Here is a 226,030-nt window from a genome sequence, read left to right on the forward strand (position 1 = left end):
CCTCATTTGACGCCGGTGTGAAGACATCGCTGTTCGACAACACCCTGCGCATCAACCTCGCGGGCTTCTACTACGAGGTCGATGATCAGCAGTTCACCGCAATTGGCGGGCTTGGCAACTTCAACCAGCTCATCAATGCCGACAAGGGCGTTGGTAAAGGCTTCGAGCTCGACATCGATTGGTCACCGGTCGAAAATCTCGACCTGTCTCTGGGTTACAGCCTCAACGACACCGAAATTAAGGATGATAACCTGCTGGTCGCATTCTGTGGCGGTGGTTGCACCGTGACCGATCCGACGGTGACAGTGGATGGCACCACGCTTGCAGCAATCGACGGCAATCCCTTCCCGCAGGCACCGCGCACGATCCTGACCGCGACGGGCCGCTATGCGATCCCTGTCGGCGGCGGCGAGATCTACCTTTTCGGTGACTACACGCGTTTGGGTGAAACCAATTTCTTCCTCTATGAATCGCAAGAATTCAACGTGGATGGCAATTTTGAAATCGGTCTTCGCGCAGGCTACATCGACTTCGACAACGGCTTCGAGATCGCAGCCTTTGTGCGCAACCTCACCGATGAAGAAAACCTGATTGGTGCAATCGACTTCAACAACCTCACCGGCTTCGTGAACGATCCGCAGGTCTGGGGCGTTGAAGCGAAAATCCAGTTCTGATCGCTGACGCTTTGAAAGCAAACAGGGGGCTGCCGTCAGGTGGCCCCCTTTTTTATTTGGCGCCAGCAGATCAGGCGAGCATTTCGAGGCAGTTTGCCTCCCGTAAAACCGGGTCGATGCGCTCGCGTGTCGCAAGGGAAAGCGCGGCATATCGCGCCCTCAAGTCCGAGAGGCATTTCAGCTGATACTTGAAGGTTCCCTGTTCATATGGCAGCCCTCCGACCTCGATGCGGAACATCTCCTCTCCCGCCTCAAATGCCGCAGCGTTGGCGATAAGGAACGGCGAGTAAACGCGGCCAATTTCTGCGAGGATTAGCCTGACGACCGGGCGCAGCGCCGCTTGAGGTCTGTCCCATTGGCCTTCGATGCCCGACGCATCGTCAACATGTAGCAGCCAGCGAAGCGTATAGGGAAAATCGCGCCGCATCATGGTCTGCGCCGTCGGGTCAACGCCAAGCTGGGAGATCTGTCCGAAAAGGCCAAACTCTGCGAGCGAAGGGCGGCTGCCAAAAAGCCAGTGTTCATCGACCACATGATCTTCGAGCGCGCGAAGCACGCGGCGAACCGAGTTTTCGATGAGAGCAAAGTTTTCAGCCGTGCAGCCGACGATCCCCATGCGTCCGACCTGCCTGTCGCGGAACACCTCTGCTGCCTTCTGGCTGTTGTCCAGTCCGCCGCCCTTCATCGCATCAAAGGAAAGCCACCGGCTCATCTGCACCTGGTCGACCTCTTCGAGCCAGCGATAGCCGAACATCGCCTTTGTTAGCCATTCGTCGGCGAAGTCTTCGATCAAATGGGCAAGGAATGCACTGCCTTCATCCTCGGGCACGATGCTGCGAGCGGCGTGGCGGGTTTCGAGGTCGTAGAGCAGCGGTGTGGAATCGTTGTGAAAGCTGCCATCCGGATATTCGATCACCGGGATCACGGGCGCTTTCACCTTTTGCGCGGCGATTTGCTGAGCATGGCCCCCGTGCGACCAGACATGCGTGATCCGGCGGTAGCGCAATGCTGCGCGCATCTTCATCGAATATGGCGATGCAAGTGCGCCGTGGATCGTGTACATGTCATTCTCCCTCAATTGGACGAGAATGCCACTGCGAAACAGGATATGGCAACCACCAAACGCCCCCTCCCATGCGATCGGAAATGTCTGGCTGTGTCTTGCTTTGTCTCACCCAGTCTTTAGTATCGCGAACGTAGGATAGTTTGCGATATTGCAGACTCTTAGGGTCACAGGGGTATCGGATTTTGTCTTCCCAGAAATCGCGTCTTTTCGCATCCGTCGTGGACGCTCAGCCAGAAAACACGATCAACGGAACCGATGGTGATGACATCATCAACGGCACCAGCGGTGATGATACAATCAATGGCGGAGACGGCGTTGACGAGATCAACGGCGGAGATGGCAACGACATTATCAATGGTGGCGCTGATCAAGATTTCCTTTTCGGTGATTTTGGTGACGACGAGTTGTTCGGCGATGGCGGCGACGACATCATCAACGGCGGCTTCGGAGACGACCTCATCGAGGGGGGGGATGGCGATGACCAGTTGGGCAGCGATGAGGGGAACAACATCTTCAGGGGCGGCCTTGGAAACGACACCATTTCCGATGGCCTTTTTGGTAACGATCAAATTTTTGGCGGCGAGGGCAATGATCGGATGATTGTTTCTGTTGGCGATGACTTCGTCGATGGCGGCGCGGGCGATGATGAGATAAGGCTGGTTCACGATCTTGACGGCGGCAATGTCGTTGTAAACGCAGGCACTGGCAATGATAGCGTCGAAGTCGCCGGGCAAATCGACGGTGATTTTTCCACGCGCAGCGTCGATATCGACCTTGGCGCAGGCACCGACACACTCGATATCGCGAACCTTGCCTCGGGCGGGTTTGAGGTCACTTTGGGGCCGGATGCTGACAGGGTGCGTTTCTTTGATTTCGGCGGTTCGCTGGTCAATCGCCTTAGCGCAGGGCCCGTTCGTATCACCGATTTCGAGCTTGGTGAGGGCGGCGACTTTCTTCAGATTGCAAACCTTGCAAGCGCCTACAAATCGTCTGGCGGCGATACGATTGAATGGGTCGATATCGGGGCTGATATGGCGCTGCGATTCAGCAATTCATCCTCTGGCGAGAGTTTCGATGTCGTCATTCTTGAAGGGCTTCAGTTTGTTGATTTGCCCGATGTGAACACCGACCTTGGCGGCGCGCAGGAGGCCACCAATTTCATCGGCACAAGAGGCAGCGATGAATTTATCGGTTCTGAATTCAACGACACCTTTACCGATGGCGGCGGCGGCAACGATACCTTCGTTGGCAGAGGCGGCGATGACCAATTCAGGATTCAGCGTTTTGCAGGCGGTGATAACAATGTGAGTGTCGATGGCGGCGCGGGTAACGATTCCCTCTTCATTGATGCCAGTGTTGGCGGTTTCTTCACCATCGACATGGGCGAAGGCGATGACTTCATCAGCATGTCACGTGATCCAAGCTTTACAACCGCGATCACGCTAGGCGCAGGGTCGGACACCATCCGTCAGACGAGCACGGCGACAGCGACTATCCTCGACTTTGAGACAGGCGATGGCGGGGACATTTTTGATCTCGACATCAGCCAATCGATTGTCGACAGCAATGGCGATCCGTTCGGCACGGGCGAGCTTGCTCTGTTTCAGGATGGCAACAGCGTTGTCCTTCAACGCGTCTCGCAATTTACAGACGGCACTATCACCACGCTGGCGGTGTTCCAGAACACGCTGGTGGAAGACTTCACCTCGTTCAACTTCGGTGGGATTATTGATCCGGTTGCTGGAGGGGAAGGCGACACCTTCGAGGGGACCGAGAACGCCGATACCTACACCGGAACAGCGGGACAGGACACGGTCAATGGCAATGGCGGTGACGACACGCTTGACGGCGCGGACGGTGACGACACGATCGACGGCGGCGCGGGCGCTGACACGATCACGGGGGGCTTTGGCAACGACATCATTCGCGGCGGCGACGGCGATGATGTGATAAACGAAGCGTTTGGCACCAATATGATCTTTGGTGGTGGTGGAAACGACACCATCAACATCACAGGCTATTTCGGCAGTTCCTTCTCGCTTGATCCAGATCAGATATTTGGCGGTGCCGGAAACGATACCGTGAACTTCTTCCGCTCCTCCAGCGATGCGATAATCGTCGATCTGGGCGACGGGGACGATCGTATTGTTTTGAACAACCAGCCACGCTCTAATGAGATCACGCTTGGCGCTGGCTCGGATGTGGTCGATATGAACGCGCTTGGGCAAAGCACGTTCCTTACCAGCCGCCCGATCATCATCACCGATTTCGAGGCTGGGGACGGCGGCGACAAGCTTGAATGGGAGACGTGGATACGCCTCCAAACGGACAGTGTTGGCGATCCTGATTTCAATCCCTTTGCCTTGAGAGAGACAGTTCTCACCCAGGTGGGCAATGACGTGCAGCTCGAGTTTGCGTTCAGCAATTTTGGAGATGGTCCGCGAATTGTCATCTTCCAGAACACGCAAGTGGGTGATTTCACGACGTTCAATTTCGGCTTTGATCCGGATGCCCCGCTGGCACCGGGTGATGATTTCGTGGGGACTTCCGAGGACGACTTTTATCGCGGCACCAATGTCGATGACACTGCTGCCGGCCTTGGCGGAAGGGACAGCCTTATCGGTCGGGCGGGCGATGATACGCTTGACGGCGGCACTGGCGATGATGATCTTGATGGCGGCATTGGCGACGACATTCTTATCGGAGGTGATGGAGCCGACAATATTCGCGGAGGATCAGGCGCTGACGCCATCTCTGGCGGCAATGGCAACGATTTCATCGACGCAGGTATCGGCGACGGCGCGCTTGATATCATCGATGCAGGCGACGGCGACGATCAAATCAACTTCTCTGGCTCGAATGACACCTACATTGGCGGCGCTGGAATTGACGAACTCATCTTTTCGTCTTTCGGCGGCTCCTTGAGCGAAGCGGTCGATATCGACTTTTCCGACTACATCGCAACAGGCGTCTTCCTGCTCGGCGGGCAAGCGATCAGCGATATTGAGAACGTCCTCTATTTCGGTGAAACGAGTGCTTTCGATGACCGCGTGATCTGGGGCGAGGCTTACACCTTCGGCCAATTTATTCGCGGTGGGGGCGGCAATGACTTCTTGAGCGGCACATCGGGCGGCGATGACCTTGATGGTGAAAGCGGTGATGACACGCTGATCGGCCTAGGCGGCGATGACAGCTTGACCGACCTTTCGGGTGACAACCGGCTCGAAGGTGGTGATGGCAATGACACTTTGACCGCCGGCGCTGGCGATGACACGATCCTTGGCGGCGCCGGAGAGGATCTCATCACACCGGGTGACGGGGTCGATAATGTCGATGCAGGCGCGGGCGATGATCGTGTGTCTGTAACCGCCTTTGCGTCAGGCGAGATCCTCGATGGCGGCGCGGGCACAGACGTTTTGCAGATCGGCAGGTTTGACACCGCCCTCAACTTCGTTTTCGAAAGCCTGGCAACCAGCGGCACCACAATCGTCAATTTCGAAGAGTTCGACTTTGTCTTCAGCTTCCTTGGTGACACGCTGATCCTTGGAGAGAGCTTTGCGACCGCGATTGATGTCGACACGAGTTCCGGCAACGATGTCGTGACAGGTGGTTCCGGCGATGACACGATTGTTGGTGGCTCCGGCTCTGACATCTTGCGCGGCGGATCGGGTGATGACGAAATTCGCGGCGAGGATTTTGGCACAGGCACCGATTTCGATGAACTCTATGGCGAGGCAGGCAACGACCAATTGTTCGGCGCGGGGCGTCTTGACGGGGGCGAGGGCAATGACTTCATCTCGGGTGAGGGCGAGCTTCTCGGCGGTGCCGGCAATGACTCGATCGTCAGTTTCGGCGTAGGCGATATCATTCGCGGTGGGGCTGGAGACGATGATATTTTCGTGCGCGAAGGCGGCGCAACCATCTATCTCGAAGCGGGCCTGAATCGGGACCGCATCGAAGGTTTTTCCGCGGCGGATGGGGCGACCATCATTGCAACGGCTGCCAATAGCCAACTGCAATGGGCTGCCCTTCGCGAAGGCACGAGCGACCAGTCCGAACAAATCGTGAGTATTGCAGGGACCATCTCAGACGGCGGGTTTTCCGGTTTTGAGATCATAGGCACAGCTATTGGCGACACCATCAACCTGTCCGGCGGGTTTGGCGAACCGGCTGTTACAATCGCGGGGTCCGCTCCGATCTTCGGCCTTGGCGGCAATGACAGCATCACAGGCTCGCTTTCCGATGACACCATCTTCGGCGGTGCGGGCAATGACACCCTCTTCAGCAGCGAGGGCTCCGACATCCTCGACGGCGGTTCGGGCGATGACATTTACGTGATCGACAGCGGCACTCACACTCTTGTTGAGAGCGCGGGCGGCGGCAATGACCGGGTTACTTCAGCGGTGGACATTGTGCTTGCCGCCAATATCGAAACTCTCGAGCTGCGCGGCAATGCGCGTATTGGCGTTGGTAATGACCTCGCCAACCTGATCACGGGCAATGACGGCGATAACGAGCTGTCGGGCCTTGGAGGCAATGATTTCATTCAGGGCGCATTTGGCAATGACATCCTTCGCGGAGGCGATGGCGATGACCTGCTCGATGGTGGATTTGGGCAAAACAGCCTGTTTGGTGATCAGGGCAACGATGTCTTGAACGGCGGGGATGATGCCGACGTCCTTGAAGGGGGCGACGGCGACGATGAACTCTTCGGCCAGTTTGGCGATGATATTCTGCGCGGTGGGAACGGCGCAGACTATCTCGACGGAAGCTTTGGCGACGATGTGCTCGACGGCGGCGAAGCAGATGATACCGCTGACTATAGCGGCTCGTTTGGCCCGGTTAGCATCGATCTGACTCTCGATACGGCACAGAACACCGGTGAGTTCGGGTTCGATACACTGATCAGCATTGAGCGCGTTATCGGTAGTGGCGCCGATGACGTCATAATCGGCGACGGTGCGGTGAATGTCTTTACCGGCGGCTTCGGCAATGACGTGCTTGAGGGCGGCTCCAATGTCGACACAGCGATCTTCCGCGGCAATTTGTCCGAATACACCCTTGTCCAATTCGTCGACCGTTCGTTCGGCGTGCTCGGCAGTGACGGCGAAGACCTGCTCATAGGCATCGAGTTCGCGCAGTTCGATGATCAGACCTTGCGCCTGCTTCCCGGCACCGGGGTGAGCGTCAATTTCAACACGCCAGACCCAACCCTTTACCAAGACGCGATGAGCGCCATCCGCGACTTTGACGGCAATGCGCTTGGCGGCGATGGCGCTTGGCTGCGCATTGGCGAGGCGGATGTGAACGGGGATGGCGATATCGACCAGATCCTTGTGAATGACGCCATTGGCCGCTTCGCAACCGTGGGTACGGCGCCCAATGGCCTCGTTTATTTCGAAGACTTCTCATGGGCCGGCGAAACGCGCGTTGCGGGCATCTACATCGACCCTCTGGTCGAAGAAGGGGTCGTCGAACGCTTTGGTCCTTTTGACAGCCAACAACGCTTCCAGAATGACCTTGCGATTGAGAACATCAACCGTGTTCTTGGCGCAAACGACTATGATGGCGATGGCCTCCAGGAGGTCTATTTCGCGCTTACCGATGGCACCGCTTACCTGCGCGCGATCATGGAAGCAGATGGCAACATCCGCTATGCCAACTATCAGGACGAGCAGGGCGTGATCGACTACCTCAATGCCAACGGCTTTGGTGAAGAGACCTATGGCGACTGGTTCGGCGGCGGGGCTTCAGGCTCGGCTGGCGATGCAGGGGTGGCGGCTTTGGCCGACAGTGTCAGCATCATGCCGCTTGCACCGCAGGTCGCACTCGATCCGCTTCAGCCGGAGATGTTCGGCTAGCCGATCAGCCGCTCGATCAGCCAGAAGCTGCCGGTTGTGCCGATCGCATAGGTTGCGGCGGTGAGCGTCTGCACCTCGCGTTGCTGAGGCGCCTTGGTGAGTGCTTTAAGGAGCAGGATCGTCAGCGCGACGACCAGAAGCTGGCCTGCCTCAACACCGATGTTGAACGCAAAGAGGGCAGCGGCAAGCTGGCTTTGCGGCAAGCCAATGTCAGCGAGCGCGCCGGCAAAGCCAAAGCCATGGACAAGGCCAAAGGCGAAGGCCACCGCCCAAGGGTATCGGCGTGTGAGCGTCATGCGTTCCGGGTCGCGCAGGACCAGCGCGACCTCTACGGCAAGGAACACGATAGAAAGCGCGATGAGCGCCTCGACGGGCCGCGATGGCAGCCCCGAGTAGCCGAGGATCGTCGCGACCAGCGTGATCGAGTGCGCGACGGTGAAGGCGGTCGCAGCTTTGACGACAGGCCAAGGCCCGCGCACGAGCAGCACCAGCGCGATGACAAAAAGCAGATGGTCCCAGCCAAAGATGATGTGCTCTGCGCCGATGATGAAGTAATCGTAGAGTACGCTCAAAGCAGAGGGTTCGGATTGGATGATGGCCGCTGGCTCATCGGCGGTCAGACGATAGCTTTGCGTGGGCGCATCCATCGGAATGTAGCGCGCGATGGCATCGGACCTGCCCAAAAGTTCGCTGAGGCCAAAGGCCCCGCCTGCAGGATCGCCCTCGCAAATAAGGCTTGCCCGGCCCATGAGCGCAGCCGATTGGATGCGCTGCACCGCTTCGCCACGAATGGCGCAATTGTCGGGGATGACGGGCTGAAGGCGCTCGGTCAAAAGCCCCGCGCTTCCCACCGCCAGTGTCACCTTCCAGTCGAGGGTAAACTCGCCTTTCTCCACCTCGCGCATTTCCACCACGGAAGGGCGCAGTTCGTGCGCTGCGAGCGGGCCTGCAAGGCACATGGCAAACAAGGCGACAAGCCAGCGGATCATCGCTCTCACCTCTCGATGTCGATGCGATAGGCGCTGGCCAAGGTTTCGTAAGCGCGGCGCTTGCGGGCCTCGATCTCGGCGGTGCGCCAGTCGTTGGCAATGCTTGTGCGAAGCGCGTCAAAATCGGGTTCCGGCACATCGCGACCGGTCAGCTTTACAATATGCCAGCCAAAGCCCGAACGCAGCGGACCGTGCCATTCCTCACCCGGCTCCAATTCAGCCAGCCCGCGCACAAATTCGGCTCCGAACCGGGCTTCGACATCACGCAGTTTAGTTGATGAAACACGCCTTGGCAGGGAGGTTTGTTCACCGGTGAACGAATTTGCCGAAAGTGCGCCTAAAGCATTGTTTTCACTACTAAAGATTGCTTGTTCAAAGCTCACCTCGGCGTTCGCCGCCGCAAGGTCTGTGTAAAGCTCTTTATTGGCCTTGAAAAACTCGCGCAAAACCTCTTGCGATGGCTCTGTTGTTTCCGCTGCGAGGCTTGCCGACAGGTCCATTTTAGAAACCAGCCGACGGCGCACCACCAGATCGCTCTCGTCAAAGCCCAGCCGCAGCGCCTCGCGGTAGAGCACCTCTTCGCGCACGAAGGCATCAATCGCCTGGTCCAGCTCCGCATCGGTCGGCGGCCTGCCCATCGAAAGGCTCCAGCTTTGCGCGATCCGCTCCTTCTCCTCAGAGCCGACATTGATCACCCGGCTGGCCGGATCAGGCGGCGTTCCGCCCCAAGTGAGCGCGACGTAAAGCACCGCGCCAAGCACAGTGAAATGGACAAGCGGCTCGCGCGTCCAATTGGGTAGTTTCATGAAGGCCCCTTATCCCGCTGATTTCAGCCAGATTGGCGAAGTGTATGCGCGCTCCTGCGCCACGGCATCGGCCATCGCTTCCTCGGTCAGTGTCACGCCGAAGCGCACTGCATCATACAGCGTCCAGCGCGGTGTCGGGATTTCCAGAACCCGCACATAATAGAACGGACGCTGCCCAGGCTGGTAATCGGGATCGGTCCATGTCGTGCGCAATTCGGACGCGCCAATCGTGTTGGTGTAGGTTGCGGTGTCGCGGTCGACCGTGTCGCCCACAGGCGCCAGCCTGCCGCCAACTTTCCCGCGGGCGTCCATATCGCTCCACACAACGTCGTAGATGCGCTCCTGCATATTGCCCGCGCCGTCGAGCCAGCCCTTGATTACCTGAACCCGGTCAAGGTTGGCGCCTTCGGGGTCTTTCAGCGCACTGATAAGGAAACTTGGAGCCTCACCGCGATCGTCAAGCTCGCCGCCCATCGGCACGCCCTCGCTGTAGCCCTTGCGCACCCAATCGCCGTCCCAATCCTCAGCCGTAAAGCCAAAGCCGCCGAACACGCGCACGCTCATGCGCGGACCGGTGGTGGCGTAAACCTCGCGCCGGGCAAAGGCGTCGAATATTTCCGCACGGGTGTTGCCCCGCGCCCAAGCCGCCGCATAGCCGCCTGCAAGGTAATGCCAGCCAAACCGCCCCTCGCGCGTGCCAAGGTTCTGCCCCTGGATTGCGCGCTGCGTATAGCTTTGCTCGTTACCCGTATGCTTGCCCCAGAAATTGTCCTCGTCCCCCGTTGCAAGCGAGGTGTGGCTGTCGGTCGAACCGATCATGCCAAAGGCGTAAGGATTGACGCCCATCTGCTGCTCAAGCGTAAGCCCGCGCAGCAGAGCCGAGCGGGCATAGGAGCCTGCATACATCGAAGGTTCGGTCTTTTCGGTCAGAGACAAATTGCCAAAATCCCACCCCTGAACGCCGAAGCCGGCCATTTCGTCATTGGGGGACAGGTAAGGGTGGGTTTCGCTGTCCCCCTTGATCTGCGTTGCCTCGATCACCGGCTCTGCCCATGCGCGAAGGCTCGCGTATTCCGCGGTCATGGGCGAGCCGTCTTCCATCGTCATCTGGAACATCAAGCCGTTGGACAGATTGGGATTGTGCGGGATCGCAAGAACCCGCCCACCGGTCGTGCTCTCATAATTCTTCATATACTCCCACAATTGCGGGGCAGTGGTCTGAAGGCCGGGGAAGGGCACGGTCTGGCGCGTCTTGTCGCTGCCATCGCGAAACATCACCACCCGGTGCAAATTGTTGCCATTGGGCATGGCGGTCCACTCATATCCGGCAAGCGCGGTGAAAACGCCCGGCTCGTTATAGCGGTCGAGGATGGAAAGCTGGGTGTTCCAGATGTCCCTGGTTGCCTCTTCGGCGGCATCGTCATCCGGCTGCATGGCTTCGGGGACATTGCCTTCCGCTGCGGCTGCAATCAATTCGCCGATCGCCCTTGTCGATTGCTCGGGGCTTTCGTGCATCATGTCATACCAGCGAAGCACGGTTTCATCGCCGATCACCCAGTTCACATACCAGCGCGGCGCATCATAAAGGCGGCGGGTCGCGCCAAGAGCATCGGAGTGGTCGGCGATCACCAGAAAGTCGAGCGGCCTTGCAAGCTGTGTATCTGCGCCGGTGGTCGCGGTCACGGTTTCGCCGCGCGCAAACCGTAATGCCGCTTCGGGCCCCAGCCTCGTGCCAAAGCCGAAAGCATCGACCGAATTGTCGGTGTGAAGGTGGGTGTCGCCCCAGTAAGGGCGGTCGGGAAACTCGGCGAGCTCGATCGTGCCTTCGCCGTCGCTTGTCTGCTCGGCGCTGGCCTCTGGCCCATCGCCCGAACACGCAGCAACGCTGAAAGCCAGCACGCTTGCCCACGCGAGGCCCGTAACGCTGCCTCTTGCCGATGCCTTTCGCATAGCGTTTCCCCTTCCGCCCTGTTTTCTTTTGCCTCAGCATTGCCCGACTTGCGATGATCGTCAAGCAAGGTCGTCTGACAAAGGAAGTGCGCGCGCGCATAGTGCAGGTGAACTATCGACCTTTGGCCGACATTGCGCTTTGGCCAAGGTTGGCAGACGAATAGCCGGATTGCGCTTACAGTTTGGCGCGCTAGCTTTCAGGGAAAGACACAGGAATGAGCGGACTATCCGATCTCAAACGATATTTCAGACGTCCCTCGCGGCGCGAAGGGGTGGCGCTTGCCCTGTTGATCGCGCTGGTCGCAATCGTGGTTCCGATCGAGCCTTATGATTGGCTCCAGCGTTCGGTCACCGCGCAGCTCAATTCCAAACCCTATGAAGGGGACGGCGTGATCATCGCCATCGACGCGAAGACAGAGCGCGAGCTTCCCGCAAGGGCGTGGTCAAAGTCAGACCTTGCCGATCTTCTGGGTCGCCTTGCGCAGCACCATCCCAATAAAGTCATCATCGCCCAGCAATATTTTGATATCGGTGACGATGATGAAAGGCTGGTCGATGCCCTTGCAAACCTTTCGTCAAAGCCAAGCTGGCAAGTCGATATCGCGCCGCGGGAGATGAGGCTTATGAATGGGGCGGGGCGGGGCAATTCGCCTTCGGACGGTTCGCCACCCTTTCAACTGGTCGAACCTGCGATTGCCCAATATGTTGAACCAAGCATCGCCGTTTTTCGCCGGTCCAATGATTATGCCCCCATTCTGACGCAGTATCTGGTCAAGACGCGCGGCGGTGTGGTGCCGTCTCCGGCCTCCGTTCTGGCGCAAGGGGCCTCGCAACCACTCCAGAACCTGTTCACGGTCGATCTCAGCTACGACACGCGCACAATACCCCAATTCAGCGCGATTGACGTTTTGAAAGATGACGAAATCGCGGCCGGGCTGTCGGGTAAGTCGGTCATCATCGCCTACACCGATCAGGTTGGCCGGGATACGATTGTCACCCCCTTCGATCCCTACACAAGCCGCGCGGCCCTTTCGCTTGTTTCTGCCCAGGCATTGATCGACGGGCCTCCAACCTCGCTCGGCTGGATGCCGGCCTTTCTTCTGGCGATCGTGGTGACGATCGGGTGGATCACGCTCAGGCGGCCATATGGTCTGTGGATCGCGACGACGGCGCTTGTCCTCATCATCATCAGCCCTCTGGTGCTTGAACGGTTCCTGATCTTTCAGGAAACCTCGCAGGCAATCGTTCTGATCGTGAGCGTCGGGATAGCAAGGTTCTGGCAACGCGGCCGCGAGGCGATCAATATCTATCGCAGCGCAGCGGAATCAAAGTCGCAATTTCTCGCGCAGGCCAGTCACGATCTGCGCCAGCCCATCCATGCAATTGGTCTGCTCGCTGACCGTTTGTCGCAATCCGATCTGACCGGTGAACAGCAGGAGATGGTATCCAAGATTTCGTGGTCGGTGGACAATGCACGCCGGATGTTTCGCGCCCTGCTTGATATTGCGGCGATTGAGAGCGGGACGCTCAAGAAGGATTTGAGCGCGGTTGCGATCAACGAACTTTTGGCCGAGGTCGATAGCCAGAATGGGCTTGCGGCAGAGCAGGCAGGCGTCGATCTGCGCCTTATCCCGTGCGATCTGGTGGTGAGGACAGATCGCGCCTTGCTGGGGACGATGCTGCAAAATCTTGTCTCGAACTCGATCCGCTACACATCGGGTGGCAAGGTGATCGTGGGGTGCCGCAGAAAAGAGGGCGGGCTCACCCTTTATGTTGCCGACAATGGACGCGGGATCGCGCCTGACGAGCTCGAAAAGGTGCAAAAGGAGTTTTACCGCTCTGCCACAAGCTCAAGCCTTGGTTCGGAAAACAAGGGGCTTGGCCTTGCCATCGTGAACCGCCTGGCACGCCTTCTCGATCTGCGCTTTGGTCTTGGATCGAAGTTGGGCAAGGGCACGGTGGCCACTATTGAGGGGCTGCGCATCATCTCGTCATCGTCGGCGCCCGACAGCCCTGAAAACGAGCGCAGATTGCCGCTTTCGGGCCTTCGCGTGGTGGTGGCCGATGACGAGGAGGAAACGCTCTATTCCACCGCTGCCTTGCTGGAAAAATGGGGCTGCGATGTGACCCCCTTGTCACGCCCTCCCGAAGGGATCGCAAACTGCGACATCGTGCTCAGCGATTTTGACTTTGGCGATCATGGCACATTGGCCGAAAACGCCGGTGTCGTGGAGAGGATACAAAAGCTCGGGGCTGATCTGATCATCATTTCGGGCCATCACCCCGACCAGATCCGCGACGATCTGCCCGGCTATTCGGGCTTGATCCTCACCAAACCCCTGCGCGCCGCACAGCTGCGTTCTGCGCTGATGTCCCTTCGCCGGGTAAAAACGCCCAACTAGTGCATGGTAGCTAGTGTCACTTGCTCAGGTGTGTGTAACTTGATCCTTGTCCCGCCGAGAGAGCGGGGTCGCACAAAAATTTGGACTGGAGAAGCAAATTGGAAACGCAGAAAATTCAATCGCTGATGAGCACCGAAATCGACGCAGTGGGTGGTGGCATGACCGGTGACCTCGTTCGCGGAAATCCCAAGCCTGCTGGCTGGATCTGCTGGGTGTTTGGTTGCACGATCCCGCCTGTGATCGACGTTGGCGGCAGTGTATAATCACGCGAAATTATCTGCTTGAGAAAGCGCAATTGGAAAAGGGCGGCCCTGGAGCCGCCCTTTTTGTATGCGACCGGCATTGCTGCCCGCCGATATCGTCGCCCCTTGCCTTGCTCCCTTGGAAAGACACAACGCCGCGATCATTGGTCCATGACGCGCCCAAAACAAAGGGCCGCACAATCGCGCGGCCCCTTTTGAGAGTATCCACCGGTGTAAGAAAGAGCGGGCGACTACACCCCGTATTTGGTCGCCATCGCCGCTGCTGCGGTGCGCGTATCGACCTTGAGCTCGCGCAGGAGCGCAGAGACGTGGATGCGCACGGTGAAGGGCGAAATGCCCAGATCAATCGCGATCTGCTTGTTCGAGTGGCCTTGCGCGATCCCGCGAAGCACGTCCAGTTGGCGCGGCGTCAGGCCGGAGAATTGCGACACCGATGTCGTCCCCTCAAGCCCGCCAGCCGCGCTCACATTGACGAATTCGCCGTTCATCACCGCCTTGATCCCGTCGCGGATCTGATCCTGGCTTGCCGCCTTGCTGATAAAGCCGTCAACGCCGGTCGACATGATGTGATCGGTCGAACGCCGGTCATCGGCCATCGAGATGATCACTATCGAGGTAAGCGGATATTTGGTCCGCAATTGCGGCACCGCCTTGTCGATATCCATTCCCGGAAAACGAAGGTCGAGCAAGAACAGCTGCGGATCCCCGCCGGCGCTCGCGACCTCCATCAATTCTTCATAGGTGCTCGCGTGCTCGACCTCGATCTCGGGGTCGATCTCGGCAAGTATGGATGCGACCCCTTCGCGAAAGATCGGGTGGTCGTCAGCCACCAGCATCCTTGGCTTGCCCGCTATGTTTTGGCGTTGAACTCTCACAGTCGAATACTCCTAGACTGTCAGCAATGATGCCTTTTCACGCGGCGCATCGCCATAGTCCATCCACACTATAACGCGTCGCTTATCCACTGGCAGCACATCCGGTCTAGGCCGGTCTTGCTAACCCCACATCGCTAGCCCCTTTCGCCTAGCCGGACCCGTCTAGATTGGAGGGCCTAGCTCCTCCGGTTTAGCCCGCTTCAGCTAGCAATTCCAGCCTAAGTCTATGCGCCTAGAGCATTGTATCTATTGAGAAAGTTTTGGTTTTCCGCGATTTTCAAATCATCAGCTGGCGACGGCTGGGAAAAACGAAAAACCGCATATGACAGTGCACATTGATTTGTTCGCATCTGATCAAACGGAAGACTCTTTTGCCCACCGATCGCCCGGCTTTGCGAATGTGCAAAATGGCTAGATGGCCGGATTGACCAGATACCGCCCTCACTGTGTGGGGGCAGCAGGGTTCGATCTTTCCACTCCAGTCCGGGGCCGCCTGGTCCTTTTGCGCAAAACCGCAAGAGGTCGGATGAGAGATGCGAAGAGCGCGCGAGCTCAAGCGTTCTCATCCGGCCTCAGCAAATTCGAAGGGCCGCCACAGCCACGAGTGCGACTGTGACCGGTTCACGTTCCGGAAACTGCCTGCCCCTTGGGGAAGCGGTTCCGGGGGGCGGGGAAGCTCGTCTTTTTCAAGCACTCAGACCTTGGAGAAGAGACATGAAAATATTGAGCAAAACAGAAATCGAAAGCGTCGTCGGCGGAATGATGATGGCTGGTCCCACCCGTCCTCGTCCCCTTCCAGGCAGCGATCCTGTGACCTTCGAAGGTCGCCCCGTTTTCGTCCGCTTCTGAGCCTTTCACGCCTTTCGACATCAGGCCCGCAGATGCGCTGCGGCCTGATGGTCCGGAAAACTATCGGAGACATAACATGAAAAACCTCAAATCACACGAGCTCGATGCCGTGAACGGTGCTGGCGAAAAAGGCCGTGCCGTGGGCAGCGCCATTGGCCGGGCCGTGACCGGAACCGACGCAGGAGCTGCGGTTGGTGGAGAAATCGGCAGCCGTATCGAAGATGCGGTGAAAGAGTTCTTCAGCGCGTAAACCGGCGGCCCTGGCCGCTACCTTCGGGCTTTTGCCCATCACACCATAATTTGCAGCGCTGTCAGACCTTTGGACCGTGCTCACAACATCAGATTCCAGGCGGAAATAACGCTTTGGATAACAGGGAAGCTTCGTCCCGGTTCTGTGTGCGCTGCGCCAACAAATTGGAGAAGAACAATGAAGACTTTGACTGACCACGAAATCGGCGACGTAAGCGGCGCTCTGAGCATTTTCCCGCAGCCTTTGCCTTACCCCATTCCCGGCCCGCTGCCTTTGCCGCTGCCCATGCCGCTGCCCATGCCGGTGCCAGGTCCGTTCCCGTTCCCGATGCCCGGACCACGTCCACTGCCGACACCATATCCGATCCCACAACCTTGGTAAGCGGGTAGGAACAGGAGCGCGGGCGGCAGCTTGCCACGCCGGTTTGGCCGCCGCCCGCGTTACCCGTTCCCCACACACCATCACAAGAAGCCGGGTGCGCAATCGCACCCGCTTCAAAACCACAGAATTCGAAGATGCATGCGCGCGCTTCGGAAAGGCGGGAAAACTATGTGCCGGATGCCCGCGCCGGTGTTTTTAAATGGAGAAGAACAATGTCAAACATGAACCACACTGCTTTCGCTCAAGCCGGTCTTCAAGAGCTGACCTTTGATGAAATCGAACTGATCAACGGTGCTGTTGATTGGGGTGAAGTGGGCGCCGGTGCGGTCGGTGGCGCAGTTGGCGGCGCAATCGGCGGCGCAGTTGGCGGCGCGGTCACCGGTGGTCCGGCAGGCGCTGGCGTTGGCGCGGTCGCTGGTGCGATTGGCGGCGCAGTTGGCGGCGCGGTCACCGCCATCATCTCGACCTGGAACGACTAATGATGTGCTTTTTGCCATGTCCCTTTTCGAAGGGGCATGGCAGAATGCCAATTGATGGAGGTCAGCAATGACAAAGACTATTGCCTTTTCAGCCCTCGCAGGATTGATCGCAGCGACTGTGGTTGCCTTTCTCGCCTTGATTACAGGCACGGCGCCATCGCTTCCCGTTATGGTCGGCTGCGTTGTCGGTGCGGTATGCGGCTATGTTGCGGTGCGTTCGCGATCCAAGGGTAAACGAACCCAAAGCTGAACAAGAACGGGCGCGATTTGCCACCGCTCTAACCCACTTGCACTATTCCGCTTTCCCGCAAAACGCGGCTAGACCACCCCTTACGCTAACGAGCCGGCCATCAGGGCCAAGCATTAGGGCCAAGCATTAGGGAGGGTGCGACACACGCGATCATGGCATCATTATTTCGAAGTGAAGTCCTCAACCAGAAGAAGGACCGCCTCTCGGGCGAGGTGTCGATTGCGGTGCCGATGCCGTGGCAGATTATCGGCTATCTCATATTCGGCACCGTCATCATTGCGCTTATCTTCCTCAGCCTTGCCAGCTATTCGCGCGTTGAAACCGTCACCGGCACCGTTGTTCCGGATCGCGGGGTCGCCTCGATCATCCCGACGCGCGCTGGCACTATCACCGAAGTTCTGGTCGATGATGGCGAGCGGGTCGAGGAGGGGGCAACGCTGGTCGCGATCCGCGCCGAAGAAGACGCAGCCTCCGGCCTTTCCGCCGCCGCTCTTACCCAGCAAGCCATCGCCCAGCAGGACGCAAGCCTAGCCGCCCAACTGACCGCCGCGCAGCGTTCAGCCGACGCGCAGCGCGGGCAGATTGCGGTTCAGGCAGCCGGGCTTCGCACCGAGATCGAGCAGCTGCGCTCGCAAATTGACTTGCAGGAAAATCTGGTCGCCTCCGCGCAGCAAAATCTCGATCAGGCCAAAAGCGTGGCCGAACGCGGGTTTATCAGCCAGGTCGATCTGCAACGGCGCGAAGACACGCTATTTTCGCGCCAGCAACAATTGGCGCAATTGCAGCAAACGCTGACTTCGCGCACGGCGACACTGGCCGAAATTTCAACGACCGCCGCCAATATCGCAGCGCAGGCGCAAAGCCAGGCGGCAGGGATCGCGGCGAGCCGGGCACAGGTTGCGCAGCAAGCGGCGGGCAATCAGGGCGCGCGATCCTATGCGCTTTCGGCGCCCATTACCGGTAATGTCACCGCACTCACCATGCGCGCAGGCCAAAGGGTGGGGCCGCAAAACCAGATCATGGCGATTGTGCCGGAGGGCTCGACCTTGCGCGCTGAATTGAACGTGCCCAGCCAGGCAATCGGTTTTGTCAAAGTGGGGCAGGAGGTGCGCCTTGCCATCGACGCTTTTCCCTATCAGCGATTTGGCACCGTCACCGGAACCGTCCGCACCGTCGCCAGCAGCGCGTTGACGCAATCGGGACCGAACGGTTCGGTCATCTCGGTCTATCCGGTGGTGGTCGAGTTGCAGGACACCGAAATCAGCGCCTTCGGGCGCATGGAAAAGCTGGTCCCCGGCATGACCCTTACCGCGCGGATCGTCACTGAAAACCAGTCGCTGATCGAGTGGCTGTTTGAACCCCTCTTTGCTGTGCAGAAGCGATAACATGGAACTGGATCTTGGATTTATGACGCGCAGCAAGGTGCGTCTGGTGCGGCAGACCGAGGTGGCCGAGTGCGGGCTTGCGAGCCTTACGATGGTCGCCAATTACCACGGCTTTGATGTCGATCTTGGCACGATGCGGCGCAAATATTCGCCTTCGCTGCGCGGCGCGCCATTGCGGGCGTTGATCGGGCTTGCCGATCAGATCGGCCTGACCCCGCGGGCGGTCAAGCTGCCATTGGAAGAATTGCAGAACCTGCACATGCCAGCCGTCCTTCACTGGGACCTCAATCACTATGTCGTGATCGAGGCGGTGAAGGGGGGTAAGGCGCTTATCCATAATCCCGATGGGCGTTCGACCTGGATGGCGCTGAGCGAGGTATCGGACCACTTCACCGGCGTCGCGCTTGAGCTTCGCCCCAGCAGCGATTTCGATAAGAAGTCCCTGCGCGACCGGCTCCGGCTCTCGCAGCTGTGGCAATCGATGACGGGATTGAAGCGCGCACTGGTGCAGATCCTGCTGCTCAGCCTCGTGCTTCAGGCCTTCGTGCTCGCTTCGCCTTATTACATGCAGATCGCGATTGATAACGCGCTGCCGGCGCTCGATGGCGATTTGCTGAGCGTGCTGGCGATTGGTTTCGGGCTTTTTACCCTCATCAATGTGATCGCGAGCTTGCTCAGGAGTTTCGTGCTTCTCAACGCAGGCACAAGCGTTGGCTATGGCCTTGCGACCAACATCGCGCGGCGGTTGTTCCGCCTGCCGATCGAGTGGTTCGAAAAACGCCACACCGGAGACATCCTCTCGCGCTTTCAGTCAATCACCCCGATCCAGGACCTTCTCACCCAAGGCGCGGTGGCAGCATTGGTCGACGGGGTCATGGCGATTTTCACGCTTGCGGTCATGTTCTTCTACAGCCCGCTTCTGGCTTTCATCGCGATCATCGCATTCCTCCTCTACGGCGCGGCGCGTTTGGTCAGCTTCTCATTCCAGCGCGAGGCAGAAGAGGCGACCATCATCACCGGTGGTAAAGAGCAAACAACCCTGATCGAAAGCCTTCGCGGCATGGTCACGCTGCGTCTTTTCGGGCGCGAGACGCTGCGCCATGCGCTGTGGCAGACGAAGCTGACGGATTCGGTCAATTCCAACGTGCGCCTCGCCCGGATCGGCATCTGGCAGTCCAGCGCGAACCTTCTGATTTTCGGGATTGAGAACATCCTCACCATTTATCTGGCGGTCAGCTTCGTGATCGAAGGCGCAGGCTTTAGCGTGGGCATGGTCTTTGCCTACATCGCCTACAAGAACCAGTTTATCAGCAAGTCCGCCGCGCTGATCGATCAGGCGATCCAGTTCCGTATGCTGGGCCTGCATCTGGAGCGTCTTTCCGACATCGCCCTGTCGGATGAAGACCGCAGCTTTGGCGAGGGTCAGGAAACCCACACCGAACTTGACGGGTCGATAGAGCTGAAAGACGTCTTCTACCGCTATTCGCCAAGCGATCCGATGGTTTTGCAAGGCGTCAATCTTAGGATCGAACAGGGTGAACACGTCGCGATCACCGGCCCTTCTGGCGGAGGCAAATCGACGTTGCTCAAGATCATGCTTGGCCTCGTCGAAGCCGAAGGCGGCGATGTGCTGGTCGATGGCATCCCCTTGAAACGCTTTGGCTATAAAAGCTTCCATCGCCAAGTTGCCGCGGTCCTTCAGGAAGACAGCCTGTTTGCAGGGTCGATTGCCGATAACATCGCGCTTTTCGATGATGAGGTCGATATGCAGCGGGTGGTCAATGCGGCGGCTGCGGCCTCGATCCACGAAGATATCATGGCAATGCCGATGCAGTTCGAAACGCTGATCGGGGACATGGGCTCGACCCTGTCCGGCGGCCAGAAACAGCGGGTGCTGCTCGCGCGTGCGCTTTATCGCCAACCAAGGATATTGTTCATGGACGAAGGCACCGCCCACCTTGATAGCAAGCACGAGGCGGCTGTGAACGAGGCGATCAACGCGATGGGGATCACGCGCGTCATCATCGCCCACCGGCAGGAAACGATCGCAGCGGCAGACCGTCAGCTGGTGCTGGCAGGCGGGGTGTTTCAGGAGGTGGCAAAGGCCTAGTTGCCGAGCATTCCTTGAGCTTTAGCCATCTCTTCGCGTGTGTTGATGTTCCAGAACGGGTCCACCTCATCGCCAGCGAAGTCGAAGGGCACCGCAGCAGCCTTGCATTCTTCGGCCCATCCGTGGGCAGAGCGCCTGCCGTTTTCCAGATAGCTATGGAGCGCAGCAATCTGATCGGCCCGCCACAGGCCATTGACCGGATGGGCGCGTTCGTTGCTGAACGCGATTGCAGGCGCGCCGTGGCTTGCGAGTTTGCTGACGAAATCGGGCGGCGCGAAGGGCAGATCGACGGCAATCGTGATGATATGTGCGGCCTTGCGCGTCCTTGCCCATTCCATCGCGGTCGCAATCCCGGCAAGCGGCCCTGCGCCTTCCCACGTGGTGTCCGCGATGACGGGCAATTCCCAATTTTCAAATCCCATCGAGACAGGCGCATTGATCGCAATCGGCCCCGACGTCTGCCCGCGCACCCGCTCGACAAGGTGGCGTAGCAGCGGCTTGCCATTCAGCTTGGCCAGCGCCTTGTCCTCGCCAAACCGGCGCGAAGTGCCTCCGGCGAGAATACAGATCGGGATGTCGGGAAGGCTCGCCATAGTCGCGCGCTTCTATAAATCGCTTTCGCCTTTTGCCAGCCTGTTTGCCAGCGCACCCGCCTCCACGCCGAACAAGCAGCCAAGGCCTCGGGGAAAAGACCCGTATTTTTGCCTAGGTGACTTTTTGCACATCGGTGAGATATCGCGATCTGTATCACACTGGACAGGGCCATGAGTTCCTGGCCCTAGCGACCCGAAGCCTAGCTCCCCGTTCACCCGGGGAGCTTTTTTTTGGGCAAGGCGTTATCCGGCGCGTTTCTTTACACCTCTTCGACCTGATCCATCAGGCCATGCAAATTGGTGATCACCAGATTGCGCCCCTGCTTTCGCATAAGTCCGACCGAGGTAAGCTCGCTGATCGCGCGGGTGATTGTCTCGCGCTGACCGCCAACGGTGGCAGCCCATTCGGCATGGGTCGGCGGGTCTTTCAGCACGATCTCCCCGTCACCCCCGCCAAGCGCCATCGCATTGCGGATCAACTCGTTGTAAAATCGCATCTTTACCGAACTTGCGGTGGTCACATAGATGCGGTCGGACAATTCCCGGATGCGGGCGCCCATATCGCGCAGCAGCGCCTTGCTGATCGAAGGGATCGCCGCCATCAGGTCGCTGAAGGCGGGGCCGGAAAGCCGTCCGATCTCGACCTCGGACATTGCCACGATATTGACCGAGCGCGGCTGTCCGTCGAACACCGCAAGCTCGCCAAAATACGAATAGGTCGGCAAGCGGCGATAGCTGATCTCGCGGCCCGCGAGCGAGTAGCGGTTGGCCAGAACCTGACCATCGAAAAGCAGGAAGACATCGGTGTCGCGCGCTTCGTGGGCAATGATGGTTTCGCCGCGTTCGAATCGCACCACCGAAACTTTACTTGCCACTTTTCCGAGGTCTACATCGCTCAGGTCCTCGAAGATGCTGAACCTGCGCAGCTTGTCTTCGAGTATCTTATCTAAACTCATAATCCCCCGACCCTTTGTATTCTGCCAATTGTGACTTGGCTCACTTGTCAGACCCAACCAAATATGGATAGTCAAAGCAGGGTGTTAAAAGAGGGGGGAGCCTATGTCCAATGTTGCTGGCAAAGCCTATGGGATGACGGTGATCACTCCCCTGGCAAGACGCCTGGGGTGGGCGAACAAGTGGATATTCCGTTTTGCGCGCAGCTTTCCCGGAACGCTGAGCGGGCTTATCGGATTGAAGTTCATCCATTTTGCGCGCTGGGTCATTATTCCCAAGGATGCATGGCCAACCCTTGGCGAAGAGCCAGAGCGGCTCGACCGTGACGCGATGCTGTTCCTGTCGAATTTCAACGGCACATGGGACCAGTATATCGACGCGTTTTCCGATGGTATCCCGACCGGGCTCGACCTGTTCTGGTACAAGAACGCGCGCTATCCCGGCTCTGTCCCGATCACGCCGTTCAAGAAGTATATCCGCCTCAACCAGATTTCGTGCGACTTTTATTACAACGCAACGCCGGGCGCGGCGTATCGCGATGTGATTTCCGCGCTTCGTGTAAAGCGCGCGCTTCTGGAATTGGAGCGGGTTTATAACGACCCCGACACGACGCCCGAAAGTTTTGCCAAGGCATATCGCGCCAAGCTGAAAGAGATCCAGAACGATCTCACCACGCAAGGGTTTTCGCCGGTCGCATCGACCGAAACCGACCTTGCCGAAGAGCGCCGCCAGCAGTTCAACAATCTGCAGGATCAGATGGCCGATGCGCGCGCGAAAGAGCTTAATTTCAGCGGCGGGGGAGTGGGCAATGCCTAGTATCGATGGCGGATATTACTTTCTCACCGTGCTGGTGCCCGTGCGCAAGGCGTGGCCTGCGCGGCCCGAAGATGTGAAGAACAGGGGCGAGGGCAAATACCGCACCGCGCCAATCATCCAGCTGCGCGAGAAGCTGGCGGGAATGCCAACCGCGATGCAGACCCCGGCAAGCCACAGGTCGGGCGAGATCAGCAATTTCTCCAAGTCCACCCGCACGCATCTTGCGCGCTTCGCTGTGATTGACCGGCTGGGCTACAACGGCTTTGAGGCGGCCGACCCTGTGTTCGACAAGCTTGGCTTTGCAAAGCCGATCAACAACCGCTCCGAGCTTTCGCACCCCTATCTTCTGTTCGCCGCCGAATTCGACGCGCCAAGCGGGTCGCGCAATCGCGATCTGGCCGTTTACCTGCGCGAACTTTGGGATGTGATGCGCGATGATCTGGTCGATATTTTCGGCAATTGCGTCGCCTTTGAACCCGACGAAATCACAACCGCCGCAGACTTCATCGCTTACATCAAGCAATGCGAGATCGAGACGACGATGCCGTTCAATTTTTATTGGATGGATACGCCGCAACTGCCCACGCTGACGACGCGGGGGCTGGGAATTGGCGCTGCCATTTCGGCGCTGCTTCTCGCGCTTCCGGTGTGGTTTTTGCTGGGCGACCTTGCCTGGTACTTCAAGCTGCTGATTGCTCTTATCCCTGCGTTGATCGGAGCGATTGCGTTCGTCGCGTTCCGGTTCAAACAATATGGCGACAGACCTTTTCCCTCGCCGCCTGATGCCGACCTTCTCTCGGTGCTCAAGGGTTTGCACCTGCAAACGACTTTTGGCCGGTTCGTGGTCGATAATCAGGCCACGCACGCAGACGCACTGTTCGATGCGTTTGGCACTTACCTGCAAGACAACCGGCCACAAAAACCGACGCCGCGCCACCCTGCGGGGAGGGTCTATTCATGAACCGCTTCAACGATAAAGAGCGCATTGCCCTCAGGCTTGCCGATATTCAGGGCAACATCCTCAATGCCTATGGCAAGCAGGGTTTTCCAAAAGGGCGCGCGATTTTCCTGCACGTGGAAGACGGGGAGAAGGGGCGTAAGTTTCTCTTCGATTTTTATGAGCGGGTAACGACCGCGGTGCGCTGGAAAAGCGATAATCCGTATGCGCCCAAGGCCGAAACCGAAGCGCCGCCACGCCCTCCGGTCACGCTCAATTTCGCTTTCACTTTCAACGGGCTTCTGGCGCTTGGCGTGCCGATCAAGACGCTTTCCATGATGCCGCCCGAATTCATGCAGGGGATGCGCGCAAGGGCGCCTATTTTGGGTGATACGCTGCCCGAAGGCGCGCTCGAAAATTGGGACGAGGTGTGGAAGCACGAAGCGCAGGCCGTGGGCCCGCACAACGTCCATATCATGGCGTTGCTCAATTCGCGCATGGACCCGATGACCGGTGAACCCGTGCCCGAACTGGACGAGCTGACCGGTGAAATCCGCAGCTTTTGCCAGATCGAAGGCGGCATCCGCATCCTCAAAGGGCACGGCGCCGGCAATGCCGAATATCAGGACATGAGCGCGCGCCTCCACAAGGATGAGGCCACCGGCCAATATACCGCGCTTCCGATGGAGCATTTCGGCTTTGTCGACGGGATCAGTGACCCCGTGTTCGAGGGGCAATTCCTGATTGAGGACGAGGACGCGCGCAAGGTGGGCAATGGCAAATTCGTGGGCGACTTTGCCGATGAAGAAAGCCTGTGCGATCCTGATAATTGGGAGCCGCTTGCCACGGGCGAATTCATGCTCGGCTATCCCGATGAAGCCAAGGAATTGCCACCTGCCGCGCGGCCAAACCTGTTCAGCACCAACGGCACTTTCATGGCTTATCGCAAGCTTGAAGAGAAGGTTGAGCGTTTCGAGGAATATATCGAGGAAACCGTGCCCGAATTCGCGCAGGTTTACGGCATCGCGGACCAAACCGAGGCGCGCGAGACGTTCATGGCAAAGTTTTCTGGCCGGTGGCGCGACGGGGTGCCTTTGTCGCTTGCACCGACTTATGAAAAATGGGTCGAGTTCAACGAGCAGAACCAGGATCAGGTCACACGGCGGCCCAAGCTGTCGCAATTTGTCTATGCCGGCGATGAAGACGGCAGCGCGTGCCCGATGAGCTCGCACATCCGCCGGGTGCACCCGCGCGATATGCTGGGCCCGATCCCGGGTAGCGGCACCATCCTCGTCAATCGCAGGCGCATCCTGCGCCGCGGCCTTCCCTATGAGGACAAGGGCGAGGATGGCGCGCATGAACGCGGCATCGTGATGTTGATCTGTTGCGCCAGTCTCGAACGGCAATTTGAATTCGTCCAGCAGCAGTGGATCAATTACGGCATGGATTCCAATGCCGGAAATGACACCTGCCCGCTGCTCGGCAACCGGCCCAACAAGGATACCAAATTCGTGATCCCGAAAGATCCCGACGCCGGGGATGAGGGCGCGCCCTATATCTGCACCAAGCTGCCGCAATTTGTGGAGACGAAGGGCGGGGCGTATTTCTTTGTGCCCAGCATGACGAGCCTGCGGATGATCGCGATCGGGGTAATCGACCCGACCTGATCGGGCGCAAGAAAGCTGCTTTAGTCGTATTCGACCCAAAGGCTTTCGGGAAAAGGACCAAAGGTGGTGAGCTTGCCGTCTTTGCCGGGCGCGCGGCGCACATTGTCGCGTTCCAGCAAGGCTTTGAACGTCTGCGTCACTTGCGCATAGGCAAGCGGCGCCCCGATGCACCAGTGCAGGCCAAACCCCATAAGCATGTAATCGGTCTGCTTGCGGTTCGGATCGAATTTGGTGGGGTTTTCCACCCGGCGCGGATCGTGCATCGCCGACTGGGTCGAGACGAGGATATTCGTGCCCTTCTTGATGCGTTTTTCGCGGCTGGTGCCAGCGGCGATCACCACATCTTCGGCTGCCACGCGGAATGGTCCGGGATTGAGCGGCCAGAACCGCATCGCCTCAAACAGGATGCGTTGCAAAAGGTCATCATCGCCCGCGCGCGCCGCCTCGCGCGCCTGTCGCATCCAGTCAGGTTTTTCCAGCAGAAGGTCGAGCATATGCCCCGATGCCATGGTGTTGGTCGGCACAAAGCCGGTCACCATCCCGATCAGGATCGCGCGGATGATGGTGTCGGGCATTCCTTCGGGGTTCTGGCGCTGGCGCTCAACCAGCCGCGCAGTGATCGTGTCACCGCCAGGGCTCGCCTGTGCCCGGTCAATCGCCTCATCGACAATGGGACGCACGAACTGCGCTGCACCAAAGGCGGCCTCTTCAAGGTTGGGATCATCGGTCGGATTGCCGAACATGTAAGTGCTCATCGCAATCGTCCAACGGCCAAAACTGGCCTTGTCCTCGACGCGCAGCCCGTAATATTCCTCGCAAATGCGTGTTGGCACCAGCGTCAAAAGCCCGCTGACCGCGTCGATCTTGCCATCGCCTTTTTCAAGCAGGCGCTTGGCTTCCTGATAGGCAAAAGGGGCAACGATCTCCTCATTGTCGGTGCGCTTGAACGCGCTCATCGTCTCTTTCTTCAACCCCTGATATTCAGGGCCATCCGCCATGCCGAGCACGAAGTTCGGACCGCCGTTAAGCGCCTCGATCTTGGGGCCGAACGGAACCGCAACCTGCTTGTCGTTCTGGAGCGCTTCGGCGACATCATCATAGCGCGTGATGAAGGCCCAATTGCCAATCGTCGGGATCGGCCAATAGCGGCGCAGAAACGCCATATAGGGATAGGGGTTGCGCACGATGCGCCCGATCACGCGTGAGACAAACCCGTCGGACTGGAGCAGTGTCGGGTCAAATCTTTCATCGCCTGAAGACGCCTTCTCCCGGCTTTTCTTCATCCGCCCGAATGTTGCGACGTTGCCCATTGTTTCCCCCCAAGGTCAATTGCCGGGAAATACTACACTACTATGCGGGCAAGAGACTATAAAAACCGAATTTTTCCCAAAGTTTCTTGTTCAGGTTGTCGGACAATCCGGCCCCCTGTTCGCGGGCCCATCCCTGTGCCATTGCAGCCGAGGCCAGCGCGTCATCGGGTTTTCCATCAAGGTGGTCGAGTACGGCTTTGAGGCCGTAATATTCGGCAAGCATATGGTTCATGCCATATTGGGTCGTCGTCTCGATCGCCCATTCATTGGCCTCGCGCGCTTTGTCCTGTTCGCCCTGGTTGAGCCATGCAAGCCCTTCCCAATGTTTGTAGGTGGGCTGATAGAGGATGCTGCCGGTCTGCCCGTAATCCTCAAGCGCGCGCGCGATTTGCTGCGCGCCATCGGGGGCGCCGGTGAGGGCGTAGAAATGGGCAAGGTGCACGCGTTCGGTAAACAGGAAGTAGTATATCTCGTGCTTCTCGCACAAGGCGATGCAGTCTCGCAGATCCTGCCCGAGCCCGTCAAAATCGCCCAGCATCAGGCGGCAATAGTTGCGCCCGACCCCTGCAAAAGCGCGGGTGTAGGGCTGCGCGATGGCATCGGCACGCTCGCTTGCGGCGGAATAAAGCTCGATCCCGCGCGCCGTCTCGCCCATGTAAACCAGAGCCCAAGAAGCATAGATTTGCATCGCGGCGAGGAGATCATCGGCCACCATTTCCTGCGCGACGTTATCGCCAGTCTGGCCCATTAGCGCGATGCCCTCCAAAAGGTCGCTTGCGCACTGCTTGTAATCGCCAAGGGGAAAGCTTGCGATGCCCCGGCTGCGGTATCCAATAAGCCGCCAGGCGTTGTCATCGAAGGTCTCGCCAAGTTCGAGCATTTCGGCGCCGCGATCCTGCGTTGCCTGAATACGGCTGAGTTGCAGGTCATAGGACTGTTGTCCGTGCATCGAGGCGAGCAGCTTGGCCCGGTCCCCGCGCTCTCCGGCAAGGGCGCGCGCGCGGGCGAACACCTTACCGGTTTCAGGGTTTGCGTGCCCAACTTGCGAAAGCAGCACCTTGCCAAGGGTCAAAAGAAGGTCAAGCTCCAGCCTTACCCGTTCGCGCGCATCGCCGACCTGTCCGATCAGTTCAAGGCCGCGCCTCAGCCGCGCTTCGGCCTCTTTCATCGCGAAAACGCGCAAGGCGTCCTGTCCGGCCATAAGCCAATAGTGGATCGCCCGAGCAGGCAGCCTGGCTTCGAGCGCATAATGCGCCCAGCGTTCCGGGTCGATCGGGGTGTCGGCCCCGCTGTCCTGCTCAAGCGCTTCGAGAAGGCACGCATTGTATTCGCGCCGCTCTCCGCGAACTAGGGTCGAATAGGCAATTTCCTGAATCAGAACGTGGCGGAACTGAAATTCGTCGCGCTTGCCGGGCATTGCCACGCTCAACCCCGATTCCAGCAGGGTCTTGCACCCGCGTTCGATCAGCGGGGTGAGGTCCGGGGCGACCTTGGCCAGATCCTGCGTGGTAAATTCGCGGCCCACGACAGAAGCAATCTGCGCAATCCGCTTCGCCTCGCCCAATTGGTCAAGCCGCGCGAGCAGCGAATCCTGCAAGGTTTCCGGCAGGGTAAAGTTCGACTGGACGCCCAATCCTTCTGCCGCGCTTCCCGCCACGTGAGCCTCTGAATCGAGGATGGCCTTGGTCAGTTCCTCGATGAAAAGCGCAATCCCGCTTGCCCGTTCGGTGATGGCTTCCACCATCGAAGGCGAGGCCTTTGCTCCCAGCACCTGATTGATGAGAGCGCCCGCTTCGTCATCGGTCAGAGGCGGAAGTTCGACGCGCGCGATGCGGTCGTCTTTCTGCCAGATGTCGTACACATCGGGGCGCGCGGTCATGATGACCATGATCCGCCTTTCCTCGCCTTGCGCGACAAAGCCATCGATCAATTCAAGCGTTGTCGGATCGGCCCAGTGCAGGTCCTCCATCAGCACCACCACCGGCTGATGCCGGGCGAGAAGGTCGATCTGGTTGAGAATGGCGCGGATTGTGGCGCGGCGAAGCTGGCCTGCGTTCATCGCCGTGACCTCTTCGGGCGGCGGCGTCTCGAGCCCGACGAGGCTGCTGAGCATGTAGCGGTCGAGTTCGCTCGTGCCCGCAGCGAGACGATTGTCGAATGCCTGACGTGACGGGACAGACTGGTGATCGCCAGCCCCGGCCATGTTTTTCAGACGCGTGATGAAGGGGCGAAGGGCAGCCTGGCGTGAATGGGGCGCGCAAAAGCAGGGAATAAAGGTCGTGCTCGCATGGTCGAGCGAGTGGATGAAATCCGCCACGAAGCGCGATTTTCCAACGCCTGCCTCGCCCTCGACCAGACATACCTGAAGCTTGCCCTCGCGCGCTTCGGCCCATCTTCGGGTGAGGTCTTCCTTTTGCGATGTGCGCCCTATCAGCGTCGCATTGCCGCCGCGCAGCGCCCTGAAACGGTCTTGCTGGCTGCGCGCAAGAACGCCGAAAGCGCGCACGTTCCTGGCAAAACCCTTGGCGTCGATGATGCCAAGGTCCTCCAGCTGGAAAAGCCCGCCGACAAGCCGCCGCGTGCGTTCGGCGATGACGCATTGATTGGCCTTGGCATAGCTTTGCAGACGCGCGGCAAGGCTGGTGACCTGACCGACCGCGCTGTTGCCGGTGTCGCCTTCCTCGATGCGCCCGACGATGCTCGTGCCGGTGGCAACCCCGACGCGGGCCTGCGCCTTTTCGCCATTGGGCAGGGTGATCTTTGAAACCGCTTCGATCAGGGCAAGGCCGGAGAGAACCGCGCATTCGGCCGCGTCTTCGGAGGCAACGGGATAGCCGAAATAGATAATCCCGCCATCGCCCACATGGGCGCCGACATAGCCATCGAACGGCTGCACCGCAGCAGAGGCGACATTGTGAAAATTGGAGATCGCCTCGCGGAAATCCTCCGGCTCGACGCTGGTGGACAGCCTGGTTGAGCCCACGAGATCGTAAAACAGGACGGTGATCTGGCGGCGTTCGGTCTGGGCTCTTGCGCCTTTGATCGGTGGCTGTGCCGCCTCGGCAGACGCAAGTTTTTCTCCGCAATTGCTGCAGAACTTGTGGCTTTTAAGCCTTTCCCTCTGGCACTCCCCGCACGCCATGCGCGCTACCTACAGGGCATTGGCCCTGTTAAAAAGCAGTTTTTGCGGGAAAAGCGACGGTTTTTGAAGGGAAATGGTGCCGGCTGCAGGAGTCGAACCCGCGGCCTGATGATTACAAATCAACTGCTCTACCAACTGAGCTAAGCCGGCCCATCTTGTCGCCGCGTATAACGTATCAAACGCGAGAAGCGCCCGCTAGCCGCAAAGGGGGGCACCTGTCCAGACCCCTTTTGCTCAATTTCGCCGAACATAATCATCCCTTCATCGAAGAAGGTGTCCAAAGCGGTGATATCGCCTTGCAATGCTTGCCCTGAGATATATCTTGGCACGCGACTTAGGGACGGGTGGAAATGGATACGCTTCAGCAAAAAGAGCTGCTGTTTGAAGAAAATGAAAAATCCAAAGCGGTGGCTTATCTGCTTTGGCTGTTTTTTGGCGCATTCAGCGCGCACCGGTTTTACGCAGGGCAAACCAAATCGGCGGTGGTGCGCCTCATCATGCTGTTCGTGCCCGTCATCGGCTGGGCGATCCTTACGCTTTTGTGGCTGCTCGACCTGTTCTTGATCCCGGGCATGATCAATGAGCGCAATCTGAAGACGATCGATATGATCTATGGCCCTGAAAAGCCTGCTCCGGCCAAGAAGGAGGAGGATGAGCCCAAGGCAATTGCGAACGAGGTCGATGAGCGCCGCCAGAAGATGCTCGATGACCTGCGCCAGACGGGATATCGCAAAGAGCGTCCCGACCCGATTGCCAAGCTTTACCGCTAGTTTCCAGAGAGACGGCACCAAAGGTGCCGCAAGGCCGACCGGCCGTCCGCAGCGGGGCAGCTTGCCTGCCCGTCTAGCGAGGAAGCGCCCGCGGATGCGGGTGCTCAGACTAAAACGCCCCGAACGTCCATCCTTCGGTCCATGCGATTTGCGCGGTGAGCGCGCGCGGTTCCCAGCGTTCGGGCTCTTGTGCAGCCTTGCGTAACCATGCAGCGGTGAGAATTGCGTCGGAAGAATGGTCGTCGATCTCGCCAAAGTCGTCGACCGGCGGGCAGTCCAGCGCGTCGAGCGCGGCGTTGAGGTCGGCATAGGTGAGGAGCTTGGTGCGCGAGCCGCTTTGCCTCGCCGCCTCGCGCGAGGCGAGGCCGGTGTAAATCTCACACAGCATCGAGCCGCCTTTCTTGACGCGGCGCTCCGGAATTTTGTCCATCGGCCAGACGGGCAGGTGCCCGCGAAGCTGGTGCAGCATGCGCATCCCGGTGAGCGAGCTTTTGCCCACTTGCGCGGCTCCTACGAGGTTGAAATTGCTGACCGGACGGCATTTCTGGCGCCACTGGGCGATTTCCGCCTCGCGAAAACGGCCCTCCCGGCTGATGGCATGCGGCAGGTGAAAACGGTCGCCCTCGTCCGCCTTGCCGTGGCGGAAATATCGCCGTGCATCGGGGTGGGTGACGAAGCTGTTTGCGCCTAGATGCGGCTCACCATCGCAAATTGCGTCGATCAGCGCCCAAAGTTTCTTGGCGTGTGATGGGCTCCGATCCCAGTCAGGAAAAAACGCGCCGCAATCGTTGAAGGGCAGCGAGATGCCAAGGTCGATTCCGACGAGTGTGTTGACCGGCAAATCATCGCGCAGGATCTCGAGCACATCGGTTCGCGAAAAGCCGCCCTTGGGAGGGGCGACCAGCACAGGCGCTTCGCCCGCCTTGGTCGCAAGCGCAAGCGCGATACCCTTGTGCCGCTCGCCTTTCGCACCCGACCAGTCGATCGCGAGGAAGTGGTCCCACTCACGCATTTTTGCGTCCTACCGCTTCGCTGCTTGAGGACTTACGCTCCGCACGCAGCCGGTTCCAATAGTCGATGCGCTCTTTCACCTTGCGTTCAAATCCGCGCTCGACCGGCTCGTAGAATGTCTGCGGCGGCAGGTCATCGGGCCAGTAATTGTCGCCGGAAAAACCATCGTCGGCCTCGTGGTCGTAGGAGTATCCCTTGCCATAACCGATATCCTTCATCAGCGCGGTTGGCGCGTTCAGGATGTTGGCGGGCGGCATCAGGCTTCCGGTTTCACGCGCCGATTTGAACGCGGATTTTTGCGCGGCATAGACCGCGTTCGATTTGGGCGCGGTGGCGCAGTAGAGGCAGGCTTGAACAATGGCGAGCTCGCCTTCGGGACTGCCCAGGAACTGATAGGCGTCCTTTGCGGCAAGGCATTGGGTGAGGGCGGCGGGGTCGGCAAGGCCGATGTCTTCGCTTGCAAAGCGCACCAGTCGGCGCAGCACGTAAAGCGGCTCCTCTCCGGCGGTGAGCATTCGCGCGAGGTAATAGAGCGCGGCTTGCGGGTCGCTCCCGCGCAAGGACTTATGCAGCGCGCTGATCAGATTGTAATGGCCGTCGCGGTCCTTGTCATAGACGGCAACGCGCCGTTGCAAGAATGCGCTCAAAGCCCGCGGGTCGAGCGCCTCGGGCAGTTTGGCATTATACAGCGTCTCTGCCTGACCCAGCAGGAACCGCCCGTCGCCATCTGCACTTGCAATCAAGGCAGCGCGCGCATCATCGGTGAGGGGAAGGGGGCCTTCAAGACCCTCCGCCCGATCGAGCAGCGCGCCCAATGCCTCATGCCCCAATCGCTCAAGGATAAGCACCTGCGCACGGCTCAAAAGAGCAGCGTTGAGCGCAAAGCTCGGGTTCTCGGTCGTCGCGCCGACAAGCGTGACCGTGCCGCGCTCGACAAAGGGGAGAAAACCGTCCTGCTGCGCGCGGTTGAAGCGGTGGATCTCGTCCACGAAGAGCAACGTTTTCTGCCCCGCGCTTGCCATCTTGTCGGCATCGGCAAAGGCTTTCTTGAGGTCGGCGACCCCTGAGAACACCGCACTGATGGATTGAAAACGCATCCCGACGCTTGCAGCAAGCAACCGCGCGATGCTGGTCTTGCCCGTGCCCGGCGGTCCCCAAAGGATCATGCTCGCAAGCTTGCCCGCCGCGACCATGCGCCCAATCGCGCCTTTGGGGCCGGTCAGATGCTCCTGACCGATTACCTCCGAAAGCGCAGCGGGGCGCAGGCGATCAGCAAGCGGGGCATCGTCGCGTGGGACACCGTCGCGCGGGGCATCGTGTGGCGCTTCTTGCGCGTCGGTTTCAAACAGATCAGCCATTCGCAGACCGAGATAAGCCGTTCGTCGGGAATTGCCACAATGTTGAGGGACGACCCTTGAAGTGATAGGTCAAAGATATATCTTATGGCTCATAAGAAGTATCAGGAGTATTCTAAATGACATGGAACGGCAGAAACGGCGGCTGGGAAAAACTCGGGCCCATGATCGCCATGATGGCAGCTTCGGCAGCCTCTGACTGGGACAATAACGAGCGCCGCTCGCGCCGCAGGGAACGCGGCCAGTCAAAAGACTGGCACGACAACGCCGCCCGCGTTCGCGTAGGGCGCAAGCGCCGTGGCCGGATGTTTGGCACAGGCGAATTGCGCCTGGCGCTCCTCGCCCTGATCGCGCGCGAACCGCGCCACGGTTACGAGCTTATCCGCGCCATCGAAGACATGACCGGCGGCAGCTATGCCCCGTCACCCGGCGCGGTTTATCCAACGCTGCAAATGCTCGAGGAAGAGGGCATGATCAAGCCCGCCAAATCCAAGGCAAAGGATGACGAGGACGGCGAAGGCAGCAGCAAGAAGCCGTTCAAAGCGACCAAATCGGGCAAGGCCGAACTTGAGACCCGCGCTGACGAAGTCGCCGAATTGATGGAACGCCTTGGCGAACATGGCGAGCGCACAGAGCGCATCCGGGAAAAGTCGCCCGACCTTTTCCGTGCAATGGGCAACCTTGGCACGGTTCTCAAAAACCGAGCGCGCGCGGGCAAGCTGGACCAGGCCGCGATGAACGAGATTGTCGATATCATCGACGAGGTCGCCAAGCGTATCGAGCGTATGTGATCCCCGCTTGCATTTGCGCGCCATTTGCTTGGGCGTCATTGGCGCTGTATCCCCTTTCTCGTGGAGTTTTTTCATGAGGGAGGGGATAATTTATGGACAGTGCATTCAATGAAAGCGTCAGGACGCCGTGGCACTTGTGGGTGGTAGGGATATTGACCCTGCTCTGGAATTCTGTGGGCGGTTTCAGCTACACCATGACGCGGCTCGGCATGCTTGAACAATTGGGCATGGGCGAGACAGAAATCGCCTATTTCGCCTCGGCGCCGATGTGGTCGAATTTCTTCTGGGCGCTGGGCGTGTGGGGGGCGATCCTTGGCTCGATCCTGCTGCTTTTGCGCTCACGCTTTGCGGTTTATTCGATCCTTGCTGCGATTGTTGGCCTGCTTGGTTCGAACATCTGGCAATATGGGTTGAGCGATATCCCTGAAAGCCTCGCGAACCCGCCGCTTACGATAACGATCTGGGTCACAACGCTGTTCATGCTGTTCTACGCCACGCGCATGGCGAAAAAGGGCGTGCTGCGCTGAAGCTGTTGCTGATTTAAGCGGCCGCCCCGTTTTCAGCTGCCCCGTCTTCGGCCGCTTGCAAGGCGCGGCGGTCTTCGATGAGGCGAATGTAGGTTTCCGCGACCACCATATTGATCGCCTCCCAGCTGTATTCGAGGCTGCGTTTCTCCCCTGCGGCCCCGTGCGCGCGGCGCAGGTCTGTATCGGTGCAATAGGGGGCAAGCGCCTCTGCCAGTCCGGCGGCGTCGGGTTTCTCCTGGCCCTTTTTACCGACCAGCGGGACCAGCCGCCCGGTTTCGCCTTCGGTGACAAGGCTGGATGCGCCGGTTGCGCCCGCGGCCACCACGGGAAGCCCGCATGCCATCGCCTCCAGCGTCACATTGCCAAAGGTTTCGGTAACGCTCGGGTTGAAGAAGATATCGCCGCTTGCCAGCGCCTGACCCAGATCGGCGCCGGTTTTGAACCCTGCAAATATCCCGCCGGGAAGCGCGTTTTCAAACCATTCGCGTGCCGGGCCATCGCCAATGACAAGAACCTTGTGCGGCACCTGTCTCTTGCGCAGTTCGATGATGGTGTCGGCAAAAACGTCGAGCCCTTTTTCCATCACCAACCGGCCAAGGAAAACAATCGCGACATCGTCATCCTCAAGCCCGATTGAACGGCGCCATTCATGGTCGCGTTTTTCCGAGGCAAAGATCGTGCGATCAACCCCGCGCGACCACAAGGTTATATCGTCGTGCATCTTCATCGAGAGAAGCTCATCGATCATGCTTTGCGACGGCGCGACCAGCGCATCGCAGCGGTTATAGAAACGCTGGAGAAGCTTGACGATCAATGGCTCCAGAAACGCCATGTTGTAATAGCGTGGATAGGTTTCGAACCGTGTGTGCACAGAGGACAGGACCGGAATGTCGTAATCCTGCGCCCATCGTAATGCCGCGTGCCCCATCGGATCGGGCGAGGCGATGTGGACGATATTGGGCTCAAACCTCACAAGGTCACGTTTGGCCGCGCGCCCAAGCCGCAAGGGCAGGCGATATTCCCCGCGCCCTTTCACCGGCATGCGCACATTGGGCACGCCGATAAGGTCGCCCGTAGGCTCAAAATCGGGGTCGGCCACTGTCGGCGCATACACCCGCACCTTTGCCCCATTGTCGAGGAGTGTGCCAACCAGACGGTTCAATGCCTGATTGGCTCCATCGCGGGTGTAATTATAGTTGCCGCTGAACAGGGCAATTCGAAGATCGGAAGGCTGCATCACGCGAGGCTGTTTAAGACATTGAAGGCGCGCTGACTACACCTTGCATGGACACAGTTTCCACCGGTCCCGTCAGCCGAATTGCAAATCGGGTCCCACAGGCACGATCTGCGTAGGATTGATGCTCACATGGCTCTGGTAATAGTGATGCTTGGCGTGGTGCATGTTGATCGTGCCCGCAATCTCTTCGCGCCCCGCAAGCGCGAGCGTGTAGCGGTGAAGGTTGGGTAAGTCCGCGATGCGTTTGCGATTGCATTTGAAGTGGCTGTAGTAGACCGCATCGAACCGCAAAAGCGTTGTAAGAAGGCGAATATCCGCCTCGGTCAGTTGTCCGCCGACAAGGTAATCTTGCCCTTCCAATCGGGCTTCAAGCCGGTGGAGCGTGTCAAACAGCGGCTCGACCGCCTGTTCATACGCTTCTTGCGTGGTGGCAAAGCCGCTTTTGTAAACGCCGTTGTTCACATCTTCATAGACGCGCTCGTTCACCGCGTTGATTTCATCGCGATGGGGTGCGGGATAAAGGTCGATTTCATTTGCACCAAGCTCGTAGAAACCATCGTTGAAGATGCGGATGATCTCGGAGCTTTCGTTGTTGATGATGCGGCGCTCTTTCTTGTCCCACAAGACCGGGACGGTCGCCTTGCCCGTCACGTCATCGCGCGCGATCTGATACAATTCATGGATCGTGCCCGCGCCCTCGTTCGGGTCGGGAATGACGCCAGGGCCCTCGTTGAACGTCCATCCCTGCTCGCGCATGAGCCAGTGGGTGACCGAAATCGGGACGAGTTCCTCAATCCCTTTAAGAGCGCGGGTGATAAGTGCGCGGTGCGCCCAGGGGCACGCGTAGGAGACATAAAGGTGGAACCGGTCCGCCTCGGCCTTCACCGCGTTCTGGCCATCGGGGCCGGCCGAACCATCAGGCGTGATCCAGTCGCGAAAATCGGTGTCCCACCGCTGGAAAGATCCGTCATCCTCGGCGTAACCGTCTGATCCCTCGCACCATTTTCCGTCTTTAAGATAGCCGCTCATCACCGTGCCCTTCGTGAAATTTTTTAATGTCTTTCGAGAACAAAAGAAGCGAAGGGGCCTCCCGGTTCCGAAATAGACAGTCCGGTGTTCGTTTGCGCCAGTTCCAACCGGAAACCTCTTGAACAGCGATTGACTCACCAACAGATGTGTTTACACGCGGCTCCGGGCCACGCGGTCCCAACGCCGCGCGAGCTCTCTGTAAGGAGAGAATACAATGACTGAATACGCACGTGGGCTCTTGCACGAGCCTTCGCTCAAACCTGAGCGTCCCCAATTTTCTTCCGGTCCTACGGTTAAATTCCCGGGCTGGTCCCTCGACAAGCTGAAAACAGATTCGCTCGGCCGTTCGCACCGGTCGGCCTATGCCAAAGGCCGTCTGAAATACGCGATTGACCTGACGCGCGAACTGCTTGGCGTGCCCGACGATTATCTCGTCGGCATCATGCCCGCTTCCGACACCGGCGCTCTTGAAGCGGCGATGTGGACCATGCTTGACCCTGCGCGCCCTGCCACGGTCGCCGCGTGGGAAAGCTTTGGCAACGTGTGGATTCAGGATGCGGTGAAGCAGCTCAAGCTGCCCAACCTTCAGACACTGACCGCCGATTACGGCGAGATCCCCGACCTTTCCACCATTCCTCAGCGCAACGATGTCGTCTTCACCTGGAACGGCACGACCTCTGGCGCGATGATCCCCGATACCGACTGGCTCGAAGAGGGCCGCGAAGGGATCACGATCAACGATGCGACTTCGGCTGTCTTCGCGATGGAGATGGACTGGGCAAAACTCGATGCGACGACATTCTCGTGGCAGAAAGTCATGGGCTCGGAAGCGCAGCACGGCATGCTCATCCTTTCACCCAAAGCGGTGGAGCGGATCGAAAGCTATGATCCGGCGTGGCCGCTGCCCAAGCTTTTCCGCATGAAAAAAGGCGACAAGATCAACCGCGCAATCTTTGAAGGCGCAACGATCAACACGCCTTCGCTGCTGGCGACCGAAGATTACATTGCCGCGCTTGAGTGGGCAAAGTCGATTGGCGGGCGGCAGGCGCTGTTCGAGCGGGCGAACACCAATGCCAATATCGTCAAGGACTGGATCGAGGCAAAGCCTTGGCTCAAGAACATGGTCGATGATCCGGCCAAGCGCACCAACACCGGCGTGTGCATGCAGTTCACCGGCGATTGGTACGATGGGCTTTCGGCTGAAGAGCAGGCGGATGTGCCTAAGAAAATCGTGAAGATGCTCGAAGAGCGCGCCGTTGGTTACGATTTCAACGGCTATCGCGATGCACCGCCATCACTGCGCATCTGGTGCGGTGGAACCGTCGAGGCAGAGGATATCTCGCGCCTCCTGCCGTGGATCGAGTGGGCATACGAAGCCGTCAAGAACGGCTGATCTGCCCGGTGTGTGCTCCTGCAAAAAGCGGGAGCCCATCACCTGCTTCTTTTTCTTCCAAATTTTCCGGGCTCCTGTGCTGACACTCGTGCTGTCACACTCATTTTCTGACAGTCCTTCCTGACAGTCCTCCCTGACAGGGGCGCCCAAAGGATAATCCAATGACCAAACCCAAAGTCCTTATTTCCGACAAGATGGACCCCAATGCTGCGCGCATTTTTGAAGAGCGCGGCTGCGAAGTTGATGTGATCACCGGCGAAACGCCTGAAGAATTGAAGGCGCGCATCGGTGAATACCACGGCCTTGCGATCCGTTCCTCGACCACTGTGACCAGAGAAATCCTTGATGCAGCCACCAATCTCAAGGTGATTGGCCGTGCAGGGATCGGCGTCGACAATGTCGATATTCCCTATGCAAGCGGGAAGGGCGTTGTCGTGATGAACACGCCGTTCGGCAACTCGATCACCACCGCTGAACATGCAATCGCGATGATGATGGCGCTCGCTCGCCAGATCCCGGCCGCCAACACTGGCACGCAGGCCGGCGAATGGCCCAAGAAAGACTTCATGGGCGTCGAAGTCACCGGCAAGACCTTTGGCCTTATCGGCGCAGGTAACATCGGCTCGATCGCCGCTTCGCGCGCGCAGGGGCTCAAGATGAAAGTGGTCGCCTACGATCCTTTCCTCACCGAAGACCGCGCCGTGGAACTGGGCATTGAAAAGGTCGACCTCGACACGCTTTTGCAGCGCGCCGACTTTGTCTCGCTCCACACACCGCTGACCGATGAAACGCGCAATATCCTCAGCCGTGAACGCCTCGAAGGCGCGCGTCCGGGTATCCGCATCATCAATTGTGCGCGTGGTGGCCTGATCGACGAACTGGCTTTGAAAGACTGCCTCGAAAGCGGCCATGTCGCAGGCGCTGCCCTGGACGTGTTTGCCGAGGAGCCAGCGAAGGACAACGTGCTGTTCGGCGCGCCAAACTTCATCTGTACCCCGCACCTTGGCGCAAGCACCACCGAGGCGCAGGTCAATGTCGCGCTGCAAGTGGCCGAGCAACTTTCCGACTACCTCGTCAATGGCGGCGTCACCAACGCGCTCAACATGCCATCGCTGAGTGCAGAAGAAGCGCCCAAGCTGAAACCTTACATGGCTTTGGCCGAGGGTCTGGGGTCGCTCGTCGGGCAACTGGCCCACGGCAACCTCACCAAGATCAGCATCGAGCGTGAAGGTGCAGCCTCAGAGCTTAACGGCAAGCCGATCACCGGCGCTGTGCTCGCAGGCTTCATGCGCCGCTATTCCGACACGGTGAACATGGTCAACGCGCCATATCTTGCCAAGGAACGCGGCCTTGAGGTGAGCGAAATCCGCCAGAACCGCGATGGTGCATTCAACACGCTTATCCGCGTGTCGGTCGAAACCGATCAGGGCACGCGTTCGGTCGCGGGCACATTGTTCGGCAACGAAGCGCCGCGTCTGGTCGAGATTTTCGGCATCGGCATCGAGGCCGAACTCAAAGGCCACATGCTTTATGTCGTGAACGACGACAAGCCGGGCTTTATTGGCCGCATCGGGACGCTTCTGGGCGGCCACGGCATCAACATCGGCACATTTAACCTTGGCCGCCGCGATGCAGGGGGCGAGGCGGTTCTGCTGCTCAGCCTCGATGAGGCGTTGCCTGCTGAAGTGCTTGCCGAAGCCGAACGGCTTGAAGGTGTGAAGATGGCCATGGGACTGTCTTTCTAGGCCGCATTTCGCCCACCCCCGGCCCCTTCCGCCTGCGGGAGGGGAGCGAAACTTGAAAGCTTGCTTTCGAGTTGCAGCGGGGTGGGCATTGCGCGGCTTTCAAACTTCGCCTAGCGGGCAGACCCATGACCAACACCACCGACCTCCTGCCCGAAGGCCTCGAAGACCGTCTCCCGCAAAGCGCCGAGCGGATCACCACCGCGATGCGTACGTGTCTGGGGGCTCTCGATGCCCATGGCTATGACCGGGTGCGTCCGCCGTTGCTCGAATTTGAAAGCTCGCTTGCCGCGCGCATGCAAGGGGTGCAGACGCGCACAATGTTCCGCCTTGTCGATCCGGTGAGCCTTCGCACACTGGCATTGCGGAGCGACATCACCCCGCAGATCGGGCGCATTGCCGCGACCAGTCTGAAGGATGCAGCCCGTCCGCTTCGCCTTGCCTATTGCGGGGAAACCGCGCTTATCAAGGCCAGCCAGCTGAACCCTGCGCGTGGGCGTTTGCAACTGGGCGCAGAATTGATCGGCGCGGACACGCTTGAGGCCGCGATTGAAAGTGTCACCACCGCGATTGCGGCACTCGAGGCAGCAGGGATCACCGGCATTTCGGTCGATTTCGCCATGCCGCGCCTCGTCGATACTCTCGCCGCCACGATGCCGGACCTTGATGCGGACACAACCGCGGCCATCCGCCGCGAGCTTGACACCAAGGATGCCGGCGGGCTCAAGGCGGCAGGCGGAGAGGCGTTCCTTCCGCTGCTTTATGCCACGGGGCCGATTGATGATGCGCTGGCAAAACTGCGCGATTTCGACAGCGAAGGTTCGCTCAAAGACCAGATCGACAAGTTCGCCGAAATCGCAAAACGCATTGGCGCGCGCGCGCGCGTGACCCTCGACCCGACCGAGCGGCACGGGTTTGAATACCAAAGCTGGTTTGGCTTTACCCTCTATGCCGAGGGCCTTCGTGCAGCGATCGGGCGCGGGGGCACCTATCTGATCGGTGGCACCGAAGAACCGGCGACGGGCTTTACCCTCTACCTCAACGCTCTGGCAGAGATCGCACCGCAAGGCGACGCGCGCCCGGTGGTCTATCTTCTCAAAGACCACGACGAAGCCAAGGCCGCCGAACTTCGCGCCGCGGGCTGGCGCACCAAGGGGCAGCTCAGCACCGATGAAGATGCACGCGCGCTTGGCTGCACACACGTGCTGCGCGGCGCCGAGGTCGAAGAGCTGTAAGGCCACAGGCCTCGGGAACGCCAACCAAGCCAATCAAACCAACCAAGCTGTTATTCAGACGCGATCCGCTATAGGATAAGCTATCCGGTAACCTTTAGTCGTGCAGAATGGCGCTTGATTATGATGTGTCGTGCTTCTCTCCTGGCCTGCGTTGGCCTCTTCGCCGTTTCTGCCCAAACCGCCCATGCAGCGGTCGATGAATACACCGTCGAACCTTCGCAAAGGCTCGATATCAATCTCGACGTGTGCTCTGCAGAAACGCAATTGGCGGTGCGCGGGACAGGGGAAACCGACCTCGATTTTGAGGTAACTTCGCCTGACGGGGTAAGCCTTGTGTCCGATGCGGGCATCGACGATTACATCTCGATCGTGCTGACGAATGAGAGCGATGGTTGCGCCCAGTTCAGCCTTTCGGTTTCCAATCTGGGTGATGAGGACACCGATTTCACCCTCGTTCTTGAACCCGTCGTGCCAAGCTCAACCCGCGTCAAAAAGTATATCGTCCAGGGAAATACGACCGAAAGCCATGACTTTCGCGCCTGCGGCACGGCGGCCAACGTCGATATTCGCGGCGATGGTGACACCGATCTCGACTTCATCATCCGCAATTCCGACGGCGGCATTGTCCACGAAGATGCAGGGTCAAGCGATGCAACCAGCGTAAAGCTCGAAGGATTGCTTTCCGATTGCGAAACCTTCGAACTTGAAATCACCAATATCGGTACCGTCTACAACGCGGTGATGGTGGTGATCGAACCCGAAGGCGCGGATACCGCTGCCTTTGCAGGCACATCGCCCACGACCAGCCTTGCCGGAACAGGCACGGCGACGTCTGGATCGGGCGAGGCCCGCATTGTGACCGCTGAAAGCGACGGGCCCGGTGCGTACACGGTGCCCGCGAACACCCATCTTCTGATCGACCTGCCGGTGTGCGATGTGAGCCGTCTGGAAGTGCGCGGCAGCGGGGTGAGCGACCTTGATTTCAGCATTTCCGATGGGGAGAGCAGGGAAATCCACTCTGACGTCGATCTGTCCGATGCGACGTTCAAGACGATGACCCCGAAGGGCGGCTGCGAAACCTTCCGGCTTGAGGTCCGCAACCTTGGCGATGAAGATAATCCGTTCGAAGTGACCTTGATCGACCCGGCAACGCGGGTGGGGGAGATTGGCGCGGGCGAATATCCAATCGATGCGCAAGCCGTGACCAAAGTGCCGCTGCAGGTGTGCAAGACAACGCAGGTAAGGGCGCGCGGGCGCGGGTATAGCGATCTGGATTACGATGTCACCGACAGCTCGGGAAGCGCGGTCCATTCCGACTATGACATGACCGACCACACCGAATTCACCCTCGATCCGCAAGGCAAGTGTCAGGACTATCAGATCACCGTCAACAACCGCGGCACGGATAAAAACGTGCTCACCATCGCTTTTGGCAAAGAGGACGAGGCGGTGGATGCGCGCGGGCGCAGCGGACCGTATGTCGCCGGGCCTTCGCGCCCCAATTCGGCCATTGCGCCCCCCGGTCAGATCGTTGGTTTTCGAAAAGGGGAGGAATTCGGCAATGGCGAGCTCAATCGCAACATCTCGCTCCTCAACCGGACGGGAGAGGCTATCGCCAGCCTTTACTGGTCAAATTCGGCGACGATTGGCTGGGGCAAGGATATGCTAGCCGCAAGCGCGCTTGCCCGGGGTCAGCAATGGAACATCGAAGTCACCGATGGTTCGGATGCGTGCCTGTTCGATTTTCGCGCCATCACCCAAAGCGAGCGCGAAATCGAAGTGGCGCAGGTCAACGTGTGCGAGGACTCCATCGTCGCGTTTGAATAAGGCGGCAGACAGCTGAATTGCGCGCTTGCTCTGCGCAGCGCAACAGCCTAGTTCGCGCTGCGCAACACAAGAACTCAATTTCCCGATACAGAAAGCTTGAAACAGCATGGCCAACGTCACCGTGATTGGCGCCCAGTGGGGCGATGAGGGCAAGGGCAAGATCGTCGATTGGCTTGCATCACGAGCCGATGCGGTGGTGCGTTTCCAGGGCGGCCATAATGCGGGCCACACCCTCGTCATCGACGGCGAGGTGTATAAGCTTTCGCTGCTTCCTTCGGGGATTGTATCGGGCACCATGAGCATGATCGGCAACGGTGTTGTCCTCGACCCGTGGGCGCTTCGCGATGAGGTCGCCAAGCTTGAAGGGCAGGGGGTCGAAATCACCGCCCACAATCTCGCTGTTGCGGACAATTGCCCGCTGATCCTGCCGCTTCACCGCGATCTTGATGGTCTGCGTGAAACCGCTGCTGGCAAAGGCAAGATCGGCACCACGGGCCGCGGCATTGGCCCTGCTTACGAAGACAAGGTGGGTCGCCGCGCAATCCGCGTGTGTGACTTGGCGCACCTCGATGATCTCGAACCGCAGCTTGACCGCCTTTGCGCCCACCATGATGCTCTTCGCGCCGGTTTTGACCAGCCGCCCGTTGACCGGGCGAAACTGCTTGAAGACTTGCGCGAGGTCGCGCCTTTCGTGCTGCGCTTTGCCCAGCCGGTGTGGAAACGCCTCAAGAAAGTGCGCAAGGCCGGCGCAAAAATCCTGTTCGAGGGTGCCCAAGGCGTGCTTCTCGACGTCGATCACGGAACCTATCCCTTCGTCACCAGCTCCAACACAGTGAGCGGCACGGCTGCTTCGGGCAGCGGGCTTGGTCCCAACTCGACCGGCTTCGTCCTCGGCATTGTAAAGGCATACACCACCCGCGTTGGCAGCGGCCCGTTCCCGACCGAGCTCAACGATGAGATCGGGCAGGGCATCGGCGAGCGCGGCCATGAATTTGGCACTGTGACCGGTCGTCAGCGCCGCGTCGGCTGGTTCGATGCGGTGATCGTGCGCCAATCCTGCGCCGTCTCTGGCGTCACCGGCATTGCGCTCACCAAGATCGACGTTCTCGACGGGCTTGAAACGGTCAAGATTTGCACCGGCTATCGCCTGAACGGCAATGTCTATGACTACCTGCCCAGCCATGCCGCCGATCAGGCCAATGTCGAGCCGATCTATGAGGAAATGGAAGGCTGGAAAGAGAGCACGGTTGGCGCGCGCTCCTATGCCGATCTTCCGGCCAATGCGATCAAATATATCCAGCGCGTGCAAGAGCTGATCGAATGTCCCGTGGCGCTTGTCTCGACCAGTCCGGAGCGTGAGGACACGATCCTTATTCGCGACCCGTTCGAGGATTAAGCCCACGCCGGCGCGTGCGTGGTTTGTGTCCCACGCAGAGACCGCTATTTTCGCGGTTATTGTTGGATAAGTGTCTTGCGGCTATTCTGCCGCCTATGAGACAGCTTACGCTCCTTGTTCTGGCATTTGCGATCGCCGCTTGCACAGCCGCGCCCGAGACGGTGGCGACCGCTGGCGCCGAGCCTGTTCGCACCGACCGCAGTGCCGCGATCCGCACTATCCCTGCGCCGCGCCAAACCATTGCGCTTGCCGACTATCTCATTGTCGACAAGTCCAAACGGATGCTGGTCGCTTACAGTCAGGGGAAGCCGATCCGCGCTTATCGGAACTTGCAATTTGGCGACGCGCCCAAAGGGCATAAACGCTTTCAAGGTGATGAGCGCACGCCCGAAGGCGTGTACCGCATCGACTGGCGCAACCCGCAAAGCCGTTTTCACCTGTCCTTGCGCATTTCTTATCCCAATGAACAGGACCGCGCTTTTGCCTCGCAATATGGAATGTCGCCGGGCGGAGACATCTTCATTCACGGACAGCCCAACGGCCTCAACTATGGCCGGATGAGCGGGGATTGGACCGATGGGTGCATCGCGCTCTCCAATGAAGAGATCGAGGAGCTTTGGCGCATTGTGCCCGACGGCACACCCATCGAAATCCGGCCCTAGTTCTTTCAAGTAGCGGTTCCCAGGCGTCTAGTCTTTTGACTTTTCCTCGGAGAGGAGCGCCACCTGCACCTGCAACCGCTTCACTTCGCGCAAGATGGTGAGCATATTCATCCGGGCAAACATCCATTCCTTGGTGAAGCCCATGATGACCAGCAGGCCGACACCGGCAATCGCCCACAGCGTGTGAACCATCGGGTGATCGGTCGTAGTGGCCGCTTGATAGACAACATAAAGCAGCACCATGCCCAGCAGGAAGGTGAAGCCGAACACAAGCTTGGCCCATCCGCCAAGCGGCCCTTGCATGCTGTCGCCAAGCTGCTGGAACAGCCCGCGATCAGCCTCAAGCTTCGTCAGAAACGCATAGTCGTCATCATCAAGCGCCTCTGCGATTTTACGGTCAGTATCGGACATGGGTATTCTCCTTTATGGATCGGGTTTGAGCGCGGCTTTCAGGGCTTTTCGCGCGTTGAAGATGCGGCTTTTCGCAGTGCCTTCGGGAATGGATTGGGCCTCAGCGATTTCACGCAAGGTCAGCCCTTCGACAAAATAAAGATGCGCTGCCACGCGTTGATCGGTCGGCAGGTTTGCAAAGCCTTGCGCGATGGCGGCACGCTCGCTTGCATCGCTGTGCGCGGTGTTGGTGCTTTCCCGGCTGTGCTGCTCCATCGCATCGCGCTCTCGATACGCATGGCGAAGGGCATCAGATCCGCGCCGATGCAGCACAGCAAAGGCATAGGAGCGAAAGCGTGCAGGCTCCTTGATCGTGCCAAGACCTTTCAGGATCGCAACCCAGCATTCCTGCGCCAGATCAAGCGCCGCCTCATCCTCGATGCCATACCGCCGCGCCGCTCTTGCAAGCCTCGGGTTCCAGCGGCGGAACAGCTTCTCGCTCGCCTGCCGGTCGCCACTTTGCGCCATCATCACGAGCCATTCGTCATACAGCGCGGACGCAGGAGGAGGCGCGCTCCGGTCAGGATGGGACGGTTTGCTCATTACACCGGTGTAGTCGCGCAAACGCCCCAAAAGGTTCAACCAATTCGGCCAAAACTTCTGCGCAAACCGGCAAATCTTGACTTGATCCTGATTTGTTCTAATCTTGTTCCAATCAATAAAGGGGGCGATTCGATGCTTTACTCCGACGAGACAGCCGCAGACTTCTCTTACGATACCGCGCAAGATGCTTCGGGGCTTCCGGCCCGGGTGGCGATTTACTCTGACCGTGCGCGGATATGTTCGGAGATTGAGGATGATCTGTCCGGTGCGGGGTTCCGATGCATTGTGGGCGGGGCGCTATCGGCTTTGCTCGATGGCCCGATCAGCCTGCTTGGCGATGTGGTGATGGTGGATTGCCCCCGGGTCGATGCGGGTACTCTGGCGGCGTTGACGCGGCTTGATATGCGCGTGGCGTCTGCTGGAGCGCATTTGATTGTAACCACATCGCTGGATGGGCTGGAAAGCGTGTTTGCCGCCCTCGATCAGTCGGAGCCGCAGATTCTGGTCGAACCAAGCCGGGCGGAGCGATTGGTGGCGGTGGGCCGCACCTTGTCGCAGATCGGCAATGCGCGGGTGCGCGAAATGACCGAGGAAGACCGGTTGAGCCTGCTTTATCTCTCGCGTCAGGTTGATGCGATTGCACAAGAGCTTGATAAGCTGTCCGGGCCTCATGGCCGAGCCACTGCGGAGAAAACAGGCGCCGGCGCGCCTTTCGAAGCGGAGCCCATGCGCAATTCAAATGCGCCTGCGTTTGATCAGTTCGGGCAATTGCCCGACCCGCGGCTTGTGCGTCAGATCATCGCCCGGCGACAGGCGCGCTCCAGATATTTCGAGGGCGAGCTTTTTTCCGACCCTGCGTGGGATATGCTGCTCGACCTCACCGCCGCGCAAGGCGAACACAAGAAGGTATCTGTCACGAGCCTGTGTATCGCGGCCATGGTGCCCGCGACAACCGCGCTTCGCTGGATCAAGCAATTGGTGGATTGCGGCATATTTGAACGCAAGTCCGATCCCAGCGACAAACGCCGCGCCTTCATCGACCTTAGCGAAACAGCCCGCGCGGCCATGATCGGTTATTTCCGCGAAGCGCACGGCCACGCACAAGAGGCCAAGGTGGCAACGACTGGCTGATGTCTGGCGATAGCTTGGTGCGGGCCCCTCATCCCTCTCCCCCTCACGGGCGGGCTCGCACCTCCCGTTTTTTTCAAGATCAATCAGGGCGGCGTATAATAACCGTCGCTCCATCGGGGGCAGTATGGGGGCAGCGGTCCATGCCGCAATCGGGCCCTTTCGAACACACGACCCGCACCGCATCGGCCCGCGCACGCCCCAAGATTTCAGGCGGCGTGCCTGCATCTGCGCACACCACGTCGGCCTCTCCCAGACAGCGTGCCTGTTTCAGCGTCAGATCCTCGGGATCATCGCTGGCAAGCGCAATTGTGAGTATGCTCGGGGCATCCATTGTCGCATCACCATCAAGCCACGCATCGACCCTGTCACTCGACCTTGGGGCAAGCGCATCGAGCGCGCCGCCTTCGCGCAAAGCCTCATCCAGGGCGCGCCTGCGTTCAGCGCCGCCCGGAAACCGCTCGCGCAATCTGGGTCTGGCTGCGTAAAGAGCGCGGGCAAGGGAGCCAAGCGAAGCGGGCAATATCCGCTCCAGCCTCAGCCGCACGTGCTTGGCAAGGCCAGCAGACGCGCCGCCAGTGCCCACTGCGATGAGGACAGGGTTGCGGTCGAGAATGCTCGGTGTCGTGAAATCGCACAGTTCGGGGCGGTCAACGACATTGACCAGCATCCCTGCGCAGCGAAGATTGATCGCCGCCACTTCGCATGCCTTTGCATCCTCAAATGCAACAAAGGCTATGCGCACGCCTTCATCAATCGCGCGCTGCTGGTCATCCTCGATCATTGCCCCTGCGCGCTCCACCAACCGTCGCTTTGGCTCGGCCGCTTCGCCTTCGCCAAGCACAAGGACCGTCTGGCCCTTTAGATTATGAAACAGCGGAAGGCTTTGCAGCTCGCTCATACCGGCTCAATCAGACGCGCGCATCAGGCGAGCCATTCGGGCACGCGCTCTGCATCCATGATCGCGCCTGCATCAATCCGGTCGGCAACCACGGCATATTTGTCGCCATCGACCAGCACTTCGGCGACGAAGCCGCGCGAGTTGTAGGAGGACGCCATCGTCGCACCATAAGCGCCAGCGGTGCGGAAAACCGCAAGATCGCCCGCCTCCAGATGATCGCAAAGGCGGCCCATTGCAAAGGTGTCGCCTGTCTCGCAGATCGGCCCGACAATGTTTGCGGTCATGTCGCGCCCGTTCGGCTCAACGGCGGTGAAATCGTGATACGCGCCGTAGAGCGCAGGGCGCGCCAGATCGTTCATGGCCGCATCGACGATCACGAACGGGTCTTTCACCCCGCGCTTTACCCGAACCACGCGGGTCAGCAAAACGCCCGCATTACCGGCAATCACGCGGCCCGGTTCGAAAATCAGTTTGACGCCCCAGTCTGCGGTTACGCGGGCAACCATCGCGCCATATTCGGCAGGCGAGGGCGGAGTTTCACCCTGCTTGTATGGCACGCCAAGCCCGCCGCCCAGATCGACATGAGTGATGGTGTGACCCGCCCCGCGAAGCGCGCTGACGAGTTCGCCCAGCTTGTTGAATGCGTTTTCGAGCGGCGCCAGATCGCCCAGCTGGCTGCCGATGTGCACCGCGACACCGCGCAGGTTCACGCCGCCTTCGCTTGCCAGCTTGCCGAAAATCTGGCCCGCCTGGCTGATAGGAACGCCAAACTTGTTGTCGGCTTTCCCGGTTGAAATCTTGTCATGCGTGCCAGCGTCGACATCGGGGTTGATGCGAAGCGTGCACTGCGCCTCAAGGCCCAGTTCGCGGGCAACCTCGGCAAGCTCGAGGCCTTCCTCTTCGCTCTCGATGTTGAACTGGCCAATACCAGCCTCAAGCCCGGCGATAAGCTCTGCGCGGGTTTTGCCAACGCCTGAGAAGACCACCTTTTCAGGCGCAATGCCGGCTGCAAGCGCACGGCGCATTTCGCCAACGGAGACGACGTCCGCGCCATAGCCCTGGCTTTGCAGAACCTTCAGAACCGCAAGGTTCGGATTGGCCTTCACCGCAAAGGCGATGAGCTTGTCTGGTACGTCATTCAATCCATCGCGAAAGACCTGGGCGTGGCGTTCAAGGGTCGCTCTGGAATAGACGTAGACGGGCGTGCCCACCTCTTGCGCGATAAGCGGCAGGGGCACGTCTTCGGCGTGCATCACGCCGTCTCGAATTGAAAAATGGTCCATGGGTGTGAGAGGTCTTTGAAAAAGGGTCTTTAATCAGGTGGAAGGTCGAAAGGATCGTCGGCGCGTTCTTCTGACCGGCGACGCAGTTCGACACTGCGTTCAGGAGCGGCGAGCGTTGGCAGTTCGAGCAATTGCTCGGCATCGGGTTTGTCGACTTCGCCGTATGGCGCGACGGGTCTCTCGTTGCTGGCAAGCGGCTGCAAGGGAGCCTGCGCACCGCACGCGGCAAGCGCCAGGCCAAGGCTCAGGGCCAGATGCGGTTTGATAGACTTTGCCATTAGTCCTCCATCCCGAGCGCCCGGCGCGCCCGCTTCACCTGCAAACGTACCTGTTCCGGTGCGGTTCCGCCATAGCTTCTTCGTGCGGCGACCGAGGCATCGACCGAAAGCGCGGCAAAGACGCGGTCATCGATCCGGTCATCAATCGCTTTGAGGTCCGCCAATGGTAGTGCGTCCAAGGCAATGCCGCGGCTTTCCGCCAGCTTGACCGCTGCGCCGGTGATGTGGTGCGCTTCGCGAAACGGGATATCGGCCTCTTTCACCAGCCAGTCGGCAAGGTCGGTCGCGGTGGCATAGCCAAGCTCTGCTGCCTCGCGCATCCGGTCGGTGTGGAACGTCGTTTCTGCGATCATTCCGGTCATTGCGGCGATGCACAGATCGAGCAGGCCCGCCGCTTCGAAGACGGGCGGTTTGTCGTTCTGCATATCCTTGGAATAGGCAAGCGGCAGGCCCTTCATCGAGATCATCAGCGATGTGGCGCAGCCTGCGATCCGACCCGCATGGCCGCGCACGAGTTCGGCGGCATCGGGGTTCTTTTTTTGCGGCATGATCGAACTGCCGGTGGAAAGCGCATCCGGCATCCGCACAAAGCCATAAGGCTGGCTCGCCCAGATGATGAGCTCTTCTGCCAAACGCGACAGGTGGAGCGAGCATTGGCTCGCCGCCATGAGGTAATCGAGTGCAAAATCACGATCGGATACAGCATCGAGGCTGTTGTGCGTCGGCCCGTCAAAGCCAAGCGCCTCGGCGGTCATCTCGCGGTCGATGGGAAAGCCCGTGCCAGCCAGCGCCGCGCTTCCCAATGGGCAGAGCGCCAAGCGCCGCCGCGCGTCGGCAAAACGGTCGCGGTCGCGTGCGATCATTTCGTAATAGGCCATAAGGTGATGGCCAAGCGTCACCGGCTGCGCGGTTTGCAGGTGGGTAAAGCCGGGCATGATGGAGGCTGCATTCTCATCGGCGCGAATGACAAGAGCGATTTGCAGCGCCTCGAGCCCTGCATCCACGCGGTCAATCGCATCACGCACCCACAATTTGAAATCGGTCGCCACCTGATCGTTGCGACTGCGCGCAGTGTGCAGCCGCCCCGCAACTGGTCCGATCAATTCGGCCAGCCGCGCCTCGGTCGTCATGTGGATGTCTTCAAGGTCCCAGTTTTCCGGCACCCCGTTCGTTTCGTATTCGCCCGCGACCTGATCGAGGCCATCTGTGATGGTTTTCGCGTCCTCGCCGCTCACAATATCTTGCGCGGCAAGCATCGCGACGTGAGCCTTGGAAGCGGCGATATCCTGACGCCAAAGCGCCTTGTCGAACGGTATCGAGGCATTGATTTCGCGCATGATCGCGCTAGGTCCATCAGCGAAACGCCCGCCCCACATCGTATTTGCCTCTGTCTCAGGTGTGGGGGTATTCTTGGAGTTGCTCATGGTCCGCTCAATCGCTTGTCTTGGTCTTGCCGCTCTGGCTCTTGGAGGGTGCGATAGTGGCGCTCAGCCCCTCGCGCAAGAAAGTGCTGCTTCTGAGGAGCAAAACACGGCTGCTGCGCCGTCGTCGCAATTGCCGGGGCAAATGGTGCGTGCCTTTGCGGGGACCCGGCTGCCCGATCTGCAATTCAGTGACCCGCAAGGCAATACGCTTGATCTGGGCGAGTTGGATGGGCCGGTGCTGGTCAATTTGTGGGCGACGTGGTGCGTTCCATGCGTGGTGGAAATGCCCGCGCTCGATCAACTGGCGGCCGAGATGGAGGGCGAGGTGAGGGTGCTCACCATTTCACAGGACAATCGCGGCGCGGACGTGGTGGTGCCGTTCTTTGAGGCCCGCGATTTTCGCCATCTGGAACAATGGCTCGACCCGCAGAATGATCTTGCGGTCGAATTCAGCGACGGCGGACTGCTGCCGGTGACGGTGCTGTTCGATGCTGAGGGCAAAGAGCTTTTGCGCGTTGCTGGCGGCTATGAGTGGGACAGCGAGGAGGCTATTGCCCAAGTGCGCGAGGCGCTGGATCAGGAGTAGCGTCCGCACGAACTCGCAGAGTTCGCAAGGCCGGAGTCGAAGCCAAAGGCGCAGACGGCCGAAGGCCACCTGCAAGGCCGACCGCAGGCGCCCCGCACCCCGGACTTGATCCGGGGGAAGGGAATAGCGCCGAGGATTTCAGAAGACTGGTGGGCGATGACAGGCTCGAACTGCCGACCCTCTCGGTGTAAACGAGATGCTCTACCAACTGAGCTAATCGCCCCAACCAGTGTTCACGAACCAGCCAATTTGCTGGTCGGAGCGCGCCAACTAAGGTGCAGGCGCGCCCCGGTCAAGTGTCAAAAACGCCGAAGCGAAGAAATGGCGGATTTTAGCGAACCACATCCATTTCTTCGATGAGGTTTTCAGCGCCGTCGATCTTTTCCATCACCCACAGCATGTAGCGCGAATCGACATGGATCGAACGCGTGGTGCGCGGGTCGAAATCCCAGTCGGAATTGACGCTTTCAAACGTACCGTCGAACAACAGGCCGACAAGCTCGCCTTGCGCGTTCAGGGTCGCAGAACCGCTGTTGCCGCCGGTCACATCGAGGTCCGACATGAAATTGACCGGAACAGACCCGATCGAATCCAGCTCATAGCCTGCGTATTCCTTGGCTTCGATCGCGTCCAACTGGCTTTGTGGTGAATTAAACGGCTCTTCGCCGGTGTCCTTCTGGGTGATCCCTTCCAGTGTGGTGAAGGGGAGATAGGCCATGCCGTCGAATGGCGAACCGCCCATGACATTGCCGAAAGTGATGCGCAGCGTGGAGTTGGCATCGGGATAGGGCAGGCGGCCATCCTCGCGCTGCCATGCGGTGATCGCTTCCATGTAGGCGGGGCGCAAGGCCAGAGCGCGCCCGGCACGCTCTTCGCTCTCATCCTCAAGGCCGCGCTCGTAATCATAAAGGGCAACGGCAAGTTTTACGAACGGATCATCGCTCGCCTCGAATGTCGCCGCGTCCGCCTCCATCAGCGAAAGGCGTGTCTCGCCATCGCCAAGCTCGGTTTCTTCGTAGAAGGATGAAAGGAGGGCGGGGAGATCTTCAGCCGTCGTCTCATCAGTAAGGCCGAGCGCCTCGTCGAATGCGACCACGCGCTCTTCGGCAGGCTGGGAGAGGTAGCCGGTGAGGAACAACACCCATTCGGCCTTGTCCACGGCCGGGTCATACCGCCGGTCGAGCGCCTGAAGCCCCTGACGGAAGAACGTCATGTCGCGTTCCTGATAACCAGGCTCACGCTCGGCATTGGGAAGCTCGCGTTCTTTCGACAAGCGATAGAGGCGCTGTGCCGCCGACAAAAGGGCAGGGCGCGTGGCGTTGTTGTACCAAAAGTTGGTGCGGTCGGCCGTGGCGCTTTCAACCGAAAGTTCGGAAAGCGCCTCAATCGCAGGCGCATAGTCTGCACGCGCTTCATCTGCGGCGATCCATTCGGCCAAAGCCGCCTCACGCTCGCGGCGGCGTTCAACGAGGCCGACCCGGCGTGCGCCGTCGATCTGGCCGCGCAGGTTTTTCTCGTAATTGTTAAGGCCCGCAAGGCGGCTCTCATACTTCACCCGCGCATCGGACCCTTCGGGCGCGGCGTTCTCGATGGTTTCGATCCAGCTGGTGAGGAGGCCCTGAAACGTCGGATAGGTCCAGCCAAAAGTGTTCTCGACCTCGGCCAGCAAGGTGTAGCGATTGGTCGAGCCGGGGTAGCCTGCGACCATGACAAAATCGCCATCGTCGAGGCCGCCATTCTCCGCGCTCGCAGCGTTCACTTTCAGGTGATGCTCGGGCGCGTAAGGCACGTTGTCCTCACTAAAATCGGCGGCTGACCCGTCGGGCGCGACATAGGCGCGGTAGAAGGCAAAGTCGCCCGTGTGACGCGGCCACTGCCAGTTGTCGATGTCGCCGCCATATTTGCCGATGGAATCAGCGGGCGCATAAACAAGGCGCACATCGCGCACTTCGAGGCGCTTGATCAGGGTATATTCCGCCCCGCCGTAAAAGCTTGCGACGAGACAGCGGAAACCGGCATCGCTTTCACATTCTGCGGTGATGTCCTTGCGGCGCTGTTCAATCGCCTCGTAACGCTTGGACGGCTCCATATCGAGAGTGCCCTCGCGAACGCGGTCCGTCACATCGGTAAGCTGGGTCGTGACATAAATCCGGCTGCCGGGCGCGGCGGGAAGTTCGGCGCCTTTGGTTTCGGCAAGAAAGCCGTTCTCCAGATAGTTGTTCTCGGCGGTGGAATTGTATTGCACCGACCCGCGCGCGCAGTGGTGATTGGTGACCACCAAACCTTCGGGCGAGACAAAACTTGCCGAACACCCGCCAAGCGACACAACCGCGCCCATCGGAAAACCGGTGAGGTCGGTGAGGTTGTCAGGGTCAAGCTCAAGCCCTGCTTCTTCGAGCTGATCAGCGATTTCGGGAAGCTGCCCGGGCGTGAACATCCCCTCTTTGGCCTGCACAGGCGCGGTTGCAAGCGGGGCAAGCGCAGTGCCGAGCAAAAGGGTGAGCGAGAAAAGTTTGGTCGTTTTCATCAATGGTCCTCAAATGTGGGAGGTGATCAATAATTCCACACCTCTTGCTAGGGTCGATTGGTTTCGTGTGCAACCGGACACGGCTTGATGATATGTTATATCATCTGCTAAAGGCTTTCCTGCAACCTGTGGAGGACTGGAATGAACGCCCCGACCAATCAATTTACCGGCACAAAGCTGCCCGTGACCGTGCTCTCCGGCTTTCTGGGAGCGGGTAAGACAACGCTGCTCAATCACATCCTCACCAATCGCGAGGGGAAAAAGGTCGCGGTCATCGTCAACGATATGTCCGAGGTGAATATCGACGCGGACCTCGTTCGCGGGGGCGAGGCGGCCTTGTCGCGTTCCGAAGAGCAATTGGTGGAAATGACCAATGGCTGCATTTGCTGCACGCTGCGCGACGATTTGCTGAAAGAGGTCCGCACGCTCGCCGAGGACGGGCGGTTTGACTATCTCGTGATCGAAAGCACCGGGATTTCGGAGCCTTTGCCGGTCGCTGCCACCTTCTCCTTCCGCGATGAAGAGGGGCAAAGCCTTGGCGATGTGTCCGAAATCGACACGATGGTGACGGTGGTCGATGCGGTGAACCTGCTGGCCGATTATTCCAGCGACGACCTCCTCGCGCATCGCGGCGAGACGGCGGGTGAGGGCGATGATCGCAGTTTGGTCGCGCTACTGGTCGAACAGATCGAGTTTGCCGATGTAGTGATCGTCAACAAGGCGGCAGATGTGAACCCCGAGCAGCTTGCCATGGTCAAGAAGGTTGTCGCCTCGCTCAATGCAGATGCAAGGATCATCGAGGCAAATCACGGCAAAGTGGCGCTCGATGATGTGGTGGGCACCGGTCTCTATGACGAAGAAGCGTCCGAGCAGCACCCCTTGTGGCTTAAAGAACTCTATGACTTTGCAAGCCACCGACCCGAAACCGAGGAGTATGGCGTCGAAAGCTTCGTCTATCGCGCCCGCGCTCCGTTTGATCCGGCCAGGCTTTATGCTTTTCTCACCAGTGATAATCTTGACCGCGTGATCCGCGCAAAAGGGCATTTCTGGACTGCGACACGCACAGAGTATCTGGCGGAACTCGCCATCGCCGGGCACCAGAAAAGCGTGTCGCGCATGGGCCGCTGGTGGGCGGAGGTTCCCAAGAACCAATGGCCTGCCGATGGCACGTTTGAAGAATTTGTCGCGAAGAACTGGGACCGCGTCTGGGGCGACAGGCGGCAGGAAATCGTGTTTATCGGGATCGAGATGGACGAACGCAAAATCCGTGCCGCTCTCGACGCGTGTCTTGTCCCGGCGAGCGAATACACACCCGATGAGTGGGAAGGGATGGAAGACCCTTTCCCCGCCTGGGCAGAGCCGAGCGTGCAATACGCCTGAAGACCCGACAAAACCGGTCAAATCCAGCTTGCAAAGCCTTGCGCGAACCCTCAAGAACCGGCGCGGAGAGAATAGAGGGATTTTACATGAGCATCGCCACACTCACATATCTGACCACCACCCAATTCGGCTTTGGCGCACTTGAGTTGCTGCCCAAGGAAATGGCGAAAGCGGGCATCACCAAGCCTTTTATCGCAACCGACGCCGGACTTGTGAAAGCGGGCATTGTCGATGCCGTAAAATCGGCAATGGGCGGCGAGGCGGTGGTCTTTGACGAGACACCCGGCAACCCGACCGAGGAAGCGGTGAAAAAGGCGCTGGCTCTTTATGAAGCCGAGGGCTGCGACGGCATCATCGCGCTTGGCGGCGGGTCGTCAATGGATCTTGGCAAGGCGGTCGGCCTTCTTGCGGCAAGCGGCGGCCCGCTTGAGCAATATGATCCGCTGCAAGGCGGCGCGCGCAACATCAAGGGCATGACCCCGCTGATCGCCGTTCCCACCACGTCGGGCACGGGCAGCGAGGTTTCGGTCGGCTTTGTGATCATCCTCGAAGACGGGCGAAAGATGACCTTCGCAAGCCCGCTGTTCATCCCCGTGGCCGCGATCTGCGACCCTGAACTGACCATGGGACTGCCGCCGATGATGACGGCGGCGACCGGGATGGATGCGATCACCCACTGCATCGAGGCGTTCTTGACGCCTAACGTCAATCCTCCTGCCGAAGGGGTCGCCTTGGATGGCCTGTGGCGCGGTTATCAGTGGCTGCCAAAAGCGGTTGCCGACGGGTCGGACCGCGATGCGCGCTGGCACATGATGATGGCCTCGACCGAAGGGGCGTTTGCTTTCGTCAAGGGGCTGGGCGCGGTTCACGCGATGAGCCACGCAGCGGGTCGTATCAAGCGAGTGAACCCGCACCACGGCACGCTGAACGCGGTATTCCTTCCCGAAGTGCTGCGCTTTAACCAGGGCGGCTGCGAAGAGAAATACGTGCGCCTGCGTCAAGCCATGGGGCTGGAGCCGGGGGCCGATATCGCTCAGGCAATCGCCGATCTCAATGCGCAAATCGGCATCCCCGCAGGGCTTGGCGAAATGGGCATTGTCGAGGACGACATTGCCGAGATGGTGCAATATTCGCAGGCCGACCTTGCCGCCCGCGGAAACCCGCGCCGTGCGTCCGCCGAAGATTTCGAGGCGATGATCAGAGCGTCAATGTAAGCCTTAAGCGTTCACCCAGGGCCCCGTAATCGCGAGGGTCCGGGTGGGCGCATAGGCGTTTACGAACATCGTCTTGCCATCGGGCGCAAAGCACGCGCCGGCAAGCTCTGTCTGCATCGTCAGCCGGCCAAGGTCATAGGGGCGGCCGTCGGGCGTAATCCCGCGCAAATGATTGTCGACCACATCGGTGTATTGGTCCTCGCACACCACAAGGTGCCCGTTGGGCGCAACGCACAGATTGTCGCCATAGTTGAATTGCTCCTTGCTCTCGCTTTCGAAGAACAATTCGAACCGGTCGGGCGTGCTGCCACCACCCAGCCGCAGGCGGAAAATCTGGCCCAGTCCCTTCGCCCCGCCGCTGGTCGAACAGATGTAAAGCTCGCCTTCGCCCATGTGCAGCCCTTCGCCGCGCGCGATAACCGCTGCACCCTTCGCAGCGGCCCTCGTGCGCAGGTCGTCCTTGGGCGCTTCGACATCGTCGAGGTCGATCCAGCTTACATTGAACTGCTGGCCAAGCGGCATGGTGCTGCCCGACCAGTTGCGCGTGTCGGCAGGGCCGTTTTCAATGACCATCGCCTGAAGCTTGCCGCCTTTTGAAAGGTCGCCTGCGACATTGGGCACGAAGCGATAGAACACGCTGTCATCGCGGTCTTCGGTCTGGAAGACATAGCGCGTGATCGGATCGACACAGGCCGCTTCGTGGTTGAACCGGCCCATCGCTTTCAATGGAACCGGATCGACAAGGCCGGTCGCATTGCCCGGAACCTCAAAGGTCCAGCCGTGGTTGACCGCAAGCCCATCGCCATAGCGTTGGCCCGGACCCGTGGGCGCTTCTTCGCAAGTGAGCCATGAACCCCAAGGCGTCACCCCGCCGGAGCAATTGCGGATCGTCCCGCCAAGGGTGCGGAACTGGCGTTTCACCTCCAGCGTCTGTGCATCGAGCACGATATTGGTCGTCCCGCCCGGCACGATCTCGCCATTGCGCGTGCCGTATCCTTTCGCAATCGGGCCACCTGCATCATCGCTTGGCACAAGCTCGTGATTGCGCACCAGAGCAATCTCGCCATTGCCGATGTCGAGACAACCCATGCCGTCGGCCTTGTCGGGCACTGTCCCGCCGTCGTCCATTGCATCGCCAAGGCTGGAAATCACGCGGTAGGAAAACCCTTGCGGCAGATCGAGCAAGCCATTGGGATCTTTGACGAGCGGACCATAGCCTGAAAAACTTGGCCCTGATGCAGACGCAAGGCCGGCCCCGCGTGTCGTGCACCCGCTCGCCACAAGCGCGGCAAAGGCGCTGCTGGTGGCGGCGAGAAACTGGCGGCGGTTGGCGGCGGTCAATGGCGTGGATTGCATTGCGAAGGGTCCCTTGTTGGTATCCATCTGATATAATCACATCACATGACAATTTCACTGCTTGATTGATGAACTGGGCGAGTTCTGGTCCAGTCTCGAAGCGCGCAACAAGAAAGCCCGTCTCGCGCCCCTTCCAAGTCTTAGTCATTGACGCAAGGGACCATCGCGCTTATCTGCAGCGTCTTAGCGAGGACGATACATTATATCATGGCTACAGCAAAAACAGACCGTGCGGCAACGGCCCTGAGCGGGCTGTGTATATTCCATTGTCTCGCGCTCCCCGTCGCGGCGAGCGCCGCACCGTTTCTGGCCGCCATGGCCGAAGCGGAGTGGGTCCACATCTTCTTTGCAAGCCTTGCCGTAGTGATCTCGGCAAGTGTGCCTTTGCGCGATGCGCGCGCGCGTGCGCTCGCTTTCCTCGCACCTGCGGGGCTGGGCATTGCGTTTCTGCTCGCAGGGGTCTTTGCAACCAGTTTTGGCTCGAATGAGACGCTTCTCACCGTGGTTGGCGGCGTCCTGCTTGCAGCGGCGCATATCCCGCGCATGGTCACCTTCCGTTGATCGCCAGGCTACCAAGGCTCCTCGTCCTTGGCACAGGCGGCACCATCGCAGGCAGCGCGCAGAGCGCAACGGGCGGTTCCTATGCTGCTGGCGAGTTGAGGCTCGACCAATTGCTGAACGATCTCTCGGGTTTGGGGCTTGAGGCTGAACTCGTTGCCAAACCCATCGCGCAGATCGGCTCGCAGGACATGGGCTGGGACGTTTGGGACGTGCTTCATCGCGAGATTTTAGCGGCTCTAAATGATAGCCAAATGGACGGTATTCTCGTCACTCACGGCACCGACACCGCCGAGGAAACCGCCTATCTGCTCGATCTGACGCTGCCTGCTGACAAGCCGGTGGTTCTGGTCGGCGCAATGCGGCCTGCGGGCGCGGTGGGTGCAGATGGTATGCGCAACTTTGCCAATGCGGTGCGCGTGGCGAGCGATCCTGATGCGTGCGGGCGCGGGCCCTTGCTTGTCATGGGCGATGCGGTTTTCGCCGCTAAGGATGTGCGCAAGGCCGCGACCTCCAACATTGATGCCTTCAAGGGCTATCCAAGGGGCCCCATCGCGCGGGTCACGCCGTCCACCCTCGACTGGTTCGGCGGGGCAACCCGTGTGGGCGAGCCTGCGCGTTATGGCTGGCCAGAGACACCGCCACGCGTGGCGATCCTCACCGCAGGGGCGGGGATGGACGCAAAACCTGTCGAGGCGCTGCTTGGCATCGGTTGCAAAGGCATCGTGCTGGCCGGAATGGGGCAGGGCAACGCACCCGGATGCGTGCTCGATGCGTTGAGCGAGGCGGTGAAAAGCGGAGTGCCGGTCGTGCGCTCTGCACGCGTGGACGAAGGGCTGGTCGATCGCAATGTCGAGGTCGATGACGACCGGTACGGCTTTGTCGCGGGAAGGGCGCTCGGCCCTGCCAAGGCGCGGGTGCTTCTGATGGTGCTGATCGCCAACGGCATCACCGATGCGACCGCAATTCAGGCAGCTTTTGACCGCGGCTGAGCAATTGCGGGCCCCCGCAAGACGGGGACCCGCTCTGTTCAATTAGGCCCAGGGCGTGACGAGATATTTCTCGCCGGTCTTCATCTGACGATAATCAAGGATCGCATCCTTGGTCAGCATCTCTTCAAGGTTCACCTTCGCTTTATAGTTTGAGGCAAATGTGGTGGTGAGATTGTCGAGTACGCGTTTACGCATGCGGCCAACCGTTTCCATTCCCGCCTTTTGCAGGAACGGGGTCAGCAGCCAGCCCGAAAGCGTCCAGCCAAAGCCATAGGACGGGGTCAGCACGGTCGGGCTCGTATCGAGACGACCATAGATGAACATGCGCTTTTCCTGATTGGAGCCATAGCGCGAATATTCGGTCATCTTCTTGACGGCGACCTGTTCCATCGCCTTGAACACCGTGTCGGTCGCTTGTCCGCCGCCGATGGGGTCAAAGCCATAGAACGCATCGGTTGCATCAATCGCGGAGCGCAATTGCGCCATGAAATCATCATCAGATGAATTGACGACGTGTTTTGCGCCAAGACCTTTCAGCATTTCGACATGCTCGGCCTTGCGCACGATATTGACGAGCTCGAGGCCGTCTTCTGCACAGATCTTGACCAGCATCTGGCCAAGGTTTGACGCAGCGGCTGTGTGCACGATTGCGTTATGTCGGTCCATCTTGGCATTTTCGGCAAAACCAAGCGCGGTCATCGGGTTCACGAAGGAGCTTGCGCCCTCTTCGCACGAATGATCGCCCAGCGGCAGGCACATCATCGCATCGGCGATGGCATATTGGCTGAACGCATTGCCCGGAACACAGGCAACGCGCTTACCCATGAGCGCCTTGGCCATATCGCTGTCGCCGGTGGCAACCACGGTGCCTGCGCCCTCGTTGCCGGCTGGCAGGCGCTGGTCATGGCGCGCTTTCTGACCCGAATGGAAAGGTTCGGGCATGGTGGCGACGACCTTGCCAGCTGAATATTCCGCATTTTCAAAGTCCGCCGCGCTGGTCAGAATTGCAAGGTCCGACGGGTTGATCGGCGCTGCTTCCATCTTGACCAGAACCTGATTGTCCTTGGGCTCCGGAAAGCTTTCTTCGCTGATCTCGAGGGTCAATTTGCCGTCGCTTGAAAGCGTTGTGAAAAGCTGTTTGCCAGTGGTCATAAATTTCTCTCTCGGTTGTTAAATCAATCGGTTGCGGGTTTGGTATCGCTGTCTGGCTTTTCTCGCGGGGAAAGCTCAAGAATTGTCGCCATCGCCGCCCAAATGGCGAGCGTGGGCTGAAGTTTGGGGACGCGGGTCAATGAAAACCACTCCTCAGCGATTTGTGGCAGGAAAGCAATGGCAATGGCCGTGAAAACAATACTGAATAACGTGTAATCGCTAAGCGCAATCGACTGGATCATCATCACGATGAACGCGCTGATCACGAGCAGTGCGACAAAGTCGAAAATCGGCAGGTTTTCACCGCCTACCAGGACAAAGCCCAGCACCGCACCAAACACGATATTGAGCGCGTTGAGACCAGCGCGATAGTCGCCATCTGCCATGCGCGCCTTGGTGGGAAACTTGTACCATTTGGCCATCAGTCGTCGTGCTCCTGCGGATAGATCGCTTCCACGAAGTAAAGCCCGTGAGGCGGCGCGTTCAACCCTAATTCCGAACGGTCCTTTGCCGCCAGGGCATGGCCGATCTGTGCTTCATCCCACGAACCCTGACCCACCAGTTTCAGGCACCCGACCATGCTCCTGACCTGATGGTGCAAGAAACTGCGCGCCTCGGCATAGATGCGGATTTCGTCGCCCCCGTCGGTTTCAACGCGCTCCACATCGAGGCGGTCCAATGTCTTTACCGGATCGTTGGACTGGCACTGGACCGAGCGGAACGTGGTGAAGTCATGGCGTCCCACAAGGCTTTGTGCAGCGCGGTGCATGGCGTGGTGGTCAAGCGGCTTCGCAACGTGCCAAACCTGCTTCTTGGCAAAGGTCAAGGGCGCACGCCGGTTGCAGATGCGATAGACATATCGGCGCTCAATACAGGAAAACCGCGCGTGCCAGTCATCGGGAACGATTTGAGCGTCGAGGATCGCGATTGGCTCTGGGCGAAGATGCGCATTCAATGCTTCGGAGAGGCGAAAAGGGTCCATGTCCTTTTCAAGATCAACATGGCTGCGCATCCCCAGCGCGTGCACGCCCGCATCGGTGCGGCCTGCTGAATGAAGCACCACCTCTTCGCCGGTGATCCGGTTCAATGCCTCTTCGATCGACTGCTGGACCGATGGTCCCTGCTTTTGCCGCTGAAGCCCGTAAAACGGCGTCCCGTCAAATTCGATGGTGAGCGCGAAACGGGTCACTTGAGCACGGTCCCCGCCTCAACCGGTCGACCGCGCAAGTAATCCTCGCGGCTCATCGCCGGCTTGCCCGCACGTTGGAGTTTCAAGGGACGGATTGCGCCTTCGCCGCAAGCGATAGTGAGTTCAGCGTCGAGGACCTCTCCTGGCTTGCCCGACCCCTTTGCCTCCTGCGCCAACAAGAGCTTCACCCTCTCATCGCCCAGCTCAAACCAGGCGCCGGGGAAGGGCGCCAAGCCAGCCACATGACGCACCAGCTCACCCGCAGGCCGCGCCCAGTCAATCCGCGCCTCGGCCTTGTCGATCTTGGCAGCGTCGGTGGCCTCGGCATCATCCTGAACAACGGGTGGAAAGGCGTCGAGGTTGGCAAGCACCTCCACCATCGCCTCTGCGCCCATGTTGCCGAGTTCCTCAAACAGCTCGCCAGTGGTCTTTGCATCAATGGGCGTGCGCAGAATATGTCGCATGGGGCCGGTATCGAGCCCCGCTTCCATCTGCATGATCGTGACGCCCGTTTCCTCATCCCCGGCCATGATAGCGCGGTGAATGGGCGCCGCTCCCCGCCAGCGAGGCAGGATCGAGGCATGGATATTCAGACATCCGTGGGTGGGGGCATCAAGCACCGCTTGCGGCAGGATCAGCCCATAGGCAGCAACCACCGCAACATCGGCACCAAGCGCAGCAAATTCAGACCTGGCCTCTTCACTGCGCAGCGATTTGGGATGGCGCACTTTGAAGCCCAACTCTTCTGCTTTGGCCTGAACCGGCGACGGGCGCAGCTTCTTGCCCCGGCCCGAACGGCTTGGCGGCTGGGTATAAACACAGGCGATTTCGTGACCCGCCTCGTGAAGAGCCACCAGTGCAGGCACCGCAAAATCCGGCGTTCCCATAAAAACTATGCGCATAAGGCCAAAGCTAAACCTTTGTGAATTGAGCCAAGCGCCCTATCTCTCCCCACATGGCATCGCAAGAGATCGAAGCACTATCCAGCGTATTGGCACGCCTGCCGGGCCTTGGTCCGCGCAGCGCGCGGCGCGCTGTGCTGTGGCTTGTGAAAAACCGCGAACACGCTTTGCCTGACCTGCTTGAGGCATTGGACGGCGTTTCCCAATCGCTCGTTGAATGCGAGATTTGCGGTAATGTCGACACCATCAACCCTTGCGGCATCTGCGCCGACCCCAAACGCGATGCAAAATCGCTATGCGTGGTCGAGGATGTGGCCGACGTTTGGGCGCTTGACCGCGCGCGGCTGTTTCAGGGGCGCTATCATGTGCTCGGCGGCAAGCTTTCGGCGCTCGACGGCATTGGCCCGGAAGACCTCAACATCAAAAGCTTGCTCGAACGCGTTGCACAAAGCGATGTGGACGAAGTTGTGCTCGCGATGAACGCGACGCTCGAAGGGCAGACAACGGCGCATTACCTCGCCGAACGGCTGGAAGAGCACAAGGTGCGCATCACGCAACTGGCGCATGGCCTGCCAGTGGGCGGGGAGCTCGACTACCTCGACGAAGGCACACTTGCACAGGCGCTCAGGGCGCGGCGGCCAGTGGGATAGTGCTGGGATAGGGACCGGGTCAGCCATCCGATCACACTTATTGAACGGTTCAACTTGCAGGGGCCGCTCACCCGCACTAAATCGAACGCATGGCTATCCGCGAAATCATTGAAGTGCCGGACCCCCGGCTCAAACTCGTGTCCGAACCGGTTAAACCCGAAGAGTTCAACGACGAATTGAAAACCCTCGTCGAGGACATGTTTGAAACCATGTACGATGCGCCAGGCATCGGTTTGGCCGCGATCCAGGTCGCGGTGCCCAAGCGTGTGCTCGTCATCGATCTTCAGCCCGAAGACCCCGATGGAGAGCCGGTCGAGTGCGAGCACGACGGACACAAGCACACCCATCCGGCCACCAAGAAAGAGCCGCGGGTATTCATCAATCCGGTGATCACGCCTGAAAGCGAAGAAATGTCGACCTATCAGGAAGGCTGCCTCTCGCTTCCCGAAATCTACGCAGACGTCGATCGGCCAGCCTCGTGCACGGTCGAATATCAGGACCTTGATGGCAACCACCACAAGGAACACCTGACGGGTATGATGGCGACCTGCCTCCAGCACGAGATGGACCACCTCGAAGGCATCGTCTTCATCGACCACCTCTCGCGTCTCAAGCGCAATATGATGCTGAAGAAGCTGAAGAAGATCAGGGCTGCGGCTTAGTTTAGTTTGCGCTCACCCATCCGGGTGAGCGTCCTCGCTAGACGGGCAGGCGAGCTGCCCCCGCTGCGGGCGGGCGCCAAGAGTCTCAGGCGCCCTTGCGGCGCTGCGCGCCGTTTGTGTGCTCAGCCCGCTTTATCGGTCACCCTTCCGCTTTTAGTCCTTCGATTGCTTTGGTCACATCGGCGATAACTTCGTCGCACATCCGTACACAGCGGCGACAATGGGCATCATCGTGCATCGCGCAGTGTTCCTTGCATTCCTCGCACGCGACAATCACGGCAAGACCCATGGCGCGGATGGCCAGCACATTGTGGCCGGTGCGCCGCGAGCCCATGCGATAAAACGCGGTGCAGGCATCGGAGGCATCGAGGCAGCGGCGGATGCAATTGCTGCGATCTTCCTTCACATGGGCAAGGCACGCATCGGCGCATGAATTCATGATCGCCGCGCCATACATCGCGTGCTTGACCGCCTCGCCAAGCTGATCGTTGTAGCCATCACCCACAGAAGGGTGTTCCTGAATCATTTCCTTGATCGACATTACATTCTCCTTTTCCTGACAAAGTGAGCAGGACAGGGGATAGTTCCGAAAAAGAACATTTGCCTCGTTCAATGTTCGATGTATGTTCTTTTACATGGAATTTTCTGCACTCTCAGTTCTTTTGGCGCTCGCGGCGCTTGTCATTGGCGGCCTGATCGGCTGGTTCGTTGCGCGTGGTCCGGTCACCGAAATGCGCGCGCGAGAGCAGGAGGCGCGAGAAAGCGCTTCATCTGCCGAGGCCGAAGTTGGGCGATTGAACACCGATTTGGCTCGGGCTGAAGCTCGGGCTGCGCGCGTGGATGAACTGACGCAGGAACTTGTCGAGGCACGCAAGAAACGTGATGCGCTCTCGGAGCTTTACGGTCCTGCAGAAGAGCGCGCGCAGCGTGTGCCCAAGCTTGAGGAAGAACTCGCTGGACTGCGCGAGAAGTATCGCACGACCGACGTTGAGCTGACGCGCCTGCGCACCGAAAGCGAAGAGCGTGAACGCGCCTTTGCTGAACGGGCGGCGGAAAAAGAGGCTGCCTTCGCAAAAGAATACAAGCGCCTGGTCGAAGCAGAAGAGAAACTTCAGGCCAAATTCGGCGAGATCAGCGAGAAGATGCTCGAAGGTGCACAGGCCCGCTTTCTCGAAGGCGCGCAGACGAAGCTTGCGGCGATGAACAAAGAAAGCATGGCCGAGCTCGACAAACGCGTAGGGCCGGTGGGCGAGACGCTCGAGCGTTATCGCAAGCGTGTCGAAGAAATCGAAAAGAACCGTTCGGAGGCCTGGCATCAATTGCAGGGAGTGATTGGCGAGGTGCGCGCAGGGCAGGAGCGAGTGCTGGACGGCGCAAATCGTATCACAACCACGCTGCAGGGCGCGACCAAGGCGCGCGGTGACTGGGGCGAACTGCAATTCGAAAACCTGCTCGATGCCTGCAATCTGCGCGGCCAGACCGATTTCGCTCGCGAGGTCGGCGTCAAGGATGATGAGGGGCGCGACAAACGGCCCGATGCAATCATCAACATTCCGGGCGGGCGAAAGCTCGTCGTCGATGTGAAGAATGTCTTCAACACCTACAAGCAGGCGAACGAGGCAGAAACTGAGGAAGAGCGCAGCGTCTTGCTGGCGAAGCACGCCAAGGAAGTGCGCGGGCACATTCAGGCGCTATCGGCCAAGCGGTATCAGGACACGGTGGAAGGCTCTGCCGATTTCGTAGTCATGTTCGTGCCGGGCGAGCATGTGCTTTACGCTGCTCTCACGCAGGATGATGGCCTCCTGAACTATGCGCTGGAACGCGGCGTCGTCTTGTCATCCCCGCTCAATTTCATGTCGATAGCACTGACCGTTGCGACGGTGTGGCGGCAGGCGGGCGTGCAGGCCGATGCGCAGGAAATCGCGGCGCTGGGCAAGCAGATTTACGACCGCCTCGCCACGGTGGCCGCACACATCAGCAACGTGCGGCGTGATCTGGGAAAAACAAACAACAGTTTCGACAAGCTGGTCGGTTCGTTTGATACCAACTTGCGTAAAGCTGGCGAACGGTTCGAAGAATTGAGCGTCGATACGAGCGCCAAGGACATGGCCGAAGCGTTACCGCTCAACTCGCAGCCGCGAAAACTGGTAAACTTCGCCGATAATGAGCAGGACGAAGTTGCGAAAACTGCTTCCTCCGCGCTTGAAGAAAGCCAGGACGCGGCGGAGTAGTCAGCTTTCCAGCCCGGCCAGCACTTCGTAAGCCAGCACCGCACCCGCGACGGCTGCATTCAACGAATCCGCGCGGCCTTTCATGGGCATTGTGACGCGCAGGTCGCATTCGGCTTCGTAGCCTTCCGGCAGTCCTTGCGACTCATTGCCAACCATGATGAAGCACGGTGCCTGATAGTCGGCCCCGCGATAGGGTACCGCATCGCGCAAGCTTGCCGCGACCAACTGACCTGAGCCACCCCGCAACCACGGCACAAATTCCTCCCACCGCGCCCGCGCGAGACCTTGCGTGAACAGCGCCCCCATGCTCGCCCGCACGGCTTCGGCGCTGAACGGATCGGCGCAATCGTCGATCAGGATCAGCCCGCCTGCGCCCACGGCATCGCCGGTGCGCAGCATGGTGCCAAGGTTGCCCGGATCGCGAAGGTCCTGTGCGACCAGCCATATTGTCGCCGCGCTCCGGTCAAGCCGCTCAAGCGAGGTGTCGAACTCATCGAATACGCCTACGACGCTCTGCGCGTTCGACTTGCCGGTGATCTTGGAAAGGATGTCGGGCGTCGTTGTTATGACCTCGCCGCCGCGGCTCTCAATCTCGCGCTCAAGCCCTTCGATCAGTGGATGGGGATCGCGTCCTTCGGCCATCACCACAGTGCGCGGCACATAGCCGCTCACCCGCGCATCTTCGAGGAGGCGCAGGCCCTCGACCAGAAACTGGCCGGCCCGCTTGCGCAGCTTCTTCTCGCGAAGAGAGCGCAGAAATTTCACCGTAGGATTGGAAAAACCGGAGATATGCTTGCGCATGTGCGCCTCGTGCTCAGTCTTCGCCAAAGCCGTCTTCGACCAGCGCGACAAGCTCGGCCAGAACCGCCTCGCTGTCGGTGCCGTCGGTGATCACCTCGATCGTGTCGCCCTTGGCAGCGCCCAGCATCATGAGGCCCAGGATCGAGCCGCCAGCGGCCTCATTGCCGTCTTTGGCAACCTTGACCTGCGCGCCTTCCGGCAGAGCCGCAACGGCGCCGACAAACTTGGCACTCGCGCGCGCGTGAAGGCCGCGTTGATTGACGATGGTGACGGTTTGACGCTGTTCCCCCATTGCCCGTACCCCTTAACTTCCGCCGCTCGCAGCGCGCGTCTGTTTGTCCTGGGCAGGCTTGTCAGCGCCGAGAAACTCGCTTGCCACGGTGATGTAATTGCGGCCCGCGATCTGGGCTGCCTCCACCGCTTCGACGACGCTCATATTCTTGCGCGCACCGGCGAGGCGGATAAGCATGGGAAGATTGATCCCCGCGATCACTTCGATGCGTCCTGCATCCAGAAGCGAAATCGCCAGATTGGAAGGGGTCCCGCCGAACAGGTCGGTCAGGATGATAACACCGCGCCCTGCATCGACGGTGCTGATGGCGTCAGAAATGTCGCTGCGGCGTTGTTCCATGTCGTCATTGGGACCAATGCACACGGTTTCGACCGCCGATTGCTCGCCGACGACGTGCTCCATTGCTTCGACAAATTGGTCCGCCAGACGACCATGCGTTACGAGGATCAAACCGATCATGTTTTAGACTTCAGTATGCCTGTACCCGTTGGCCCCTGCCAGGATAGGCTGCCCTTCGTGCGGGGCTGTATCCGGGGCTTTATCCAAGGCTTCCATCCCTAATCCTAACACTGCCATGCAATGCAAGTCCTTAATGCGTATCACGGCCCGGTCCCGTAGTTGGCGTGTCTTCGGTTCCTGTAACAGGTCCCTCGACCGCGTCAGCCACTCGTGAACTCAGATTGCGGTGGCGGACAGTGGGCGAAAAGCCTTCCTCGCGCAAGGCCTTTGCCATGCTGTGCGCGGTGAAGACCGAGCGGTGCTTGCCGCCGGTGCAACCAAAGGCGATGTGGACATAGGCTTTCCCTTGCGCCGCATATCGGGGCAGCACGGTAAGGAGCAGCGTTTTAATCTGCGCAAAGACAGTGTCGAACTCGGGATCCTTGCGGATATGCTCGCCCACCTGCTGGTCGAGCCCGGTCTTGTCGCGCAGTTCCTCGACCCAGTGCGGATTGTCGAGAAAGCGCATGTCGAAGACAAGATCGGCAAGCGGAGGCATCCCGCGCGCAAAGCCGAAACTCGAGATGGTAAGGCTCGGCTCTGCCTGGTGATCCTTGCCAAACAATTCGCGGATGCGGGTTTGCAGATCGTTTGAGGTGAGCTCGCTTGTATCGACCATCACTTCGGCCCAACGGCGCAGCGGCTCAAGCAGTTCGCGTTCGGCCGCAATCCCTTCCTGCACGGTGCGATCCTGGGCCATCGGGTGGCGCCGGCGCGTCTCGTTATAGCGCCGTTCAAGCTCGCTGGTCTTGCAATCGATAAACAGGAAAGTCAGGTCCAGATCATCGCGCAGCGCAAGCTGTTTGATGAGGGTGATGATCTCGTGAGGGACAAAGCCGCGTGTTCGCGAATCAAAACCGATCGCAAGCGGCGCACCGCCATGGCCGGGCTCTCCCACCAACCGGTCGAGCATGCGGACGGGAAAGTTGTCGATCGTCTCCCAGCCCAGATCCTCTAGCACATCAAGCGCGGTCGATTTGCCGGCCCCTGCAAGCCCCGTGACGAACAAGAGCCGCTGGCGCGTGTCGGATGAGGAGGGGGTGGGGGAGCGCGTTGCCATATCTGTTGGCCTATTTGCGACTTTGGCGGGCGAAAGGGAAGGGGGCTTGTGCGGGTTATTGAGGCGGCGAACTGTGATGGGACAGACCGCGGTGCCGATCATGCGGGATGCCAAAGCGGGCAAGCGCCATCTCTGCGCGAAGTGCTGGCGCGATTGTGCCGGGCGTAAAGGCGATGCACGGCACTCGCACTCCCAATATCTCGCGGCTTTGCGCGTCTTCGGGCAGGCGCTCGCCGTCAGTCCCAAGAGACAGCACCAAGGCAAGCGGACACGGGGCGCTCAGCGGCATTTCGAACAGTCCCACGCCGCGCACTTCGATCAGCCCTTCGATATTGGGCGGGGGATTTGCGACAAGACGGTCGCCGTCACGCGTGAGGCGCACCGCATCATCGCCAATCAGCACCGCGCCCCTGTCGATCAGTGCGAGGGCGAGAGAGGATTTGCCGCTCCCCGGCGCGCCCTCGATAGCCAGCGCGACACCGCCGATGGCAACACAGCTTGCCGCAAATATGATCTTGCCCTGATCGCTCATGTCGTCTGTCCGATCCGGCGCGCTACTGCATCGCTGGAATCTGAAGATGGAGGCACGCGCCCGGTTCCCCGTCGGGCCGCTCGCCTGCGGTGAGCGAGCCGTCGTGCGCTTCGGCGATGGTGCGGGCAATCGCAAGTCCAAGCCCTGAATGATTGCCGAAATCCTCGCCATCGGGGCGAACCGAATGGAAACGCTGGAACACTTTTTCGCGTTGGTCGACCGGAATGCCGGGGCCACGGTCGCAGACGGTCAAGGTGACGCAGGTTCCATCATTGTCGATCGTGACATTGATCGGCGCATCGGGGGGCGAGAAAGATACAGCATTGTCGAGCAGGTTTTCGATCACCCGTTCGAGCCGCACCCCCACACCCAGCACCGTGGGGGCAAAGCCGCGAGTGGTAACCTCAATCCCGTGGTCGGCGTTTTCTGAACGGTATTCGCGGCTGCCGATGATTGCCTGCACAAGCTTGGCGAGATCGACCTTCTCGCGCGTTGCGCGGCTCATTTCGGCATCAATCCGGCTTGCATCCGAAATCTCGGTCACCAACCGGTCGATTCGGCGCACGTCATGGGTCGCGATCTGTTCCAGCTCGCGGCGGGTGTCTGCATCGGAAACCTTGGGAAGGCTCTCGACCGCACTGCGCAAGGAAGCGAGCGGGTTCTTGATCTCATGCGCCACATCGGCGGCAAAGCTGTCGACGGCGTCAATCCTCTGGCGCAGGGCCAGCGTCATATCAGAAACCGAGCGGGCAAGCTGGCCGATTTCGTCCTTGCGCTCAGGCAGGCGCGGCACTTCGACCTCGCGCTCGCGCCCCAGGCGCACCTTTTGCGCGGAGCTTGCCAGCAATTGCAGCGGCGAAACGATGGTGCGGGCAAGATACAAGGAGAGCAGCGCAGATGCGCCAAGCACGAGCATAACCGACGTGATCAGGGCCGTGCGCGCAGCCCGCACGCTTTCGGTAATGTCCACCGCATTTCGCACGGTAAGAAGCGTTGCGCCATTGAGGCCCACTGGCGCTGCAGCGGTGATCACCGGTGTCCCATCGACCCAGTCATACAATCGCACCTGGCTCAGCCCTTCTTCGCGCGCCTGCTTGAGTTCGGGCCAGTCATCAGCGGTCTGTCCCTCGGGCTCCACGTAGTCGGTGACAGCGGGCGCCCTTACGATGGTATCGACGGTGCGGTCGAGCCAGCGCGCGACCTCTTGTTCCCAGCTGTCATCGGTCACATCGTCAAATTCGAAGGCGGGCTCTGCCAATGCGAAGCTGTCCGCCCAAAGCCGACCTTCGGCATCGAACATGCGCATGCGCATCCGCTGTTCCAGCCCGATCTGGACCAGCAAGGCCTCCTGCCGTTCGCGGGTCACACCGGCAAGCGCCTCAGCGGAGATCTGCGCCTCGATCCGGGCGAGTTTGAACCGCTCATCAATCAGCTGCGTACGATATGTGTCGAGATAGAACAGCCCCCCCGACAGGATCGCCAGAGGCAGGATATTCACCGCAAGAATGCGCGCGGTGAGCGAAAAACGGGCAAAAAGGTTGGGCCGCTCAGCCGTTTGGATGACGGCTTGCAGGAATGGTTCGGATTTTGTGTCGGCCGCGGTTTCGCCTTGCCTGTCTTGAGCGTCAGCCATCGGTGAAGCTGTAACCTGCGCCATAAAGCGTGTCGATTGCGCTGAATGTGTCATCGACAACGCGGAATTTGCGCCGCATCCGCTTGATATGGCTGTCGACGGTGCGGTCATCGACAAAGACATCGTCGGGGTAGGCGGCGTCCATCAACTGGTTGCGGCTTTTGATGACGCCGGGCCGGGCGGCGAGCGCTTCGAGGATCAGGAACTCGGTGACGGTGAGGCTAACGGGCTTGTCGTCCCAGCGCACATGATGGCGCGAGGGGTCCATGAAAAGCCGCCCGCGGGTGAGGTTTTCCTGAGCGGTGTCGCTTGAGCGAGGCTCTTCGCCCGGCACCCGTTCCGCTGGCTCCTTGCGGCGCAGGATCGCGCGGATGCGGGCTATAAGAAGGCGCAGGGAAAAGGGTTTGGCGATGTAATCATCCGCGCCCAGTTCAAGGCCTGCTTCCTCGTCTGCCTCGTCATCCTTACTGGTGAGGAAAATGACCGGTATATCGGACTGCGCGCGCACAAGGCGCAAAAGCTCCATCCCGTCCATCTTGGGCATTTTGATGTCGAAGACGGCAAGGTCCGGCGGATTTTGCAAAAGCGCTTTCAATGCTGTCTCGCCATCGGAATAAAGCCGGGTGACAAACCCCTCTGCCTGAAGCGCGATGGAGACTGTTGTGAGAATGTTGCGGTCATCATCGACCAAAGCGATCTCTACCGCTTCATCGGAAGGCTGATTTGCCTCGCTTAAGGTTTCGGTATCTTGCAGATCGCCTGCCATATCGGGCCGTCCTTCTTCCAATGGCGCAAGGTCTGGATAGCGGTAAGAGCGAGTAGAAACAATCGCGCGACGCGTTTCCCAGCCGGACAAGGCAACGAAATGGCGCGACAAAATTTGTGGACGGACAAGATAGACGGTTTTGCGGTCAACAATGGGCACAGCTGTGGCAATCAGCCTTGCAATTGCGCTGTTTGATGCAGGTGCAAAACGCGCGCGCACAATCGATGCTGCAATGCGGTACGCCGCACAGGGGTTTGACGACGGTAATCAGCCGCTTTATGCGCAATGCAACCTTCGGGATCAGGTACTCACGGCACGAATCGCAAAGCGCCTCGCGACGCATGGATGCCAAGACGCTTGCCCGGCGGTGCATACGTATGCGCAAAACCGCCCTTGCGCGCCACACTGACGCCCTCGCGAAGACGTCCTAGGAGATTACACGTTGACCTCGTCTGCTATCCCTCTAGCCCAGCCGCTTTCCTCACAAGGGATTGAAACCAAAGCCACAATTCAACCCAACCTTGGCACGTCCGCGCTCGTCGAAGCCGCGATTGCCGGCGGTGAAGGCCAACTGTCCAAGCACGGCGCCCTGGTGGTCAAAACAGGGGCGAAAACAGGGCGCAGCGCGAAGGACAAGTTCATCGTGCGCGACGAAACGACCGAGGACACCGTATGGTGGGGCAAGGTCAATGCGAGCATGACGCCCGAGCATTTCGCCAACCTCAAGGCAGACTTCATGGAAGCGCTTGGCGGTAAAGAGACGCTTTACGTGGCTGACCTGTTTGGTGGTTCACAGCCAGAGCACCGCGTCAATGTGCGCGTGATCAACGAACTTGCTTGGCACAATCTTTTTATCCGCACGCTTTTGGTGCGCCCGACAGCGGATGAGCTTTCCGACTTCGCGCCGGAATACACCATCATCGATCTGCCGACTTTCAAGGCCGATCCAGAGCGCCACGGCTGCAACTCGGAAACGGTGATTGCGGTCAACCTCACAGAGAAACTGATCCTTATCGGCGGCACACGCTATGCAGGCGAAATGAAGAAGTCGGTCTTCGGCATCCTCAATTACCTGCTCCCGACCAAGGGCGTCATGCCGATGCACTGCTCGGCCAATATCAGCGCCGATGGCAAAACGGCGGTGTTCTTCGGCCTGTCCGGTACGGGCAAGACCACCCTTTCCGCAGACGCATCGCGCACGCTCATCGGCGATGATGAGCACGGTTGGTCCGATACGGCTGTCTTCAACTTCGAAGGCGGCTGCTATGCCAAGATGATCAACCTGTCCGAAGAGGCCGAGCCGGAGATTTATGCCACCACCCGCATGTTCGGCACCGTTCTTGAAAATGTGGTCATGGACGAGCAAACCCGCGAGCTTGATTTCGACGACAACACGCTCGCCGAAAACACCCGCGGCGCATATCCGATCCACTTCATCCCGAACACATCCGAGAAAAACCTTGGCCCCGCGCCAAGCAATGTCGTGATGTTGACTGCCGATGCGTTCGGCGTTCTGCCTCCGATCGCGCGCCTTACGCCCGATCAGGCGATGTATCACTTCCTGTCTGGCTACACCGCGAAAGTGGCGGGCACCGAAATCGGTGTGACCGAGCCGGAGGCGACATTCTCGACCTGTTTTGGCGCGCCGTTCATGCCGCGTCACCCGAGCGTTTACGGAAACCTCCTGAAAGAACGCATCGCGAAGGGCGGCGTTCAATGCTGGCTGCTCAACACCGGCTGGACCGGTGGCAAGTATGGCGTTGGCAACCGGATGCCGATCAAGGCGACCCGCGCGCTTCTGAACGCGGCGCTCGATGGCAAGATGGACGATGTCGAATTCCGCAAGGATCCAAACTTCGGCTTCGATGTGCCAGTGAGCGTCCCTGCGCTTGCAGAAGCGGGCATCGACCAAACCATTCTCGACCCGCGCAGCACGTGGGACGACAAGGGCGAATACGATGCGACCGCGCAAAAGCTGGTTCAATTGTTCATCGACAACTTTGCCGAGTTCGAGGCCCATGTCGACGAAGGCGTGCGCAAGGCAGCGCCTGCCAGCGTGGTCGCAGCCTAAGGCTTAATCAATTTCCGAGCTGGAGAGGGGAGCCCCGTCTGGAGCACTTGCAAAAGAGTGCATCAGGCGGGGTTCTTGTTTGGCGTCTCGATTTTCTTGTCGAGGCAAAACTGGCCTAGCACGGCGCGGTGGTCTGATCCGTTGGCGGGCAAGACTTGGAAGTCGCGCACCTTGATGTCGCCGTTGACCATGATCTGATCGAGAGGCCAGCCAAAGAAAGGCGCAAACGAGGGAAAGGTGGGATAAGTGCCTCTGCCGATGCGCGGGTCTTTCCAATCGCCAATTTCGCGAAAGGATGTGGTGGTGGTCGACCAGGGCACATCGTTAAAATCGCCCATTGCAACCGCGCCTGCATAATTGCGGCCGTTCTCCGTGGCGGCGCGCTTGATACTGCGATCGCGTTGTGTCGTATCCTGCCCCGGCAACGGCGCCTTGGGATGCAGCCCTACAAATTGCACTGCCGAACTTTCGTTGGCTTGCAACAGTGCAAAGACACTGGGCGTGTCCTCACCCGGTTTTTCAAGAACGTCGGCGTTGAGCACCGGCAATTGGCTGGCGAACACCTTGCCAAAGGTGTCGGATTGCGGGTGGGTGAGTGAAAAGCGATAGTCGCCCAGCACCGGTTTCAGCGCTTCTGCCCAGTCATCGTCCACTTCGGTCAAAAACACCACATCAGGCTGTAATTCGCGCATCTGCGCAATCAGCCGGTCGTAGTTTGTGTTCTTCATCTTTACGTTCGCCGAATAGACGGTGAAGCATTGTTCCTGCGGGTGATCGGATGCGATCTCCATCTGGGCAGGGGCAAGCTGGACGTAAGGCCACACCATGACAAAGTTGATGAGCGTTGCTGCCACAAACATCGAGGCGGCAAGCACGCGGTGCGATTTCAAAAATATTACGGTTAAAAGTGCCAATGCGATGAACACATATCCAGCAGGTTCGCGGACAAAGCCAACGGCGCGCACCGCCCAGAAATCGCTGGGGTAGATCGGGATAATTGCAGAGGCGAGGGCAAGCCCGCCAGCGATAAGGGCTATAATGGTGCGTTTGTTCATCGCTTTTGCGGGTCGATCATTGGACAGGTTCCTGAAAATTGGCGGGACATTTCTTTACTTTCGCAATCCCTGGCATGGGTTTAGGTTCCCTGCCTGACTCGCGAATAGGAGAAGCGGCATGAGTTTGCTCGATGGAATTTTGAAAAATATCGGTGGTGCACCCGACGACGTTACCAATCTGGCCCAGAAGGTCGGGATCGACCCCGCCATGGCTGAAAAAGCGATCGCCGTGCTCGGCCAGACGCACCAGATGGAAGGCGACACCGTGGAACTTGCATCGGCCAAGACCGGCCTTGATGCAGGCGTGCTGAGCCAGTTGGTCGAACAGATCGGCGGCGAGGGTTCGCTCACCCATTTCGCAGAAGCGATCAAGAACGATCCGTCCTCGCTTATGGGCCTGCTTGACCGCGATGGCGACGGCAACCCGCTCAACGATATCGCCGATATCGCAAGCGGTCTGTTCGGCAAGAAATAACACGATAACCGAAAAAAGAAGGGGAAGCCGATGAGCCTTGCAGCCATGCTTCAGCAAACGGGCGCGATTTCGTCGATGGCGCGCGAGCTTGGAATTGACGAAGGGACCGCGAAAACCGCCGCAGGCGCGCTTTTGCCGGCGATTGTAGCTGGCATGGGGCGCAGCGCCACCGGCGGCAATACGACGCCCGATCCGCTTGGCGGGCTCGGCGGCCTTGCGGGCGCCCTGCTCGGCGGGAGCAGCGCGCAAGGCGGTGCCGGAGCAGGTTTGGGCGGGCTCATCGGCGCAGGGCTGCTTGACGCGGTCCTCGGCTCGGCTCCTACCCCTACTCAGCCGGGTAATGACATCCTTGGCAACATCTTTGGCAGCAAGGATGTGAGCCGCTCTGTCGCTGGCGAAGTGGCTGGCCTGACCGGTCTCGATGAAGGGATGCTCAAAAAGATGCTTCCCATACTCGCCATGGCGGTGGCTGGCTATATGGCCAAACAGGCCGGGGCAGGAGCAGGTGGTGGCCAACAGGGCGGCGGCGCGCTTGGCGGGATACTTGGTTCAATCGTCGGCGGGATGATGCAGCGCTGATGCAGCGTTAATCCAGCGCGTCGAGATAGGTCCATATCCGGCTCACCACGACTGACCCTTCGCCAACCGCGCTGGCGACCCGCTTGACCGAGCCCGAGCGCACATCGCCCACGGCAAAGATACCATCGGTGCTGGTTTCAAACGGGCTTTCGCGGTCCGCCGGTGCGCCGGTGATAACGAACCCTTTGTCATCGGTGCCCACCAGTCCGCTGAGCCATTCGGTATTGGGCGCAGCGCCAATCATGATGAACAAGGCGCGCGTATCGATCCGTCGCTTTTGATCGGGCGTCGTAACGGTCACGCCCTCCAGCCAATCGTCACCGTGCAAACCGGTGACGGTGGTGTTGTAGTGAATGGTAATCCTGGGATCGGCTTCGAGCCGCTGCGAGAGATAGCGCGACATGGATGCCGCCAGACTATCCGAGCGCACGACCAGATGAACGTGCGCGGCGCTGCGGCTCAGGTGCATGGCCGCTTGCCCGGCTGAATTGCCCCCGCCGATCACCACCGCTTCGGTGCGCTTGCAAAAGCGCGCCTCCATTTCGGTGGCGGAGTAGAAGATGCCTGCGCCTTCCAATTGCTCCAGCCTTTCGAGCGGCAAGCGGCGGTATTGGACCCCGGTGCTGACAAGGACAGCCTTGGCGCAAATTTCATCGTCATCGTCTAGCTGTGCGCAAAAGCTGCCGTCCTCGCGCCGTTCCAGCCCGACCACGCGGCGCGGCATGACGAAGCGTGTGCCGAACTTCATCGCCTGAATCTGTCCACGCCACGTCAGATCCGTGCCGCTGATCCCGGTGGGAAATCCCATGTAGTTTTCGATCCGGCTCGACGTGCCCGCTTGCCCGCCAACGGCCGTGTCCTCGATCACCAGCGCCTCGAGCCCCTCGCTGCCGGCATAGACCGCCGCCGCAACGCCCGCTGGCCCGCCGCCAACGATAAGGAGGTCGAAATCACGCTGCGAACAGATGTCGAGATCAAGGCCCAGGAACTGTGCGACCTTGCGCGGGCTGGGATCGTCGAGCTTGGTGTCTGTCCCGACAATTACGCCGGGTTCGTTGCTCACGATGCTGCACGCCTCAAGCGTTTCGTTGTCGCCTGCATCCATATCGTAGCTGGAGAAGGGGATGCGGTTGCGCGACAGAAAGCGTTCAACCGCCTGCACCTTGGCATCGCGGTCTGCCCCGATGATTTTGACCGAGCCATTGGAATGCTCGAACTGCTTGCGCCTGCGTGCGGAAAAAACGGTCAGGATATGGTCGGAAAGCTCGGGCACACGGCTCATCAGTTCGAGCATGTCGGTGCGCGGCGCTTCGATTACACGCGTCTCGCACGTGGTGCGCATCTTCAAGTAATGCGCGCCGCGATTGAGGAAGCCGATTTCGCCCATGAACTGGGTCGGACCAAGCGATGCTTCCATCAAGCGTTCGCCGGTGTGGTGGTCCACGACCTCGATCTCGCCATCGAGGACATAGACAAAGGTGTCCATCCGGTCGCCAATTTCGGCAACCACGTGGCCGGCAGGATAGGTCTTTTCCTCGCCGATCTCGCAAATCGCATCGACGTGAGATTGGGCGAGCGGCACACGGCGCATCGTCTCAAGATCATTGCCGAGATGTTCCACAAAGTGCCTCCTGTCGATTCTTGAGCGTTGCTCACCTTAATGGAGCGCGGGGTCAAAGTCAGGTGATGTGCGGCAAAGGCGCTAAAAGAAAACGCCGCCAGAACGGTTTTACGTTCGGACGGCGCTTCTTGATTTTCAGATTCCGGCTTCGCTCCTGAAAAAGAACGAGCGGTCGTCGCAAAAGGTCAGTCTTTCAAATGCGCAGGGACGATGCCGCCCGCTGCCGCCATCTGGTCGAGCACCGCTTTATGAAGTGCGATGTTGTCTTCGGCTGTGCCCGAATAATCGGCGTTGCCCATTTCCTGCGCGAGAGCCTTGCGATTGGCGTAGCTGGGGTCAATGCGAACAAGCTTCATCAGATCGACGATCGAGGTTTGCCAGTTGAGTTTGTCAGAGCCCGGAATGCTGGCGATGCGCGCTTCAACATCGGCATTGCTGATCGCGGCGCGCTTTGGCGGGGTGGCGGGTGCGGCGGTTGTGGGGGTTGGCGCGGCTGGTGCTGCTTTTGTTTCTTCTTCGTCGTCGCCAAAAATCGCGTTAGAAATCGAACTGAAAATACCCATAATACCCTCCATATAAGTTACACCCCTGGTGCTAGCGGTGCGCGCAGGGGTTTTCCAGCGGCTTTACAAATGATGACAAGGGGCAAATCGAAACGGACATGACCGATCTGGTTTTTTCAATCGTGATATTGGCGGCGATCCTGCTGCTGGTGGCAGCTTTCGTTTACTGGCGGCGGACCGGCGCGGTTAAACAGCCCGTGCTCATGGTGGTGCTTGCGCTGATCGCGATTGGCAATGTGCTTATCTGGACGATCCCGACCGCCGACGGGACTGCTCCTGTCGATCAGATCCAGTCGGCCGAGACGGGATAACGCCCCGGCCGATTGTTCAGGGTTACTGCGGAATGCGCCAGTTTACGACATTGGAATAGGTGCCAGCAACATTGGCCCCGCTTGCATCCTTTGCCGGAGTGAAGACGGCGCGCGATGTGATCAACTGACACGTGGCACGGTCAAGCGCGGTGTATCCGGTTGAGCCTGTCACCGTGCAGTCCGTGACCTTGCCGCTCGCGCTGATCTTGAGCGAAAAGCGCGCGTTGCCTTCATACCCGCGCCGGATCCAGCTTGTGCGATAATCGGAAGTCTTGATCCAGTTGCCCGGATTGCCGCGCGGCGCCGCAGCGACGGGATCGAAGGTGGGCGCGGGCTGTGGGACTGTGGGAAGTTCAACCGGGCCAAGGCGAGCGCCCCAATCCTCGCTCAGCGTTCCGCCCGTCGGCAGCGTGCCTGGCCCTGTCAAAGTGATCACGGGGTCTGGCGCTGGGGCCGGGCGAAGCGGATCGGGTTGCGGGATCGGATTGGTCTTGGTGTCTGTCTCGACGGTTTTGTCGGGCTCGATGATCTCAGGGGTGATCACCACGTCAGGAATGTCGCTGGCCCTTGGGTTAGGGACTTCGGGCGCAATGACGATCTTGACGGCGAGGCCGGCGACAAGAACCGCACCGACGGTTGCAGGGACGCCCAGAGCGCCGACAACGGCGAGGGGGTTGGGGCGGTTTGCGGTGGTCGCGTAATTCATGAATCTTCTCCTCTCATGATTTGCGATGAGTGGAGCGTCTCACGAGTTGTTGCGAGTGACAAGCAATATCGAGTTGCAATTGGCGACGGGTCGCAGGCTGCAACGTATTAAAATTGCGTGAGATTATTCTTTTTGCGCACCCGCATCCGCGAGCGCATCCTCGGTGAGTCTTTGTTTTTCGCACGCCCATCCGGGCGCGCATCCTCGCTAGACGGGCAGGCAAGCTGCCCCCGCTGCGGGCGGGCAGTCGCCCTTGCGACGCCGCGGCGTCGTCCCAGCTCACTATGGCTAGGGCATCGCGGAGCACGGTCGCGGCAGCGACCGCAAGCACGACCGTGCGCCCGCAAGTGCCCCGCATTGAGCGGAGCGAAAGGAGGGAATAGCACCGAGGATGCTCGCCCGGATGGGCGAGCGTAGCCACAAACTATCTTATTTGATTGGACAATCCGGCGACAGGCGGAAGTCGAGGTAGTTGTCGACGCTTGCCATCATGTCTTCCATTTCGTTTTCGAAGAAATGGTTGGCGCGAGGGATTTCGTCATGGTGGATCGTGATGTGCTTTTGCGTGCGCAGCTTGTCGACGAGCTTCTGCACGGCGCTTGGCTGAACCACGGTGTCAGCCGCGCCTTGCACGAAGATGCCCGAGGCCGGGCACGGCGCAAGGAAGCTGAAGTCATACATGTTCGCAGGCGGCGCAACCGAGATAAAGCCGCGCACTTCCGGGCGCCGCATCAGCAGCTGCATGCCGATGAGCGCGCCGAAGGAATAGCCCGCAACCCAGGTTTGCTGCGCCTCGGGGTGGATCGATTGCACCCAGTCGAGCGCGCTAGCCGCATCGGAAAGCTCGCCAATGCCGTTGTCGAAGGAGCCCTGGCTGCGGCCCACGCCGCGAAAGTTGAAGCGAAGCGTTGCAAAGCCGCGATCAACAAAGGTCTGATAGAGCCGTTGAACGATCCGGTCATTCATCGTGCCGCCGCCTTCGGGGTGCGGATGCAGGATCATTGCAACGGGTGCGCGCGGGCGTGGTGGCGGGGAAAAACGACCTTCGAGACGGCCCTCTGGACCGGGAAAGATGACGGATGGCATCAAATGACCTTTGTGAAATGGGTTGCGCTGTTACACCGGCTGGTGTCCGCTGGTGCTCCCCCTATATAAGCACTTGCAGGAATGTGCAATTTTTTAAGAATCGTTCTCAATAAGGGCTATCATTGACCGACCGAGTGTATCTTGATCACGCCGCCACAACCCCGCTGCGCCCTGAGGCGAAGGCCGCGATGGAGGAGGGCTTTGCGCTGTGGGCCAACCCGTCGAGCCCGCATGGCGAAGGGCGCAAGGCCAAGAACGCGCTCGAAGACGCGCGCGCCCGGATCAAGGCGGCATGCGAATGGGACGGCGAGGTGATCTTCACCTCCGGCGCGAGCGAGGCCCTGTGGATTGCTCTTAACCGAGCCAAGGCCACGCGCCGAATCGTCAGCGCGGTTGAGCATGATGCGGTCTTTCGCGCTGCGCCTGATGCGGAGATTTCGAGCGATGAAAGCACGTTCGATGCGTCGACTATCCTTGCGGTTCAGCACGTCAATTCTGAGACCGGTGTAATCAATCCCGTTGGGGCGATGGCGGAAGCTCTGGGGCCAACGGGTGCAGTCCTGCTTTCCGATTGCTCGCAGTCGGCGGGCAAGCTGAAACTACCCAAGGCCGATATGCTGGTCGTCTCCGCGCACAAGCTGGGCGGCCCCATCGGGATTGGCGCGCTTCTGGTGCGCGACTGGAACCTGCTTGAGCCCACAGGAGGCCACGAGCGCGGCTATCGTCAGGGGACCGAGAATATGCCCGGCGCGCTAGGCTTTGCGAGCGCGCTTGAGGCGGGCGAGTGGGCGACCACTGCAGAGGAGCGCTCCGGATTTGCGAGCGCACTTGGCGAGGCCAAACTGACCTTTGGCGATCAAACCGACTACATCTTCGCCCTCGCACACCCCACTATGAGCGCGCAAGCTCTCCTCATTCGCCTCGATGCGATGGGGATAGCCGTATCGGCTGGCAGCGCGTGTTCTTCGGGGACGCTTAAAAAGAGCCGTGTGCTCGATGCTTTTGGGGTGAGCGATGAGGTCGCCGCACGCACCATTCGCGTGAGCCTTGGCTGGAACACGACCACGGCGGATCTGGACCGTTTCATCGAAGCTTGGAAGTCTCTCACATGATCTATCTCGACAACCAGGCCACCACGCCGCTTGCGCCCGAAGCGCGCGATGCGATGATCCGCTGGCTCGACGGGCCCGATGGCTCGGGGTTCGGCAATCCGCACTCACCGCACAAGCTTGGCCGTCAGGCAGCCGCTGCGGTCGAGGCGGCGCGCGATCATGTGGCGGCGCTGTTCCCGGCGGGCGGCACAGTGATTTTCACGAGCGGCGCGACCGAGGCGCTGAACCTCGCCATTCGCGGGACGGGTGGGAAAGGCAGCGTTGCCTTCTCCGCAATCGAGCACTCGGCGGTGGGTGATACCGCGAAGGATGCTGGTCCGCACAAGGTGCTCCGCGTCGATAGCGACGGGATCTGTGATCCGGAGCAGGATATCGACGGCGCTGTGCGCCTGTTCGCGGTGATGCAGGTGAACAATGAGATCGGCACGATCCAGCCCACGCGCGACTGGCACGAACGCGCAAAGCAGGAAAACGCGCTGTTCCTGATCGATGCGGTTCAGGCTTACGGGAAGATGCCGGTTGCGGGCGCGGATATGCTCGCCGTGTCGGCGCATAAGCTGAACGGTCCCAAGGGCGTTGGCGCTTTGTGGGTGCGCGACGGGGTAAAGCTTCGCGAGGTGCAGACCGGCGGCGGGCAGGAACACGGCCTTCGCTCCGGCACTTTGTCGCCTGCGCTCATTGCCGGTTTTGGCGCAGCGGCCAAACTTGCCAGAGAACGCATGGAAGAGGACGCCGCCCACGCAGAGGCGCTGTGGACCAGAGCACGCGAACATTTTGACGGCTGGACCCTCAACGGAAGCGACGCATCGCGCTGGTATGGCAATATGAATATCAGGCGCGACGGCCTCGATGTGGCGCGCCTCATGTCGGATTGCCGCAGCGTCATGTTCTCCGCCGGAAGCGCGTGCGCGAGCGGCTCTGGTCGGCCCAGCCACGTGCTCAAGGCCATCGGGCTAAGCGATGAACAAGCGAAAAGCTCGATCCGGCTCGGGTGGGGGCGCTACACCACGCTTGACCAGATCGACGAGGCAGCCAAGGCCATTCTCGAGGCGGCAAAAGATCAGGAGCTTTGGGGGTAATCTCATGACCATCACAGTGAATTTCATCGACCCCAAGGGGAATGCCAATACCGCTGATGGTGAGGCGGGCGACAATCTGCTCAAGGTGGGACAGGCAGCGGGCCTCCCGCTAGAGGGGACGTGCGAGGGGCAAATGGCGTGCTCGACCTGTCATGTGATCGTGGCCGCCGAATGGTTCGATAAACTGCCCGAGGCGTCCGAAGAGGAAGAGGACATGCTCGATTTTGCCGCAGGGGCGCGGCGCACATCGCGCCTTTCCTGCCAGATCGACCTGACCGATGAGCTCGACGGGCTCACCGTGACTGTCCCGGGCGAAAGCCACGACGCACGCGGGCTCTAAGGCGCGCGGGCTCTAGGGTGCGCGGGCTCTAGGGCGCGCGGAACCCAGACGCGAAAAACCCCGCGACGCTGTTGCAGCGCGGCGGGGTCTTCGGGGATATCTTGTGCGCGATCATACGTTTTCGGGCACTTGGTCGGCCGAAATCTCGACCGCGTCGATCAGCGCCTCGGTAAAGGCGGGGATATCGTCGGGGTTACGGCTGGTGATGAGATGACCATCGACCGCAACTTCGCGATCAATCACTTCGCCGCCGGCGTTCTTCAAATCGGTGCGCACTGACGGCCATGCGGTGACAACCCTGCCATCGACCAAGCCCGCTTCGATCAGCAGCCATGGTGCGTGACAGATCGCGGCAATCGGCTTGCCTTGCTTGTCGAAGGCTTTGATCAGATCAATGACCGTATCGTTCATACGCAGAATGTCGGGGTTCATTTGACCGCCGGGAAGAAGAAGCGCGTCGAAATCGTCAGCGCTTACATTGTCGACAGTCGCCTCGACCTGCACGCTGTTGCCCCAGTCGCCGTTTTCCCAGCCCTTGATCGTGCCGTTCTCAAGGCTTGCGACGAGCGTCTTTGCTCCGGCTTCCTCGAGCAACTTCTTGGGCTGTTCCAGCTCTGATTGTTCAAATCCGTTGGTTGCGATGATGAGAATGCTTTTCATGTCTCAGATGCTCCTTTTGTTTTGTGTCTTCACCCTTGGAAAGAGATGAGCCGCCGGTTCGTTCCAAACTTCGCGAAAGAGTCCAGAAACGGCGATCCCAACAGTTGGGAATATGAACCAATGTTCAGGATTGTCACGAAATGCAAAGGAATTGCCGGGGCGCGAAAACCGCAGAATTCCACCGTTTTTCGAGTTTGGCACGGGAGGTGCAAAGCAGTTGGCATGCAGCGGAAACAACCCGCAAACAGTTTAAGTAACCTTTTCAAACGGAGATACGAACCATGACCAACATCGCACACAACTTCGCCGCAGCCGCTTTCTCGATCGTGATTTCAGCAAGCCTCTTCGCTTACGCAATCGTGCCAGCAAGCCCCGCTGCTTTCGCTTGATCCGAACCGACACACCAACCCAACTTTTAAGGAATTTCAAAATGACCATCGCCGCCAACAACGTCATCGCCGCAGCCTTCAGCCTCGTCGTTTCAGCTGCCCTTTTCTCTTACGCTATCCTCCCTGCCAGCCCACAGCTTCTCGCCTAAGCTGGCCGGTCCGAGGAAAGCGCCACTCCTTCAAGGACCCACATCATGACCCGCACAAACAATCTCTTCGCTCTCGCCTTGTCCATCATCACCAGCACCACGCTTTTTGCCTACGCTATTCTCCCCGCAAGCTCGGGCATCATCGCGTGAAACCCCGCTAACTCCCCCCAAGTTAGCAGTCGCCCCAAGGGCGCATCGGCTTCTCCCCCCAATCGGCCGGTGCGCCCTTTTTGGTATGCTTTAAGGTATGCAAACGCGCTGGCTCCTCTCGGCTTGAAAACCGTGTTAGGCTGACCCCATGCTGAGTCAGATCAAGACCTGGGCCGTTTGTGCAGCGCTCGCCGTTTTTGCCATTTTCCCTGCCGCCGCGAATGCACAAGGAAAATACGCGCTTCTCATCGGCAATTCCGAATATGAACAACGCGGTGAGGGCAAGTCGTGGACCACGCTTCCCAACCCGGCCAACGATATCGCGCTCGTCGGCAGATCGCTCGACGCCATCGGTTTTGAAGTCACCAGCCTTGAAAACGGCGATTGGCGCGAGATGCGCGATACGATCCGCGATTTCAGCAATTCCATCGGTGATGCGGATATTGTCGTGTTTTACTTCGCCGGCCACGGGTTCGAATATAGCCGGCGCAATTACCTTGTCCCGGTCGATGCGAGCCTTGAGGCAAGCTTCGATACGATCGATCAGACATTCATCGAATTCGAGGGTCTGGCAGAGCGGCTTTATAACGAGGGCACGACCATCTTCATGCTCGATGCGTGCCGCACCGGCGGAGAGATTACCCCGACCGGCGCAAATGGCGGCGCTGTCACAAGAAGCGCGCCTGCGCCTGTCATCATTGAGCCCGCGACCCGTCAGGCGGCATCAGGGGGCATGCGCGAGTTCGATTTCGAACCCGGTGCGCGCGTCGGGGTTCTCTATTCAACCGGACGCGGTGTGCCCGCCTACGATTCCGCGCCGCCGCCGGAAAATGTGAGCCCGTTTGCGGTCGAGGTTGCCGAAAAAGTGACCGTTCCGCGCATGGATGTGAGCATCGTGTTCAACGCCATTCGCGACGGTGTCTTGCAGCGCACCGAAGGGTTCTGGCCGATGCAAGTGCCATTCACCTACAACTCGCTGTCGCCAAACACATTCTTTACGCTGGAGCCTGCGGTCTTCGATGACAGCCCATCGCTTGGGGGCGCTTCGACGAGCACTCAGCCAGAACTTCGCCCGATTGACCTTTCGCTTGAGGAGCTTGGCCGGATTGACGAACCGATCCTGATCATGCGCGTTCTGGCCGAGCGCAGCGTTGCCGATATCGAGGCGTTGGTCGCCAATCGCGATCCGCTCGCGACCTATATCCTTGGTTATATGCAGCATTTCGGGCTTGGCGTTGCAAAGGACCTTGCCGCTGCCCGCACAACCCTGGAAAAAGCGGCGTCTTATGGAACGCCCTACGGACAGCTTGAGCTTGCCTATTTCCTGCGCGTCAATGCTCGGGATGAAGGGGACAAGGCGCGCTCGCTTGAACTTTATAAAGCCGCCGCCGAGCAGGATTACGCCAAGGCGAGGGGGCATTATTCGCGGGTTCTGATTGGCGCAGCGCAGCATACCGGAACACCCGAATATGTCGAAGGCGTGCGCCAGCAACGCCTCGCGGCTGAGGCTGGATATGCCTATGCCTATTACGGCCTTTTCTATGCTGTGCCCGATGAGGCCGAGGAGTTCATCGACGCGCTTGAGAAGATGGCGCAAGTCGGGCGCAGCGATGCCGATCAGCAATTGTGCAACATCTTCGTTCGTGAACAGCGGTTTACCGATGCAGTGCCGCATTGCGAGGTGGCGGCCAATGCGGGCTATCCCGATGCCTTTGCGCAACTGGCCCTTGCCGCAGAGCAGGGGTGGAGCGCGCCGCGATCGGTGGATGATGCGCGGTTCTGGATGCGCCAGGCTCTGTCGCGCGGCGATCTGGAGGCGGGCCTGTGTGGGCAGATGATTTCAATGCAAATTGCGCTGGAATATGAGACCGGGACAAAGGGCGCTGCCCGGATCGAAAACTGCAACCGGTCCGCCACCGCTCTTTAAGGGGGCCAATTTGCGCTTTTCCCTGTGGAAATGCCTCTCCCCGTAGGCCCCTCGGCTTGCTAAACGTGGGTCATGGCTGACCCCACGACCCCTGTCGCTTCTGGTGACGACAAAGATCCGTTCGACACGATTGTCGATGCGCCTTTCGATGCCGCCCTGTCGGAGCGGTATCTTGTCTATGCGCTTTCGACGATCACTGCGCGTTCGTTGCCCGACCTTCGCGACGGGTTGAAGCCGGTTCACAGGCGCCTTCTCTGGACCATGCGCCAGCTGAAATTGTCGCCCGACAGCACTTTCAAGAAATCTGCCCGCGTCGTGGGTGAGGTGATCGGTAAATACCACCCTCACGGCGATACTGCCGCGTATGACGCGATGGTTCGCTTGGCTCAGGATTTCTCGCTGCGCTATCCGCTGGTCGAGGGGCAGGGCAATTTTGGCAATATCGACGGCGATAATGCCGCCGCCTATCGCTACACCGAAGCGCGCCTGACCAAGACCGCAATCCAGTTGATGGAAGGGCTGGATGCAGGGACCGTCGACTTCATCCCGACCTATAATGGCGAGGAAGAAGAGCCGGAGTTGATGCCGGGCCTCTTCCCCAATCTTCTTGCCAATGGGGCAAGCGGGATTGCGGTGGGCATGGCGACCAACATCCCCAGTCACAACGTTGCCGAGGTGATTGATGCAACGCTTGAGCTCATCGACAACCCGCATGTCGAGCATGAGCGTTTGATGGAGATGATGCAGGGGCCCGACTTTGCAACCGGCGGGCAATTGGTGGACAGCGCCAATGTGATTTCGGAGGCCTATCGCACGGGTCGCGGCAGCTTCCGCCTGCGCGGTGTTTTCCACGCGCCAGAGGCCGAGAGCGCCGAGGATCAGAAACTCGGCATCGAACGTCTTGGCGGGGGGCAATGGCAGCTTGTCATCACCGAAATCCCCTATCAGGTGCAAAAGGGCAAGCTGATCGAACAGATCGCGCAAGCCATTGCCGACAAGAAGCTCCCCATCCTCGACGATGTGCGCGATGAAAGTGACGAGAGCATCCGCATCGTGCTGGTCCCGAGGACCCGCAACGTCGATCCTGAGCTTCTCAAGGAAAGCATTTTCAAGCTGACGGACATGGAGACGCGCTTCGGGCTCAACATGAACGTGCTCGATGCGACCCGCACACCGATGGTGATGGGACTGAAAGAGCTGCTTCAGAACTGGACCGCGGCGCAGATTGAGATCTTGCAACGCCGCACACAGCACCGCCTGGACCAGATCGCGCGGCGCCTGGAATTGGTCGAAGGCTACATCACCGCCTTCCTCAACCTTGATCGCGTGATCGAGATCATTCGTTACGAGGATGAGCCCAAGCAGGTGATGATGGCCGAGTTCAAGCTCACCGACCGTCAGGCCGAAGCGATCCTCAACATGCGCCTGCGCTCTTTGCGCAAGCTTGAGGAAATGGAACTGCGCACCGAGAAGGACACTCTTCTCAAAGAGCAGGATGAACTCACCAAGCTTCTCGAAAGCCCCGCTCGCCAACGCACGCGCCTCAAGAAAGACCTTCGTGCAATCCGCAAGGATTACGCCGAGGACACTGCACTGGGTGCGCGCCGCACGCGGATCGAGGAAGCAGCGCCTGCGGTCGAGTTTTCGATGGACGCAATGATCGAGAAAGAGCCGGTGACCGTGATCTTGAGCCATAAAGGCTGGATCAGAGCGGCCAAGGGCCACGTCGATCTGGGTCAGGAGTTCAAATACAAGGAGGGCGACGCGCTCGCTTTCATTCTCCACGCGCAGACGACGGACAAGCTGCTGATCGCAGGGAGTGACGGGCGGTTCTACACGCTAGGGTGCGACAAGCTCCCCGGCGCACGCGGGTTCGGGGAGCCAGTGCGCACCATGATCGACCTGCCAGCGGAAACCAGCATTGCCGCAATGATGGTGCACAAACCCGGTGGTCGCCTGCTGCTCGCATCCTCTAACGGCAAGGGCTTTATCGCCGAAACCAAGGAGCTGATCGCGGAGACGAAGAAGGGCAAGCAGGTGGTGAACCTCAAAGGGAGCGCCAAGCTGCAAGTCATCCATGAAATTCCCGAGGGCCACGATCACGTCGCGGCTGTAGGGGAAAACCGCAAGCTTATCGTCTTCAACATGGAAGAAATGCCGGTGATGGCGCGCGGGCAGGGTGTGATGCTGCAACGCTATCGCGATGGCGGTCTGTCGGATGCGACCACCTTCAAGCTGGAAGATGGGCTGAGCTGGCAGATGGGCGGATCGGGTGAGCGCACCCGGACCGAAAACGAAATCTGGCAATGGAAAGTCGCGCGCGGCGCGGCAGGGCGGCTCCCGCCACAAGGTTTCCCGAAGGACAATAGATTCTAGCCTTTCGCACGCCCATCCGGGCGCGGGTGGGCTCTGCCCGTCTTCGACTCCCTTGCTAGACGGCCTCCACCACCCAAACAAAAGCCGCGGCCACCATCCCCGGTGACCGCGGCCCTATGAAGACCCTCTCGCAAGAGGGACTTGCAGTATTGTCGTGGCTTAGCCGCCTTGAACGGCTGCCATGATGTCAGCCAGGTTCGCGCGAGCAACAAGCGCGTCGTTTGCATCAAGTGCAAAGAAGTTGCGAGGCAGCGTCACAAGGCCCACTTCGTCGTTTTCGACGACCACGTTGGCATCCATCAGCTCGCTGATCGTGCCCAGCGGCTGGGCATCGGCGGTGATGACAGGGGTGCCGACCGCGATTGCCGCGTCGAGTTTCGCAGCCGCTTCCGCTTCTGCTGCGGCTTGTGCTTGGGCTGCCGCTTCGGCTTGTGCAACCTGCTGGTCCATCATGCCGTCGATCTGTGCCTTGGTCGCATTTACGGTCCACTTGCCTTCGCGCTCAGCCAGAAGATTGGCGGGCAGCGGGGCTTGGTGCTTGCCGGTGTTGACGACAACAGTGGTGCCATCGTTGCTTTCCACGGTACCGACCGCAGCATCGTCATTGCCATAAACAGTGGCGCCGGTGTCTTGTGCGTTTGCAGCCATAGGGGTTGCTGCGAAAACAGTGGCGAGAAGGGCCATCTTTGCAAACTTCATATCTCAAATGTCTCCAATTTCTTCCAGTCCAGAGGGGCCACCACCGCGGCGTTCGACAGTGCGTGCCAAATCGTTCAATGCACATCGCGCGTTTGGCGCAGACGTGCAGATCAACTGCATTGAGGCGCGCACCTTGAATCAATGCCTCGATTGCGAGGAGGTTCCCTAAGAGGTGAGGGCGTGCGTTACAACCCGGTCACCTGCTCATCTTTGTAGTCTATCGCTCGTGAAGCTCGCCTTAACGTAAGCGTCAGGCTTGATTGAGGAGGGTGTCGAGGATCTCGACAACTCTCGATTGGGGCGGGAAACCCTCTTCCACCCATTGGCGTTCGGTCGCTTGAAGGATGCGCGCAACCTGCGGTCCGGCGGCAACGCCGCGCGCGACAATCTCACCGCCTTTCAGCGGGAAGATGGGCGGTGTCCAATCGGTGAGCACCGCCGTATCTGCGCCCAAAAGAAGCAGGCGGTCCACCGCGAAAGGCTCGCCTATCCGGTAGGCGAGCGCCTTGGCATTTTCGCTATCGGCGGCCAGCCTCTCGGCGGCCGATACCAGACGCGCGCGCTGCGCCCTGGACAACCTCAGCCGCGCTGCGACCCCTTCGGCGACGTCGGGCGAGGGGGGCAGGAGTGCGGCGAGGCGACGCACCGGATCGGGCGCGACGCCCTGATCGGCCTCATGCGCGAGAAGGGTTTGCAGCGCCTTGATGTGCGCAGCGCAGGCCTCTGGTACAATGATACGAAGGACGCCGCGTTCAAACATGCGCGCGACGGTCGCACCGGGCGCGGGCAGGGCGAGGAGGCGCAGCAGTTCATCAGCCACCCGCTCTCGGCTGAGCCCCTTGAGAGTGGCTGCCATGTCTGCGCAGGCCTCTTCCGCTTCGCCATCGAGCATCGCGCCAAAGCGCGCCTGAAAGCGGTAATATCGCAGGATCCGCAGGTGGTCTTCGGCGATGCGTTCGCGCGCGTCACCGATAAAGCGCACGCGGCGCGCCTCAAGGTCTTCGAGCCCGCCGAAATAGTCGCTGATCTCCAGCGTGTCGGGGTGGGCATAAAGCGCGTTGATGGTGAAATCGCGCCGGGCGGCATCGTCCTGCCAGTCGGTGGCGAATGCAACCGTGGCGCGCCTGCCATCGGTGGCAACGTCGAGGCGCAAGGTGGTCACCTCTACCACCCCGTCTTCGAGCACGGCGGTCACGGTGCCGTGGTCAATGCCGGTGGGGACGGTGCGGATGCCGGCGCTCGCGCATTTGTCGATCACGACATCGGGCGTGAGCGTGGTGGCGCAGTCTATATCGTGCACATCCGCGCCCAGAAGTGTGTCTCGCACCGCGCCGCCGACCCAGCGGATATTCTCCGCGCCCAACGCCCTGGTCAGGAGTGCAAGGCCTTCGCGTCGGGGCCAATCGGCAGAGTGGAGTGCGTTGTTCACAGCGCCATGTCGCTAAACAGAAAAACCGGACTTGGACAAGCTCATGACGAGCGCAATGGTATATTTGTCATGCCCAATCAATGCGCCGTGCAAGGTTGGCAATGATAGCCGCAGTGACCCCCCAAATGCGAAAACCCTCATAGTCCATTTCGAGGTAGCGACGCATTTTCCCCTTCCAGAAAATCTCCTGCATCGTCCAATTGTCGGAATCGAGCAGCAGCGACAGGGGAGGTTCAAACCATGCTTCGACCTCGCCGGGGTTGGGGACGAGCGGCAGGTCGGGCGGCACCACGGCGAGCACCGGGGTCACATCGAACCCCGTGCCGGTGGTGTAAAGATCGCTTGCGCCGATAACGCGGGCGCAATCGCGGGGCAGGGCAAGCTCTTCCTCGGCTTCGCGAAGGGCAGCGGTCACGGCATCTTCGCCCGGATCGCATTTGCCGCCGGGAAAGGCGACCTGCCCCGGGTGATCGCGCATATCGCGCGGACGCTGGGTCAGGATGATGCCGGGCTCAGGCCGGTCGGTGACAGCAATCAGGACAGCGGCCGGTGTGTGCACATCACCACTTGCCAGATTGGCATCGTTCAGAAGCTGATCGGACAGGTCCTTGGCATGACCCTCTTCAAAGAGGCCGCTGAGTTTCTGATAAAGGTCCAAAACCTATTCCAACAGTGAAAACAGCGCGCCCTGGCTTGAGACAATCCAGTCATCACCGCCGGTCTCGATCGCGATTTCGGCCAACTGGGTATAGGTCGAGCGGTTCAAACGCGCCTCGCACCCGCGCCGAACGTGCAGATAGATCGACGGCGTTTCCGGATCGCCTGCCACGCGCAAGGGATTGTCGGGCCCGGCGACAACGAGTTCATCGGTGTTGATGCGAAAGGCGAGATCGCCGTCCTTGGACACGCAGTCGACCGCAATGAAAGGGGCGTCCTCGACCTCGATGGATTGTTTTTCAAACGGGGTGACAAGCCAGTGCTGGCCTTCGTCGTCGCGGGTCAACAGCCCGGCAAAAGCGCGCACCATCGCCTGACGGCGAATGGGGTCGCCCTTGTGATACCATGTCCCATCCTCGGCAATGCGCATGAAGCTGTCACCACTCGATTGGGGGTCCCATTGTTCAACCGGCGGAAGTTTGCGCTGTGCCACAGCTTGCGCGATTTGCGCGAGGGAGAGTTCGGCGAGATAGGGTGGGGGTTCATAAGGCATATCAGGCAATTCGATGCCAGATACGCGGGTCTTAGTGAAGAGGTTTCAAACTTCCCAAGGCCCCAATATGCCCTCGGCCGGCATTTGCGACAGGGCAGGGCCACGCGCAAGAAGGCGCGCCTGATCGTAAGGGCCAGGGCATTGCCAGCCGCCGGTTGCCGCCGCGCTAAAGCCCCAGCGCCCATAATATGCCTCATCCCCGATCAACACCTGGGGAAAGACGGGCGAGCCTTCGCCAGCCATGCGCGCCTCGGCATCCAGCATCGCCGCCATCAACCCTTGGCCAAAACCTTCGCTTTGGCGTTCCGGCACCACGGCTACAGGCCCAACCATGACGAGGGGCACGCGGCGCGCTTCGTCCTTGCCGGTTTTCCTTGGAAGCAGGCCAATGGGATAGCACTGGATCGTGCCGACCAGCATATCTTCGCTATCGAGCGCGGCAAATGAGAGAGCATCAAGCCAATCCATGCCTTCGCGGATGCGATAGGCGGTGCGCGCCGCGCGGTCTTCGCCAAAGGCACGGTCAAGCAATTGCTCGACCATAGCGGGCGGGACCGCAGAAAGCGGGATCAGGGTTGCTGTATCGGGCGAACTGTCTGCCATTGCGCCTCGCGCGCTAGGCGCAATTCGCCCGTTTGCCAAGCTTACATGGAAAGCCGCAGGATCGAACCTTCATCGGTGGCGACCCAGATGCTGCCGTCGGGGGCCACATCGAGCGAACGCACGCGGCCATCGACCGGATAGCGTGCCGCCTCGCTTGCGTTCTCACCGTCGATTTCAACGCGAACAATCGCGCGGCTGGAAAGCCCGGTGATCAAGGCATCGCCCTGCCAATCGGCGAACATATCGCCTGTATAGAACTGCATATCGCCTGGCGCGATTACCGGGGTCCACCAGATCGCCGGCTTGTTGAAGCCGTCGTCTGGCGAGTGGTCGGTGATCGGATCGCCATCGTAATGTTCGCCATAGGAACGCTCGGGCCAGCCGTAGTTGGCGCCTTTTTCAACGAGGTTCAATTCATCGCCGCCAGCAGGGCCATGCTCGACATCCCAAAGGCGGCCTTGCGCATCCCAATCCATGCCCAGAATATTGCGGTGGCCATAGGACCAGATTTGCGCCGTCACGCCGCCTTCGTCGGCAAACGGGTTGCCTTCGGCGGGCGTCCCGTCAAGATTGAGGCGCACGATCGAACCCAACGTGTTCGTCCTGTCCTGAGCGGGCGTCAGCTTCTGCCGATCTCCGCTTGCAATATACATATGGCTTTCATCGGGAGAGAATGTGATGCGGTGCGAATAGTGGCCGCGCCCTTCCACTTTGGGTGACTGGCGCCAGATCACTTGAAGACCCTCAAGTGCGCAATCTTCCATCGAGGGGCAGGCAAGCGTGCCTTTCCCGACAACAGCGCCGCGTGTCTCGCCATCGTCGCCAAATTCGGCCCAGCTCAGATAGAGTGTGCGGCCATCGACGCTCGAACCCGCTTCGCTTGGCAGGAAGGCAATGTCGCCCAAACCGCCCTGACCGCCAAACGCAACATCGGGTGCACCGGCAACGGTGGCCGAAGTGCCAGAGGCGGTGTCCATGACCTTGAGAGTGCCCTCTTTCTCGGTCACGAACAGCATTTGAGTGCCCGGCGCAAATTCGATTGCCCAAGGCTTTTCAAATTCGCCCATCTGCGTGATGGAAAGCTCTCCTGCGGAGACAGCGCCATCGGTTTGGGCAGTTTCAGGAGTTTCCCCGGTTTCCGCATAGGCGCAGCTTGCGAGCGCGAGCGTGGGGAGAGACAAGGTAGCGATCAGCTTTGGAAGAGTGTTCATGTGTAGGCAAACTCCTGAACTTTCAAATAGTGCCCCAAAAACCGCCCGCGCGCCGATCATTATCGGGGTCGATGAGGCCGGGCGAGGGCCATTGGCAGGGCCGGTGGTGGCCGCTGCTGTTGTTCTGGGCGACGTCATACCGGGCGGCATTACCGATTCCAAGAAGTTATCAGCCAAACGGCGCGGGATACTTGACGGGGAACTTCGCGAAAGCTGCCACTGGGCGGTCGCTGTGGTGGAGCCGGAAGAGATCGACGCGGTCAATATCTTTCAGGCGACCATGCTCGCGATGACGCGCTGCGTGCGCGATGTGGTGGCAGACCTTGATGCGCTGCCGGAAATGGTGCTGATCGATGGAAATATGACGCCGCACGGGCGGTGCGCCGAATGGTGCTGGCCCGCGCGTGCCATCGTCAAAGGCGATGCGAAGGAGCCGGTAATCGGCGCTGCCTCGATCATCGCAAAGGAATGGCGCGACCGCATGATGCTGGAGGCGGCAATCACACATCCCGAATACGGATGGGAGCGCAATAAGGGTTATGGAACCAAAGAGCATCTGGATGCTTTGCAAGAACATGGCCCAACCCCTCTCCACCGTCAGAGTTTTGCACCTGTTGCCCAAGCCAGATTGCTCTGACCGCGCTTGCTTTAGCGGCGCAAGGCGTTAGGCGAGCACGCGATGTTGACTGCAATTCTTCTGAGTCTGGCGGGCCTTGTGGGGCTTGCGATTGGCGGCGAACTTCTCGTGCGCGGCGCGGTGGGTATTGCCCAGAAGCTGGGCGTATCGACCCTGTTCACTGGCCTTGTGATTGTCGGCTTTGCCACCTCCATGCCCGAAATGGTCGCCAGCGTTCAGGCAAGCCTTGCAGGCTCTCCCGAAATTGCATGGGGCAATATTGTCGGTTCAAACCTTGCCAACACGCTGCTTATCCTCGGGGTGTCGGCTCTGGTTGCACCCATTGTGCTCACCGGCACGGGTCGCCGTGATGCGGTGGTTGCCTTGGGTGCGACGCTGCTTTTGTGGGGGCTCGCGCTTTCAGGTGCGGGATCGCGGTGGATCGGATTTGCGCTTTTGTTCGGGATCATCGCTTATATCGTGTGGCGTTACCGTCATCCGGGGGCGGCCATGCAGGAAGAGGAAAGCGAGGACGGCCCGCAAAACGGGGTGATCGCAACCGCGCTTTTCGTCGTGGGTCTGGGCATTCTCGTATTGGGCGGCGATGCCCTTGTGACCGGCGCGATTGCGCTGGCGACCATATTCAAGGTGCCGGAAACCGTGATCGGTTTGACCATTGTGGCGGTTGGCACATCGCTTCCCGAACTCGCCGCTTCGATTGCCGCCGCGGTTCGCGGGAAATCGGCGCTCGCGCTTGGCAATGTGGTGGGCTCCAATATCTACAACATCCTGCTGATCGGCGGAGCGACGATGAGTATTGCGCCTTTCGCGCTTCCGGGTGAACTTGCGGGACTGCAAATGGCGCTGCTCACGGCAAGTGCGGCGGGGCTGCTGGCGCTCCTCTGGATGGCGAAGAAAATCGGCCGGGCACTGGGCGCAGTTCTGCTTGCCGCCTTCATCGGCAATGTCGTGCTTGTTTTTGCCTGATGGATAAGCCCGCAAAAGACCCCAAGGATACCCCCGCCAAAGATGTGGTAGGCTGGCGCGAAATGGTCGCTTTGCCGGAAATTGGCCTCGACCAGATCCCGGCAAAGATCGACACCGGTGCGCGCACCTCTTCGCTCCACGCCGAAGTTCTCGAAGAGATCGAGCGCGAGGACGGACGTTATGTGCGCTTTGCAGTCGATTGGGACGGGGTGCGCCATGAAGGCGTTGCCGTCCATGTCGACGTGAGAGGCATCACCAGTTCCAATGGCGAGACGCAGCGGCGTTATGTCATCAAGACACCGGTCAAAATCGGTGATAAGGAATTCAAGGCCGAAATCAGCCTTGCAGACCGCTCTGACATGGCGTTTCCGATGCTGATCGGACGCACGGCATTGCGCCGCCGTTTTCTGGTCGATAGCGGCCATTCCTGGCTCGCGTCGCCGGGCAAGAAGCGCAAGAAAGGACCAAGCCTGTGAAGATCGCCATGCTGGCACGCAACCCCAAGCTTTACTCGCATCAGCGGCTGAAGGAGGCGGCTGAGGCGCGCGGGTACGAGCTTGATATCCTCAACACCACGCGCTGCAATGTGAACATTGCAAGCCATCGTCCCATCGTCACATACGACGGCAAGACGCTGACGGGCTATGACGCGGTGATCCCGCGCATTGGCGCCTCGATCACTAATTACGGCCTTGCCGTGCTGCGCCAGTTCGAGATGCAGGGTGTGTGGCCCCTCAACGAAAGCGTCGCGATCGGGAGAAGCCGGGACAAGCTGCGCTCGATGCAGATCCTGTCCAAGTACGGGATAGGCCTGCCACTCACGGCCTATGCCAATGATCCCAAGGCCGCCGAAGAAATCATCAAGGCGGTCAAGGGTCCGCCGGTGGTGATCAAGCTGCTCGAAGGGACGCAAGGGATCGGGGTGGTCTTGGCCGAGACCATGTCGAGCGCAAAGTCCGTGATCGAGGCCTTTCGCGGGGCCAACGTCAACATTCTGGTGCAGGAATTTATCGCAGAAGCCGGCGGCACCGACATTCGCGCTCTGGTCGTTGGCGGCAAGGTTGTTGCCGCGATGAAACGCACAGGCGCTGCCGATGATTTCCGCAGCAATCTCCACCGCGGCGGCAGCGCCCAGCTGATCAAGATCACGCCTGAGGAACGTTCAACCGCCGTGCGCGCGGCAAAGCACATGGGACTGAATGTGTGCGGCGTCGATATGCTGCGCTCCAACCATGGCCCGGTGATTATGGAGGTGAACTCTTCGCCGGGGCTTGAAGGCATCGAGAAGGCCAGCGGCAAGGATGTGGCGGGCACGATCATCGATTTTATCGCATCACACGCCAAGGCGGGAAAGACCAAAACCAAGGGTCGCGGTTAGGCGCCAGCTTTATTCGCATTTGAGCAAAATCTGAGTCCTCCACGCAACACCCCCACATCTGGAGTCCCGCTTGGTTGAAGGGACTCAACATTGTGTGGGGCCCCGTTTTGTTCCGCGCCGCACTTGGGGGCGTTTACTAAGCATTCACCATAAGAGCCCAGAAACTAAGCGCTTGACGCAGAGTCCAAAGGGACTCATCCCCTGTGGATAAGTTTGGCGAATAGTGACCTCTGGGGCGAATTATGGGCGTGATCGAAACAACAAAACAGCGTGCGAAGCGGGCGGCAAAACCAACCGCACAAGACGTGCGCGCGCTGCTGCCACTGGGGCAAATCCTCGATGGCGATTGCATCAAAGCCATGCGGTCGATCCCTGACAATTCGATCGACCTCGTGTTTGCCGATCCACCCTATAACCTCCAGCTTGGCGGCGATCTTAATCGGCCCGATGGCTCGGAAGTGGACGCTGTCACCGATCACTGGGACCAGTTCGAAAGCTTTCGCAGCTATGACAAATTTACAAAGGCCTGGCTGATCGAGGCAAAGCGAATTCTGAAGCCCGACGGCGCATTGTGGGTGATCGGCAGCTATCACAATATCTACCGCGTGGGCGCGATCCTTCAGGACATCGGCTTCTGGATTTTGAACGACATCGTATGGCGCAAGACCAACCCCATGCCCAATTTCAAGGGCACGCGCTTTACCAATGCGCACGAGACATTGCTGTGGGCGAGCCAAGGCGAGAAATCGCGCTATCACTTTAACTACCGCGCGATGAAGACGCTGAATGACGAGCTGCAAATGCGCTCTGACTGGGTGCTGCCGATTTGTTCGGGCAACGAGCGATTGAAAGAGAACGGCTCGAAGGTTCACCCGACGCAGAAACCCGAAAGCCTTCTTTACCGCGTGCTGCTCGCAACGACCGAGCGCGGCGATGTTGTGCTCGACCCGTTCTTTGGCACTGGCACGACCGGCGCAGTGGCAAAGCGTCTGGGCCGTGAATGGATCGGCTGCGAGCGTGAGGGCACCTATCGCAAGGCTGCATTGAAGCGCATCGAAAAAGAGCTGCCTTTGGACGAAAGCGCGCTCACCACCATGCAATCGAAGAAGGCCGCCCCGCGCGTGGCCTTCGGCGCGGTGGTGGAAAGCGGGCTCATCAAACCCGGTTCTCAAATCTTTGATAAAAAGCGCCGCTGGTTCGCGACCGTGCGCGCCGATGGCTCGCTCGAATGTGAAACGCCGAAGGGCAAATTGCAGGGTTCAATCCACGGCGTGGGCAAGGACCTTCAGGGCGCACCATCGTGCAACGGCTGGACCTTCTGGTATTACGAGGATGGCGGCGAGATGAAGCCGGTTGATGCCGCGCGCGAGCTTTATCGCCTCGCCAACGAGGATTAACCCGCTCACTGCGGGCGCGTCGGGATCGCTACTGCGCAGACTGAAGGCTGCGTTCCTTGCGCCGCCGGCCAAGCGCGATGCTGACCAGTGCAAGCCCCAGGAGCGTGAGAACGCCGGGAGCAGGCACATCGCTGCTGCGCCCCGCGCTTGCGGACGAGCCAGCCGCCCCTCCCGATGAAGAGGACCCCGATCCTCCTGATGAGGTTGACGTGATCGGGCCAGAAGCGGACGATTGCGTCATGGCCGCCTTGCTGTTTGCGCCGTCAAAGATAAAGCGGTCGCCCGCGCTGTTATCGGCCAAAGCAGGAGACGCCGCCAAAAGGGCCGCCGAAACTGGAACCGCCAAACCTAGGGCAAATACCGATTTGTTCATTTAACCTTGCACCTGTCATCAACGCGATTGCGAGGGTTAAGCAGGTTGCGTGCCAAATACTTAAATCGCCGCGTTTCAGAGGCTTGCAGCCTTAACCGCAGCGATGGTCGGCCTTTATGTGTAAAGTTTACCGACGCAACATGGTTGATGCGGCGCGACTTGCCCTCACATGCGTCCTTGCCACCTGTCCTACCGTCTTTGGTCTTGCTAATGCTGCGAAATATGCAAACCCTTGGCACTTCGACGACGACTTTTCCGCCTGTCCTTTGCGCAAGAGACTTTTGCGCTCTTGAACAGTGTCTCATGTGTCTCAAACCGGACCCGATCACACTATGACCGCTAATATCTACCTCCACCCCATCGGCCTATCGAATGCACCTCAAACCGAAAGCACAGGTGATGGGCCGGGCGCGATCCGTTTGGCGGGGAGCATGGTCTATGCCAGCCGCTTTGCCGTGGTCGTGCGGGAAGAGGGGAAGGTGATCCACCGGCGGGTGTTCGGCTTGAAAGACGCAAGCGAGGCTTTGGGGGAACCGGGCGGCGCTCTCACCTCAGAGGCGACACGCCAGTGGGCCAACCTTCAAAAAGTGCACGCGCCCCTCACATTGGGAGAGCGCACCGTGCGTCTCGACCAGCCGCAGATCATGGGCGTTCTGAATGTTACGCCCGACAGCTTTAGCGACGGTGGCGAGTGGTTGGAGAAACCCGACGCAGGCCGCGCTCACGCCGCAGCCATGGTCGAGGCGGGCGCTGCGATCATCGACATTGGCGGGGAAAGCACACGGCCGGGCGGAGCGGCGACATTCGAAGGCGACGAGATCGAGCGGGTGATGCCGGCGGTCGAATATTGCGCGAGCATGGGCGCAGCGATCAGCGTTGATACACGGCGCGCCGGCGTGCTGGAGGCGGCGCTTGCCAAAGGTGCGCACATGGCAAACGATGTGTCTGCCCTGCGATATGACCCGCGCATGATTGACCTGGTTGCAGGGGGCGGGTGTCCTGTGATCCTGATGCACGCTCCGGGCACGGGCGAGGATCTGCATTCGAAAGAGGGCCTTTCGGGCGGCGATTATTCCGATGTGGTGAGCGATGTGTTCGACACGCTCAAACACCAGCGCGAAAAGGCGATTGCGGGCGGGATTGCAGAAGATCGCATCATGCTCGATCCCGGCATCGGCTTTGGCAAGACGCTGGGTGAAAACCTGCAGCTTATCAACGCGCTACCGCTGTTTCATGCGCTTGGCTCACCCCTGCTTCTGGGGATGAGCCGCAAGCGGATGATCGGAGCCTTGAGCCGCGAAGAGGGCGCGCATGAGCGGCTCGGCGGGTCGATTGCGCTGGCCATGGCGGCAATGAATGCAGGCGCGCATATGCTGCGCGTGCACGATGTGGCCGAGACGGTTCAGGCAAGGAATGTGTGGCGCGGAATGCGCGATGCGGCGCTGACCGATTTCAGCCAGTTGCCCCTATGACTCGCAACGTGACCCGCAATGTAGTTGGTAGTGTAGGCTGCCTCAGAGCGTGAAGCCGCCATCGCTGACCAGCACATGGCCAGTGATATTCGAGCCTGCATCGCTCAGCATATAGAGGATGGTCCCTGCGATTTCCTCTGATGTGGCGAAACGCTGGTTCGGGGTGGTCTTGGACATGCGCTTGATCGTTTTGTCGCGGCCAATGGCCTTGACGCTAGCGTTGAAGTCCTCGCCCGTTTCCCAGATCGCAGTGTCGACCCCGCCGGGTGCAATGGCGTTGACGCGGATATTAGCGCCTGCATTCTCCATCGCGGCAATGCGCGCCATGTGAGCGACCGCCGCTTTTGCAGGGCCATAAGGACCGATGCCGGGAACAGGCTTCACCCCGGTCGAAGAGCCGGTGATAACCGCGCTCCCGCCTGTATCCTTGCCGTTTGCCTTGATCGCGCGAAGTCCAGCACGAAGCGTCAGAAACGCGCCGTCGAGGTTGATCGCCATGACCCGGCGCCATTCGTCAAAGGAAAGCTCATCAATCGCGCCAAACCCGCCAACGCCGGCGTTCACGACGACATGGTCGAGGCCTTCAAGCTTTGGTTGGATCGCGTCCCAAAGCGCCTCGTCAGCAACGCTGCCAGTGACGCATTCGACTTCGCAATCAAGGTCGAGTGCCGCCATGCCTTCGGCGTCAACATCGACAAGGATGAGCTTTGCCGCGCCCCGCTCAGCCAAAAGCTTTGCGCAAGCAGCGCCAATGCCCGAAGCAGCGCCAGTGACGAGGACGTTGCGTCCATCGAAGTCTTTAACAGTGTCCATGGCAGCGTGCCTAAGGTCAAACAGCCATGAAGTCGAGCGCCGTTGAAGCGAAGCATCGCTGACAATTGCCAACTCGCCAGCGCACCACGCATTCAACCGCCTTTCGCCTAGCCCGGGGAGGCTGCGCTGCCTGCCAGAAGCCCTCCGTCGAGGGTAAGCTCGCTTCCGGTCATATATGCACTGGCATCGCTCGCAAGATAGACCGCAAGGCTCGCTACCTCCTCAGGCGTTCCGAACCTTTTGAGCGGCGTATCCGCCACAAAAGCGTCCATGTTGGCTTCGCGTTCAGGGCCATTGCCAAGCATCGGCTCCCATATTGGAGTGAGCACGGCAGCCGGATGGATCGAATTGCAGCGCACCTTCCATCCCTGCTGAGCTGCATAGAGGGCAACGGATTTGGAATGATTGCGGACCGCGGCCTTCGACGCGGCATAGGCAGCAGCGCCCGGTATTCCGACAAGACCCGAGCGCGAGGAAATGTTTATGATCGATCCTTCACCCTTGGCGCGCATCGCACCAAGGGCATAGCGGCAGCCAAGAAAGGTGCCATCTGTGTTCACCGCATGAACGCGGCGCCAATCCTCCAGAGAAGCATTCTCTGGATCATGGGGACCCGTCTCCTCTTCGAAGCCGGTAATGCCTGCATTGTTAACCATGACATCAATCGCAGGAAACGAAGCGGCGAGCTTGCTCCAGTCATCCTCGCTGCGGACATCAAGCGCGTGGAAAGAGCAGCCGATTGCCTCAGCCGCTCTCCTACCTTCGTCGGTATCGACATCGGTGAGAACGACATCAGCGCCTTCGGCTTTAAAGGAGGCGCAAATAGCATAGCCGATGCCGCGCGCACCGCCTGTTACGACGCAAAGCGCGCCATCTAGAATAGACATAAAGAAAACCTTGGAAAAAATCAGGAACACAAAAGCGAACGACGAGATGCGTCGCCGATGAGTATTGCTGTCCGCCTTAGCGGTTGCGCTTGTTCACTTGATCTACTCCCAGCTGATCTCGGGCAGATAGCTTATTTATGCTGCGTTGTCGATACCAAGGTCCGATAGCTTGCGGTAAAGCGTCGAGCGGCCAATGCCTAAGCGGCGCGCAACCTCCGTCATGCGGCCCCTGTAATGCCCGATGGCAAGGCGGATCACGTCGGCCTCGATCTCTTCGAGCGGGCGCAGATTGCCATCCTCGGTGTAGAGCATGACGCCCACGCCTTCTTGTTGGGCGGAAAGGCCGGGGCTTTCCAGCTCGCCGATCATTTCGGAGAGTTGCGGGAAGCTTTCAGCGGTGAGTGTGTCGCTCTCGCAGTAAACGGCGGCGCGGAACAGTACCGATTGCAACTGGCGAACATTGCCCGGCCAGTCATAGGCGGCAAGCAGCGCCAGCGCGCTGTCAGAGATGGACAGATGGGTAAGGCCGGGTTGCTCGCCAATGCGCGCAAGGAAATGGCGCGTGAGCGCGGAAATGTCGCCGGTGCGCTGCTTCAGTGGCGGCAGGGTGATCCTGGTCGCGCCAAGCCTGCTTGCAAGCCCTGCGTCGAACACGCCGCCTTCGACAAGCGGTTCCAGCGCCATGTTGCTGGCGGACAAAATGCGTACATCGACACGGAAGCCGTGGGCCGCGCCAACCGGACGCACAATGCCCGTTTCAAGCGCGTCGCGGATGCGCTCCTGCACCGCGATCGAAATGCGGTCTATCTCGTCGAGGACAAGAGTGCCGCCGTCGCAATGTTGCAGCGCGCCGATCTGGCGATCGAATGCTCCGGGAAAAGCGTTGGGTTCATGCCCGAACAGCACCGATTCGACAGAGTTTGGCGGAATGCTGGCGATGTTGATTATGCGAAGCGGCTCTTTTGCGCGGGGCGAGGCTGCGTGCATGGCGCGCATCAGCATCTCTTTGCCGGTGCCGCTTTCGCCTTGGATGAGAGCATGGGAATGACCGCGCGCAGCCTTTGCCGCCTGGGCAAGGGCGGTGCGGAAAGTCGGCGCGGTGCCGATCATTGCGTCGAAATCGAGGCTCGCCGACATTTTTTCGGTCAGCGGGGCAAGCTCATCGCGAGGAGCCTCTTGGGTGGTAACCGCGCGAAGCGCCTCCATCAGCCGGTCGGGCGAGACGGGTTTGACCAGATAATCGCTCGCGCCTGCGCGCATCGCCTCGACTGCGAGCAGCGGGGATGCGCTGGTGGTAAGCATAAGTATGGGAAGGGCGGGGCGGCGTTCTTTCAGTTCGGCGATGAGCGAGCAGGTATCATCGCCCGGTACCCATTGGTCGAGCAGGATGGCTGACAATTTCATGCCTTCGCGCGTGCCAAGCATCGCAATCGCGGTTTCCGCATCGCTGGCGACCACAGTGCGCCATCCATCACGCGCGGCAATCGCAGAAATCAGGCGGCTTTGGGCAGGTTCATCGTCGATGAGCATGACGATGCGGGCGTCGCCTTGCGATTCGCCACATTCGCCAACATCGTGGCCAAAGCCACTACCCGCCTCGCAAACGGGCGTGATGTCAGCGGTTTCGTCGCTCTGCGCCATAAATGTCGGCCCTGATTCTTCCAAGCCCCGGCAAGCGTCCCGGGGTGAGACGAGGGACCGGGCTTAACGGAGGCGGGTAAAGACTGAATTAAGGCTGTTGCGCGTTGCGGGATGTCCTGCAATCTGCACGGCATCGATGGCCTATGGAATTTGATGGGTTGAGCAATGCAAAACCCTTCGATACGAGGCTTGGAAATAAACATCCCCGGCTTGATGCCTCTTTCGCAACATTGCGAAAAAATCGAGGCCAATTCGGGCAAATATATTTGAAAGGGTACATACCATGGCCGCGAATGACATCGACAACGCGCGCTCCACTTACGAAACTTTCATGGGCACGCTCAAATGGACCGTGCCACTCATTGCGATCATTGCGTTTATCGTTGTGCTGATGATCGCGCCATAAAGGCAAAACTTCATGAAAATTGCTGTTCTGAAAGAGCGCAGCCCGGGCGAAACGCGGGTTGCGGCCACTCCTGAGACTGTCAAAAAGTTTATCGGGCTTGGCAATGAATTCGCGGTGGAGAAAGGGGCGGGCCTTGCCGCTTCGATCACCGATGAAGCCTACGCCGAGGCCGGTGCAACGGTCGGCACGGCGGCTGCGACGGTCAAGGACGCTGACATTGTGCTCGGCATCCAGGCTCCCGATGTGGCGAGCCTCAAGGGTGCAAAGGCGGGCGCGATGGTCGCTGCACTTTTTGACCCCTTTCAGAACGGCGATCTTCTGGACGCCTACGCCACGGGCGGGTTCGAGGCGCTTTCGATGGAATTCATGCCGCGCATCACCCGTGCGCAGTCGATGGATGTTCTCTCGAGCCAGTCGAACCTTGCCGGCTATAAGGCGGTCATTGCCGCTGCCAACACATATGGCCGCGCCTTTCCGATGATGATGACGGCTGCCGGCACGGTTCAGGCGGCCAAATGCTTTGTCATGGGCGTTGGCGTTGCCGGCCTTCAGGCAATTGCAACCGCAAAGCGTCTGGGCGCGCAGGTTTCGGCGACGGACGTTCGCTCCGCCACGAGGGAACAGATTGAAAGCCTCGGGGCAAAGCCGATCTTCGTTGAAAGCGTTGCCGGGATCGAGGGCGAGGGCACCGGTGGCTATGCGACCGAGATGAGCGATGAATACAAGGCGGCGCAGGCAAAGCTTGTGTCCGAACACATCGCCAAACAGGACATTGTGATCACGACCGCACTGATCCCCGGACGCGCAGCGCCAGTGCTCATCACCGATGAGCAGATCGCGACGATGAAGCCGGGCAGCGTGATCTTTGACTTGGCCGTTGCGCAAGGCGGCAATGTCGAGGGCTCCGAACCTGACAGGATCGTGGACAAGCATGGTGTGAAGATTGTCGGCTATGCCAACACGCCCGCGCATCTTGCAGCAGACGCCTCGGCGCTGTTCTCGCGCAACCACTTCAATTTCCTCTCGGCCTTCTGGGACGGGGAAGCGGGCGCACCGATGCTCGACGAAGAGATCGGCGATGCGATCCGCCTGACCAAGGGTGGCGCGATCGTGAATGAACGGCTGAAGGGGGCCTGATCACATGGATTTCATCAGCATTCTATCCATTTTCGTGCTGGCGTGTTTCGTCGGCTATTACGTGGTCTGGTCGGTAACGCCTGCGCTGCACACGCCGCTCATGGCTGTGACGAATGCGATTTCCTCCGTCATCATCGTCGGCGCGCTGATCGCGGCGGCGGAATCGACCGATCCGATGGCCAAATATCTTGGCCTTGCCGGGGTTGTGATGGCCTCGATCAACATCTTCGGCGGCTTTGCCGTCACGCAGCGTATGCTCGCCATGTATAAGAAGAAGGAGAAGAAACAATGAGCTTCGACCTTCTCGCAGCCGCCGCCGATGGCTTGGGCGGCACCCCAGCATGGGCCATGCTCGCATATCTTGCAGCAGGCGTTTTCTTCATCCTCGCGCTTCGCGGACTTTCTTCTCCCGCCACAAGCCGTGCGGGCAACCGCAATGGCATGATCGGTATGGCGATTGCGCTGGTGACAACGCTTGTCACACACGACATCGCCAATATCGTTGAGATCGGCATTGCGATCTTCCTTGGCGCTATCGTTGGTGTCACCATTGCGCGCAAAATCGCCATGACCGCGATGCCGGAACTTGTTGCCGGCTTTCACAGCCTTGTCGGCCTTGCCGCCGTGGTCGTGGGTCTTGCGGCGTGGCTCAACCCGGGCGCGTTCGGCATCCTTGATGCAGCGGGCCAGATCCTTGTCGTCAGCCGGATCGAGCTTGGCCTTGGTATTGCCATTGGCGCGATCACTTTCTCCGGCTCGGTTATCGCTTTCCTTAAGCTGTCCGGCCGGATGAGCGGTTCTCCGATCCTTCTGCCTGCGCGCCATATCATCAACCTTGGAACGCTTGCGGCGATCCTCGGACTGATCGCCGTTTACGCGATGAGCGGGGCAGGCGGACCGGGTGAAGGCATGCTGATCGTGTGGATCACCTTGCTCGCTTTTGCCATCGGCTTCCTGCTTATCATCCCCATTGGCGGGGCGGATATGCCGGTCGTGGTTTCAATGTTGAACAGCTATTCGGGCTGGGCGGCAGCGGCGATGGGCTTCACCCTTGGCAACACCGCCATGATCATCACCGGTGCGCTTGTCGGCTCGTCCGGCGCGATCCTTTCCTACATCATGTGCAAGGCCATGAACCGTAGCTTCATCAGCGTGATCGCGGGCGGATTTGGCGCAGAGGATGGCGCAGGCGGCAGCGGCGAACCGCGCGAACAACGCCCTTACAAGCAGGGTTCGGCCGATGATGCCGCCTTCATGCTTGAACAGGCAGAGAAGGTCATCGTCATCCCCGGTTACGGTATGGCCGTGGCACAGGCCCAGCACGCGCTGCGCGAAATGTGCGACCTGCTCGAAGAGAAAGGCGTCGAGGTCAAATTCGCAATCCACCCTGTCGCAGGGCGGATGCCGGGCCACATGAACGTGCTCCTTGCCGAAGCGTCGGTGGATTATGACAAGGTGTTCGAGCTTGAGGATATCAACTCCGAATTCGCCACGGCCGATGTTGCCTTCATCATCGGGGCGAACGACGTGGTGAACCCGGCAGCAAAGACCGACAAGTCCTCGCCCATCTACGGCATGCCCGTGTTCGATGTGGACAAGGCAAAACAGGTGTTCTTCATCAAACGCTCGATGGGCGGTGTGGGTTATGCGGGCGTCGACAACGATGTCTTCTACATGGACCAGACCGTGATGCTCCTTTCGGACGCGAAGAAGATGGTCGAAGAGATCGTGAAAGCTCTCGACTAATCGGGCCATGCGCTACGTCCTTCTCTTCCTCGCCTTTCTTCTGGCGCTTGGTGCGTTCTGGGTGCTTGGCGGAGACAAGCTGGCGGAGAAGGTGACAGAGGCGCGCGTGGAACAGGCGCTTCTCGACAATGGTGTGCCCGCCGAGATGTCGGCGTGCATGGCACCTCGCCTCGTCGATCGCCTTTCCATCGCGCAATTGCGCAGGCTTGAACGCTTTGCTCCCGAAGAGGGCGAAACCAGCGTTCCGCTTTCCACGGGCGAGGCCATGGCGCGCCTTCGCCGGGTGGATGACCGCGAGGCGGTGGAAGAAGTCGTGATCGTTGCGGGCGGCTGTGGCCTTCAGATCGGGCTGGACCTGCTGAACCGCTAAGCCCGCTTGCAATTCTCCCTCGTGTTGCGCCACTATGCCCCGCGGATTGGGAGAGAATTCACATGATCAGATTTGCACTGGCCGCTTGCGCTTTGGCAACGGCTGCCCCCGTTTGGGCAGAAACCCACACGATTACGCCAGGCGAAGGCGCGCAGGAGCGTTTGCAAGAGGCGCTCATTCTTGCCGAGCCGGGTGATGAGATCGTCTTGGAAGCAGGGCGTTACTCACTCACCGACGGGCTTTCACTCGACGTTGACGGCGTGACCTTACGCGGCGCAGGCATGGATGGAACCGTGCTCGATTTCACAACCCAGGCGGGTTCGGGCGAGGGGCTTCTGGTGACGTCCGACAACGTGACCTTGCGCGATTTTGCGCTGGAAAACCCCAAGGGCGACGGGATCAAGTCCAAGGGCGCCGATCAAATCGTCTATCACCGCATCCGCGTCACATGGACCAATGGTCCCGATCCCGACAATGGCGCCTATGGCATCTATCCGGTTGAAAGCACCGGCGTGCTGGTCGACGGGGTGAAGGTTACCGGTGCCTCTGACGCTGGCATCTATGTGGGTCAGTCCAACCAGATCACCGTGCGCAATTCGATTGCCGAGGCCAATGTCGCGGGGATCGAGATCGAAAACAGCCGCAACGCCATCGTTGAAAACAACATCGCGACCCGCAACACTGGCGGTATTCTGGTGTTCGACCTGCCGGGCCTGCCGGTGATGAACGGCGGCAATGTGATCATTGAAAACAACCTTGTCGTGGCCAATGACACCGCCAACTTCGCCCCTCCCGGCAATATTGTCGCAGGCGTTCGCCGCGGCACCGGCATCATGGTGATGGCCAATGAAAAGGTCCTCATCCGGAACAACATCATCGACGAAAACCCCACCGCGCCGATCATGGTGATCGCCTATATCCAGGGGTTTGATGATGATCGCTACAACCCCTTTCCGCGCGAAGTGGTGGTGGAAGACAACACCTATGGCCGGGGCGGCGATGACCCCCAGATGGAAGGTGCCGAGATGTTGATGGCGGCTTTTGGCGGCGTTCTGCCTCCGGTGATGTGGGACGGGCAGGGCAGCCTTTATGCCGTGCCCGGTACCTCTGGTTGGTCACTCAATTTGAAAGAGCAGGGCAGGGGTCTCGAAGGCGCGGCTCCATCGCTGCTTAACGTTCCGGCACCGACGGGCGAATTTGACCGCACGGGCATTGGCGCGCCAGCTGAACTGGATGCGCGTATCTGATGAAAGGCTTGGGTCTTTTGGGCGCAGCGGCGCTCGCATTTGTTGTCTCGATTGCAGCAGGACAGGGCGCGGGCGCGGTTGCGCCACCGATGGTCAATGATGCGGCTATTCAGGGCGACACCATGCCGCGCAGCCTTGGTGATTACGGCTTTTTCCTCGATGCGGGCGCACGTCAACCGGTCGGGCGGGTGCACAATTATGAGCTCAATACCCCGCTCTTTTCGGATGGCGCGGACAAGCTTCGCTATATCTATCTGCCCGATGGGACGCAGCTGACCGCCGATGGTGAGGGCCTCCTAAAATTCCCTCTTGGAGCTGCGATCATCAAGACCTTTGCCTTTGGTGAGGGAGAGGACCGGCGTTACATCGAAACCCGCGTGCTGTTGCATCGCGCAGACGGGTGGCTGGCGCTGCCCTATCGCTGGAACGAGGAGCAGACCGAGGCTCGCCTCGCACTTGCCGGAGGGCGCGTACCGATAACCACGCCATCAGGCGAAGAGATCAGTTATCGCATCCCCAACAAAAACCAGTGCAAAGCCTGTCACGCGGTCGACGGCGAGGTTGTTCCCATCGGCCCCAAGGCGCGCAATCTGTCGGCCGGGTGGCTGGCGCAGATGCACGAAGGCGGCGCATTGGATGAGGTCCCGCATGGAGCAGGCACACTGCCTGAATGGAAGAACACCAGCGCCAGCACCAAGGCCCGCGCGCGCGCCTATCTCGATGTGAATTGCGCGCATTGTCACCGGCCCGGCGGCGGGGCATCGAACTCGGGGCTTGATCTTAGCTGGGATCAGGAAGTGCCCTTTGCGATCGGGGTGAACAAACCGCCCGTTGCCGCAGGACGCGGGGCAGGGGGACTGCTCGTCTCCATCGAACCGGGCGCCCCGGACAAGTCGATCCTTATTCACCGCATGAATTCAAACGAGCCGGGCGTTGCCATGCCGGAACTGGGGCGCTCCACCATCGACACCGAGGCGGTTGAACTGATACGCAAATGGGTGCGGGAGATGGGCGAATGAAATGGGTTATCCGTGGCGTTCTTGCGCTCGCAGTCTTGCTCGTCGCCGCGTTTCTGGTGCTGCGCGTTCCCGACACCGATCCTGGCGTGATGCAGGCACGCTGGGGCGGGGCGCCTTCCCAATTTGTCGAGATTGGTGACCGCGTGACAGTGCATCTTCGCGATGAGGGGCCCGAGAGCGAAGAAAGCGACGCCCCTGCGATCATATTGCTCCATGGCTCCAACGCGGACCTCCACACATGGGAACCCTGGGTTCAAGGGCTGAAGGACACGCACCGCGTCATCCGTTTCGATCAGGTCGGCCACGGCCTCACCGGACCAGACCCCGATGATGATTATAGCCGTGCCAACTATGCCAGCGATGTGATCGAGGTGGCCGACGCGCTCGGCCTCGATACCTTCATCCTTGGGGGCAATTCGATGGGCGGCAAGCACGCATTGTCTGTTGCGCACCTTTTCCCCGAACGGGTCGCGGGCCTGATCCTCGTCGATGCAAGCGGCGCGCCACAGGCGCAGGTCGAAGAATTGATGGACCCTGCCGAACTGGAAAAGGATGATGGCGGCAATATCGGTTTTGCCATTGCGCGTATGCCCGGCGTCAACTGGATAGCGCAGCACATCACCCCGCGCTCTTTAATCCAGCAGAGCCTTGAGCAAAGCGTGTCGAACAAGGCGATCATCACGCCGGTCATGGTTGACCGCTACTGGCAAATGTTGCGTTATCCGGGCAACCGGGCGGCCACGATGGAGCGGTTTTCGACCAGGTTCGAGCCGCTGGGTGTCAAAGATATCGAAGCGATCACTGCGCCTGCGCTTATCCTTTGGGGGGAAGAGGATCGCCTGATTCCGGTGGAGGCAGGCCAATGGCTCGACCAGGCTTTGCCCAATAGCGCGCTTGTGGTCTATCCTGATATCGGCCATCTGCCGCAGGAAGAAGCGGTTCAAGCAACCCTTCGCGATGTCAAAAGCTGGCTCGAAGGGTTCGATACGGGCTCATCTTAAATTCTTTTGCGCTATCTGACCGGCTTTGCGCCAAGATAAATGCACACCCTATGGACGCGAGGCGCGGTCTCTCGCTAGAGTTGTGCACTGCATCACTGAAGAATCGAAGGTAAGGCTGTTTTGCGCAAACTAGGCATGATTGGCGGGATGAGTTGGGTCTCGACCGGAATTTATTACGACCGGATCAATCGCATCGTCCAACGCCGTGCGGCGCCGATGGCGTCTGCGCCCTTGCTGATCGAGAGCCTCGACTTTTGTGAGCTTTATGCCCTTCGCGAAGAGAGGGAGTGGAAACGCGCAGGCGAAATCCTGAGCGAAAGCGCGAAAAGGCTGGAAGGGGCAGGAGCCCAGGCGCTGATCATCAACGCCAATTCGATGCACAAACTGTATGACGATATCGCCGCAAACGTCGGCATTCCGATCCTGCATATCGCTGATTGTGTTGGTAAAGCTTTGAAAGACGCAGGGTGCAAGACCGCCGCAATCCTCGGCACGCGCAACGTGATGACCGAAAGCTTTTACCGCAAACGGCTGGTCGCACACGGGGTGGACCTTCTTCCACCCAACATGACCAACGTCGATATAATGGACAGCATCATTTACGATGAACTGATGGTGGGCAAGGTCACCCGCGATGCAGAGCGCAAGATGAAAACGATCATCACGAACAAGTCGCAGGAAGGGGCACAGGCCGTTGTGCTTGCCTGCACGGAACTCGACCTTATCGTCGATGTCGACGCCAATGTTCTGCCGGTATTCGATTCCACCCGCATCCACTGTCAGGCGGCGGCAAATTGGATCCTTGATGAAGGATCTGCGGAATAGGCCTCAACTCACCTATGAAAAGAAACAGCTGGGCGCAGACCAATCGGTAGCGGGGTGTTTTTTTACATTTCCATGACTACTCGCGCCTGAGTGCTTGCCGCTAAATAGAGAGCAAGTCGCGGGTCTCGGGTCGCGCCGATGACCCAAGAGCTGAAAAGCTCTTGGGACCGCCTACCACCCCCCATTGCACCCGGTAGGCGGTCCCATTTTTTTCCGATCAATGAATTTGAACCGGCACGCGCTCGCGCTGTGCGCAGCTGTCCACCGGAATTCGCGAGCGTTGCCGATCTGTTCCCGTTGAGCCGCGCATGGCGCTCGCTTAAGCGGTTCTCGTGTCTGATAGCACTTCCCCCGATACGCCCCCTCGCGCTGCCTTCGCAGCTGACCCCTATGCTCACGGTGGACGCGAGTTTGCGCGCGTGGCAGCACAGGCCGCCCGAGCGCCGTTAACGCCAGCCGAGCGCCGAGGTCCGCGCAGCGATTTCCAACGCGATCGCGACCGGATCATCCATTCGATGAGTTTCCGCCGCCTGAAGTCGAAGACGCAGGTGTTCATCGCGCCCGACGGCGACCATTATCGCACGCGTCTGACTCACAGTGTCGAGGTTGCGCAGATTGGCCGCGTGCTGGCGCGCGCCTTGCGGGTGGATGAAGACCTGACCGAGGCGCTGTGCCTGGCGCATGACCTTGGCCATCCCCCGTTTGGCCACGCGGGGGAAGATGCCCTGTCCGAGGCCATGGCCGAGCACGGCGGCTTTTGCCATAATGCCCAAACGCTGCGCACCGTGATGCGTCTTGAAAGCCCCTATCCCACCCATGAGGGGCTGAACCTCACATGGGACCTTCTCGAAGGGCTTGCCAAGCACAATGGTCCGGTCACCGACCCCAATTGGGCTTTGGCCGAGCTTGACACGGCCTTTCCGCTTGATCTTGGTTCCCACGCCTCGATCGAAGCGCAAATTGCGGCCGTGGCCGACGATATCGCCTATGACAATCACGACATCGACGATGGCCTTCGTGCAGGGTTTCTGACGCTTGATGACCTGATGGAACTGGATTTCCTCGCACACCAATGGCGCATGGTCGAAAAGCGCTTTCCAAACGCTGCGCAAGATCGCTTGCTGCGCGAGCTTATTCGCGATCAGATCGGATTGATGGTGAACGACGTGCTCGAGCACACCAAAGTGCAGACAAAAGGCTTTGCCAACGTTGACGAAGTGCGCGCGGCAGGGCGACAACTGGCGGGATTTTCGCCTGAAATGGAAAAGCAGGAGCGCGAGCTCAAAGCCTTTATGTATCAAAAGCTGTATTACCATCCGGAACAGGTGAACGCGGCCAGCAACGCGCGCGATGTGATTTCGCGATTGTTTGAAGCCTATGCCAATGATCCTGCGTTGATGCCTGCCGATTGGCAAGCGCGTCTGCCCAAGGCCGAGCCGGGCCGTGCGCGCACGATTGCCGATTTCATCGCAGGCATGAGCGACCGGTTTGCCATGCGCGAGCTTTCAAGGATCAGTGGTAACGTGCCCCAGGGGTTGATCAATGTCTGACACGCACGCCGATCCCAGCGGGCCCGTTCGCATCGGTCTTGTCGGGGCGACCGGCCTCATCGGGCGACGCCTGATCGAGATTTCCAGCGCAGGCGAGGATGTTCGCATGGTCGGCATCGCCCGGCGCGAGCCGACTTTGCCCAAAGGCGCAAAAGTGGAGATGTTCGTCGCCGATCCTGAAAAGTGGGGCGAAGTTCTTGGCGCGGTCAAGCCAGCGGCGCTTATCTGCGCGCTGGGCACGACATGGAAGAAAGCGGGCCGCGATGAGGCGGCCTTTCGCGCCGTCGATTATGACCTCATCGTCAACACCGCCAGAACCGCCCACGAGGTCGGCATTTCCAATTTCGTCATGGTCAGTTCGTCGGGCGCCGATGCGCGCTCGAAAAGCTTTTATATGCGCACCAAGGGAGAGACAGAGCAGGCGGTCTCGAAAATCGGACTGAAACGGGTCGATATCTTGCGGCCCGGCCTCCTCAAGGGCGCGCGGATCGACGATCTTCGCCCGCTCGAAGCTGCGGCGCAGTTTGCAAGCCCGATCCTCGACCCGCTGCTGCCCCGCAAATGGTCAGGTTATCGCTCGATTGACGCAGATGCCGTATGCGAGGCGGCGATCGGGCTGGCTTTGCGCAAAGCCGCAGGGCGCTTTACCCATGACAATGACGCGATCAAACGCGCAGCGCGCGACTGGCGCGCGAAAGCTTCTTTTCAAGACGAGTAGCATTCAACGCGATTATTAAGGGGACGCAAGGATGGAATGGAGCACGGTATTCTCAGCTGCCAATATATTGGCGATGATCGCCTGGGTCGTGCTGATACTGCTTCCGCGCCATCCGATCGCGCTTGCCGGTGTGCTTTATCTTGGCGCAGGGCTCCTTAGCATGGTGTACGCCGTGGCCCTTGGCGGGGTGCTTTCGGGGTTTATCCCGGCAGGTGAGGGCGGCGCTGGCGCAAACTTCACCTCCATAGAAGGGGTGCGCGACATCTTCGCAAGCGATGGCGGCGTCACGATTGGCTGGGTCCATTACCTCGCCTTTGACCTGTTCGTTGGCCTGTGGATCGCGCGCGATGGCGATGCGAAGTTCATCTCGCGCTTTATCCAGGCTCCGATCCTTCTGCTGACCTTTGTCGCAGGACCGGCCGGTCTGCTCTTCTGGCTCATCATTCGTGAACCGTCTGCGCGCGCAAAGGGGCGTTGGAATTAGAGGGGCGCTGGAATTTGGGCGCATTTTGCCCCACGCGTGCCTGCGCAAAATCGCTCCCGTAAAATTATGGACGCGCCCCTGATATTTGCCTAGTCCTTCTCGTGAGAGAAGTTTGGGAGAGTAGGGAATGGCGTCTGAAGCCACCGGTGACTATCTGTCATTTGATGAATTTTTGAAGCATTGGGGCACGGTTGCTCCGGACCGGATCGCGCTCGAAATGGACGGGCGGATCACAACCTATGGCGAGGCGGAAAAACTCACGCGGCAATTGGTTGCCTTCTTCGCCGAAAACGGGGTTGGACGCGGCGACCGCATCGCCTGGCTTGGCAAGAATTCGGACCGCTATTTCCTCCTCCTTTACGCCGCTGCGCGTGTTGGTGCGGTGATGGCTCCGGTCGGTTGGCGTCTCGCGCCACCCGAGATTGCCTATATCCTGACAGATACCGGCTCCAAGCTGTTGTTTGTCGAAGACGGCTTCATCGACACGGCCAGCGAAGTAACCGGCACATTGGAAAACCCGCCTCGCGTATTCGAAGTTGAGGCCGCTTTCCGCGCCGCCGAAGCGATGGCCCCTGCCGAGTTCGAGCCCGCCGATCTGGATGATGCCATCCTCCAGCTTTACACCTCGGGCACGACGGGCAATCCCAAGGGTGTCGGGCTTTCCAATCGCAATATGTTCTCGCTGCGCAAGCCGAGCGTCGAGGAAGATCAGCCTTGGCAGAAATATATCGAGACGGATTGCATCCTTGCTGCCATGCCTTGCGCGCATATCGGCGGCACGGGCCTTGCCGCGATTGCGACTTCCAACGGTGTGCGCGCTCACATCCTGCCCGAGTTTACGCCCGACGGCGTGTTGAGCGCGATCAAGAACGGGGCAACGCACATGTTCCTCGTTCCCGCCGCGATCCAGTTCGTAATCCAGCACCCGCTCGCCAAGGAAACCGATTTTTCCGGTCTTCGCTATCTCATGTATGGCGCAGCGCCCATGCCATTGGAGCTGTTGAAACAGACCGTCGCGACCATGCCGGGCGCGGGGCTTTTGCAGGTTTATGGCATGACCGAAACCTGCGGCACGGTAACAATGCTGCCGCCTGACGATCACTCGCTCGAAGGCAATGAACGGATGCGTTCTGCGGGCAAGGCGGTTCCCGGCGTCGAGATTGAAATCCGCGGCGAAGACAATAAGCAAGTCGAGCGCGGCGAGATCGGCGAGATTTGTATCAAATCCCCGTCGAACACGGCCGGATACTGGAAACTTGCCGAAGCGACCGCAAAGACCATCGATGCCGACGGCTGGCTGCACACGGGCGATGCCGGGATCATGGATGCTGACGGCTATGTCTATATCCAGGACCGGATCAAGGACATGATCATTTCGGGCGGCGAGAACGTCTATCCGGCTGAAGTGGAAAGCGCGATATACGGCCATCCTGCGGTGGCAGAAGTTGCGGTGATCGGCATTCCGTCCGAACAATGGGGGGAAGAGGTCAAGGCCTGCTGCGTGCCAAAGCCGGGAATGGAGATCGAGGCGGGCGATGTGATCGCCTATGCGAGGGAGCGGATCGCCGCTTTCAAGGCGCCCAAAAGCATCGATGTGATCCCTGAAATGCCGCGCAATGCCTCTGGCAAGATCCTGCGCCGGCAATTGCGCGCACCCTATTGGGAAGGTCAGGACCGGCAGGTCAGCTAGGCGCCGCGCTTCGATGCCAAGCCCGACCAGCATGGATGATATCAGCGAGCATGGCGCCAAGCGTCATGCCCCTGCGACCTTGCGCAACCGCGAGGCGATTGCCCGCGTGCTTTCGGCCGAGCTGCCCAAAAAAGGAACAGTGCTCGAAATCGCAAGTGGTTCGGGTGAACACGCGCTCTATTTTGCGGCACAGTTTCCCGATCTCGACTGGCAACCCAGTGATCCCGATCCCGATGCCCGAAATTCGATCAGGGCCTATACGCAGGAATATAAGGGAACCAACTTAAGGGATGTCCTCGAGGTCGATGCAAGCCTGCCCAAAGCGTGGGCAATACCCCCCGATATTGCCGCAGCCTTGTGCATCAACATGATCCACATATCTGCCTACGCTTCGTGCACTGGTCTTTTCGAAGGCAGCGCGCGCGCGGCTGCGCAAGGGAAGGGCGCCACGGATTTTCCCGTGATCCTTTATGGCCCATTCTTTGAGCAGGGAGTGGAGCCGGCGCCGTCGAACCTTGCCTTTGATGTAAGCCTGAAAGCGCGAAATCCGGAATGGGGTATTCGTGATGCTGAAAAAGTGGACAGCACGGCAAGGGCGCACGGTTTCGAGCGAGCCGCCCGTTACGAGATGCCCGCCAACAATTTGATGCTGGTCTATCGCAAAACCTGAAAGGGGGGCAGGCTACGCCGACGCACAAACGCGGCGCAGCGCCTCGCCCGGGGTCAACCGCCGTTGATGACGTCTTCGCCCGCCTGACCCACCGATTCGATGTCGCGCCCCACACCTTTGACGGTGTTGCACGCCGCGGTCGTCACGGTCAGCGCGCCAAGAACGAACGCAAGAACGGTTTTTTGAGTGGACTTCCGGCTCATTTTTGAAACTCCTTGATGGCAGGATATTAGCTGACAGCGTGCCTCAGCAATACACAAAAAAAGGGCCCGCCATTCAAGCGGGCCCTCTTTTGGGTCGGTTTGACGGACACTTAAGTTTCTTCGTCAACCGCATCGGCCGCGGATTTAAGGTCGTCGCCAGCACCGCGAACGGTGTTGCAGGCCGCTGCGCTGAGGGTCATTGCGCCAAGGGCAACTGCGATAATGGTCTTGCGGATCATCGGGGGTCTCCTGTGATGATGGTAACAAGACAAATACGCGCCTATCGTGCTTTGGGTTCCAAACTTTGACGTTTGGTCTTTCGCTCAGCCGCAAGAGCCCTCTCGCGCCAGGCGATCAAGAGCCCCGCTCCCACGATCAACGGTGCGCCGAACCACAGGCTTGTCGGCGGGGTGCGTTCGAACACGCTCCATCCATAAAAGGTCGCCCACAAAAGTCCGGTGTAGTCGATCAGCAGGATCACGCCCGCAGAACCGAACCGCAAGCTTGCCGTCAATAGCATCTGCGCAAGCGCACCGCACAGTCCCATCGCCAGGATCAGGCTCCAGGTCACCGGATCGTGCGGCACATACACAAAGGGCAGGGCAAGCGCCATCAGCGGCGTTGTGAATGCGGTGAACCAGAAAACGATGCTCCATGGACTCTCGGTTTTGTTAAGGTCCTGAATTTGCATACTTATGATTGCAACCCAAAGCGCTGCGAGAAGGCCGACCACGGCGCCAAACGGGTCAATGCCAGCGGTCCCGCCGAGGCCAAATCCGGGCTGGGTAAGGACCAGCACCCCCGCAAATCCAAGCGCCACCGCACTCCATCGATATTTGCCCGGCCTGTCCTTGAACAGGAACACCCCCAAAAGCACCGCAAACAATGGCGAGGTGAAACCCAGCGCACTCGCCTCCGCCAGCGGAAGCAGGACAACCGCGCCATAGACAAGGAACATGCCGGTAATGCCCATGATCGCGCGGCCACCGTGCGCGCGCAGGCGATTTGTCTTGAGAACGCGCAGCCTGCCCCACGCCGCGAGCAGGCCGGTGATGCAAATGAGGGTGATGAGCTGACGCCAGAAGACAAGTTCGGTCAAAGATGCGCCGCGCGCCTCGGTCACCTTGACCAGCATGGACATGGTCGCAAGCGTGGCAGCGGCGGCCAGTCTGATACCGAGCGCTAGAAAGGGGCGGGGCCGGGCGACTGATCCATCCATTGCTGCAACGCTTTAGGGCCCAATTGCGATTGCGCAATCATTGGCTTGAAAACTTGCCCGCGAACTTGCGCGGTTTGCAACGCCCTTTAAATGGGCGCGATGGAATTTTTGAACGCCCTGACCTTTGCCAGCGACGCCGCGCTTCTCGCCGTGGCGGGTGCGGTGTGCTGGGCATTGGCGGTGGTGTGCTTGCTCATGGACCGGATGCGCGAAAAACGCCGTTCGGTCGACCGGCTGGAGCGCGTGGGCTTCGTGCCTTGGACAGGGCTGTTCCTTGGCCTTGCCATTATCGGTGGCGGATGCCTTGCGATGAGCCTGCCGGTTGTGCTCGGCAACCTTTAGAGGCAAGCTTCCCAATTCGCGAGCCGAAAGCGAGTGCAAGCGCGACCGCGCGTCGGCCGGTCAGGCCGTAGCCAAGCGAGCCGGATGGCTCGCGCCCGGCGTTTGAGGGCGGCCTGCCTTACAGGCAGGCTTCCAAATACGCTTGATCGAACCCGAATTGGCGCGCTTTTTCAAGCGTATAGGGCCGCAAGCCGCTTGAGCGGAATTCGCCCATGATCTTGCCATCTTCGCTCTCGTCGAGATATTCGAATTTGAACAGCTCTTGGGTCACGATCACGTCGCCTTCCATCCCGATTACCTCGGTGATGTTGGTCGTGCGACGCGAACCATCGCGAAGGCGCTTTACCTGAACGATCAGGTCAACAGATTCCGCAATCTGGCGTGAAATCGCCTCTTTCGGGATCTTGATGTCGCCCATCAGGATCATGTTCTCCATACGGCCTAGACACTCGCGAGGAGAGTTGGCGTGGAGCGTACACATCGAACCATCGTGGCCCGTGTTCATGGCGGCGAGAAGGTCGAAACATTCAGCGCCACGAATCTCACCCAGAATAATCCGGTCGGGACGCATACGCAGGGCGTTTTTCACAAGGTCGCCGATGGTAATCGCGCCTTGCCCTTCAAGGTTTGGCGGACGCGTTTCGAGCGGCAGCCAGTGCGGCTGTTGCAGACGAAGTTCGGCGGCGTCCTCGATCGTCAGAACGCGCTCACCCGGGTCGATCATCTTCGACAGGGCGTTGAGCATGGTCGTTTTACCAGAACCCGTACCGCCTGAAATAACGATGTTCATCCGGCACGCGCCCGCGATTTTGAGGGCGGTACACATCTTCTCCGACATCGAACCGAATTCCTTGAGCATATCCAAGGTGATCGGTTTTTCGGAGAATTTACGAATAGAGATCGCGGTGCCGCGCAGCGAAAGAGGCGGAACGATGACGTTCACACGAGAGCCGTCTTTCAAACGGGCGTCGGCAAGCGGCGTGGTCTGGTCGACGCGGCGGCCAACCTGGTTCACGATACGCTGTGCGATCTGGAAAAGGTGTTGTTCATCGCGGAACCGGATCGGTGCGATGATAAGCTTACCCTTTTTCTCGATATAGGTCTGGTCGGGACCATTGACCATGATATCGGAGACGTCCGGATCAGTTAGAAGCTCTTCCAACGGACCAAAGCCCAGCAGTTCGTCGATCAGAACCTTTTCAAGCGCAAATTGCTCGCGCCGGTTCAGCGTGACCTTAAGCTCGGCCAGCACTTCCATGATGATCGGGCGGAATTCTTCCGACAGCTCTTCCTTGGTGAGCGTCGCTGCCGCTTCGGGGTCCACGCGTTCGAGAAGGCGCGGGAGGACCTGTTCCTTGATCTTGTGAACGCTCGCCTCAAAGCCGCTGGCTTCATTTTCTGCGGCGTTGGTCGAGTTCATGCGCTCCTGCAGCCGGTCCATCGCATCCGAAGTTGCATTGCCGGAGGAAGGTTTGGGCGGGGGAGGAGCAGCGGCTTTTGCAGGTTCGGAGCTGCCGCCGCCGTCTTCGGGCAGCGGCGGGAATTGCTCACCACCTTTGGCTTTTTCGGAAGAAGGGCTTCCGCCCTTCATTGGCCTTGCAACGCCAAAAGCAGGTTTTGCGCCAGGCCTCATACCGCCTGCGCCGCCTTTTTTGCCGAATGCGCTCATTAAAATAGCCCCCAGGCTCAAACTTGGTACCACTTGCTGTTTCGCAAGTTATCACGAACAGCGTCTCTCGAAATGTGGTGAATAATTTGGAAACCTTAATTTTTCGCCAAGGTTGCCGCTTGCCATGCCCGATAATTGGAAAGATCAAGGATCCAGTATGCACGTGTTGTTTCTGACATCCACATTACCGCGCTGGGCGGGCGATATGCAGGCGAATTTTGTCGGCGAGCAAGCCGATGCCTGGTTGGCGGCGCGTCCGGATGACCGCATCACCATCCTTGCGCCCGCATCGCAAGGCGCGCCCGACGAAGAGCATCACGGGCGCAAGACGATCAAGAGATACACCTATGTTCGCCCTGCCTCGCTGCAGACGCTGGCCTATCCCGCAATCATGCCAAATCTCAAGGCGGCGCCATGGCGTGCATGGCAGATTGCGCCGCTGGTCTGGGCGCAATATCGCCGGGCGAAAGAGATCATAAGCGAGGGCGGCGTCGATCTGGTCTATGCGCATTGGGCGGTGCCGCAAGGGTTGGTCGCTCACCGGCTGAAGGCCAAAACGGGCGCTCCTTACATCCTGCAGACCCATTCAAGCGACCTCAGCGTTCTGTCCAATTTCGGCAGCGCAGGGCGCGGCGTTGCGCGTGCAATGTTGCAGCAGGCCGAGCACTTTTTCTGCGTAAATGCGGGACAGCTTGATCTGGCGCGCGGGTTTTACCCGGAGCTTGCCACAAACGTCACCGTGACCGGGGCAAGCGTCATCCCGATGGGCGTTGCCAGGCTGCAACCCATGAGCCGTTCAACCGGTCAAATCGAGATCGGATCGATTGGCCGCCTGTCCAAAAAGAAAGGTTTGGACCTGCTCATCCGCGCGCTTGAAAAACTGCATGAAAGCGGGGTCAGCCCACGGGTCGGGATCGCCGGTGACGGAGAAGAACGCGAACATCTGCAAAGCCTTAAGCGCTGTGCCAATGTGGATTTTCTGGGGTTTCTATCCGGCAAGGAAAAGGAACACTTCCTGGCAGGGTGTGAACGTTTTGCCTTTCCCGCAAAAGCGAGCGGCGGCGATGTCGAGGGATTGCCCGTCGCATTGCTGGAGGCGTTGATGCGCGGTCAGCCCGTGCTTGCCTCGCGCGATACCAATATCGAGCTGCTGCCCGAATGGGACGCGATCAAGCGTGATGTGGTGTTCGTCGAGGACCCCGCCGATATCGATGCGCTTGCACGCGCCATTGTCGAATTGATGACCCGATCACCGGGCTCTGCCGGTCAAGCGAAGCAAGTCCTGTCGCGCTATTTGTGGAGCAATTTGATCGAGGAATATCTCGAACCCATTGAAAGGGCCGTGAAACGCCGGACGGGCGCCTGACCCTCAGGCCGTGCGGAGTGGGTTCTAGAGTCCCGATCAGTTCGAGAGGAGCGCGATGCGATCCGCGTCCGTGGTAAGCGCGCGTGCGTTAACGGCGCGCATTTCGCCGGCATGAGCGAGCACCTGACCAATCACCTTGCGCTCTGTTTCTTTCAGGCGGTCGGTGAAACCAATGTTTTCCGCAAGGCTGAGGTTGAGGTCGGCGGAGTTGATGATCATCTCTATCGCTTCTTCAAGATCGTCCGATCGCGACAGATCGAAACGCTGTTCCTCGCCATCCCTGCGCAGGAATATCAGCCCGCCCAGCCTGGAAGGTGAGGCGTAACTCACTTCGAGAAATTCGTCCGCGTGCGCGCGCGTGGAGATGAGGAAACGCTTGCCCGTGGTGAGCGCAATTGCCGAACGGATTACATCCTTGAGCGCAATCGCAGCTCTTATGCGCGGTGGGACGGTAAGCGTCTTGAGATTGTATGTGAAAAGATGCAGCGGGCGCGCATAGGGGTGGACGGTGCCGGTGGCGGTATCGACCATCAACAGGTCGTCGCCCATCAAATCATACCCGTTGCGCATCAGGGCGAGCGACAGGGTGGTTTTGCCGGTTCCGCCGTGCGCTGGAAATACGAATGCCTCGCCGTCCTTTGCAACGCCCGCGCAGTGCATGAACAAAACGCCGTTTTCCAAAAGCTTCTGGTAGATAACCGGCTCAAGCAATTGGCCCTGAACAAACGCGCCAACCGGCGTCGTGTAGAGCCGGTCGAGCCAATGGCGTTCAAATTCGATCACCGGCGATGCGCTGTCCAAACCGGTTACGGCATAACGGAAATGGAAAAGACCCTTGTAATGGAGGCTCCTTGCGTTCTCCTGACCAATGCGATCAACGATCCGCAGGCACACCGTTGGAACAGGTGCAGCCAGTGGTCTTTGCGCGATGCGCGAATATTCATTGTCGAAATATTCAAGGTAAGAGCGCGGACCCGTCACCTCGACCTGCACCAGACCGTTGAGATTATAGCGACGCGTGTCAGCTGAGGCCATTGTTCACCACCTTTGTTGGCGTCGCCTCGCGCTGGAATGCAAGAGCGAAAAACGCCGCCGTCATATTCACCAAGAGGCCGCAAATCCGGTTGATTGCGATTGCAAGAAATGCCGCCGCAGGAGCGACCGTTCCGGTCAATTCGGCGAGCACTGCCGAAAGCGCCTCGGCAATACCAAGGCCCGACGGAACAAGCGAGGCCGCAGAGCCCAGAATTGTGGCAAACGCAAAGAGCAAAGAGGAAACAGGCTCGACAAAAAGCCCCATGATCGCGAATGCGACGAAAATCCTCGCAGCGATCAGCATCAGTCCGACAATCCGATAGACCAGCGCGGCGAGGGCGACGCCTGCTCCCGCGCGGCGCACGAGCAGGATTTCCATCGCAATGATGGTCACCCCGCCAAAGGCGAGCAGGCCTATCGCGGTAAGGTGGAGTGCAGGGGTAGGCTCTTCTTCAAAGCCGAGAATGGCAACTCCTCCTGCTACCGCCGCGCAGGCGATCCATAACAGCGAGAAGCTGAGAACGATAAGCGAGCTTGCACCGAGCTTTCCGCCCTTTTGCCGCAGCGCCGCCGTCCTCACGATCGCACCGCCCGGAATGGGCAGCAACTCGGCCACTTGCGCATAGGCGCTGACCCGGACGCCGTGCCAAAAGCCGGTTTGCAGGCCGAGAGCCTTGGCCATCAATTGAAGGTTTATCGCGCTGTAGGCGAGGGTCAGCGGAGACAGGACAAATAGCAGCAGGAGAAGGGGAGGCAGCGCAAGGTCAGAGAGGCTGAGATCGAGCGAGCTGACCGAGACGACAAGGCCACCTGCAAAGACAAGGAGGGCGGCAACCAGCAGCGGAAATTTGAAACGCCTGGCCTGCGCCGCGAGGGTTTGGGTAAAGGCCATCACGTGATCGAGAATTGCCGATCCCTGCATCAGAATCCGCCCCAATAGTCGCTTGGAGCAGCCATTTGCGGCGCTGCGATATTGTCGCCCCACATGATGTAAGCGGGCTCATTCAAGGGGTTGGAAATCGCCACGCTGCCACGCGCAAGCTCCACCGTTGCACCTGCTTCGACCCGCGCGCCATCGATTATAAGAGGGGCAGAAGCGGTGTAGGTGCCAGGGACAAGCACGTTCCAATTGATCGTCTCACCCGCCTCCAGATCGTGGCCTGCGAGATACAGGTCGCCCCAGAAATGCCGATAGTTGCTGCGCAGCGCCGCTTCGTCGTCTGGGTGGAAGAAGGTGGGCGCATCGCTTTCAAACAGGGGCGCGAACATCTGTTCATTGTCGAACAGAAGGGGCACCGGCTGCTCTTCCATTGTGCCAGCAAATCTGGGCTCGCCAGAAGCGCGATACCCTTCGATCCCCCACGGCGTCATGAAGCCGTTTGCCTTGGTGAACCGCCCGATCATCCCGCAGCAATCGAAATAGGCGACCGGTTCGGCAAAAGTTTCGTCGATTGCGCTGAGAAGCGCGTGCTGGCGCTGTGTCACGGGCTCTTCATTGGTCACCCACGCCATCATCGCGAACGATGCAATCGCGGCTGCACACATCGGTGCGCCATATCGCTCCGCCAGAAAGGCGAAAGAGACTGAAGCCGCAATCGCGACCGGAGGCAGAATGAAAACGTAAAAGTAGGGCGCCGAATTGTGGTAGAAAAGCGGGGTCAGCACCGGAAACCACAAAAGCGCAAGAGCGGCGCGTTTCGCCACGGAGCGTTTATCCCTGGCAATCAGGACAGGGGCAAGAACCACCGCGAGCGCCAAAGGCACGGCAAAAAGCGCCGCGTGCCGCATCAGGTAAAGGTAGGGAGAGTGGAAAAGGCCGAACATCTTGGCCGCCGACCGGCCCGCGTAACTGGTGGTGCTGACTGCGGCCTGACCGGCTTCTGCTGCTGCCGAATGCCACAGGTAGAGAGCTGCGCCCATGACGGCTGCGACCAAGCCTGCTGCAACCCAGCGCGCGACGTAGCGCCAGTCGAACCCTTCCTCTTCCCAGCGCCATAGAGCGATGCCGAGAAAGGCGGGGAACCACAAAACGAACTTGATCGTGACCAATGCCGAAACTGCAATAAGCGCGCCAAGCGCAAGGATGGCAGGCGCGCGAAGGCGGGTGCACATCGCCACCGCAAGCGCGCTTCCAAGGGTTGCTGCTGCAATTGCATCGACCCGGAACGATGCCGCGTGGTTGAGCACGAAACCGCCGCCCAGATAGGCAGCAACCGCCAGATACGCGGCGGTATCATTGGAGATCTTTCGCGCGGTCACAAAAATTGCTGCGCTGGCAATCGCGGTGAATCCGAGCATCACCCAACGCGCGGTAAGGATTTGCTCAACCGCCGTGCCGCCAAGCTGGGGCAGCCACCATGCAAACATTTGCGTGTGCAATGTCTGAAGCGGCTGGAAATTGCGCGCCTGCGCCAGGGCTTCGACCTGCGAGTAGAACCAGAATTCGTCCCAGTTGATCGAGCGCGTGAGCGCCAGATGCACATGAAGCACCGCCATCAGGACGAGCAGAGCGGCGGGCCAGACCCGTGATATTGCCTGTGAAAGAGCGCCCATAGACCCCGCAGGGTGTTGCGGGTGCTCCAGTGTCGCAGCACTCATGCGCGCCGCCTGACCTGACGCCTGTCCGCAGTGCTGACGGAGTGATCCTCGGACGCGCCCCCGCTGTGATCGAGCCGTTCTTCGATCCGACGCAGTTTGAGCATATTGGCTTCGAGAAGCTTGCGGTTGGTCGCGATCAGGTCGGCCAGAATTCCCAGCACGCTGACCAGCACGCCGATAATCAACAACGCCCCGCCAATGACCAGCGACTGGATGTGTCCGTCGCCATCGCCATTGGCAAAAAACCAGAGGAAGCGCGCAATCGGCATCAGGCCAAGAACGGTCGCCAGCGCGCCCAGACCCACGAACACGCGCAGCGCGTTAAAGGTCGTATAGGCGCGAAGGATCGTGACCCCTGTCTGCTGGATAAAACGCGGGATCGACTTGAACAGGCGCGAGGGGCGCGTTGCGGCATGGGTGCGCACCGGCACGCTGGTGATCGACAGGCGCTTTCGCCCTGCCTGGATCAGCATGTCGGTGGTGTAGCTGAAATCGGTGGTGATGTTGATGCGCTGGGCGGCATCGCGGCTGATCGCGCGAAAACCGCTAACCGCATCGGTGATCTCGGTCGCAGAAAGTGTGCGCACCACATATGAGCCAAGTCGCTGAAGCAGGCGTTTGAACGGGCCGAAGTGTGCATTGTTGCCAACCGAGCGGTCGCCAATGCAGATGTCTGCCTCACCTGCGACGACAGGGGCGACGATCTTGGCAATGTCGGCCCCTTCATACTGGCCATCGGCATCGGTGTTGACGATAATGTCCGCACCTTCCGAGAGGCATTTGTCAATCCCGCTGCGGAACGCCTCGGCGAGGCCCCGGTTACCCCGGTGGCGCACAACATGATGCACGCCCCACCGACGCGCAACGCCGCTGGTATCGTCGCTGCTGCCATCGTCGATGATGCAATATTCGATTGTGTCGACACCCGGCAACGAACGCGGCAGCTTTGCCAGCGTTTCCGGCAGCACTTCAGCCTCATTAAGGCAGGGTATCTGGATGATCAGTTTCATAGTGTCGTATTAGCCCCCTTGCGCCTTCACACACATCGCGCGTGCGCCCGGTATTTCAGGCTGTGCTAGCGAGGGGGGCTTAAGCAATCGTAAACCATGATTGGCCCGCAAGCCCCTGGGCTGACAAATTTCGGGTGAAATGGCGGGTTTCTCTTCAACTTCTATTCAAGCTTTGCCAGTAAGGGAGCCCAATCACGGGAACGGGCCAGGGCCAGCGCATCGCTTGCCGGGACAATCAGGGAATTAACGGCAAATATGTGCGGCATTATCGGCATCGTAAGCTCGAACGCGGTTCAGGATCGGTTGGTCGATGGCCTGAGGCGGATGGAATATCGCGGTTATGACAGCGCAGGGATCTGCACGCTTTATGACGGCGAGCTTGTGCGCCGCCGCGCCGAGGGAAAGCTGTTGAACCTTGCAGGTGTGCTGGAAAACGAGCCGGCGCCCGGCACGACCGGCATCGCGCACACACGCTGGGCGACCCACGGCGCACCAACGGCTGCCAATGCGCACCCCCATGCGACCGACGAACTCGCACTCGTACACAACGGGATCATCGAGAATTATAAGGCGCTTCGCCAAGAGCTTGAGCACGAAAACCGCACCTATGCGAGTGAGACCGACACCGAAGTCGTCGCGCATCTGATTTCATCGCGCATTGAGAAAGGCGCAACGCCGCAAGAGGCGGTCGCCGAGGTCCTGCCCAAACTGCGCGGTGCCTTTTCGCTCGCCATTGCTTTTCGCCAATATCCCGACCTCTTGATCGGGGCTCGCCTCGGCTCACCGCTTGTGGTGGGCTATGGCGAGGGCGAAATGTTCCTTGGCTCCGATGCCCTCGCTCTCGCGCCATTGACCCAGCAGATCACCTATCTTGAGGAAGGCGATTGGGTCGTCATCACCAAGGAAGGCGCACAAATCTTTGATGCCGATGGAAATGCGGTCACGCGCAAGGTTCAGGCCTCTGGCGCGTCGGCTGCGGCGGTGGAGAAGGGCAATTACCGCCACTTCATGCAAAAAGAGATTTTCGAGCAGCCCACCGTGGTTGCGCAAACGCTCTCCTCCTATCTGCGCCGCGAAGATGTCTCGGTGGCGCTGCCACAGTTCGATTTCGATCTTTCCGCGATTCGCCGCCTGACAATCGTTGCTTGCGGCACATCCTATTATGCCGGCCTAGTTGCCAAATACTGGTTCGAGCAATTCGCCCGCGTGCCGGTCGATATCGATGTGGCATCGGAATTTCGTTACCGCGATCCCGTGCTTGAAGAGGGGGGCCTTGCGCTCTTCATTAGCCAGAGCGGGGAGACAGCAGACACGCTGGCCGCGCTTCGCCATTGCAAGGAAAACGGTCAGGTGATCGCGGTCGTCGTCAATGTGCCGACCAGTTCCATGGCGCGCGAGGCGGACCTTCTTTTGCCCACACACGCAGGGCCAGAGATCGGGGTCGCCTCGACCAAGGCCTTCACCTGTCAGCTTGCGGTTCTTGCCGCTCTGGCCGCGCATATGGCGGTCAAGAAAGGCCGGATGAGCCGCGATGAAGAACGCGAAGTTGTCACACACCTTCTCGAAGCGCCCGCTGCGCTCAATGCGGCGCTGAGCCACGATGATGATATTGCCGCCATGGCGCACCACTTCGCACAGACCCGCGATGTGCTGTATCTGGGGCGCGGACAGGATTTTCCACTCGCGCTTGAAGGTGCGCTAAAACTCAAGGAAATCAGTTACATCCACGCCGAAGGTTATGCCTCTGGCGAGATGAAGCACGGACCCATCGCGCTTATCGACGATGATGTGCCTGTGGTGGTGATTGCGCCGTCAGGTCCTTTGTTTGAAAAGACCGTCTCCAACATGGAGGAAGTGCGCGCGCGCGGTGGCAAGGTTGTCCTGATTTCTGATGCGCGAGGCATCGAAGAGGCGGGCGAGGGCTGTTTGGCCACGATCGAGATGCCGGTCGTGCACCCCCTGATCGCGCCGTTGGTGTACGCAATTCCGGTGCAATTGCTGGCCTACCACGTGGCGGTCGTTAAGGGCACTGACGTCGATCAGCCGCGCAATCTGGCAAAATCGGTAACAGTCGAATAATCGGAAAAGAATTGGCCCTCTGGTGGGCCAAAAAAACTCGCGGCGAGATACCAAGTTTTACGCCCTCCTAACCTTTGCCGGTTAACCACCACCGCGTGAGCGACGAAAAACATCTCCCGACCCCTTCGATCGAGCAGGAATTGCCGGTTTCGGCTGTCCTTGGTCTGTCGCAAAAGGGGCAAGCCGATTGGCCGCGACTTCGCGGGTTGGAGGCGCAGGCACTCAGTCGTCTGACACTGCACCGATTTTTCGTTCACGCGATTGTCGCCCTGCTTGTCGCACACCTCTACACCCCTCTGGTCGGTCCGCTTTTCATGGGGTTGTGGCTTGGCGCTCTGGCCACGGTGCAGATTTCAGGAATGCGCTCGGACAAGCGCCAGCAATTGTACAACACGCGCCGCGGCAAGCACACCTTGTCCAAGAACCATTCGCGCACCGCGATTGTTTCCGCGATCCTTTGGGCTGTGCCCTTGATAGGGTTCGCGCCGTTCGGTTCGGTTGAAAGCGCAGGGACCTTAATGGCTGTTATCGGCACGCTCATGGCGGGCCGGGTCTATTTTTACACCACGACCCCTCTCAACATGGTCATCGCATCGCTCATTAACGGCATCGCAGGATGCGCGCCTTTCATCGTGATGGGCGAGTGGGCGCTTGTCACGGGCGTCGTTCTGTTCACGATCTGCACTATCCTTGGCGCGATTGAAGTGGGCCGCACTCACATGGCTGCGCGCATCGCGGAAAGCGCCATCATCGAAAAAGAAGAAGTCGTCTCTCTGCTTCTACGCGAATTTGAGGAGAACGAGGCCGACTGGCTGTGGGAAATCGACCCGCGCCGCCGTTTGCAGTCGGTTTCGCCCCGGTTCGCTTTTGCCTTGAGTGCGACCGACAAGGAGGTTGACGGAAAACCTCTTCTTGCCCTGATTGCAGGCGACAAATGGGAGAGCGGTGATTTCCCGCCGAGCCTCCATGAGCTTGCCGAAAAGCTGCGCAATCGCGAAAATTTCTCCAATCTTTCCGTTCAGGTTTCGATCAAGGGCGAAGAACGTTGGTGGGAGCTTTCGGGAACGCCGATCCGCGATGAACGCGGCAAATTCACAGGGTTCAGGGGCGTTGGTTCGGATGTGACCGAACAGCGCCAGTCCTCTGAAAAGATCGAATATCTCGCGCGCTATGACACGCTCACCTCGCTGCCCAATCGCCTCATGCTGACAGAGGCTTTGGGCGATGCGCTGGATCATGCCGAACATTGGCGCTCGCGCTGCGCATTGATGATGATCGACCTTGACCGGTTCAAGGCGGTGAACGATTCGCTCGGGCACATGACCGGCGACAAATTGCTTGCCCAGGTGTCGTCGCGCCTGAAAGCTCTCATGGGAGACAATGCTGTCGTCGGGCGTCTTGGCGGCGATGAGTTTGCAGTCGTGATCCGCGATGCGAGCGACCTGAACTATCTGCGTAGCCTCGCGCGGCGCGTTATTACGAGCCTCTCGGAACCCTATCAGGTTGACCACCATACGCTTTATGTGGGGGCAAGTGTCGGCTCTGCGATCGGACCGCGTGACGGGCGCACCGTGGAAGAGTTGATGCGCAACGCCGACCTCGCGCTGTACCGTGCAAAGGATGCAGGCGGGGGCGAACACTGTCGCTTTGAACCCGTCCTCCACGCCTCTGCCGAAGAACGGCGCCAGCTTGAAGCCTCCTTGCGCAATGCCCTTGGGCTTGACGAATTCGTGCTGCACTATCAGCCGGTCGTCGATGCACGCAGCGAAAGCATTGTGAGCTTCGAGGCGCTGGTGCGCTGGAACAGTTCGGAGCACGGCTTTGTCAGCCCGGGCAAATTTATACCGCTTGCCGAGGATACCCGCCTGATCGTGCCGATTGGTCGCTGGGTGCTGCGTCAGGCGTGTTTCGAAGCGCGCAAATGGCCCGATCACGTGAAGGTCAATGTCAACGTCTCGCCAGAACAATTGCTCGAGCCCGATTTCCATCAGGAAGTGGTCGATACGCTCGCTGCAAGTGGCCTTCGCCCCGAACGCCTCGAAATCGAGGTGACGGAAAGCATTTTCCTTCGCGATGCCTCGGTTGCGCGCAACGCTCTGGAACAGGTGATGGCGCTCGGCTGCTCAATCGCGCTTGACGATTTTGGCACCGGCTATTCCTCGCTCGGTTACCTGCGCAAGCTGCGCTTCTCGACGATCAAGGTCGACCGCACCTTCGTTCAGGGAGCATCGCAGGGCGCGAATGAAAGCCTCGCCATCATCAACGCGGTGGTCGCGATGGCGAAGAGCCTCGACATGACAACCACGGCCGAAGGCGTGGAAAGCGCCGAAGAGGCCGAGCTGATCCGCAACCTTGGCTGCGACAAGATTCAGGGTTTTTACTTCGGACGCCCGATGGCGAGCGAAGATGCGCGAGGATTGTTCAGCAAGGACGGTTTGCCAAATCCGCGCCGCCTGCGGGCATAGGCTCGCAAGGCGAAGGGCGCCACGCTCAGCCCACCGGCTCAAGCGGCAACGAGGGACTTCACCACGTTTTCAAACAGGGCGCGCCCGTCCTCGCCGCCAAGCGACGGGTGAGCGGCAGGTTCGATCGCGCGTTCGGGGTGAGGCATCATGCCCAGCACCCGCCCATTGGCGCTCAGCACACCGGCGATATCGCGGCGTGACCCGTTGACATTGTCCTTATAGCGAAAGGCGACGCGGCCTTCGCCTTCGAGCCTGTCCAGAGTCGCTTCGTCAGCGAAGTAATTGCCATCGTGGTGCGCCACGGGAATGCGCAAGACCTGCCCCTGAACAAAACCGCTGGTGTAGATCGAGCTTGTGTTTGCCACTTCGAGTTCGGCCGTGCGGCACACGAAGGTCTGGCCCGCATTACGCATCAATGCGCCGGGGAGGAGCCCGCTTTCGGTGAGCACCTGAAACCCGTTGCACACGCCCAGCACCGGCACGCCCCGCTCGGCGGCCTTGACCACCGCTTTAAGGATTGGGCTGCGCGCGGCCATCGCGCCAGAGCGCAGATAATCGCCATAGGAAAACCCGCCCGGAAGCGCGATGAAATCGAGGCCCTCGGGCAATTCTGCATCGCCATGCCAGATGCGCAGCGCAGGTGTGCCCGTAACGCTTTCCAACGCCACAGCCATGTCGCGGTCGCAATTGGAGCCGGGGAAAGTGATGACGCCCGCTTTAAAGCCCATCAGGCCGGTTCCCTCTGATCATCGAGCCGCTCGATCGCGTAGTCTTCGATCACCATATTCGCCAGCAACTGCTCGCACATCTTGGTCAGCGTTTCATCCGAAGTGCCTTCGGCCACATCCATCTCGATCATGCGCCCGATGCGCACATCATTGACGCCTTCAAAGCCGAGGCCATCAAGAGAATGGTGCACAGCGCGCCCCTGCGGGTCGAGCACGCCGGGCTTCAAACGGACGAGGATGCGAACTTTCATGGGGCTTTTGTCCTTGCGCAAAGGGTTTCTCGTGTTTTGCCAAGGCCTATAGCGTTTCAGGCGCGCGGCGCAATCGGTGAGGCGACAGCAATCACCCGCCTGATTGCGAGGGTGGCAATGGGATACGCTTGTTCACGAATGGCTGCCGGGGCTTGTAAAATGGCCCGAAAAGAGTAGCCATCCCCGAGTGAGGGGTTTCAATTGAACCCTTACGAGAGGCTGGCAGGAGGCGACCTGTCAGCCTTTTTTACTGTCCGTCTGACGGTTCAATCCGGTTTGCGGCAACATCTTCGTGGCCCTTGGGCAGAACCACAAATTCCACCGCCTTCTCAGGGTCTAGATAAGTCCGGGCGACCTTTCCTAAATCGTCTGCCGTGATCGCTTTCAATGTCTCGGGCCCCTTGAACCATCGTTCGAGCCGCGCTTCCTCGCTTTGCGCGCGGTCGGCAAGTTGCAACCACCCGCCAAGCGATTTCAACGCATTGTCGTATGCTTCGAGCAGGGGCTGGCGTGCGCGTTTGATGCGATCGGGATCAATCGGTTTTTCGGTCAGGTCCGTAATCATTTCGGCAATCGCGCCGCGCGCTGCTTCGACTTCGGCAACATCGAGCGAGGCGGTGATGGTGAAAGTGCCGTAGCCGGGGTAGATCCGGCTCATCGAGCTTGAGGCGCTGGGCGAATAGGCCTGGCCCAGTTCTTCGCGCAGGCGTTCGGTCAGTTCGATGCGCACCAGCCGCGCCAGAAGCGACATCTGCATCTCCTCGACAAAATCGCTGTCGTCATTGGTGGGCCAAACAAGTCGGACGAGCGCCTGATCGGCCTCGCCTTCATGGGTAAGGTGGTGGAGCGTGCGATTGGCGGTGAATTGCCGCTTGCGCGCATCTTTGCGCATCCGAAATTCGATCTCGCGCGCGGGCAGGGCGCCAAGCGTTGCGGCCACGGCTTCGATCGCTGCCTCTTCATCAAAGTCACCGACCAGCGACAACTCAATCGCGCCGGATGCCAGCCGGTCTTCGACGGCATCCTCAAGCCCCTCGTAATCGAGGGCAAAATACGCCTCTTTCGGCGCCAAGCTGAAGCGAGGGTCATTGTCAGACAGGATCGCGCCTGCTGCATTGCTGTAAGCGCGCTGGGGTGTGGAACGGAGGCGGGCAAAGAAATTGTCGATGCCGCGGCGAAATTGCTCAAGCCCTTCGCTGCGATAGCCCGGATCGGTGATTGCCGCGGTCAGAACCTGCATCTGCAAGGCAAGGTCGCGCGGCGTGGTGGAGCCGGTAAAGCTGAAAGCGTCGGCAGCGTTGGAAGCGTTGAACCCGACGCTTCGCCCGGCAAGGATCGTCTGCAATTCATCGCGGCTGTGTTCGCCCAGACCGCCTGCGGAAAGCGAGCTCATCAGGTAAACCCGCAAGGGGTCCTGCTGCGTGTTCATCAAGGTTCCACCATCGAGCAGCAGGCGATAGGCGACGCGATCCTCGCGCACGTCGGTCGTCTTCAATGTCAGGCGCACATTGTTGGCAAAAGTGATGGTGCGAAAGCCCAGCCGTTCATCGCGCGCGTCCCTGATAATCTCACCCGGCGTGCCGAAATCGGTATAGGCAAAGGTTCGCGGGCTGCTCTCCAGCGGCGGTTCGATCGGAAGGGCCATCGCCTCGGTAAAGGCCTGTCGCAAAGCCTCTTTCCCGCCCTCCGGCGCGCTTCGCCCCTGAAAGCGGATCAACGGTTCGTCGAACGCGATCAACCTTTCACGAAGCGCGGCGAGCGTGGTTTCGGGCGTAATGCCGGGCGCCAGTTCCTCGAACAATTCCAATTGGAAAGCGGGCGTTGTCGGCACGTTGTCATCCGACACGACATTCAGGGCGCGCTGTGCGTAATAGCTGTTCGTCCTTGTCCCGGCACCGGCCACGCGGTTTTCCAACCCTGTGCGGATGGTGGCAAGCTGTTCATCGACCTCGGCGCGGGTAAAGCCGTAGACTTGCGCCTCATGGACGCTTTGCACCGCAGCCAGAACGCCTCCGCGCCATTTGCCATCCTCGCTGGCGATGCTGAGGGTGTTGGTGCGTGCCTCTTCGAAAATCTCGCCTTGGGAGAAGCGCGCTGCTCTGAACGGTGCGTTGTCGGAGCGGGAAAGGCGGGACAAACGCCTGCGGATGATGCGGTAAGCGACCGAGCGCAAGATGCTTTCGCGGCGCGCGGCGCGTGTGTCTGGCCGGTCAATATATGGCCCGAGCATGGTGAGCGTGACGGTCTCTGACAGCGCGGGGTCGATAAAGATATCGGTTTCGCCCTTGCGGGTAAGATCGACCGGTCCGGTCACGGGGGCGGCGGGTGCAGGCGCGGGTTTCCAATCGGCGAAATATTCAGCGATTGCCGCTTCCATCGTTGCGGTGGGCAGGTCGCCAACGATCACCATGACCGTGTTGGAAGGGGTGTAAGTGCGCTCGTAAAGCCCGCGAAGATCCGCCGCGCTTGCGTTTTCGATCACCTGCCTTGTGCCGATGGGCAGCCTTTGCGTGTAACGTGCACCCGGAGCGATAAATTCGAACCCGTCCTCACGCGCCCGCTGCGCATAGCCGCGCCGGTCGCGGCGCTCGGCAAGGATGACGCCGCGTTCGCGCTTCACCGCTTGCGCAGTGATGGTCAGCTCGCTTGCGGTTTCGCGCATCAGCATCATCGCCGTGCCAATGAGGTCGTTATCATTGCGCGGCAGGTCGAGCATATAGGTGATCGCCTCGAAGCTGGTCGAAGCATTGGTGTCCGCGCCAAAGGCCAGTCCCTCGCGCTCAAGCAGGGGGATCATCTCACCTTCGGGGATGTTGGTCGATCCGTTGAAGGCCATGTGTTCAAGGAAGTGGGCAAGGCCGCGCTCGTGCTCTTGTTCGGCGAGCGAGCCGGCGCCAATCCGCATCCGCACCAGAACGGTGCCCTCGGGCGTAGCGTTTTCGCGCAGGATATAGCGCATGCCATTGGGAAGCGTGCCGAACACATAGTCCGGATCGACGGGCAAGTCGCTGGTTTCAAACGGCCATTCGGGCGTTGGTGTGGCGCTCTTGGCCACGGCTTCGCCGGTCTCTGCGCAAAGCGGTGCGCCGGATGCGAACACCAAAAGGCCTGCGGCAAATGCGCGTAATCGGGTTTTAATCAAGGGCCAAAGCCTCACCGTCCTCTTTCAAGAAACGAAGACTAACCGGTCCTGGATGTATGTCAGCTTATTTTTTGGCGCTTGTTTTTGGGCGCCTATTTTTTCGCGCCTATTTTTTCGGCGCCTATTTCTTCGTTGGGGGCGTTCCGCGAAGGCGCGTGCGGTGGCTCGACAGGTCGAAGACCTCGCCCGGCCCTGCATCTTCATTCTGCAGGAGGCCAAGGCGGCGCGCGACTTCGCGATACGCCTCTTCCTCACCGCCAAGGTCGCGGCGGAAGCGGTCCTTGTCGAGCTTTTCCCCGCTCGCCATGTCCCAAAGGCGACAGCCATCCGGGCTGATTTCATCAGCTAGGATCACGCGGCTGTAATCGCCATCGAACAGGCGGCCAAACTCAAGCTTGAAGTCCACAAGACGGATGTCGATTGCTGCAAACATACCGCACAGGAAATCGTTGATGCGGATCGCCATGGAGGAGATGTCCTGCATCTCTTCCTGGCTTGCCCAGTTGAAGCAGGCGATGTGTTCTTCCGCGATCAGCGGATCGCCCAGCGCATCATCCTTGTAGTAATATTCGATCAGCGTGTGGGGGAGGGGTTCGCCCTCTTCCAGACCCAGACGCTTGCAGATCGAACCGGCTGCAACGTTGCGCAGGACCACCTCGATCGGGACGATTTCAACCTGCCGGACAAGCTGTTCGCGCATGTTGAGGCGACGGATGAAGTGGGTGGGAATGCCGATGTGCGACAACCGCGTGAACACATGTTCGCTGATGCGGTTGTTGATCACGCCCTTGCCGTTGATCGTACCCTTTTTCTCCGCGTTGAAGGCGGTCGCATCGTCCTTGAAATACTGGATCAGCGTGCCGGGTTCAGGACCCTCATAGAGGATCTTGGCCTTGCCTTCGTAGAGTTTGGAGCGGCGGGACATAAGCGGGTCAGTTCCCTTTTCTAGCGAATGGTGCCCGGGGGCGGAATCGAACCACCGACACGCGGATTTTCAATCCGCTGCTCTACCCCTGAGCTACCCGGGCATTCGCTGCGTCGTGCGGGGCTTTTGTAACGCCCCGGCGAGCAAATGAAGCGGCGCTATGGCGCGGCTTTGCGTGAATGGCAAGAGAGAAATGGGCGATATTCCGCATTCGTGGATTATTCTTGCGAGCTAGTCCTGAACGTCCCACTGGTCGTGCGCGATTTGTTCAGGGTCAACCGGCTCTCCGGGAACCGAGTAACCATCGCCAAACCACCGCGCCAGATCGCGGTCCTTGCACCGCTGCGAGCAGAAGGGAGCAAAGGGGTTTTCAGCTGCGCCATCGCCCTGTTGCGTGATCGCGTGGTCGCGTGGTTTCTTGCAGATCGGGCAGGGTTTGGTTGATGTCGTCATTGCGCCACAATCTGGGCCTGGGGAGCTTCGAGCGCAAGGGCAGGGTTGGCCTCTATCCGCACCTCGCGCCCCGTGTGTCTGGCCAATTGGTCGATCCAGTCGGGCTTGATCTTCGCCCTGAGCGCAGGGTGGACGGTGAGCAGGGCTAAGCGGCCATTCCCCTCGGCGCGCTCTGCCATCCGCACGGCGTATCGCGCGCACATTGCGACCCGGTGATGCGCGAATCGGTGCAGAAGCGATGGGCCTTCCAGTCGTGCGACAATCTGCACAAGGCCAAAGCCGTTCATCGCTGTTCGCTCATGCGGCCAATCGACCAGCGCCTTGGCCAGCGCGTCATCCACTGCGCGGCGGTCGGCTTTCGCTTCCAATGTGGGAAAGTCGATACCGATATTGCCGCCCATGTCGAACCATCGAAGCGCCTTTGCGATGGCCGGAACCGCCGCAAGCGCAAGGTCGCGCGGGGGAAGGGTGCCATCAATGTCGATCACCGTCATGCCCGGTGTCACCGCGCACAGGATTTCGCCGCCATCAAACGCGATGCTGCCCGAGGATGCGGCGTGCCAGACCTCTTCCCATGCGCCAGTTTCAAAACGGCGCGTGGATGTGCCCTTGATACAGGGGACCTCGTCCGCCTCGCCGCTGGTCCAGCGTGCTTGCGGCAGTTTGAGCCGGCCACGTTCGGCGATGCTGGCCCGTGTGATGCGCACCTGACCGGTAAGCCCTTCGGTCGCCTCGCGCGGTAGGTGGTCGACCAACGCCTCGCGCCCGTCTTCGAGCGTTACAGTGCCGCGTTTTGCGCCGCCGGCCTTGTGCGTAAGCCGGGCGGTGTGGAGCGTCCCTGCTGCAAGTTCGCCCGGCCATTGCAACCGCGCTGCGAGCACTTCGTCGCCGTCGATGAGCAGGCTGCGGGTCTCGCCAATCCCCTCTTCGACAAGCCACTCAGCCAATTGCAAACCCCGCCGCTTTTAGCAGCGCGCGCGTTTCATAAAGCGGCAGGCCCATTACGCCTGAATGGCTACCCTTCATCCACTGGATCAGCGCCTCGGCCTGTCCCTGTATCGCATAACCACCCGCCTTGCCGCGCCATTCGCCGCACGCGATGTATGCGTCTATTTCCTCGGCAGAAAGGTTCTTGAAGCGCACCACATTTTCATTGATCCGCTCGCGAAGGGTCCCATCGGGTGCGCGCAAGACGACGCTGGTCAAAACCACGTGCCGCCGTCCCGACAGAAGGTTGAGGCAGTCGCGCGCCTCGCTCTCTTCCTCGGTTTTGGGCAAGATCCGGCGGCCAGCGGCCACGACCGTATCGCCCGCCAGCACAAAGCCATCGGCTGAAACTGCAAGAGCCTTCTCGCGGCCCATGCGCAAGGCATAGTCGCGCGGTCGCTCGTCTTTCAGGGGCGTTTCGTCAATATCAGCAGGCGTCACAGCATCAGGCGTCATCCCCAGACGCGCCAGAAGGTCGCGCCGCCGGGGCGAAGCCGATGCCAGTGTCAGATGGGGAGAGCCCATAACGCGGGTGTCCCGCCTTTGGGGCTCTACTGTGGGCCGGGACCGCCGCGGCCCGGCATAAAGCGATAGGTGATGCGCGCTTTGGTGAGGTCATACGGCGTAAGCTCGCACAATACCTCGTCACCCACGAGCACGCGGATACGGTTCTTGCGCATCTTGCCAGCCGTATGGCCCAGCACTTCGTGGCCGTTTTCAAGCTCTACCCGGAACATCGCATTGGGCAGCAGCTCGACGACGCGCCCGCGCATTTCGAGAAGTTCTTCCTTGGCCATGTAAGTCCTTTTGTGTTGTTCAATCGGGAACGTCGTTTGTCGTCCCCCGTTTGTCGATTTCAGCGCGCCATTTAGCGATGGTGAGAACAAAAGTGAAGCCTCGTGCGTTAAACGCGCAAAATCGCACCAGCTTGAACACATCACGATCCGGGAAAACCGGACAAAGCGAACGGCTGATGCAAATTGATACAATCGCGTGCTTTCAATAACGGCTCGCAATAACGCAAAAGGCCCGCATGAACCTCTCCACCCTTTCCCGCACCGTTTTGATGACGGGTGCCGCCGCCCTTGCGCTCTCCACTGCTGGCACAGTTACAGCGCAAGACCAAACCGCCCAGGCGCAAAGTGAGCCGCCCGTGATTGCGGAAGATGACGACGATCTTTCCGGTGGCATCATCGTATCCGCGCAGCGACTTCGCGGACAGCTCAACGTGGGACAAGCGCCCATTCTCGAACTTGACGAGGAAGCCATCGCCGCCGAAGGTGTTGGCTCCATCGGCGATCTTGTGACGCAGATCAGCGCGCAAACGGGATCATCGCGCGGGCGCGGCGGCGGGCGGCCGATCATCCTTGTGAACGGTATTCGCCCCGGCTCGTTTCGCGAGCTGTTCCAATACCCGCCAGAGGCGCTCGCCAGGACCGAAGTGTTTCCCGAGGAAGTCGCCCAGCGTTTCGGCTTTCCGCCCGACCGCCGGGTTATCAACCTGATCCTCAAGGACAATTACCGCAACGCAGAGGTTGAATTTGAGTTCGAGGGCCCCTCGCGCGGTGGCAATTACACCCGCGAGCAGGAGCTTGGCTTCCTGCAAATCAAGGACGGCGCGCGGATCAATATCAATCTGGAGGCCAGTGACAGCTCGCTCCTGACCGAGGATGAGCGCGATATCATCCAGACGGACAGTTCGACCAGCGATATCGCAGGCGATCCCGATCAGGCCCCGTTCCGCTCGCTCGTGTCCGACAGTCGCAGCCTTGAGGCCAATATCAGCTGGGCCAAGGCGTTCCAGGACAGCGGAACGGCGGTGACAGCCAACGCCAATTACCAACGCAGCGACGCGCGCAGCCTGCAGGGGCTGAACACGGTGCTGTTGTCGGACGGGCCGGAAGGGGATCCTGCGACAAACAGCGTGCTTAGGACCTTTGGCGCAGACAGCCCGATTGAGCAGGTGGTTTCCGCCGACACATTTTCCGTGTCGGGTTCGGTCAACACGCCGATCAATTCGTTCCGCCTCACCACGACATTCGACGGCAGTTTGAGCGAGCGCGAGACGCAGTTCGACCGGCAATTCGACACGAGCGGTTTTGTCGATGCGGCAAGGGCAGGGGAGCTTGCGCTTGATGCACCGCTGCCATCGCAGCTCGATACAGGGTTCGACGTCGCCTCGAGTCGCGCGATCACCGCTGAAAGCCTTGCAACCTTGCGCGGGCCGCTTGCCTATCTTCCCGGAGGTGAATTGATCGCGACCTTCGATCTGGGCCTTGATTGGGACCGGATCGAAAGCGATGACACGCGCACCAATGTGCCATCGGAATTGACGCGCAGGCGTCTTTCAACGGGCGCGAACTTGAACATTCCGATCACCAGCAGGCGCGAAGGGTTCGCCGACGCTTTGGGCAGCTTCACGCTGAACCTGCAAGCAGGGTTCGAGGACCTCTCCGACTTTGGTCTTCTGGGTGATTACACCGCCGGGCTTACCTGGGCGCCGTTCGATAATCTCGACCTGACCGCGACCTATATTTTCCGCGAAGTTGCCCCGTCTCTGAGCGCGCTTGGCGATCCGCAAGTCGTCAATTTCAACCTGCCGGTGTTCGATTTCGTCAATGGCGAAACGGTGCTGGCCGATGTGACCACGGGCGGCAATCCCGACCTTGTGGCAGAGACGCAGCGCGACTGGAAATTCGCGGCCAACTGGGAACTGCCATTCTGGGACGGCGCGCGGTTCCAGGTCGAATATATCCGCAATCGCTCCGATGATGTGGTTAGCTCTTTCCCGCAAATCACCCCCGAGATCGAAGCGGCTTTCGCGGACCGCATCACGCGCGATGCAAACGGCACATTGATTGCCCTCGACAGGAGGCAGGTGACATTCGCCGAAACAAAGGCGGACAGGCTTAATTTCTCGCTCAATCTGCGCGGTTCGTTTGGTGGATCAAGCGGGCGCGGCGAAGATCGGGGTGGCGCCCCTCAGAACACCGCTCGCCCTGCCAATGCAACGCGTGCGGGTGCCCCGGCTGGCGGCCCCCCGGCTGGACCCATGCGCGAAGGCTTTGCCGCCATGCGCGGTATCATCTGCGCCGATGATGGCGATGCTCGCATCAGGGCGCTGATCGCGCGGATCGAGGCGGGCGAGGATGTCTCTGACACGATCCCCGGTTTCGACCCGGCCATGGCAGAAATGATGCTCTCGCGCCTTCGCGGCGAAAATGGCGAGATATCCGATGAGCGGCTGGCCACAGTTCGCGAGCGTATGTGCTCGGCTGAAGCTGGTGAGCGGATCGCAGCAGCACAAAATGGGCAAGGCTCGGGAGGCAGTGCACGCTCCGGCGGCTCGTCAGGCGGTTTCAACCCGCTTTCGCGCCAACGATCGGGCTTCCGCTATTTCGTCTCGCTCAATCACACGATCGAGCTTGCCAATGAGATCGTGATTGCACCCGGCCTTGCCCCGCTCGACCAGCTTGACGGGCAATCGACCAATTTCCTCGGCCTTCCGCGCCACACATCGCGGCTTGAAGCGGGGGTTTTCGGCAATGGCATCGGAACGCGCCTGTCTGGCCGCTACACCGGCAAGGCGCGGCTCGACGGGTCGGCTGCGACGGCAGCAAACACCATCTTCATCGACGATCTGCTGACCTTCGATCTGCGGGTGTTTGCCAATATCGACCAACTGTCCGGCAGCAGCAGCCCGCTTCTCAAGAGCGTGCGCGTCTCCTTGCGCGCCGACAATATCTTCGACGCTCAACAAAACGTGGTCGATGAAACGGGCGCAACGCCGCTCACCTATCAGCCGTTCCTGATTGATCCGGTGGGCCGCTATGTCGGGATTGATATTCGCAAGCTGTTCTAATTGAACCGGATTATCCCCAGGCTGTTGCAAGCTTGGGGAACATCCAGCTCTGGAACGGATTGGCTTTGAACGGAGCCCATTCGCCCTCTGGCTGAGCGAGACGGTCGGCCATGGCGATCATCACGCTCGGGTTGACACCAAGGCCAAGATGGCTGGCGAAGACGCGAATGTTTTCTGTCGGTGCGCCGCTTGCTTTCGCCGGGTCCTGCACGCTGCCGCGCCAGTGAACCACGCCGTCTGTCTTGGTCAGGATCGAGGTCGTCGGGACAGGCGGCGCATGATCGAGCCCGCTGAACTGACCATCGCGGATTTCTTCAGGTTCGCTGCCGTTGAAAAATTCGAACAATCGCGAGGCGTTGGTGTGCGCGCGGTCATCGGTGATCGGACTGCCAAGGCTGATTACCAGGCGCACCTTCTCAGGGCGAAGCTTGGCAAGCTCACGCGCCAGCACCCCGCCAAGGCTCCACCCGACGAGCGAAATCTTGCGCCCGCTTGTCTCGAACAGGCGATCAATCTGGTCTTCAAGCTTGGTGACAAGCTCTTCATTCACCCGGATATTTCGTCCCGAATCCCAGCCATGCGCGTCATAGCCAAGGCTTTTGAGAAGGCGCCGCATGGGGCCCGTCGAACTGTTGGTGGCCATGAAACCGGGCAGCGTCATAACGCTGTGCCCGTCGCCTTTGGGAAGGGTGGAAAGATAAGCGCGCGATGCGAAAAACGCGCCGAATTCGAACACCGCCCGGCCTTCGGAAAGCGCCAGAAGCGGGTGCGGCGCGCGCGGTTCGACAGGGACCTCGCGGCGCGATTTCTCATCGTTGACCACGATGCTGCCGGGCATCGGCGGAAATTCGCGATAGGTGGGAAGGGTGGCCATTACTTGCTCTCCTCAGCGATGCGCGCTGCCGATGCTTTGGCCGGTTTGCGCTTGGCTGTTTTCTTTGCGTTCGCAGAACTTTTGCGCGCCGCAGTGCTGGTTGTCTTTGCTGCCGGCTTGCCGGTTGATGCCTTACTGGCAGCAGGTTTCCTGGCTGTTTGCCCGGCCTTCGTTGGTTTACGGGTCACGGGGCTTGCCGTTCCCGATTTCTTTGCCGCTGGCTTGGTGGCTGGCTTCTTTGCGGGCGCCGTATCAAGCGCTTTTGCCGCTGCCAGCATTTCCTCGAAACTGTCCTTGAGGCATTGCGAATAGAATTCCGGATCGGGCATGATGTCCCGGCACGCGGTGACGCTGATGTAGGCTTCATCGCAATAGGATTGAACCACGTGCGCAAGGCCCAGCCCGTCTGTCAGGCAGATCAGCGACAAGGCCATGCTCTCAAGCTTTGCCCCTGCCGAATAGATCGGAATGGGCGGGCCGGGCACATTGGTCACCACGGTATTGAACGGCATTGCAACGCTGTGTGCGATGCTGACCCTGTTGAACAGCTGCGCGCCCAAAGCCATGTAAAGAAGCGGGTTGACCTTGGACACTTCGGTCATGGTCCGCGCACCGATGGCGTTTGTCATTGCCTTGGAATTGCTGGTGCGGCCAAAGACGAATTTGAGCCGTTCGGCAGGGTCCGCAATATGCGTGCCCAGCGGCGCGATCATGGCAGCGACCTGATTGCCCATATCGCTTTTTTCATCGGCAGAACGCACGGAAATCGGCGCCATGGCGGTCATGCTCGCTTTTGGCAGGTCGTCTTTCGCGCTCAGATATTTGTGCAGCGCACCCCCGATAATGGCGAGCGCGACGTCGTTGACCTTGGGTTTAAGATCGGGAGTAAGCGCGCGGATCGCCTTTATGTCTTCAAGCGGGAACCGCTGCCCTTCGACGACGCGGTGGGGCGAGATCGACTTGTTAAAACGCGTGCGCGGCGGGACATAGTCGCTCGTCAGTTTGAAATCGCGTGCGATCAGGCCCTTGATCGCATTGGCAACGCCGGGAACGGTCTGGGCGGCCACCCGCGCCTGTTTCAAGGGGTTGATGAGCGCATTGAGGTAGGATTTGCCCAGAAGTTCAACCGGGCCCGGCACCTTCTCCGGCTTCCACTCATCGGGCTTGTTGGGGGGCGGCGCATGGGGGGCGAGCGTGTGGATCGCCTCCATCAGATCAATCCCGCTCATCCCGTCAATCGCGGCGTGGTGCACCTTGGTCACGAAGGCAAAGCACCCGGGCGGATAGCCCGGCACATTGTCGAGCCCTTCGACCACGGTGAATTCCCATGGCGGGCGATTGAGGTCGAGGGGCCGTGCGTGGATGCGCGCGGTCTGGATGCACAATTGCCGCCAATCACCCGGCTTTGGGAGGGCGACATGGCGCAAGTGATATTCGAGGTCGAAATCCGGGTCTTCGATCCAGTAGGGATAGTCGAGGTCGAACGGCACGCGCACGAGGCGCTGGCGCATCGTCTTGGACAGTTGCAGCCGGCTGCGGAAGAAGTCGAGGATGTCCTTGAACCGGACAAAGCCGCCCGGGGCAGTGGCAGGATTGTAAATCAGCAGATTGCCGATGTGCATGGGCGAATTGGGCGATTCCAGCGCCACAAATGACGAATCCATACCCTGCAATTGTTGCAATTCGTGTCCCCTCAATCCCATTGCGAGGCCGTGTTTTTTCCGGCCTTCATGGGATGAGGCTAGGGCGCATTGGTTCAGGTGGCAAGCTAACGTGCGCGTCAGGTGTCAGCGCCCGAACGTTCGAGCGCATCACCGCAGGCGACCCCGCTGGCCCAGGCCCATTGGAAATTGTATCCGCCAAGCCAGCCGGTCACATCGACCGCTTCGCCAATGGCATAAAGGCCCGGCACGCGCTTTGCTTCCATGGACTTACTGGAAAGTTCGCTAGTCGAAATGCCGCCGATGGTAACCTCGGCCTTGGCAAAACCTTCGGAGCCGCTGGGGGTAAAGCGCCAGTTGGCCAATTGCTCGGCCGCCGCTTTCAGAGCCTTGTCCGAGACATTGCCGAGCTCTGTGTCGATCCCCAGTTTCTCCGCAAGCGCATCGGCAAGGCGGTCTGGCAATTGCTCTCGCAGCGCCGATTTGATGTGGGCGCGCGGACGGTCGCGCTTCATGTCGAGCAGCCAATCACCCTCGGCTTGGGGGAGGAAGGTGATGCCCACCTCCTCACCGGGGCGCCAATAGGAGGAGATTTGCAGGATCGCAGGACCGGAAAGCCCCTTGTGCGTGAAAAGCGCGGCCTCATCGAAGCTGGCCTTGCGTTTTTTTGATCCGGCATGGGCGCGCACGGGCGCGGAAACGCCCGAAAGCTCGCGGAACAACACATCATCTCCGCCCAGCGTCAACGGCACGAGTGCAGGGCGCGGTTCGACCACTTTAAGGCCAAACTGGCGCGCGAGATCATAGGCAAAGCCGGTTGCGCCCATCTTGGGGATCGACGGGCCGCCGGTGGCGATTACAAGGTTGGGGGCGGCGAAATTCTGACCGCTGGCAGATACGGCGAACATATCGCCGTCTTTGACGACTGCGCTGACAAAGGCATCGCACAGCACATCCACCGTGTTCCCGCATTCATCGAGCAGCATCTGCACAATCTGGCTCGCCGATCCGTCGCAAAACAGCTGTCCCAGCGTCTTTTCGTGCCACGCGATGCCGTGTTTATCGACCAGCTCGATAAAATCCTTTGGCGTGTAACGGGCAAGGGCGGATTTCGCGAAGTGCGGGTTGTCGGAAAGGTAATTGGCAGGGCCTGCATCCACATTGGTGAAATTGCAGCGCCCACCGCCGGAGATCAGGATCTTCTTCCCCGGCCTTTCAGCCTTTTCCAGCACAACGACACGAAGGCCGCGCTTGCCCGCTTGGGCGGCACACATCAGGCCAGCCGCGCCGCCACCAAGGATTATCGCGTCATAATGCTTCATCGTGTGGCCGATAGAGGGTGGCCACCGGAATGAAAAGCGCTGTGGCCACGGGCTTTGGTGCATGGTCGACCAAATACAGTGCGCCCGCGCTCGGGCAGTTCCGAACGCGGGCGCACAATAGGTAGTGAAATCTGACCCTTAAACGGCAGGCAGGGTCGGATTGGTGATGGTCATGATCTTGCCGATATCGTCCCATTCCTCGCGCGGGGCCCAATTGCGGTTTGCGCCAAGGAAAGAGCGGTCATCGAGCTCCAGAATACCGATCATGACCTCGGCCACGATTGTCGCACCCACTGGCCCGAGCGCCTCGCCCTTGGTGAAAGTGCCATTGCTTTCGGCGCGGCCAATCACTTCGGCTTCGGCAAGCAGGTAAAGCCACAAGGGGATACCGTCGCTGCCAAGGCCCGGATGGATCTCTGCGACCTTGCCGATCACTGTGTCGATATCCGATTGATCGACACCGATGGCCTTGGCGACCTTTTCACCGCCGGGCAGCAGGAAGGCATTGCCACGCAGCAGGTTGCGCGTTGCAAGCGATGCTTCACCGCCGGCCTCGACGAAAGGCAGTTTCAGCAAGTCGCCAGCAAGTTTCGTATCGAGCGTCTGTGTTTTCTCGACGGTGCGCCCTTCGCTCGTTTCGAACAATTCGTGCCAATCCACCACCGCGCGCGCGTGGCTGACCCGGTCAAAGCCGCGGCCAAGGAATTCGCCGAAAAGCTCAAGCTTGCCCGTTCCCTTGCGGGTTTGCAGCGACATGGGGATCATCGAGTGGCCAAAGCGGTATGCGGCGACCGAGAACTCGACCGGAATAAACGGCGTGCTCGCGCAGTAGAACTGGCGTCCACAACCAAGGATGCGCTCCACCACCGGAGTGCCGCACATCGCGGTCAGGAAGTCATTCACAACCGCCCATTGATAGTGCCACGTGGTTTGCTTGCGCGCCTCTTCGTAAAGGTCGTGGCCCTCCAATGTCTCTTCATCGGGGTTGTTCTTGCTATCGTGATACAGCGTATCCGCCACGTGGTTGTGGAAGCGGATGATGGCCAGCTGCATCTGGCTCAGGATGCGGTTTTCATCATTGCGCGGATCACCGATAACCGCGCGCATGTTGGGCGAGCGCAGCAGATCGTGATCGGCGTATTTCCCTTGCACCAGATCGCCATTGTCCAGCCGGTTGTCATCGCCGGTCAAAAGCTTCACCCCGTTAAAGGGCGCCTCCTGAGAGAACAGATAGGGCTGAGCCTCTGGCCCGAGGCCATAGATGCAATCCAGATCGAGCGTCGGAGTGCGCACGTTTGAGACCTCGCCCGCATCGCTGATGACCGATGAAAAAGAGGTGGAGGCATCAAGCGTGATGTCGTGGTCGATAAACTGGCCGAAAAAGACCATGCCGACCGGCACCGTCTTGGTAGGCGAGTTCTTGTTGCCGCCATCCATCGGGCCATTGTCCCGGCCGATTTCCTGAAGGATATCGGGACGCGTGTAAGCTGGCGGTAAGTCGCCAAACATACGGCCAAAGCGATCTTCGCGCTGATGTTCGGAATAATTGCTTCTGCTGCAATAAGGGGCAAGACCATCTAAAGGCTTCATCCCGTGGTGTTCGTGGCTGCTCATCTCTTCGTCTCCCTGAATTGGAAAAATCCGGGCGACCCGCTCGAACTATGCTTACCCCCCAATGATAATTTGAAAGAATCGGGCAGCGTTTTTTTTATGCGGTCATGTGGGTATGGCGGGCCTTTGTGACGGGCTGTGCAGTATTTCACAGGACTTGGCCCATCAGGGGGTTTTCGCGGTGAATTGATGGTCTATTGGTGACCAATGGCTCAATCTCCTTCTGGCCGACCCCACAATCCCGATGGCCCCGCGCGCTTCAACGAGGCGCAGGCGGCCACGACGGTCGCGCGCGCGCAGCCCAATCTGGAAGCCGGTGTCACCGCCATTCGCGAGGTGGTGAAGACGCTCAGACCCGTTCCCGGCGTTTACCGGATGCTCGATGCGCGCGGCGATGTCCTTTATGTCGGCAAGGCGCGCAGCCTGAAGGCGCGGGTGGCCAATTACACCCAGGTCAACCAGCTGACCAACCGGCTGCAACGCATGGTGTCGCAATGCCGTTCGATGGAGATCGTGACCACCAATTCCGAGGCCGAGGCGCTGCTTCTCGAAGCGCAGCTAATCAAGAGATATCGCCCGCCTTTCAATGTCTTGCTGCGCGATGATAAGAGTTTTCCTTTCATCCTTCTGCGCGCCGATCACGCATTTCCGCGCATCCACAAACATCGCGGCGCGCGGCGGGCAAAGGGTAATTATTACGGCCCCTTCGCCAGCGCGGGCAGCGTCAACACGACGCTTAATGCGCTGGAGAAACTCTTTCTTCTAAGGTCTTGTACCGATAGCTTTTTCAACAATCGCGACCGGCCATGCCTGCTTTATCAGATCAAGCGGTGCTCGGCGCCGTGCGTTGGCCGGATCAGCGAAGAGGATTATGCAGCGTTAGTCGCTCAGGCCAAGGATTTCCTCGCGGGCAAATCCTCCAAGGTTCAGGCCGATCTTGAGCGGCAGATGGCGAAGGCCGCCGAAGATCTGGATTTTGAAACCGCCGCCATCCTGCGCGACCGTTTGCGGGCGGCAACCTTCATCCAAGGGTCGCAGGCGATCAATGCAAAGAATGTGGGCGATGCCGATGTCTTCGCGATAGCCGCCAAGGGCGGGCAGATGTGCGTGCAGGCCTTCTTCATCAGGGGCGGGCAAAACTGGGGCCATCGCGCCTTTTTCCCGTCCCACATCAAGGATGTCGAAGAGGCACAGGTTCTCGCCGATGTGATGCTGCAATTCTACGAGGAAGTGCCGCCGCCGCCCACCGTTCTGGTCGACCGCGACCTTCCCGAGAGTGAATTGATGGAAACGGCGCTGGGCGAGCTTGCCGATAGAAAAGTCGCCATATCCATCCCCCAGCGCGGGGACCGCCGCAAGCTTATGGCGCAGGCACAGCGCAATGCGGTCGAGGCGCTTGACCGGCGGCTGGCCGAAAGCGGGACCAAGGCCAAGGTTCACCGCGAGCTGGCCGAATTTCTGGAGCTTGATGAACCGGCAAAACGCATCGAGGTTTACGACAACAGCCATATCCAGGGCGCGAAGGCCGTGGGCGCGATGGTGGTCGCGTCGCCCGAAGGTTTTGAGAAGTCGCAATATCGCAAATTCAATATCAAATCCGCGCAGACCAATGATGACTTTGCAATGATGCGCGAGGTGATGGAGCGGCGCTTTACCCGCGCGATGAAGGACGACCCCGACCGCGAGCGTGAAGGCGTGTGGCCCGATCTTGTGCTGGTCGACGGGGGCAAGGGGCAGCTTTCCAGCGTGATGGAGGTGCTTGGCGAACTGGGCATTGAAGACCTGCCCGTTATCGGTATCGCCAAGGGCCCGCACCACGGGCGCGAAGGGCGCGAGGTGTTCCACTTCCCCGACGGGCGGGAAAAGACGCTGCCGACCAATTCGCCGGTGCTGTTCTATGCGCAGAACCTTCGCGATGAAGTCCACCGCTTTGTCATTGGCGCACACCGCGCCAAGCGGTCCAAAGCGATCACGGCATCGCCATTGGACGAAATTCCCGGCATTGGCCCGACGAGAAAACGCGCGCTGCTTCTCCATTTTGGCACCGCGTCCAAGGTGCGCGCCGCCGCATTGGAAGACCTGCGCCGTGCCCCCGGCGTCAGCGATGCGGTCGCGCGAACGGTCTACGATTTCTATCACGCAGGCGGATAACGCCCGCCGATATCCGGCAGATAACAGGCGCAGATAACAGGCAATGTCATTTTTATGACAAGGGGTGTCGCTTGTCAGAATTCGTGCGTGGCCGTAGGTCTTGGCCCTCTTGAGGGAAGGGTCCGAAGCAATGAAATCACGCATATTCTCGCTCGCGCCGCTTTTGGCACTCGCAGCTGCGATGGCGCAGGCGCCTGCCCATGCACAAACCCCGGCCAATGCCGAGGCGGAAAAGTGTCCCGCCACCGCCGAGCAGGTTCTGTTGAACGCGACGTTTTTGGGCCGTGCGGGGAAAATGGACGGGCAACAGGCCGCCGGGCTGGCGGTGTCTGGGCTCGTCAATTGCCCTGATCGCCCCGTGGTGCAGGCACTGGCCGCCGAACTTTTCGCAATGCTTTTTGGCGCTGCGACCGATCAGGCCGATCAGGTCATGATTATCGGATATGGTTTGAAAGCGGTCTCGCAGAATGACCTCGCTTACACATCCGAAGGGGTGGAGGTGCAAATGCCGGGGCAGGAAGAGCCGAAGCGCATCTGGAATTTTGGTACCGCTTCCAGCACTCTGACACAGGTTTTTGCGCCGCAATTGGCGAAGCTGTCGCTGGAAGGTGTGGATATGGAGTGGACGAAGGCAGGCGCAAGCCTTGCCTCTTGCCCCTACAAGCAATCCGACCAGCAACGCGCAGCCGAAGAGGCCGAAGCAATCGTGAAGGCGGTGCGCGAGCTTTCCAAACTCGGTTTTCAGGGCGTGATGAGCGACCCCGGCGATGCAGACAGCTATTCAGCCAACATAGGCCGGCCCTTGGCGCGCATCACGGCGTTGAAGGAGGCGTGTGCAGAGCAATCCTTTGCGCTTGCCCAGCAGGAGGCGCGCCTTCATGCAACGCACGCGGTCAAACGCATTCGCTTTTTCAAACACATCGCAACGCCCCAGCAATCGCGCAGCTACTGGACACCGCTGCTTGAAGAAACCCGCGTGATCGTGGCGCAATCAAAGGCGGCGATCGACGCACTGGAAGCGGCGCTTCCTCCTGCCGCCAAACGGGGGGAGTTCACGTCCGCCTATTCGGCAAGCGCGACCGAGATTGAGCAATGGATGGAAGACGATGCACAGTATGCAGCGTGCATGGAAGAGCGCGGCGAAATCCAGCTGATCAATCCGTGCCAGCCGGCGCGATAGGATTGTCCATTTGATCGCCGGCGACCGGATGGTTCATGTCGCCGGCGCTCATTGCCTCTTTTACGAAAGGGTTAGCCTTCCTTGTAGGCCACCATGTCCTCTTGCAGGGTGCGCCCTGCGAGAAGGTAGTGGAGTGCCGCCCAGCCATAGCCGCAGCAGAAGATGACAATCGACCATTGCAGGCCCTTGGCATCGGCATCCGCACAGGCCGCCAGATTGGTCGCCTCCACGCCGGTCAGTCCGGCCCTTGCCTCGGCGCTGAGCGCGATCAGCGGCTTGCACGCCTCAATCGTCAGGCCAAGGTCAGCGCCGCTGAGAAACACCGACTTGAGATAGGTCGACAACACGCCGATCAAGAGCGGTCCGAGGCCATAGCCGAGCAGGTTCACGACGAACAATGTGATCGCAACCGATGTTGCGCGCATCCGGCTGTCCACGACGCCGCCGGACACCGCATACATTGGCCCGAGATAGAAATAGTGGATCATCGCCGCGATCATCAGCGCGGGCATCGCGAGCCACAGATTGTCAGCGATATAGCCGAAAGCATAAAGCGGGACCGATGCGCCCATGCCAATCGCGGGCAGCCATGAAAGCGCGTTGGGATAGCGTTTCGACAGGCGGTCGGACAACCAGCCGGACGAGAACACGCCAATCGCTGCCATCACGCCAAGGATTATCCCGAAGAGGAGCGAGGCCTCCTGAATGGTGAGGCCGTGGGTGCGGATGAGGAAGCTCGTGGTGAACTGGCTCACCCCGTAGCCGACGAAAGAGGCGAGCATCGCGCCAAAGACCACGTGGCGATAGGCTGGCTTTTTCATCAGCACACGCAAGGCCTCGCCAAAGCTTGCCCGCTCAAGGTTCTGGAGCGCAGCGGGATCGGTGTAGCCGCGCGGCGGCTCTGTGATGGTGCGCCATACGAGAAAGCCCAGAATAAGGCCCGGCACACCCACAACGACAAAGGCGATGCGCCAGCCTTCGACCTGTGACCAGTCAAGACCGCCGAACAACCCGCCAAGGCCGATGCTGCTCACCCATGCGCCAAAGGCGACGCTGTCGATCCCGGCAAGCTGACCGCCGAAGATCGAGGCGAACATACCGCCAAGCGGCACACCAAGAGCATAGATCGACACTGCCGTCGCGCGCTTGGACGGTTGGTAATAGTCCGCGATCAGCGATTGTGCAGGCGGGGTGCAGCCTGCCTCGCCGATGCTGACCCCGACGCGGAACAGGAACAACATCAGGAAGCTGGCGGCAAATCCGCAAAGCGCGGTGAATAGGCTCCAGATGACGACCGCGCCTGCGATAATGAGGACACGGTTGTATCGCTCTGCGGCGCGGGCAATGGGAATGCCAAGGAAGGTGTAGAGCACCGCAAAGGCCGGCCCGCCAAGCAGACCCATTTGCCAATCTTCAAGCCCGAACGAGAGTTTGATCGGTTCGGTCAGGATGTTGACGATGGTGCGGTCGATGAAATTGAAGACGTAAACCGTCAGCAACGCAGCCAGCACATAGGCGCGGTAGCCGGGGGTTCCAAAACCTGTGTTGATGGCACCTGCCGGGGTTGCGGGCGCGGCCGTGCTTGCGGCTGCTGCCGTTGAAGCTTTTGTCAAATCTATCTCTCCCACGGGCGCTTTGTGGAAAGCGCCTGCATCTCTTGATCGTATTTTTCACGAATTAGGCGGAGAGGTAAAGCAAAATGGAGCGCGGGGATGTGGAAGGAGCCATCCACGAACGAAAAAGCCCGGCACCGCGATGAGGCGGGCCGGGCTCCTTTTTCATGATTTCAGCGCGTTAGGCGTTGGCTGGATACGTCCAGGTGGTGCCGCGCGCGAGGTTTTCCGATGCAAACGCGAAGTTCAGTTTACCATCGACAACAGCGTCGAGATAGGCCGGACGCGCGTTCTGGTGATCGAGGTAATAGGCGTGCTCCCACACGTCGATCGTCAGCAGCGGGTTGAAGTCCTTGTCGGCGAGCGTGTCGCCATCGTGGGTTTCTTCGATCGAAAGCTTGCCGTCTTTTTCTGCGAGCCACACCCAACCGCTGGCGAAGTGGCCTGCGCCGCGTGATTTAAGCTGCGACTTGAGCTCGTCCATCGAACCGAATGCCTCGTCGATTTTCGCGGCAAGGTCATCCGACGGTGCGGTTTCCGATGGCGCGAGCGAGTGCCAGTAAAAGCCGTGGTTCCAGCTTTGGGCAGAGTTGTTGAACAGGCCCTGATCCGAACCGCGCGCATCCGCAATCACCGCTTCGAGAGCGGCGTCGGCATGCGCAGTGCCTTCGACGGCGTTGTTTGTCTTGTCGATATAGGCCTGGTGGTGCTTGCCATAGTGATACGAGATGGTCTCTGCCGAGATCGCCGGTGCGAGGGCATCGTCGGCATAGGGAAGGTCGATGAGGTTAAAAGCCATCTTGAAAAGTCTCCTGCGTTGGAATTGGCGTTCCTTTATCTAATGCGTAGCGGCAGGGAAAGTTGCAAATCCATGTTTCGAAATAAGACGGTCTGCGCATTTCTGACATATTTTTGCAAAATATCCACGAGCCGGTCTTGGCTTGCGATTAAAAGTTAGCTTATTGCTTTGCTCATGATCGGTTACAAGATCGCCAGGGTGAGAGACAAAAGCATGGAACCGCGCCTGCCAAAGGGCAGCGTGGTGTTGTTCAGCGCCAAAAAACGGCCAAAGCGCGGCGATACCGTGCTCGCCATGCACCCCGAAATCGGCAAAGTGGTCCAGAAAGTCACCGCGGTCGGACGCAAGGGCGGCGTTTATTTAAGCGTCGACAAGGCGAAAGGCCACGAAGCGCAGTCTGTGGGCCGGGTGCCGATTGAAGCTGTCCTGGGCGTTATGATCCGGCGCCTCGCTTAGAACGCGACTAACCTAACCTTACGCGGGGCCATTGGCTCACGCGGCCTGACTTTGCTTCCATTGCGCATCCTTGGCCAACTGGCTGTGCTCGACCCATGTGGCGTGAACCCCGCTTGATATCTTGTGCGGAAGCCGTGCGCGGCAGATCGGGCCTTTGCCAATGTCGCTTGCATCGAGGATGGCGAGTTCGGACGTGCCGGTATTCTCATCGATCAGGAAGGTGACGAGGTAGCCGTCATCCTCTGAAACCGCACCCTTGCGCGGGACCATCGGGCTTTCGCTGGCATAAACGCCATCGGGAAGGGTGAAGACCTCTTCCTCGCCTGTTTGCGTATCGTGGCGCACATAGCCGTTGAAAAGGAACCATCCGGGCCGCGAAGTGGTGGACCAGATGTATCGGCTTTTTCTCATCAGATAATCCGGATTGACCATCCCGAATTCAACGATCCGGTCGCCGAGCCTCTCTTCGATTGTCTCGCCCGTTTTGAGGTTGAAACGCCAGCGATGAAGGCGGCTCTGGAAGCTGTGTTCATCGACATAGGCCATCATGTGACTGTATTCGCCCGCTTCCTCGAGCGGGTCGGGCATGGGCTTGTCCTGATAGTATCCTTCGAGGATCACCTCGTCGCCTTCCTCATATGCGTTGGTCCAATGCAGGACGTAGGTGGGCGATGCTTCAAACCAGCGGATATCCTCGGGCTGACCGCGCCGCGGGATCAGCGCAAAGCGCGTCGGCACGCCGTCGTGAATGCGCGCTGCGTGAATGTTTCGTTCCAGCAGATTCTCGTCCCAGAACAGCGGCATATCGTTGAGGATCGACCAGTTCTTGGTGATCGCCATATCATGCGGCAGACGCGGACCGGGGACGGGGATGGGCACATAATGTTCCAGCTGGCCCGAACGCCCGACAACGCCATAATGCATAAAGGGCGCGTGCTTCGAGTAGTTGAAGAACATCAGCTCGCCGGTTTCTTCATCCACCTTGGGATGGGCCGATACCCCGTCAATCGGACCCCATGACGCCTTGCCAAGATTGTCCAGCGTCACCGGGTCCATCTGCCACGCTTCCCCGCATTGGTAGAGCGTGGCGAGCGCGGTCCCTGCGTGCACGATAATGTCGGTCGAACCTGTATCCTTCAGGCCCTCATGCGCGCCAAATCCGGGGCGTTTCGAGGTGCCGTGCGGGTCCATCAGGCCGCCCCACAAGGCCTCGCCCGCAATCTGTTCCTCGTTGAAGCAATGGGTGCGGATGAAACGGTTGCGATAGCTCGCTTTACCGCCCGAAATGCTGACCTGGTGCACCATGCCATCGCCGTCGAACGGGTGGTGGCGGCCAAGCGGTTGATGCACCGGATTTTCGGTGTTGCGCAGGTAAATGCCGTCGATATCGGCGGGGATTTCCCCCTCGATCACTTCGAGTTCGTCCACATCCACCTCTTCATGAACCGGCGTCCATGCGCCCGATAGGTAAGGGTGGTTGGATGGCTGAAGCGTGGTTTTGACCGGCGGTTGGCGTGTGATCTGCATATGTCTCTCCCGCCCGCCATGGTAGCCAAGGGGCACGACAAGACAAGGATAAGCTTGAGGGCGAGCTTACCCCATGATGATATGCGGCAGGAAACGCGCAAGATCGCGGGTGATGGGGCTAGCATCCTCGCGGATAGACATGCCCGCCGGATCATCGCCTACGACCCAGCTGCCGACAACTGCGTGATTGTCGCCCGATCGTGCAATCGGCGCATAACCTTGCACGATATGCCCTTCCGCGCCGTAGCCTTCCTGCGGGCCATCGTGACGCATCTTACCATCGAACAGGGCAATGTCGGCGCCCTCGCGGCTGAAAAACGGCTTGGTCACATGGGGCTGGCCCTCCAATGCGCGTGCGCCATCGCTCCCGGCGAAAAAAGCGGGGACCAGATTGCGATGGCCCTGATGCTTTTCCCACAACAGCGGGAGGATCGCCTTGTTTGAAAGGATCGCCTTCCACATCGGCTCGATGAAATTGCACGACGCGCCCGCGATCTGGGCCGCGCTTTCCTCAAGCATCATATCCTCCCACGGATAAAGCTTGAACAAGGCGCCGATGCGATAGCCTTCGGGGTCGACAAATTCGCCTTCGCTATCAATCCCGATCCTGGCAATATCGACAAAGCGCGTCTCAAGCCCCGCTTGCCCCGCCAGATCCTCGAAATAGGCGACGGTGGCGCGGTCCTCGATATGGTCTTCGACCCCGCTGAAATGGCATAGCGAGCCCGGCGTCAGGATCTGCGCAAAGCGTTCGACCAGTGCCTCGTGCAGGCGGTTGAACTGGTCGGTGCTGTCGGGCAATTCGCCAGCAGCAATCATGTCCTCAAGCCACTTCCACTGGAAGAACGCGGTTTCGTAAACGGATGTGGGCGTATCGGCGTTGAACTCCAACAGTTTGGCAGGTCCATTTCCGGTATAGGCAAAGTCGAACCGGCCATAGAGCGAGGCATCCCCGCGCTTCCACGAATTGGCGATCGGGTCCCACATATCGCGCGGGATCGCGAGGCGTTCCATCAGCTGTTGATCGGCGCACGCATCATCCACAAGCGCCAGACACATGGCGTAAAGTTCGGTCGTGGGGTCTTCGATCTCGTCTTCGACCTCGCGCAGGGTAAATTGCCAGCAGGCGCGCTCGTCCCAGTAGAGGTCACCATCAACATGATGAAAAACAAAGCCGTTTTCGCGTGCGACCTCTTGCCAATTGGGCCGCTCGGGCAGGGTTTTGCGCAGCATCTGGGGGCCTTTCCTTTGAGGTTTTACCCGATATCCACCTTACGATAACCTTTTTGCCGTAGCTGAAAACTCCGGAACCAGAGTCTTACGGGGATTAGGGGTTATAATGGCTGCAACCAAAACAAAACGTTCGTCAAAAGTGCGGCTGACGACCATGGCTGCCTTGAGTTCAGGCGCGATGCTTTCTGCATGTGGCGGAGATCCCGCTCCTGCGGCGAAGGCAGCCGCTCCGAACGAAAAACTCGATGTTGAAATCGAGGTGTATGAGAATGTCTTTGCCTGCGCCAAGGCGACCGGCAAGACCACCAAGGAATGCGAAGAGATGCGCGCAGAAGCGCAAGCGGTCGCTGCCAAGGATGCGCCGCGCTTTGAGGCCAAGGAGGATTGCGAAGCGGTCTATGGCCCGGGACAATGCGTTCAGGAAACAAGCGAGCAAACCAGCAATGCGCGCGGTGCCCGTATTCCATTCACCCCGTTCCTCGCGGCCTGGTATTCCAGCAAGCGCGACGGCAAGACCGGCCCGCTGTTCAAGAGCGGATCGAACGGATACCAGACCGCCAATGGCTCACGCGTCGGATATGGCGGTCAGCCCGGCAAATACCTTGCCTCGGCACGCGGAATGGAACGCGCAAAGTCCGTTCCCAAGGTTCGGGCCGCAAGCGACGTGGCGAAAGCCGCCGGCTTTGGCAAACCGGGCTATGGCAAGAAGTCGGGTGATTTTGGCCGAACCAAGGCATCGGGCGGCGGCAGCAACGGCAGTAACGCCGGTTCGACTTCGTCGCGCAGCAAAGGCGGCTGATCCCGCTTCCCTGAAAACAGCCGAATAATCGGCAATCGCTGTGCTAAATTGATCTGGGTCAATGCAGGGCGCGCTTTGTTGCGCCTAAATCCTTTTGGACAAAGGGAGACCTCAGATGAAAAGCATTCTACTTCACGTTGATAGCGATCAATCTTTCGAAGCGCGCTTGCAGGTCGCACTCGACATGGCCCGTGCCAACAATGGCCACATCACATTGTTGCAATCGGTCAGTTACGAGGTCTTCGCGCCCGGCGATTTCTATGGCTCGGCAATGGCCGCCGCCATGCCCGTGATCAAGGAGGCCGCAGAAGAGCTGCGCGCCAAGGTGGAGGCCGACCTTGCGAATGAGGACGTCTCGTGGGAGTTCCGCTTCCTTTACGGGATGGCGGAAAACCACCTGCTCGAACAATCCGCGCTCCATGATATCATCCTGATCGGCCCCAATGACATCGGTGAGGAAGGTGCGCGCAGGCCATCGTCCATGGCGGGCGAGCTTGCGATCAAGGCGCCCGCACCGGTTATGGTCGTGCCGGGTGATGCGAAGGGGCTGAAGGTCGACGGCCCGGTTTTGGTCGCGTGGAACGGGTCGGCCGAAGCCTGTGTGGCGCTGCGGGCCAGCCTGCCGCTGCTCGCTCAGGCGAGCGATGTGTATCTTGCCTGCGTTGCCGAAGAAGACGATCAGCAGCGTTATGATTTCCCGGTGAGCGAGGCGGCGATGTATCTCGACCGGCACGGGATTTCGAGCGATGTCGTCTCCATCCCGCGCGGCAAGGTGAGCATTGGCGATACGCTCTTTTCAGCCGCCGCCATGCGCGATTGCTCTGCGATGGTGATGGGCGCCTATGGCCACTCGCGCCTTGCGGAAATGCTGGTGGGCGGGGTGACACGCCAGGTGCTGAGCGATCCCAAGATGCCGGTGCTTCTCGCGCACTAGATTCCAGACACCTCGAAGGCCTGAACCAAGGCAACGATCACAGCAAATGCCGCTGCGAAACCACGGTCTCGCAGCGGCATTTTACGTGCGCCACTGCGCGACCCTGTCACTTTGCACAGGAAAATCTGGTCGGAGAAAGTTTTTGCTTGTGCAAATGATAAACATTCGCAATAGCGCCTCCGGTCATCAGGAGGAACACTTTGACCAACACCAATACCAACCGATCAACGGGCCACCGTGCACTTACAGGAACCTTGCTTGCGGGGGCTTTCGGCGCAGCGTTTCTGCCCGCTGCCGCAGCGGCAAACGAGCTTCCCGAAGATCAGAAGAGTAATGAGATTGTGGTTTCGGGCGACCGTCCCGACATCAACGTCAACGCTGCCAACGAAGCGCCGTTCAAAATTGACGAGTCCACCGACGGCAAGTTTACCGCGCCTGTGCGCGACACGCCCAAGACGCAAACGATCATTCCCAAGGAAGTGATCGAGGATATCGGCGCGACCAGTTTTCGTGAGATCGTGCGCAGCACGCCGGGCGTAACACTGGGCACGGGCGAGGGCGGCAACGCATTTGGCGACCGCATCTTCATCCGCGGTTTCGAAGCGCGCGGCGACGTTTACATTGACGGCCTGCGCGATCCCGGCGTCACCAGCCGCGAAATCTTTGCCGTTGAGCAGATCGAAGTCGTCAAAGGCCCCAGCGCCGTTTTCGGCGGGCGCGGCACCACTGGCGGCCTTGTCTCGCTGCAATCCAAGCGCGCGCAGTTCGGCAATGATTTCGCCGTGCTCGAAGCGGGCATCGGCACTGAAAATTACTATCGCGGCACTTTTGATGCCAACCTTCAGGTGAACGATCGCGTGGCGCTGCGTTTCAATGGCCTTTATCACGATGCAGACACGCCGGGGCGCGATTTCGTGGAAAGCGAACGGTACGGCGGATCGATTGCAGGGACGTTGCGCGTGACCGACAATCTCGAGATCATGGCCGATTATTACTACTACCGCCTCGACGGTGTGCCCGAGTTCGGCCACCCGTTCAATTCGGCCACACAGCAGCCCTATCTTGTCGATCGCGACAATTTCTACGGCGTGGTCGGGCGCGACTTCATCGACAATGGCGCCGACATTGGCACCGTTCAGATCGAATGGCAGCCCCATGAAGACCTGCGTTTCCATTCGATCACCCGTTACGGCGAAACTTTCAACCGCTATGCGGTGAGCGAGCCGTCCATCTGCGTGTTCGAGCGCGATGACAACGGCAGCTGTCCGCGCAGCGGCGGCGTTTCCGTGCCTGAAAGCGAGTTCACCGTCAGCCCCGCGCTCAAGAGCAGCTGGCGCAACAACAGCTATTGGGCAAACAGCACCTATGCCGTTGCCGATATCGAAACCGGCAGTATCGACCACACCCTCGTCCTTGGTGGCGATTTTGCAGACGAGACGATCGACGCTTTCCCGCTCGACATTCCGACAACGGTTGAGGATGCAAACGGCAACAGCGTCGAGATCCCCGGCGGTTTCGTCTACGGACTGTTCGATCCACAGCCGGTTCTGGGCGTGGATATTCCCATCGGGCCGGACACATCGAACGGGCCAACGGTAACCAATGCGCAGAATTTCGCCGGATATCTGATCGACACGATCAAGTTTTCCGACGCATTCCAGATCGTGCTGGGCGGGCGGGTCGATACCTTCGACCTTGAATATTACAGCCCCGCTTCGGTCGGTCGTTTCGGACCGCAGCCCGAAACCCGGCTGAAATACACCGACACCTTCGTCAACGGACAGGCATCGGTGGTCTATAAACCGTCAGAACCTTTCACCCTCTACGCATCATGGTCGACCAGCACCAACCCCAGCGGCGAACAGCTTGACGGCAATGGCGCATCCTATGACGGGATCAGCACCGACAACATCGACCTCTCGCCAGAACAGAACACCTCGTTCGAACTGGGCGCGAAGGGCGAATTTTTCGACGGCGATCTTCTGCTGACAGCAGCGGGCTTTCGCATCGAAAAAGATAATGCCCGCGAAAGTGCCGGTCGCGGACAGCCCTATACCAATGTGGGGACGTTGCGTTCGCAGGGTATCGAATTGTCTGCCAACGGCACCATCGCCGACAGCATCAATATCTTTGCCGGTTACACCTACACCGATGCCGAGATCACCGCGTCGGCGGATCCGGCCAATGTCGGTCGCCGCTTTGCCAACATCCCGCAACACACCGCTCAATTGCTGACCACTATTTCGGTGACCAGCCGCTTCGAGATCGGCGGGCAGATTTACGCCCAGGACGAAATGTTTGGCGGCACGCAATTGGCAGGAACCGCCAAGGTGCCCGGCTACGTGCGGGTGGATGCTGTTGCGCGCTATGCGCTGAGCGACAATGTCCAGATGCGCGTCAACGTGCTGAATGTGACCGACAAGCGGTATTATGATGCGATTTATCGCTCGGGTTCGCCCTTTGCCCACATCGCGCCGGGCCGCTCGGCATTCTTCACCCTGACGGGCACGTTCTAATTGTCTAGGGGCAAGGCATGATCCTTCAGATAGACAATGTGCTCAGCAAACAGGAGGCGGCCGACTTGCGAGGCCGCCTCCTTGATGCCGAATGGGTGGACGGCAATGTTACCAGCGGTGCGGGGGCCGCATCGGTCAAGCGCAACCGGCAATTGCCCGAAGAAGGCGCGGTGACACAGGCCGCGCAGGCGCAGGTGAGCGCGGCGTTGATGGGCAATGCGACCTTTCTTGCAGCCGCATTGCCGCATTCGGTTTTTCCGCCGCTGTTCAACCGATATGGTCCGGGCGAAACCTTTGGCCTTCACGTCGACAATGCGATCCGCTTTCACGCCGGCACTGGCGCACGGATACGCACCGATCTTTCGGCAACCCTGTTCCTGACGGAGCCTGAGGATTACGAAGGGGGCGAACTGCGGATCGAGGGCAATTCGGGCACGACAAGCTACAAACTGCCCGCTGGTTCCATGCTTCTTTACCCCTCCACCACCTTGCACAAGGTCGAGGAAGTGACCTCGGGTGAGCGGGTGAGTTGCTTCATGTGGTTGCAATCGCTTGTCGCCGATCACGCCGAGCGTGAAATGCTCTACGATCTCGACCGCACCACGCAGGCGCTATCGGCAGAGCGTGGCAAGGCGGACCGCGAAGTGCTGGTGCTGACCCAGCTGTATCACAATCTGGTGCGCCGCTGGGCGGAATCGTAGGCGAAGCCATGATGGGAGCGTAAGCGGGGGCGTTTCGCTGTTTGCGCTCGCTGCGGGTTGGAAATATTGTTTCCAACACGGGCAATATTGGTGCTTTGGTTCAGTTGAACGCGCCTGTGCTGCGGCGGTGTTTCATCAACCAAACCCCTAATCGGCGGGTTTCCCGACGCGCTTCCTGATCATGCCTTCCTGCGCGACGCTGGCGATCAGCATACCCTGTTTGTTGAAGATGCGGCCACGGTTGAAGCCGCGCCCGCCAGCCGACCACGGGCTGTCGGTGGCATAGAGCAGCCACTCGTCTGCGCGGGCTTCCTCATGGAACCACAAGGTGTGATCGAGGCTCGCCCCGACAAGCTCCCCGCGCATCCACGACAGGCCATGCGGTAGGGCTGAGGTGCCAAGCAGCGTGTAGTCACTGGCATAGGCGATGACCGCGCGGTGAAGCGCAGGATCATCGGGCAGGGCGCTTGCCGCCTTGAACCAGGAATGGGCGCGCGGGTCCTTGGCTTGTGAATTCATCCAGTGAAGCTTGTCCGTGGTGCGCATCTCGATCGGGCGAGGGCGAAGCGCAAGGGCGCGCTGGTCTTCGGTAACCTTGTCGCCCATCGCCTCGATCATGGCGCGGCGGGTTTCCATATCGGATTTGAGTGTGTCTGGATCCTCGACTTCGGGCATCGGCGAATCGAGATGCTCAAGACCGTCTTCCGGCGTCTGGAACGAGGCGGTGAGGTTCAGGATCGGGGTGGCGGTGCCGTCTTCGTTTTCCTGAGAGGCGACCACTCGCCGGTTGGCAAAGCTGCGCCCGTCGAAGTCGCGCTCGATGCGGTATTCGATCGGCACACCTTCGCGCCCGCCGCGAAGGAAGTAGGCGTGCAGGGAGTGCGCGGATTTGGTCTCCGGCACGCTTGCCTGCGCGGCCTGCAAACCTTGCGCGATTACCTGCCCGCCAAAGACGCGGCCAATGCCGCCTGTTTGTGGGCGACCGACGTAAATGTCGGTGGCAACGCGCTCTACGGTGAGAAGTTTGACGAGGCCTTCGACAAGACGTGCGTAATCGGGTGTATCACTCATGGCGCATTCCATGCGCGGTGATGTGGCCCCGCGTCAAGCGGGAGAAAGACCTGCCTTGCGGATCGCGCGATAGCCAAGCGATTTGGCGCGGTTGGTTGCGGGCCAACGTCCCGGAGCCTTGGGTGAAAGGCCCGCCTTGCGAAGGAGCGCGTTGAAAGCGCGCGCCTCGCTTTCGCCATAGCTCCATGTCGAACGCCATGTGATCGACAAGGAGACGCTTGGGAGAGGGCCGTTGCGCACGAAATGCGGGGCCATGACCGGCACATAGACGGCATCGCCGGGACCGAGCGGAAACTCGCTTGCCCCGTCCATCAGCGCGTCGTCCCACGTAAGTTCACGCGGGCCGCCGGTGTGGTAGCTTTCGTGCACACTATCAGCGGCAAAGCGCGCGTCACCTGCGGGAAACTGGGTCATCACCTTGCTGCCGCGCACCTGTAGCAAAATGTTGTGCTCTGGGTCGAAATGGTATGGCGTGACTGCATTGGGGCTTGAGATGAAGATGAAAGCTTGCGGGGTCAGCATCGCGCCCGTCTTCGCCTCGATTTCGCCGCGCAGTTCGTCCAGCAAGTCGGTGAGAAGCGCCTTGTAAACGGGCGATTGCTCGACATTCTTGAGCACCGCCCAGCTGTTCGCTTTTGCCACCTGTCGAATGGTCTCGGCGATGGAAAGGCCGGTTGCGCCCGGCTTGCCATCAACGCCAATCGGCAAATCGCCGCGATTGTATTCGACGCTCGCCTCGGGAAGCTGCTGGGCAAGATCAGCGAGCGCGTCGAGTTCAAGCAGCGGGTGCGAACCCAGCGTATGGCGCAAGGTGTGTGGGCCTTCGGGATAGTGCGAAGCGAAGGTGTTGCGCTGAGCCTTGTCGAAGATTTGCAGGCTTGCCGCCTGATCGAAACTGCTTTGGGCGTTCATATGCTCAACCCCTTTCGCGCGTTTCGTAGGCCATGAGCGCGCGTGCGGTGAGGCGACGAAGCGATCCGCCAATGGCGACATTGCGGCTGACAAATGCACGCTTCTCGCGCCAGATGCGTTCGATCATTGAATGACCTTCAATCGCGCAGCTATCGGCCCAGGCAATGTCCTGGCGTGCCAGAAGGTCGAGGTTCTCGATCTGAAGCAAGAGGCCGGGTGAAAAGCGCGCATAGTCCTCGTCAAATGCGGTCTTGAAGCTGTAGGCAGCTGGTGCGGCGATGAAGTTTGCGAGCATGGCAACAGGCTTGCCGTCGAGACGCATCGCCAATCGTTCAAGCTTTCCGGCGCGAGCCGCGGCATACATGGCGTCGGCAAAGAAGGCGTAAGAGGCTGGACTGCTTTTTAACGCTGAGCCCGCCGCGCCCTTCCAACCTGCCGCCTCAAGCGTCAGATATTGCTCTATCCACGGCTCGATACACTCGGTTCTTTCAAGTCGTTCGAAGGTGAGCTCGCCAAGCTCGCCAAGGCGGTTTTTCTGACGGCGAAGCTCTTTGCGTTTTTTGGTGCTCATCGCCCCGGCGAGGTATTCTTGCGGCCCAAGATGAGATGCAAGCATGGCGCGGCTCGTGCGTTCGACAATTGCGGACGCACGGCCCATCTCGCCAAGCGCAGCGGTGAGCGCCTTATCGAGTGCGCCGCCTTCGGGAAGGGCTGGCAGATGGAGGAACAGCGCTTGTCCGGGGGTTTGGTCGAGGCAGGTGACCAGGGCATTCCAGAAGCCGCGTTCGTGCCCTTTCGCGACCAGAGGCGCGCCGCAGAAAGAATGGTCGTGCAGCCACGTGCCAATATGCGGCAGGCCGTGGCCGTAATAGTCGCTCGAATGCTTGATCGGCATCAGGCCGGCAAGTCGACCGCCAACCCAATAGGCTGCGATCTTGTAAGCATCGCTGTCGGCGAATTGCTCGAAGGAGGGGAGGGTGAACCACGCCTCGAAGAAGGGGTTTGGCTCAGCAGCGCGCCGTGCCAGCGATTTCCAATCTTCGAGGAAGGCTTTCGAATCGACAGTCTGCGTATCAAGCAGGTGAAGCACGCCGCGCAGGCGAGCCGGTCTGCTCACGCGCTTTGAATAGCCGCCTATGGCTGGTGTCCTTGCAAGATCCATTGTGCACCGTCCTCAAGTCCCGCACAGTTATTGTGCGGTGAGGATGATGTAGGCAGCGCGGCATCGTTAACGCTACCTTTCTGTGCACCTGCGTTCCGGGTGGTCCAGATCGGGACACTCGGGCTTCCAAAAGCAAATAGTGCAAATGCAAAGAGCCCCGCCGCAGCGTTGCTGGGCGGGGCTCCTCAATTCCGGTTTGAACAGAGCGCCTAATGCGCGCCCGCCAAGGCAGCGAGCAGAAGCAGCGCGACGATATTGGTGATCTTGATCATCGGGTTCACGGCAGGGCCTGCGGTGTCCTTGTAAGGATCGCCCACAGTATCGCCCGTCACGGCCGCCTTGTGAGCTTCAGAGCCCTTGCCGCCGTGATTGCCGTCTTCGATGTACTTCTTCGCATTGTCCCATGCGCCGCCGCCAGCGGTCATGGAAAGCGCGACGAACAGGCCACCAACGATCACACCTAGCAGCAGAGCGCCCAGCGCCGCGAAGGCGTTATCCTGGCCTGCAAGGAAGTAGATCACAAAGTAGGTCACGATCGGCGCCAGCACCGGAAGCAGCGAAGGGATGATCATCTCCTTGATCGCTGCCTTGGTCACAAGGTCCACTGTCCGCGCATAGTCTGGACGGCTGGTGCCTGCCATAATGCCCGGATCGGCGGCGAACTGGTCGCGCACATCGACCACCACATCGCCAGCAGCGCGGCCCACAGCGGTCATGCCCATCGCACCAAACAGGTACGGCAGCAGTGCGCCGAGCAGAAGCCCGACGATGACATATGGGTTTTCAAGGCTGAAGTTGACGTTCGCATCAGGGAAGAAGAGGCGAAGGTCAGCGGTGTAGGCGGCAAACAGCACGAGTGCTGCAAGACCTGCCGAACCGATGGCATAGCCCTTGGTCACGGCCTTGGTGGTGTTGCCCACAGCATCGAGAAGGTCCGTTTTCTCACGAACGCTTGCGTCAAGCTCAGCCATCTCGGCGATACCGCCAGCGTTGTCGGTCACCGGACCGTAAGCATCGAGCGCCACAACCATGCCAGCAAGCGCGAGCATCGCGGTTGCACCAAACGCCAGGCCGATAAGGCCTGCGAGTTGGTACGCACCGATGATGGCTGCGATGATGACGATTGTGGGAAGAGCGGTCGATTCAAGGCTGATCGCAAGACCCTGGATCACATTGGTGCCATGCCCCGTTTCCGATGCCTTGGCGATCGACTTCACCGGACGATAATTTGTGCCAGTGTAGTATTCGGTGATCCAGATGATGATGCCGGTAAGCGCAAGGCCGATCAGCGAGCAGTAGAACAGATCGCGACCATGGAACTCGACCGTGTCGCCCGGGTTCAAGACGCGGCCCATATCACCGAGTGCAAACTGGATCGCGAACCAGATCAGCGGAACGGCCAGAACGGCGGTGACGATGAAGCCTTTGTACATCGCGCCCATGACGTTTGTCCCGTTGCCAAGACGCACAAAATAGGTGCCGATGATCGATGTCACGATGCAAGCGCCGCCGATCAGAAGTGGCAGAGCCATCATCGGGAGGAGCAAATCGCCAAGCGCTTCAGAGAAGAGCAGAGCGGTCAGAACCATGGTTGCGCCAACGGTCACGACGTAGGTTTCAAACAAGTCGGCGGCCATGCCTGCGCAGTCGCCCACATTGTCGCCCACGTTATCGGCGATAGTCGCAGGGTTGCGGGGATCATCCTCCGGGATCGAAGCCTCGACCTTACCCACAAGGTCAGCGCCAACGTCAGCGGCCTTGGTAAAGATACCGCCACCCAGACGCGCGAAGATCGAGATCAGCGATGCACCAAAGGCCAAGCCAACAAGACCGTCGATGACGATCCGGTCGTTTGGTGTGAGACCCATCGGCCCAACGAGCACGTAAAAGAAGACGGCAATCGCGAGAAGCGCGAGACCTGCCACCAGCATACCGGTGATAGCGCCAGCACGAAAAGCGATGGTCAAACCCTCTTGAAGGCCCTTTTCAGCCGCAGCAGCCGTGCGCACGTTCGAGCGCACCGAGATGTTCATCCCGATATAGCCTGCCACGCCCGAAAGCACCGCACCGATGACAAAACCAACGGCTGGCACAACGCCAAGGAACAGCCCCACGACGACAGCGGCGACCACGCCAACGATGCCGATGGTGGTGTATTGGCGGTTCAGATAGGCTTGTGCACCCTCCTGAATTGCACCGGCAATCTCTTGCATTTTTGCGTTACCGGCGCTGGCACCCAGCACCTGTCGGCTGGTTATGAAGCCGTAAAGTACGGCGAGCACGCCCAATCCAATTGATATGAGTATTAAGTCCACGAAGAATCCCCTCTCCAAAGCGTGGAAAACGTGCGCTTTGACCGGGACCCACCCTTGTTCTCTCTCATTCGCAGATCCCGCGCGCTGAGGAGGGTCAGCTTATCGGGAGAATGCGGGGACACAAGTGGCAATGCGTGAGGACGGTGGGAAACTTTGCCCTTTTTGCACGCTGACTTGCAGTTTTAGCCGTGTTGGAAGCCCAACCCTTGTTGGGGTGTAAGGATCTCATCATCGAGCCAAAGCGGCGCAAAATCAGCTGCGGTAACAGTCCCGATCTGTGTTGCCGGGACGGGCAGCACAACGGTGGTGGGTGCCGTAAAAAGCAACTCGTAATCGTCGCCCCACCGGATGCACTCATCTAGCCGCGTCGCATCAGCGACCGGTATTGTGCTGCGCTTCAACTCAAAGGCGACCCCGTAGCTAGCAGATGCCATGCGCCAACAATCGAGCAGAAGACCATCGGAAATGTCCATCATTGCGCTCACATGCGGGGCAAGAGAAAGACCTTCGGCAATGCGCGGGTGTGGCCGGTTGAACGCCTTGGCGTGCTCCGGAACCCCTTCAAAGCCCAACATGGCACAGCCAAGAGGACCCGTGACATAGATTGCATCACCAACCGATGCCCGCCCTCGCGCCGGCACAGGGATATGCATTGCTTTGCCGATGGCGGTCAGGCCAAAGACGCGCGGCCCTTGCGCTTTGACCGTGTCTCCGCCGAGCAGATTCACCTCGAACGCGTTAAGAGCTTCGTGCAGGCCCTTGATGAACCTTTTATCGTCTGCGCCCAGGCCGTAGCCAAGCAAGACACCAATTGGTTCCGCGCCCTTGGCAGCCAAGTCTGACAGATTGCTCGCGACTAGCTTCCACGCGACATCGGCCAAATCGGCATCGGGGCGGAAATGCGTGCCCTGCGCCATCGCATCATGGGTGAGGACCAGCGCTTCGCCGCCAAATTCGATGACGGCGCAGTCATCTTCAAGCCCGCGCGCTCCGGGGTGGAGGGGAAGTTGGCGCAAGGCGGCGATGAAGTCAGCCTCGTTTATGACCGAACCTCTTTCGCCAGCGCGTCCAGAATCCCGTTCACGAACTTTGCTTCGCGATCGTCGAAGAACGCTTTTGCAACTTCGACATATTCATTGATCGCGGCCGCCGCTGGAACGTCTGCGCGCGCGATAAGCTCATACGCGCCAGCGCGAAGGATCTGCACCATGGTTTTGTCCAATCGGGTTAGCGTCCATCCGTCCGAAAGCTTGGCCGTTACCGCTGCATCGATTTCATCGCGCCGCGCATCGACACCGCGCACAAGATCGTTGAAGAAATCGACCTCGACTGCTGCAAGTTGCTCGCCACCGTTGCTATCTTCATCATCCAGACGTTCGCCCAGACGGTGGCGGTGAAATTCGACGAGCAATTCATCGACTTTCGTACCCTCCATCTGGTGCTGGTAGAGCGCCTGAACGGCGGCGAGGCGCGCGGTCGAGCGAGCCTGGGATTTGGGATTTGTGTTCATTTAAGGCGCAATTCTACTGATTTGGCATGGGCAGGAAGACCCTCTGCATGAGCAAGCGTCGCTGCGGCGGGACCGATAGCGTTAAAGCTGGCCTCATCCAATTGAATGAAGCTTGTGCGCTTCATGAAGTCGAGAACCGACAGACCTGATGAGAACCGGGCGCGGCGGCCGGTGGGAAGCACGTGGTTAGGGCCTGCGACATAGTCGCCCACCGCCTCCGGCGTCATCCGCCCAAGGAAGATACTGCCCGCATGGCGAACCTTTTCCATCATGGCTTCCGGCTCGTCCACCGCAAGTTCCAGGTGCTCTGCTGCAAGCGCGTTGATGAGGTCAGGCGCCTCAGCTTCAAGGTCGTTCACCTCGATGATAACGCCGTGATCATCCCAACTTGTCCGCGCGGTCTTCTGTGTCGAAAGCTGACTGATCTGAACATCGATGCAATCGGCCACAAGGGCGGCAAAGCCTGCATCGTCGGTAATAAGGACCGATTGGGACGTGGGATCATGCTCTGCCTGGCTAAGCAAGTCTGCGGCAATCCAGTCGGGGTCGTTCTTGCCGTCGGCGACGACCAGAATTTCACTTGGCCCGGCGACCATGTCTATCCCGATGACACCATACAGCTGTCGTTTGGCCTCCGCGACATAGGCGTTGCCGGGACCCACGACGACATCGACGGGGTTGATGCGGTCCGTGCCATAGGCGAGTGCCCCAACGGCCTGTGCGCCGCCTACGCGCCAGATTTCATCGACACCGGCAATGTGCGCTGCGGCAAGCACCAGCGGATTGGAATTGCCTTTGGGCGTGGGGGTTACGACCACCAGACGCTCAACGCCCGCAACCCGCGCGGGAATTGCGTTCATCAACAGCGAAGACGGATAAGCCGCGCGCCCACCAGGGACATATAGCCCGGCTGCATCGACCGCGCGCCAGATCGCGCCAAGGCGCGCGCCCGTTGCATCGGTGTAGTCACGATTATTGGGCAGCTGCGCTTCGTGATAGGCGCGGATACGGCTGGCAGCGAGTTCGAGAGCCTCTCGTTGATCGCTCTGCAAGCCGTCATAGGCAGCCTTGCAAGCGTCCTTGGTGATGACCCAATCGCCATCATCAGCAAGCGAGTACCCGTCGAAACGCTGCGTGTATTGGACAAGAGCCCTGTCGCCGCCGCTTCGTACTGTGCGAAGAATATCCTGCACAACGCCGGCAACATTCGCGTCGGTTTCACGCCGATCTTCAATCACGCGCGCGAACTTGCGGGCAAAATCGGCGTCCATCGTTGAAAGCTGCTTCATTGCTCAGCCCCTTCGCGGAAGGCTTCGACCAGCTGCGCAACGCGCGGATCGGTCTTGTAAGCGGCGCGGTTCACGATCAGGCGCGCGGTGATGTCGATGATCGCTTGCGTTTCGACAAGGCCGTTCTGCTTGAGCGTTGCGCCGGAAGAAACGAGATCGACGATCTGCCGCGCAAGACCCAGCGAGGGGGCAAGTTCCATCGCACCATTGAGTTTGACGCACTCGGCCTGGATCCCGCTCGCTTCGAAGTGGCGCGCGGTAAGATTGGGATATTTGGTCGCAACACGAAGGTGGGTGGCGTTGGCATCTTCTTCGGTGTCATCAGCCATGCGCGCAACAGACAAACGGCAGTGGCCAATGTCGAGATCGACCGGCGCATACAGGTCGTCGTAATCGAACTCTTCGATCACATCTGATCCCACGATCCCGATCTGTGCCGCGCCATGAGCCACAAAGGTAGCCACATCGAATGCGCGAACGCGGATCAGCCGCATGTCGTCGCGGCTCGTGCCAAAGGAAAGCGAGCGGTTGCTCTTATCGTGAAACCCGTCTTCGGGCACGATGCCAGCTTTCGCCATCAGGGGCAGCGCTTCATCAAGGATGCGGCCTTTGGGGACTGCGAAGGTCAGCGGTCCGCTGGACAAAGAGAGACCAGACTGGGAGGGGGGTGAGTGTATCATTGTGGCCGCGCACTTAAGGTGTAGCCTTACAAAGGGCAATACGAAGCGCGCCGGAGCACGGGGGTGACAGTAGAAAATATGAGCGAAAAAGAGCCTGACGGCGGTGACCGCGGGTCGGTGATGGCAATCGAGGACTTTACTGCGGCGGTTGAATGGCAGGCCGAACATGCCGCCATCAATCACGCACCTTGCACCGCCCGCATAATTCGCGCGCTTCCCAAGGTGATCGAAGGCAATTCGGCCTGTGGGCGGCGGATGGCGTCTTGGGCCGGGCTAACGCTCAAAGACGCGATGCCGCTAAGGATAGCGGGCGGGCTTCATCATCTGCTTTTGTCTGGCACCGACGATCGATTGGCGCGAGTTTATTCGGGACAGATCACCGATCAGGCTCAGGTGGACAGGATCGTTTGCGAACTGATCGAGGCCTACGATACGATCCTCCTCCCATGGTTCGACGGTCCGCCGCAAACCAATGAAGCGGGGCGATCTGCTAGCATAATGGCAGGGCTCCTATGGCTTGCTGATCGTGTCCACCCAAACTTCGATCTGTTTGAGATTGGCGCAAGCGCCGGGGTGAACACCATGCTGGAGCGGTATCGTTTCCGCCTCGGGACAAGCGAGGTGGGCCCTGAAGATTCGCCAATGCGCATTGAACCTGAGTGGCGCGGGGAAGCCGGATCACCTCCACGACCACCCAGCGATTTTGCGATCCGCACGGTTGAGGCCTGCGATATCGCGCCGATTGATCTTACCGATGAGGCGTCGGCGTTAAAGCTAAAGTCTTACGTGTGGCCCGATGCACCGGGCCGCATGGCACGCATTGATGCAGCGGTTCAGCTTGCGAATGAAAACCCGCTTTCGCTGATAAAGATGGATGCAGCTGAATTTGTCACCGCACAGCTCGCAAAACCGCAGGAAGCCGGAACGACGCGGGCGATGTTCCATTCGATCATGTGGCAATATTTGCCAGACAGCTCCCAAGAAACCATCACCGCAGCGATGGTTGAAGCGGGGGGCAGGGCAACTTGCGAAAAGCCGCTCGCGTGGGTCGCGCTGGAAACCGATCCGAAGACATTTCGCCACGAGCTTCGCGTGCGTTTCTGGTCTGGGAATGAGGGCGATGGCGCGGTGCACCTCCTCGGTTTCGCGCACCCGCATGGCGCGTGGGTGGAGTGGGTAGGGGCGTGAAGTCTGCCCCGAGCCGCTCAATGCTTTACGAACAAGCCGTGCAACCGCAATCGCAGCAGCCGCTGCCCGATTTGCAATTCGTGCATCCGCAATCGCAAGCATCAAATTTGATATGATATACCATCTTAAAACTCCTTGTATATCAGGTGTTTAAGGCGTTTACGGGCGGTTGTCCAGTCCTTGCTGTCTGGCGACTAATTGCTCAGGAATTGCTCCATAGCTTCAATCACTTTGTCGGGCGCACCCCACGTTACGAAATGTTCGCAGTCCTCAATCTTCACCAGCGTAAGCGGGTCGATCTGATCCTCCATTCCTTCCAGATTGCTTGGCGGAAGCGCGGTGTCTCCCATTGCCCACATGACCAGCGTCGGAATGGTAAGCTTTGGTACTTCGGGTGCGGCGAAGTTTGACGGAAGCTCGAATGGCTCATCCATTCCCGGCACCTCCATCGGCGTTGCGCGGTAATAGTTGATCATTCCAAAAGCGGCTTCGGGATTTGACCAATCCTTTAACAGGATGGCGCGTTCTTCGGGCTCCATTGACGCGGAATCTTCCCACTCCGCCTCTTTCGCCAGCAGCGGCCCCAGGCCGCCTTCACGGATCAGGTCATCGTTCGCCGTATCGCGAAAGCCCCGGATGTATTGGGAAGCCTCGCGCTGTTCTTTGTCGGTGTAGAGCAGTTTGGGGAAGATAGCGGGGTGAGGGGCGTTGGCGATGATTGCCCGGGAAACCCGCGCGTGCTGCCCCGTCAGGGCGACGGCCCATGCAATCGCGCCGCCCCAGTCGTGTCCTACAATCGTAAAGGTTCCTACTCCCAAGGCATCTGCCAGCATAAACACATCGCCAACCAGCTTGTCGGGCGTGTATTCGCTCACCTCTTGCGGTTTGGACGAGCCGCGATAGCCGCGTTGATCGGGCGCAATACAGCGATAGCCACTGGCCGAAAAATGCGTGATCTGGTGGCGCCATGTGCGGTGGTTTTCGGGAAAACCGTGCAGGAAAATCAGCGGATCGCCATCGCGCGGCCCCATATCCACCACATCGAGGTCAATCCCGTTGCCTAGGCTCACACGGGTTTGGGGCAGTTCAATCACGCTTCCGCTTCCATCTTCTCCATATATCCTGCCGCAACCATGGCCTCGATTTGCTCGAACAGGGCATCAGGCGTGCGCCGTGCATCGCCCATCGCCAGTTCAACGCCTTGCGCAATGATAATCTCGCGCTCACCATTGGCGATGCCATCGAGCATTGTTTTGGCGGCATCGGGCGCCGGAATGCCTTCGTCGATGGCTTTGTCGGAAACACCGCGCTTCGATCCGTCGGCGGTCATTGCATTGCGCGAGACATTGGTTGCGACTGAACCGGGATAGATCATGTGCACGCTGACCCCGCTTTGCGAAAGCTCGGCGCGAAGCGCGTCGCCATAACCGGCGAGGCCGAACTTCACTGCGCAATAGCCGGTGCGCATCGGCACGCCAACTTTGCCGGCAATTGATGAGATGAAGGCAAGGGCGCCGCTGCCTCGCTCTACCATGTGCCCGATCAACCCTTGGCTAAACGCGATCTGCGCAATGAGGTCGATGTCGATTATATCGCGGTAGACCTGCATATCGGTTTTGAGCGCGCGGCTGCGCTGCGACACCCCGGCATTGGCGAACGCCAGATCGACTCCGCCCTTCCACGCGATCGCCTTGCGCGTGGCCTCAGCAAGAGCATCCTCGTCGCGCACATCGAAAGGCAGGATGAATGTCTCGCCGCATTCCTTGGCGACCTCGGCGAGCCGTGTTTCATCGCGGCCCGAAAGCACCAGATGCACCCCCCGGCTCGCCAGATCGCGGGCCAACGCCGCGCCAATTCCCGATGATGCGCCTGTGATCCAAGCAACCTTGCCGGTGAAATCCATGTATTTTTCTCCCTGAACTCTTTGACCGCAATAGCTGCCGATTGCAGGCTGAGGGGGCAAGCAAATTTATTGCAAGGCGCCGTTATCGGGTGCGGATGCGCGCAATGATTTGCGGCAGGTTCTCGGGAAATATCGCCTCGGGCCAGTTGGTCAGCTCTTGCAGCGTGAACCAACGATGTTGCGTCATCACTCTTCGTTCAAGCTCGGTGTGGCGGCTTGTATCGATCGCCGGCTTATCGAGGTGCAAAAGGAAGTAACGCTCATCGGCTTGTATGGGCTCACCCTCTACGGTAACGAATTCAGGCGTGGTGCGTGCCACTTGCGGGCCCGGCTCTGCGACAATCCCCGTTTCTTCGAAAAGCTCGCGCCGTGCTGCCTCTTCAAAACTTTCATGGCCTTCGCATTCACCGCCAGCGGTCACCCAGAAGGGTGGACGGTCCGCCACGTCGAACCGGAACAGCAGCACCCGGTCAGCGCGATCGAGCACGATAATGCGCGCTGCACGCCGTACGCGCTTGGAATTGCCAAATTCGTTCATTTCGACACGGTTATGCCGCAGGTGAGCTTGCCTTGATCGCGACGGCGTGAACCCGCTCGCCAACGATATCACCCAGCGCTGCGATCACCGCTCGTTGGCGGGCGAGGCGGCTCATGTCGGCAAAAGCGGGCGCTTCGATCACGACGGTAAAATGCGATTCTCCCGATCCATCATCGCCTGAATGACCCGCATGATGCGCGCTGTCATTGATAATTTCGAGGTGGGTTGGGGCGAAAGCCTTGGTGAGGAGCTGCTCCATTTCGCTTGCCACGGTTCCGCTCATTATCTGTGTCCTTGAATTATCGTCATCGGTGTTGCGTAAATTTCACGCCTTGGAATCTGGCGTCTCAATCGCCATTCTCAAGCGCTTTATGGCAAATTCAAGATTTCATGGCCGTTTCGAAAGCGAAGACCGGGTTTGCGAGCACCCCACGTGCCGCGAGCCAGGCGAATTTCGCGCGCCCGGATACCGTCCCAATGGCTTTGACGGGCCGGGCGAATACCGGTGGTTCTGCCTTGAGCATGTACGTGAATTCAACCAGGGCTATGACTGGTTTGAGGGCATGAGCGCAGAAGAGATCCTCGCTGCGCAAAGTCCGGTGAATGGCTGGCGGCGTGAAAGCCCTGCGTTTTCTCCTCGCGCCGGTGTCGACGGAATGCCGCGATGGAACGACTTTGACGACCCGCTTCATGCGATTTCGGCGCGCGCCAACGGCATCAAGAGCCGCGCCCAGCGTGAAGCCACAATGCAAATGTCAGGGCGTTTTACCAAGGATGAGGCCGAGGCGCTTGAGGTCATGGGGCTTGGCTCTGACACGACGAAACAGCGCCTTCGCCGCCGCTATTCAGAGCTAGTGCGGCGCTACCACCCCGACCGCAATGGCGGGGATCGCACTTACGAAGCGCGGCTCACAAAAGTGGTCGATGCCTATCAAACCCTGCGCAAGGCAAGCGCGATTTCCTAAGCCAGTACGCGGTAAATCTGATCAAAGCCGCCAAGGATCATTCGCTTGCCGTCCATGACTTCGGGCCAATCCATGGCGGTCATTCGCTCGTCTTCCATCATGGCAGACGTGCCTTTGTCGCAGGTCTGCTTGTCGGGCCAGATGATCCATGAAAATACGATCTTCTCACTTGGCTGCGCCGCGACTGCCTTGCGGAAATCGGTGACTTCGCCGTCGGGCACGTTCGACTCCCAATTTTCGGTCGCTTCCAATGCGCCATAGTCGATGAACATCTGACCCATGGTGCGCGCGACTTTGAGATACTCCTGTTGGCCATCCTCTTTGACACCGAGCACAAATCCTTGAACGTACATGGCCCCTCTCCTTAATTCTGCTTGAAAGCCCAGCGCAATGTGCGGCCCACTCCCCATGTTGCAGCGCGTGCGGGCAGGGCCGCCAGAACCGGCGTTTGCAGGCCAAGCATGGAGCGGGCAAACGGCGGGAGCATGGCGACGGCTTCTGCGCCGATGACGGTTTGCACCGCGGCGGGCGTGCCCTTGGGGCGCTGGCTGAGCACCAATTGCGCAATTTCGCGTGCTTGCGCGGAGGGGCGAAGATCGCTGCGAAGTTCGCGAAATAGTGCCTCTGCCTCGCGCCGCGTGGTCGGCACTGGATCAGCCCCCAGAGCGCGCGCGATAACGGCAAACTGGCGATAGTATTCGTCTTGCTCAAAGCCAAGCATATTGGGCCGGACATGGCGCAGATATCCTGCAAGAAAGCTTTGCGCTTCGGTCACGTGGACCCATGCCAGCGTGCGAGGGTTGGTTGCCTCATAGGGTGTTCCATCTGGCAACGTCCCGCCCACCTTGGCGTGGATGCGATTAACCCGCTCAATCGCTTTTTGCGCATCATCACGATGACCAAAGCTTGTCACAGCGATAAAACGCGCCGTCCTTCGCAGCCGCCCGTGCATATCCTCGCGAAAATTGGAGTGATCGAGCACCCCTTGCAGTGCGTGCGGGTGGAGCATCTGAAGCAAGAGCGCGCGCACCCCGCCGGTCATCATGCCGACAAGATCGGCATGAACACGCCGGATCGGGGTGTCCTTTTCGAACAATGCTTCATCCGATGGCGGGACCGGTTTTTGCCCTGACGCCTGGTCGTTAAAGGTCGCGCGGACCTGATCCACGAGTTTCAGTCTCAAGTTTTCAACCGGAGAGGGCATGGCCGGGAACCTATCACAGTCGCGATGGATTGGGAGAATATCTTACATCGCGAACAGGTTGCGACAAGCAACCCTTGCCCCGACGCTCGCACACCACTAACGGTCATCACGAAATGAACACGCACTCAACAGAAGAATTCGCAGGCGCAAGCCCCTTGCCAACCGAGCCCGACACCACCGTCGATGTGCGCGAAACCTTTGGCATCGATATCGACTGGAAGGTTCCCGCCTTCAGCACGCCAAGTGAACACGTGCCCGAGGTGGACGAGTCTTACGTTTTCGATCCCGACACGACTTTGGCAATTCTTGCCGGATTTGCGCATAATCGCCGTGTGATGGTTCAAGGCTATCACGGCACGGGCAAATCGACCCACATCGAACAGGTCGCAGCACGACTCAACTGGCCCAGCATCCGCGTCAACCTCGATGCGCACATCAGCCGGATCGACCTCGTTGGCCGTGATGCCATCGTGCTTAAGGACGGTCAGCAAGTCACCGAATTTAAAGAAGGCATCCTTCCCTGGGCGCTTCAGCATCCGGTGGCTTTGACCTTTGACGAATATGATGCAGGGCGCCCTGACGTAATGTTCGTAATCCAGCGCATTCTGGAATTTGATGGCCGCCTCACGCTGCTTGATCAGAATCGCGTCATTACCCCCAATCCGCACTTCCGCCTGTTTGCTACCACCAACACGGTTGGCCTTGGTGACACCAGCGGCTTGTATCACGGGACGCAGGCGATCAACCAAGCGCAGATGGACCGCTGGAATGTGGTGGTCGCTCTGAACTATCTGTCCGCCGAAACCGAACAGCAGATCGTTGCCTCCAAGACCCCTGACACAGACAGTGCGGTAATCGCTGATATGGTCAAGGTCGCGGAGCTGACGCGCCAGGGCTTTATGAACGGCGATATCTCGACAGTGATGAGCCCGCGCACGGTCATCACCTGGGCGCAGAACGCTGATATTTTCAAATCGGTAGGCTTTGCTTTCCGCCTGTCGTTCCTCAACAAATGCGACGAGGCAGAACGCGGCTTGGTGAGCGAATATTACCAGCGTGTCTTTGGTGAAGATCTGCCCGAAGGGACCGCAAGCGGCGCGTAAGCTCTCGTGGTGCTTGCCTAGCACCGTGTTGTCCTGATAACACACCGTCTTGATGGCGCTGTTTAAACGATTCTGGAAACGCTCGCGGGATAATGACCCGATGGGTGCGGAGGGCGGATATTACGCTCTCTACGAATCGCAGCGCCCCGTGGACCCCGACGATCGAACGACAAGCTATCGTCCAGCAGGCTCGACCGATTTCTCGCGCTGGGATGCGGGGCTCTCGCAATTTGACGGGGCAAACGCGCCCGCGTCCCATGATCGCGGCTCATTCTGGAAGCGCTCGTTCTGGCTTGGTCGGCGCAAGCGCTGGTGGGCAGTCCGCATTATTGCAGCTTTTATCATGCTGTTCATCGCACTGGTCGCTTGGCTCGCGATCACCGCGCCGCTTTCCAAAAGCCTTGAGCCGATTGCCGCGCCACAGGTAACCCTGTTGGCGAGCGACGGCACACCCATTGCGCGAAGCGGCGCGATGGTGGCCGCACCTGTCGAAGTGGCCAGTTTGCCGCCCCACGTGATCGAGCCGTTTCTCGCGATCGAGGATCGGCGATTTTACTCGCACTGGGGCGTTGATCCGCGCGGGGTTGCGCGCGCGGTTTGGACGGGGCGGGGCGGTGGCTCTACGATCACGCAGCAACTGGCGAAATTCACATGGCTGACCCCTGAGCGCAGCCTCACGAGGAAGGCGCAAGAGGCGCTCATCGCGTTCTGGATCGAGACGTGGCTCACCAAGGACGAAATTCTGGAGCGTTACCTCTCCAACGCCTATTTCGGGGACAATCAATACGGCCTTCGCGCAGCCAGCTTGCATTATTTCTACCGCAAGCCGGAGAATTTGAAGCCCGAGCAAGCGGCGATGCTCGCAGGACTTTTGCAAGCGCCATCGCGCTACAATCCGACCAAGCATTACGACCGCGCGAAGGCGCGGATGGACCTTGTCGTCGGAGCTATGGTGGATGCCGGCTATATGAGCCAGGCAGAGGCGGACAGATTGCCTGCGCCTAGGCTTGACGTGCGCACGGCGAATGACCTGCCCACCGGCACCTATTTCGCTGACTGGGCGCTGCCTCTTGCGCGTGAACAGATCGAGCCGGGATATGAGCGTTTGGTTGTGGAAACCACGCTTGATGCACAGCTTCAGGCGCTCGCCAATCGCGTGGTCAGCCGCGCAAGTCTTGGTAATGCGCAAGTTGGTCTCGTCGCTATGCGACCCAAGGGTGAAGTGGTCGCGATGGTGGGTGGCAAATCCTATGCCGACAGCCCGTTTAACCGGGTGACACAGGCGAAACGTCAACCGGGCTCGACGTTCAAATTGTTCGTTTACCTTGCCGCGCTGGAGGCGGGATGGGACCCTGAAGACACTATATCAAACCAGTCGATTGCGACCGGCAGTTACCGGCCCAAAAATTCGCGTGAGCGGTATTCGGAGGCTATTACACTCGAGGACGCATTTGCTTCTTCCAGCAACGTCGCAGCGGTGCGTTTGTTCAACGAGGTGGGAAGCGATGCTGTCATCCGCACGGCGCGTTCGCTGGGCGTCACTTCCGATCTGCCGGAAGGCGATCCAAGCCTTGCGCTTGGCACCACAAGCATGAGCCTTCTCGAACTTACCGCCGCCTATGCGGGGGTTGCGGCCAATCAATATCCGGTGCGCCCTTATGCCTTTCCGCAAGAGGAGGAAAGTTGGTGGGAATGGCTCACGAGCAGTAAAGGCTCCTTTTCTGGACGAGTGCATGGCGACATGGAGCAAATGCTGCGCGCAGCGATCAATCGGGGCACAGGCGAGGCGGCAGAACTGCCCATCGCCAATTTCGGCAAGACAGGCACGACGCAGAATTACCGCGACGCATTGTTTGTGGGCTATGCGGGCGATCTGGTGGTGGGCGTATGGGTTGGCAATGACGACAACTCACCGCTGGACCGGGTTTCAGGAGGCGGCCTTCCTGCGCGCATCTGGAAAGACTTCATGCGCGGCGCTCTCGATCTACCTGCGCCTCAACCCAGAGCATCACCCGATCCGCAAGGGCCGGTCGAACCTTTCGATATCGATATCGAAGAGGGTGAGGAAATACCGCTCGGCGAAGATGGCACTACTCTGCGGATAGAAGAGGGCGGCCTTATCCTCAGCCAGGACGGCGTGCCTATGGAATTGCGCGTGACCGAGGATGGGGTGCAGGTCGAGCCGATTGACCAGAGGTAACGCGCGTTCTCAGGCCATGAGGATATTCATAATCGCGCTTGCGATCGGCTTCGCCCGATCGGTTTGCCACGCCTCGACGCTTATATTGGCGTTGCGCCGTCCCATGCGCGTGATCCGTGCCTTGGCAAAGCTCGTCAGAGGCTTTCCCGCAGACAGATATTGCACGGTGATATTAACCGGCTTCAATTTCGCTTCGCGTCCATCAGCCGCAAGCTGTGCCCTCAATGCCGCATAAGCCGCGTTTTCGAGCAGTCCGGCAATCGCGCCGCCGTGATAGTGGCCCGGACGCCCTTCGACATCGGAGCTGTAATCGACTGTGAGGATCGGAAGGCCGCCCTCGACATCGTGAATGGAAATGCCAAGCGCCTCTGCATAGGCGGGTAAGGTGTGCGCTTCAGCCATTGCCGTTCTCCTTCGCGCGGGCTTCGGCTTGCGCCTTGACCTGTTTCCCGATTGCATTGGGATCAGCGGAAAGCGTCATGAAAACCCCCGCCATGGTCGCAACGGTGTCGTCCGGATCGCCATCGTGAGCCGTGCCGCGCACAAACGCTGCTGATTTCGTTATGCGATAACATTCGACCCGGCCCCATACCGCGCTGCGCTCCTTCGCCGGGCGCTGGTAATCGACGCGAAGATCAAGTGTTGCGACCGGCACAAAGGTCCCGCGCGTGCACCAGATTGACATACCGCTCGCCATATCGAGGAGGCTGACAATCGGCCCGGAAGCAAGCACGGGGCGGTCGGGTTCACCCAGCAGTTTTTCATTCCAGGGCAGCTTCAACTCCACCCAATTCTCGCCATGATCGGCATATTCAAGGCCGAGCCAGCCCGGATGGGCTCTGGCCATGAACATCTTCGAGACCTGGGCCGGATCAAAGGTTTGAATGGGGGGCGTGGTGTCAGTCATAGATAGAGATGTCATTGCAGCGGCTCGTGGGCGATGACAACGCCTAATTGATTATGCTGCTTAGAGAACTCCGCCGGCCATACGGTCGATCGCGCCTTGCAGGATGACCGCCGCGGCATGGGCATCGATGGCCTCAGCCCGGCGCGCGCGGCTCATGTCTTGACCGATCATGGCAGCCTCGGCGGCCTGCGTCGACCAACGCTCGTCCCAAAGGAGCAGGGGGAGAGCAAAAGCCTCATCCAGATTGCGGGCATAGGCGCGCGAGCTTTGAGCGCGCGGTCCTTCGCTCGCGTCCATATTGCGCGGCAAGCCCAAGACAATGCCTTTGACTTGGCGATCCTCAATCAGCTTCGCCAGCTTGGCCTTGTCCTTGCCCCATTTGCTGCGTGAAATGACGGTGCCATTGGTAGCAAAGCGCCATCCTGCATCGCATGTCGCGGTGCCGATGGTCTTGGTCCCAAGGTCCAGCCCAAGAAGAACGCCGCCATCGGGCAGGCTCTCTGAAAAATCAGGGGCTGATTCGGTGATCAATCCATGCCCTTTCAATCGGTCGGAGAGGTGTCGTCAGCAAAGGCCGCCACACGGCGCGCCACATCCGCCTTGGTGTTCGCCCAGAACAGCGGGATATCGTACACGTGGTAGTTGTTCCCCGGCAGCACATAGGAGCCCATTTCAGGCGGATCACCGATCATGAGAAAGCCATTGTCCGCACAGCGCGCCGGTACCGCATCGGGCACAAGAACGCCGTTCGACATGTCATCTTCGGGGACCAGCGTGCCGAGATTTGCGTCCTTGTCCTCGATCCCGCCAAATGTGCCTGTGAGCGGGTTGGTGCAAAGGATCTGGCTTTTGCCGCGAAGCTCTCCATCAAAGCCGGTCGAGGCCGAATAGCTTTCCATCACAGCGGAAGGATCGGCAGGCTCGGCATAGCTCGACCATGACAGGATGCATCCGGTTTGCGATGCGGTGGCGCAGGCAGGCACACCAAGCGCCGGCAGATCATGTTCGACCGAAATGGGCCAGCCAATGGCGTAGGAGGCCACCACGCGGCTTGCATAGTCGCTATCTTTTACCTCTTCACGCAAAAGGCGCATAAGATGAAGCGATCCTTGCGAGTGTCCGACGAGGACAATCGGCGTGTCGTCTGCCACCGAATCGAGGAAGAAGCGAAAGGCCTCAAGAACATCGGCGTAGGCTGCGTCGAGCGCCATTTCTGCCTCAGGCTCTGTCGTTAGAAATGCGCCCAGAGTCGCTTGGCGATAGCGCGGCGCCCAGATTTCTTCGGCCGCGTTGAAGGGGCTCGCCATGCCGCGGATATAAATGCGCGCGATGCGTTCGGCTTCTTCATCGCCGATGGGGGCGTTCCAATTGTCGGTCCCGCGATAGCTGGTCGGGTGGATGAAGAAGACCGCGAATGCCGGAACGTCGCCCGTGACGCCAAGAGCCTCGCTTCGCGGGTCCACGGGCCGGGATGTGGTGGTTTCTTCGCCGCCCTCATCAGCCGAAGCCTCGGCTAAGGCCGGTTGCCAACGCGCAGGATCATTCACCCCGATGCCGGGACGCGAATACCACATAGCTGGGTCCTGATAGGCGTTTTCCTGAAGCGGCTCCTGTTCGACGAATTCGACGTCCGGCACAAACACAAAAGCGGTGAGCTCCTGCGACCAAACGCGCAGGACAATCAGAGCCGCAAAGACCAGAACGATTACAATCGCGATGAAATAGAGGAACTTGCGCGCCATTGGGGGCCCTTTATGCTCGCTTATTCAGCTGTGTTTTCTTCAGCCACGGCAGGGCGTAGGGTTGTCCATGCCCGGTCGCCGCGCATGGCGGAGAACCATGAAAGCGGGTTCCATGTAGCAGAGCCATCGAGGCTGAAGGTGATGAACTCTGCGCGCCCGCCAATGTTTTCAAGCGGGATTCCGTCGCCAAGACCGCGTGCCTCTGCCGGAGCTCTGCTGTCCGCGCTTTCATCGCGGTTGTCGCCCATGACAAAAACCTCGTCCTGCTCGACCATATAGGGTCCGTAGTTATCGAGACCCTGACTGCGATGGTCGATGACGAGGTAACTTGCCCCGTTAGGCAACGTTTCGCGGTAGGTGGGCGGCTCAAACCAGATCGATCCGTCGGGCTCGCGAATGCGATATGCGTTGTAGGAATCGAGGCAGGGAGAGCCATTGCACAAGAGCTCAGGCTCAAATGGAATGCGCACCGGAGGGACCACCTCGCGCTTTACAGGCTCGCCATTCAGGATGATGCGGCCCTCGCGCACCTCGATCGTGTCACCGGGCAGCGCCACGACGCGCTTTATGTAATCCTCATCGCGGGTGGGGTGCACGGGGATGACGATGTCGCCATATTCAGGCGTTGATCCCAGAATGCGCCAGTCGCCGCGCGGAAGGACGTGAAAGCTCGCCGAGGCCCATGACCAGCCGTAAGGATATTTGCTCACAACCAGCCGGTCGCCCACATACAAGGTCGGCATCATCGAGGTCGATGGGATATAGAAGGGCTTTGCCACGAAGCTGTGAAATGCCAGCACGGCGAGCAGCATCAGGGTAAGGCCGCGCAATTCAGCCCACCAGTTGATGGCCTCTTTATCCGAATCTTCTGCAGGGATGTTGGTTTGGCTCACTGTCGTCATCGTCTCAAAATGGTGGTTTTCTGGAATATAGCTGGGTCAAACGAGTTCGACCGGACCCGAGGGAAAATCAGGTACCGTGGGCGCTATAGGGAATGCTTCGATAATAACAAAGGCCTGAGCCCATGGATGATCGTCCGTAAGTGTCAGATGAATGTTAGCCTCATGCCCTGGCGGGATCATTTCATTGAGGCGTTCAGCTGCGCCGCCGGTTAGCGCAAGCGTCGGCGCACCTGACGGTTTGTTCACAACGCCGATATCTTTCATGAACACGCCGCGCTTGAACCCGGTGCCCACCGCCTTGCTGAAAGCTTCTTTCGCAGCGAAGCGTTTGGCGTAGGTGCCTGCGATGGTGAAGGGGCGGCGGCGCGCTTTTTTGCGCTCGATTTCTGTGAACACGCGATTTTCGAAGCGTTCGCCAAAACGGTCAATCGAGTTCTGGATGCGCTCGATGTTGCACAAGTCTGAGCCGAGGCCGATGATCATTGGAATGCCCTGAAGATAACAGCTGCCAATAGGATGATGGCGACCCCATGCAGTATGACCTGTGACTTGAACAGGGGGTGTGCAAAATCGCCTCGTCCCATGCGGATGGCGCCAACAAAGCCAAAAACCTGCAGCGCAATCCATCCGATCGCGAACGGACGCATTACGCCCGTGTTCAGGGAAAAGCCAAGGAAGCCGACTGCAGCAAGGAACAGCACGGCTGCAGCAAGGGCCCAGCGTTTCTGTTCAGGCGCGAGGGGAGGCAGATCCTGCGGCTTATTCATCTTACCCGCGCGCCTCATCCATGAGATCGCGCATCCGCCGGATCGCTGGCTCTAATCCTGCGAAGATCGCTTCTCCGATCAGATAATGCCCGATGTTGAGTTCAGCGATCTGGGGAATCGCAGCGATGGGCTGCACGTTGTCATACGTCAGGCCGTGGCCTGCGTGCGGCTCGATTCCGTTCTTGGCTGCCAGCGCGCTCATATCGGTGATGCGGCGAAGCTCTGCGGCAGTGCGTTCGCTATCGCCGTCGAGAATCGCATGGGCATATTCCCCTGTGTGAAATTCCACCACCGGTGCACCGAGGCGAATGGCTGCGTCCAATTGAGTTTCACTCGCCTCGATAAAAAGCGAAACGCGGATGCCCGCATCGCGCAAGCGATCGACGATCGGCACCAAAGAGTTGTGAAGGCCTGCTGCATCGAGCCCACCTTCAGTGGTGCGCTCTTCCCGTTTTTCGGGGACGATACACGCGGCATGCGGTTTATGGCGCAACGCAATCTCCAGCATTTCCTGCGTCGCGGCCATTTCAAGGTTCAAGGGCAGGTCGGTTGCATCCTGAATGCGTTGCAAATCTTCATCGCGGATATGCCGGCGGTCTTCGCGAAGGTGCGCAGTGATTCCATCGCCGCCCACCGCCGCGACGATTTGCGCGGCACGCACAGGGTCAGGATGATCGCCACCGCGCGCATTTCGGATGGTGGCGACGTGGTCGATGTTCACGCCCAATCGAAGTTTGCGGGGTGTCATCCGATTCTTATTCCTTGCGGCTTCCGGGTTTGGTCACAGCTACGGCAGCGAGTTCAGGCGGGATGCTGTCCTCATCGTAGGTCGGAAAATCAAAAGCGGCGAGAGGATAGAAGGGCACGCCCAAATCGACGGTTCCCATAGACCGGTCGATGAGTGAACACTCCGCGATCACCTCGCCGCCTTCCTTGGCGACCGCAGCAATCGCCTCGCGGCTGGAAAGTCCGGTTGTGACGACGTCTTCGACCATTAACACCTTTGCGCCCACCTCGAGTGCGAATCCCCGTCGCAGGTGAAAGACACCATCAGGCCGCTCCAGGAACATCGCATCTTTATCGAGAACCCGTGCGACTTCCTGGCCGATAATGATGCCGCCCATGGCTGGCGAAACCACCACATCCACTTGGTTGAGGATTTCCTCAGGAATGTTCCGGACTACCCCTTGTGCCAACCGGCCCGCACGCGCGGGGTTCATCAATACGCGCGCGCATTGAAGATAGTGGCCCGAGTGCTTTCCTGAGGAAAGCTTGAAATGCCCCTCGAGCAGTGCGCCGCTCTCGCGGAATTCGGCGAGGACTTCATCAACATTTGTAGGGATGGTGTGGGCGGGCATAATAGGTACAATTCCGCTGTCTTGAGAGGTGAAGATCTGAATTTCCAGCCACCAATTGCGCAGGCATCATGGAGACTTGCATAATTTTCTCCCTAGAAGCGCTTGAGGCATGGGGCAAGCGCCGCTAAGGGGGCTCAGATTGTGGCAGGTGTGCTGCGATGAACGAGTGGGGCGCTCAACCTTTTGCAGGTTCAGCTCGTATCTCGTGATGGGATTAAACTTTGAAAATGATTAGGCTCTAAAGCTATGCGTCACGCATTTAAACGCTTTCACCTCGGGATTTTCGCTGCGATCGCGGCTCTTTTTGCATTTGCAGCGCCACAGGCTGTCGCCGCGCAAGGCTTGGATCGGACCGAAGTGTTGAACGAAGCCGCCGAGGAAATCGAGGCGCTTACTCCTGGTGCACCAACCGATGGCACCAATGTGGAAGCCGGTGCTGGCGAGGCGGCTGGCGGTTATGTTCCGATGGCCCCGACACCGGGCAAGGGTATGCCAACCTCTTACGAGACCGATCCACTGGCGAGCATGACCTTCCAGGATCAATACAGCCAAGACGGCCAGTACGCACTTTGGATGCACGATACGATCCTGCTACCAGTGATCGTCGCGATCAGCGTTTTTGTGCTGCTTCTTCTGCTTTATGTGATGGTCAAGTTTAACCGTCGCTCCAATCCCAATCCGTCGCGCACCACGCACAACACCGCAATCGAAGTGATCTGGACGGTTGTGCCGGTCATCATTCTCGTGGTGATCGCTGTTCCGTCAATCACGCTTCTCGCGCGCCAGTATGAAGAGCCGCCAGAAGAGGCGATCACGGTCAAGGCCGTCGGCTATCAGTGGTATTGGGGTTATGAATATCCCGACCACGATGTTGAAATCATCTCCAACATGCTCAGCCAGGAAGAGGCTGTTGCCTCCGGCGAAGGTGAACAGTTCCAGATGGCTGTTGATAACCGCATGGTCGTGCCAGCGGGTGTTCCTATCCGCCTGCAAACTACTGCAGCTGACGTGATCCACGCTTTTGCTATTCCCTCACTCTGGTTCAAGCAGGATGCTGTGCCGGGCCGTTTGAACGAGCGTATGCTGACGATTGACGAGCCTGGCGTGTATTACGGTCAGTGTTCGGAACTGTGCGGCGCACTCCATGGCTTTATGCCGATCACCGTCGAAGCGCTTCCGATGGAAGAGTTTGAGGCATGGGTCGTCGAGCAGGGCGGCACGATCCCGGGCGCTGAAGTAGCGGCTGATGCCGAGGCAACCGAAGGCGAGGCGGCTGCGTAACTCGTAGGCGACCGATACAAAGATAAGATTACACTCGAGAGAGCTAAAGATTATGGCAACCACCGCAGACAATTTCGCTCCGGCAGCAGAAGCGACGCATGATGATCACCACGATCACAAGCCCAGCTTCTTTGCCCGTTGGTTCATGTCCACCAACCACAAGGATATCGGTTCGCTTTACCTGATGTTCGCTATCGTAGCGGGTATCATCGGCGGCGCGATGTCGGGTGTTATGCGTTTGGAGCTTGCTGAGCCAGGCATCCAATACCTTTGGTGGTTTGCAGGATCCGACCCTGCTGACATCGCTGCGGCGGGTCACATGTGGAACGTGTTTATCACGGGTCACGGCCTTATCATGGTCTTTTTCATGGTGATGCCAGCCATGATCGGTGGCTTTGGTAACTGGTTCGTGCCGCTCATGATCGGTGCGCCGGACATGGCGTTCCCGCGGATGAACAACATCTCGTTCTGGTTGACGGTTGTTGGTTTCCTTTCGCTCCTGTTCTCGCTGTTCGTGCCGGGCAACTCGATCGGTAACGGCGCAGGCGTTGGTTGGACGGTCTATGCGCCGCTTTCGACCACGGGTGCACCCGGTCCGGCGGTCGATTTCGCGATCTTCTCGCTCCACTTGGCGGGTGCCGGTTCGATCCTTGGTGCAACCAACTTCATCACCACCATCTTCAACATGCGTGCGCCGGGCATGACCCTGCACAAAATGCCGCTTTTTGTATGGTCGGTGCTCGTGACCGCATTCCTGCTTCTGCTTGCGCTTCCCGTGCTTGCAGCAGCTATCACCATGCTTCTGACCGACCGTAATTTCGGGACGACCTTCTTCGACCCGGCGGGCGGCGGCGACCCTGTTCTCTACCAGCACTTGTTCTGGTTCTTTGGTCACCCAGAAGTTTACATCATGATCCTGCCAGGCTTCGGCATGATCAGCCAGATCATCGCAACCTTCAGCCGCAAGCCTGTCTTTGGCTACCTCGGCATGGCTTACGCCATGGTCGCGATCGGCGTCGTCGGCTTCATCGTGTGGGCGCACCACATGTACACTGTCGGCCTCGACGTGAACACGAAGATGTACTTCACTGCGGCGACCATGGTCATTGCAGTGCCCACGGGCGTGAAAATCTTCAGCTGGATTGCGACCATGTGGGGCGGCTCGATGGAGTTCAAGTCACCCATGGTTTGGGCGCTTGGCTTCATCTTCCTCTTCACCGTGGGTGGTGTGACGGGTGTAGTGCTTGCCAATGGTGGTATCGACGACAACCTTCATGACACCTACTACGTTGTGGCTCACTTCCACTACGTTCTGTCGATGGGCGCTGTGTTCTCCATGTTCGCCGGGTTCTACTACTGGTTCCCGAAGATGAGCGGCCGCATGCACTCAGAACTTCTGTCGCACTTGCACTTCTGGGTGTTCTTCGTGGGCGTGAACGTAATCTTCTTCCCACAGCACTTCCTTGGCATGAACGGTATGCCGCGCCGCTATCCTGACTATCCGGAAGCCTTCGCTTTCTGGAACCAGGTGAGCTCGTTCGGTTACGTGATCATGGCAGCTTCGATGCTGATCTTCTTCGCGAACCTCGCCTATGCGTTCCTCGCGGGTAAGAAAGCTGCGAACAACCCATGGGGCGAAGGCGCTACCACGCTCGAGTGGACGCTGACCTCGCCTCCGCCGTATCACCAGTTCGAAACCCTGCCAGTGATCGAGGATCATCACGATTACCACGATCACCGTCCGGTGACTGCTTAAACGGTGGCCTCGAGCAATCGAGGCACCCATCCAAAGATAAGGGGAGGGCGCGCCGTGCAGGAGTGCCCTCTTCGCTTAAAAGGAAATGGCCGACAGGCTGACGCAATATGACCGCTTCGACCACAACATTGATGCCGACTGAGTGGCGCGATTTCTTCGCGCTGACGAAGCCGCGCGTGATGACACTGGTGGTGTTCACGGCGATCTGCGGTCTTCTGGCCGCTCCTGGCTCCATCCACCCGGTTCTGGGTTTTACCGCCGTACTCGCCATTGCAATGGGTGCTGGCGGGTCGGCTGTGCTCAACCAGTGGTGGGAGGCCGATCTGGACGCCGGGATGAAGCGCACCAAGGATCGCCCGCTTCCCGGTGGACGGATGCGCCGCGACGATGCGCGCGATTTCGGCATGTTTCTGTCAGGTACTTCGCTGGTCCTGATGGGCGTTGCGATTGGGTGGCTCGCTGCTGCGCTTTTGCTCGCCGCGATCATTTACTACGCCGTCATCTACACGATGTGGCTCAAGCCTCGTACACCTCAAAATATCGTGATTGGCGGCGGTGCTGGCGCGTTTCCTCCGTTGATCGGTTGGGTTGCTGTCACGGGCGAGCTCACCGCGATGCCGATCCTTCTGTTTGCGATAATTTTCATGTGGACCCCGCCACACTTTTGGGCGCTCGCACTTTTTGTGAAGACCGATTACGCCAATGTCGGGATCCCCATGATGCCGGTGGTGCGCGGTGAGAGACACACCCGTCACCAGATCCTTGCCTACACCGTTCTGCTCGCACCAATCGCGATTGCGCCGTGGCTGATTGGCGGAACAAGCTGGGTTTATGGTTCGGTTGCTGTCGTACTGTCGCTGATGTTTTTCGCGCTTGCTTGGCCTGTGGGTCTTCGCACCCGTGCCGAGACTGATCCGATGAAGCAGGAAATCCTCCTGTTCAAGTTCAGCATTGCGTATTTGTTTGTCCTGTTTGCAGCGCTTGTCGCTGACCGGGTGCTTTTTGCACATGGTGTTATCGGGGGAGGTTATTTCGCATGACACCCGACGAAAAGGATGAATTTAAGCGCCGCCAGAACGCCCGCAATTGGGTGGTCGGTGGAACGCTGCTGTTCTTCGCGGTTCTGTTTTACGCGATCACTGTCGCGCGGATCGGGGGCTGAACCAATGGTCGCGGCAACCTTCTCCAGCGACACTGATCGCAAAAACGCCAAAACCGGCGCGCTCGCCATCATCGGTGCGCTTGCGATGCTCGGCATGGGTTATGCCGCGGTTCCGCTATACGATCTGTTCTGCCGGGTCACCGGGTTTGGCGGCACCACGCAGGTTGCCACCGAAGCTCAAGCCAATGCTGCCGCCTCGTTCGCGGCAACGCGCGACATCTCGATCCGTTTCGACGCTTCGCTTTCGCGCGACATGCCTTGGGAGTTTGCGCCTACACAAAGCACCGACACAGTGCGCATCGGGCAGCGGGATATCGCAACCTACATTGCCAAAAACGAGAGCAGCGAGCCGATCACCGGCACCGCGACTTTCAATGTCGAGCCATGGCAGGCAGGCGTCTATTTCCACAAGATCCAGTGTTTCTGCTTCACCGAACAAACACTTCAGCCGGGCGAAGAAGTGACGATGCCCGTGCTGTATTACATTGACCCGGCAATTCTTGAAGACGATACGATTGCCGATGTTGAGCAAATCACACTGAGTTACACTTTTCACCGCGCGAAGGAGCCTGTAGCTTCAGCTCTCGAACGCTCAAATTCATCATCTGACCAAGCATCCTAGGGACGGGAAACACGACCATGGCTGGCAATGTAAACCACGACTATCACATTCTGGAGCCCGATATCTGGCCGATCGTCGGCTCATTTTCGGCGCTTACTTTCACCAGCGGCATGGTGCTGAGCTTTTACCCTGACCTGTTCGGCACGGCGTCGAGCATTGTTATGTGGGCAGGTCTCGCGGGCCTTTTGGCAACCTTCTTCTTCTGGTTCCGCAATGTCACCATCGAAGCGCAACAAGGCGATCACACCCCTGTGGTTCAGTTGCACATGCGTTATGGCATGATCCTTTTCATCGCATCGGAGGTGATGTTCTTCGTTGGATGGTTCTGGAGCTTTTTCGACTTTGCATTGTTCCCCGCGCCGCTCACCTATGATGCGGCGGCGGACGCAACAACCAACCTCTTCCTTGGCGACAACACGATCACCAAGGGCGAATTTATTCCAACCGGCATGGAAGTTCTCGACCCGTTCAGCCTTCCGCTTTTGAACACGCTCATCCTGCTTTGCTCTGGCACCACTGTTACTTGGGCGCACCACGCGCTGATCCACGGCGACCGTGAGGGCCTTAAGCAAGGTCTTTGGGCTACCATTGGTCTTGGCGTACTTTTCAGCGGTATCCAGGCTTACGAATATGGTCTTGCGCCTTTCGGATTTGGCGGAAACACTTATTCGAGCGCCTTCTACATGGCGACCGGCTTTCACGGTTTCCACGTTCTGATCGGCACGATTTTCCTCGCCGTATGTCTTTACCGCGCGTACCTCGGCCACTTTACACAGCGCCAGCACTTCGGTTTCGAAGCGGCAGCCTGGTATTGGCACTTCGTCGACGTCGTGTGGCTGTTCCTCTTCGTCGCCATTTACGTCTGGGGCGGCTGGGGCGCTGTTTACCACTGATGCGTTCGGACGAGAGTCCAGACACAACCAAGGGGCAGTCCGGTATCTTCCGGGCTGCCCTTTTGGGTTTATGCCCTCAGTGCAGCGAGCCGACCCTGTTCGAGGCGCCCGCGCGCGTGGCGCTGGAGTGCCCTAACTGCGGGCTCGACTTTACCAAGTACGAGCGTGGGGGCCGGGTCAGCGGGCTTTTCACCGTGATGATCGCAATTATTTTGATCGTGCTAGCGGTTTTGATTGAAAGCGCCTTTCGTCCCCCATTGTGGTTACAGGCAGCCTTTTGGGCACCGGTCACGGTGGGCACAGTAATCTACGGCTTGCGTCTGTTTAAGACCGTGCTGCTTTATGCTGCTTTTGAAAATGCCGGGGAACGCAGCGAATGATACGCCAATTGCCTTTGATACCCACAATCCTCGTGGTTGCCGCTGCTGGCGTCATGGTCGCGCTGGGCTTCTGGCAGCTTGGCAAGGTCGGCATGCAGGATGACCGCCTCCAACAGTATGAAGAAGCGGCGGCCAACCCTGAGCTTGTGACATTTCCAACGACAGCCGAGCAGGTTGACACTGTTGCCTATCGCAAATCGTCAGTGGACTGCGCTGAGATTATTGGTGAGCCACGGATCGTAGCCGGGCGCAGCGCACGCGATCAGACCGGTTATGTGCAAGTCGTGACCTGTAAAATCGCATCAGGCGGTGTAGCTGATGTGCAGCTTGGCTGGACCCGCGCCACCACTCCTGTTGAATGGCAGGGCGGGATGGTAACTGGCACAATTGAGCCCCTGCGCACCGGGCTTGCAAAACTTGTCGCCGACCCGCCGCTTGCTGGCCTGGTGGCCAATGCGCCGGTCAAGAAGAAGCAGATCGACCACCTCGCTTACGCGGGTCAGTGGTTCTTCTTCGCCTTTGTGGCTTTGATGATCTACTTCTTCGCCGTGCGTTCGAAACTGGCGAAGCGTGCCTGATCATCGCCCGACATTCTGAAACAAGTTGAGGGTGGCGAATGTAAAAGGCTTCTTGCTTGCTCCATTCCGCTCCCCCCGCTAACCGCTCTTCCACGATGCAATATATATCCACCAGAGGCTCCGCGCCCACGTTAGACTTCGAGGGCGCAACGCTTGCAGGCCTTGCCAGTGATGGCGGGCTATACCTGCCGACTGAATGGCCACGCTTTACCGAGGACGAAATCCGTTCAATGCGGGGGCTCCCGTATCCGGAACTCGCCGCGCGGGTTATGAAGCCCTTTGTCGCTGGCTCGCTCGCCGATGATGAGCTGGAGCGCCTTTGCCACGAAGTTTATGGCGATTTCGGCCATGCAGCGGTCACGCCTCTGGTGCAATTGAACGAACAGCACTGGCTGCTCGAACTCTTTCACGGCCCGACGCTCGCCTTCAAAGACGTTGCGCTGCAAATGCTGGGCCGTTTGTTTGAGACATTTCTTGAACGCCGGGGCGAACATCTAACCATCGTTGGTGCGACGAGCGGGGACACAGGCTCCGCCGCCATTCGCGCAGTGGCAGGACTCGACCGGGTCGAGATATTCATGCTCCACCCCTCGGGCAAAGTTTCCGATGTGCAGCGACGCCAGATGACGACCGTGCGCGCACCCAATGTGCACAATTTGGCGATTGCAGGCAGCTTTGACGACGCACAGGCGCATGTGAAGGCGATGTTCGCTGATGAGAGCGTTACGAGCACACTCAACCTTGGCGCGGTCAATTCGATCAACTGGGCGCGGCTGATGGCGCAGGTTGTGTATTACTTCTATGCTGGCCTCCAATTGGGCGCACCTGATCGCAGCGCTGCCTACAGCGTGCCCACAGGCAATTTCGGTGATATCTTCGCAGGATACGTCGCGCACAAAATGGGTTTGCCGATTGAGCAGCTGATTGTTGCGACCAATGTGAACGACATTCTCCACCGCGCTCTTCGGGACGGGGACTATTCTGCTGGCAGTACGGTGCCAACGATTACTCCGTCGATGGACATTCAGGTGAGCTCCAACTTCGAGCGCCTTCTGTTTGATGTGGGCGGCCGCGACGGCGGTGCCATGGCTGAACAAATGCGTGCCTTTGCAGAATCGAAAGCGATGCAACTCACCAATAGCCAGCGTGAAGGCGCATCCGCGCTCTTCACCAGCGGGCGCGCCGATCAGGAAGAGACGACCCGCGCGCTTCAGTGGGCATATCGCAACTGCGCGCAGGTGATCGACCCACACACAGGTGTCGGCCTTCATGCCGCGCAGCAGGCTGAGCTTGGAGCGGCTGTGCCAATCGTAACGCTTGCGACTGCTCATCCGGCGAAATTCCCCGATGCGGTCGAACGCGCCACGGGCGTTCGTCCTGCGTTGCCATCTCGTGTCGGTGATCTGTTCGGACGCGAAGAAGCCATGGTCGAAATTGGCGGCGATTACGCCTCTGCGCGCGACTTTGTCCTCTCTAACGCAGGCGCAAATGGCTAAGCTCGTCGAGCAACCACTGGTGATGGAATGCCACGGGTGGGATGCGTATCGCCTGCTCGACAGCGGAGGAGGGCGCAAATTCGAAGCCTTCGGCCCTCATGCCTTTATCCGGCCCGAGCCCCAAGCGATGTGGCAACCGCGCCTTTCCGAATGGGATGCCGCGGGCGAATTCGTGCCGGGCTCTGATGAGGACGGCGGCGGGCGTTGGAACCTGTCACCGGAGGTTCCCGATGGCTGGGAACTGGAGTGGAATGATGTGCGATTTACCGCGACCCCGACCGCGTTCCGACACCTGCAATTCTTTCCTGACATGGCGCCAGTATGGGACTGGATGCGCGGACAACTGGGCGAGAGTGCCGACGCCGAAACGCTCAATATGTTCGGTTACACCGGGCTTGGCACTTTGGCGTTATCTGACCACGGCCGTGTCACCCATGTTGATGCATCAAAAAAGTCGGTCGCCCAAGCGCGCGATAACGCGCACGCTTCAGGTATGGACGATCGTCCCATTCGCTGGCTCGTCGATGATGCGGCGAAGTTCACCGCGCGCGAGGTGCGCCGCGAAAGGCGCTATGATGGGATCATCCTCGATCCGCCAAAATTCGGCCGCGGCCCCAAGAACGAGACTTGGCGGATTGAAGAGGGATTGGCAGGTCTTGTCAGCGATTGCGGTAAGCTGCTCGACAAGGAAAGCCGCTTCCTCTTCCTCACGGTTTACGCTGTGCGCATGAGCAGCCTCGCGATTGCAGGTCTTTTGCAGGAGGCGCTTCAACACCTCCCCGGTCAGATCGAACACGGCGACTTGGCTGTGCGCGAAGAAGGCGAGGGCGGTCGTCTCCTTCCAACAGCGATCTTCGCACGCTGGTCCAATCCCGGCTAAGGCTGACAGACGATGAATACCACCGATTCGCTCATTCTCGAAGTGGCCGACCTAGAGGTCGATGTCCTTACCGGTATCTACTCCGAAGAAACCGGCAAGCCGCAGCCTCTGCGCATAACCATTCAGGTGCGCTATGACGTGGCGGAACACTATGATCCCGATACGCCGCTGGATGCGTCGAAGAATTATATGGATTTGAAACACGCCGCCTCCGACGGCCTTCCCGAGGGTGTGCATTTCAAGTTGATCGAGGCGGTGGGCGACCACATTTGCGAAACGCTCTTCGTGCAGGATGTGCGGGTTCAGGCGGTGACGGTGAAGATCGTGAAACTCGCCATTGCCGAAGCGGGTGAGAAGATCGGCATTACCCTTCACCGTGAGCGGCCTTCTCAATAATGGTGGCAAACTGATCCATGACGCAGGCCGAGTACAACGCCAGCGACCTGCCCGCGAACGCTTTGGAGGCGAGCGCGCACTTTTACGCTCAGCACCTCGGACCGGCTCTGGCCAAGCGCGGTGAAGGCGATCTTGTCATCATACTCCCGCCCGGTGGCCACGAGCACACAGATTGGCGCCAAGCTTTAGCGCGTGACCTTGCCCGCGAATGTGCGCCTGCCCGAGTAAATGTGATTGCTGCCGGGGACGAATCGCAGAAAGACAAACTTCTTCGTTATTTGGCGGATGCAAAAGGCGTGACGGGGCAGTATTGTCAGACGAATGACTGAGGTTGCCACCCGCACACGCGACGTTCTGAAGCTCGCTGATGAAGCTGCGCCTTTGGTGGACACGTTCGGGCGCACGATCAGCTATCTGAGGCTCTCTGTCACCGATCGCTGCGATCTTCGCTGCACCTATTGTATGCCTGAACGCATGACCTTCCTGCCCAAGCGCGACGTGCTCTCGCTTGAGGAGCTGTATGCTCTGGCGACCGGCTTTATCGCACGCGGCGTGACGAAGATCCGCATCACCGGGGGCGAACCTCTGGTGCGCCGCGATATTGTTGACCTGTTCACCGCTCTGGGGCGACATTTGGACGGGGGAGGGCTTCAAGAGCTCACGCTCACCACCAATGCGACACAATTGGCCGGCCATGCTGTGGCGCTTTACAAGGCAGGCGTTCGCCGCGTGAATATCTCGCTCGACACTCTTGATCGCGCGATGTTTGAACGGCTTACGCGGCGCGATGCGCTGCCGCAGGTTTTGCAAGGAATTGCAGCTGCGAAGGACGCAGGCCTTCGGGTCAAATTGAATGCCGTGGCGCTCAAGGGCGTCAACGAGGACGAGCTTCCCGACCTTATCGCATGGGCGCATGAGGAGGGCCATGATGCGACCCTCATCGAAGTCATGCCACTTGGCGACGTTGAAGAAGAGCGTCTCGACCAATATCTGCCTTTGAATGATGTGCGCGCACGGCTCGAAGATCGCTGGACACTTACCGACAATGCACACCAATCGGGCGGGCCTGCGCGCTACGTCGATGTGGCCGAGACCGGCGGCAGGCTGGGCTTCATCACGCCGCACACCAGCAACTTCTGCGATGGTTGCAACCGTTTGCGGGTGACGGCGACAGGCCAGCTTTACCCCTGCCTTGGTGGAGGCGAGCGAGTGGACTTGCGCTCGGCGCTCCGTAGCGATGACCCGCAAGGGCAATTGGCAGCAGCACTGGACAAAACCATGCTGATCAAGCCCGAACGCCATCATTTCCGTATGGATGAGCGCGGAGCAGCGCCGCATTTGCCGCGGCATATGTCGATGACGGGAGGCTGATCGCGATGGCTGTCAAAATCATTTTCCTTGGCCCATTGCGCGATATGGCGGGTATGGACAGCACGCAAGTCGAGGCTCCGCTCGATTGGGCGAGGCTGCTCAAAGCGGTGGGCGAAGACATCGCAGCGCAGTTGCAGGAAGAACGCGTCAATATCGCCTGCGGTGGCCGCGTGTTGTCTGACAAAACTGAGCTTCAGGCCTCGGATGGCGATGAAGTCGCCCTCCTGCCACCCGTCAGCGGGGGCTAGCGCCACGTGAAAGACGTTCGTCTCCTCACCGAAATGTTCATTCCGGGTGCGCTTGTGGGACCGTTTACACAGGCTCATCCCGGGCTTGGGGGCGTCTGCACATTCGTTGGCGAAGTGCGGGGCGGTGAAGGGCAGGACGCCAAAGATGATTGGGGCGTCGAAGCACTCGAACTCTCGCATTACGAACCGCTTACGCTTCCTACGATGGAAACGCTTGCTGACTCAGCCATCGAGCGTTTTGACCTCATGGGCCTCCTGATGGTTCACCGCGTTGGAAAAATGCGCGTGGGCGAACCTATCGTGTGCGTCTCTGCCGCTGCCAGACACCGGCGCGGGGCGATTGATGCGGTTGATTTCTGCATGGATCACCTCAAAGCCGCCGCCTGGTTCTGGAAGCGCGAGAAACGCGCCGATGGCTGGCATTGGATCGAACCGCGCTCAGATGATTACGCGGACCTGGCCCGCTGGAGCGAATAAATCGCACAGGATTGATCTGGATCAAAGAAGGCTCTGCGTAAGCGGCCTAATCCTCGTCTCAACAAAGGAGATGATCAATGGCCGAGCACCTCAAACATCAACTCGATATTGGCAAAGCGCGCATTGTCGATGCGCCAAGGGTCGACAATCTTGCGTCGCCCGCAGCAGAGATAGACCGCAGCTTTAATCTTCCCAAAGGGCTCTATTTCGGGACTGTTGCGGGCTATCTGGGGTTTCTGGCTTTGATGTCAGCTGCATTCATGAACCCCGTTCTCATCATACCGATGGTGATTTTCGCCGGATTCATCGTCGCTGGCTTTGGTGTTCCAGCGATCTTCACCCGCCTCAAAGGCAATGACAGCAAGGCGATGACCTGGGGTGAATTCGAATCACGCGGTATTATGACGAACACCGGCAAGCTGGCCCCGCGAGACGCCGCAGTTCAGGTGCTTATCCTGCCAGCTCTGATCGTTTTGTGGGGGATGGCGATTGTGACAATCGCAGCGTTGGTCTCGTGAGGATCGGCTGACGCACGAGTGGCGCTAAGAAGGGGATTTAGCGCCCGGAAATATCCCTCAAAAGCGCGGGGTCGGCAATGTCGATCCCGCGTTTTCCATTGCGGGTGATCGCGCCCATCGTTTCAAGCTCGCCCATCTTGCGACTAACCGTTTCGATCGTCAGGCCCAGCATATTGGCCATTTCGCCTCGCGTCAGAGGGAGGTCAAAGCTGTCGGCAATATGGCAAGAGGTGTGGCTCGCGGCCCCTGCAAAATCATGAAGCAGTGCGGCAATCCGCGTCTCTGCGCTTGCATGGGCGGTCAGTTCCAACAGGCTGCGCGTAGCAAGAAGATCTTCCTGAGATCGGCGTAAGAGTGCCTGCGCCAACGCTGGATATTCGCTCACTGCGCGTTCGATATCTTTGCGCGCAAAGGTGCACAATTGGCTCTCTGTGAGAGCTACGACGTCATGGTGGGCAAAGGGGCTGAAGAGCTCGCCTATAAAGCCGGAAGGATGAATAAGGCTGAGGATCTGCTCATTGCCCTCCGCATCGAAAGCCGTCACTTTCAAAGCGCCGCTCACCAGCGTCGCACAGGCCGCCTCCTCGTCTCCTGCCGCGAACAGCATCTCGCCGCGTTTCAGCACTCTCGTGCTTCCCGCCGCTGCCAGCGCATCGCGCTCTTTTTCGGTCAGAACCGCACATGCGGCGCTTTCTCTCACCGGGCAGACAGCGCAGGTTTGGTTCATCGGGCATCCTCTCCAGTTAGCGTTTCGAGAATTTGGTCTTGGGCGGAAAGCATGCGAACGACCGTCGCTTGTGCGTCGCGGATAGCGCCGGTCTCGGCAAAGCTGGTTGCCGCCTGTGCCTCAAGCGCGTCCAACTGGCTTAGCGCGCTCGCAGTTTGCCCCCGCAAGGATGTAAGGCTGGCAACGCCGACAAGAGCGCGTGCGCGCACATCACTTTCTTGACCAGTCCCTCGCGATGTCGCAACGAGCGCGCTGACTTCGTCGCTCTGAGAGAGGAACTTGATATTTGCTTGCTTGGCGCTGGCTATCGCTGTGTCGATCCGGCCGCTGTCCGGCTGTACGACCGGGAGGCCCGTAGGTTGTGCTTGCGGGGTAAACTCGCCACTCACTCGCTCGGCATCGCGCACGGCAAGGGAAGGGTAGCGGCCATCGGGCGCCGCGCAGCCGCTTATGACCAGTCCGGCCATACAAGCAATTGCAGAAGAAAAATATGCTTTGATCATGATCCCAAAGCGCCATATCACGCAGATTGAGCAAAGGGAAATACGCAGCACATCGCAAATTTGCGGCCATCTCTTGCAAATGACACGTTGACTTGAACGCCCCATTCCCTTAACGGCACGCATCCTTCGATTGCTGCTTTTGTAAGCGGCGTCCCCAAACACTCGTTTGGGTGGTCCGAGCGGTGCGAGTGCTTTGCATCGTCTTAGACAACCAAAGAATTGAGAGTATTTAGTCATGTTCGCTATCGTGCGCACTGGCGGCAAGCAGTACCGGGTTGCCGCTGGAGATAAGATTGCCGTTGAAAAGCTTGCCGGGGAAGCCGGCGACACAATCACTTTGGGCGACGTTTTGCTCGCCGGCGAAGGCGATTCTATCGCTGACGCATCGAAAGTGACTGTCTCGGCCGAGATCATCGCTCAGGCAAAGAGCGAGAAGACGATCGTTTTCAAAAAGCGTCGTCGTCACAACTACCGCCGCAAGGCCGGTCACCGTCAGCAAATGACGCTCCTGCGCATCACTGACGTGGGCGCTGGTAAGAAAGCTCCTGCCAAGAAGGCCGCTGCTCCTAAGAAGGACGCAGAAACCGAAGCGAAAAAAGCTCCCGCCAAGAAGGCACCGGCTAAAAAAGCCGCGCCCAAGGCCGAAGACAAGAAGTAAGGACTAGGACCCATGGCACATAAAAAAGCAGGTGGTTCATCACGTAACGGTCGCGACTCCGCCGGTCGCCGCCTTGGTGTGAAGAAGTTCGGCAGCGAGCAAGTCGTCGCCGGCAACATCATCGTGCGTCAGCGCGGCACCAAGTTCTATGCAGGCACCAATGTCGGCATGGGCAAGGATCACACTCTATTTGCGCTCGAAGATGGCGTGGTGCGATTCCACACCGGCAAACAAGCGCGCAAATACGTGTCAGTCGACGCGATTGCGGAAGCAGCCGAATAATCGGACGATTTTTCAAGGATCGTCCACCGGGGCGGTCCTAGCCGATCAAACAATCGGCAATCTAGAGGGAGAAGGGCCACCCCGCCAGCGGGGAGCCTGTTCTCCCTCTTGTCGTTTCTCCCTCGCAACTGGTCCGATTTGGGATCCGGTGCAAACAGACTGTCATGTTGATGGCCTAACGGGCATTCAGGCATGGCGAGGGAGGAAACGAGACGTGTTCCATCGCAGTGAAAGATTGTTGCTTAGGCCCATCTGGCCCGAAGATTGGCAGGCCGTCTATGGCGGCATTGCCGATGAGGGTGTCGTGCGAAACCTGGCGAGTGCGCCTTGGCCATACTCACAACAGGATGCGCGCGATTTTGCCTCGAGCCCGCCAGCTCCAGACAAACCGCGCTTTCTCATTACAACCGCGCACAATGCGCAGGTTGTCGGCTGCATCGGCCTGGATGCGCATGATCCTGAACATCCCGGCGCGATCGAGATCGGCTATTGGATTGCGCGTGCCCATTGGGGCAAGGGCTATGCCACCGAAGCGGGGCACGCGGTGCTCAACATCGCTCAGATGCTCGGCTATCCTCGGGTCTATGGCTCGCACTTTCTCGACAATCCGGCCTCTGGCGCCGTTCTTCAGAAGCTCGGCTTTGAGCCCACCGGCCGCGTGATTGAGCGGCATTCATGCGCACGCGGCGAGGCGGCGATGACAGCGGAATATGCAAGGGAGCTTGGCGCTGCCTCTTCCGGAGCGTCGCAGGCTGTATTCCAAGCTGGGCACTCCCATCTAACCGCAGCTTGAGACATCGAGGCATTTGGCCTAGTTGCCAAGCTTAGATGACAGTCAGAAAACGCCTTAGTCCCGAAGAATCGCGCAAAACCGCGCTTGAAGCTGCCCGCTCGCTCCTGATTGAGGCGGGGCCACAATCGGTCACGCTCAAAGCGGTTGCCGCTCGCATCGGGCGCACGCATGCAAATTTGCTCCACCACTTCGGCTCGGCTTCGGGCCTTCAGAAAGCTTTGGCGGAGCATTTGGCGAAGACCGTGTGCGAAACGATCATTGAGGCGGTGCGCGCAAGTCGGGCAGGTCTTGGCTCTGCGCATGAGGTAGTGGACCTGGCCTTCGATGCGTTCGACCGCGAAGGAGCCGGCGCATTGACCTCGTGGATGCTACTGACGGGCAATGAGGATGCGCTCAATCCCATTATTGAGACGATTCATGCCCTTGTTGATGAGATCGCTCCCGAAGAGGCCGGAAATCACGAAGACCCCATGCACGTCCACAAGGACACTCTCAGCCTTGTTCTGCTCGCACTGGGAGACGCTCTGATGGGCGCAGCTTTGGCAAAATCGCTTGGCCTGCCGCGCGATTCCGCGCGCAAACGGGCGGTTGCCAATCTCGAGGCTTCGATGGCGGAGTATTACGGCTCGATCGCCAACGGCTGATCGCTAGGCTGTGATCCCGGCGGCTTGCCAGTCGGGCAGGGTGGCTGGATCAAGGTCGGCAACGCGAAGGTGATCAATCGCAAGGCCCAGCTCGGGATATTCTGCCTTGCGGCGTTTCTCGTCCGACTGTTCCAATGGTACCACCACAAGCCGCCGATTGACCTTCTGGCGCCAATTCATGCGCGCGGTGTTTTCTTGGCCGATATAGCAGCCTTTTTCGAAGCTTACGCCGGACAGCTCCACCGCATTCGTCTCCAGCCACAAGATATCGCCAAGCTCGCCTTGCCCCTCGGGCACGCCAAGGGAAAGGCGATGTGCAAGGTAGGCATCGTCGACCGGCGTGCCCGGCGCATCGCTAATCCAGCGGTAGCCGAGTTCGGACAAACGAGGATCGGCAACCGCACCCTCAACGTTGTCGCCTGACCAATGGACGAAGAGGGATTCATCCCGCTCAATCGCGATCTTGCGTCGCAGGCGATAAAGCGAAAGACGCTTCACAAGATCGTTGGCTACTGCCGCCTCACAATCGAGCAGGATGTCTTGCCCTTCTGCCCATACGAAGAAATCGAACATGGCTTTGCCCTGCGCCGACAAGAGCGCAGCGTAAACGGGAAGCTCACCGCTCACATCATTGGTGACGAGCCCTTGCAGGAAGCCGCGCACGGCTTCGTTCGGGTCATCGGCGCGCATCCGAATAATGTTACGGGATTTCAGGTGGGTAGCGTTCATACTTCCAGCTCTCTTGCAATCGCCGCGGCTAGGGTCTCACCCATACGGGGCCCTTGTTCGGGATATAAATAGGGTTCGATAAGCTCGGCTTCCATAAGCAAAAGCGTGCCGCTCTCGTTTGCGAGCATATCAATGCGCGCATAGAGCGGTGCTTCGAAAGGAAGGGCGGCAATAATCGCAGCGGCTTGCGCCCTTTCTTCGTCGGTCGGCTCATAGGACACCTCGGTGCCCCCATAGAGCGATTGGATGCGATAATCGCCCGCCCGAGGCAGCTTGCGCACGCAGTGGCTGTAGATACCGCCGAAGAAGAGCAGGCTGAGTTCTCCGGTTTGCGCGATTGAAGGGAGGAAGGGCTGGATCATGGCCTTGTGGGTGAAGCTCCAATCATCAGCGACCTGGCCGCGCTCAAGCATCTCCTGCCCTTCTGCACCTCCGCCGATCTGACGTTTGACCACGATCTTGTCGCAAGAAAATTCGTCCATCGCCGCGTTCGCATCCTCGGCATTCATCTGGTCGAGCCACAAGGTCGGTATGGTCGATGCGCCGCGTTCAGCAAGTTCGCTGAGATAAGTCTTGCGGATGTTCCAGCGAACAATCTCAGCTGCGTTGCAGGCCCTGATGCCAGCGGCTTCAAGTGTTTCGAGTTTTGCTAGAAATTTCTCGACCTTGTCCCAATAGTTCCACGAAGAGCCAATCATCACGAGATCGGCATTTGCGAAGGCGTCCATCGGCGCTTCCCAGTCAATGACCTTGAGGGTCCAGCCACGCGCAGCAAAGGCGGGCTGAATGGCCGCGATCATGAGATCATGCTCGAACGCGTCTTCGCGCCGTGCAGTGGAGCCGGGTAGGGTGGTCTCGCAAGCGAGAAATCCGATGGTCGTCATGGATGAAGCAATAGGGTGATGATAAGGGGGTGGAAACCCCCGGTGCCCCTCGTTATGCGGATCAACCATGACAGACAGCATTACCATCCGCCGCCCCGATGACTGGCATCTCCATTTCAGGGACGGCGATGTTATGCGCGGCGTGGTGCCCTACACGGCGAGGCAGTTTGCGCGGGCGATTGTGATGCCGAACCTTACCCCGCCGGTAGCGACGACTGACATGGCGAGGGCATATCGCGATCGTATTCTGGCTGCGGTCCCGAAAGGCACTCGGTTTGAGCCGTTGATGGTGTGCTATCTCACTGATGAAACCGATGCCGAAGACCTGGTGCGTGGAGCCAGAGAGGGGGTGTTTACCGCGGCGAAGCTCTACCCGGCCAATGCGACGACCAATTCAGCCCACGGCGTCACCGATGTGCGCAAGATCTACCCCGTGCTTCAACGGATGAGCGATGAGGGCATCGTTTTTTGTATCCACGGCGAAGTCACCAGCCCCGACATCGATGTCTTCGACCGAGAGGCGGAATTTATTGAACGTTATCTGCGCGATATCGTCGCAAATTTCCCCGATCTCAAGGTTGTTTTCGAACATATCACAACCAGTGATGCGGTGGACTTTGTGCTCGAAAGCGGCCCCAATGTAGGCGCGACGATCACTCCGCAGCACCTCCACATCAATCGCAATGCAATGCTGGTGGGGGGCATCCAACCGCACAATTATTGCCTGCCAGTGGCGAAACGCGAAGAGCACCGTCTGGCACTTCGTAAAGCGGCGACTTCGGGCAACCCCAAGTTCTTCCTCGGCACCGATTCGGCTCCGCATTTCAAAGGTGACAAAGAAAGCTCGTGCGGATGTGCCGGTATCTTCGGCGCGCCGTTCGCGCTCGAAAGCTATTTGACTGTCTTCGATGAGGAAGGCGCGCTCGACAAGTTCGAAGGCTTTGCCTCGCTCCATGGCCCTGCATTCTATGGCCTGCCGGTGAATGAGGAGACGGTAACCCTCGAGCGCGTCGATCACGAGGTGCCAACAGAGCTTCCCATTGCAGGGTCCACTATCGTCCCTTGGCACGGCGGCCAGACCATCAGCTGGCGCTTCGTGGGTTAAGCCCGGATAGGACGCGGCTTGCGACCGCGCCACCACAGGTCCGCGACAAAGATCACAATCGCGGTCCAGATCAGCAGAAAGCTTGCAAGCTGCACCGTGCGAAGCTGTTGACCAAAGACGAACAGACCGAGCAGAAACACGATTGTTGGCGCAAGGTATTGGATAAATCCCAAGGTGGAGTAAGGCATCCGCCGCGCGGCAATCGCGAACAGCAAAAGCGGGATCGCCGTTACCACGCCCGAAAACACCATCAGAACACTGAGTCCAACCGTCCTGCCGAAGGTCGAACCTTCTGGGGTTGCGGCATACCAAATGACAATGCCAGCGGCGACCGGGATCAGGATTAACGTTTCGATTGTGAGGCCGGGCAGGGCACCAATGTTCACCTGTTTTCGCACAATACCATAAAGGCCAAAGCTGAATGCGAGGCTTAGGCTGATCCATAGCGTGGTCAGCGCACCTGCGGACAGCATTGCAACCGCGCCCGCCGCGATTGTAACCGCAAGCCATTGAAGACGGCCGAGGCGCTCACCCAGAAAAAGCGTGCCGAGAAGAACGTTCAACAGCGGATTGAGATAATATCCAAGGCTCGCGGCATAGACCTGGTTCTGCATGATCGCCCAGATGTAAATGAACCAGTTGGCCGCAATCAGCGCTGCGCTCGCAAAAAGCGCGAGCATGGTCTTTGGCGATGCAAAGGCGCGCTTGAGTTCCCCAAACTGACGGCGAACAGCAACGATCAGAAGGCACAAGGGTAGGGTCCAGATGATGCGCCAGCCCACAAACTCGAACGGTGGCACGCTCGACACCAAGAGTATGTAAAGCGGTAGAAAGCCCCAGATGATGTAAGCGCCCAATGCATGGGGCAGGCCGGAGGGCTGCTCTGTTGGAGATTGGGCATCGTTCATCATCGCCGCACCTAGGCCTCGCCAGTGGCGTGCGCAAGAGACGCATCTTGCGGCCAAACTCGTGAACGGAAGCACATCCTGAACGCCAGCTAACTGACCGCTCCCAGTTCGTTCAGGTCAATCGCTTTATATATGAACGCACAATACGAGAGCGCCTCTCTCCCACCTTATCAAATTGCGCTCTTTTACGTTCTTGGGCCACTTCCACCACCGGCCCGGGCACGGCACCACCAGCCGTGGAAGACGCCTTCATACCAACAGCGGTATGAAGGCGTTTTCATTTCCGGCTTGCGTTTCAGTTGTCTTTCTTGAGCCCAATGGCGATGTTCGCGCGGGGCTGCTCCATCTCATTGCTGGAGACCGGATAGGCGCAATAGTCAGCTGCGTAATAGGCAGCAGGACGGTGGTTACCCGACAAGCCGATCCCGCCAAATGGCGAGGCGGAAGACGCTCCATTGGTCGGCCGGTTCCAGTTGATGATGCCGGCCCGCGTGTTTGCCCAGAAACGGCTGTAATCGTCGGGTGATCCACCGATAAGCGATGCCGAAAGACCAAAGCGCGTGTTGTTTGCCTCTGCGATCCCTGCATCGAGATCGGGCACTCGGATGACCTGAAGCAGCGGTCCGAATAATTCGATGTCGGGGCGGTCGGGAATGTCGGTCGTGTCGAGAATTCCGGGTGTCACGAAGGGTTCTTGCGGCTTCAGCCTGCGCATTGGCAGCAATGGCTTGCCGCCTGCCGTCATCAAAGTCACGAAGCTTTCGGTGATCCCTTCGGCCGCTTCGTTGTCGATCACCGAGCCCATAAAAGGTTGCGGATCGGCAAAAGGTTCATCGACATGGATCTTGCGTGCAAGAGGGATAAGCTCGGCCATGAGCGGATCATACATGCTGTCGACCACGACCAATCGGCGCGCTGCGGTGCAACGCTGACCAGCGGTGGTAAAGGCGCTTTGAATGATCAGGGCGCAGGCATCCGTGATCAAGGGGGTGTCGGTCACAACAATCGGGTTGTTGCCGCCCATTTCGAGCGCGACGATCTTTCCCGGATTGCTCGCCAGCTTGCGGTTGATAGCGATGCCTGTTTGTGCCGAACCGGTGAAGAGAACCCCGTCGACGCCCGGGTGGGCCACCAGGGCAGCGCCTTCTTCGGGCCCGCCGATCACAACCTGAACCACGTCCTCTGGCAAACCGCATCGCTTCCAGCATTCGAGCAAGGCCATCGCAACGCCTGGCGCTTTTTCTGATGGCTTCAAAAGCACGGTATTGCCGGCAATCAAAGCGGGAACCATGTGGCCATTGGGCAGATGCGCGGGGAAATTGTATGGGCCAAGCACAGCCATAACCCCGTGCGGCTTATGCCTTACAGCGGTGATGCCTTGCAGCGCGCCGTCGCGTTTCTTGCGGCCTGTGCGCTCGGCATAGGCCTGGATTGAGATTTCGATCTTTCCGATGACTGCGTCGACTTCCGTGCGCGCTTCCCACAAGGGTTTGCCGGTTTCTTTTGCGATCTGAACCGCGATGTCTTCCGCATCTGTCCGCACTTCATTGGCAAAGCGGCGAGCAAGTTCAATCCTTTGCCCTTGCGAGGTGGCGGCCCATGCAGGCCAGGCGCGGCGCGACCGGCTCACCGCTTCGCCCACATCATCGTGGAGCCCGCGCCAAACCTCTTCCCCGGTTGCCGGAGAGTATGAAACCAGCTCAGTTTCGCTCACAGCGTCTCGCTTATCATCTATTAATCATGTCCGCAGCGTCCCAATCCTCTGGCGGGGGACCATCGCGCTAATCCTCAGAATGTGCAAATAAAATGAAATGCCTATTAACCACTATCCCCAAACTCGTTGAGCCTATGAACGGTTGTTAGACATGACCTTGCGGGGTTGGCGGGTTTCCATGCGCTTCACCCATACGGCGCAGGGCTCTCACCTTATGCTCAAGCGGCTCCCAATCGTCGCGCTCATCAATTGCGGACCAAATGGCTTCGACTTCGTCAATGACCATGCTTTGCGGCGCATCATCTTGCCAGTAATCGTGTGCGCTGTCGGTGAGGGTGTATTGGGAAAGGGTTTCTTCGAGCTCTCCCGGAAGAGCGGGTTCATCGCCAATTCCGTTAATCGCACGGCGAATGCCGAAGAAAAAGCCATCAGGCTGAGCCTTCCTTTCGCGCATAGCGGCCTCGCACAGCCCAACGAGCTTGCTATCCCTCTCGCTACCCAGTGGCTCAACACCAAGCCGCCAGCACCAGCGGCGCGCAACAGCCTCCATATAAAGTGGTCCAAACCGCTCCATCGCAGCGACCAGAGGCTCGCTTTCAGCTAACCCGCGCAAGGCCATTGCCAATTGTCCGCAATTCCAGTGCAGCGCTTCTGGTTGACGGCCAAAGGCATAGAGACCCGAATGGTCGAAGTAAGCAGCGGTAAAGCCCGGTTCCCATTGCGGCAGCCAGCGCCACGGTCCGTAATCGAAGCTTTCGCCGGTAATATTCATATTGTCGGTGTTGAGCACGCCGTGAACAAACCCTGCAACCATATAGCTCGCGGCAAGATCGGCGAGGCGTTCGACGACATTGTGGAGCAGTATAACCGCCGGATTGTCGCGATCGGGCGCGTCCTCGGGTGGGGGAGGGCCGGGGAAATGCTCGAGGCAATAGGCGACCAGAGCCTCGCAATGTTCGGTCTCTTCCATCGCATAAAGCCGTTGGAATGAGCCGATGCGGATGTGCGAATGCGACAGACGAACCATGACGGCAGATCGCGTAGGCGAAGGCTCGTCGCCTCGCTCCAGTGCCTCTCCGGTTTCGATGATTGAGAAGGTCTTGGAGGTGTTAACGCCCAAAGCTTCGAGCATCTCGGTAGCAAGGATTTCTCGCACGCCACCTTTGAGCGTCAGCCGCCCGTCTCCTGCGCGCGAATAGGGCGTGGTCCCCGATCCCTTGGTGCCAAGGTCCATCAGCCGCCCGTCGCCTGCCCTCATCTGAGCGAAGAGGAACCCGCGGCCATCGCCGATTTCGGGGTTGTACACGCGAAACTGGTGGCCGTGATATTTAAGCGCGAGGGGGCGGGGTAAATTACCCTGAAGCGGCTCAAACCTCCCAAAGTGCTTTGCCCATTCATCGTCGGTAAGGGTCTGCAGCCCCACGCTCGCCGCAGCCGTGTTATTGCGAAAGCGAAGCCGCGTTTCGGGAAAGTCAGCCGCCTCCACTGGTGCCCCCAGCCAATCAGATATTGCCTTGATGACGGGATCGGGCCTGTATTCCGATGCGTATTTGGCAGCTTGCAGATCGTCACTCATGGCGCGATAGTGGGGACGAATGATGCAGCGCGCAAGGCGCTGGACACAGAAGGGAATAAAGCGGCATTTTTATGGGGAGCTCCACAATTCAGGCCTATCAGGACAAAAGCTGGACAAGCGCCGATGGCCTTTCCCTTTATTACCGCGACTATGCCGGGCCGGACAATTATGACGGCCCGCCGGTTATCTGCATGCACGGCCTCACCCGCAATTCGCGCGATTTTGCGGAACTGGCAGAACACATCGCACTAACGCGGCGTGTCATGGTGCTGGACATGCGCGGGCGGGGGATGAGCGATTATGCGCCCGACGCCTCGTCCTACAACCCCGTGCAATATGTTGCAGATGTCGAGGCGCTGCTTGACGAGCAGGGCATTGAACGCTTTATTTCGATCGGCACTTCGATGGGCGGCTTGATGACCATGATGCTTGCCGCGAACAGACCGGGCAGGCTGGCGGCGGTGGTGATGAACGACATCGGCCCGCAGATTGAGGCTGCCGGGATTGAACGCATCACTGGATATGTCGGTCACGGGCGCAGCTATCCTACCTGGATGCATGCAGCGCGCTCGATCTGTAATGTGCACGCAGAAGCCTTTCCTGACTACGAACTCGATCAATGGCTTGAAATGGCGAAGCGCACCATGGTGGTGAGCCAGAACGGCCGGATCAGCTATGATTATGACATGGCGATTGCCGAGCCGTTCAAGGGGCCCGATGGCGCGGCGCCTGCCGATTTGTGGCCGGCTTTCGACGCGCTTTCCGGTGTCCCGATGGTGCTTGTGCGCGGTGAGCTTTCCGATCTTCTGTCGCCGCAAACGGTCAGGGAAATGGCCAAGCGCAATCCGGCAATGACCACTGTCACCGTGCCGCGCGTCGGTCATGCGCCAATGCTGAACGAGCCCGAAGCGCTCGAGGCTATTGACGCGCTCCTTGCAAAAGTGTGACGCGCAAAACGCCATGAGTAAGCCTAAAACTGCACCCAAGGTGCTTCATCTGCATTCGACCTTTGCCGCCGGTGGAAAAGAGCTGCGCGCGGTTCATTTGATGAACGCTTTCGGCAAAGAGCTTGAGCATACTATCGTCTCTGGCCAGCCAGAGCATATGGAGGCGATGGAGCACGTAGTCCCACGCGTGCCGGTTCGTGTCGCGCAAGATTTCCCCTCGCTTACCGGCTGGCCCACGCCCGGACGCCTTTTCAAAATAGCGCAGGCGATGAAAGACCACGATCTCGTGCTCACCTATAATTGGGGCGCGATGGACGCGGTGCTGGCGCACACCATCTTTGCCAAGCTTCTGGATCTGCCTCCGCTGATCCACCACGAGGATGGCTTTAACGAGGATGAAGCCGACGGCCTCAAGAAAAGCCGCAACTGGATGCGCCAGTTTGCTTTGACAGGCGCGCACGCTCTGGTTGTTCCAAGCCAGGTCCTTGAAAAAATTGCACTTGATGCCTGGGCGCAGCCCCGATCCCTCATCAAGCGTATTCCCAATGGCATCGACACCAAAGCTTTTGGCAAGGCGCCAAAGCCGGGATCTTTGCGTGTTATCAAGCGCGAAGGTGAGCGGTGGATCGGCACGTTAGCCGGGCTGCGCGCCGTCAAACAGTTGCCTGTGCTGATAGAGGCTTTCTCTGGGCTTGATGACAACTGGCATCTGGTGATCCTTGGCGATGGGCCAGAGCGTGATGCAATCGAAGCCAAGGCCGCTGAGCTTGAAGTCAACCACCGCGTTCATATGCCCGGCGCGGTTAAGGATCCGGCAAGCGTCATCGGTCTGTTCGATATCTTCGCGCTCTCCTCGAAAAGCGAACAATTCCCGCTTAGCGTAGTGGAAGCCATGGCCGCGGGATTGCCGGTCGCTACCCCTGATGTGGGCGATGTGCGCGCAATCCTTGCTCCTGAAAACCACGCATTCATCGCTGTTCCCGGCGATACGGCGGCGCTCGCCCAGGTGATTGGCGATCTCGCTTCGAATGAGCTTCTTCGTGCAGAAGTGGGCAAGGCCAATCGCGAGAAAGCGCGCGCGAACTTCGATCAAAGCGCGATGATCAATGCCTACCGCGCGCTTTACTGGGACGCGATCGGGCGCGCGTAATCTGCAATCATCGGCAGGCGAACACCTTCATTTAGGGTTCAAGTTCGCGCCTGCATTTGTAACAAGGGCTAACACTTGTGTGCGGATTGGCTACTTTGCGCCATTGCGCGAGGCCAATGCGCTCCTTAAAGAGCCGCCTTAAGGTAAATGACTAAGAGGAAAAACGCCCCGTGGCGCGCACTCCGACAACGACGAACACTTCTGAAAACCAAGCCGGTGCCACTTCGCGCGAGGATGAAGTCCTCATGCGCGAAATTGACGAGGCCGTGCGTCAGGATGACACGCTTCAATTCTTCCAGAAATACGGTGTGGCGCTTGGCTCTGCCGTGGCGATCATCATCGTCGGCATGTTCGGCTATTGGTGGTGGGATTCCACCACCGAAGCCGCGCTTGAGGAGCAATCGGAAGCCATTGTCAGTGCGCTCGACTCGATAGAGGCAACCGATTTTTCTGGTGCTGACGAGAAGGTCGAGGGGCTGATCGACGATGGAAGCGTTGGCGCGCGGACTATGGCGCGCTTTCTCCAGGCTGCTTCGGCGTTGGAGCAGGGCAACAATGACAAAGCAGTCGAGCTTTACGCAGGCATCGTGGCAGACGGGGGAACGCCGCAACCTTTGCGCGATCTTGCGCTTGTCCGCGAAGTTTCGGCCAATTTCGACAAAATGAAGCCGGCTGATGTGATCGCCAAGCTCGAAGGGCTCGCCGTACCGGGCAACCCGTATTTCGGCAGCGCAGGCGAGCTTGTTGCGGTCGCCCACCTTGAAGCGGGCAATCGCGAAGAAGCGGGCGCGCTCTTCTCTGCTATCTCGCAGGATGAGACGGTGCCGGATACCTTGCGCAACCGCACGCGCCAAATGGCAGGTTTGCTTGGCGTTGATGCAATTGTTGATGTGAATGAGCTGATCGAGGAGCAATCCTCTGCGGCGCCGCCACCGGGCGCGCGCGCACAGTAATCTGCATTGGAACATAAGACTTTGAGATTTGGGACGGGAATGACAATGCGCGAATCGAAACTGAGTTTGAAAGGTGCGATTGCCGCCGGGACGTTGGCGATGCTTTCAACTGGTCTGCTGACCGCGTGTGCCGGGGACAAGAAGACCACGCCGACTGTTGGTGATCGCACTCCGATCCTTTCACGCATCGAGAGCGGGGCGAGCGTCGATCCGGCGCTGGCTGGCGTTTCGGTTGTGCTTCCGCCCGCCCAGACCAATGCCGAGTGGGCACAAGTGGGCGGCTCTGCGAGCAAGTCGTATGGCCACCTTGCGCTGGGTCAAAACCCGACGAAAGTGTGGTCCAAGAATATTGCCGGCTCGAGCAGTTCAGAGCGGCTCGCGGCCTCTCCTGTGATTGGTGCCGGCAAGCTGTTTGTCGAAGACACGCAAGGCGTGATCTATGCTTTCGACAAGGCGACCGGCGCGCAAATCTGGCGGGTCGAAGACCATGAGATGGCCGAGGACCTTCGTCCTTCTGCCTTTGGCGGCGGGGTGAGCTATGAAAATGGCATTGTGTATGCGACCAACGGCGCGGGCGATGTGAAGGCCTTGCGCGCCGAAACCGGCGAACAGATCTGGAAAGTGCAGCCCGCAGGGCCCCTGCGTGGATCGCCTACGATCGCGTTTGGTCAGGTTTACGTGATGACGCAGGACAATCAGGTCATCGCATTGAACGCGGCGGATGGCGCGCTTTTGTGGAACGAATCGGGCTCTGCCACGCAAAGCGGCGTGTTCGGTGTCGCGGCACCCGCAGCAGGCCAGGGGACGGTGATCGCAGGATATTCCTCCGGCGAGCTTTCTGCATATCGTTATGAGAACGGACGCACGCTTTGGGCGGACGCTCTGGCGCGGACGAACATCTCCACAAAGGTGAGCTCTGTTACCGATATCGACGCTGACCCCATTATCGATTCAGGCCGCGTCTATGCGCTGGGCCAAGGGGGCCGTATGGCCGCTTATGAGCTTGTGACGGGCCAGCGGATTTGGGAATTGAACCTTGCAGGGATTTCGACCCCGGCGATTGCAGGCGAGTGGATTTTTACGCTTACCGATGATGCCCGCCTGCTTGCCATTGCTCGTTCAACCGGGCGCGTTCGCTGGATTACGCAGCTTCAATCCTACCGCAACGAAGAGAAGAAGAAGGACCCGATCTTCTGGACAGGTCCAGTGCTGGCGGGTGGCCACTTGTGGGTTGCAAGTTCGCGCGGCGAAGTGTGGCGGGTCAGTGCCGGAGAAGGGTCTTCGCAACTCTTCGCAGATGTCGACAGCCCGGTCAGCCTTGCGCCGGTGGTTGCCGATAACACCTTGTATCTTCTGGACGATTCTGGAACGATCCACGCCTGGCGTTAAGTCTCCCGGCTAAACCAGCCTAAAGGTAGGCATGTGATTAACCCTTTTGCGTTACTCGCCGAAGGGTAATGAGCAAACCTTCTCCTTCAAGCGCTGCATACGCGCCCGCGAAGCATGACAAACTCACATTGCCAAAAAGCGATGTGTCGTCAGGTGTCGGCTTTGCAGGGTTGCTTGGGCTGCTTGCATGGATCCTGTTCTGCCGCAATTTCCCGCTTATCGCGGACGGGCTCGGGCTCGAGGGCGAGCATGGTGTCCTCTCCGGCCCTCACGCATCGCTTGCCGCGATGGCGTTCACCGCAGGGCCCATGGCGATCTGGTCGCTTCTGGTGGACCGCGTGCACCTGCGCCCGTCGACAGGGCTGGACTGGAACCTTAAACGACCGCTTGAGGAGACGATTAGCGTTTCCGCGGTCAAGATCGTTGGCCTTTGGGCAACATGGGCGGTGATTGGCGGCCTTTATTGCCTGTGCCGCTGGTATTGGGATGGCTCATACCTCTTCGCGATGGAGGTCATGGGGCTGGCGATCCTGCCAATGATCGTTCTCTCGGTGCCTTATGTAATGTGGCTCGATCGCCATATGGTCGATGTAAAAGATGCGACATGGCATTTCGGCGCACTGATTGCGACCCACCCAAGCGATACGGCCCGTGCCGAGATCGACATGGAAGCGGTCAAGAAACACTGGCGTGCGTGGATTATCAAAGGCTTTTTCAGCGCCTTCATGATCTCGATCCTGCCGGGGGGCTTTGCCATGATTGTCGAGGCAGACCCGGCCAGCGTGCTCGCCAACCCTTTCGAAATTGGCATGTTCCTCATCACCTTCCTGTTCGTCGTCGACGTGCAGATCGGAACGGTCGGCTATCTCTTCACGCTGCGCCCGCTGGATGCGCATATTCGCTCTGGTAATCCGTTTATCGGAGGCTGGCTCGCAGCGCTGCTTTGCTACCCGCCATTCGTTTGGGGGCTGATTGGCAACAATGGGCAAATCCTGAGCTATGAGGGGAGCACGCAAGGCTGGGGCTATTGGCTTGCCGATATGCCGCAGTTGATGTGGGTGTGGGCCGTTTGGCTCGTATTGCTCACCGCAATCTATGCGTGGGCAACGGTGGTGTTCGGAATTCGCTTTTCCAACCTCACCTATCGCGGCGTACTGACAAACGGGCCATATCGCTACACACGCCATCCCGCCTACCTATCGAAGAACCTGTTCTGGTGGTGTTCGGTCATGCCGTTCCTCGTTACCAGCGGTTCCTATGTCGATGTGATCCGCAACACCTTTTTCCTGCTCGTTGTCAACGCGATCTACTATTGGCGCGCACGCACCGAAGAGGCGCATCTGCTCGCTGAAGATCCCAAATACCGTCAGTATTTCGATTGGATGGAAGAAAACGGGGTGATCACATCGCGTCTCGCCAAGTTGAAGAGCGGAGCGTGGGGCGTGGTTTTTGGTGAAACACGCAAGCCACGATCCGAGCCAGCGCACCGCGGGCAAACAGGCGCGACGCCTCAAAGCGAAGAACCGGCAGAATAGTGCGTTGTGATCGGGAGGCACCGGCCGCCTCGCGCAAATGCCCTAACTTGGTTTTAACCATAATCGATTAGCCAAGTCCCTGAAGCGTGGTAACAAATTGTGCCGCGCGCGATTGGGGGTTTATATGACCTTAGGCCGCACACTGCCGCTGGCGCGAGCCAATAAGGCCTGGCGCGAGGGCAATTATGCTCACGGATTTGTTGCCAATGGGTTTGAGCCTGTTCTTGGCGCTTTCAAGGCATCTATTCTTGCCGAAGAAGCATTGGGCGCAGCGTGCACGATCATAAAGGATGGCAAGGTCGTGGTCGACTTGGTCGGTGGCTGGAAGGACGAAGCTCGCCAAGACCCTTGGAACGAGGGCGATATTGCGCTCGTCTATTCGCTTACAAAGGGTCTGACCGGGATGGCTGGCGCGGTAGCGGTGTCGCGCGGGCTGTTTTCCTATGAGGAAAAAGTCGCGGACATCTGGCCGGAATTCGCAGCCCACGGCAAAGGTGATGTGACGGTCGGCGAGGCGCTGTCTGAACAGGCTGGCCTTGCCGCAATCGACTTCAAACTCACTCTTGAAAACATTGGCGATGAGGACGCAATTTGTGCCGCTATCGCTGCGCAAAAGCCCAATTGGCGACCAGGCGATTACTCGGGCAACCATGCTTACACGCTGGGATGGATTGCGAGCGAGCTGACCCGTCGACGCGACCCACAAGGCCGCCGCCTGCCGCAATTCTTCGCGCAAGAGATTGCAGGGCCACTTGGCCAGAATGTTTTCGTCGGCCTCCCGGAGAGCTTTGACCGAGAGCGTATCGCGCGCATCAAGGGGTTCGGGATGGAGGACCTCTTCATCCATCACACGACGATGCCGTGGGCGCTGACGTTCAAGATGTGCATGCCGGGCACTTTGGCCTTCCGCACGCTCAACAACCCGTTGGTGCTCGAAGGGCCGGGGGCTCTCGATAATGAGGACTTCTGGCGCGTGGGGCAAGGGGCGGCGGGTGGCATGGCCTCTGCACATGGTCTTGCGCAGCTTTATGATGCGTTTGCGCGGGGCGGAGAGGCGCTGGGCATAACGCCAGAGGTGATAGCGGTCCTTAAAGCGGGGCATCCTTACCCGAAGAAGGGCCTCAAGGACCAGGTCCTCACCGCTGATATGTATTACTCGCTCGGCTTTGAGAAACCATTTAGCGAGTGGGAATACGCCCGCACGGCTTCCGCCTTTGGCAGTTTTGCAGTCGGCGGCTCCCTCGCGTTCTGCGATCCCGATGACGGCGTTTCCTACGCGTGGATTACCAATCAGCTTGGCACCGGCAAGTGGGATGACCCCCGCGAGAAAATGGTGCGCGATGCCTTTTACTCATGCCTGGAGAACGGCGCATGAGCATCTCTCACGTAGTCCTCTCGGACATTCACCTTGGCGCGCGCGACAGCATTATGACGCATCTGGGCGGCCACGAGGAAATCCTCGAGGGGCCTTCGGAAGTGATGACCGCATTCGCCAATGGTATGCGCGCAACGCTTGGGTCGACCAAGCCGCAGCTGGTGCTTTTGGGCGATGCGCTTGACCTTGGGCTCTCCCCATTTGGCGACGTGTCGAAAAGCTTTCTGCAGCTGCTCGATGCCTTCTTCCCGCAAGGTGGTGAAGACATTTTCGCGCGCGAAATCATCTATATCGCGGGCAATCACGACCACCATTTGTGGCGCATTGCGCAGGACCAAGGGTTTCTGGATGCGGTTGAAAGCGGTGAGATTCCGGGGGATCTTGCCTCCACCAGCCGCATTTTCGGCACGCCCTCGCGCCGCTGCCGCTTGATGGAGAGCCTGCTGCGCCACCGTCCGCATCTTGCCGATGCCAGCGTGCGCATTGCCTATCCCAATTGGGGCATCGCGGATGAAAAATTGAGCCGCGCGGTGGTCATGCACCACGGGCACTATCTTGACGGTATGTACCGCGCGCTTTCCAATATGCGTGGGTTCCTTGGCGGCACGGATCCTCGCCCTGAAACCATGCAGCAATTGGAGCAGGAGAACGGGCCGTGGATCGACTTCCTGTGGTCGGACCTTGGCAGCGCTGGCGATGTCGGCGCGGAAGTCGGCTCACTTTATGAGACGATGCTCAGCGCAGGCGCCAGCCATGATTTTGCTGAGAGCCTTGGCCGAAGGATTACAGGTGGATTGCACTCCAGGCTTGGGATCAATCCGAAAATGGAGCTCAAATACGGAATTACTCTCGACAATCTGATCCGTGCAGGCGTCGATATGACAGCGGGCCGCGGAGCCGAACGGCAGCGTGATGGCCATGGGCACGTACTGGGCGCGAATGAGGTCGATGATCTCGGCTGGTATCTGGGCGGGCCAGTTGCGCTGGAAATGCGCGAAGAACTGGGATTCATCCCGCGCGAGGTCAATTTCATCTTCGGCCATACGCATAAACCGTTTCAGGACGAGCTAATGGTTGATGGGTTTGACCTGCCTGTGGGCGTATTCAACACCGGCGGCTGGGTGCTCGACGAGCCTACTTTGATGCCGGTTCAGGGCTGTGCGGCGATGCTTGTTTCGGACGAGTTGGAAGTTGCATCCCTGCGCCTTTTCAATGACCCCACAGACGGCACGATGGCGCCGGTCCGGGTCGAGGGCAGCGGGCGTCAAACCAAGCTTTTTGACGAAGCCAGCCAAGCGGTTGCGAGCGCCAATGCCGAGTGGGGCGCGTTCTCAGCTATCGTCCACGAACGCATCATCGAGGAGGCCGACAAGCGCGTCGCGAAGCTTCTCGAAGAGTCGAATGATTACGCGCGGGAGGCCGCAGAATGAGCATTCAGCAAACCCCATTTGGGCAAAAACGCATCGCCAAATCGCTGGACCAGGCGAAGTCTCACTACACCGTTCTTGTTGTTGGCTCAGGCTATGGCGCGGGTGTCGCGGCATCGCGTTTGGCGCGTGCTGGTCAGGACGTCTGCGTCCTTGAACGCGGCAAGGAAATGCTGCCGGGCGAATACCCCAACAAAATCGGAGATGCGCAAGACGCAGTGCAGTTCAACGTCAAAGGTGGCCGCATTGGCGCGCCAGATGCGCTGTTTGAAGTGCACGTCAACGATGACCAATATGCGCTCGTGGGCTGCGGGCTTGGCGGCACTTCCCTGATCAACGCCAACGTCTCTCTGGAACTCGATAAGCGCCTTCTCGATCAAGCCCATTGGCCCTCGGCGTTTCGCGATGATCCGCATATGGTGGACGCATATTATGAGCGCGCGCGAGAGATGCTCTCGCCCAATGCCTACCCCGATACGCATCCGACTTTGGGCAAGCTGGAGGCGCTGGAGCACTCGGCCAAGACCATGGGTGAGCGCTTCTATAAGACGCCGATTAACGTCAATTTCGAGGATAAGACCAACAAGTTTGGCGTGCCGCAGCCTGCGTGCAACAACTGCGGTGACTGTGTCTCGGGCTGTAACGTGGGCGCGAAAAACACCACGCTTATGAACTACTTGCCCGACGCGGCGAACCACGGCGCGGAAATTTATACGCAGGCGAAAGTGAGCCATGTTGAGCGTGTGGGCGACAAATGGCTCGTCCATGTCGACAACAATGATGGCGGCGAAGACAAAGCTCGCGTTGTCATCTCCGCAGACCATGTCGTTCTGGGCGCGGGCGCTCTGGGTTCGACCGAAATTCTCTTGCGTTCGCGCGAAAAAGGCTTGCCGCTTTCGGACCGCCTCGGCGCGAGTTTCTCAGGGAATGGCGATGCTTTGGGCTTTGCCTATGACAGCTATTTCAAGTCCGAGAAGACAGGCGAAGAGGTTCACGCTGAACCCTTTTACGCCATTGGTGTGGGCGCGAATGACGTTGCCAAAGAAGCCTACCCCGGCCCTTGCATTACCGGCGTGATCGATATGCGTGGGCACGAAGACGTGACCAAAGGTCTCGTCATCGAAGAAGGCGTTGCGCCCGGGATCCTCGCCGCTGGTCTTGGTCCGGCCTTTTTCTTTGGAGAAGCATTGGCGGACGGCTTCACCCGCTTTGGTTTTGACCAGATCAAACCGCGCCTGATGGATGCGAAGGCAATGGGCGAGGCGGTGCAGACCGACCCAGCCTCCATCGCCAGCCTTGCCTACAAAGGCCCAATGGCGCGCACGCTGACCTACCTTGTGATGAGCGTTGATGATTCTGGCGGCCAGTTGAAACTCGAAGACGATCGGCTCACCATCGAGTGGAAGAGCGCAGGGAAGCAACGCACCTTCCGCCGCGATGACGACAAAATGCGCGAGGCGGCAGAAGCGATCCAGGCGCAATATTTCTCCGATCCACTGTGGTCTGAGCCTATGGGGCAAAAGCTCATCACCGTGCATCCGATTGGCGGCTGCGCGATGGGGGATGATGCGGGAAGCGGCGTTGTCGATGACACCTGCCGCGTGTTCTCCGGCACATCGGACACTGACGTTCACGAAGGCCTGTATGTCTGCGATGGCTCGGTTCTTCCTGGCGCTGTGGGTGTGAACCCGCTTCTCACCATTACTGCCGTATCCGAGCGTGCGATTGAGAAACTGGCCCAGCGTCAAGGCTGGGAGATCGACTACTCGTTCCAGAACGAAGGGCCCCTACCTGAGCCTATCGAGGTCAAAGAGGCCGCCGAGGAAACCCAAGAGGTGCCTCACAATGAGCACGTCAAACTTAGCATTGCCAAATGGGTGGCAGGCCACGCGATTGGTCCGGTTGCGGACAGCGTTGTAGCGGCAGCCGAGCACTTCAGATCGGGCGCCGTGGAAGAAGGCAAAGCGGCTATCCGCAAGCTCGTGCAGGAGCATCCCGAAGCGATGAGCCCGGGCATGGACTTCACCGAAACCATGGCAGGCTATATCTCGGCCACGGGCTGTCACCATCGCCCTTGCGGCCATGCAGAGCGCATCCGCGATGACTATGAAAACGGCTCGGCCTGGGGGCAGTCCGAAAAGAGCATGTGCAGCTTCAAGCTGACTGTTGCGACCGACAACCTACACCGCATGATCGAAGATAAGAACCACCGTTCGCGCATCACGGGCGAGGTGCTGATTACTTGCGTTTCGCCTCAGCCACTCAAGGTGCGCGAGGGTCAATTCCAGCTGCTCGTGACCAATCCCGACCGGGCAGAAAGCTGGACCATGAATTACTTCATGGTGCTCGAAGGGCCTGAAGGTCCGATCCACTTTCAGGGTCACAAGACCTTGGAGCAGCGCGGCAAATCCGATCCGTGGACCGACCTGACCACTCTGTTCGTAACGGTGCGTCACGGCGATGAGGACGGCGAGCTGATTGGGCGAGGTGTCCTGAAGCTTGGCATTGACGAATTCATGCGCCAGCTCACCACCATCACCGTCCACGACAGCGACACGCTGGTGGGTCATGTGGTGAACCTGATCCCCAAAGCGAGGAAGGCCATAGAGACCTATTTCATGGCGAAATACGCAGGTTTCTTCGCGATGAATGTGTTCCGCGCTTATGGCGGGATGCTCGCAACGCTCAACGACTTCCCCACGAAGGATGCGGAAAAGCTAGTGCTGCGCGAGCTCCATCTGCCAAAGGCCGAGCGATACGTTGTGCCAGCCGAGGACGGCGTGAATGTCGGCCTCACCCGTTATCGTGGCGGCTCGCGCGGGCCGATCATGCTCGCGCCAGGTTTCTCGGTAAAAGCCTCCAGCTTTGCGACGCCGACGGTGAAAAAAAACCTCGCCGAAAGCCTCGTCGAAGAGGGCTACGACGTGTGGCTGTTCGATTATCGGGCAAGCGCGGATTCGGGCAATGACCGTGAAAAACCGCCTGAGTTCTCAATCGACGATATCGCGCGCTACGATTGGCCCGCCGCCATCGCCAAAGTGCGCAGCGTCTCAGGCGCTGACAGCGTTCAGGCGCTCGCTCACTGCGTCGGTTCGATGAGCCTTCTGATGGGTATTGGCGCCGGCTGGGTGAGCGATGTGCGCTCGCTCATAAGCTCGCAATTGACGCTTCACCCTGTCACCGATTGGCTGAATTATATGAAATCAGACCTCGGAATTGCGGGCGCGCTTGGCGAGGTGTCCTTGCTCGATGGGCACATGGATTTCGTAAGCCAAGGCACCGATGCCGACAATGAGATTGATGCGGTGATGTATCAAGTGCCGATGCCTGAGGGTCAGGAATGTAAGAGCCCGACTGTGCGCCGCGTCTTCGGTGTGTTCGGGCCAAGCTGGGATGTTCGACAACTTGGGCATGACACATACCTCGCGCTCGGTTCGATGTTTAGCCGTGTGTCGCTCTCGCCTTTCGAGCAGTTGCAGAACATCATGCGTAAAGGCCTCGCGTTGAATGCCAATGGCGAGGACATTTACACAAGCGAGGATGCAGCGCGTCGTCTGGCTCTGCCGATTACATTTCTATCTGGGGCAACCAACCAGATATTTTATCCAGAGAGCGGGCAGAGAACGCGGGTCTGGCTAAGCGGGCACAATGGCAAGCGCCTCTACTCGCAGCGCATCGTGCCTGATTATGGCCATATGGATCTGTTTATCGGTCGCAATGCTTCGAAAGAGGTGACGCCGTTGATTTTGAAGGAGCTCCAGGAACTTGATCAGAAGACAAGCCAAGGTCAGGCGCGAAAAAGGGCTTAGAAATGAAAGCCTTCGTCGGCGGCTTCGTACCCGGTTAGCTCTCGCTCGCTGATCGCGAGTGCCGAACACTGGGCGCGCCATTCGGCGATGTGCACAGTGCGAAGATGCGCCTCAAGCGCTGCTTTATCGCGCCATTTTTCGAGGACCCGCACGAGGCCATCGTCGAACACATCGAGTGCATACGTGTATTCAATACACCCTTCTTCCGCGCGGCTTGCCGTGACCATGGCCTCCATCGCCGGGCGCAGAACGCCGACAATGCTGGGAGGAAAGCGGAAGCTGCCTATAACAACGATCATTTATGGGCCTCCTGCGTTCTAGCGTAGCGGCGAACCGTCATCGGCTTGATACTTGGCGAGTTCGGTTATTTTCACATCGAGAGAGCCCAGGGCTTCCTGAAACGTTGCCATGTGCGGGGTGGCGAAGTGATGGGTGAGGGCGGCATCATCGACCCACTTTTCAACGATCACGAGCTTGCTGGGATCGAGCACGTCCAGCGCGTAGGAGTATCCTAGGCACCCTTCTTCCGCACGCGATGCCTCGATCATAGCGGTGAAGGCCCCGCGCGCTTCTTCAAGCGTCCTTTCGCCAAGAGTGGCCTCGGCCAAAACGATCAGCATTGCGTGTCCCCGTCAATGATTTCGAGGACAAGCATAGCTTAGGGATACGCTGTTTAGAAGGACTGCTTGTAAACGTGCGAAACGTCGCCGCCCCATTCACCATGGTATGCATCAAGCAAGCGCTGCGCCGGAACCTTGCCCGTTGAGACGATCTCATCAAGCGTTTCCAGAAAGCCGGTTTCATTGTCGCCGCTCACGTTCAGGCGTGCACGTGCGGATAGTCCTTTGTGCGCGATGTCGAGTACTTCACGGCCAAGGTCCTGCATTGTCCCACCACCCGGAAGCGGCGATTGAAGCCCGAGTTTCGGAGCATCGTTGCGCAGTTTCTCGCGCTCTTCCATAGTCCAACCCTTGACCCGATCCCAAGCGGCATCAAGCGCGCCTTGGTCATACATGAGGCCGACCCAGAAGGCGGGAAGCGCGCAAATCCGGCTCCATGGACCGCCATCCGCGCCGCGCATTTCCAGGAAGCTCTTGAGTCGCACCTCGGGAAAAGCGGTGGAAAGGTGGTCCCACCAATCGCTCGCCGTGGGACGTTCGCCGGGCAGGACGGAAAGCTTGCCTTCCATGAAGTCACGGAAAGAAAGCCCCGCGGCGTCAATATATTGTCCGTCGCGGAAGACGAAATACATCGGCACATCAAGCATGTATTCGGCCCAGCGTTCGTAACCAAAGCCGTCTTCGAAAACAAAGGGCAGCATGCCTGTGCGGTGCGGGTCGGTGTCCGACCAAATATGACTGCGATAAGAGAGGTAGCCGTTGGGCTTGCCTTCGGTGAAGGGCGAATTCGCAAACAGCGCGGTCGCGAGCGGTTGAAGCGCAAGCCCGACGCGGAATTTCTTCACCATGTCGGCTTCAGATGAATAATCGAGATTGACCTGAATGGTGCAGGTGCGCAGCATCATGTCGAGCCCCAGATTGCCGACTTTCGGCATATGGTTCATCATGATCTTGTAACGCCCTTTGGGCATCACGGGCAGCTCTTCGCGGGTCTTGTCGGGCCACATGCCAAGGCCGAGATAGCCCACACCGCATTCCTCGCCGATTTCCTTGACCTGCGCCAGGTGCCGGCCGGTTTCATTACAGGTTTCATGCAGCGTTTCGAGAGGAGCGCCGGAAAGCTCAAGCTGGCCTGCGGGTTCAAGGCTGACCGTTCCATCTGCACCTTTCATCGCGATCACATTCGCTGTGCCATCCGGGCCAACTTCCTCAATCGGTTCCCATCCGAACCGCTTCAGGCTCATCAGGATGTCGCGGATGCCAGCGTCCTCGTCGTAAGAGGGGGCGTGGTTGTCATCGGTGTGATAGACGAATTTTTCGTGCTCGGTGCCAATGCGCCAGTCAGCCTTCGGCTTCTCCCCGGCTCGCATGGGCGCTGTCAGATCATCGAGGCTTTCGATGATCGGCTCATCGGCGGCGGAGGCTTCGCGGGTGCTCATTCAAGGATCCCTCTAGTGGAAGGGCTGTTCTAGGAAACGGTTCGAACAGGGGGAAGTGTAATCTGCCTTTATGCCGCGCAAATCATTCTGTTCCCGAATTTTTCGGCAATGCCCAATCGCCAGCAGCTGCCATCCATACGGATAGTGCGGCGATCGCGGCCGTTTCTGCGCGCAGGATGCGCGGGCCCAGCGTGATTGGGCGGGCTTGTGCGTGCGCGCGGATCGCGGCGCGCTCGGCATCGTCAAAACCGCCTTCGGGGCCGACCAGAATGGCGGCGGGACCTTCGTGGCTCGCAAAGGTCGTCGCAGCGGTTTCTCCCCCCTCTTCGTCTGCAAAAAAGAGCAGTCGGTCCGGCGGCCAGTCTTTCAGCAGCGCGTCGAGCTTCTTCGGCTCGCCTAATTCGGGCAAAGCGGTGCGCGCGCATTGTTCGGCCGCTTCCGTTGTGATGGTGCGAGCGCGCTCTGCGTTGAGTTTATCTGCGACACAGCGGCGCGTGATCACAGGCTGGATGCGCGCAGCGCCAAGTTCGGTCGCCTTTTCGAGCACCAGATCGAAGCGGTCTTTCTTGAGCAAAGCAGGGCACAGCCAAAGATCCGGCACTTCCTCTCGCTCACGCAGGCGCGTGGTTGTTGTCACATCAACCCGGCGCTTCGCAACCGCATCGACTTTTGCAGCCCATTCGCCGGTTTGATTGTCGCATAAGATGACAACGTCACCGGCTTTCACCCGCATGACTTTGCCAAGATAGTGGGCGTGGGCCCCTTCGAGTTGAAAACTGCGCCCTTCGCCAAGTGCAAATTCGACGAACAGGCGCGGCGCGCTCTTGGGAGGCCAGGAAGGAGTGGCAGGCATGGCTTTTCCCTAAGCGCTCAACAGGCTAGAGGGAAGCCATGCGTGCTCTTCTTTGCCAATTCGCTATCGCTTTCGTGTTTCTCGCCCTTGGCGGCTGGGCCTTGATCGCCCCGCAAAGTGTGATCGATCTGACCCTGACGCCGCAATATCGCGAAGACAGCTTCATTCTGCGCTTCGTTATGGCGTGTTTCGGGGCTCAGGCGGTGATGTTCGGCATTATGGCTTTGGTGACGCGCTGGTCGTCTAAGGCGTTCGCGGTTTTCGCCGTGGTGCTCATCCCCTTTTTCATCTTCAACTGGTACTTTCACTACGAGGTGCCCGTGCTCAATTCGATCGGTATGCTTGATTTCGCGGGCAATGTGGTGATGTTCGCGGCCTGTCTTCTTGGCTGGCAGGCGGCGCGTAAAGGCGAAAAGAATACCGGAGGCATTGTGCCGCTATGAACGAGCAGACCTCTCCGCAAATCGTCCCGGATAGCGAGCATCGCGGCCTCGTCGCACGGCTTCCACAGCTGCCGCGAGACCTGGCGCAGCTGGCGCGGTTCGACCGCCCAATTGGGTGGTGGCTGCTCTTTTGGCCGTGCGTTTTTGGCGTGTGGCTTGCCGGAGCAGGCCCGCAGTTTGCGCTGCTGGGCTGGCTTCTGCTTGGCGCGATTGCGATGCGAGGAGCAGGGTGCGTTTACAACGATATTGTCGATGCGAAACTTGATGCGAGCGTCGCGCGCACCGCTTTGCGCCCCGTAGCCAGCGGACGGGTGTCGAAGAAACTCGCGTGGGGCTGGCTCTTTTCCCTGTGCCTCATCGGTTTGGTGGTGCTGCTCCAACTACGCCTCACCGCACAAGTGGTCGCGCTCACCAGCCTTGCTCTGGTCGCCGCCTATCCTTTCATGAAGCGCATCACATGGTGGCCGCAGGCCTGGCTCGGCATGGTTTTCAATTGGGGATTGCTCGTCGGATGGAGTGAACTTCGCTTCGATAATTTCGATGCGCTGGCGGCGATATATGCAGGCTGCATCTGCTGGGTGATTGGATATGATACGATTTACGCGCTGCAAGACCGAGAGGATGACGCGCTTGTCGGTATCAAATCCTCGGCGCTGCGAATGGGGAAGCATGTTCACGCAGGGGTGGCCGGGTTTTATGCTGCGACGATAGGCCTGTGGGGCCTTGGTATCTGGCTCTATCGCCCTGACATTTTTGCACTGCTCGCGCTTCTGCCGGTGGCGGGGCACCTCCTGTGGCAGGTTTCGACGCTCGACGCGAGCGACCCTGACAACCCGCTCGAACGCTTTCGCTCCAACCGCTGGGCCGGCGCACTGATGGCGGCAGCGTGCTTTGTGGTCGGTAACGCGGGGGCGTAAAGCGATGTGCAACCTTTATCGCATGACCAAAACCGTCGATGAGATCGCAGGGCTTTTCGATGCAATTGATGCAGTGCAGGGAGCAAATTTCGGTGAGGAAGTCTATCCCGGCTATCCCGGACTGGTGGTCGCACCCGATGCGCAAGCCAAGCCCAAGGTCGGCACGATGAATTGGGGCTTTCCTTTGGTGATGAAGGGAAAGGGCGGCCAACCGCTTAAGCCAAAGCCCGTCAACAATGCGCGAACCGACAAGCTCGACAGCTTCTTCTGGCGTTCCTCTTTCGAGCGCCGCCGCTGCCTTATCCCGCTTAGTGCGTGGGCAGAGGCGCAAGGGGCCAAGGGGGCCAAGACACGCACGTGGCTCTCGCTGCCCGATACCGAAACCTTCGCCGCAGCAGGCGTCTGGCGAAAGAGCGACGAGTTTGGCACGTGCTATTCGATGGTTATGAACGATAGCGCAGGGTCTGCTGCCGAATGCGTGCATTCGCGGATGCCTGTGCTCCTTTCCCCAGAAGACTACGGCCTGTGGATGTCTGGTTCGCCAGAGGAAGCAAAAAGCCTTTGCAAGCCATGGAAGGGTGACATCACGATCGAAGCGACGGACCAATCCTGGGTGCGCCGCTGAAGCTTGGGCCGCGGCTTGGGGGCATGAGCGAAGAGCGGTTCGCGAGGCATGATCTCGTTCATTTTGCCTCTCCTTCATAGCTGATGATCTCGAATTCGATCCCGTCCCAGTCGAAGAAATAAAAGCGCTGACCCGGCTCGTAATCATCATGACCAAAAGGTTCGAGCCCGGCGCCTTTGACCACGCTTTCGGCAGTGACCAGATCATCAACCAGAAGCCCTATATGGTTGAGCGGCTGTCCTTTCGAATATCGCCGGCGATGATCGGCGCGCACATCTTCATTGGTATAAAGGGCCATGTAATCAGCGCCATTACCGGGCGCGCCGACATGGATGGTGTCGCCGCCAAGCTGCGACTTCCCGCGCCAGCGTTCCTCCCAACCGAGCAGCCCCTTCAAAAGCGCGGCGCTTTTTTCCGGATCGGTGACAGTGAGGTTGGCGTGTTCAATGCGTCCTGAAACCATTGATCTTACTCCTTAATATGAAGGGTGTGACCGACGTGCGAATCACCGTGGAAGATCATCTTGCGACCTCAACCTAACTTGAGGTCAAGCTTCTAATTGGCTACGCTATCATCATGGCTCGAAAACTCTCGCATAAAGACCTCATCCCCATTGGCGAAGTATCGCGCCGCACAGGGCAAAGCGTTTCCGCGATCCGCTTTTACGAAGACAAGGGGCTGCTTGAGCCGATCCGAACTGGCGGCAATCAACGCCGTTTCCTTCGTTCGGACATTCGCCGCGTAAGCTTTATCCTCATTGCGCAAAAGCTCGGCCTGACGCTTTCGCAGATCCAGTGGGTGATGCGCGATTTACCGCATGGACGAACGCCCACAGCCAAGGATTGGCAGCGCATTAGCAAGGCTATCAGAGCTTCAATTGATGCGCGCATCGACGCGCTTGAGCGCACGCGGGACCGGCTTGATGGATGTATCGGTTGCGGCTGCCTCAGCCTCGATAAGTGCGCGATCTATAACCCGGATGACAAATTGGGTGAGGAAGGCCCAGGCCCCCGCCAGATACTCGTGCAGACGCTTTCTGATGAATTTCCCGCTTAACCTTCGGGAGCAAGATCCGGATCAAGGTCGCGGGGACGCTTGAAGTGCGTCAACTTGCCGCAGAATTTTTTCAGCTGCGACCAATCGTCAATCTTGCATTCGATCACGGCAAAAGCGCCGGTAGGGAATTTAACCACGGCTTCTTTGAACAGATCATTCTCATTGGCTGGAGAGATTAACTCGAGGATGGTCTCATAAAGCCCGGGATTATGACCCGAAATCAGGATTGCATCCGGATTATCGCCACCCGCATGGTCTTCGACAACTTCCATTATTGTATCCGGGCTCGCCAGATATAGGCGTTGATCATAGGCGACGGGCATATCGGGAAGCGCGGTCTCTAGTGTTGCTTTTACCCGTTCAGCCGGGCTCGCTACGAGTTTGTCCCACTTCAATCCGTGTTCGATTACATGCGCGCCGATTACCTCGGCACCGCGCCTACCGCGGTCGTTCAAACCACGGTCAAAGTCGCGCGTTGCCCCATCGCTCCAATCCGATTTGGCGTGTCGCAAGATCCCCAGATACTTCGGCAAGCTTTACCCCCAAGCGTTCGCAAGTCGTCGGCGGTCCCATGCCACGAGTTCAGGCAAAAGCAAATGCGGCAAAAAGAAAATGCGGCAATCTCCCTGCTCCGCCCGACAGACGGTGTCCGCTGGGAATGGGCGAAGAGGTGAGATTGCCGCAAGTCGGACCGGACCCTGACGAGGATAAGCGCCCGACTGATAAAAAAGGGTCAGATAAAAGTCGGATCGACCGCAAAAAGCCAGCCGTTGACCGCCGTGGTAGCGGCAAGAAGGGCTGTAACCATGACGCCCACCTTCTCGGCGCTGCTGCGCGAGAATTTCCGGAGGGGAAACCCTTCGAAAAGGGGGCGTGCATTATTGCGAAACTCTTCTTTGTAGCGCGGGTGCTCGGTTCCCATCGCTCGGTCCCAGAAGGTAAAGTAGAACCCGTAATTGTGGCCCGACGAGTGGTGCAGATCGTGGTGCGTGGTGGTGCTGATCCAGTCTGTCAGCGGATTGTCGACCCAACCTGCGGGGAAAAGCTCGCTGCCCGCATGCGCCATTACATTGCGGATGATCATGTGCCACAAAAAGACAAGCACCGCGATGCCTGCATACTGGATGCCAAACAGGCTGGTGACGATAAGGAACAGCGGCAGGTACGCGGCCTCCACCACGGCTTCCAAAGTCGCAAAGCTGTAGGCAGCCCACGGCGTCGGAGTGCGCGACTTGTGATGGTGAAGATGCGAGATGCGGAACAACGCCCTCGTGTGCATGGCGC

The 226,030-nt window shown here is 59.4% G+C and carries 223 protein-coding genes and 3 tRNA genes (2 of these 226 only partly in view); 113 read left to right on the forward strand and 113 right to left on the reverse strand.

The genetic code is table 11. The features are described from left to right. Nucleotides 1-674 carry the final stretch of a TonB-dependent receptor gene (locus tag MWU38_RS11885; protein ID WP_247272034.1) on the forward strand. Its footprint begins 1,606 nt before the window's first position, so only the last 674 of its 2,280 coding nucleotides appear in the window; its start codon lies off the left edge, out of view; its stop codon occupies nt 672-674. A 70-nt stretch (nt 675-744) separates the two neighbouring features. On the opposite strand, the gene MWU38_RS11890 is transcribed toward MWU38_RS11885, so the two are convergent. Beyond that, the gene (locus MWU38_RS11890; RefSeq protein WP_247272035.1) at nt 745-1,737 is read right to left on the reverse strand and encodes a glutathione S-transferase N-terminal domain-containing protein; all 993 of its coding nucleotides are present in this window, start codon (nt 1,735-1,737) and stop codon (nt 745-747) included. A gap of 221 nt (nt 1,738-1,958) precedes the next feature. Between MWU38_RS11890 and MWU38_RS14940 the strand changes: the two genes are divergently transcribed. After that, nucleotides 1,959-7,601: a hypothetical protein gene (locus MWU38_RS14940; RefSeq protein WP_348646894.1), complete on the forward strand. Its 5,643-nt coding sequence runs from the start codon at nt 1,959-1,961 to the stop codon at nt 7,599-7,601. On the opposite strand, the gene MWU38_RS11910 is transcribed toward MWU38_RS14940, so the two are convergent. The 3 genes from MWU38_RS11910 to MWU38_RS11920 are packed head-to-tail and all read right to left on the reverse strand — an operon-like array spanning nt 7,598 to nt 11,346. Further along, nucleotides 7,598-8,590 (reverse strand): HupE/UreJ family protein, encoded by a 993-nt coding sequence (locus MWU38_RS11910; RefSeq protein ID WP_247272036.1) that lies wholly within the window; start codon nt 8,588-8,590, stop codon nt 7,598-7,600. The genes MWU38_RS14940 and MWU38_RS11910 overlap by 4 nt on opposite strands. A gap of 5 nt (nt 8,591-8,595) precedes the next feature. After that, nucleotides 8,596-9,396 (reverse strand): peptidylprolyl isomerase, encoded by an 801-nt coding sequence (locus tag MWU38_RS11915; RefSeq protein WP_247272037.1) that lies wholly within the window; start codon nt 9,394-9,396, stop codon nt 8,596-8,598. Nucleotides 9,397-9,405: 9 nt separating this feature from the next. Further along, nucleotides 9,406-11,346: a DUF3604 domain-containing protein gene (locus tag MWU38_RS11920; protein WP_247272038.1), complete on the reverse strand. Its 1,941-nt coding sequence runs from the start codon at nt 11,344-11,346 to the stop codon at nt 9,406-9,408. 215 nt (nt 11,347-11,561) lie between these two features. Here MWU38_RS11920 and MWU38_RS11925 point away from each other — a divergent pair, with 215 nt between their 5' ends. Further along, entirely contained in the window at nt 11,562-13,748 is a 2,187-nt protein-coding gene (locus MWU38_RS11925) for an ATP-binding protein (RefSeq protein ID WP_247272039.1), read from the forward strand. 125 nt (nt 13,749-13,873) lie between these two features. Further along, complete coding sequence (locus MWU38_RS11930; protein WP_247272040.1) at nt 13,874-14,011, forward strand: hypothetical protein; 138 nt, start codon at nt 13,874-13,876, stop codon at nt 14,009-14,011. 230 nt (nt 14,012-14,241) lie between these two features. On the opposite strand, the gene MWU38_RS11935 is transcribed toward MWU38_RS11930, so the two are convergent. Continuing rightward, nucleotides 14,242-14,841: a response regulator transcription factor gene (locus MWU38_RS11935; RefSeq protein WP_247272041.1), complete on the reverse strand. Its 600-nt coding sequence runs from the start codon at nt 14,839-14,841 to the stop codon at nt 14,242-14,244. 768 nt (nt 14,842-15,609) lie between these two features. Here MWU38_RS11935 and MWU38_RS14945 point away from each other — a divergent pair. The 7 genes from MWU38_RS14945 to MWU38_RS11965 all read left to right on the forward strand — a co-directional run bounded on the left by MWU38_RS14945 (nt 15,610) and on the right by MWU38_RS11965 (nt 20,590). Next, complete coding sequence (locus MWU38_RS14945) at nt 15,610-15,735, forward strand: hypothetical protein (RefSeq protein ID WP_281494669.1); 126 nt, start codon at nt 15,610-15,612, stop codon at nt 15,733-15,735. A gap of 76 nt (nt 15,736-15,811) precedes the next feature. After that, nucleotides 15,812-15,985: a hypothetical protein gene (locus tag MWU38_RS11940; protein WP_247272042.1), complete on the forward strand. Its 174-nt coding sequence runs from the start codon at nt 15,812-15,814 to the stop codon at nt 15,983-15,985. Nucleotides 15,986-16,162: 177 nt separating this feature from the next. Continuing rightward, a complete protein-coding gene (locus MWU38_RS11945; RefSeq protein WP_247272043.1) occupies nt 16,163-16,366 on the forward strand; it encodes a hypothetical protein in 204 nt (67 codons plus the stop codon). A 212-nt stretch (nt 16,367-16,578) separates the two neighbouring features. Beyond that, a complete protein-coding gene (locus MWU38_RS11950) occupies nt 16,579-16,845 on the forward strand; it encodes a hypothetical protein (protein WP_247272044.1) in 267 nt (88 codons plus the stop codon). Nucleotides 16,846-16,912: 67 nt separating this feature from the next. After that, the gene (locus MWU38_RS11955) at nt 16,913-17,095 is read left to right on the forward strand and encodes a hypothetical protein (protein WP_247272045.1); all 183 of its coding nucleotides are present in this window, start codon (nt 16,913-16,915) and stop codon (nt 17,093-17,095) included. Nucleotides 17,096-17,247: 152 nt separating this feature from the next. Further along, nucleotides 17,248-18,480 (forward strand): HlyD family efflux transporter periplasmic adaptor subunit, encoded by a 1,233-nt coding sequence (locus MWU38_RS11960; RefSeq protein WP_247272046.1) that lies wholly within the window; start codon nt 17,248-17,250, stop codon nt 18,478-18,480. Between the two features lies 1 nt (nt 18,481). Then, nucleotides 18,482-20,590 carry a peptidase domain-containing ABC transporter gene (locus tag MWU38_RS11965; protein WP_247272047.1) on the forward strand — a complete coding sequence of 703 codons (2,109 nt, stop codon included), beginning with the start codon at nt 18,482-18,484 and terminating at the stop codon, nt 20,588-20,590. Here MWU38_RS11965 and MWU38_RS11970 read toward each other — a convergent pair. Both MWU38_RS11970 and MWU38_RS11975 read right to left on the reverse strand, forming a co-directional pair. Further along, nucleotides 20,587-21,183, reverse strand: a complete 597-nt coding sequence (locus MWU38_RS11970) for a molybdenum cofactor guanylyltransferase (protein WP_247272048.1) — start codon at nt 21,181-21,183, stop codon at nt 20,587-20,589. The genes MWU38_RS11965 and MWU38_RS11970 overlap by 4 nt on opposite strands. A gap of 260 nt (nt 21,184-21,443) precedes the next feature. Beyond that, nucleotides 21,444-22,139 carry a Crp/Fnr family transcriptional regulator gene (locus MWU38_RS11975; protein ID WP_247272049.1) on the reverse strand — a complete coding sequence of 232 codons (696 nt, stop codon included), beginning with the start codon at nt 22,137-22,139 and terminating at the stop codon, nt 21,444-21,446. 103 nt (nt 22,140-22,242) lie between these two features. On the opposite strand from MWU38_RS11975, the gene MWU38_RS11980 reads away from it, so the two are divergent. From MWU38_RS11980 to MWU38_RS11990, 3 genes are read left to right on the forward strand one after another with little or no spacing between them, the layout of a single operon-like run. Then, nucleotides 22,243-22,953, forward strand: coding sequence for a hypothetical protein (locus MWU38_RS11980; RefSeq protein WP_247272050.1), 711 nt, complete (start codon nt 22,243-22,245; stop codon nt 22,951-22,953). Continuing rightward, the gene (locus MWU38_RS11985) at nt 22,946-23,914 is read left to right on the forward strand and encodes a hypothetical protein (RefSeq protein ID WP_247272051.1); all 969 of its coding nucleotides are present in this window, start codon (nt 22,946-22,948) and stop codon (nt 23,912-23,914) included. The genes MWU38_RS11980 and MWU38_RS11985 overlap by 8 nt, the downstream gene beginning before the upstream one ends. Next, complete coding sequence (locus tag MWU38_RS11990; protein WP_247272052.1) at nt 23,911-25,557, forward strand: hypothetical protein; 1,647 nt, start codon at nt 23,911-23,913, stop codon at nt 25,555-25,557. The genes MWU38_RS11985 and MWU38_RS11990 overlap by 4 nt, the downstream gene beginning before the upstream one ends. A 20-nt stretch (nt 25,558-25,577) precedes the next feature. Here MWU38_RS11990 and MWU38_RS11995 read toward each other — a convergent pair whose 3' ends face one another. The 3 genes from MWU38_RS11995 to MWU38_RS12005 form a co-directional block, all read right to left on the reverse strand. Next, complete coding sequence (locus MWU38_RS11995) at nt 25,578-26,867, reverse strand: cytochrome P450 (RefSeq protein ID WP_247272053.1); 1,290 nt, start codon at nt 26,865-26,867, stop codon at nt 25,578-25,580. A 40-nt stretch (nt 26,868-26,907) separates the two neighbouring features. Next, a complete protein-coding gene (locus MWU38_RS12000) occupies nt 26,908-30,009 on the reverse strand; it encodes an adenylate/guanylate cyclase domain-containing protein (RefSeq protein ID WP_247272054.1) in 3,102 nt (1,033 codons plus the stop codon). A gap of 74 nt (nt 30,010-30,083) precedes the next feature. Further along, nucleotides 30,084-30,159: transfer RNA gene (locus tag MWU38_RS12005), tRNA-Thr, on the reverse strand. Between the two features lie 200 nt (nt 30,160-30,359). Here MWU38_RS12005 and MWU38_RS12010 point away from each other — a divergent pair. Then, on the forward strand, nt 30,360-30,779 hold the full coding sequence (locus MWU38_RS12010; protein ID WP_247272055.1) for a TM2 domain-containing protein: 420 nt from the start codon (nt 30,360-30,362) through the stop codon (nt 30,777-30,779). Between the two features lie 109 nt (nt 30,780-30,888). Here the strand turns inward: MWU38_RS12010 and MWU38_RS12015 are convergent, their stop codons facing one another. Then, nucleotides 30,889-31,791 carry a hypothetical protein gene (locus tag MWU38_RS12015; protein WP_247272056.1) on the reverse strand — a complete coding sequence of 301 codons (903 nt, stop codon included), beginning with the start codon at nt 31,789-31,791 and terminating at the stop codon, nt 30,889-30,891. Continuing rightward, nucleotides 31,784-33,148 (reverse strand): replication-associated recombination protein A, encoded by a 1,365-nt coding sequence (locus tag MWU38_RS12020; RefSeq protein ID WP_247272057.1) that lies wholly within the window; start codon nt 33,146-33,148, stop codon nt 31,784-31,786. Before MWU38_RS12020 ends, MWU38_RS12015 begins: the two co-directional genes overlap by 8 nt. A 116-nt stretch (nt 33,149-33,264) precedes the next feature. Here MWU38_RS12020 and MWU38_RS12025 point away from each other — a divergent pair, with 116 nt between their 5' ends. Beyond that, nucleotides 33,265-33,936 (forward strand): PadR family transcriptional regulator, encoded by a 672-nt coding sequence (locus MWU38_RS12025; protein WP_247272058.1) that lies wholly within the window; start codon nt 33,265-33,267, stop codon nt 33,934-33,936. A 92-nt stretch (nt 33,937-34,028) separates the two neighbouring features. Continuing rightward, a complete protein-coding gene (locus MWU38_RS12030) occupies nt 34,029-34,463 on the forward strand; it encodes a hypothetical protein (protein WP_247272059.1) in 435 nt (144 codons plus the stop codon). A 13-nt stretch (nt 34,464-34,476) separates the two neighbouring features. Here MWU38_RS12030 and MWU38_RS12035 read toward each other — a convergent pair whose 3' ends face one another. Continuing rightward, entirely contained in the window at nt 34,477-35,700 is a 1,224-nt protein-coding gene (locus MWU38_RS12035; RefSeq protein ID WP_247272060.1) for a glycosyltransferase family 1 protein, read from the reverse strand. 72 nt (nt 35,701-35,772) lie between these two features. Then, entirely contained in the window at nt 35,773-36,729 is a 957-nt protein-coding gene (locus MWU38_RS12040) for a glutathione S-transferase family protein (RefSeq protein WP_247272061.1), read from the reverse strand. A gap of 214 nt (nt 36,730-36,943) precedes the next feature. On the opposite strand from MWU38_RS12040, the gene MWU38_RS12045 reads away from it, so the two are divergent. The 6 genes from MWU38_RS12045 (at nt 36,944) to MWU38_RS12070 (ending at nt 44,984) form a co-directional block, all read left to right on the forward strand. Further along, nucleotides 36,944-38,122 carry a phosphoserine transaminase gene (locus MWU38_RS12045; protein WP_247272062.1) on the forward strand — a complete coding sequence of 393 codons (1,179 nt, stop codon included), beginning with the start codon at nt 36,944-36,946 and terminating at the stop codon, nt 38,120-38,122. 161 nt (nt 38,123-38,283) lie between these two features. Continuing rightward, entirely contained in the window at nt 38,284-39,867 is a 1,584-nt protein-coding gene (gene serA / locus MWU38_RS12050) for a phosphoglycerate dehydrogenase (protein ID WP_247272063.1), read from the forward strand. A gap of 125 nt (nt 39,868-39,992) precedes the next feature. Beyond that, a complete protein-coding gene (locus MWU38_RS12055; protein ID WP_247272064.1) occupies nt 39,993-41,099 on the forward strand; it encodes an ATP phosphoribosyltransferase regulatory subunit in 1,107 nt (368 codons plus the stop codon). A 120-nt stretch (nt 41,100-41,219) separates the two neighbouring features. Continuing rightward, nucleotides 41,220-42,926, forward strand: a complete 1,707-nt coding sequence (locus MWU38_RS12060) for a hypothetical protein (protein ID WP_247272065.1) — start codon at nt 41,220-41,222, stop codon at nt 42,924-42,926. A gap of 106 nt (nt 42,927-43,032) precedes the next feature. Beyond that, entirely contained in the window at nt 43,033-44,322 is a 1,290-nt protein-coding gene (locus MWU38_RS12065; protein ID WP_247272066.1) for an adenylosuccinate synthase, read from the forward strand. Between the two features lie 95 nt (nt 44,323-44,417). After that, a complete protein-coding gene (locus MWU38_RS12070) occupies nt 44,418-44,984 on the forward strand; it encodes a L,D-transpeptidase family protein (protein WP_247272067.1) in 567 nt (188 codons plus the stop codon). A gap of 27 nt (nt 44,985-45,011) precedes the next feature. On the opposite strand, the gene MWU38_RS12075 is transcribed toward MWU38_RS12070, so the two are convergent. Together MWU38_RS12075 and MWU38_RS12080 are read right to left on the reverse strand one after the other, a co-directional pair. Continuing rightward, complete coding sequence (locus MWU38_RS12075; protein WP_247272068.1) at nt 45,012-45,395, reverse strand: DUF6768 family protein; 384 nt, start codon at nt 45,393-45,395, stop codon at nt 45,012-45,014. A gap of 12 nt (nt 45,396-45,407) precedes the next feature. Further along, complete coding sequence (locus MWU38_RS12080; RefSeq protein WP_247272069.1) at nt 45,408-45,977, reverse strand: sigma-70 family RNA polymerase sigma factor; 570 nt, start codon at nt 45,975-45,977, stop codon at nt 45,408-45,410. 132 nt (nt 45,978-46,109) lie between these two features. Between MWU38_RS12080 and MWU38_RS12085 the strand changes: the two genes are divergently transcribed. Beyond that, complete coding sequence (locus MWU38_RS12085; RefSeq protein WP_247272070.1) at nt 46,110-47,108, forward strand: MarR family transcriptional regulator; 999 nt, start codon at nt 46,110-46,112, stop codon at nt 47,106-47,108. 79 nt (nt 47,109-47,187) lie between these two features. Here MWU38_RS12085 and MWU38_RS12090 read toward each other — a convergent pair whose 3' ends face one another. From MWU38_RS12090 to argH, 4 genes are read right to left on the reverse strand one after another with little or no spacing between them, the layout of a single operon-like run. After that, on the reverse strand, nt 47,188-48,006 hold the full coding sequence (locus tag MWU38_RS12090; protein ID WP_247272071.1) for a bifunctional precorrin-2 dehydrogenase/sirohydrochlorin ferrochelatase: 819 nt from the start codon (nt 48,004-48,006) through the stop codon (nt 47,188-47,190). Between the two features lie 23 nt (nt 48,007-48,029). Continuing rightward, on the reverse strand, nt 48,030-49,289 hold the full coding sequence (gene lysA, locus MWU38_RS12095) for a diaminopimelate decarboxylase (protein WP_247272072.1): 1,260 nt from the start codon (nt 49,287-49,289) through the stop codon (nt 48,030-48,032). Nucleotides 49,290-49,318: 29 nt separating this feature from the next. Then, entirely contained in the window at nt 49,319-49,567 is a 249-nt protein-coding gene (locus tag MWU38_RS12100) for a hypothetical protein (RefSeq protein WP_247272073.1), read from the reverse strand. Then, nucleotides 49,567-50,943: an argininosuccinate lyase gene (gene argH / locus MWU38_RS12105; protein WP_247272579.1), complete on the reverse strand. Its 1,377-nt coding sequence runs from the start codon at nt 50,941-50,943 to the stop codon at nt 49,567-49,569. Before argH ends, MWU38_RS12100 begins: the two co-directional genes overlap by 1 nt. Nucleotides 50,944-50,989: 46 nt before the next feature. On the opposite strand from argH, the gene MWU38_RS12110 reads away from it, so the two are divergent. After that, nucleotides 50,990-51,577 (forward strand): TlpA disulfide reductase family protein, encoded by a 588-nt coding sequence (locus MWU38_RS12110; RefSeq protein WP_247272074.1) that lies wholly within the window; start codon nt 50,990-50,992, stop codon nt 51,575-51,577. A gap of 147 nt (nt 51,578-51,724) precedes the next feature. Here the strand turns inward: MWU38_RS12110 and MWU38_RS12115 are convergent. Together MWU38_RS12115 and MWU38_RS12120 are read right to left on the reverse strand one after the other, a co-directional pair. Continuing rightward, a tRNA-Val gene (locus tag MWU38_RS12115) sits at nt 51,725-51,800 on the reverse strand. A 108-nt stretch (nt 51,801-51,908) separates the two neighbouring features. After that, nucleotides 51,909-54,104 carry a S46 family peptidase gene (locus MWU38_RS12120; RefSeq protein WP_247272075.1) on the reverse strand — a complete coding sequence of 732 codons (2,196 nt, stop codon included), beginning with the start codon at nt 54,102-54,104 and terminating at the stop codon, nt 51,909-51,911. A gap of 141 nt (nt 54,105-54,245) precedes the next feature. Between MWU38_RS12120 and MWU38_RS12125 the strand changes: the two genes are divergently transcribed. Then, nucleotides 54,246-55,484: a GTP-binding protein gene (locus tag MWU38_RS12125; RefSeq protein WP_247272076.1), complete on the forward strand. Its 1,239-nt coding sequence runs from the start codon at nt 54,246-54,248 to the stop codon at nt 55,482-55,484. A gap of 86 nt (nt 55,485-55,570) precedes the next feature. Then, on the forward strand, nt 55,571-56,698 hold the full coding sequence (locus tag MWU38_RS12130) for an iron-containing alcohol dehydrogenase (protein WP_247272077.1): 1,128 nt from the start codon (nt 55,571-55,573) through the stop codon (nt 56,696-56,698). 3 nt (nt 56,699-56,701) lie between these two features. Here the strand turns inward: MWU38_RS12130 and MWU38_RS12135 are convergent, their stop codons facing one another. Further along, the gene (locus tag MWU38_RS12135) at nt 56,702-58,054 is read right to left on the reverse strand and encodes an alkaline phosphatase PhoX (protein ID WP_247272078.1); all 1,353 of its coding nucleotides are present in this window, start codon (nt 58,052-58,054) and stop codon (nt 56,702-56,704) included. 207 nt (nt 58,055-58,261) lie between these two features. Between MWU38_RS12135 and MWU38_RS12140 the strand changes: the two genes are divergently transcribed. Both MWU38_RS12140 and MWU38_RS12145 read left to right on the forward strand, forming a co-directional pair. Continuing rightward, a complete protein-coding gene (locus MWU38_RS12140; protein WP_247272079.1) occupies nt 58,262-58,615 on the forward strand; it encodes a MerC domain-containing protein in 354 nt (117 codons plus the stop codon). Beyond that, complete coding sequence (locus MWU38_RS12145) at nt 58,612-59,604, forward strand: asparaginase (protein WP_247272080.1); 993 nt, start codon at nt 58,612-58,614, stop codon at nt 59,602-59,604. Before MWU38_RS12140 ends, MWU38_RS12145 begins: the two co-directional genes overlap by 4 nt. 42 nt (nt 59,605-59,646) lie before the next feature. Here MWU38_RS12145 and MWU38_RS12150 read toward each other — a convergent pair whose 3' ends face one another. The 4 genes from MWU38_RS12150 to fmt are packed head-to-tail and all read right to left on the reverse strand — an operon-like array spanning nt 59,647 to nt 62,847. Continuing rightward, a complete protein-coding gene (locus MWU38_RS12150) occupies nt 59,647-60,756 on the reverse strand; it encodes a zinc-binding dehydrogenase (RefSeq protein ID WP_247272081.1) in 1,110 nt (369 codons plus the stop codon). Nucleotides 60,757-60,779: 23 nt separating this feature from the next. Next, complete coding sequence (locus tag MWU38_RS12155; protein ID WP_247272082.1) at nt 60,780-61,178, reverse strand: hypothetical protein; 399 nt, start codon at nt 61,176-61,178, stop codon at nt 60,780-60,782. Then, a complete protein-coding gene (gene truA, locus MWU38_RS12160) occupies nt 61,178-61,945 on the reverse strand; it encodes a tRNA pseudouridine(38-40) synthase TruA (RefSeq protein WP_247272083.1) in 768 nt (255 codons plus the stop codon). Before truA ends, MWU38_RS12155 begins: the two co-directional genes overlap by 1 nt. Continuing rightward, nucleotides 61,942-62,847, reverse strand: coding sequence for a methionyl-tRNA formyltransferase (gene fmt, locus MWU38_RS12165; RefSeq protein ID WP_247272084.1), 906 nt, complete (start codon nt 62,845-62,847; stop codon nt 61,942-61,944). Before fmt ends, truA begins: the two co-directional genes overlap by 4 nt. A 53-nt stretch (nt 62,848-62,900) precedes the next feature. Between fmt and recR the strand changes: the two genes are divergently transcribed. Both recR and MWU38_RS12175 read left to right on the forward strand, forming a co-directional pair. After that, entirely contained in the window at nt 62,901-63,497 is a 597-nt protein-coding gene (gene recR / locus MWU38_RS12170) for a recombination mediator RecR (protein WP_247272085.1), read from the forward strand. An 89-nt stretch (nt 63,498-63,586) separates the two neighbouring features. Next, a complete protein-coding gene (locus tag MWU38_RS12175; RefSeq protein WP_247272086.1) occupies nt 63,587-64,159 on the forward strand; it encodes a peptide deformylase in 573 nt (190 codons plus the stop codon). 139 nt (nt 64,160-64,298) lie between these two features. On the opposite strand, the gene MWU38_RS12180 is transcribed toward MWU38_RS12175, so the two are convergent. Beyond that, nucleotides 64,299-64,700, reverse strand: a complete 402-nt coding sequence (locus MWU38_RS12180; protein WP_247272087.1) for a four-helix bundle copper-binding protein — start codon at nt 64,698-64,700, stop codon at nt 64,299-64,301. 94 nt (nt 64,701-64,794) lie between these two features. Between MWU38_RS12180 and rmuC the strand changes: the two genes are divergently transcribed. Then, on the forward strand, nt 64,795-66,390 hold the full coding sequence (gene rmuC / locus MWU38_RS12185) for a DNA recombination protein RmuC (protein WP_247272088.1): 1,596 nt from the start codon (nt 64,795-64,797) through the stop codon (nt 66,388-66,390). On the opposite strand, the gene MWU38_RS12190 is transcribed toward rmuC, so the two are convergent. The 7 genes from MWU38_RS12190 to MWU38_RS12220 form a co-directional block, all read right to left on the reverse strand. Continuing rightward, nucleotides 66,391-67,191 (reverse strand): RNA methyltransferase, encoded by an 801-nt coding sequence (locus MWU38_RS12190; RefSeq protein WP_247272089.1) that lies wholly within the window; start codon nt 67,189-67,191, stop codon nt 66,391-66,393. It abuts the gene before it with no gap. 13 nt (nt 67,192-67,204) lie between these two features. Then, a complete protein-coding gene (locus MWU38_RS12195) occupies nt 67,205-67,483 on the reverse strand; it encodes an HPr family phosphocarrier protein (protein ID WP_247272090.1) in 279 nt (92 codons plus the stop codon). Between the two features lie 12 nt (nt 67,484-67,495). Then, complete coding sequence (locus MWU38_RS12200; RefSeq protein WP_247272091.1) at nt 67,496-67,942, reverse strand: PTS sugar transporter subunit IIA; 447 nt, start codon at nt 67,940-67,942, stop codon at nt 67,496-67,498. A gap of 130 nt (nt 67,943-68,072) precedes the next feature. Continuing rightward, nucleotides 68,073-69,041, reverse strand: a complete 969-nt coding sequence (gene rapZ / locus MWU38_RS12205; protein WP_247272092.1) for an RNase adapter RapZ — start codon at nt 69,039-69,041, stop codon at nt 68,073-68,075. A gap of 55 nt (nt 69,042-69,096) precedes the next feature. Next, on the reverse strand, nt 69,097-69,573 hold the full coding sequence (locus MWU38_RS12210; protein ID WP_247272093.1) for an HPr kinase/phosphatase C-terminal domain-containing protein: 477 nt from the start codon (nt 69,571-69,573) through the stop codon (nt 69,097-69,099). A 22-nt stretch (nt 69,574-69,595) separates the two neighbouring features. Beyond that, nucleotides 69,596-71,206: an ATP-binding protein gene (locus MWU38_RS12215; protein WP_247272094.1), complete on the reverse strand. Its 1,611-nt coding sequence runs from the start codon at nt 71,204-71,206 to the stop codon at nt 69,596-69,598. Then, nucleotides 71,199-72,131, reverse strand: a complete 933-nt coding sequence (locus tag MWU38_RS12220; RefSeq protein WP_348646897.1) for a response regulator transcription factor — start codon at nt 72,129-72,131, stop codon at nt 71,199-71,201. Before MWU38_RS12220 ends, MWU38_RS12215 begins: the two co-directional genes overlap by 8 nt. 298 nt (nt 72,132-72,429) lie before the next feature. On the opposite strand from MWU38_RS12220, the gene MWU38_RS12225 reads away from it, so the two are divergent. Beyond that, nucleotides 72,430-74,043 carry a phosphoenolpyruvate carboxykinase gene (locus MWU38_RS12225; RefSeq protein WP_247272581.1) on the forward strand — a complete coding sequence of 538 codons (1,614 nt, stop codon included), beginning with the start codon at nt 72,430-72,432 and terminating at the stop codon, nt 74,041-74,043. A gap of 62 nt (nt 74,044-74,105) precedes the next feature. Here MWU38_RS12225 and MWU38_RS12230 read toward each other — a convergent pair whose 3' ends face one another. Next, nucleotides 74,106-75,098, reverse strand: a complete 993-nt coding sequence (locus MWU38_RS12230; RefSeq protein WP_247272095.1) for an endonuclease/exonuclease/phosphatase family protein — start codon at nt 75,096-75,098, stop codon at nt 74,106-74,108. A gap of 118 nt (nt 75,099-75,216) precedes the next feature. On the opposite strand from MWU38_RS12230, the gene MWU38_RS12235 reads away from it, so the two are divergent. Continuing rightward, a complete protein-coding gene (locus MWU38_RS12235; RefSeq protein ID WP_247272096.1) occupies nt 75,217-75,573 on the forward strand; it encodes a hypothetical protein in 357 nt (118 codons plus the stop codon). A gap of 30 nt (nt 75,574-75,603) precedes the next feature. Next, a complete protein-coding gene (locus tag MWU38_RS12240) occupies nt 75,604-76,152 on the forward strand; it encodes a DUF937 domain-containing protein (RefSeq protein ID WP_247272097.1) in 549 nt (182 codons plus the stop codon). Nucleotides 76,153-76,159: 7 nt separating this feature from the next. On the opposite strand, the gene MWU38_RS12245 is transcribed toward MWU38_RS12240, so the two are convergent. Both MWU38_RS12245 and MWU38_RS12250 read right to left on the reverse strand, forming a co-directional pair. Continuing rightward, on the reverse strand, nt 76,160-77,773 hold the full coding sequence (locus tag MWU38_RS12245; RefSeq protein ID WP_247272098.1) for a cyclic nucleotide-binding domain-containing thioredoxin-disulfide reductase: 1,614 nt from the start codon (nt 77,771-77,773) through the stop codon (nt 76,160-76,162). Between the two features lie 185 nt (nt 77,774-77,958). Further along, entirely contained in the window at nt 77,959-78,336 is a 378-nt protein-coding gene (locus MWU38_RS12250) for a DUF3597 domain-containing protein (protein WP_247272099.1), read from the reverse strand. 98 nt (nt 78,337-78,434) lie between these two features. Between MWU38_RS12250 and MWU38_RS12255 the strand changes: the two genes are divergently transcribed. Further along, nucleotides 78,435-78,647, forward strand: coding sequence for a hypothetical protein (locus tag MWU38_RS12255; protein ID WP_247272100.1), 213 nt, complete (start codon nt 78,435-78,437; stop codon nt 78,645-78,647). Between the two features lie 22 nt (nt 78,648-78,669). Here the strand turns inward: MWU38_RS12255 and MWU38_RS12260 are convergent, their stop codons facing one another. Next, complete coding sequence (locus MWU38_RS12260) at nt 78,670-79,353, reverse strand: energy transducer TonB (RefSeq protein WP_247272101.1); 684 nt, start codon at nt 79,351-79,353, stop codon at nt 78,670-78,672. Between the two features lie 429 nt (nt 79,354-79,782). After that, a complete protein-coding gene (locus MWU38_RS12265; RefSeq protein WP_247272102.1) occupies nt 79,783-80,439 on the reverse strand; it encodes an alpha/beta hydrolase in 657 nt (218 codons plus the stop codon). 122 nt (nt 80,440-80,561) lie between these two features. Between MWU38_RS12265 and MWU38_RS12270 the strand changes: the two genes are divergently transcribed. Genes MWU38_RS12270 through MWU38_RS12280 form a run of 3 tightly spaced genes read left to right on the forward strand, consistent with a single transcriptional unit; the run spans nt 80,562 to nt 82,970 of the window. Beyond that, on the forward strand, nt 80,562-81,551 hold the full coding sequence (locus tag MWU38_RS12270; protein ID WP_281494671.1) for an aminotransferase class V-fold PLP-dependent enzyme: 990 nt from the start codon (nt 80,562-80,564) through the stop codon (nt 81,549-81,551). Beyond that, nucleotides 81,548-82,630: a cysteine desulfurase family protein gene (locus tag MWU38_RS12275; RefSeq protein ID WP_247272103.1), complete on the forward strand. Its 1,083-nt coding sequence runs from the start codon at nt 81,548-81,550 to the stop codon at nt 82,628-82,630. Before MWU38_RS12270 ends, MWU38_RS12275 begins: the two co-directional genes overlap by 4 nt. 4 nt (nt 82,631-82,634) lie before the next feature. Further along, nucleotides 82,635-82,970: a 2Fe-2S iron-sulfur cluster-binding protein gene (locus tag MWU38_RS12280; protein ID WP_247272104.1), complete on the forward strand. Its 336-nt coding sequence runs from the start codon at nt 82,635-82,637 to the stop codon at nt 82,968-82,970. Between the two features lie 111 nt (nt 82,971-83,081). Here the strand turns inward: MWU38_RS12280 and MWU38_RS12285 are convergent, their stop codons facing one another. After that, a complete protein-coding gene (locus MWU38_RS12285) occupies nt 83,082-83,630 on the reverse strand; it encodes a type 1 glutamine amidotransferase domain-containing protein (RefSeq protein WP_247272105.1) in 549 nt (182 codons plus the stop codon). Nucleotides 83,631-83,911: 281 nt separating this feature from the next. Here MWU38_RS12285 and MWU38_RS12290 point away from each other — a divergent pair, with 281 nt between their 5' ends. The 5 genes from MWU38_RS12290 (at nt 83,912) to parC (ending at nt 88,621) form a co-directional block, all read left to right on the forward strand. Further along, nucleotides 83,912-84,019, forward strand: a complete 108-nt coding sequence (locus tag MWU38_RS12290) for an enoyl-CoA hydratase (RefSeq protein ID WP_247272106.1) — start codon at nt 83,912-83,914, stop codon at nt 84,017-84,019. A 41-nt stretch (nt 84,020-84,060) separates the two neighbouring features. Next, complete coding sequence (locus MWU38_RS12295) at nt 84,061-84,168, forward strand: enoyl-CoA hydratase (protein ID WP_247272107.1); 108 nt, start codon at nt 84,061-84,063, stop codon at nt 84,166-84,168. Between the two features lie 45 nt (nt 84,169-84,213). Next, complete coding sequence (locus MWU38_RS12300) at nt 84,214-84,318, forward strand: enoyl-CoA hydratase (protein WP_247272108.1); 105 nt, start codon at nt 84,214-84,216, stop codon at nt 84,316-84,318. 148 nt (nt 84,319-84,466) lie between these two features. Further along, nucleotides 84,467-86,245, forward strand: coding sequence for a caspase family protein (locus tag MWU38_RS12305; RefSeq protein WP_247272109.1), 1,779 nt, complete (start codon nt 84,467-84,469; stop codon nt 86,243-86,245). A gap of 72 nt (nt 86,246-86,317) precedes the next feature. Next, nucleotides 86,318-88,621: a DNA topoisomerase IV subunit A gene (parC, locus tag MWU38_RS12310; RefSeq protein ID WP_247272110.1), complete on the forward strand. Its 2,304-nt coding sequence runs from the start codon at nt 86,318-86,320 to the stop codon at nt 88,619-88,621. A gap of 159 nt (nt 88,622-88,780) precedes the next feature. On the opposite strand, the gene MWU38_RS12315 is transcribed toward parC, so the two are convergent. The 6 genes from MWU38_RS12315 to MWU38_RS12340 all read right to left on the reverse strand — a co-directional run bounded on the left by MWU38_RS12315 (nt 88,781) and on the right by MWU38_RS12340 (nt 93,773). Beyond that, complete coding sequence (locus MWU38_RS12315; protein ID WP_247272111.1) at nt 88,781-89,320, reverse strand: hypothetical protein; 540 nt, start codon at nt 89,318-89,320, stop codon at nt 88,781-88,783. Between the two features lie 250 nt (nt 89,321-89,570). Then, nucleotides 89,571-90,749 carry a CCA tRNA nucleotidyltransferase gene (locus MWU38_RS12320; RefSeq protein ID WP_247272112.1) on the reverse strand — a complete coding sequence of 393 codons (1,179 nt, stop codon included), beginning with the start codon at nt 90,747-90,749 and terminating at the stop codon, nt 89,571-89,573. 67 nt (nt 90,750-90,816) lie between these two features. Further along, entirely contained in the window at nt 90,817-91,407 is a 591-nt protein-coding gene (locus MWU38_RS12325; RefSeq protein ID WP_247272113.1) for a CoA pyrophosphatase, read from the reverse strand. A gap of 3 nt (nt 91,408-91,410) precedes the next feature. Continuing rightward, entirely contained in the window at nt 91,411-91,959 is a 549-nt protein-coding gene (locus MWU38_RS12330; protein ID WP_247272114.1) for a DUF1285 domain-containing protein, read from the reverse strand. Nucleotides 91,960-92,004: 45 nt separating this feature from the next. Then, nucleotides 92,005-92,562, reverse strand: coding sequence for an N-acetyltransferase (locus MWU38_RS12335; protein WP_247272115.1), 558 nt, complete (start codon nt 92,560-92,562; stop codon nt 92,005-92,007). 41 nt (nt 92,563-92,603) lie between these two features. After that, the gene (locus MWU38_RS12340; protein ID WP_247272116.1) at nt 92,604-93,773 is read right to left on the reverse strand and encodes a PQQ-dependent sugar dehydrogenase; all 1,170 of its coding nucleotides are present in this window, start codon (nt 93,771-93,773) and stop codon (nt 92,604-92,606) included. Between MWU38_RS12340 and MWU38_RS12345 the strand changes: the two genes are divergently transcribed. The 5 genes from MWU38_RS12345 to MWU38_RS12365 all read left to right on the forward strand — a co-directional run bounded on the left by MWU38_RS12345 (nt 93,772) and on the right by MWU38_RS12365 (nt 98,151). After that, nucleotides 93,772-94,410, forward strand: coding sequence for a ribonuclease HII (locus MWU38_RS12345; protein ID WP_247272117.1), 639 nt, complete (start codon nt 93,772-93,774; stop codon nt 94,408-94,410). The genes MWU38_RS12340 and MWU38_RS12345 overlap by 2 nt on opposite strands. Nucleotides 94,411-94,452: 42 nt before the next feature. Then, entirely contained in the window at nt 94,453-95,376 is a 924-nt protein-coding gene (locus tag MWU38_RS12350; protein WP_247272118.1) for a calcium/sodium antiporter, read from the forward strand. Beyond that, nucleotides 95,376-95,852 carry a RimK/LysX family protein gene (locus tag MWU38_RS12355; RefSeq protein ID WP_247272119.1) on the forward strand — a complete coding sequence of 159 codons (477 nt, stop codon included), beginning with the start codon at nt 95,376-95,378 and terminating at the stop codon, nt 95,850-95,852. Before MWU38_RS12350 ends, MWU38_RS12355 begins: the two co-directional genes overlap by 1 nt. Continuing rightward, nucleotides 95,849-96,754, forward strand: coding sequence for a 30S ribosomal protein S6--L-glutamate ligase (gene rimK, locus MWU38_RS12360; protein ID WP_247272120.1), 906 nt, complete (start codon nt 95,849-95,851; stop codon nt 96,752-96,754). Before MWU38_RS12355 ends, rimK begins: the two co-directional genes overlap by 4 nt. A 242-nt stretch (nt 96,755-96,996) precedes the next feature. Further along, the gene (locus MWU38_RS12365) at nt 96,997-98,151 is read left to right on the forward strand and encodes a site-specific DNA-methyltransferase (RefSeq protein ID WP_281494672.1); all 1,155 of its coding nucleotides are present in this window, start codon (nt 96,997-96,999) and stop codon (nt 98,149-98,151) included. A 28-nt stretch (nt 98,152-98,179) separates the two neighbouring features. Here the strand turns inward: MWU38_RS12365 and MWU38_RS12370 are convergent, their stop codons facing one another. Further along, nucleotides 98,180-98,524: a hypothetical protein gene (locus tag MWU38_RS12370; protein WP_247272121.1), complete on the reverse strand. Its 345-nt coding sequence runs from the start codon at nt 98,522-98,524 to the stop codon at nt 98,180-98,182. A 332-nt stretch (nt 98,525-98,856) separates the two neighbouring features. On the opposite strand from MWU38_RS12370, the gene folP reads away from it, so the two are divergent. Beyond that, entirely contained in the window at nt 98,857-99,996 is a 1,140-nt protein-coding gene (folP, locus tag MWU38_RS12375; RefSeq protein WP_247272584.1) for a dihydropteroate synthase, read from the forward strand. Between the two features lie 42 nt (nt 99,997-100,038). Here folP and MWU38_RS12380 read toward each other — a convergent pair whose 3' ends face one another. From MWU38_RS12380 to MWU38_RS12390, 3 genes are all read right to left on the reverse strand, one after another. Then, nucleotides 100,039-100,809: an SDR family oxidoreductase gene (locus MWU38_RS12380; protein WP_247272122.1), complete on the reverse strand. Its 771-nt coding sequence runs from the start codon at nt 100,807-100,809 to the stop codon at nt 100,039-100,041. Between the two features lie 107 nt (nt 100,810-100,916). Further along, the gene (locus MWU38_RS12385; protein ID WP_247272123.1) at nt 100,917-101,696 is read right to left on the reverse strand and encodes an SDR family oxidoreductase; all 780 of its coding nucleotides are present in this window, start codon (nt 101,694-101,696) and stop codon (nt 100,917-100,919) included. Nucleotides 101,697-101,831: 135 nt separating this feature from the next. Continuing rightward, nucleotides 101,832-103,226 carry a sigma-54 dependent transcriptional regulator gene (locus MWU38_RS12390; protein WP_247272585.1) on the reverse strand — a complete coding sequence of 465 codons (1,395 nt, stop codon included), beginning with the start codon at nt 103,224-103,226 and terminating at the stop codon, nt 101,832-101,834. A gap of 394 nt (nt 103,227-103,620) precedes the next feature. On the opposite strand from MWU38_RS12390, the gene MWU38_RS12395 reads away from it, so the two are divergent. The 14 genes from MWU38_RS12395 (at nt 103,621) to MWU38_RS12460 (ending at nt 116,200) form a co-directional block, all read left to right on the forward strand. Next, on the forward strand, nt 103,621-103,743 hold the full coding sequence (locus MWU38_RS12395; protein WP_247272124.1) for an aa3-type cytochrome c oxidase subunit IV: 123 nt from the start codon (nt 103,621-103,623) through the stop codon (nt 103,741-103,743). 12 nt (nt 103,744-103,755) lie between these two features. Beyond that, nucleotides 103,756-104,880: an NAD(P) transhydrogenase subunit alpha gene (locus tag MWU38_RS12400; RefSeq protein ID WP_247272125.1), complete on the forward strand. Its 1,125-nt coding sequence runs from the start codon at nt 103,756-103,758 to the stop codon at nt 104,878-104,880. A 4-nt stretch (nt 104,881-104,884) separates the two neighbouring features. Beyond that, a complete protein-coding gene (locus MWU38_RS12405) occupies nt 104,885-105,172 on the forward strand; it encodes an NAD(P) transhydrogenase subunit alpha (RefSeq protein ID WP_247272126.1) in 288 nt (95 codons plus the stop codon). 56 nt (nt 105,173-105,228) lie between these two features. After that, a complete protein-coding gene (locus MWU38_RS12410; RefSeq protein WP_247272586.1) occupies nt 105,229-106,626 on the forward strand; it encodes an NAD(P)(+) transhydrogenase (Re/Si-specific) subunit beta in 1,398 nt (465 codons plus the stop codon). 7 nt (nt 106,627-106,633) lie between these two features. Continuing rightward, a complete protein-coding gene (locus MWU38_RS12415) occupies nt 106,634-106,996 on the forward strand; it encodes a hypothetical protein (protein ID WP_247272127.1) in 363 nt (120 codons plus the stop codon). A gap of 62 nt (nt 106,997-107,058) precedes the next feature. Further along, a complete protein-coding gene (locus tag MWU38_RS12420; RefSeq protein ID WP_247272128.1) occupies nt 107,059-108,243 on the forward strand; it encodes a parallel beta-helix domain-containing protein in 1,185 nt (394 codons plus the stop codon). Continuing rightward, nucleotides 108,243-109,262 (forward strand): SO2930 family diheme c-type cytochrome, encoded by a 1,020-nt coding sequence (locus MWU38_RS12425; RefSeq protein WP_348646898.1) that lies wholly within the window; start codon nt 108,243-108,245, stop codon nt 109,260-109,262. Before MWU38_RS12420 ends, MWU38_RS12425 begins: the two co-directional genes overlap by 1 nt. Beyond that, on the forward strand, nt 109,259-110,263 hold the full coding sequence (locus MWU38_RS12430; RefSeq protein WP_247272129.1) for an alpha/beta hydrolase: 1,005 nt from the start codon (nt 109,259-109,261) through the stop codon (nt 110,261-110,263). The genes MWU38_RS12425 and MWU38_RS12430 overlap by 4 nt, the downstream gene beginning before the upstream one ends. A gap of 120 nt (nt 110,264-110,383) precedes the next feature. Next, nucleotides 110,384-111,088 carry an amino acid racemase gene (locus MWU38_RS12435; RefSeq protein ID WP_247272130.1) on the forward strand — a complete coding sequence of 235 codons (705 nt, stop codon included), beginning with the start codon at nt 110,384-110,386 and terminating at the stop codon, nt 111,086-111,088. Between the two features lie 332 nt (nt 111,089-111,420). Continuing rightward, nucleotides 111,421-112,638, forward strand: coding sequence for a deoxyguanosinetriphosphate triphosphohydrolase (locus MWU38_RS12440; RefSeq protein WP_247272131.1), 1,218 nt, complete (start codon nt 111,421-111,423; stop codon nt 112,636-112,638). Continuing rightward, on the forward strand, nt 112,631-113,356 hold the full coding sequence (locus MWU38_RS12445; RefSeq protein WP_247272132.1) for an NAD(P)H-binding protein: 726 nt from the start codon (nt 112,631-112,633) through the stop codon (nt 113,354-113,356). Before MWU38_RS12440 ends, MWU38_RS12445 begins: the two co-directional genes overlap by 8 nt. Nucleotides 113,357-113,387: 31 nt before the next feature. Continuing rightward, on the forward strand, nt 113,388-113,840 hold the full coding sequence (locus MWU38_RS12450; RefSeq protein ID WP_247272133.1) for an ABA4-like family protein: 453 nt from the start codon (nt 113,388-113,390) through the stop codon (nt 113,838-113,840). Nucleotides 113,841-113,967: 127 nt separating this feature from the next. Continuing rightward, nucleotides 113,968-115,530, forward strand: coding sequence for a long-chain-fatty-acid--CoA ligase (locus MWU38_RS12455; RefSeq protein WP_247272134.1), 1,563 nt, complete (start codon nt 113,968-113,970; stop codon nt 115,528-115,530). A gap of 31 nt (nt 115,531-115,561) precedes the next feature. Beyond that, complete coding sequence (locus MWU38_RS12460) at nt 115,562-116,200, forward strand: DUF938 domain-containing protein (RefSeq protein WP_247272135.1); 639 nt, start codon at nt 115,562-115,564, stop codon at nt 116,198-116,200. 53 nt (nt 116,201-116,253) lie between these two features. Here MWU38_RS12460 and MWU38_RS12465 read toward each other — a convergent pair whose 3' ends face one another. The 3 genes from MWU38_RS12465 to MWU38_RS12470 all read right to left on the reverse strand — a co-directional run bounded on the left by MWU38_RS12465 (nt 116,254) and on the right by MWU38_RS12470 (nt 117,622). Further along, nucleotides 116,254-116,403 carry an entericidin A/B family lipoprotein gene (locus MWU38_RS12465; RefSeq protein WP_247272136.1) on the reverse strand — a complete coding sequence of 50 codons (150 nt, stop codon included), beginning with the start codon at nt 116,401-116,403 and terminating at the stop codon, nt 116,254-116,256. A gap of 110 nt (nt 116,404-116,513) precedes the next feature. Then, nucleotides 116,514-116,642 carry a hypothetical protein gene (locus MWU38_RS14950; protein WP_281494673.1) on the reverse strand — a complete coding sequence of 43 codons (129 nt, stop codon included), beginning with the start codon at nt 116,640-116,642 and terminating at the stop codon, nt 116,514-116,516. A 41-nt stretch (nt 116,643-116,683) separates the two neighbouring features. Beyond that, nucleotides 116,684-117,622, reverse strand: coding sequence for a DMT family transporter (locus MWU38_RS12470; protein WP_247272137.1), 939 nt, complete (start codon nt 117,620-117,622; stop codon nt 116,684-116,686). Between the two features lie 99 nt (nt 117,623-117,721). Between MWU38_RS12470 and MWU38_RS12475 the strand changes: the two genes are divergently transcribed. Next, nucleotides 117,722-117,964 (forward strand): hypothetical protein, encoded by a 243-nt coding sequence (locus MWU38_RS12475; RefSeq protein ID WP_247272138.1) that lies wholly within the window; start codon nt 117,722-117,724, stop codon nt 117,962-117,964. Nucleotides 117,965-118,082: 118 nt separating this feature from the next. Here MWU38_RS12475 and MWU38_RS12480 read toward each other — a convergent pair whose 3' ends face one another. Continuing rightward, the gene (locus MWU38_RS12480; protein WP_247272139.1) at nt 118,083-119,633 is read right to left on the reverse strand and encodes a CpaF family protein; all 1,551 of its coding nucleotides are present in this window, start codon (nt 119,631-119,633) and stop codon (nt 118,083-118,085) included. A gap of 157 nt (nt 119,634-119,790) precedes the next feature. Here MWU38_RS12480 and MWU38_RS12485 point away from each other — a divergent pair, with 157 nt between their 5' ends. Next, on the forward strand, nt 119,791-120,999 hold the full coding sequence (locus MWU38_RS12485; RefSeq protein WP_247272140.1) for a glycosyltransferase: 1,209 nt from the start codon (nt 119,791-119,793) through the stop codon (nt 120,997-120,999). 36 nt (nt 121,000-121,035) lie between these two features. Here the strand turns inward: MWU38_RS12485 and MWU38_RS12490 are convergent, their stop codons facing one another. The 4 genes from MWU38_RS12490 to MWU38_RS12505 are packed head-to-tail and all read right to left on the reverse strand — an operon-like array spanning nt 121,036 to nt 125,642. After that, the gene (locus MWU38_RS12490; RefSeq protein ID WP_247272141.1) at nt 121,036-122,034 is read right to left on the reverse strand and encodes a hypothetical protein; all 999 of its coding nucleotides are present in this window, start codon (nt 122,032-122,034) and stop codon (nt 121,036-121,038) included. Further along, nucleotides 122,021-122,956 carry a hypothetical protein gene (locus MWU38_RS12495; protein ID WP_247272142.1) on the reverse strand — a complete coding sequence of 312 codons (936 nt, stop codon included), beginning with the start codon at nt 122,954-122,956 and terminating at the stop codon, nt 122,021-122,023. The genes MWU38_RS12490 and MWU38_RS12495 overlap by 14 nt, the downstream gene beginning before the upstream one ends. Further along, on the reverse strand, nt 122,956-124,632 hold the full coding sequence (locus tag MWU38_RS12500) for a hypothetical protein (RefSeq protein ID WP_247272143.1): 1,677 nt from the start codon (nt 124,630-124,632) through the stop codon (nt 122,956-122,958). Before MWU38_RS12500 ends, MWU38_RS12495 begins: the two co-directional genes overlap by 1 nt. Continuing rightward, complete coding sequence (locus MWU38_RS12505) at nt 124,629-125,642, reverse strand: glycosyltransferase family 2 protein (protein WP_247272144.1); 1,014 nt, start codon at nt 125,640-125,642, stop codon at nt 124,629-124,631. The genes MWU38_RS12500 and MWU38_RS12505 overlap by 4 nt, the downstream gene beginning before the upstream one ends. A 255-nt stretch (nt 125,643-125,897) precedes the next feature. Here MWU38_RS12505 and glmS point away from each other — a divergent pair, with 255 nt between their 5' ends. Both glmS and MWU38_RS12515 read left to right on the forward strand, forming a co-directional pair. After that, a complete protein-coding gene (glmS, locus tag MWU38_RS12510) occupies nt 125,898-127,721 on the forward strand; it encodes a glutamine--fructose-6-phosphate transaminase (isomerizing) (RefSeq protein WP_247272145.1) in 1,824 nt (607 codons plus the stop codon). 95 nt (nt 127,722-127,816) lie between these two features. Beyond that, a complete protein-coding gene (locus tag MWU38_RS12515; protein WP_247272146.1) occupies nt 127,817-130,186 on the forward strand; it encodes an EAL domain-containing protein in 2,370 nt (789 codons plus the stop codon). Nucleotides 130,187-130,224: 38 nt separating this feature from the next. Here MWU38_RS12515 and purQ read toward each other — a convergent pair whose 3' ends face one another. The 9 genes from purQ to infA all read right to left on the reverse strand — a co-directional run bounded on the left by purQ (nt 130,225) and on the right by infA (nt 137,469). After that, a complete protein-coding gene (purQ, locus tag MWU38_RS12520; RefSeq protein WP_247272147.1) occupies nt 130,225-130,914 on the reverse strand; it encodes a phosphoribosylformylglycinamidine synthase subunit PurQ in 690 nt (229 codons plus the stop codon). Continuing rightward, complete coding sequence (gene purS / locus MWU38_RS12525; protein WP_247272148.1) at nt 130,914-131,165, reverse strand: phosphoribosylformylglycinamidine synthase subunit PurS; 252 nt, start codon at nt 131,163-131,165, stop codon at nt 130,914-130,916. The genes purQ and purS overlap by 1 nt, the downstream gene beginning before the upstream one ends. 247 nt (nt 131,166-131,412) lie before the next feature. Beyond that, on the reverse strand, nt 131,413-134,307 hold the full coding sequence (locus MWU38_RS12530) for a M16 family metallopeptidase (RefSeq protein ID WP_247272149.1): 2,895 nt from the start codon (nt 134,305-134,307) through the stop codon (nt 131,413-131,415). 121 nt (nt 134,308-134,428) lie between these two features. Then, nucleotides 134,429-135,232, reverse strand: a complete 804-nt coding sequence (purC, locus tag MWU38_RS12535; RefSeq protein ID WP_247272150.1) for a phosphoribosylaminoimidazolesuccinocarboxamide synthase — start codon at nt 135,230-135,232, stop codon at nt 134,429-134,431. A 28-nt stretch (nt 135,233-135,260) separates the two neighbouring features. Next, a tRNA-Phe gene (locus MWU38_RS12540) sits at nt 135,261-135,335 on the reverse strand. Between the two features lie 128 nt (nt 135,336-135,463). Next, nucleotides 135,464-135,685: a DNA gyrase inhibitor YacG gene (gene yacG, locus MWU38_RS12545; protein ID WP_247272151.1), complete on the reverse strand. Its 222-nt coding sequence runs from the start codon at nt 135,683-135,685 to the stop codon at nt 135,464-135,466. Continuing rightward, nucleotides 135,682-136,632, reverse strand: coding sequence for a ribonuclease (locus tag MWU38_RS12550; protein ID WP_247272152.1), 951 nt, complete (start codon nt 136,630-136,632; stop codon nt 135,682-135,684). Before MWU38_RS12550 ends, yacG begins: the two co-directional genes overlap by 4 nt. Then, on the reverse strand, nt 136,625-137,197 hold the full coding sequence (locus tag MWU38_RS12555; RefSeq protein ID WP_247272153.1) for a Maf family nucleotide pyrophosphatase: 573 nt from the start codon (nt 137,195-137,197) through the stop codon (nt 136,625-136,627). Before MWU38_RS12555 ends, MWU38_RS12550 begins: the two co-directional genes overlap by 8 nt. Before the next feature lie 26 nt (nt 137,198-137,223). After that, nucleotides 137,224-137,469 (reverse strand): translation initiation factor IF-1, encoded by a 246-nt coding sequence (gene infA / locus MWU38_RS12560; RefSeq protein ID WP_007163491.1) that lies wholly within the window; start codon nt 137,467-137,469, stop codon nt 137,224-137,226. 236 nt (nt 137,470-137,705) lie between these two features. Between infA and MWU38_RS12565 the strand changes: the two genes are divergently transcribed. Next, a complete protein-coding gene (locus tag MWU38_RS12565; protein WP_247272154.1) occupies nt 137,706-140,534 on the forward strand; it encodes a hypothetical protein in 2,829 nt (942 codons plus the stop codon). A gap of 10 nt (nt 140,535-140,544) precedes the next feature. On the opposite strand, the gene MWU38_RS12570 is transcribed toward MWU38_RS12565, so the two are convergent. From MWU38_RS12570 to MWU38_RS12585, 4 genes are all read right to left on the reverse strand, one after another. Next, a complete protein-coding gene (locus MWU38_RS12570) occupies nt 140,545-141,408 on the reverse strand; it encodes an alpha/beta fold hydrolase (RefSeq protein ID WP_247272155.1) in 864 nt (287 codons plus the stop codon). Beyond that, entirely contained in the window at nt 141,408-143,072 is a 1,665-nt protein-coding gene (locus MWU38_RS12575; protein ID WP_247272156.1) for a wax ester/triacylglycerol synthase family O-acyltransferase, read from the reverse strand. The genes MWU38_RS12570 and MWU38_RS12575 overlap by 1 nt, the downstream gene beginning before the upstream one ends. 116 nt (nt 143,073-143,188) lie before the next feature. Further along, nucleotides 143,189-144,391: an NAD(P)/FAD-dependent oxidoreductase gene (locus MWU38_RS12580; protein ID WP_247272157.1), complete on the reverse strand. Its 1,203-nt coding sequence runs from the start codon at nt 144,389-144,391 to the stop codon at nt 143,189-143,191. 138 nt (nt 144,392-144,529) lie between these two features. After that, a complete protein-coding gene (locus tag MWU38_RS12585) occupies nt 144,530-146,005 on the reverse strand; it encodes a heme peroxidase family protein (RefSeq protein WP_247272158.1) in 1,476 nt (491 codons plus the stop codon). A 204-nt stretch (nt 146,006-146,209) separates the two neighbouring features. On the opposite strand from MWU38_RS12585, the gene uvrC reads away from it, so the two are divergent. Together uvrC and MWU38_RS12595 are read left to right on the forward strand one after the other, a co-directional pair. Next, the gene (gene uvrC / locus MWU38_RS12590; protein WP_247272159.1) at nt 146,210-148,153 is read left to right on the forward strand and encodes an excinuclease ABC subunit UvrC; all 1,944 of its coding nucleotides are present in this window, start codon (nt 146,210-146,212) and stop codon (nt 148,151-148,153) included. Nucleotides 148,154-148,283: 130 nt separating this feature from the next. After that, nucleotides 148,284-149,333, forward strand: coding sequence for a hypothetical protein (locus MWU38_RS12595; protein ID WP_247272160.1), 1,050 nt, complete (start codon nt 148,284-148,286; stop codon nt 149,331-149,333). A gap of 71 nt (nt 149,334-149,404) precedes the next feature. Here the strand turns inward: MWU38_RS12595 and MWU38_RS12600 are convergent, their stop codons facing one another. Continuing rightward, nucleotides 149,405-150,946 carry an MFS transporter gene (locus MWU38_RS12600; RefSeq protein WP_247272161.1) on the reverse strand — a complete coding sequence of 514 codons (1,542 nt, stop codon included), beginning with the start codon at nt 150,944-150,946 and terminating at the stop codon, nt 149,405-149,407. Nucleotides 150,947-151,127: 181 nt separating this feature from the next. Beyond that, on the reverse strand, nt 151,128-151,745 hold the full coding sequence (locus MWU38_RS12605; RefSeq protein WP_247272162.1) for a superoxide dismutase: 618 nt from the start codon (nt 151,743-151,745) through the stop codon (nt 151,128-151,130). Nucleotides 151,746-151,919: 174 nt separating this feature from the next. Between MWU38_RS12605 and MWU38_RS12610 the strand changes: the two genes are divergently transcribed. After that, on the forward strand, nt 151,920-152,201 hold the full coding sequence (locus tag MWU38_RS12610) for a S24/S26 family peptidase (protein WP_247272163.1): 282 nt from the start codon (nt 151,920-151,922) through the stop codon (nt 152,199-152,201). A 36-nt stretch (nt 152,202-152,237) separates the two neighbouring features. Here MWU38_RS12610 and MWU38_RS12615 read toward each other — a convergent pair whose 3' ends face one another. Together MWU38_RS12615 and MWU38_RS12620 are read right to left on the reverse strand one after the other, a co-directional pair. Then, complete coding sequence (locus MWU38_RS12615) at nt 152,238-153,728, reverse strand: carotenoid oxygenase family protein (RefSeq protein WP_247272164.1); 1,491 nt, start codon at nt 153,726-153,728, stop codon at nt 152,238-152,240. A gap of 66 nt (nt 153,729-153,794) precedes the next feature. After that, complete coding sequence (locus MWU38_RS12620) at nt 153,795-154,961, reverse strand: glutathionylspermidine synthase family protein (RefSeq protein WP_247272165.1); 1,167 nt, start codon at nt 154,959-154,961, stop codon at nt 153,795-153,797. Between the two features lie 106 nt (nt 154,962-155,067). On the opposite strand from MWU38_RS12620, the gene MWU38_RS12625 reads away from it, so the two are divergent. The 4 genes from MWU38_RS12625 to MWU38_RS12640 all read left to right on the forward strand — a co-directional run bounded on the left by MWU38_RS12625 (nt 155,068) and on the right by MWU38_RS12640 (nt 159,911). Beyond that, nucleotides 155,068-155,760, forward strand: coding sequence for a DUF1190 domain-containing protein (locus tag MWU38_RS12625; protein WP_247272166.1), 693 nt, complete (start codon nt 155,068-155,070; stop codon nt 155,758-155,760). Between the two features lie 115 nt (nt 155,761-155,875). Then, a complete protein-coding gene (locus MWU38_RS12630) occupies nt 155,876-156,694 on the forward strand; it encodes a universal stress protein (protein WP_247272167.1) in 819 nt (272 codons plus the stop codon). A gap of 200 nt (nt 156,695-156,894) precedes the next feature. Then, nucleotides 156,895-159,210 (forward strand): TonB-dependent siderophore receptor, encoded by a 2,316-nt coding sequence (locus MWU38_RS12635; RefSeq protein ID WP_247272168.1) that lies wholly within the window; start codon nt 156,895-156,897, stop codon nt 159,208-159,210. 17 nt (nt 159,211-159,227) lie between these two features. Beyond that, nucleotides 159,228-159,911, forward strand: coding sequence for a Fe2+-dependent dioxygenase (locus MWU38_RS12640; protein WP_247272169.1), 684 nt, complete (start codon nt 159,228-159,230; stop codon nt 159,909-159,911). Nucleotides 159,912-160,058: 147 nt separating this feature from the next. Here the strand turns inward: MWU38_RS12640 and MWU38_RS12645 are convergent, their stop codons facing one another. The 8 genes from MWU38_RS12645 to hisG form a co-directional block, all read right to left on the reverse strand. Then, the gene (locus MWU38_RS12645) at nt 160,059-160,982 is read right to left on the reverse strand and encodes an acyl-CoA thioesterase II (protein WP_247272170.1); all 924 of its coding nucleotides are present in this window, start codon (nt 160,980-160,982) and stop codon (nt 160,059-160,061) included. Between the two features lie 33 nt (nt 160,983-161,015). Continuing rightward, nucleotides 161,016-161,894: a cupin-like domain-containing protein gene (locus MWU38_RS12650; protein ID WP_247272171.1), complete on the reverse strand. Its 879-nt coding sequence runs from the start codon at nt 161,892-161,894 to the stop codon at nt 161,016-161,018. 4 nt (nt 161,895-161,898) lie between these two features. After that, on the reverse strand, nt 161,899-163,011 hold the full coding sequence (locus MWU38_RS12655) for a GNAT family N-acetyltransferase (RefSeq protein ID WP_247272172.1): 1,113 nt from the start codon (nt 163,009-163,011) through the stop codon (nt 161,899-161,901). Nucleotides 163,012-163,265: 254 nt separating this feature from the next. Then, the gene (locus MWU38_RS12660) at nt 163,266-165,371 is read right to left on the reverse strand and encodes a sodium-translocating pyrophosphatase (protein ID WP_247272173.1); all 2,106 of its coding nucleotides are present in this window, start codon (nt 165,369-165,371) and stop codon (nt 163,266-163,268) included. Between the two features lie 182 nt (nt 165,372-165,553). Continuing rightward, entirely contained in the window at nt 165,554-166,414 is an 861-nt protein-coding gene (gene thiL / locus MWU38_RS12665) for a thiamine-phosphate kinase (RefSeq protein WP_348646919.1), read from the reverse strand. Further along, a complete protein-coding gene (gene nusB, locus MWU38_RS12670; RefSeq protein WP_247272175.1) occupies nt 166,411-166,881 on the reverse strand; it encodes a transcription antitermination factor NusB in 471 nt (156 codons plus the stop codon). Before nusB ends, thiL begins: the two co-directional genes overlap by 4 nt. After that, nucleotides 166,878-168,170 (reverse strand): histidinol dehydrogenase, encoded by a 1,293-nt coding sequence (gene hisD / locus MWU38_RS12675; protein ID WP_247272176.1) that lies wholly within the window; start codon nt 168,168-168,170, stop codon nt 166,878-166,880. Before hisD ends, nusB begins: the two co-directional genes overlap by 4 nt. Next, a complete protein-coding gene (gene hisG / locus MWU38_RS12680; protein WP_247272177.1) occupies nt 168,167-168,850 on the reverse strand; it encodes an ATP phosphoribosyltransferase in 684 nt (227 codons plus the stop codon). The genes hisD and hisG overlap by 4 nt, the downstream gene beginning before the upstream one ends. A 63-nt stretch (nt 168,851-168,913) precedes the next feature. Here hisG and MWU38_RS12685 point away from each other — a divergent pair, with 63 nt between their 5' ends. After that, on the forward strand, nt 168,914-170,038 hold the full coding sequence (locus tag MWU38_RS12685) for a DUF2332 domain-containing protein (protein WP_348646900.1): 1,125 nt from the start codon (nt 168,914-168,916) through the stop codon (nt 170,036-170,038). Between the two features lie 194 nt (nt 170,039-170,232). Here MWU38_RS12685 and MWU38_RS12690 read toward each other — a convergent pair whose 3' ends face one another. The 4 genes from MWU38_RS12690 to MWU38_RS12705 form a co-directional block, all read right to left on the reverse strand. Continuing rightward, nucleotides 170,233-171,129 carry an alpha/beta hydrolase gene (locus MWU38_RS12690; RefSeq protein ID WP_247272589.1) on the reverse strand — a complete coding sequence of 299 codons (897 nt, stop codon included), beginning with the start codon at nt 171,127-171,129 and terminating at the stop codon, nt 170,233-170,235. Next, nucleotides 171,129-171,941, reverse strand: a complete 813-nt coding sequence (locus tag MWU38_RS12695; protein WP_247272178.1) for an SDR family NAD(P)-dependent oxidoreductase — start codon at nt 171,939-171,941, stop codon at nt 171,129-171,131. The genes MWU38_RS12690 and MWU38_RS12695 overlap by 1 nt, the downstream gene beginning before the upstream one ends. 82 nt (nt 171,942-172,023) lie before the next feature. Next, nucleotides 172,024-172,479, reverse strand: a complete 456-nt coding sequence (locus MWU38_RS12700; RefSeq protein WP_247272179.1) for an NUDIX domain-containing protein — start codon at nt 172,477-172,479, stop codon at nt 172,024-172,026. Between the two features lie 10 nt (nt 172,480-172,489). Then, nucleotides 172,490-172,762 carry a BolA family protein gene (locus MWU38_RS12705; protein WP_247272180.1) on the reverse strand — a complete coding sequence of 91 codons (273 nt, stop codon included), beginning with the start codon at nt 172,760-172,762 and terminating at the stop codon, nt 172,490-172,492. 88 nt (nt 172,763-172,850) lie between these two features. On the opposite strand from MWU38_RS12705, the gene MWU38_RS12710 reads away from it, so the two are divergent. Then, nucleotides 172,851-173,444 (forward strand): J domain-containing protein, encoded by a 594-nt coding sequence (locus tag MWU38_RS12710; RefSeq protein ID WP_247272181.1) that lies wholly within the window; start codon nt 172,851-172,853, stop codon nt 173,442-173,444. Here the strand turns inward: MWU38_RS12710 and MWU38_RS12715 are convergent. Together MWU38_RS12715 and MWU38_RS12720 are read right to left on the reverse strand one after the other, a co-directional pair. Further along, nucleotides 173,441-173,797, reverse strand: a complete 357-nt coding sequence (locus tag MWU38_RS12715) for a DUF1428 domain-containing protein (protein WP_247272182.1) — start codon at nt 173,795-173,797, stop codon at nt 173,441-173,443. The genes MWU38_RS12710 and MWU38_RS12715 overlap by 4 nt on opposite strands. Before the next feature lie 11 nt (nt 173,798-173,808). Next, nucleotides 173,809-174,648 carry an oxygenase MpaB family protein gene (locus MWU38_RS12720; protein WP_247272183.1) on the reverse strand — a complete coding sequence of 280 codons (840 nt, stop codon included), beginning with the start codon at nt 174,646-174,648 and terminating at the stop codon, nt 173,809-173,811. A 113-nt stretch (nt 174,649-174,761) separates the two neighbouring features. Between MWU38_RS12720 and cobS the strand changes: the two genes are divergently transcribed. Together cobS and MWU38_RS12730 are read left to right on the forward strand one after the other, a co-directional pair. Continuing rightward, on the forward strand, nt 174,762-175,751 hold the full coding sequence (cobS, locus tag MWU38_RS12725; RefSeq protein WP_247272184.1) for a cobaltochelatase subunit CobS: 990 nt from the start codon (nt 174,762-174,764) through the stop codon (nt 175,749-175,751). A gap of 52 nt (nt 175,752-175,803) precedes the next feature. Continuing rightward, on the forward strand, nt 175,804-177,951 hold the full coding sequence (locus MWU38_RS12730) for a transglycosylase domain-containing protein (protein ID WP_247272185.1): 2,148 nt from the start codon (nt 175,804-175,806) through the stop codon (nt 177,949-177,951). A gap of 9 nt (nt 177,952-177,960) precedes the next feature. On the opposite strand, the gene MWU38_RS12735 is transcribed toward MWU38_RS12730, so the two are convergent. The 9 genes from MWU38_RS12735 to pyrE all read right to left on the reverse strand — a co-directional run bounded on the left by MWU38_RS12735 (nt 177,961) and on the right by pyrE (nt 183,627). Continuing rightward, nucleotides 177,961-178,353, reverse strand: coding sequence for a PaaI family thioesterase (locus MWU38_RS12735; RefSeq protein WP_247272186.1), 393 nt, complete (start codon nt 178,351-178,353; stop codon nt 177,961-177,963). Next, complete coding sequence (locus MWU38_RS12740; RefSeq protein ID WP_247272590.1) at nt 178,346-178,804, reverse strand: PaaI family thioesterase; 459 nt, start codon at nt 178,802-178,804, stop codon at nt 178,346-178,348. The genes MWU38_RS12735 and MWU38_RS12740 overlap by 8 nt, the downstream gene beginning before the upstream one ends. 114 nt (nt 178,805-178,918) lie before the next feature. Further along, complete coding sequence (gene ruvX / locus MWU38_RS12745; protein WP_247272187.1) at nt 178,919-179,389, reverse strand: Holliday junction resolvase RuvX; 471 nt, start codon at nt 179,387-179,389, stop codon at nt 178,919-178,921. An 11-nt stretch (nt 179,390-179,400) separates the two neighbouring features. Then, entirely contained in the window at nt 179,401-180,600 is a 1,200-nt protein-coding gene (locus MWU38_RS12750; RefSeq protein WP_247272188.1) for a DUF3089 domain-containing protein, read from the reverse strand. A gap of 20 nt (nt 180,601-180,620) precedes the next feature. After that, complete coding sequence (gene lepB, locus MWU38_RS12755) at nt 180,621-181,502, reverse strand: signal peptidase I (RefSeq protein ID WP_247272189.1); 882 nt, start codon at nt 181,500-181,502, stop codon at nt 180,621-180,623. Nucleotides 181,503-181,538: 36 nt separating this feature from the next. Next, nucleotides 181,539-181,985, reverse strand: coding sequence for a holo-ACP synthase (acpS, locus tag MWU38_RS12760; protein ID WP_247272190.1), 447 nt, complete (start codon nt 181,983-181,985; stop codon nt 181,539-181,541). Beyond that, nucleotides 181,982-182,269 (reverse strand): pyridoxal phosphate biosynthetic protein, encoded by a 288-nt coding sequence (locus MWU38_RS12765; protein ID WP_247272191.1) that lies wholly within the window; start codon nt 182,267-182,269, stop codon nt 181,982-181,984. Before MWU38_RS12765 ends, acpS begins: the two co-directional genes overlap by 4 nt. Before the next feature lies 1 nt (nt 182,270). After that, entirely contained in the window at nt 182,271-183,017 is a 747-nt protein-coding gene (locus MWU38_RS12770) for a pyridoxine 5'-phosphate synthase (RefSeq protein ID WP_247272192.1), read from the reverse strand. 7 nt (nt 183,018-183,024) lie between these two features. Next, nucleotides 183,025-183,627, reverse strand: a complete 603-nt coding sequence (gene pyrE, locus MWU38_RS12775; protein ID WP_247272193.1) for an orotate phosphoribosyltransferase — start codon at nt 183,625-183,627, stop codon at nt 183,025-183,027. Nucleotides 183,628-183,873: 246 nt separating this feature from the next. On the opposite strand from pyrE, the gene coxB reads away from it, so the two are divergent. The 16 genes from coxB to MWU38_RS12850 all read left to right on the forward strand — a co-directional run bounded on the left by coxB (nt 183,874) and on the right by MWU38_RS12850 (nt 195,685). Continuing rightward, entirely contained in the window at nt 183,874-184,908 is a 1,035-nt protein-coding gene (gene coxB / locus MWU38_RS12780) for a cytochrome c oxidase subunit II (protein WP_247272194.1), read from the forward strand. 52 nt (nt 184,909-184,960) lie between these two features. Then, the gene (gene ctaD / locus MWU38_RS12785) at nt 184,961-186,664 is read left to right on the forward strand and encodes a cytochrome c oxidase subunit I (protein WP_247272195.1); all 1,704 of its coding nucleotides are present in this window, start codon (nt 184,961-184,963) and stop codon (nt 186,662-186,664) included. Between the two features lie 107 nt (nt 186,665-186,771). Next, entirely contained in the window at nt 186,772-187,704 is a 933-nt protein-coding gene (locus tag MWU38_RS12790; protein WP_247272196.1) for a heme o synthase, read from the forward strand. Continuing rightward, nucleotides 187,701-187,826 carry a hypothetical protein gene (locus MWU38_RS14955; protein ID WP_281494675.1) on the forward strand — a complete coding sequence of 42 codons (126 nt, stop codon included), beginning with the start codon at nt 187,701-187,703 and terminating at the stop codon, nt 187,824-187,826. The genes MWU38_RS12790 and MWU38_RS14955 overlap by 4 nt, the downstream gene beginning before the upstream one ends. 4 nt (nt 187,827-187,830) lie before the next feature. Further along, nucleotides 187,831-188,448 (forward strand): cytochrome c oxidase assembly protein, encoded by a 618-nt coding sequence (locus MWU38_RS12795; RefSeq protein WP_247272197.1) that lies wholly within the window; start codon nt 187,831-187,833, stop codon nt 188,446-188,448. A gap of 17 nt (nt 188,449-188,465) precedes the next feature. Further along, complete coding sequence (locus tag MWU38_RS12800; RefSeq protein ID WP_247272198.1) at nt 188,466-189,341, forward strand: cytochrome c oxidase subunit 3; 876 nt, start codon at nt 188,466-188,468, stop codon at nt 189,339-189,341. Beyond that, complete coding sequence (locus tag MWU38_RS12805; RefSeq protein ID WP_247272199.1) at nt 189,341-189,721, forward strand: DUF983 domain-containing protein; 381 nt, start codon at nt 189,341-189,343, stop codon at nt 189,719-189,721. Before MWU38_RS12800 ends, MWU38_RS12805 begins: the two co-directional genes overlap by 1 nt. Before the next feature lie 8 nt (nt 189,722-189,729). Then, entirely contained in the window at nt 189,730-190,299 is a 570-nt protein-coding gene (locus MWU38_RS12810; RefSeq protein ID WP_247272200.1) for an SURF1 family cytochrome oxidase biogenesis protein, read from the forward strand. Nucleotides 190,300-190,394: 95 nt separating this feature from the next. Next, complete coding sequence (gene thrC, locus MWU38_RS12815; RefSeq protein ID WP_247272201.1) at nt 190,395-191,795, forward strand: threonine synthase; 1,401 nt, start codon at nt 190,395-190,397, stop codon at nt 191,793-191,795. Beyond that, a complete protein-coding gene (locus MWU38_RS12820; RefSeq protein WP_247272202.1) occupies nt 191,788-192,675 on the forward strand; it encodes a class I SAM-dependent methyltransferase in 888 nt (295 codons plus the stop codon). Before thrC ends, MWU38_RS12820 begins: the two co-directional genes overlap by 8 nt. A 12-nt stretch (nt 192,676-192,687) precedes the next feature. Then, a complete protein-coding gene (locus MWU38_RS12825) occupies nt 192,688-193,071 on the forward strand; it encodes a dihydroneopterin aldolase (protein ID WP_247272203.1) in 384 nt (127 codons plus the stop codon). A 17-nt stretch (nt 193,072-193,088) separates the two neighbouring features. Beyond that, nucleotides 193,089-193,400: a Rossmann fold domain-containing protein gene (locus tag MWU38_RS12830; RefSeq protein WP_247272204.1), complete on the forward strand. Its 312-nt coding sequence runs from the start codon at nt 193,089-193,091 to the stop codon at nt 193,398-193,400. Next, nucleotides 193,393-194,442: a GTP 3',8-cyclase MoaA gene (gene moaA, locus MWU38_RS12835; protein WP_247272205.1), complete on the forward strand. Its 1,050-nt coding sequence runs from the start codon at nt 193,393-193,395 to the stop codon at nt 194,440-194,442. Before MWU38_RS12830 ends, moaA begins: the two co-directional genes overlap by 8 nt. A gap of 5 nt (nt 194,443-194,447) precedes the next feature. Then, a complete protein-coding gene (locus MWU38_RS12840; protein WP_247272206.1) occupies nt 194,448-194,690 on the forward strand; it encodes a MoaD/ThiS family protein in 243 nt (80 codons plus the stop codon). Between the two features lie 6 nt (nt 194,691-194,696). After that, on the forward strand, nt 194,697-195,167 hold the full coding sequence (locus MWU38_RS12845) for a molybdenum cofactor biosynthesis protein MoaE (RefSeq protein WP_247272207.1): 471 nt from the start codon (nt 194,697-194,699) through the stop codon (nt 195,165-195,167). Between the two features lie 77 nt (nt 195,168-195,244). Next, a complete protein-coding gene (locus tag MWU38_RS12850; RefSeq protein ID WP_247272208.1) occupies nt 195,245-195,685 on the forward strand; it encodes a hypothetical protein in 441 nt (146 codons plus the stop codon). Between the two features lie 37 nt (nt 195,686-195,722). Here the strand turns inward: MWU38_RS12850 and MWU38_RS12855 are convergent, their stop codons facing one another. Together MWU38_RS12855 and MWU38_RS12860 are read right to left on the reverse strand one after the other, a co-directional pair. Then, nucleotides 195,723-196,412: a Crp/Fnr family transcriptional regulator gene (locus MWU38_RS12855; RefSeq protein WP_247272209.1), complete on the reverse strand. Its 690-nt coding sequence runs from the start codon at nt 196,410-196,412 to the stop codon at nt 195,723-195,725. Continuing rightward, entirely contained in the window at nt 196,409-196,915 is a 507-nt protein-coding gene (locus MWU38_RS12860) for a hypothetical protein (RefSeq protein WP_247272210.1), read from the reverse strand. The genes MWU38_RS12855 and MWU38_RS12860 overlap by 4 nt, the downstream gene beginning before the upstream one ends. Before the next feature lie 235 nt (nt 196,916-197,150). Between MWU38_RS12860 and rplU the strand changes: the two genes are divergently transcribed. The 4 genes from rplU to MWU38_RS12880 all read left to right on the forward strand — a co-directional run bounded on the left by rplU (nt 197,151) and on the right by MWU38_RS12880 (nt 199,292). Beyond that, on the forward strand, nt 197,151-197,573 hold the full coding sequence (rplU, locus tag MWU38_RS12865) for a 50S ribosomal protein L21 (RefSeq protein WP_247272211.1): 423 nt from the start codon (nt 197,151-197,153) through the stop codon (nt 197,571-197,573). A 12-nt stretch (nt 197,574-197,585) separates the two neighbouring features. After that, on the forward strand, nt 197,586-197,855 hold the full coding sequence (rpmA, locus tag MWU38_RS12870) for a 50S ribosomal protein L27 (RefSeq protein WP_247272212.1): 270 nt from the start codon (nt 197,586-197,588) through the stop codon (nt 197,853-197,855). A 214-nt stretch (nt 197,856-198,069) separates the two neighbouring features. After that, entirely contained in the window at nt 198,070-198,648 is a 579-nt protein-coding gene (locus MWU38_RS12875; RefSeq protein ID WP_247272213.1) for a GNAT family N-acetyltransferase, read from the forward strand. A 35-nt stretch (nt 198,649-198,683) separates the two neighbouring features. Continuing rightward, the gene (locus MWU38_RS12880) at nt 198,684-199,292 is read left to right on the forward strand and encodes a helix-turn-helix domain-containing protein (protein WP_247272214.1); all 609 of its coding nucleotides are present in this window, start codon (nt 198,684-198,686) and stop codon (nt 199,290-199,292) included. 3 nt (nt 199,293-199,295) lie between these two features. On the opposite strand, the gene MWU38_RS12885 is transcribed toward MWU38_RS12880, so the two are convergent. Next, a complete protein-coding gene (locus tag MWU38_RS12885; protein WP_247272215.1) occupies nt 199,296-200,021 on the reverse strand; it encodes a folate-binding protein in 726 nt (241 codons plus the stop codon). Continuing rightward, nucleotides 200,018-200,905 (reverse strand): hypothetical protein, encoded by an 888-nt coding sequence (locus MWU38_RS12890; RefSeq protein ID WP_247272216.1) that lies wholly within the window; start codon nt 200,903-200,905, stop codon nt 200,018-200,020. The genes MWU38_RS12885 and MWU38_RS12890 overlap by 4 nt, the downstream gene beginning before the upstream one ends. A 67-nt stretch (nt 200,906-200,972) precedes the next feature. Here MWU38_RS12890 and pyrC point away from each other — a divergent pair, with 67 nt between their 5' ends. Beyond that, complete coding sequence (gene pyrC, locus MWU38_RS12895; RefSeq protein ID WP_247272217.1) at nt 200,973-202,010, forward strand: dihydroorotase; 1,038 nt, start codon at nt 200,973-200,975, stop codon at nt 202,008-202,010. On the opposite strand, the gene rarD is transcribed toward pyrC, so the two are convergent. The 3 genes from rarD to MWU38_RS12910 form a co-directional block, all read right to left on the reverse strand. Then, nucleotides 202,007-202,918, reverse strand: coding sequence for an EamA family transporter RarD (gene rarD / locus MWU38_RS12900; RefSeq protein ID WP_247272591.1), 912 nt, complete (start codon nt 202,916-202,918; stop codon nt 202,007-202,009). The genes pyrC and rarD overlap by 4 nt on opposite strands. A gap of 295 nt (nt 202,919-203,213) precedes the next feature. Continuing rightward, complete coding sequence (gene astD / locus MWU38_RS12905; RefSeq protein ID WP_247272218.1) at nt 203,214-204,632, reverse strand: succinylglutamate-semialdehyde dehydrogenase; 1,419 nt, start codon at nt 204,630-204,632, stop codon at nt 203,214-203,216. Nucleotides 204,633-204,777: 145 nt separating this feature from the next. Beyond that, on the reverse strand, nt 204,778-206,208 hold the full coding sequence (locus MWU38_RS12910) for a protein adenylyltransferase SelO family protein (protein ID WP_247272219.1): 1,431 nt from the start codon (nt 206,206-206,208) through the stop codon (nt 204,778-204,780). A 71-nt stretch (nt 206,209-206,279) separates the two neighbouring features. Here MWU38_RS12910 and MWU38_RS12915 point away from each other — a divergent pair, with 71 nt between their 5' ends. From MWU38_RS12915 to MWU38_RS12950, 8 genes are all read left to right on the forward strand, one after another. After that, nucleotides 206,280-207,155: an alpha/beta hydrolase gene (locus tag MWU38_RS12915; protein WP_247272220.1), complete on the forward strand. Its 876-nt coding sequence runs from the start codon at nt 206,280-206,282 to the stop codon at nt 207,153-207,155. A gap of 13 nt (nt 207,156-207,168) precedes the next feature. Next, complete coding sequence (locus tag MWU38_RS12920; protein WP_247272221.1) at nt 207,169-208,305, forward strand: glycosyltransferase family 4 protein; 1,137 nt, start codon at nt 207,169-207,171, stop codon at nt 208,303-208,305. 170 nt (nt 208,306-208,475) lie between these two features. Beyond that, complete coding sequence (locus tag MWU38_RS12925) at nt 208,476-209,258, forward strand: tetratricopeptide repeat protein (protein WP_247272222.1); 783 nt, start codon at nt 208,476-208,478, stop codon at nt 209,256-209,258. A gap of 45 nt (nt 209,259-209,303) precedes the next feature. Further along, complete coding sequence (locus MWU38_RS12930; RefSeq protein ID WP_247272592.1) at nt 209,304-210,647, forward strand: PQQ-binding-like beta-propeller repeat protein; 1,344 nt, start codon at nt 209,304-209,306, stop codon at nt 210,645-210,647. A 68-nt stretch (nt 210,648-210,715) separates the two neighbouring features. After that, nucleotides 210,716-212,182: a DUF1295 domain-containing protein gene (locus tag MWU38_RS12935; protein ID WP_247272223.1), complete on the forward strand. Its 1,467-nt coding sequence runs from the start codon at nt 210,716-210,718 to the stop codon at nt 212,180-212,182. 124 nt (nt 212,183-212,306) lie between these two features. Continuing rightward, nucleotides 212,307-213,557 (forward strand): serine hydrolase domain-containing protein, encoded by a 1,251-nt coding sequence (locus tag MWU38_RS12940; protein ID WP_247272224.1) that lies wholly within the window; start codon nt 212,307-212,309, stop codon nt 213,555-213,557. Continuing rightward, the gene (locus MWU38_RS12945; RefSeq protein WP_247272225.1) at nt 213,554-214,987 is read left to right on the forward strand and encodes a metallophosphoesterase; all 1,434 of its coding nucleotides are present in this window, start codon (nt 213,554-213,556) and stop codon (nt 214,985-214,987) included. Before MWU38_RS12940 ends, MWU38_RS12945 begins: the two co-directional genes overlap by 4 nt. Further along, entirely contained in the window at nt 214,984-218,793 is a 3,810-nt protein-coding gene (locus MWU38_RS12950; RefSeq protein WP_247272226.1) for a GMC family oxidoreductase N-terminal domain-containing protein, read from the forward strand. The genes MWU38_RS12945 and MWU38_RS12950 overlap by 4 nt, the downstream gene beginning before the upstream one ends. On the opposite strand, the gene MWU38_RS12955 is transcribed toward MWU38_RS12950, so the two are convergent. The 4 genes from MWU38_RS12955 to MWU38_RS12970 all read right to left on the reverse strand — a co-directional run bounded on the left by MWU38_RS12955 (nt 218,790) and on the right by MWU38_RS12970 (nt 221,705). Further along, nucleotides 218,790-219,092, reverse strand: coding sequence for a putative quinol monooxygenase (locus tag MWU38_RS12955; protein ID WP_247272227.1), 303 nt, complete (start codon nt 219,090-219,092; stop codon nt 218,790-218,792). The genes MWU38_RS12950 and MWU38_RS12955 overlap by 4 nt on opposite strands. 18 nt (nt 219,093-219,110) lie before the next feature. Then, nucleotides 219,111-219,413: a putative quinol monooxygenase gene (locus MWU38_RS12960; RefSeq protein WP_247272228.1), complete on the reverse strand. Its 303-nt coding sequence runs from the start codon at nt 219,411-219,413 to the stop codon at nt 219,111-219,113. Between the two features lie 53 nt (nt 219,414-219,466). After that, a complete protein-coding gene (locus MWU38_RS12965; RefSeq protein WP_247272229.1) occupies nt 219,467-220,852 on the reverse strand; it encodes a glutamate--cysteine ligase in 1,386 nt (461 codons plus the stop codon). Nucleotides 220,853-220,934: 82 nt separating this feature from the next. Continuing rightward, on the reverse strand, nt 220,935-221,705 hold the full coding sequence (locus MWU38_RS12970) for a 16S rRNA (uracil(1498)-N(3))-methyltransferase (protein WP_247272230.1): 771 nt from the start codon (nt 221,703-221,705) through the stop codon (nt 220,935-220,937). A gap of 38 nt (nt 221,706-221,743) precedes the next feature. Between MWU38_RS12970 and MWU38_RS12975 the strand changes: the two genes are divergently transcribed. From MWU38_RS12975 to MWU38_RS12985, 3 genes are read left to right on the forward strand one after another with little or no spacing between them, the layout of a single operon-like run. After that, nucleotides 221,744-222,148 (forward strand): hypothetical protein, encoded by a 405-nt coding sequence (locus MWU38_RS12975; protein ID WP_247272231.1) that lies wholly within the window; start codon nt 221,744-221,746, stop codon nt 222,146-222,148. Beyond that, a complete protein-coding gene (gene ubiA / locus MWU38_RS12980; RefSeq protein ID WP_247272232.1) occupies nt 222,145-223,065 on the forward strand; it encodes a 4-hydroxybenzoate octaprenyltransferase in 921 nt (306 codons plus the stop codon). Before MWU38_RS12975 ends, ubiA begins: the two co-directional genes overlap by 4 nt. A 4-nt stretch (nt 223,066-223,069) precedes the next feature. Then, a complete protein-coding gene (locus MWU38_RS12985) occupies nt 223,070-223,690 on the forward strand; it encodes an SOS response-associated peptidase family protein (RefSeq protein ID WP_247272233.1) in 621 nt (206 codons plus the stop codon). A 58-nt stretch (nt 223,691-223,748) separates the two neighbouring features. On the opposite strand, the gene MWU38_RS12990 is transcribed toward MWU38_RS12985, so the two are convergent. Continuing rightward, nucleotides 223,749-224,153, reverse strand: coding sequence for a VOC family protein (locus tag MWU38_RS12990; RefSeq protein WP_247272234.1), 405 nt, complete (start codon nt 224,151-224,153; stop codon nt 223,749-223,751). Between the two features lie 113 nt (nt 224,154-224,266). On the opposite strand from MWU38_RS12990, the gene soxR reads away from it, so the two are divergent. Beyond that, nucleotides 224,267-224,746, forward strand: a complete 480-nt coding sequence (gene soxR / locus MWU38_RS12995; protein ID WP_247272235.1) for a redox-sensitive transcriptional activator SoxR — start codon at nt 224,267-224,269, stop codon at nt 224,744-224,746. On the opposite strand, the gene MWU38_RS13000 is transcribed toward soxR, so the two are convergent. Then, the gene (locus MWU38_RS13000) at nt 224,743-225,258 is read right to left on the reverse strand and encodes a histidine phosphatase family protein (RefSeq protein WP_247272236.1); all 516 of its coding nucleotides are present in this window, start codon (nt 225,256-225,258) and stop codon (nt 224,743-224,745) included. The genes soxR and MWU38_RS13000 overlap by 4 nt on opposite strands. 221 nt (nt 225,259-225,479) lie before the next feature. Further along, a protein-coding gene (locus MWU38_RS13005; RefSeq protein ID WP_247272237.1) for a sterol desaturase family protein crosses the window boundary here: on the reverse strand, nt 225,480-226,030 show its 3' portion. The gene runs 403 nt beyond the window's last position; 551 of the gene's 954 nt are visible here — the last part of the coding sequence; its start codon lies off the right edge, out of view; its stop codon occupies nt 225,480-225,482.

The sequence above is a fragment of the Qipengyuania sp. S6317L1 genome, assembly GCF_023015615.1.
Classification (GTDB): domain Bacteria; phylum Pseudomonadota; class Alphaproteobacteria; order Sphingomonadales; family Sphingomonadaceae; genus Erythrobacter.

Excerpts from the sequence above, each read along its gene's own strand:
- MWU38_RS11910 (WP_247272036.1), bottom strand. The coding sequence starts at position 8,590 with ATGATCCGCTGGCTTGTCGCCTTGTTTGCCATGTGCCTTGCAGGCCCG.
- MWU38_RS12975 (WP_247272231.1), top strand. The coding sequence starts at position 221,744 with ATGCGTGCTCTTCTTTGCCAATTCGCTATCGCTTTCGTGTTTCTCGCC.
- MWU38_RS12020 (WP_247272057.1), bottom strand. The coding sequence starts at position 33,148 with ATGGCTGATCTGTTTGAAACCGACGCGCAAGAAGCGCCACACGATGCC.
- MWU38_RS12705 (WP_247272180.1), bottom strand. The coding sequence starts at position 172,762 with ATGAGCGGAACCGTGGCAAGCGAAATGGAGCAGCTCCTCACCAAGGCT.
- MWU38_RS12990 (WP_247272234.1), bottom strand. The coding sequence starts at position 224,153 with ATGGTTTCAGGACGCATTGAACACGCCAACCTCACTGTCACCGATCCG.
- MWU38_RS12985 (WP_247272233.1), top strand. The coding sequence starts at position 223,070 with ATGTGCAACCTTTATCGCATGACCAAAACCGTCGATGAGATCGCAGGG.
- rmuC (WP_247272088.1), top strand. The coding sequence starts at position 64,795 with ATGGAATTTTCTGCACTCTCAGTTCTTTTGGCGCTCGCGGCGCTTGTC.
- MWU38_RS12155 (WP_247272082.1), bottom strand. The coding sequence starts at position 61,178 with ATGGCCAAATGGTACAAGTTTCCCACCAAGGCGCGCATGGCAGATGGC.
- MWU38_RS12175 (WP_247272086.1), top strand. The coding sequence starts at position 63,587 with ATGGCTATCCGCGAAATCATTGAAGTGCCGGACCCCCGGCTCAAACTC.
- MWU38_RS12645 (WP_247272170.1), bottom strand. The coding sequence starts at position 160,982 with ATGAGTGATACACCCGATTACGCACGTCTTGTCGAAGGCCTCGTCAAA.
- MWU38_RS12855 (WP_247272209.1), bottom strand. The coding sequence starts at position 196,412 with ATGAACCAAACCTGCGCTGTCTGCCCGGTGAGAGAAAGCGCCGCATGT.
- MWU38_RS12960 (WP_247272228.1), bottom strand. The coding sequence starts at position 219,413 with ATGCTGATCGTTTTGGCCGAGGCCACTCTTGGCGAAAGGACGCTTGAA.
- MWU38_RS12490 (WP_247272141.1), bottom strand. The coding sequence starts at position 122,034 with ATGGCCTCAGCTGACACGCGTCGCTATAATCTCAACGGTCTGGTGCAG.
- MWU38_RS12370 (WP_247272121.1), bottom strand. The coding sequence starts at position 98,524 with ATGAACAAATCGGTATTTGCCCTAGGTTTGGCGGTTCCAGTTTCGGCG.
- MWU38_RS12915 (WP_247272220.1), top strand. The coding sequence starts at position 206,280 with ATGGGGAGCTCCACAATTCAGGCCTATCAGGACAAAAGCTGGACAAGC.
- MWU38_RS12305 (WP_247272109.1), top strand. The coding sequence starts at position 84,467 with ATGCTGAGTCAGATCAAGACCTGGGCCGTTTGTGCAGCGCTCGCCGTT.
- MWU38_RS12570 (WP_247272155.1), bottom strand. The coding sequence starts at position 141,408 with ATGGCCACCCTTCCCACCTATCGCGAATTTCCGCCGATGCCCGGCAGC.
- uvrC (WP_247272159.1), top strand. The coding sequence starts at position 146,210 with ATGGCTCAATCTCCTTCTGGCCGACCCCACAATCCCGATGGCCCCGCG.
- purC (WP_247272150.1), bottom strand. The coding sequence starts at position 135,232 with ATGTCCCGCCGCTCCAAACTCTACGAAGGCAAGGCCAAGATCCTCTAT.
- thrC (WP_247272201.1), top strand. The coding sequence starts at position 190,395 with ATGCAATATATATCCACCAGAGGCTCCGCGCCCACGTTAGACTTCGAG.
- lepB (WP_247272189.1), bottom strand. The coding sequence starts at position 181,502 with ATGACGACAGTGAGCCAAACCAACATCCCTGCAGAAGATTCGGATAAA.
- MWU38_RS12505 (WP_247272144.1), bottom strand. The coding sequence starts at position 125,642 with ATGAAACTGATCATCCAGATACCCTGCCTTAATGAGGCTGAAGTGCTG.
- MWU38_RS12395 (WP_247272124.1), top strand. The coding sequence starts at position 103,621 with ATGGCCGCGAATGACATCGACAACGCGCGCTCCACTTACGAAACTTTC.
- MWU38_RS12075 (WP_247272068.1), bottom strand. The coding sequence starts at position 45,395 with ATGTCCGATACTGACCGTAAAATCGCAGAGGCGCTTGATGATGACGAC.
- MWU38_RS12035 (WP_247272060.1), bottom strand. The coding sequence starts at position 35,700 with ATGCAGCCTTCCGATCTTCGAATTGCCCTGTTCAGCGGCAACTATAAT.
- MWU38_RS12180 (WP_247272087.1), bottom strand. The coding sequence starts at position 64,700 with ATGTCGATCAAGGAAATGATTCAGGAACACCCTTCTGTGGGTGATGGC.
- MWU38_RS12265 (WP_247272102.1), bottom strand. The coding sequence starts at position 80,439 with ATGCCATCCGTCATCTTTCCCGGTCCAGAGGGCCGTCTCGAAGGTCGT.
- MWU38_RS12730 (WP_247272185.1), top strand. The coding sequence starts at position 175,804 with ATGGCGCTGTTTAAACGATTCTGGAAACGCTCGCGGGATAATGACCCG.
- MWU38_RS12920 (WP_247272221.1), top strand. The coding sequence starts at position 207,169 with ATGAGTAAGCCTAAAACTGCACCCAAGGTGCTTCATCTGCATTCGACC.
- MWU38_RS12315 (WP_247272111.1), bottom strand. The coding sequence starts at position 89,320 with ATGAAGTTTGCAAAGATGGCCCTTCTCGCCACTGTTTTCGCAGCAACC.
- MWU38_RS12805 (WP_247272199.1), top strand. The coding sequence starts at position 189,341 with ATGCGTTCGGACGAGAGTCCAGACACAACCAAGGGGCAGTCCGGTATC.
- MWU38_RS12060 (WP_247272065.1), top strand. The coding sequence starts at position 41,220 with ATGATGTGTCGTGCTTCTCTCCTGGCCTGCGTTGGCCTCTTCGCCGTT.
- MWU38_RS12055 (WP_247272064.1), top strand. The coding sequence starts at position 39,993 with ATGACCAACACCACCGACCTCCTGCCCGAAGGCCTCGAAGACCGTCTC.
- MWU38_RS12575 (WP_247272156.1), bottom strand. The coding sequence starts at position 143,072 with ATGGATTCGTCATTTGTGGCGCTGGAATCGCCCAATTCGCCCATGCAC.
- MWU38_RS11925 (WP_247272039.1), top strand. The coding sequence starts at position 11,562 with ATGAGCGGACTATCCGATCTCAAACGATATTTCAGACGTCCCTCGCGG.
- MWU38_RS11930 (WP_247272040.1), top strand. The coding sequence starts at position 13,874 with ATGAGCACCGAAATCGACGCAGTGGGTGGTGGCATGACCGGTGACCTC.
- MWU38_RS12350 (WP_247272118.1), top strand. The coding sequence starts at position 94,453 with ATGTTGACTGCAATTCTTCTGAGTCTGGCGGGCCTTGTGGGGCTTGCG.
- coxB (WP_247272194.1), top strand. The coding sequence starts at position 183,874 with ATGCGTCACGCATTTAAACGCTTTCACCTCGGGATTTTCGCTGCGATC.
- MWU38_RS12385 (WP_247272123.1), bottom strand. The coding sequence starts at position 101,696 with ATGTCTATTCTAGATGGCGCGCTTTGCGTCGTAACAGGCGGTGCGCGC.
- fmt (WP_247272084.1), bottom strand. The coding sequence starts at position 62,847 with ATGCGCATAGTTTTTATGGGAACGCCGGATTTTGCGGTGCCTGCACTG.
- recR (WP_247272085.1), top strand. The coding sequence starts at position 62,901 with ATGGCATCGCAAGAGATCGAAGCACTATCCAGCGTATTGGCACGCCTG.
- MWU38_RS11920 (WP_247272038.1), bottom strand. The coding sequence starts at position 11,346 with ATGCGAAAGGCATCGGCAAGAGGCAGCGTTACGGGCCTCGCGTGGGCA.
- MWU38_RS12970 (WP_247272230.1), bottom strand. The coding sequence starts at position 221,705 with ATGCCTGCCACTCCTTCCTGGCCTCCCAAGAGCGCGCCGCGCCTGTTC.
- MWU38_RS12240 (WP_247272097.1), top strand. The coding sequence starts at position 75,604 with ATGAGCCTTGCAGCCATGCTTCAGCAAACGGGCGCGATTTCGTCGATG.
- MWU38_RS12125 (WP_247272076.1), top strand. The coding sequence starts at position 54,246 with ATGAACGCCCCGACCAATCAATTTACCGGCACAAAGCTGCCCGTGACC.
- MWU38_RS12455 (WP_247272134.1), top strand. The coding sequence starts at position 113,968 with ATGGCGTCTGAAGCCACCGGTGACTATCTGTCATTTGATGAATTTTTG.
- MWU38_RS12565 (WP_247272154.1), top strand. The coding sequence starts at position 137,706 with ATGAACCTCTCCACCCTTTCCCGCACCGTTTTGATGACGGGTGCCGCC.
- MWU38_RS12045 (WP_247272062.1), top strand. The coding sequence starts at position 36,944 with ATGACTGAATACGCACGTGGGCTCTTGCACGAGCCTTCGCTCAAACCT.
- MWU38_RS12615 (WP_247272164.1), bottom strand. The coding sequence starts at position 153,728 with ATGCAGATCACACGCCAACCGCCGGTCAAAACCACGCTTCAGCCATCC.
- glmS (WP_247272145.1), top strand. The coding sequence starts at position 125,898 with ATGTGCGGCATTATCGGCATCGTAAGCTCGAACGCGGTTCAGGATCGG.
- yacG (WP_247272151.1), bottom strand. The coding sequence starts at position 135,685 with ATGACGACATCAACCAAACCCTGCCCGATCTGCAAGAAACCACGCGAC.
- MWU38_RS12500 (WP_247272143.1), bottom strand. The coding sequence starts at position 124,632 with ATGAGTGCTGCGACACTGGAGCACCCGCAACACCCTGCGGGGTCTATG.
- MWU38_RS12430 (WP_247272129.1), top strand. The coding sequence starts at position 109,259 with ATGAAATGGGTTATCCGTGGCGTTCTTGCGCTCGCAGTCTTGCTCGTC.
- MWU38_RS12860 (WP_247272210.1), bottom strand. The coding sequence starts at position 196,915 with ATGATCAAAGCATATTTTTCTTCTGCAATTGCTTGTATGGCCGGACTG.
- MWU38_RS12470 (WP_247272137.1), bottom strand. The coding sequence starts at position 117,622 with ATGGATGGATCAGTCGCCCGGCCCCGCCCCTTTCTAGCGCTCGGTATC.
- purS (WP_247272148.1), bottom strand. The coding sequence starts at position 131,165 with ATGAAAGTTCGCATCCTCGTCCGTTTGAAGCCCGGCGTGCTCGACCCG.
- MWU38_RS12025 (WP_247272058.1), top strand. The coding sequence starts at position 33,265 with ATGACATGGAACGGCAGAAACGGCGGCTGGGAAAAACTCGGGCCCATG.
- MWU38_RS11890 (WP_247272035.1), bottom strand. The coding sequence starts at position 1,737 with ATGTACACGATCCACGGCGCACTTGCATCGCCATATTCGATGAAGATG.
- MWU38_RS12140 (WP_247272079.1), top strand. The coding sequence starts at position 58,262 with ATGGCTACAGCAAAAACAGACCGTGCGGCAACGGCCCTGAGCGGGCTG.
- rpmA (WP_247272212.1), top strand. The coding sequence starts at position 197,586 with ATGGCACATAAAAAAGCAGGTGGTTCATCACGTAACGGTCGCGACTCC.
- MWU38_RS11940 (WP_247272042.1), top strand. The coding sequence starts at position 15,812 with ATGAAAAACCTCAAATCACACGAGCTCGATGCCGTGAACGGTGCTGGC.
- MWU38_RS12965 (WP_247272229.1), bottom strand. The coding sequence starts at position 220,852 with ATGAGCACCCGCGAAGCCTCCGCCGCCGATGAGCCGATCATCGAAAGC.
- MWU38_RS12405 (WP_247272126.1), top strand. The coding sequence starts at position 104,885 with ATGGATTTCATCAGCATTCTATCCATTTTCGTGCTGGCGTGTTTCGTC.
- MWU38_RS14950 (WP_281494673.1), bottom strand. The coding sequence starts at position 116,642 with ATGATCCGCAAGACCATTATCGCAGTTGCCCTTGGCGCAATGACCCTC.
- MWU38_RS12740 (WP_247272590.1), bottom strand. The coding sequence starts at position 178,804 with ATGTTCATGGCCAGAGCCCATCCGGGCTGGCTCGGCCTTGAATATGCC.
- MWU38_RS11970 (WP_247272048.1), bottom strand. The coding sequence starts at position 21,183 with ATGGCGAGCCTTCCCGACATCCCGATCTGTATTCTCGCCGGAGGCACT.
- MWU38_RS12930 (WP_247272592.1), top strand. The coding sequence starts at position 209,304 with ATGCGCGAATCGAAACTGAGTTTGAAAGGTGCGATTGCCGCCGGGACG.
- MWU38_RS12410 (WP_247272586.1), top strand. The coding sequence starts at position 105,229 with ATGCTCGCATATCTTGCAGCAGGCGTTTTCTTCATCCTCGCGCTTCGC.
- argH (WP_247272579.1), bottom strand. The coding sequence starts at position 50,943 with ATGTGGGGCGGGCGTTTCGCTGATGGACCTAGCGCGATCATGCGCGAA.
- MWU38_RS12150 (WP_247272081.1), bottom strand. The coding sequence starts at position 60,756 with ATGACCACTGGCAAACAGCTTTTCACAACGCTTTCAAGCGACGGCAAA.
- MWU38_RS12830 (WP_247272204.1), top strand. The coding sequence starts at position 193,089 with ATGACGCAGGCCGAGTACAACGCCAGCGACCTGCCCGCGAACGCTTTG.
- MWU38_RS12955 (WP_247272227.1), bottom strand. The coding sequence starts at position 219,092 with ATGATCGTTGTTATAGGCAGCTTCCGCTTTCCTCCCAGCATTGTCGGC.
- MWU38_RS12215 (WP_247272094.1), bottom strand. The coding sequence starts at position 71,206 with ATGGCTGACGCTCAAGACAGGCAAGGCGAAACCGCGGCCGACACAAAA.
- MWU38_RS12285 (WP_247272105.1), bottom strand. The coding sequence starts at position 83,630 with ATGAAAAGCATTCTCATCATCGCAACCAACGGATTTGAACAATCAGAG.
- MWU38_RS12820 (WP_247272202.1), top strand. The coding sequence starts at position 191,788 with ATGGCTAAGCTCGTCGAGCAACCACTGGTGATGGAATGCCACGGGTGG.
- MWU38_RS12400 (WP_247272125.1), top strand. The coding sequence starts at position 103,756 with ATGAAAATTGCTGTTCTGAAAGAGCGCAGCCCGGGCGAAACGCGGGTT.
- purQ (WP_247272147.1), bottom strand. The coding sequence starts at position 130,914 with ATGGGCTTTAAAGCGGGCGTCATCACTTTCCCCGGCTCCAATTGCGAC.
- MWU38_RS12840 (WP_247272206.1), top strand. The coding sequence starts at position 194,448 with ATGGCTGTCAAAATCATTTTCCTTGGCCCATTGCGCGATATGGCGGGT.
- MWU38_RS12720 (WP_247272183.1), bottom strand. The coding sequence starts at position 174,648 with ATGCCCTCTCCGGTTGAAAACTTGAGACTGAAACTCGTGGATCAGGTC.
- MWU38_RS12465 (WP_247272136.1), bottom strand. The coding sequence starts at position 116,403 with ATGAGCCGGAAGTCCACTCAAAAAACCGTTCTTGCGTTCGTTCTTGGC.
- MWU38_RS11985 (WP_247272051.1), top strand. The coding sequence starts at position 22,946 with ATGCCTAGTATCGATGGCGGATATTACTTTCTCACCGTGCTGGTGCCC.
- MWU38_RS12495 (WP_247272142.1), bottom strand. The coding sequence starts at position 122,956 with ATGCAGGGATCGGCAATTCTCGATCACGTGATGGCCTTTACCCAAACC.
- pyrE (WP_247272193.1), bottom strand. The coding sequence starts at position 183,627 with ATGCCCGCCCACACCATCCCTACAAATGTTGATGAAGTCCTCGCCGAA.
- MWU38_RS12445 (WP_247272132.1), top strand. The coding sequence starts at position 112,631 with ATGTCTGACACGCACGCCGATCCCAGCGGGCCCGTTCGCATCGGTCTT.
- MWU38_RS11950 (WP_247272044.1), top strand. The coding sequence starts at position 16,579 with ATGTCAAACATGAACCACACTGCTTTCGCTCAAGCCGGTCTTCAAGAG.
- MWU38_RS11975 (WP_247272049.1), bottom strand. The coding sequence starts at position 22,139 with ATGAGTTTAGATAAGATACTCGAAGACAAGCTGCGCAGGTTCAGCATC.
- moaA (WP_247272205.1), top strand. The coding sequence starts at position 193,393 with ATGACTGAGGTTGCCACCCGCACACGCGACGTTCTGAAGCTCGCTGAT.
- MWU38_RS12195 (WP_247272090.1), bottom strand. The coding sequence starts at position 67,483 with ATGGGGGAACAGCGTCAAACCGTCACCATCGTCAATCAACGCGGCCTT.
- MWU38_RS12700 (WP_247272179.1), bottom strand. The coding sequence starts at position 172,479 with ATGAACGAATTTGGCAATTCCAAGCGCGTACGGCGTGCAGCGCGCATT.
- MWU38_RS12475 (WP_247272138.1), top strand. The coding sequence starts at position 117,722 with ATGGAATTTTTGAACGCCCTGACCTTTGCCAGCGACGCCGCGCTTCTC.
- serA (WP_247272063.1), top strand. The coding sequence starts at position 38,284 with ATGACCAAACCCAAAGTCCTTATTTCCGACAAGATGGACCCCAATGCT.
- MWU38_RS12630 (WP_247272167.1), top strand. The coding sequence starts at position 155,876 with ATGAAAAGCATTCTACTTCACGTTGATAGCGATCAATCTTTCGAAGCG.
- MWU38_RS12380 (WP_247272122.1), bottom strand. The coding sequence starts at position 100,809 with ATGGACACTGTTAAAGACTTCGATGGACGCAACGTCCTCGTCACTGGC.
- MWU38_RS12100 (WP_247272073.1), bottom strand. The coding sequence starts at position 49,567 with ATGGCAAAGTCTATCAAACCGCATCTGGCCCTGAGCCTTGGCCTGGCG.
- MWU38_RS12040 (WP_247272061.1), bottom strand. The coding sequence starts at position 36,729 with ATGAGCGGCTATCTTAAAGACGGAAAATGGTGCGAGGGATCAGACGGT.
- MWU38_RS12235 (WP_247272096.1), top strand. The coding sequence starts at position 75,217 with ATGAGTTTGCTCGATGGAATTTTGAAAAATATCGGTGGTGCACCCGAC.
- MWU38_RS12190 (WP_247272089.1), bottom strand. The coding sequence starts at position 67,191 with ATGCGCAAGCATATCTCCGGTTTTTCCAATCCTACGGTGAAATTTCTG.
- MWU38_RS12335 (WP_247272115.1), bottom strand. The coding sequence starts at position 92,562 with ATGGCAGACAGTTCGCCCGATACAGCAACCCTGATCCCGCTTTCTGCG.
- MWU38_RS12230 (WP_247272095.1), bottom strand. The coding sequence starts at position 75,098 with ATGAACAAACGCACCATTATAGCCCTTATCGCTGGCGGGCTTGCCCTC.
- MWU38_RS12135 (WP_247272078.1), bottom strand. The coding sequence starts at position 58,054 with ATGCAATCCACGCCATTGACCGCCGCCAACCGCCGCCAGTTTCTCGCC.
- MWU38_RS12275 (WP_247272103.1), top strand. The coding sequence starts at position 81,548 with ATGATCTATCTCGACAACCAGGCCACCACGCCGCTTGCGCCCGAAGCG.
- acpS (WP_247272190.1), bottom strand. The coding sequence starts at position 181,985 with ATGATCATCGGCCTCGGCTCAGACTTGTGCAACATCGAGCGCATCCAG.
- MWU38_RS12650 (WP_247272171.1), bottom strand. The coding sequence starts at position 161,894 with ATGAACGCCCAAAGCAGTTTCGATCAGGCGGCAAGCCTGCAAATCTTC.
- MWU38_RS12940 (WP_247272224.1), top strand. The coding sequence starts at position 212,307 with ATGACCTTAGGCCGCACACTGCCGCTGGCGCGAGCCAATAAGGCCTGG.
- MWU38_RS12120 (WP_247272075.1), bottom strand. The coding sequence starts at position 54,104 with ATGAAAACGACCAAACTTTTCTCGCTCACCCTTTTGCTCGGCACTGCG.
- MWU38_RS12130 (WP_247272077.1), top strand. The coding sequence starts at position 55,571 with ATGAGCATCGCCACACTCACATATCTGACCACCACCCAATTCGGCTTT.
- MWU38_RS12585 (WP_247272158.1), bottom strand. The coding sequence starts at position 146,005 with ATGAGCAGCCACGAACACCACGGGATGAAGCCTTTAGATGGTCTTGCC.
- lysA (WP_247272072.1), bottom strand. The coding sequence starts at position 49,289 with ATGGACCATTTTTCAATTCGAGACGGCGTGATGCACGCCGAAGACGTG.
- MWU38_RS12295 (WP_247272107.1), top strand. The coding sequence starts at position 84,061 with ATGACCATCGCCGCCAACAACGTCATCGCCGCAGCCTTCAGCCTCGTC.
- MWU38_RS12485 (WP_247272140.1), top strand. The coding sequence starts at position 119,791 with ATGCACGTGTTGTTTCTGACATCCACATTACCGCGCTGGGCGGGCGAT.
- MWU38_RS12595 (WP_247272160.1), top strand. The coding sequence starts at position 148,284 with ATGAAATCACGCATATTCTCGCTCGCGCCGCTTTTGGCACTCGCAGCT.
- MWU38_RS12090 (WP_247272071.1), bottom strand. The coding sequence starts at position 48,006 with ATGAGCGAGCTGCAAAGCCTTCCGCTGTTTCATAATCTAAAGGGCCAG.
- parC (WP_247272110.1), top strand. The coding sequence starts at position 86,318 with ATGGCTGACCCCACGACCCCTGTCGCTTCTGGTGACGACAAAGATCCG.
- MWU38_RS12580 (WP_247272157.1), bottom strand. The coding sequence starts at position 144,391 with ATGAAGCATTATGACGCGATAATCCTTGGTGGCGGCGCGGCTGGCCTG.
- MWU38_RS12795 (WP_247272197.1), top strand. The coding sequence starts at position 187,831 with ATGGTCGCGGCAACCTTCTCCAGCGACACTGATCGCAAAAACGCCAAA.
- MWU38_RS12425 (WP_348646898.1), top strand. The coding sequence starts at position 108,243 with ATGAAAGGCTTGGGTCTTTTGGGCGCAGCGGCGCTCGCATTTGTTGTC.
- MWU38_RS12300 (WP_247272108.1), top strand. The coding sequence starts at position 84,214 with ATGACCCGCACAAACAATCTCTTCGCTCTCGCCTTGTCCATCATCACC.
- MWU38_RS12950 (WP_247272226.1), top strand. The coding sequence starts at position 214,984 with ATGAGCATTCAGCAAACCCCATTTGGGCAAAAACGCATCGCCAAATCG.
- MWU38_RS12555 (WP_247272153.1), bottom strand. The coding sequence starts at position 137,197 with ATGGGCTCTCCCCATCTGACACTGGCATCGGCTTCGCCCCGGCGGCGC.
- infA (WP_007163491.1), bottom strand. The coding sequence starts at position 137,469 with ATGGCCAAGGAAGAACTTCTCGAAATGCGCGGGCGCGTCGTCGAGCTG.
- MWU38_RS12355 (WP_247272119.1), top strand. The coding sequence starts at position 95,376 with ATGGATAAGCCCGCAAAAGACCCCAAGGATACCCCCGCCAAAGATGTG.
- MWU38_RS12250 (WP_247272099.1), bottom strand. The coding sequence starts at position 78,336 with ATGGGTATTTTCAGTTCGATTTCTAACGCGATTTTTGGCGACGACGAA.
- MWU38_RS11960 (WP_247272046.1), top strand. The coding sequence starts at position 17,248 with ATGGCATCATTATTTCGAAGTGAAGTCCTCAACCAGAAGAAGGACCGC.
- MWU38_RS11980 (WP_247272050.1), top strand. The coding sequence starts at position 22,243 with ATGTCCAATGTTGCTGGCAAAGCCTATGGGATGACGGTGATCACTCCC.
- MWU38_RS12015 (WP_247272056.1), bottom strand. The coding sequence starts at position 31,791 with ATGCGTGAGTGGGACCACTTCCTCGCGATCGACTGGTCGGGTGCGAAA.
- MWU38_RS12605 (WP_247272162.1), bottom strand. The coding sequence starts at position 151,745 with ATGGCTTTTAACCTCATCGACCTTCCCTATGCCGACGATGCCCTCGCA.
- MWU38_RS12790 (WP_247272196.1), top strand. The coding sequence starts at position 186,772 with ATGACCGCTTCGACCACAACATTGATGCCGACTGAGTGGCGCGATTTC.
- MWU38_RS12330 (WP_247272114.1), bottom strand. The coding sequence starts at position 91,959 with ATGCCTTATGAACCCCCACCCTATCTCGCCGAACTCTCCCTCGCGCAA.
- MWU38_RS12365 (WP_281494672.1), top strand. The coding sequence starts at position 96,997 with ATGGGCGTGATCGAAACAACAAAACAGCGTGCGAAGCGGGCGGCAAAA.
- MWU38_RS12880 (WP_247272214.1), top strand. The coding sequence starts at position 198,684 with ATGACAGTCAGAAAACGCCTTAGTCCCGAAGAATCGCGCAAAACCGCG.
- rplU (WP_247272211.1), top strand. The coding sequence starts at position 197,151 with ATGTTCGCTATCGTGCGCACTGGCGGCAAGCAGTACCGGGTTGCCGCT.
- nusB (WP_247272175.1), bottom strand. The coding sequence starts at position 166,881 with ATGAACACAAATCCCAAATCCCAGGCTCGCTCGACCGCGCGCCTCGCC.
- MWU38_RS12750 (WP_247272188.1), bottom strand. The coding sequence starts at position 180,600 with ATGGCGCGCAAGTTCCTCTATTTCATCGCGATTGTAATCGTTCTGGTC.
- MWU38_RS11995 (WP_247272053.1), bottom strand. The coding sequence starts at position 26,867 with ATGGGCAACGTCGCAACATTCGGGCGGATGAAGAAAAGCCGGGAGAAG.
- soxR (WP_247272235.1), top strand. The coding sequence starts at position 224,267 with ATGGCTCGAAAACTCTCGCATAAAGACCTCATCCCCATTGGCGAAGTA.
- MWU38_RS12735 (WP_247272186.1), bottom strand. The coding sequence starts at position 178,353 with ATGGCTGAAGCGCACACCTTACCCGCCTATGCAGAGGCGCTTGGCATT.
- MWU38_RS12620 (WP_247272165.1), bottom strand. The coding sequence starts at position 154,961 with ATGCTGCGCAAAACCCTGCCCGAGCGGCCCAATTGGCAAGAGGTCGCA.
- MWU38_RS11965 (WP_247272047.1), top strand. The coding sequence starts at position 18,482 with ATGGAACTGGATCTTGGATTTATGACGCGCAGCAAGGTGCGTCTGGTG.
- MWU38_RS12480 (WP_247272139.1), bottom strand. The coding sequence starts at position 119,633 with ATGAGCGCATTCGGCAAAAAAGGCGGCGCAGGCGGTATGAGGCCTGGC.
- MWU38_RS12850 (WP_247272208.1), top strand. The coding sequence starts at position 195,245 with ATGGCCGAGCACCTCAAACATCAACTCGATATTGGCAAAGCGCGCATT.
- MWU38_RS12800 (WP_247272198.1), top strand. The coding sequence starts at position 188,466 with ATGGCTGGCAATGTAAACCACGACTATCACATTCTGGAGCCCGATATC.
- ctaD (WP_247272195.1), top strand. The coding sequence starts at position 184,961 with ATGGCAACCACCGCAGACAATTTCGCTCCGGCAGCAGAAGCGACGCAT.
- MWU38_RS12910 (WP_247272219.1), bottom strand. The coding sequence starts at position 206,208 with ATGAGTGACGATCTGCAAGCTGCCAAATACGCATCGGAATACAGGCCC.
- MWU38_RS12210 (WP_247272093.1), bottom strand. The coding sequence starts at position 69,573 with ATGAGCGATCAGGGCAAGATCATATTTGCGGCAAGCTGTGTTGCCATC.
- MWU38_RS12450 (WP_247272133.1), top strand. The coding sequence starts at position 113,388 with ATGGAATGGAGCACGGTATTCTCAGCTGCCAATATATTGGCGATGATC.
- MWU38_RS12625 (WP_247272166.1), top strand. The coding sequence starts at position 155,068 with ATGGCTGCAACCAAAACAAAACGTTCGTCAAAAGTGCGGCTGACGACC.
- MWU38_RS12110 (WP_247272074.1), top strand. The coding sequence starts at position 50,990 with ATGGTCCGCTCAATCGCTTGTCTTGGTCTTGCCGCTCTGGCTCTTGGA.
- MWU38_RS12640 (WP_247272169.1), top strand. The coding sequence starts at position 159,228 with ATGATCCTTCAGATAGACAATGTGCTCAGCAAACAGGAGGCGGCCGAC.
- MWU38_RS12340 (WP_247272116.1), bottom strand. The coding sequence starts at position 93,773 with ATGAACACTCTTCCAAAGCTGATCGCTACCTTGTCTCTCCCCACGCTC.
- MWU38_RS12770 (WP_247272192.1), bottom strand. The coding sequence starts at position 183,017 with ATGACACCCCGCAAACTTCGATTGGGCGTGAACATCGACCACGTCGCC.
- MWU38_RS12945 (WP_247272225.1), top strand. The coding sequence starts at position 213,554 with ATGAGCATCTCTCACGTAGTCCTCTCGGACATTCACCTTGGCGCGCGC.
- cobS (WP_247272184.1), top strand. The coding sequence starts at position 174,762 with ATGAACACGCACTCAACAGAAGAATTCGCAGGCGCAAGCCCCTTGCCA.
- MWU38_RS12345 (WP_247272117.1), top strand. The coding sequence starts at position 93,772 with ATGTGTAGGCAAACTCCTGAACTTTCAAATAGTGCCCCAAAAACCGCC.
- ubiA (WP_247272232.1), top strand. The coding sequence starts at position 222,145 with ATGAACGAGCAGACCTCTCCGCAAATCGTCCCGGATAGCGAGCATCGC.
- MWU38_RS12765 (WP_247272191.1), bottom strand. The coding sequence starts at position 182,269 with ATGAATAAGCCGCAGGATCTGCCTCCCCTCGCGCCTGAACAGAAACGC.
- MWU38_RS12290 (WP_247272106.1), top strand. The coding sequence starts at position 83,912 with ATGACCAACATCGCACACAACTTCGCCGCAGCCGCTTTCTCGATCGTG.
- MWU38_RS12085 (WP_247272070.1), top strand. The coding sequence starts at position 46,110 with ATGCTTTACTCCGACGAGACAGCCGCAGACTTCTCTTACGATACCGCG.
- MWU38_RS12030 (WP_247272059.1), top strand. The coding sequence starts at position 34,029 with ATGGACAGTGCATTCAATGAAAGCGTCAGGACGCCGTGGCACTTGTGG.
- MWU38_RS12695 (WP_247272178.1), bottom strand. The coding sequence starts at position 171,941 with ATGGATTTCACCGGCAAGGTTGCTTGGATCACAGGCGCATCATCGGGA.
- MWU38_RS12000 (WP_247272054.1), bottom strand. The coding sequence starts at position 30,009 with ATGGCGTGCGGGGAGTGCCAGAGGGAAAGGCTTAAAAGCCACAAGTTC.
- MWU38_RS12885 (WP_247272215.1), bottom strand. The coding sequence starts at position 200,021 with ATGAACGCTACCCACCTGAAATCCCGTAACATTATTCGGATGCGCGCC.
- MWU38_RS12200 (WP_247272091.1), bottom strand. The coding sequence starts at position 67,942 with ATGATCGGTTTGATCCTCGTAACGCATGGTCGTCTGGCGGACCAATTT.
- MWU38_RS11915 (WP_247272037.1), bottom strand. The coding sequence starts at position 9,396 with ATGAAACTACCCAATTGGACGCGCGAGCCGCTTGTCCATTTCACTGTG.
- MWU38_RS11990 (WP_247272052.1), top strand. The coding sequence starts at position 23,911 with ATGAACCGCTTCAACGATAAAGAGCGCATTGCCCTCAGGCTTGCCGAT.
- MWU38_RS12610 (WP_247272163.1), top strand. The coding sequence starts at position 151,920 with ATGATCGGTTACAAGATCGCCAGGGTGAGAGACAAAAGCATGGAACCG.
- hisD (WP_247272176.1), bottom strand. The coding sequence starts at position 168,170 with ATGAAGCAGCTTTCAACGATGGACGCCGATTTTGCCCGCAAGTTCGCG.
- MWU38_RS12415 (WP_247272127.1), top strand. The coding sequence starts at position 106,634 with ATGCGCTACGTCCTTCTCTTCCTCGCCTTTCTTCTGGCGCTTGGTGCG.
- MWU38_RS12390 (WP_247272585.1), bottom strand. The coding sequence starts at position 103,226 with ATGCTCATCGACGATGAACCTGCCCAAAGCCGCCTGATTTCTGCGATT.
- MWU38_RS12070 (WP_247272067.1), top strand. The coding sequence starts at position 44,418 with ATGAGACAGCTTACGCTCCTTGTTCTGGCATTTGCGATCGCCGCTTGC.
- MWU38_RS12710 (WP_247272181.1), top strand. The coding sequence starts at position 172,851 with ATGGCAAATTCAAGATTTCATGGCCGTTTCGAAAGCGAAGACCGGGTT.
- MWU38_RS11945 (WP_247272043.1), top strand. The coding sequence starts at position 16,163 with ATGAAGACTTTGACTGACCACGAAATCGGCGACGTAAGCGGCGCTCTG.
- MWU38_RS12825 (WP_247272203.1), top strand. The coding sequence starts at position 192,688 with ATGAATACCACCGATTCGCTCATTCTCGAAGTGGCCGACCTAGAGGTC.
- MWU38_RS12010 (WP_247272055.1), top strand. The coding sequence starts at position 30,360 with ATGGATACGCTTCAGCAAAAAGAGCTGCTGTTTGAAGAAAATGAAAAA.
- MWU38_RS11955 (WP_247272045.1), top strand. The coding sequence starts at position 16,913 with ATGACAAAGACTATTGCCTTTTCAGCCCTCGCAGGATTGATCGCAGCG.
- MWU38_RS12460 (WP_247272135.1), top strand. The coding sequence starts at position 115,562 with ATGGATGATATCAGCGAGCATGGCGCCAAGCGTCATGCCCCTGCGACC.
- pyrC (WP_247272217.1), top strand. The coding sequence starts at position 200,973 with ATGACAGACAGCATTACCATCCGCCGCCCCGATGACTGGCATCTCCAT.
- MWU38_RS12065 (WP_247272066.1), top strand. The coding sequence starts at position 43,033 with ATGGCCAACGTCACCGTGATTGGCGCCCAGTGGGGCGATGAGGGCAAG.
- MWU38_RS12715 (WP_247272182.1), bottom strand. The coding sequence starts at position 173,797 with ATGTACGTTCAAGGATTTGTGCTCGGTGTCAAAGAGGATGGCCAACAG.
- MWU38_RS12890 (WP_247272216.1), bottom strand. The coding sequence starts at position 200,905 with ATGACGACCATCGGATTTCTCGCTTGCGAGACCACCCTACCCGGCTCC.
- hisG (WP_247272177.1), bottom strand. The coding sequence starts at position 168,850 with ATGATACACTCACCCCCCTCCCAGTCTGGTCTCTCTTTGTCCAGCGGA.
- MWU38_RS14955 (WP_281494675.1), top strand. The coding sequence starts at position 187,701 with ATGACACCCGACGAAAAGGATGAATTTAAGCGCCGCCAGAACGCCCGC.
- rapZ (WP_247272092.1), bottom strand. The coding sequence starts at position 69,041 with ATGGCAACGCGCTCCCCCACCCCCTCCTCATCCGACACGCGCCAGCGG.
- MWU38_RS12280 (WP_247272104.1), top strand. The coding sequence starts at position 82,635 with ATGACCATCACAGTGAATTTCATCGACCCCAAGGGGAATGCCAATACC.
- MWU38_RS12260 (WP_247272101.1), bottom strand. The coding sequence starts at position 79,353 with ATGAATTACGCGACCACCGCAAACCGCCCCAACCCCCTCGCCGTTGTC.
- folP (WP_247272584.1), top strand. The coding sequence starts at position 98,857 with ATGACCGCTAATATCTACCTCCACCCCATCGGCCTATCGAATGCACCT.
- MWU38_RS12420 (WP_247272128.1), top strand. The coding sequence starts at position 107,059 with ATGATCAGATTTGCACTGGCCGCTTGCGCTTTGGCAACGGCTGCCCCC.
- MWU38_RS12255 (WP_247272100.1), top strand. The coding sequence starts at position 78,435 with ATGACCGATCTGGTTTTTTCAATCGTGATATTGGCGGCGATCCTGCTG.
- MWU38_RS12080 (WP_247272069.1), bottom strand. The coding sequence starts at position 45,977 with ATGAGCAAACCGTCCCATCCTGACCGGAGCGCGCCTCCTCCTGCGTCC.
- MWU38_RS12935 (WP_247272223.1), top strand. The coding sequence starts at position 210,716 with ATGAGCAAACCTTCTCCTTCAAGCGCTGCATACGCGCCCGCGAAGCAT.
- rarD (WP_247272591.1), bottom strand. The coding sequence starts at position 202,918 with ATGAACGATGCCCAATCTCCAACAGAGCAGCCCTCCGGCCTGCCCCAT.